The sequence below is a fragment of the Fibrobacter sp. UBA7003 genome (assembly GCA_002449765.1).
Taxonomy (GTDB): Bacteria; Fibrobacterota; Fibrobacteria; order Fibrobacterales; family Fibrobacteraceae; genus Fibrobacter.
This window is the reverse complement of sequence record DJXN01000002.1, coordinates 115,343-346,028: the sequence shown is the minus strand read 5'-3', so window position 1 is coordinate 346,028 and position 230,686 is coordinate 115,343. Positions and strand designations below refer to the sequence as shown.

At 54.8% G+C, this 230,686-nt stretch carries 199 protein-coding genes and 4 tRNA genes (2 of these 203 cut by a window edge); 135 read left to right on the top strand and 68 right to left on the bottom strand.

Translation table 11 applies throughout. From position 1 onward, the window contains the following. Positions 1 to 803, bottom strand: the beginning of a protein-coding gene (locus B2952_RS01985) for a valine--tRNA ligase (RefSeq protein WP_290735530.1). It extends 1,945 nt beyond the left edge of the window; 803 of the gene's 2,748 nt are visible here — the first part of the coding sequence; the start codon lies at positions 801 to 803; the stop codon falls past the left edge of the window. A gap of 395 nt (positions 804 to 1,198) precedes the next feature. On the opposite strand from B2952_RS01985, the gene B2952_RS01980 reads away from it, so the two are divergent. From B2952_RS01980 to B2952_RS01965, 4 genes are read left to right on the top strand one after another with little or no spacing between them, the layout of a single operon-like run. Further along, entirely contained in the window at positions 1,199 to 2,032 is an 834-nt protein-coding gene (locus B2952_RS01980; protein ID WP_290726928.1) for a TIGR02147 family protein, read from the top strand. Next, entirely contained in the window at positions 2,025 to 2,813 is a 789-nt protein-coding gene (locus tag B2952_RS01975) for a hypothetical protein (RefSeq protein WP_290726926.1), read from the top strand. Before B2952_RS01980 ends, B2952_RS01975 begins: the two co-directional genes overlap by 8 nt. Before the next feature lie 15 nt (positions 2,814 to 2,828). Further along, the gene (locus B2952_RS01970; protein WP_173382575.1) at positions 2,829 to 3,941 is read left to right on the top strand and encodes a hypothetical protein; all 1,113 of its coding nucleotides are present in this window, start codon (positions 2,829 to 2,831) and stop codon (positions 3,939 to 3,941) included. Between the two features lie 32 nt (positions 3,942 to 3,973). Then, on the top strand, positions 3,974 to 5,371 hold the full coding sequence (locus B2952_RS01965) for a hypothetical protein (protein WP_290735534.1): 1,398 nt from the start codon (positions 3,974 to 3,976) through the stop codon (positions 5,369 to 5,371). Positions 5,372 to 5,386: 15 nt separating this feature from the next. On the opposite strand, the gene B2952_RS01960 is transcribed toward B2952_RS01965, so the two are convergent. Further along, positions 5,387 to 6,355: a nickel/cobalt transporter gene (locus B2952_RS01960; RefSeq protein WP_173366580.1), complete on the bottom strand. Its 969-nt coding sequence runs from the start codon at positions 6,353 to 6,355 to the stop codon at positions 5,387 to 5,389. 97 nt (positions 6,356 to 6,452) lie between these two features. Here B2952_RS01960 and B2952_RS01955 point away from each other — a divergent pair. After that, positions 6,453 to 6,526 (top strand) — tRNA-Arg (locus tag B2952_RS01955). A 33-nt stretch (positions 6,527 to 6,559) separates the two neighbouring features. Here the strand turns inward: B2952_RS01955 and B2952_RS01950 are convergent. Beyond that, a complete protein-coding gene (locus B2952_RS01950) occupies positions 6,560 to 7,105 on the bottom strand; it encodes a TlpA family protein disulfide reductase (protein WP_173366579.1) in 546 nt (181 codons plus the stop codon). Between the two features lie 242 nt (positions 7,106 to 7,347). Here B2952_RS01950 and nirJ2 point away from each other — a divergent pair, with 242 nt between their 5' ends. The 9 genes from nirJ2 (at position 7,348) to B2952_RS01905 (ending at position 14,758) form a co-directional block, all read left to right on the top strand. Then, positions 7,348 to 8,337 carry a putative heme d1 biosynthesis radical SAM protein NirJ2 gene (gene nirJ2, locus B2952_RS01945; protein ID WP_290735537.1) on the top strand — a complete coding sequence of 330 codons (990 nt, stop codon included), beginning with the start codon at positions 7,348 to 7,350 and terminating at the stop codon, positions 8,335 to 8,337. Next, complete coding sequence (gene tadA, locus B2952_RS01940) at positions 8,334 to 8,825, top strand: tRNA adenosine(34) deaminase TadA (RefSeq protein ID WP_290735540.1); 492 nt, start codon at positions 8,334 to 8,336, stop codon at positions 8,823 to 8,825. Before nirJ2 ends, tadA begins: the two co-directional genes overlap by 4 nt. Positions 8,826 to 8,851: 26 nt before the next feature. Next, positions 8,852 to 9,682: a hypothetical protein gene (locus B2952_RS01935; protein ID WP_173382572.1), complete on the top strand. Its 831-nt coding sequence runs from the start codon at positions 8,852 to 8,854 to the stop codon at positions 9,680 to 9,682. Then, a complete protein-coding gene (locus B2952_RS01930; RefSeq protein ID WP_173382571.1) occupies positions 9,682 to 10,404 on the top strand; it encodes a hypothetical protein in 723 nt (240 codons plus the stop codon). The genes B2952_RS01935 and B2952_RS01930 overlap by 1 nt, the downstream gene beginning before the upstream one ends. A 150-nt stretch (positions 10,405 to 10,554) precedes the next feature. Then, on the top strand, positions 10,555 to 11,322 hold the full coding sequence (locus B2952_RS01925; protein ID WP_290729208.1) for a hypothetical protein: 768 nt from the start codon (positions 10,555 to 10,557) through the stop codon (positions 11,320 to 11,322). A gap of 14 nt (positions 11,323 to 11,336) precedes the next feature. Beyond that, entirely contained in the window at positions 11,337 to 12,998 is a 1,662-nt protein-coding gene (locus B2952_RS01920; protein WP_290735543.1) for a fimbrial protein, read from the top strand. A gap of 3 nt (positions 12,999 to 13,001) precedes the next feature. Then, positions 13,002 to 13,640 carry an OmpA/MotB family protein gene (locus B2952_RS01915; protein WP_173365417.1) on the top strand — a complete coding sequence of 213 codons (639 nt, stop codon included), beginning with the start codon at positions 13,002 to 13,004 and terminating at the stop codon, positions 13,638 to 13,640. After that, positions 13,640 to 14,299: a hypothetical protein gene (locus B2952_RS01910; RefSeq protein WP_173382569.1), complete on the top strand. Its 660-nt coding sequence runs from the start codon at positions 13,640 to 13,642 to the stop codon at positions 14,297 to 14,299. The genes B2952_RS01915 and B2952_RS01910 overlap by 1 nt, the downstream gene beginning before the upstream one ends. A gap of 45 nt (positions 14,300 to 14,344) precedes the next feature. Continuing rightward, positions 14,345 to 14,758 (top strand): hypothetical protein, encoded by a 414-nt coding sequence (locus B2952_RS01905; protein ID WP_173382568.1) that lies wholly within the window; start codon positions 14,345 to 14,347, stop codon positions 14,756 to 14,758. Positions 14,759 to 14,903: 145 nt separating this feature from the next. Here B2952_RS01905 and ilvN read toward each other — a convergent pair whose 3' ends face one another. Continuing rightward, positions 14,904 to 15,398, bottom strand: a complete 495-nt coding sequence (gene ilvN, locus B2952_RS01900; protein WP_173365414.1) for an acetolactate synthase small subunit — start codon at positions 15,396 to 15,398, stop codon at positions 14,904 to 14,906. A 15-nt stretch (positions 15,399 to 15,413) separates the two neighbouring features. After that, positions 15,414 to 17,132: a biosynthetic-type acetolactate synthase large subunit gene (ilvB, locus tag B2952_RS01895; RefSeq protein WP_290726904.1), complete on the bottom strand. Its 1,719-nt coding sequence runs from the start codon at positions 17,130 to 17,132 to the stop codon at positions 15,414 to 15,416. Between the two features lie 397 nt (positions 17,133 to 17,529). On the opposite strand from ilvB, the gene radC reads away from it, so the two are divergent. The 6 genes from radC (at position 17,530) to B2952_RS01865 (ending at position 24,808) form a co-directional block, all read left to right on the top strand. Continuing rightward, the gene (radC, locus tag B2952_RS01890; RefSeq protein WP_173365413.1) at positions 17,530 to 18,195 is read left to right on the top strand and encodes a RadC family protein; all 666 of its coding nucleotides are present in this window, start codon (positions 17,530 to 17,532) and stop codon (positions 18,193 to 18,195) included. Positions 18,196 to 18,354: 159 nt separating this feature from the next. Next, complete coding sequence (locus B2952_RS01885) at positions 18,355 to 21,435, top strand: OmpA family protein (RefSeq protein ID WP_173381983.1); 3,081 nt, start codon at positions 18,355 to 18,357, stop codon at positions 21,433 to 21,435. Between the two features lie 64 nt (positions 21,436 to 21,499). Continuing rightward, positions 21,500 to 21,751, top strand: a complete 252-nt coding sequence (locus B2952_RS01880) for a hypothetical protein (protein WP_173381982.1) — start codon at positions 21,500 to 21,502, stop codon at positions 21,749 to 21,751. 35 nt (positions 21,752 to 21,786) lie between these two features. Continuing rightward, entirely contained in the window at positions 21,787 to 22,599 is an 813-nt protein-coding gene (locus B2952_RS01875; protein WP_173381981.1) for a thymidylate synthase, read from the top strand. Positions 22,600 to 22,614: 15 nt separating this feature from the next. Further along, on the top strand, positions 22,615 to 23,100 hold the full coding sequence (locus tag B2952_RS01870; RefSeq protein ID WP_173381980.1) for a dihydrofolate reductase: 486 nt from the start codon (positions 22,615 to 22,617) through the stop codon (positions 23,098 to 23,100). 1 nt (position 23,101) lies between these two features. Further along, the gene (locus B2952_RS01865; RefSeq protein WP_290729212.1) at positions 23,102 to 24,808 is read left to right on the top strand and encodes a histidine kinase N-terminal 7TM domain-containing diguanylate cyclase; all 1,707 of its coding nucleotides are present in this window, start codon (positions 23,102 to 23,104) and stop codon (positions 24,806 to 24,808) included. Between the two features lie 13 nt (positions 24,809 to 24,821). On the opposite strand, the gene B2952_RS01860 is transcribed toward B2952_RS01865, so the two are convergent. Beyond that, positions 24,822 to 26,288 carry a leucyl aminopeptidase family protein gene (locus B2952_RS01860; protein WP_290729215.1) on the bottom strand — a complete coding sequence of 489 codons (1,467 nt, stop codon included), beginning with the start codon at positions 26,286 to 26,288 and terminating at the stop codon, positions 24,822 to 24,824. A gap of 94 nt (positions 26,289 to 26,382) precedes the next feature. Between B2952_RS01860 and B2952_RS01855 the strand changes: the two genes are divergently transcribed. Genes B2952_RS01855 through B2952_RS01840 form a run of 4 tightly spaced genes read left to right on the top strand, consistent with a single transcriptional unit; the run spans position 26,383 to position 31,180 of the window. After that, complete coding sequence (locus B2952_RS01855; RefSeq protein ID WP_290729219.1) at positions 26,383 to 27,387, top strand: porin family protein; 1,005 nt, start codon at positions 26,383 to 26,385, stop codon at positions 27,385 to 27,387. A 19-nt stretch (positions 27,388 to 27,406) separates the two neighbouring features. After that, entirely contained in the window at positions 27,407 to 28,420 is a 1,014-nt protein-coding gene (locus B2952_RS01850) for a calcium/sodium antiporter (protein WP_290729222.1), read from the top strand. A 1-nt stretch (position 28,421) separates the two neighbouring features. Beyond that, positions 28,422 to 30,002: an MBOAT family O-acyltransferase gene (locus B2952_RS01845; protein ID WP_290735546.1), complete on the top strand. Its 1,581-nt coding sequence runs from the start codon at positions 28,422 to 28,424 to the stop codon at positions 30,000 to 30,002. An 8-nt stretch (positions 30,003 to 30,010) separates the two neighbouring features. After that, the gene (locus B2952_RS01840; protein ID WP_290735549.1) at positions 30,011 to 31,180 is read left to right on the top strand and encodes an alginate O-acetyltransferase AlgX-related protein; all 1,170 of its coding nucleotides are present in this window, start codon (positions 30,011 to 30,013) and stop codon (positions 31,178 to 31,180) included. Here B2952_RS01840 and B2952_RS01835 read toward each other — a convergent pair. The 3 genes from B2952_RS01835 to B2952_RS01825 form a co-directional block, all read right to left on the bottom strand. After that, complete coding sequence (locus tag B2952_RS01835; RefSeq protein WP_290735553.1) at positions 31,177 to 32,421, bottom strand: nucleoside recognition domain-containing protein; 1,245 nt, start codon at positions 32,419 to 32,421, stop codon at positions 31,177 to 31,179. The two genes, B2952_RS01840 and B2952_RS01835, sit on opposite strands and share 4 nt — an antisense overlap. Positions 32,422 to 32,500: 79 nt before the next feature. Next, entirely contained in the window at positions 32,501 to 33,136 is a 636-nt protein-coding gene (yfcE, locus tag B2952_RS01830) for a phosphodiesterase (RefSeq protein WP_290729235.1), read from the bottom strand. 18 nt (positions 33,137 to 33,154) lie between these two features. Then, on the bottom strand, positions 33,155 to 34,231 hold the full coding sequence (locus B2952_RS01825; RefSeq protein WP_290735556.1) for an RluA family pseudouridine synthase: 1,077 nt from the start codon (positions 34,229 to 34,231) through the stop codon (positions 33,155 to 33,157). A 74-nt stretch (positions 34,232 to 34,305) separates the two neighbouring features. Here B2952_RS01825 and B2952_RS01820 point away from each other — a divergent pair, with 74 nt between their 5' ends. From B2952_RS01820 to hisB, 8 genes are all read left to right on the top strand, one after another. Next, entirely contained in the window at positions 34,306 to 35,613 is a 1,308-nt protein-coding gene (locus tag B2952_RS01820; RefSeq protein ID WP_290735559.1) for a deoxyguanosinetriphosphate triphosphohydrolase, read from the top strand. Between the two features lie 11 nt (positions 35,614 to 35,624). Further along, complete coding sequence (locus B2952_RS01815; RefSeq protein ID WP_290735562.1) at positions 35,625 to 36,311, top strand: pyrimidine 5'-nucleotidase; 687 nt, start codon at positions 35,625 to 35,627, stop codon at positions 36,309 to 36,311. A 21-nt stretch (positions 36,312 to 36,332) separates the two neighbouring features. Beyond that, positions 36,333 to 37,451, top strand: coding sequence for a hypothetical protein (locus B2952_RS01810; protein WP_290735565.1), 1,119 nt, complete (start codon positions 36,333 to 36,335; stop codon positions 37,449 to 37,451). Positions 37,452 to 37,560: 109 nt separating this feature from the next. After that, a complete protein-coding gene (locus B2952_RS01805) occupies positions 37,561 to 38,376 on the top strand; it encodes a S41 family peptidase (protein WP_290735568.1) in 816 nt (271 codons plus the stop codon). A gap of 136 nt (positions 38,377 to 38,512) precedes the next feature. Next, positions 38,513 to 40,942 (top strand): putative LPS assembly protein LptD, encoded by a 2,430-nt coding sequence (locus B2952_RS01800; protein ID WP_290735571.1) that lies wholly within the window; start codon positions 38,513 to 38,515, stop codon positions 40,940 to 40,942. A 23-nt stretch (positions 40,943 to 40,965) separates the two neighbouring features. After that, entirely contained in the window at positions 40,966 to 41,538 is a 573-nt protein-coding gene (locus tag B2952_RS01795) for a Maf family protein (protein WP_290729252.1), read from the top strand. Further along, a complete protein-coding gene (locus B2952_RS01790; protein WP_290726868.1) occupies positions 41,535 to 42,521 on the top strand; it encodes a helix-turn-helix domain-containing protein in 987 nt (328 codons plus the stop codon). Before B2952_RS01795 ends, B2952_RS01790 begins: the two co-directional genes overlap by 4 nt. After that, entirely contained in the window at positions 42,521 to 43,105 is a 585-nt protein-coding gene (hisB, locus tag B2952_RS01785; RefSeq protein ID WP_290729259.1) for an imidazoleglycerol-phosphate dehydratase HisB, read from the top strand. Before B2952_RS01790 ends, hisB begins: the two co-directional genes overlap by 1 nt. A gap of 50 nt (positions 43,106 to 43,155) precedes the next feature. Here hisB and B2952_RS01780 read toward each other — a convergent pair whose 3' ends face one another. Then, complete coding sequence (locus B2952_RS01780) at positions 43,156 to 43,806, bottom strand: hypothetical protein (protein WP_290735574.1); 651 nt, start codon at positions 43,804 to 43,806, stop codon at positions 43,156 to 43,158. 90 nt (positions 43,807 to 43,896) lie between these two features. Here B2952_RS01780 and B2952_RS01775 point away from each other — a divergent pair, with 90 nt between their 5' ends. The 5 genes from B2952_RS01775 to B2952_RS01755 all read left to right on the top strand — a co-directional run bounded on the left by B2952_RS01775 (position 43,897) and on the right by B2952_RS01755 (position 48,823). Then, positions 43,897 to 44,199, top strand: a complete 303-nt coding sequence (locus B2952_RS01775) for a type B 50S ribosomal protein L31 (protein ID WP_290726862.1) — start codon at positions 43,897 to 43,899, stop codon at positions 44,197 to 44,199. An 84-nt stretch (positions 44,200 to 44,283) separates the two neighbouring features. Continuing rightward, a complete protein-coding gene (locus B2952_RS01770; protein WP_290735576.1) occupies positions 44,284 to 45,183 on the top strand; it encodes a hypothetical protein in 900 nt (299 codons plus the stop codon). 536 nt (positions 45,184 to 45,719) lie between these two features. Next, on the top strand, positions 45,720 to 46,685 hold the full coding sequence (locus B2952_RS01765) for an AgmX/PglI C-terminal domain-containing protein (protein WP_290735579.1): 966 nt from the start codon (positions 45,720 to 45,722) through the stop codon (positions 46,683 to 46,685). A 147-nt stretch (positions 46,686 to 46,832) separates the two neighbouring features. Continuing rightward, the gene (locus B2952_RS01760; RefSeq protein WP_290735582.1) at positions 46,833 to 47,591 is read left to right on the top strand and encodes a fibrobacter succinogenes major paralogous domain-containing protein; all 759 of its coding nucleotides are present in this window, start codon (positions 46,833 to 46,835) and stop codon (positions 47,589 to 47,591) included. A 113-nt stretch (positions 47,592 to 47,704) separates the two neighbouring features. Next, the gene (locus B2952_RS01755; RefSeq protein WP_290729271.1) at positions 47,705 to 48,823 is read left to right on the top strand and encodes an aminopeptidase; all 1,119 of its coding nucleotides are present in this window, start codon (positions 47,705 to 47,707) and stop codon (positions 48,821 to 48,823) included. Between the two features lie 234 nt (positions 48,824 to 49,057). Here B2952_RS01755 and B2952_RS01750 read toward each other — a convergent pair whose 3' ends face one another. The 3 genes from B2952_RS01750 to B2952_RS01740 are packed head-to-tail and all read right to left on the bottom strand — an operon-like array spanning position 49,058 to position 51,493. Further along, a complete protein-coding gene (locus B2952_RS01750) occupies positions 49,058 to 50,068 on the bottom strand; it encodes an aspartate-semialdehyde dehydrogenase (protein WP_290735585.1) in 1,011 nt (336 codons plus the stop codon). 9 nt (positions 50,069 to 50,077) lie between these two features. Further along, complete coding sequence (locus B2952_RS01745) at positions 50,078 to 51,040, bottom strand: hypothetical protein (RefSeq protein WP_173365386.1); 963 nt, start codon at positions 51,038 to 51,040, stop codon at positions 50,078 to 50,080. 9 nt (positions 51,041 to 51,049) lie between these two features. Continuing rightward, positions 51,050 to 51,493: a single-stranded DNA-binding protein gene (locus B2952_RS01740; RefSeq protein WP_290735588.1), complete on the bottom strand. Its 444-nt coding sequence runs from the start codon at positions 51,491 to 51,493 to the stop codon at positions 51,050 to 51,052. Between the two features lie 138 nt (positions 51,494 to 51,631). Here B2952_RS01740 and B2952_RS01735 point away from each other — a divergent pair, with 138 nt between their 5' ends. From B2952_RS01735 to B2952_RS01715, 5 genes are read left to right on the top strand one after another with little or no spacing between them, the layout of a single operon-like run. Next, positions 51,632 to 52,729, top strand: coding sequence for an exo-beta-N-acetylmuramidase NamZ family protein (locus tag B2952_RS01735; RefSeq protein WP_173382479.1), 1,098 nt, complete (start codon positions 51,632 to 51,634; stop codon positions 52,727 to 52,729). Between the two features lie 31 nt (positions 52,730 to 52,760). Continuing rightward, entirely contained in the window at positions 52,761 to 53,357 is a 597-nt protein-coding gene (locus B2952_RS01730; RefSeq protein ID WP_290731260.1) for a superoxide dismutase, read from the top strand. Between the two features lie 30 nt (positions 53,358 to 53,387). After that, positions 53,388 to 55,106, top strand: coding sequence for a citramalate synthase (gene cimA, locus B2952_RS01725; protein ID WP_290731263.1), 1,719 nt, complete (start codon positions 53,388 to 53,390; stop codon positions 55,104 to 55,106). Positions 55,107 to 55,124: 18 nt separating this feature from the next. After that, positions 55,125 to 56,294, top strand: coding sequence for a putative heme d1 biosynthesis radical SAM protein NirJ1 (gene nirJ1 / locus B2952_RS01720; RefSeq protein WP_290726842.1), 1,170 nt, complete (start codon positions 55,125 to 55,127; stop codon positions 56,292 to 56,294). Then, entirely contained in the window at positions 56,264 to 57,280 is a 1,017-nt protein-coding gene (locus B2952_RS01715) for an Lrp/AsnC family transcriptional regulator (protein WP_290731266.1), read from the top strand. The genes nirJ1 and B2952_RS01715 overlap by 31 nt, the downstream gene beginning before the upstream one ends. 21 nt (positions 57,281 to 57,301) lie before the next feature. On the opposite strand, the gene B2952_RS01710 is transcribed toward B2952_RS01715, so the two are convergent. Next, entirely contained in the window at positions 57,302 to 58,114 is an 813-nt protein-coding gene (locus B2952_RS01710; RefSeq protein ID WP_290726838.1) for a hypothetical protein, read from the bottom strand. Between the two features lie 36 nt (positions 58,115 to 58,150). Here B2952_RS01710 and B2952_RS01705 point away from each other — a divergent pair, with 36 nt between their 5' ends. The 5 genes from B2952_RS01705 (at position 58,151) to cobA (ending at position 64,047) form a co-directional block, all read left to right on the top strand. Further along, on the top strand, positions 58,151 to 59,422 hold the full coding sequence (locus B2952_RS01705) for a CotH kinase family protein (protein ID WP_290726836.1): 1,272 nt from the start codon (positions 58,151 to 58,153) through the stop codon (positions 59,420 to 59,422). An 80-nt stretch (positions 59,423 to 59,502) separates the two neighbouring features. Continuing rightward, positions 59,503 to 60,162 carry a hypothetical protein gene (locus B2952_RS01700; protein ID WP_290726834.1) on the top strand — a complete coding sequence of 220 codons (660 nt, stop codon included), beginning with the start codon at positions 59,503 to 59,505 and terminating at the stop codon, positions 60,160 to 60,162. Positions 60,163 to 60,255: 93 nt separating this feature from the next. Further along, positions 60,256 to 61,521 (top strand): glutamyl-tRNA reductase, encoded by a 1,266-nt coding sequence (gene hemA, locus B2952_RS01695; protein WP_290731271.1) that lies wholly within the window; start codon positions 60,256 to 60,258, stop codon positions 61,519 to 61,521. Further along, positions 61,514 to 62,515 (top strand): hydroxymethylbilane synthase, encoded by a 1,002-nt coding sequence (gene hemC / locus B2952_RS01690; protein ID WP_290731274.1) that lies wholly within the window; start codon positions 61,514 to 61,516, stop codon positions 62,513 to 62,515. Before hemA ends, hemC begins: the two co-directional genes overlap by 8 nt. A gap of 17 nt (positions 62,516 to 62,532) precedes the next feature. Next, the gene (gene cobA / locus B2952_RS01685) at positions 62,533 to 64,047 is read left to right on the top strand and encodes a uroporphyrinogen-III C-methyltransferase (RefSeq protein ID WP_290731277.1); all 1,515 of its coding nucleotides are present in this window, start codon (positions 62,533 to 62,535) and stop codon (positions 64,045 to 64,047) included. A gap of 78 nt (positions 64,048 to 64,125) precedes the next feature. Here cobA and cysK read toward each other — a convergent pair whose 3' ends face one another. Both cysK and B2952_RS01675 read right to left on the bottom strand, forming a co-directional pair. Next, entirely contained in the window at positions 64,126 to 65,058 is a 933-nt protein-coding gene (gene cysK / locus B2952_RS01680) for a cysteine synthase A (protein WP_072808735.1), read from the bottom strand. Between the two features lie 172 nt (positions 65,059 to 65,230). Further along, positions 65,231 to 66,517, bottom strand: a complete 1,287-nt coding sequence (locus B2952_RS01675; RefSeq protein ID WP_173382152.1) for an O-acetylhomoserine aminocarboxypropyltransferase/cysteine synthase family protein — start codon at positions 66,515 to 66,517, stop codon at positions 65,231 to 65,233. 453 nt (positions 66,518 to 66,970) lie between these two features. On the opposite strand from B2952_RS01675, the gene B2952_RS01670 reads away from it, so the two are divergent. Together B2952_RS01670 and B2952_RS01665 are read left to right on the top strand one after the other, a co-directional pair. After that, positions 66,971 to 68,326, top strand: a complete 1,356-nt coding sequence (locus B2952_RS01670; protein WP_290726818.1) for a putative DNA modification/repair radical SAM protein — start codon at positions 66,971 to 66,973, stop codon at positions 68,324 to 68,326. 4 nt (positions 68,327 to 68,330) lie between these two features. Beyond that, positions 68,331 to 69,104 carry a TIGR03915 family putative DNA repair protein gene (locus B2952_RS01665; protein WP_290731282.1) on the top strand — a complete coding sequence of 258 codons (774 nt, stop codon included), beginning with the start codon at positions 68,331 to 68,333 and terminating at the stop codon, positions 69,102 to 69,104. Between the two features lie 77 nt (positions 69,105 to 69,181). On the opposite strand, the gene B2952_RS01660 is transcribed toward B2952_RS01665, so the two are convergent. Continuing rightward, entirely contained in the window at positions 69,182 to 70,558 is a 1,377-nt protein-coding gene (locus tag B2952_RS01660; protein WP_290726812.1) for a hypothetical protein, read from the bottom strand. Positions 70,559 to 70,686: 128 nt separating this feature from the next. Between B2952_RS01660 and B2952_RS01655 the strand changes: the two genes are divergently transcribed. From B2952_RS01655 to B2952_RS01640, 4 genes are read left to right on the top strand one after another with little or no spacing between them, the layout of a single operon-like run. Beyond that, positions 70,687 to 71,775: a hypothetical protein gene (locus B2952_RS01655; RefSeq protein WP_290726809.1), complete on the top strand. Its 1,089-nt coding sequence runs from the start codon at positions 70,687 to 70,689 to the stop codon at positions 71,773 to 71,775. After that, positions 71,772 to 72,221 carry a type II toxin-antitoxin system VapC family toxin gene (locus B2952_RS01650; RefSeq protein WP_173366640.1) on the top strand — a complete coding sequence of 150 codons (450 nt, stop codon included), beginning with the start codon at positions 71,772 to 71,774 and terminating at the stop codon, positions 72,219 to 72,221. Before B2952_RS01655 ends, B2952_RS01650 begins: the two co-directional genes overlap by 4 nt. A 44-nt stretch (positions 72,222 to 72,265) precedes the next feature. Then, the gene (gene gatB, locus B2952_RS01645) at positions 72,266 to 73,720 is read left to right on the top strand and encodes an Asp-tRNA(Asn)/Glu-tRNA(Gln) amidotransferase subunit GatB (protein WP_072811297.1); all 1,455 of its coding nucleotides are present in this window, start codon (positions 72,266 to 72,268) and stop codon (positions 73,718 to 73,720) included. Between the two features lie 7 nt (positions 73,721 to 73,727). Further along, positions 73,728 to 74,039, top strand: a complete 312-nt coding sequence (locus B2952_RS01640) for a hypothetical protein (RefSeq protein ID WP_173365444.1) — start codon at positions 73,728 to 73,730, stop codon at positions 74,037 to 74,039. Positions 74,040 to 74,041: 2 nt separating this feature from the next. Here B2952_RS01640 and B2952_RS01635 read toward each other — a convergent pair whose 3' ends face one another. Continuing rightward, positions 74,042 to 75,604 (bottom strand): hypothetical protein, encoded by a 1,563-nt coding sequence (locus B2952_RS01635; protein ID WP_290735595.1) that lies wholly within the window; start codon positions 75,602 to 75,604, stop codon positions 74,042 to 74,044. An 85-nt stretch (positions 75,605 to 75,689) separates the two neighbouring features. Continuing rightward, on the bottom strand, positions 75,690 to 76,889 hold the full coding sequence (locus B2952_RS01630) for a glycoside hydrolase family 18 protein (protein ID WP_290735598.1): 1,200 nt from the start codon (positions 76,887 to 76,889) through the stop codon (positions 75,690 to 75,692). 141 nt (positions 76,890 to 77,030) lie between these two features. On the opposite strand from B2952_RS01630, the gene B2952_RS01625 reads away from it, so the two are divergent. The 8 genes from B2952_RS01625 (at position 77,031) to B2952_RS01590 (ending at position 90,766) form a co-directional block, all read left to right on the top strand. Further along, positions 77,031 to 80,036, top strand: coding sequence for a CotH kinase family protein (locus B2952_RS01625; RefSeq protein WP_290735600.1), 3,006 nt, complete (start codon positions 77,031 to 77,033; stop codon positions 80,034 to 80,036). A gap of 96 nt (positions 80,037 to 80,132) precedes the next feature. After that, a complete protein-coding gene (locus B2952_RS01620; RefSeq protein WP_290735603.1) occupies positions 80,133 to 81,191 on the top strand; it encodes a hypothetical protein in 1,059 nt (352 codons plus the stop codon). A gap of 1 nt (position 81,192) precedes the next feature. Beyond that, positions 81,193 to 81,741, top strand: a complete 549-nt coding sequence (locus B2952_RS01615; protein WP_290731305.1) for a TlpA disulfide reductase family protein — start codon at positions 81,193 to 81,195, stop codon at positions 81,739 to 81,741. 34 nt (positions 81,742 to 81,775) lie between these two features. Further along, positions 81,776 to 85,189 (top strand): MFS transporter, encoded by a 3,414-nt coding sequence (locus B2952_RS01610; protein WP_290735606.1) that lies wholly within the window; start codon positions 81,776 to 81,778, stop codon positions 85,187 to 85,189. 21 nt (positions 85,190 to 85,210) lie between these two features. Next, positions 85,211 to 87,790 carry an NPCBM/NEW2 domain-containing protein gene (locus B2952_RS01605; protein WP_290735608.1) on the top strand — a complete coding sequence of 860 codons (2,580 nt, stop codon included), beginning with the start codon at positions 85,211 to 85,213 and terminating at the stop codon, positions 87,788 to 87,790. Beyond that, complete coding sequence (locus tag B2952_RS01600; RefSeq protein WP_290735611.1) at positions 87,787 to 88,881, top strand: glycosyltransferase; 1,095 nt, start codon at positions 87,787 to 87,789, stop codon at positions 88,879 to 88,881. The genes B2952_RS01605 and B2952_RS01600 overlap by 4 nt, the downstream gene beginning before the upstream one ends. A gap of 3 nt (positions 88,882 to 88,884) precedes the next feature. Then, positions 88,885 to 89,580, top strand: a complete 696-nt coding sequence (locus B2952_RS01595) for a hypothetical protein (RefSeq protein WP_290731315.1) — start codon at positions 88,885 to 88,887, stop codon at positions 89,578 to 89,580. A 4-nt stretch (positions 89,581 to 89,584) separates the two neighbouring features. Next, positions 89,585 to 90,766, top strand: a complete 1,182-nt coding sequence (locus tag B2952_RS01590) for a mechanosensitive ion channel family protein (protein ID WP_290731318.1) — start codon at positions 89,585 to 89,587, stop codon at positions 90,764 to 90,766. A gap of 15 nt (positions 90,767 to 90,781) precedes the next feature. On the opposite strand, the gene B2952_RS01585 is transcribed toward B2952_RS01590, so the two are convergent. Further along, positions 90,782 to 92,155, bottom strand: a complete 1,374-nt coding sequence (locus B2952_RS01585; RefSeq protein ID WP_290735614.1) for a winged helix-turn-helix domain-containing protein — start codon at positions 92,153 to 92,155, stop codon at positions 90,782 to 90,784. A gap of 76 nt (positions 92,156 to 92,231) precedes the next feature. Beyond that, positions 92,232 to 93,236: a glycoside hydrolase family 16 protein gene (locus B2952_RS01580; protein ID WP_290731324.1), complete on the bottom strand. Its 1,005-nt coding sequence runs from the start codon at positions 93,234 to 93,236 to the stop codon at positions 92,232 to 92,234. A gap of 458 nt (positions 93,237 to 93,694) precedes the next feature. Between B2952_RS01580 and B2952_RS01575 the strand changes: the two genes are divergently transcribed. From B2952_RS01575 to B2952_RS01550, 6 genes are all read left to right on the top strand, one after another. Beyond that, on the top strand, positions 93,695 to 93,970 hold the full coding sequence (locus tag B2952_RS01575) for a chorismate mutase (protein ID WP_255252354.1): 276 nt from the start codon (positions 93,695 to 93,697) through the stop codon (positions 93,968 to 93,970). Beyond that, entirely contained in the window at positions 93,967 to 95,181 is a 1,215-nt protein-coding gene (locus tag B2952_RS01570) for a prephenate dehydrogenase/arogenate dehydrogenase family protein (protein WP_290726766.1), read from the top strand. Before B2952_RS01575 ends, B2952_RS01570 begins: the two co-directional genes overlap by 4 nt. Next, positions 95,181 to 96,554: a 3-phosphoshikimate 1-carboxyvinyltransferase gene (locus B2952_RS01565; protein ID WP_290735617.1), complete on the top strand. Its 1,374-nt coding sequence runs from the start codon at positions 95,181 to 95,183 to the stop codon at positions 96,552 to 96,554. Before B2952_RS01570 ends, B2952_RS01565 begins: the two co-directional genes overlap by 1 nt. A gap of 10 nt (positions 96,555 to 96,564) precedes the next feature. Then, positions 96,565 to 97,446: an NAD(+)/NADH kinase gene (locus B2952_RS01560; protein ID WP_290735619.1), complete on the top strand. Its 882-nt coding sequence runs from the start codon at positions 96,565 to 96,567 to the stop codon at positions 97,444 to 97,446. A gap of 274 nt (positions 97,447 to 97,720) precedes the next feature. After that, positions 97,721 to 98,113, top strand: a complete 393-nt coding sequence (locus tag B2952_RS01555) for a hypothetical protein (RefSeq protein ID WP_290738690.1) — start codon at positions 97,721 to 97,723, stop codon at positions 98,111 to 98,113. A 10-nt stretch (positions 98,114 to 98,123) separates the two neighbouring features. Further along, a complete protein-coding gene (locus B2952_RS01550) occupies positions 98,124 to 98,549 on the top strand; it encodes a hypothetical protein (protein WP_173365427.1) in 426 nt (141 codons plus the stop codon). A 120-nt stretch (positions 98,550 to 98,669) separates the two neighbouring features. Here the strand turns inward: B2952_RS01550 and B2952_RS01545 are convergent, their stop codons facing one another. Continuing rightward, positions 98,670 to 101,204 carry a DNA gyrase/topoisomerase IV subunit A gene (locus tag B2952_RS01545; RefSeq protein WP_072811203.1) on the bottom strand — a complete coding sequence of 845 codons (2,535 nt, stop codon included), beginning with the start codon at positions 101,202 to 101,204 and terminating at the stop codon, positions 98,670 to 98,672. Then, positions 101,205 to 103,055, bottom strand: coding sequence for a DNA topoisomerase IV subunit B (locus B2952_RS01540; RefSeq protein ID WP_072811200.1), 1,851 nt, complete (start codon positions 103,053 to 103,055; stop codon positions 101,205 to 101,207). It abuts the gene before it with no gap. Positions 103,056 to 103,238: 183 nt separating this feature from the next. On the opposite strand from B2952_RS01540, the gene B2952_RS01535 reads away from it, so the two are divergent. Further along, positions 103,239 to 104,645: an FISUMP domain-containing protein gene (locus tag B2952_RS01535; protein ID WP_290735630.1), complete on the top strand. Its 1,407-nt coding sequence runs from the start codon at positions 103,239 to 103,241 to the stop codon at positions 104,643 to 104,645. Between the two features lie 73 nt (positions 104,646 to 104,718). Further along, on the top strand, positions 104,719 to 105,558 hold the full coding sequence (locus B2952_RS01530; RefSeq protein WP_290735633.1) for a fibrobacter succinogenes major paralogous domain-containing protein: 840 nt from the start codon (positions 104,719 to 104,721) through the stop codon (positions 105,556 to 105,558). 53 nt (positions 105,559 to 105,611) lie between these two features. Here B2952_RS01530 and pheT read toward each other — a convergent pair whose 3' ends face one another. From pheT to B2952_RS01515, 3 genes are all read right to left on the bottom strand, one after another. Beyond that, a complete protein-coding gene (pheT, locus tag B2952_RS01525; protein WP_290735636.1) occupies positions 105,612 to 108,047 on the bottom strand; it encodes a phenylalanine--tRNA ligase subunit beta in 2,436 nt (811 codons plus the stop codon). A gap of 107 nt (positions 108,048 to 108,154) precedes the next feature. Then, entirely contained in the window at positions 108,155 to 109,084 is a 930-nt protein-coding gene (locus B2952_RS01520; protein WP_290726720.1) for a LysR family transcriptional regulator, read from the bottom strand. Between the two features lie 71 nt (positions 109,085 to 109,155). Continuing rightward, a complete protein-coding gene (locus B2952_RS01515) occupies positions 109,156 to 109,614 on the bottom strand; it encodes an RrF2 family transcriptional regulator (protein WP_173380736.1) in 459 nt (152 codons plus the stop codon). A gap of 80 nt (positions 109,615 to 109,694) precedes the next feature. On the opposite strand from B2952_RS01515, the gene B2952_RS01510 reads away from it, so the two are divergent. Further along, the gene (locus tag B2952_RS01510) at positions 109,695 to 110,429 is read left to right on the top strand and encodes an IMP cyclohydrolase (RefSeq protein ID WP_290731348.1); all 735 of its coding nucleotides are present in this window, start codon (positions 109,695 to 109,697) and stop codon (positions 110,427 to 110,429) included. A gap of 83 nt (positions 110,430 to 110,512) precedes the next feature. Here the strand turns inward: B2952_RS01510 and B2952_RS01505 are convergent, their stop codons facing one another. Further along, on the bottom strand, positions 110,513 to 111,070 hold the full coding sequence (locus tag B2952_RS01505; protein ID WP_173380738.1) for a methylated-DNA--[protein]-cysteine S-methyltransferase: 558 nt from the start codon (positions 111,068 to 111,070) through the stop codon (positions 110,513 to 110,515). 83 nt (positions 111,071 to 111,153) lie between these two features. Here B2952_RS01505 and B2952_RS01500 point away from each other — a divergent pair, with 83 nt between their 5' ends. The 5 genes from B2952_RS01500 (at position 111,154) to B2952_RS01480 (ending at position 118,623) form a co-directional block, all read left to right on the top strand. Further along, positions 111,154 to 111,663 (top strand): hypothetical protein, encoded by a 510-nt coding sequence (locus B2952_RS01500; RefSeq protein ID WP_290731351.1) that lies wholly within the window; start codon positions 111,154 to 111,156, stop codon positions 111,661 to 111,663. Between the two features lie 44 nt (positions 111,664 to 111,707). Beyond that, a complete protein-coding gene (locus tag B2952_RS01495; protein WP_290731354.1) occupies positions 111,708 to 113,759 on the top strand; it encodes an FISUMP domain-containing protein in 2,052 nt (683 codons plus the stop codon). Positions 113,760 to 113,843: 84 nt separating this feature from the next. After that, the gene (smc, locus tag B2952_RS01490; RefSeq protein WP_290731357.1) at positions 113,844 to 117,398 is read left to right on the top strand and encodes a chromosome segregation protein SMC; all 3,555 of its coding nucleotides are present in this window, start codon (positions 113,844 to 113,846) and stop codon (positions 117,396 to 117,398) included. A gap of 1 nt (position 117,399) precedes the next feature. After that, on the top strand, positions 117,400 to 118,311 hold the full coding sequence (locus tag B2952_RS01485; protein ID WP_290731360.1) for a DMT family transporter: 912 nt from the start codon (positions 117,400 to 117,402) through the stop codon (positions 118,309 to 118,311). 45 nt (positions 118,312 to 118,356) lie between these two features. After that, on the top strand, positions 118,357 to 118,623 hold the full coding sequence (locus B2952_RS01480; protein ID WP_290731363.1) for a hypothetical protein: 267 nt from the start codon (positions 118,357 to 118,359) through the stop codon (positions 118,621 to 118,623). A gap of 71 nt (positions 118,624 to 118,694) precedes the next feature. On the opposite strand, the gene B2952_RS01475 is transcribed toward B2952_RS01480, so the two are convergent. From B2952_RS01475 to B2952_RS01445, 7 genes are all read right to left on the bottom strand, one after another. Beyond that, positions 118,695 to 118,770, bottom strand: a tRNA-Asp gene (locus tag B2952_RS01475). Between the two features lie 23 nt (positions 118,771 to 118,793). After that, a tRNA-Val gene (locus B2952_RS01470) sits at positions 118,794 to 118,868 on the bottom strand. Positions 118,869 to 118,874: 6 nt separating this feature from the next. Continuing rightward, entirely contained in the window at positions 118,875 to 119,072 is a 198-nt protein-coding gene (locus B2952_RS01465) for a hypothetical protein (RefSeq protein WP_173380743.1), read from the bottom strand. A gap of 111 nt (positions 119,073 to 119,183) precedes the next feature. Further along, positions 119,184 to 119,720, bottom strand: coding sequence for a hypothetical protein (locus tag B2952_RS01460; protein ID WP_290731366.1), 537 nt, complete (start codon positions 119,718 to 119,720; stop codon positions 119,184 to 119,186). After that, positions 119,720 to 120,820 (bottom strand): outer membrane protein, encoded by a 1,101-nt coding sequence (locus B2952_RS01455; protein ID WP_290731370.1) that lies wholly within the window; start codon positions 120,818 to 120,820, stop codon positions 119,720 to 119,722. Before B2952_RS01455 ends, B2952_RS01460 begins: the two co-directional genes overlap by 1 nt. 134 nt (positions 120,821 to 120,954) lie before the next feature. Then, complete coding sequence (locus tag B2952_RS01450) at positions 120,955 to 122,550, bottom strand: ABC-F family ATP-binding cassette domain-containing protein (RefSeq protein ID WP_290731373.1); 1,596 nt, start codon at positions 122,548 to 122,550, stop codon at positions 120,955 to 120,957. A 26-nt stretch (positions 122,551 to 122,576) separates the two neighbouring features. Beyond that, entirely contained in the window at positions 122,577 to 127,010 is a 4,434-nt protein-coding gene (locus B2952_RS01445; protein WP_290731376.1) for an acyl-CoA dehydratase activase, read from the bottom strand. Positions 127,011 to 127,175: 165 nt separating this feature from the next. On the opposite strand from B2952_RS01445, the gene B2952_RS01440 reads away from it, so the two are divergent. Beyond that, complete coding sequence (locus tag B2952_RS01440) at positions 127,176 to 127,967, top strand: outer membrane beta-barrel protein (protein ID WP_290731379.1); 792 nt, start codon at positions 127,176 to 127,178, stop codon at positions 127,965 to 127,967. Between the two features lie 87 nt (positions 127,968 to 128,054). Further along, complete coding sequence (ruvX, locus tag B2952_RS01435; RefSeq protein ID WP_173305466.1) at positions 128,055 to 128,468, top strand: Holliday junction resolvase RuvX; 414 nt, start codon at positions 128,055 to 128,057, stop codon at positions 128,466 to 128,468. Positions 128,469 to 128,482: 14 nt separating this feature from the next. On the opposite strand, the gene B2952_RS01430 is transcribed toward ruvX, so the two are convergent. Next, positions 128,483 to 128,809 carry a helix-turn-helix domain-containing protein gene (locus B2952_RS01430; RefSeq protein ID WP_173380749.1) on the bottom strand — a complete coding sequence of 109 codons (327 nt, stop codon included), beginning with the start codon at positions 128,807 to 128,809 and terminating at the stop codon, positions 128,483 to 128,485. 216 nt (positions 128,810 to 129,025) lie between these two features. Between B2952_RS01430 and dapB the strand changes: the two genes are divergently transcribed. From dapB to B2952_RS01410, 4 genes are read left to right on the top strand one after another with little or no spacing between them, the layout of a single operon-like run. Next, complete coding sequence (gene dapB / locus B2952_RS01425) at positions 129,026 to 129,856, top strand: dihydrodipicolinate reductase (protein ID WP_173380750.1); 831 nt, start codon at positions 129,026 to 129,028, stop codon at positions 129,854 to 129,856. Next, complete coding sequence (locus B2952_RS01420) at positions 129,857 to 130,873, top strand: ABC transporter permease subunit (RefSeq protein ID WP_173380751.1); 1,017 nt, start codon at positions 129,857 to 129,859, stop codon at positions 130,871 to 130,873. It abuts the gene before it with no gap. Positions 130,874 to 130,927: 54 nt separating this feature from the next. Next, complete coding sequence (locus B2952_RS01415) at positions 130,928 to 131,953, top strand: aminoglycoside phosphotransferase family protein (RefSeq protein ID WP_173380752.1); 1,026 nt, start codon at positions 130,928 to 130,930, stop codon at positions 131,951 to 131,953. A gap of 19 nt (positions 131,954 to 131,972) precedes the next feature. Continuing rightward, the gene (locus tag B2952_RS01410) at positions 131,973 to 132,395 is read left to right on the top strand and encodes a PTS sugar transporter subunit IIA (RefSeq protein ID WP_173380753.1); all 423 of its coding nucleotides are present in this window, start codon (positions 131,973 to 131,975) and stop codon (positions 132,393 to 132,395) included. A 13-nt stretch (positions 132,396 to 132,408) separates the two neighbouring features. On the opposite strand, the gene B2952_RS01405 is transcribed toward B2952_RS01410, so the two are convergent. Genes B2952_RS01405 through B2952_RS01390 form a run of 4 tightly spaced genes read right to left on the bottom strand, consistent with a single transcriptional unit; the run spans position 132,409 to position 136,839 of the window. Beyond that, positions 132,409 to 133,833: a capsule assembly Wzi family protein gene (locus tag B2952_RS01405; protein WP_173380754.1), complete on the bottom strand. Its 1,425-nt coding sequence runs from the start codon at positions 133,831 to 133,833 to the stop codon at positions 132,409 to 132,411. Then, positions 133,827 to 134,780, bottom strand: a complete 954-nt coding sequence (locus B2952_RS01400) for a glycosyltransferase family 2 protein (RefSeq protein WP_290731389.1) — start codon at positions 134,778 to 134,780, stop codon at positions 133,827 to 133,829. Before B2952_RS01400 ends, B2952_RS01405 begins: the two co-directional genes overlap by 7 nt. Beyond that, positions 134,777 to 135,892 carry a glycosyltransferase family 4 protein gene (locus tag B2952_RS01395; protein WP_290731392.1) on the bottom strand — a complete coding sequence of 372 codons (1,116 nt, stop codon included), beginning with the start codon at positions 135,890 to 135,892 and terminating at the stop codon, positions 134,777 to 134,779. The genes B2952_RS01400 and B2952_RS01395 overlap by 4 nt, the downstream gene beginning before the upstream one ends. Continuing rightward, positions 135,892 to 136,839: a glycosyltransferase gene (locus B2952_RS01390; RefSeq protein ID WP_290731395.1), complete on the bottom strand. Its 948-nt coding sequence runs from the start codon at positions 136,837 to 136,839 to the stop codon at positions 135,892 to 135,894. Before B2952_RS01390 ends, B2952_RS01395 begins: the two co-directional genes overlap by 1 nt. A gap of 79 nt (positions 136,840 to 136,918) precedes the next feature. Here B2952_RS01390 and B2952_RS01385 point away from each other — a divergent pair, with 79 nt between their 5' ends. After that, entirely contained in the window at positions 136,919 to 138,073 is a 1,155-nt protein-coding gene (locus tag B2952_RS01385; RefSeq protein ID WP_290731398.1) for a glycosyltransferase, read from the top strand. On the opposite strand, the gene B2952_RS01380 is transcribed toward B2952_RS01385, so the two are convergent. Further along, positions 138,056 to 138,754, bottom strand: coding sequence for a hypothetical protein (locus B2952_RS01380; protein ID WP_290731401.1), 699 nt, complete (start codon positions 138,752 to 138,754; stop codon positions 138,056 to 138,058). The two genes, B2952_RS01385 and B2952_RS01380, sit on opposite strands and share 18 nt — an antisense overlap. Before the next feature lie 11 nt (positions 138,755 to 138,765). Continuing rightward, entirely contained in the window at positions 138,766 to 139,779 is a 1,014-nt protein-coding gene (locus tag B2952_RS01375; protein ID WP_290731404.1) for a hypothetical protein, read from the bottom strand. 80 nt (positions 139,780 to 139,859) lie between these two features. Between B2952_RS01375 and B2952_RS01370 the strand changes: the two genes are divergently transcribed. Next, positions 139,860 to 139,932 (top strand) — tRNA-Lys (locus B2952_RS01370). A gap of 446 nt (positions 139,933 to 140,378) precedes the next feature. Here the strand turns inward: B2952_RS01370 and B2952_RS01365 are convergent. The 9 genes from B2952_RS01365 to B2952_RS01325 form a co-directional block, all read right to left on the bottom strand. Then, positions 140,379 to 141,290, bottom strand: a complete 912-nt coding sequence (locus tag B2952_RS01365; protein ID WP_290781465.1) for a radical SAM mobile pair protein B — start codon at positions 141,288 to 141,290, stop codon at positions 140,379 to 140,381. Further along, positions 141,278 to 141,967, bottom strand: a complete 690-nt coding sequence (locus B2952_RS01360; RefSeq protein ID WP_290760975.1) for a radical SAM mobile pair protein A — start codon at positions 141,965 to 141,967, stop codon at positions 141,278 to 141,280. The genes B2952_RS01365 and B2952_RS01360 overlap by 13 nt, the downstream gene beginning before the upstream one ends. Before the next feature lies 1 nt (position 141,968). Then, positions 141,969 to 142,400, bottom strand: coding sequence for a MarR family transcriptional regulator (locus B2952_RS01355; RefSeq protein WP_290760977.1), 432 nt, complete (start codon positions 142,398 to 142,400; stop codon positions 141,969 to 141,971). A gap of 50 nt (positions 142,401 to 142,450) precedes the next feature. Further along, positions 142,451 to 142,954: a flavin reductase family protein gene (locus tag B2952_RS01350; protein WP_290781463.1), complete on the bottom strand. Its 504-nt coding sequence runs from the start codon at positions 142,952 to 142,954 to the stop codon at positions 142,451 to 142,453. Positions 142,955 to 143,032: 78 nt separating this feature from the next. After that, positions 143,033 to 144,370 (bottom strand): plasmid recombination protein, encoded by a 1,338-nt coding sequence (locus B2952_RS01345; RefSeq protein WP_290736329.1) that lies wholly within the window; start codon positions 144,368 to 144,370, stop codon positions 143,033 to 143,035. Positions 144,371 to 144,808: 438 nt separating this feature from the next. Then, complete coding sequence (locus tag B2952_RS01340; RefSeq protein ID WP_290736326.1) at positions 144,809 to 145,948, bottom strand: AAA family ATPase; 1,140 nt, start codon at positions 145,946 to 145,948, stop codon at positions 144,809 to 144,811. Beyond that, complete coding sequence (locus B2952_RS01335) at positions 145,945 to 146,271, bottom strand: plasmid mobilization protein (RefSeq protein WP_290736323.1); 327 nt, start codon at positions 146,269 to 146,271, stop codon at positions 145,945 to 145,947. The genes B2952_RS01340 and B2952_RS01335 overlap by 4 nt, the downstream gene beginning before the upstream one ends. Before the next feature lie 2 nt (positions 146,272 to 146,273). Continuing rightward, entirely contained in the window at positions 146,274 to 147,347 is a 1,074-nt protein-coding gene (locus tag B2952_RS01330) for a site-specific integrase (protein ID WP_290736320.1), read from the bottom strand. Then, a complete protein-coding gene (locus B2952_RS01325; protein ID WP_290736317.1) occupies positions 147,334 to 147,537 on the bottom strand; it encodes a LysR family transcriptional regulator in 204 nt (67 codons plus the stop codon). The genes B2952_RS01330 and B2952_RS01325 overlap by 14 nt, the downstream gene beginning before the upstream one ends. A gap of 189 nt (positions 147,538 to 147,726) precedes the next feature. Here B2952_RS01325 and B2952_RS01320 point away from each other — a divergent pair, with 189 nt between their 5' ends. Then, positions 147,727 to 148,257 (top strand): helix-turn-helix domain-containing protein, encoded by a 531-nt coding sequence (locus B2952_RS01320; RefSeq protein ID WP_290736314.1) that lies wholly within the window; start codon positions 147,727 to 147,729, stop codon positions 148,255 to 148,257. A gap of 216 nt (positions 148,258 to 148,473) precedes the next feature. On the opposite strand, the gene guaA is transcribed toward B2952_RS01320, so the two are convergent. Beyond that, positions 148,474 to 150,309, bottom strand: a complete 1,836-nt coding sequence (guaA, locus tag B2952_RS01315; RefSeq protein ID WP_290736311.1) for a glutamine-hydrolyzing GMP synthase — start codon at positions 150,307 to 150,309, stop codon at positions 148,474 to 148,476. A 39-nt stretch (positions 150,310 to 150,348) separates the two neighbouring features. On the opposite strand from guaA, the gene purN reads away from it, so the two are divergent. The 8 genes from purN to B2952_RS01275 all read left to right on the top strand — a co-directional run bounded on the left by purN (position 150,349) and on the right by B2952_RS01275 (position 156,586). After that, entirely contained in the window at positions 150,349 to 150,942 is a 594-nt protein-coding gene (gene purN / locus B2952_RS01310) for a phosphoribosylglycinamide formyltransferase (RefSeq protein WP_290736308.1), read from the top strand. Between the two features lie 17 nt (positions 150,943 to 150,959). Next, complete coding sequence (locus B2952_RS01305; protein ID WP_290736305.1) at positions 150,960 to 151,751, top strand: ribonuclease HII; 792 nt, start codon at positions 150,960 to 150,962, stop codon at positions 151,749 to 151,751. 108 nt (positions 151,752 to 151,859) lie between these two features. Further along, a complete protein-coding gene (locus tag B2952_RS01300; protein ID WP_144063796.1) occupies positions 151,860 to 152,552 on the top strand; it encodes a MotA/TolQ/ExbB proton channel family protein in 693 nt (230 codons plus the stop codon). A gap of 9 nt (positions 152,553 to 152,561) precedes the next feature. Continuing rightward, entirely contained in the window at positions 152,562 to 152,969 is a 408-nt protein-coding gene (locus tag B2952_RS01295) for an ExbD/TolR family protein (RefSeq protein ID WP_173380763.1), read from the top strand. Then, positions 152,966 to 153,700 (top strand): energy transducer TonB, encoded by a 735-nt coding sequence (locus B2952_RS01290; protein ID WP_290736302.1) that lies wholly within the window; start codon positions 152,966 to 152,968, stop codon positions 153,698 to 153,700. Before B2952_RS01295 ends, B2952_RS01290 begins: the two co-directional genes overlap by 4 nt. 4 nt (positions 153,701 to 153,704) lie before the next feature. Further along, positions 153,705 to 154,994, top strand: a complete 1,290-nt coding sequence (locus B2952_RS01285; RefSeq protein ID WP_290728345.1) for a translocation protein TolB — start codon at positions 153,705 to 153,707, stop codon at positions 154,992 to 154,994. Next, on the top strand, positions 154,991 to 155,587 hold the full coding sequence (locus B2952_RS01280; protein WP_290736299.1) for an OmpA family protein: 597 nt from the start codon (positions 154,991 to 154,993) through the stop codon (positions 155,585 to 155,587). Before B2952_RS01285 ends, B2952_RS01280 begins: the two co-directional genes overlap by 4 nt. 42 nt (positions 155,588 to 155,629) lie before the next feature. Further along, entirely contained in the window at positions 155,630 to 156,586 is a 957-nt protein-coding gene (locus B2952_RS01275; protein WP_290736296.1) for a tetratricopeptide repeat protein, read from the top strand. Positions 156,587 to 156,628: 42 nt separating this feature from the next. On the opposite strand, the gene murA is transcribed toward B2952_RS01275, so the two are convergent. Beyond that, positions 156,629 to 157,912, bottom strand: coding sequence for a UDP-N-acetylglucosamine 1-carboxyvinyltransferase (gene murA / locus B2952_RS01270; RefSeq protein ID WP_173380766.1), 1,284 nt, complete (start codon positions 157,910 to 157,912; stop codon positions 156,629 to 156,631). A gap of 2 nt (positions 157,913 to 157,914) precedes the next feature. After that, the gene (locus B2952_RS01265) at positions 157,915 to 158,730 is read right to left on the bottom strand and encodes an RDD family protein (RefSeq protein ID WP_290736293.1); all 816 of its coding nucleotides are present in this window, start codon (positions 158,728 to 158,730) and stop codon (positions 157,915 to 157,917) included. Positions 158,731 to 158,791: 61 nt separating this feature from the next. Between B2952_RS01265 and rapA the strand changes: the two genes are divergently transcribed. From rapA to B2952_RS01245, 4 genes are read left to right on the top strand one after another with little or no spacing between them, the layout of a single operon-like run. Beyond that, on the top strand, positions 158,792 to 161,752 hold the full coding sequence (rapA, locus tag B2952_RS01260) for an RNA polymerase-associated protein RapA (protein ID WP_290726656.1): 2,961 nt from the start codon (positions 158,792 to 158,794) through the stop codon (positions 161,750 to 161,752). A gap of 18 nt (positions 161,753 to 161,770) precedes the next feature. Continuing rightward, positions 161,771 to 162,910 (top strand): glutamate 5-kinase, encoded by a 1,140-nt coding sequence (gene proB, locus B2952_RS01255; RefSeq protein WP_173380769.1) that lies wholly within the window; start codon positions 161,771 to 161,773, stop codon positions 162,908 to 162,910. Positions 162,911 to 162,961: 51 nt separating this feature from the next. Beyond that, on the top strand, positions 162,962 to 164,170 hold the full coding sequence (locus B2952_RS01250) for a hypothetical protein (RefSeq protein ID WP_290736288.1): 1,209 nt from the start codon (positions 162,962 to 162,964) through the stop codon (positions 164,168 to 164,170). Then, complete coding sequence (locus B2952_RS01245) at positions 164,170 to 164,595, top strand: hypothetical protein (RefSeq protein ID WP_290726650.1); 426 nt, start codon at positions 164,170 to 164,172, stop codon at positions 164,593 to 164,595. The genes B2952_RS01250 and B2952_RS01245 overlap by 1 nt, the downstream gene beginning before the upstream one ends. Positions 164,596 to 164,756: 161 nt before the next feature. Here the strand turns inward: B2952_RS01245 and gatA are convergent, their stop codons facing one another. From gatA to B2952_RS01225, 4 genes are read right to left on the bottom strand one after another with little or no spacing between them, the layout of a single operon-like run. Next, positions 164,757 to 166,175 carry an Asp-tRNA(Asn)/Glu-tRNA(Gln) amidotransferase subunit GatA gene (gene gatA, locus B2952_RS01240; protein WP_290736285.1) on the bottom strand — a complete coding sequence of 473 codons (1,419 nt, stop codon included), beginning with the start codon at positions 166,173 to 166,175 and terminating at the stop codon, positions 164,757 to 164,759. Continuing rightward, positions 166,175 to 166,504, bottom strand: coding sequence for a DUF4321 domain-containing protein (locus B2952_RS01235; protein WP_173380772.1), 330 nt, complete (start codon positions 166,502 to 166,504; stop codon positions 166,175 to 166,177). The genes gatA and B2952_RS01235 overlap by 1 nt, the downstream gene beginning before the upstream one ends. Before the next feature lie 35 nt (positions 166,505 to 166,539). After that, complete coding sequence (gene ung / locus B2952_RS01230) at positions 166,540 to 167,214, bottom strand: uracil-DNA glycosylase (RefSeq protein ID WP_290736282.1); 675 nt, start codon at positions 167,212 to 167,214, stop codon at positions 166,540 to 166,542. Beyond that, positions 167,201 to 168,535, bottom strand: a complete 1,335-nt coding sequence (locus B2952_RS01225) for a class I SAM-dependent methyltransferase (protein WP_290736279.1) — start codon at positions 168,533 to 168,535, stop codon at positions 167,201 to 167,203. Before B2952_RS01225 ends, ung begins: the two co-directional genes overlap by 14 nt. A 78-nt stretch (positions 168,536 to 168,613) precedes the next feature. On the opposite strand from B2952_RS01225, the gene B2952_RS01220 reads away from it, so the two are divergent. From B2952_RS01220 to B2952_RS01195, 6 genes are all read left to right on the top strand, one after another. Continuing rightward, positions 168,614 to 170,095 carry a glycosyl hydrolase 53 family protein gene (locus tag B2952_RS01220; RefSeq protein ID WP_290736276.1) on the top strand — a complete coding sequence of 494 codons (1,482 nt, stop codon included), beginning with the start codon at positions 168,614 to 168,616 and terminating at the stop codon, positions 170,093 to 170,095. 32 nt (positions 170,096 to 170,127) lie between these two features. Beyond that, the gene (locus tag B2952_RS01215; protein WP_290736273.1) at positions 170,128 to 170,589 is read left to right on the top strand and encodes a GNAT family N-acetyltransferase; all 462 of its coding nucleotides are present in this window, start codon (positions 170,128 to 170,130) and stop codon (positions 170,587 to 170,589) included. 45 nt (positions 170,590 to 170,634) lie between these two features. Next, positions 170,635 to 172,077, top strand: coding sequence for an adenylosuccinate lyase (gene purB / locus B2952_RS01210; protein WP_290736270.1), 1,443 nt, complete (start codon positions 170,635 to 170,637; stop codon positions 172,075 to 172,077). A gap of 192 nt (positions 172,078 to 172,269) precedes the next feature. Next, complete coding sequence (locus B2952_RS01205; protein ID WP_290726635.1) at positions 172,270 to 172,842, top strand: hypothetical protein; 573 nt, start codon at positions 172,270 to 172,272, stop codon at positions 172,840 to 172,842. Positions 172,843 to 172,851: 9 nt separating this feature from the next. Further along, positions 172,852 to 174,003, top strand: a complete 1,152-nt coding sequence (locus tag B2952_RS01200; protein ID WP_290728320.1) for a radical SAM/SPASM domain-containing protein — start codon at positions 172,852 to 172,854, stop codon at positions 174,001 to 174,003. Positions 174,004 to 174,051: 48 nt separating this feature from the next. After that, positions 174,052 to 175,191 carry a CapA family protein gene (locus tag B2952_RS01195; RefSeq protein ID WP_290736267.1) on the top strand — a complete coding sequence of 380 codons (1,140 nt, stop codon included), beginning with the start codon at positions 174,052 to 174,054 and terminating at the stop codon, positions 175,189 to 175,191. Positions 175,192 to 175,212: 21 nt separating this feature from the next. Here the strand turns inward: B2952_RS01195 and B2952_RS01190 are convergent, their stop codons facing one another. Further along, complete coding sequence (locus B2952_RS01190) at positions 175,213 to 176,061, bottom strand: M23 family metallopeptidase (RefSeq protein ID WP_290736262.1); 849 nt, start codon at positions 176,059 to 176,061, stop codon at positions 175,213 to 175,215. A 203-nt stretch (positions 176,062 to 176,264) separates the two neighbouring features. Between B2952_RS01190 and B2952_RS01185 the strand changes: the two genes are divergently transcribed. From B2952_RS01185 to B2952_RS01120, 14 genes are all read left to right on the top strand, one after another. Beyond that, a complete protein-coding gene (locus B2952_RS01185) occupies positions 176,265 to 178,556 on the top strand; it encodes an RHS repeat-associated core domain-containing protein (RefSeq protein WP_290781461.1) in 2,292 nt (763 codons plus the stop codon). Beyond that, positions 178,556 to 179,050 carry a hypothetical protein gene (locus tag B2952_RS01180; protein WP_290736256.1) on the top strand — a complete coding sequence of 165 codons (495 nt, stop codon included), beginning with the start codon at positions 178,556 to 178,558 and terminating at the stop codon, positions 179,048 to 179,050. The genes B2952_RS01185 and B2952_RS01180 overlap by 1 nt, the downstream gene beginning before the upstream one ends. A gap of 110 nt (positions 179,051 to 179,160) precedes the next feature. Further along, positions 179,161 to 179,610, top strand: a complete 450-nt coding sequence (locus B2952_RS01175; RefSeq protein WP_290736253.1) for a hypothetical protein — start codon at positions 179,161 to 179,163, stop codon at positions 179,608 to 179,610. Positions 179,611 to 179,840: 230 nt separating this feature from the next. Further along, positions 179,841 to 181,184, top strand: a complete 1,344-nt coding sequence (locus B2952_RS01170) for a M23 family metallopeptidase (RefSeq protein ID WP_290736250.1) — start codon at positions 179,841 to 179,843, stop codon at positions 181,182 to 181,184. 8 nt (positions 181,185 to 181,192) lie between these two features. Continuing rightward, the gene (locus B2952_RS01165) at positions 181,193 to 181,765 is read left to right on the top strand and encodes an FISUMP domain-containing protein (RefSeq protein WP_290736247.1); all 573 of its coding nucleotides are present in this window, start codon (positions 181,193 to 181,195) and stop codon (positions 181,763 to 181,765) included. 3 nt (positions 181,766 to 181,768) lie between these two features. Further along, positions 181,769 to 183,391 (top strand): hypothetical protein, encoded by a 1,623-nt coding sequence (locus tag B2952_RS01160; RefSeq protein ID WP_290736244.1) that lies wholly within the window; start codon positions 181,769 to 181,771, stop codon positions 183,389 to 183,391. Between the two features lie 21 nt (positions 183,392 to 183,412). Next, on the top strand, positions 183,413 to 184,534 hold the full coding sequence (gene rsgA, locus B2952_RS01155; protein ID WP_290736241.1) for a ribosome small subunit-dependent GTPase A: 1,122 nt from the start codon (positions 183,413 to 183,415) through the stop codon (positions 184,532 to 184,534). A gap of 24 nt (positions 184,535 to 184,558) precedes the next feature. Further along, positions 184,559 to 185,173, top strand: a complete 615-nt coding sequence (locus B2952_RS01150) for a hypothetical protein (RefSeq protein WP_290736238.1) — start codon at positions 184,559 to 184,561, stop codon at positions 185,171 to 185,173. A gap of 10 nt (positions 185,174 to 185,183) precedes the next feature. Then, positions 185,184 to 185,822 carry a nicotinate-nicotinamide nucleotide adenylyltransferase gene (locus tag B2952_RS01145; RefSeq protein WP_290736235.1) on the top strand — a complete coding sequence of 213 codons (639 nt, stop codon included), beginning with the start codon at positions 185,184 to 185,186 and terminating at the stop codon, positions 185,820 to 185,822. A 12-nt stretch (positions 185,823 to 185,834) separates the two neighbouring features. Next, positions 185,835 to 187,283, top strand: coding sequence for a DUF2914 domain-containing protein (locus B2952_RS01140; RefSeq protein WP_290736232.1), 1,449 nt, complete (start codon positions 185,835 to 185,837; stop codon positions 187,281 to 187,283). Between the two features lie 3 nt (positions 187,284 to 187,286). After that, complete coding sequence (locus B2952_RS01135; RefSeq protein ID WP_290736229.1) at positions 187,287 to 188,246, top strand: pseudouridine synthase; 960 nt, start codon at positions 187,287 to 187,289, stop codon at positions 188,244 to 188,246. 226 nt (positions 188,247 to 188,472) lie between these two features. Continuing rightward, positions 188,473 to 189,789 (top strand): FKBP-type peptidyl-prolyl cis-trans isomerase N-terminal domain-containing protein, encoded by a 1,317-nt coding sequence (locus tag B2952_RS01130; RefSeq protein WP_290736226.1) that lies wholly within the window; start codon positions 188,473 to 188,475, stop codon positions 189,787 to 189,789. Beyond that, positions 189,789 to 191,705, top strand: a complete 1,917-nt coding sequence (gene mnmG / locus B2952_RS01125; RefSeq protein ID WP_290736224.1) for a tRNA uridine-5-carboxymethylaminomethyl(34) synthesis enzyme MnmG — start codon at positions 189,789 to 189,791, stop codon at positions 191,703 to 191,705. Before B2952_RS01130 ends, mnmG begins: the two co-directional genes overlap by 1 nt. 107 nt (positions 191,706 to 191,812) lie before the next feature. After that, positions 191,813 to 192,118 (top strand): hypothetical protein, encoded by a 306-nt coding sequence (locus B2952_RS01120; RefSeq protein ID WP_290736222.1) that lies wholly within the window; start codon positions 191,813 to 191,815, stop codon positions 192,116 to 192,118. A 61-nt stretch (positions 192,119 to 192,179) separates the two neighbouring features. Here the strand turns inward: B2952_RS01120 and B2952_RS01115 are convergent, their stop codons facing one another. The 4 genes from B2952_RS01115 to fabF are packed head-to-tail and all read right to left on the bottom strand — an operon-like array spanning position 192,180 to position 196,087. Further along, positions 192,180 to 193,889 carry an AMP-binding protein gene (locus B2952_RS01115; RefSeq protein ID WP_290736219.1) on the bottom strand — a complete coding sequence of 570 codons (1,710 nt, stop codon included), beginning with the start codon at positions 193,887 to 193,889 and terminating at the stop codon, positions 192,180 to 192,182. A 23-nt stretch (positions 193,890 to 193,912) separates the two neighbouring features. Next, positions 193,913 to 194,683: a polysaccharide deacetylase family protein gene (locus B2952_RS01110; RefSeq protein ID WP_290736216.1), complete on the bottom strand. Its 771-nt coding sequence runs from the start codon at positions 194,681 to 194,683 to the stop codon at positions 193,913 to 193,915. A 7-nt stretch (positions 194,684 to 194,690) separates the two neighbouring features. Next, on the bottom strand, positions 194,691 to 194,819 hold the full coding sequence (locus B2952_RS01105) for a hypothetical protein (RefSeq protein ID WP_290727049.1): 129 nt from the start codon (positions 194,817 to 194,819) through the stop codon (positions 194,691 to 194,693). Between the two features lie 20 nt (positions 194,820 to 194,839). Beyond that, positions 194,840 to 196,087 carry a beta-ketoacyl-ACP synthase II gene (gene fabF / locus B2952_RS01100; RefSeq protein ID WP_290736213.1) on the bottom strand — a complete coding sequence of 416 codons (1,248 nt, stop codon included), beginning with the start codon at positions 196,085 to 196,087 and terminating at the stop codon, positions 194,840 to 194,842. 206 nt (positions 196,088 to 196,293) lie between these two features. On the opposite strand from fabF, the gene B2952_RS01095 reads away from it, so the two are divergent. The 12 genes from B2952_RS01095 to B2952_RS01040 all read left to right on the top strand — a co-directional run bounded on the left by B2952_RS01095 (position 196,294) and on the right by B2952_RS01040 (position 210,190). Continuing rightward, complete coding sequence (locus B2952_RS01095; protein WP_290736210.1) at positions 196,294 to 196,680, top strand: hypothetical protein; 387 nt, start codon at positions 196,294 to 196,296, stop codon at positions 196,678 to 196,680. Between the two features lie 195 nt (positions 196,681 to 196,875). Then, positions 196,876 to 197,475 (top strand): riboflavin synthase, encoded by a 600-nt coding sequence (locus B2952_RS01090; protein WP_290736207.1) that lies wholly within the window; start codon positions 196,876 to 196,878, stop codon positions 197,473 to 197,475. Continuing rightward, on the top strand, positions 197,462 to 198,703 hold the full coding sequence (locus tag B2952_RS01085; RefSeq protein ID WP_290736204.1) for a bifunctional 3,4-dihydroxy-2-butanone-4-phosphate synthase/GTP cyclohydrolase II: 1,242 nt from the start codon (positions 197,462 to 197,464) through the stop codon (positions 198,701 to 198,703). Before B2952_RS01090 ends, B2952_RS01085 begins: the two co-directional genes overlap by 14 nt. 1 nt (position 198,704) lies before the next feature. Further along, positions 198,705 to 199,169, top strand: coding sequence for a 6,7-dimethyl-8-ribityllumazine synthase (ribH, locus tag B2952_RS01080; RefSeq protein WP_290736201.1), 465 nt, complete (start codon positions 198,705 to 198,707; stop codon positions 199,167 to 199,169). Positions 199,170 to 199,206: 37 nt separating this feature from the next. Continuing rightward, the gene (nusB, locus tag B2952_RS01075; protein WP_290727054.1) at positions 199,207 to 199,644 is read left to right on the top strand and encodes a transcription antitermination factor NusB; all 438 of its coding nucleotides are present in this window, start codon (positions 199,207 to 199,209) and stop codon (positions 199,642 to 199,644) included. Between the two features lie 2 nt (positions 199,645 to 199,646). Continuing rightward, the gene (locus B2952_RS01070; protein ID WP_290736198.1) at positions 199,647 to 202,775 is read left to right on the top strand and encodes a DUF2723 domain-containing protein; all 3,129 of its coding nucleotides are present in this window, start codon (positions 199,647 to 199,649) and stop codon (positions 202,773 to 202,775) included. A 13-nt stretch (positions 202,776 to 202,788) separates the two neighbouring features. Next, positions 202,789 to 203,718 carry a glycosyltransferase family 2 protein gene (locus B2952_RS01065; RefSeq protein ID WP_290736195.1) on the top strand — a complete coding sequence of 310 codons (930 nt, stop codon included), beginning with the start codon at positions 202,789 to 202,791 and terminating at the stop codon, positions 203,716 to 203,718. Positions 203,719 to 203,742: 24 nt separating this feature from the next. Next, the gene (locus tag B2952_RS01060; protein WP_290728271.1) at positions 203,743 to 204,456 is read left to right on the top strand and encodes a polyprenol monophosphomannose synthase; all 714 of its coding nucleotides are present in this window, start codon (positions 203,743 to 203,745) and stop codon (positions 204,454 to 204,456) included. Positions 204,457 to 204,459: 3 nt separating this feature from the next. After that, positions 204,460 to 206,154, top strand: coding sequence for a glycosyltransferase family 2 protein (locus B2952_RS01055; protein ID WP_173380798.1), 1,695 nt, complete (start codon positions 204,460 to 204,462; stop codon positions 206,152 to 206,154). Between the two features lie 78 nt (positions 206,155 to 206,232). Then, a complete protein-coding gene (locus tag B2952_RS01050) occupies positions 206,233 to 206,490 on the top strand; it encodes a Trm112 family protein (RefSeq protein ID WP_173364981.1) in 258 nt (85 codons plus the stop codon). Next, entirely contained in the window at positions 206,491 to 209,097 is a 2,607-nt protein-coding gene (locus B2952_RS01045; protein WP_290736191.1) for a tetratricopeptide repeat protein, read from the top strand. Beyond that, a complete protein-coding gene (locus B2952_RS01040; protein ID WP_073114012.1) occupies positions 209,090 to 210,190 on the top strand; it encodes a type IV pilus twitching motility protein PilT in 1,101 nt (366 codons plus the stop codon). The genes B2952_RS01045 and B2952_RS01040 overlap by 8 nt, the downstream gene beginning before the upstream one ends. Before the next feature lie 70 nt (positions 210,191 to 210,260). Here the strand turns inward: B2952_RS01040 and B2952_RS01035 are convergent, their stop codons facing one another. Beyond that, the gene (locus tag B2952_RS01035; protein WP_290736188.1) at positions 210,261 to 210,986 is read right to left on the bottom strand and encodes an endonuclease; all 726 of its coding nucleotides are present in this window, start codon (positions 210,984 to 210,986) and stop codon (positions 210,261 to 210,263) included. Positions 210,987 to 211,065: 79 nt separating this feature from the next. Between B2952_RS01035 and B2952_RS01030 the strand changes: the two genes are divergently transcribed. Next, positions 211,066 to 212,424: a bifunctional folylpolyglutamate synthase/dihydrofolate synthase gene (locus B2952_RS01030; protein WP_290736185.1), complete on the top strand. Its 1,359-nt coding sequence runs from the start codon at positions 211,066 to 211,068 to the stop codon at positions 212,422 to 212,424. Here B2952_RS01030 and xseA read toward each other — a convergent pair. Next, complete coding sequence (gene xseA / locus B2952_RS01025) at positions 212,421 to 213,719, bottom strand: exodeoxyribonuclease VII large subunit (protein ID WP_290736182.1); 1,299 nt, start codon at positions 213,717 to 213,719, stop codon at positions 212,421 to 212,423. The genes B2952_RS01030 and xseA overlap by 4 nt on opposite strands. Positions 213,720 to 213,855: 136 nt before the next feature. Between xseA and B2952_RS01020 the strand changes: the two genes are divergently transcribed. Both B2952_RS01020 and B2952_RS01015 read left to right on the top strand, forming a co-directional pair. Next, a complete protein-coding gene (locus B2952_RS01020; protein ID WP_173364975.1) occupies positions 213,856 to 214,593 on the top strand; it encodes a DsbA family protein in 738 nt (245 codons plus the stop codon). 100 nt (positions 214,594 to 214,693) lie between these two features. Continuing rightward, positions 214,694 to 217,882 (top strand): carbohydrate binding domain-containing protein, encoded by a 3,189-nt coding sequence (locus B2952_RS01015; protein WP_290728259.1) that lies wholly within the window; start codon positions 214,694 to 214,696, stop codon positions 217,880 to 217,882. A gap of 96 nt (positions 217,883 to 217,978) precedes the next feature. Here B2952_RS01015 and B2952_RS01010 read toward each other — a convergent pair whose 3' ends face one another. Further along, a complete protein-coding gene (locus tag B2952_RS01010) occupies positions 217,979 to 218,422 on the bottom strand; it encodes a hypothetical protein (RefSeq protein WP_290736179.1) in 444 nt (147 codons plus the stop codon). 19 nt (positions 218,423 to 218,441) lie between these two features. Continuing rightward, positions 218,442 to 220,658, bottom strand: a complete 2,217-nt coding sequence (gene glgB, locus B2952_RS01005; RefSeq protein ID WP_290736176.1) for a 1,4-alpha-glucan branching protein GlgB — start codon at positions 220,656 to 220,658, stop codon at positions 218,442 to 218,444. Positions 220,659 to 220,820: 162 nt separating this feature from the next. Between glgB and B2952_RS01000 the strand changes: the two genes are divergently transcribed. Next, positions 220,821 to 221,255, top strand: coding sequence for an acyl-CoA thioesterase (locus B2952_RS01000; RefSeq protein ID WP_290728254.1), 435 nt, complete (start codon positions 220,821 to 220,823; stop codon positions 221,253 to 221,255). 3 nt (positions 221,256 to 221,258) lie between these two features. On the opposite strand, the gene B2952_RS00995 is transcribed toward B2952_RS01000, so the two are convergent. After that, a complete protein-coding gene (locus B2952_RS00995) occupies positions 221,259 to 222,689 on the bottom strand; it encodes an aldehyde dehydrogenase family protein (protein WP_290736173.1) in 1,431 nt (476 codons plus the stop codon). Between the two features lie 41 nt (positions 222,690 to 222,730). After that, positions 222,731 to 224,146: a Fe-S cluster assembly protein SufB gene (gene sufB / locus B2952_RS00990; protein WP_290736170.1), complete on the bottom strand. Its 1,416-nt coding sequence runs from the start codon at positions 224,144 to 224,146 to the stop codon at positions 222,731 to 222,733. 52 nt (positions 224,147 to 224,198) lie between these two features. Here sufB and B2952_RS00985 point away from each other — a divergent pair, with 52 nt between their 5' ends. From B2952_RS00985 to B2952_RS00975, 3 genes are all read left to right on the top strand, one after another. Next, the gene (locus B2952_RS00985) at positions 224,199 to 225,608 is read left to right on the top strand and encodes a sodium-dependent transporter (RefSeq protein WP_173382826.1); all 1,410 of its coding nucleotides are present in this window, start codon (positions 224,199 to 224,201) and stop codon (positions 225,606 to 225,608) included. An 87-nt stretch (positions 225,609 to 225,695) separates the two neighbouring features. Next, on the top strand, positions 225,696 to 227,090 hold the full coding sequence (locus tag B2952_RS00980) for a hypothetical protein (protein ID WP_290728246.1): 1,395 nt from the start codon (positions 225,696 to 225,698) through the stop codon (positions 227,088 to 227,090). 13 nt (positions 227,091 to 227,103) lie between these two features. Then, on the top strand, positions 227,104 to 230,686 hold the 5' portion of the coding sequence (locus B2952_RS00975) for an FISUMP domain-containing protein (protein WP_290736164.1). Its footprint extends 56 nt past the window's final position; 3,583 of the gene's 3,639 nt are visible here — the first part of the coding sequence; its start codon is at positions 227,104 to 227,106; its stop codon lies beyond the right edge, outside the window.

Below are 230,686 nucleotides of genomic sequence, written 5' to 3'. Positions count from 1 at the left end.
GAACCCGTACCGAAGTCCTTGTCCACCAGGATGGCGTCGGCAATCACCGGGATTTCGCGGTCAACGAAGGGCACCTTCAGCATCTTGCCGATGAACTGCGCGTAGCGTTCGTCGTTGGGGTGCACGGCGAGGGCGGTATCGCCCATGATCGTTTCCGGACGGGTGGTCGAAACGGGGATAAATCCCGAACCGTCGGCCAGGGGATACTTGAACGTCCAGAAGTGGCCCTTCACGTGTTCGTAGTAGATTTCGTCGTCGGCAACGGCGGTCTGGAGCTTGGTATCCCAGTTCACCAGGCGCTTGCCGCGGTAAATGAGGCCCTTCTTGAACAGGTTGAAGAAGGCGTGGCGCACGGCCTTCGCGCAGACCGGGTCCAGCGTGAAGCGCTGGCGGCTCCAGTCACAGCTGACGCCCAGGCTCTTGAGCTGCTTCGTAATGCGGGCTTCGTATTCGTCCTTCCATTTCCAGATGCGTTCCACCAGCGCGTCGCGGCCAATGTCGTGGCGGGTCTTGTGTTCGTCCTGGAAAAGGCGCTTTTCGACCACGGCCTGCGTGGCAATGCCCGCGTGGTCCGTACCCGGAATCCACAGTGTGTCGCGGCCGGTCTTACGGCGGTAGCGTACCAAAATATCCTGGAGCGTATCGTTGAGCGCGTGTCCCAGATGGAGCGCGCCGGTAACGTTCGGGGGCGGAATCACGACCGAAAACGGTTCGCCCTTTCCGCTGGGTGCAAAACTGTTATTCTCAGCCCAGGTCTTATGCCATCGGGCTTCCACATCTTTAGAATTGTAACGAGTTTCCATAGTGGGCACAAATTTAGTAAAAGGCGAGTGCCGCGGCAAAAGTGTGCAAGGCGAGAAAGCGCGAAAAACTTGTTTTTTGCATTTTCGAGCCGTAGCCACGGACGTCGCAGACGTCAAAGCAATTCATTGCTTTGACATGGCCGAGCCGTACTAAATGCGCCCCAAAGGGGCGCCAAGATAGAATTTTTTATGTTGCCTGATATGGGGTTGCTTGGGGTATGACGTGGGAAAACTTTTTAATGATGCTTTTTTGCGGTGCTGTATTATACGGTGTGTATAATATAGTGAAAAATTTTCTTTAATTCTTGAAAATATTGTGAAAATTTACTAAAAAAGAACATTTTTGTATAATAAAACTATTGACTTGCCTGAGGAAAAAAGATATATTGGAAAGTATGAAATCGGTGCTCGAATATAAGGATTACCACCTGTATATACAGGATTACTACGACGAACGCAAGCGTCTAGGCGCGTTCTCGTGGCGTGAATTTTGTCGGAGCGCTGGTTTCTCGTCTCCGAATTTTCTAAAGCTCGTGGGCATGGGCCAGAGCAAGCTCAGCAAGGTCAAGGTCGATGCGGTGGCACGAGCCATGGGACTCGTCGGATTCGAAATAGAGTATTTCCGGCTGTTGGTGGTGTTCTGCAATGCGGAAAAGGATTCCGTCAAGAGGACTGCCCTGCTTGAGATGCAGAAAATCGCGCTCGAACACAGGGTGCGTATCGTGGACGGAGACGCTTTTCAATATTATGAATCGTGGAAATATCCGGTATTGAGGGAGCTTATCCCGATGATGCCGGGTGCCTGCCCGCGCGATATTGCCGAGGAGTGCAAGGAACACGTGTCGGCGGAGGAAGTCCGCGACGTTTTGGAATTCTTGCTCAAGGCCGGATTCCTGAAGAAGGACGGGGAGAAGGTCTATTCGCAGACGGAGCAGACCGTGATAGGCTCAAAGGAGGCGCTGCCTATCGCAATTCGTTCCATGCACAAGGAGATGGCGAACATGGCCGTGCGCGCCGTGGACCGCTATTCTCCGAACGAACGTTATTTTACCGGAGTTACGCTTAGCGTGAACGAGGAGGCAAACCGGAGAATTATTGCAGAAATAGATGCCTGCTGCAAGAAGGTGCTTTCCATTGCAAACGAGTACAAGGACCAGAATCAGGTTTGTCGAATCAATTTCCAGTTTTTTCCGGTCACCGACAAGGTCAAGGAGGCTCGCCATGCTTAAGAAATTTTTCATTGCCGTAGGGTCTCTTTTGGCGGTGCTCGTGATTGCGTGTTCCAATGGCGGTGTTGAAGATGTCGCAGGAGGCACCATCGATCCCAGTACAATTGCGTTGAATAGTTGTTCGTCGGGGGATGCAGGCGCGCTTAGCAGCAGTCTCTCTGAAACTGAGAACGGGGTGAGTGTGTCGGAGCCGAGTTCTTCGAGTAGTGAGTCGGATTCGAAAATGGTGCAGGACGAAAGCAGCAGTTCCGGTAATGAGAATAATATCAAGCCGATTTTCAGGAGCAGCTCGAGCGAACGTCCTGTTATAGAAAGCAGCTCGGATGAAGGCGAGAATAAAGTTGTCGACCCGATTCCGGTTTCGTCTTCTTCTGAATTACGCGATGGCGATATTGCGCATGCGAGCGATTTCTCCATCCAGTGCGTGGAAAACGTCATTTATGTGAAATTGGATACCCCCGCCGCAGCATCGGATGTCAGTGGCCCTAAGGCGTTCAAGCATGTCGAGGGTGACTCCGTGAAATTTGTCTTGCAGAATGTCTATTTCGCTATCCCTTGCGAGGAGGATGCCCAGAAGCAGTTCCTGCAAGGTGTAAACGAAGGCCACCCGGTTGTCAGTAGTGAAGGCGATACGCTGTACGTGGCTTTTAGCCGGAGCAAGGGCTGGGATTACGGTTGTGAATGTGCGGCGAAGGCCACGTTCACGCTCGGCAAGGCCTATTCCGGTATCAACTACATGGCTTTTGACCAGAAGGAAACTCTTCCGGTAAAGGATAATTAAAAGAAGGAGGCTAACATGAAAAAGATACTTGCAACAGCTGCGGCCCTGTCGCTCATGCTCATTGCCTGCGGGGACGATTCGTCTTCGACGGCACCTGACCCGTCGGCCGGTAACGAGAGCTCGTCTTCTGCCGAGGTTGCCGAATCGTCTTCGGCTGAAAAACTCTCGTCGACTGGAGCGCCTGAATCTTCATCGTCGGTTGCGCTTCCGGTTGAATCGTCTTCGTCTGTGTCGGCAAAAAGTTCGTCGTCTGAGGCGAAAGTTGCGGACAAGCACCAGGTCGTAACGGACGCCAATGCTCAGTGTCTTGCGAAGGGTGTGGTGGACGATCCTATGCTGGATGGCGGTTCGGATACTGGTGTGAGCCGATCTGTCGACGGCGATGAAAAATTACCTCCGGTTGTCTACCGCTATGTCGGTACCGAACGGACCGGCTTTACCATCGAAAATCTTTCGCTTACCTGCGGTGTCGTAGTCGATACGCTCGATGTCGATGTGTCCGACGATACGGTTTACGTGAAGGCTAAATTCGACAACACGAATGCGCAGCGGTGCATTTGTAATTCCAAGGTGGACTTTGCCGTGGAAAACAATGAAGCCTACTGGCGTGCGACAGTTCTCGTTTTCGACAATGTTGCCGGTTCAAATCCGAACATCATGGAAATTGTCGAAATGAGCGTGGTTACGGTTGAAGAAATAACGGGGCACAAGCTGGCGAAGGATATTAAGCTGGAATGCAAGAACGATAGGCAGACAGCTAATGCGCCGGCGCTGGCAAGCAATTCATTTGTCATGGACCCGATTGATACGACGTCGACCAAAGTGGCCGTTGCGGGCCGTAGAGTGGGCGACGATGGCTTCGATACCATCGTCATTCTTGAAGTGATGATGCCTTGCGCGATTGTTTTTGAAAGCTTTGATGTCTATGCGGACAATGGAACGCTGTATGTCAAACCGAAAGTCAATCCGGACAGCCCGATAACCAACTGCATCTGCCCGACGCGAGTGTCCTTCAAGGTGGAACAGAACGAGGCGTTCTCCAATACGAATTATCTCGTGTTCGATGGGGGAGAGCCGATGCCCTTGGCGAAAGCTATTCTCGTGGATGCTTCCGATTTGGATGGTTGATGTTCGACTTTAATTGAAGAAGGAAAATAGATATGAAAAAGTATTTTGCATGTGCTGTGCTTCCGCTTATGATTGTTGCCTGCGGGGACGATTCGTCTTCGAATGCCAAGACCGGAGATTCTGGAAAGCCGTCTGAAAGGGCTGAAATTGCCCACGCCGGGGAGTGTGGTGCCTTTACGCCTTGGGACGGGGATGGCGAGGCATTCGTTGTAGGCTCGAAAGGTAGCGGCTTCCAGGTTCTTCTCCCGAAGGTGCGTTACGATGTTGAATTATGCAGTGAATGCCTGTACGAACGTTCCGGCGATACCCTGCATATCTGGAATTCGGATTCGACGAGAGAAGCTTTGAACTGGTTCTGCACTACGGACTTTACGTTCGATATCTCCGATGCGGATGCCGATATCAAGTATTTCAAGTATGAGAATGCGGTCTTCAAGGTTGTGGATGGCCCTGTTCCGGAAAAGATTTCTTCGGGCATGGTCGTCTCTTCTTCCAGCGAGAATCCGTCTTCTAGCGAACCGGCCGAATCCTCCAGTTCGCAGGGCGGGTCGTCTGCAGGGCTGCCGGGCTTGTCGTCCTCGAGTATTGCGCCGGGCTCTTCTTCGAGTGCGCAACCTGCTGGGAGGGTGACCCAGATGGCGACTCATGTTGGCGGCAAGTGCCTCGATAAGGAAGGTCCCGATGATCCGATGGTCGATGGCGGCGCCGACATGGCGCTTCCTCCGATGGCCACCATGAGTTTGGAAGACGGTTCCAGCTTTGCTAATGTTCTTGTGGAGAGGGTGATGGTGGCGTGTAGCGAGATTGGCGGATTTGTAGGCATGTCCAGGCGGGTTCCTCTTGACAGCATCGAGGTGACGGCGGCCGGCGATACGCTCTACGTGAAGCCGCTGATGCACGAAGATGATGTTTCCGACGGCTGTGCTTGCCAGGCGCAGGTCTACTTCACTATGAGGGCCGAAGGTGCCTTTACGCAAACCTCCCTCCTGGTCATGGACGACAATCTGAATCTGGGCAACAGGATGCGTATCGCAAAGGAAACTGTCGAATCGGAAGACATGAAGCAGCTGAAGATGACCGGCTACTACAAGGGCCAGTGCCTGAATGGTTTTTCGGAGAACAACCCGAAGGTGATGGCTGCCCCTGCCGCGAAGGATCTCCCGACTGCGACCTTGCTCTACAATCCCGATGGACTTTCCATCGTGGAACTGAACAATGTCGAGGATTACTGCGATATCGAGGCGAAGGTTTCCCAGAAGGTGAAGGACGACACGCTGTTCGTGGACTACTACGACATGGGTGCCGTATCCAAGTGCGTTTGCACCTTCGATAAGATCAAGTTTGCGGTTGACGAGGAAAATACCCATGTGGCGTTTTTCTCGTTCAAGTCGGTGCTGTACCGCCTGCAGGGTATGGAAGTTGTCGACTAGAAAGGCTGGGAGCGATTACACTCTCCCGGCAAACTGGTTGCTGAACAACAGTAGCCCTGATACAAAAATCACAAGTCCTCCAGCAAGAGTCGCTGCGGTGTAAATGTTGGCTGCCAGACGGGTGTGCGCACTTCCTTTGTCGATTCCTTTGCGAAGGGCTACGGCTGCGATACCGAAAGTGATGTTGGTGATGGTCATGCCAATGCAGATGACAAGAGCGCCCAGGAGTGAAAGTGCGACCATAGAGTTGAGAAGGCAGAAGAGGACTATTAGTGCGACTGCCGGGCAAGGGACAATGCCCGTGATGGCTGCGACTCCGATAATTTCGCGCCAGCGGGCTGTGGGGGGTAATGCGGCCTCTGAAGGTGTTTCTTCATGCTCCTTTTTTTGTTGCTTGAAAAAGTCGCGGATGCCGAGAACGACAAGCAATATCCCGGTTAGCATGATAAGGGCGTAGCTTGCCTTCTCGATGCCGATGCGGCCCGTTTCAAATGCGGTAAATACGGTTGCCTTGAATATTGCATATAAAATGAATAGAAGCAAGACGGCGCTCATTGTGTGGGTTACGGTAATCCCTGCTCCGAGTGCAACTCCTTGCCGCCAGCGTCCGCGCCTTGCGATAAAGTAACCGACGACGATGGATTTCCCATGTCCAGGGCCGAGTGCGTGCAACATCCCATAAATAAAGCAGATGGCGAGAAATTTCCAGATGGCGTTCCAATCGCCCTGCTTCATTGCCGTGATGGCGGATGTCATCTTTTCGCGCAGGACTTTTTGCGCTTGAGCGATTGTGGAAAGAAACGACGAGCCGGAAGCCTGCTTGTCTGTGACTGCGACGGGCGCTGAACTAGCGGTGTCTGCTTTTATAATCTCCGTAGTGGGTGCGGATTCTGTTCCGTTGATGTCAAAACGTTTTTTTTTGACCGCGGCGGATGCGGCCATGGCCAGCAGGCAAATCAGTAGAATAACGAGAGACTTCTTCAATGGGATCGTCCTTTTCCTATATCGAAATACAATTTAGGTTTTGGGAGAACCTTGCATTTGACGCCAAGTCCGTTTTTGGCTATATTTGCGCCACAACGCTCGCGTAGCTCAGTTGGATAGAGCAGCTGCCTTCTAAGCAGCGGGTCGTGGGTTCGACTCCCGCCGTGAGTATGAAACTCTGGATGCCGATGGTGTCCAGAGTTTTTATTTGTTCAGAGCCTTGTTGAGGGTGGCACGGAGGTGGTTTATGTTCGCTTCGTCGAGGGTCTCATAGCGGTAGATGGTCCCGTCCTCGAGTACCAGATAGAGCACGGGAACGTACCCGTTGCCGTAGATGGGCCCGAATTTCTGGTTGGTGTCCTGGAAAACAGGAACGACGACCTTGAACTGGTCGATGAACATGCGGATGTCGTTTTTCTTGATGCTTCCGCTAATCGCGATGGCGATACCGGTTGCTCCCGATTTTTCATACTCCTTCATGATTCCCTGGACTTCGGGGAAGTGCTTTTGGCAGTGGGGGCACTTGGGGCTGAAGTAGTAGATGAGCAGCGGGCGCTTGGAAAAGTGGCTAAAGAGGATTCCCGGGTCGCTGACCCCGCTTAAGGGGATGCTGAAGTCCATTTTCATGGTTGCACCGGTGGAATCGGTCATTGGAGTGATATTGGCTTGCTGGGGCTGGGGCGCGAGCTGGGCGAATGCGATGCCCGAGGCTACTGCCGCAATGCTCAAAATTCGTGCAAAAAAACGCATAGGAACTCCTAAAATTCGTAGAAGGAACGCTATCGTTCCTGTTTGGCTTGTAAAATATCAAAAAAAAGGCGGTAAAGTGTCACGAAATTGCAAAATATCTTCATTAGACCTGCCGATTAGGGCGATTTTTCGCGTTATTCTGCTTTATATCACACTTTCGGGCGGTTTTTGAATACATTTGGCTGGATTTTGATGATGGCGCAGATTGCTATCTTTGTATCGTTATTGACTGAGGTTTTAGAATGATTGTATCTTGGATGACCACCAACAAGTGTAACCTGACCTGCAAGCACTGCTATCAGGACGCGGGCGAGAACAAGGCTGCGGAACTCACGACCGCAGAAGCTTTGAAACTGATTGATGAAATCGCGAAGGCGGGGTTCAAGATCATGATCTTTAGCGGTGGCGAACCCATGACCCGCCCGGACATTGTGGAACTTGTCGCGCATGCCTCGAGCAAGGGACTTCGCCCGGTATTCGGTACCAACGGCACGCTCATCACGCACGACCTTGCCTTTGAACTCAAAAAGGCCGGCGCGATGGCCATGGGCATCAGCATCGACAGTATTGACCCCAAGCGCCACAACGACTTCCGTGGCCTCCCGGACGCATTTGAACTCACGATGATGGGCATCGAGAACTGCAAGGCGGCGGGCCTCCCGTTCCAGATTCACACGACCATTATGGACTGGAACCAGAACGAGATTTTCGACATCATGGACTGGGTCAAGGAAATTGGCGCGGTGAACCACCAGATTTTCTTCCTGATTCCCGTGGGACGCGGCAAGGAAATTGAAGGTCACGCCCTGCGCGTCGCCGAATACGAGGGCCTCCTCCGCAAGATTATGGAAAAGAGCCGCACGCTCGGAATCCCCGTGAAGCCGACCTGCGCCCCGCAGTTCCTGCGCATCGCGGACCAATTGGACATCAAGACCCGCTACAGCCGAGGCTGCCTCGCCGGCATTGACTACTGCATCGTGAGTCCCATCGGTAAGGTGCGTCCCTGCGCCTACATGATGGAAGAGGCGGGCGATGTGCACGATACTCCATTCGACGAAATCTGGGCGAACGCCGATGTGTTCAAGAAACTCCGCACCAAGGCATACTCCGGTTCTTGCGGCAAGTGCAAGTTCAACGACCGCTGCGGCGGTTGCCGCGCCCGTGCCGCTTACTACCACGACGGCGACTACATGCAAGAAGACTCCTACTGCGCCTACGGGAGAGGGCTGTGATTTCTGCAGACGACGAAAAGTTCATGCGCATGGCGCTTCGCGAGGCGCAAAAGGCTTTCGACGAGAAGGAAATTCCCATCGGTTGCGTCATCGTGAAGGACGGCGTGGTGATAGGGAAGGGCCACAACCAGATCGAGATGCTGAGGGACGCCACCGCCCATGCCGAAATTTTATCCATCGGGACTGCCGCGGGCAAACTCGAAAACTGGCGCCTGGACGGTTGTACTTTGTATGTAACGCTCGAACCCTGCCCGATGTGCGCGGGGGCTATCCTCAATAGCCGTGTTTCCCGCGTGGTCTACGGCTCCCCGGATACCCGTTTTGGTGGCTGCGGAACGACTATCGACGTGATTGCGGGTAACGCTCTCAAGCGCGAGGTCGAGGTGGTGGGTGGAGCGCTTGCCGATGAGTGCCTGGGCCTGCTGAAGGCGTTTTTTCAGCGCATGCGGCTCGAAAAGGGCGATTCCGGCAACAAGGGCCCCACGTAAGCCGGTCTAATATCTATATTCAGAACATGAATTTTATCAAGTCTTTTTCATGCTCTGTAGCACTCGCTTTTCTTTGTTCTTGTGACAGCAATGATGTTTCCTTGGCGTTCAATACCCAGAATCCGCCTGTCCAGAAATATTTCATAGAGTCCTCTTTGGACGCCCTGTTGCCGGTTGATTCCGCAAATCCGAACCCGGAATCGATGCAGACCCGCCTGAACGTCCAGGCGACGCTCTCCGAACTGGTTGCGTACGATAACGGTTCCGGTCGGTTCGAGATGAAAATCGATTCCATTCAATATAAGAGCGATAAGCGGACCGTAGAGGATTACCTCTATATAGAGAAATATCTCCTAACGCAGCATTTCCAGTACAAGATGGCCTCGGATGGAGCCGTGAGCGAACCGGCCGTTGAAGATGTTGCCTTGCAACCGGGAACCGAGGAATTGAATCTGCTCAAGCTGTTCATGAAGGTGCAGCCGATTCTTCCGGGTGGTCCCGTGAAGGTGGGCGAAACCTGGAAGCGTCCGGTGGAAATTCCGGAGAAGGGCAAGACGACAGTCGTTTATAAGTCTTTTACCCTCGAGGAAGTGTTTTTGCATGATGGCGTCCAGATGGCAAAAATCGGGATGAACGTCCAGTACAAGGAAGTCGCGGATTCTACGTCGAATGTCCGGATGGAAAGCGATGACTTTATTGTCGGGACGGGCTCTATCCTCTTCGATATCACGCACGGAATTGTGTCCTCGGTAAATCTTGAACTTTCGGGGCATTTGAACGTGAACGATATTGTCGCGGGCTACGAGGTTCCCAACATGCGCGTCATTCAGAGAATCAAGCTGAGGAGTGAAATCTGATGTTTGTCCGGCGTATAGGATATGCTGTGGTTTGGTGCGTGGCCGTTCTTGTGGTGGCGGGTTTTGCCGGTGAAATGCCGTTCCCGCATCCGACCGAAGGCGTTGTCCGCTTGACGGAAAAAGATAGCCCCTATATTCTAGAACAGAGTGTCGTCGTTTCGGTCTCGGACACCTTGGTTGTCGAGCCTGGAGTGACGGTCCTTATGGGCGAGTATGCGAAACTTACTCTTCGCGGGCCGGTCCGCATCCTCGGGACGGAGACGAAACCCGTCACGTTCAAGAATGCGGATTCTAGCGGCAACTGGAATGGAATCCATTTTGTCTCGTCTAATAGGCCGTTCGAAGTCAAGAACCTGGTGGTGCAAAACGCCTTTCGCAATACGGTGTTCCGTTCCCGCGGTATTTTTGAAAATGTGCATTTTGTGAACAATTACTACGGCCTGTGGATTGACGATGTTACAGAAGTATTCCTTTCACGCTGTGATTTTGTCCGCAATCGCTTTGCTCTTTCTGTAAGGGCGGGCAAGGTGCTCGCTGCCGATACCAAGATTTCCGGCAATGTATATGGCCTCTATCTTGAAGCGGGCGGCGACTACAATGGAGATCTTGCTCTCATCAAGGGGAATCTTGAGGCGGATGTCCGCAAGGAAGCCGACGAACTTTCTCGTTCCGGCAAACACGTAAACCGTAGCATCTGGCATGCAATCGAGACTGGGTTCTAGGGGGCGCGCGTGGAAGAGTCTTTTCGTCGAGCTATAAGGAAGATGACAGGGGTGAGCGTTCGCTTGAACGATAGCCCTAACCGCTCCTCCATGGTTGCGGATCTTTCTCAATCGATGATGGTCACTTGGTCTATAGCTCTTTTTGAGCATATGGATGCGCTTCTGAACAACCTGGAAGAATCTGTCGGCGGTTCGGAACAGATTTCGTATAGCGAGACCGCGTGGAAACTGTGTGATGCGGGATTCCCGCAGATCATGGCCGATGCGAACAAACTTTATGATGAATTCCGCGCCAAGTGGATCCAGCGATTCTCGACGGAAGAGGTGATGCGTCTGCTTCTGGAAGGGGGCGATTTCTTGCATCATGACGAGGAAAAGGGCTGGGCGCTCACGGTCAAGAACAACAAGCAGGATATAAGTGCTTTCTACTCGGCGACGATCCATTTGCTGGTGAGCGATGCCGAACCCTTGTTTGTCCGCATGCATGGCCGCGTGATGCAGCTGCAGGAAAAGCTGTGCAAGTATTGGCATGCCGAGAGTGCCGTGGATGCGGTCTCGAAACTGCTCCCCTGCCTAGAATCCTCACTCCGCGAAAAAGAAAATACGATCGTGGTGTCCTTGCGCAGTTCGCTCAATGCCCTTGCCAAGAAGCGCTTTGCTGCGGCTTTCAACACCAAGGGGGCTCCGCGCTATTATAGTTCTGCGGCCTCCTGCGCTCGAAATGTGGGACGCTTCTGGAACCCGCATTATGCTTACGAGAATGGTTTTCTCGCTTTTACGGATGATTTTTGCGACTACGCCCGCGGACTTACTATGCATGTCATTGAATGGTACCGCGACAAGTGGTTGCTTTTTCTCCGCGGATTCTCCCGCGGTCAGTTGAACCTTTTTGAAACAACGGCCTCGATGGAGGCCTAAACTCAAGGAATAAGATGAAGAACGCTTTCAACTCGATTCTCATTCTCACGGTTGTCGGACTTGCGGTCTTGGTTGCCGGCGCTGTTTTCTTTGGAGCCCCGCTCTTCGGCTGGATTATCATGATGGCGATTTTCGCCGTGTTCGTTATCGACCAGTTCAGGTTGCTTTCGGCTCTGAAAACCATGAGCTCGGATGAGGATGGGTTTGTTTCCCGCCGCCTGAGTCAGGCCCGCGAATTGCTCGGCAAGGGGGTGCGCCTGGATTCTGCGATTGCTTTCGAGGTGCTTTCGAACAATTCCTCTGTTCCGGCTCCGAGAAGTTCGGGTGGTACGGTGATTCTCCTTGGCCTTATGGGAACTTTCTTTGGCCTCATGTATTCTGTTGCGACCGCGGGCGTTGCCATTGACAATTCTACGACCCAGGGGACTCTCGATACGATCCAGGTTCTCTTTGGCAACATGAAGGGCATTTTCGGTACGAGCCTTTGCGGCCTCTTCGCGGCTCTCGTGCTTGGTATTTCGCGCGGGCTTTTCCTCGGTTCCCGCGAGGCCTTTATTGCGCGCTTGGATTCGCTTACGTTGGATTTGCAGGGAGAATCTGCTGGTGAAAATGAAAAGAGCAAGGATGAACTCGGCCGCCTCTTCGATGCGGTCGAAAAGAATCTTGCCCGCGTGGCGGAGTCTGTGCAGCAGGGCCTGAACGGTGTTGTTTCGAAGGTGGGCGAGGAACTTTCTTCGACAACGTCCAAGTTGAATTCTGACCTCGGCTCCATGGTCTCGAAACTGGAGGGTTCTCTTGGAAATCTAGGTAGCAGCGTCGGCAATGATGTCGCGAATGCGCTGGGTCCGATAAACGACTACATGAAAAACCTGCAGACATCGGTGGAAGCATTGCCGTCCAGGCTTGACGACAAGTTGAACGGAATCTCTTCGAGTCTGAATTCCAACTTGAATGCTATTTCCTCCTGCGTGAAGGAAGGTCTTTCGGGTGTTGCTGCATCGACCGAAAAGTCGATGGATGGCGCTGTAAAGAACATTGCGGATTGCGTCTCGGCTCAAGTCAAACAGTCTGACGAACAGTGGAAAGCCTTTATGGATAAACTTGCGTCTGAAAGTTCTGCGAGTACGGAATCCCAGAAGCAGGGCCTCGAGACTCTCAAAAATGTCGCCCTTCAGGTGGCCGAGAAGGCGCAGGCGGGTTCTGCAGAACTCAGCAATTCCGTTGCCGAAAAGCTTTCGGCGCTCTCGAACGATATCCTTACCGCATTCCAGAAACTTTCTGAAACGTCGGCGACACTCCTCGAAGCCCAGAAGGCTCTCACCGAAAGTATCGACAATCGCGTGGTGAAGGAGAAGGAAGCGACCGACGCGCTTGGCGGAAACATCGTCGAGACGGCTGAACTCATGCGTGTGAACCAGAGCGAACTTAGCGCGAATCTCGAAATGCTTCGTGCGGGCCTCGAGACGATTCTCGAGAAGCTCAGTGGCGATACGGCGGAACACGAGGAAGAAGAAAACTTCGTGGAACACCTCAACCAGTCGCTGGAAGCTTTCCACGAACGTGCAAGCGAAGTGCTCGTGGAAAATGCCGTCAAGACGCAGGAAATTCTACTCGAGGTGCTGGAACAGGCTCAACGCGCTTCCATCGCGCACAACGCTCCGAAGGCCGAGGGCTAACCTATGCGTCTGCGTCGCGACGAGAATACCAATCCCTGGATGGCCTATACCGACCTCGGCATAGCTTTGGTTTCTCTGTTCATTCTTGCGTTTGTCGCCATGGCGACATTGAAGGAACAGAAGGCCGAAGACCTTACGCGAACCGAGGAAGAAGTTCTCAGCTGTCAGGAAGAAATGCGTAAGATAGCGAGCGAACGAAATGCGCTCCTGTCGAAAAGTTTGCAGACATCCATCGAGGCGGGACTCATTGCTCTTGACGACGGAAAGATTCAGATCCAGGCGTCGTTCCTTTTCCCGACGAGCGGTGCCAACCTGACCGAAGAAGGCGTTTCCGTCATCAAGGGAATCAGCAAGGGGCTCCTGGATGCGCTCGACACGGGCGATGTCGTGATGGTGAGCGGTTTTACCGACGATACTCCGTTCAGTTCCAAGGTCAATTACACGAACTGGCACTTGTCTTCGGAACGTGCAGTGAACGTCGTGAAGGCGCTGGTTGCACAGGGGTTCCCGCCCGATCGCATCTTTGCGGCGGGATTTGGCGAATTCCAGCCCAAGTATCCGAACGATACCGAGGAACACCGCCGCTTGAATCGCCGTGTGGAAATCGGTGTCACGCCACTTAGACGAGAGAATTTCCACTGATGAATGAAAGGGTAGAATCCATACGTCGATCCGTCGATGCCATCCGCAAGTCCGGGACGCTCCCGCACTGGCGCTTGGTCTATGCCGACAAACTCCTCGAGCGAGCTTGCGACTATATCGCGATTGACAGGGAACCCGAAGCGAAGATGATGCTGGACAAGCTTGCTCGCTGGGTGGGGTCGCATACGCCTATGGCGAGCGGCAAGACGTCGGATTCGCGGATCCCGATGGTCTTCTGGAAACCCGACATGTTGCGCGGAACTGTCCAGCAGATAAGAGATACCCTTGTCCGCAGGAAGATGCTTATTCCGCCTACGGAGCGTTCGTCCATTCAACGTCGCCTCGACATGGTGGAAGATTGGATTTCGAAGGGCAAGTGCCTGGAAGCGCATCGCGAACTCGTATCGCTTCGCGGTACACTTATCGCCCGCTTGCGCCGTTCGTTCCGCGCGCGCCTTGTTGCGTCGACTGATTACCGTGGCGGAGTGCTGGTCCAGCCTGCGGGTAGTTTGGTCGGCCCTTACAACTCGCGTCATACGCTCGAGGAAATGTTCCAGATCGTGGGCGAGAGGGATCCTATCTGGATAGAAGATTTTCTTGATGTCTACAATGATCTTTTCCGTATTGCGGAACGCCTTGTGCCGCAAGAAAAGAAGTAATGCGCTAGGCGATGTTGCCTATAACCAATGATTGGGAGGGATGCTGTGGAATGTAGAATCTTGATGCGTTTTATCGGCAGCCACGCCGATTTGGAATCGGTTTGGAACGAAATTCTGGAGCGTTTTCCGGAGGCTGACTTGCCGAATGCTGATTCGGGCGACTGGTATTACGTGAATGACGTGATGGTGGACGAATACGAATGCCGCTTCGAGGAACTTCCTGAGGAAGAGCTTCTTGCGATGGATGGAAGCCTCTTCGTGGAAGAAGACTTTCCCGAGGAATTCCTGACGGAGTTGATGGAACGCAATGAACGCGTCTATGGCGTGTTCAAGTGGTCCTCGATGGAAGTTGGAGTTGGTTGCGGAGCAAGCGAAGCCTGGGGCGAATTTACGGCCGATTTTGTTGATGATTACTCCGACGAGGCGAACGAAATCTCCGAGGCGGTCCTCGGTTTTTAAGTCTGCTTCGTTAATATAGTTTGCTTCGAACGGCATTTCGCACGCTCACACATAGCAAAAACCGCCTGGACTTGCATCCAGACGGTTTAATTTTTGCATTTTCTAGTAACTAATAACTAGTGACTAGTAACTGCGGCGGAGCCGCTTACGTTTTATCTTCGCCGCGGAGCATGATGACCTTGCCCGTGCGGATGTATTCGACAATCTCGAACTTCTGCAAGAGGCTCTTGAGCGTGTCGACCTTCTGGCTGTTGCCCGTAATCTGGATAATCATGGACGTGGCGGTCATGTCCACGGTATTGGCGTGGAAATGGTCGCACAGCTGCAGGATTTCGGTACGCTGGTCCGGAGTGCAACGCACCTTGATGAGTGCGAGTTCTTTCTCGACGGCGTCCGTGCCGGTATGGTCCTTTGCCTGCACAACGTCCACGAGCTTTTCGAGCTGCTTGATAATCTGCATCAGGATCTCGGGATTGCCGTGCGCGATGATATTCATGCGGCTGAAGTTCGGGTCAAGCGTGGGGGAGACAACGAGTGAATCGATGTTGTAGCCACGGCGGGAGAACACGAGGGCGATACGCACGAGCACGCCCGGGCGGTTCGCCACCAACAAACTAATGGAATGTCCTTTATCGATCATGGTAATGTCCTCCTGTTAGGTCGATCCCGTGGGTTTTTCAAGTTTGGCCTTGGGTGCTTCCGTAAGCATGGCGGTAAGCGGTGCGCCTGCCGGAATCATCGGGAACACGTTGTCTTCCTTCTCGCATTCGCAGTGGATGAGGATCGGACCGTCCTTGTATTCGAGCGCCTTCTGGATTACGCGTTCGGCATCAGCGGCGCGCTTGATGCGGAGCCCCGGAATTCCGTAGGCTTCGGCGAGCTTCACGAAGTCGGGGTTGCCCATCATGTCGACGCTAGAGTAGCGGTGGTCGTAGAAGAGTTCCTGCCACTGGCGCACCATGCCGAGGTATTTGTTATCCATCACGAAAATCTTGATGGGGAGCTTGTGGATGGCAGCGGTCGCGAGTTCCGCTTCGGTCATCTGGAAACCACCGTCACCGCTGAAGCTGAGCACTGGCCAGCCGGTCTCGTTGCCGAATGCGGCGCCGATAGCGGCGGGGAAGCCAAAGCCCATCGTGCCTGCGCCACCGCTGGAGTGCAGCTGGCGCGGATAGTTGATGTGGAAGAACTGTGCCACCCACATCTGGTGCTGGCCCACGTCGGTCGTGACGATGGCCTTGCCCTGCGTGAGTTCGCTTGCGGTCGCAATCACGTGCTGCATGCGGAGTCCGCCCTGCTTGGGGTAGGTGAGCGGGAAGCGCTTCTTCCAGGTCTGGCAAGTCTTGATCCAGTCGGCTGTATCGAGCTTGTGCACCATCGGCAAAAGCTGTTCCAAAACGAGCTTCGCGTCGCCGCACATGAACACGTCGGGCTGCAGAACCTTGCCTTCTTCGGCGGGGTCGATGTCGATGTGCATCTTGATGGCGTCCTTGCAGAACACTTCAAGCTTGCCGGTAATGCGGTCGTCCCAGCGGCTGCCGATAGAGAGAATCAGGTCGCAGTCGAGTACGGCCTTGTTGGCGTACACGGTGCCGTGCATGCCGAGCATGCCGAGCGAAAGCTCGTGATCAACGGGGAAGGCGCCGAGGCCGAGCATGGTGCAGCACACCGGGGCGCCGATCTTTTCGGCGAGTTCCTTCACCTGGCGGCTGGCCCCGCTGATCATGGCGCCGTGGCCCACGAGCAAAAGCGGTTTCTTGGAATTCTTGAGGTATTCGGCGGCCTTCTCGACGCTCTCGGTAGAGGCGTATGTCGGAATCTTGTAGCCGGGCAAGTCCATCTGGTCGGTGAACGGAGCGGTGCAGGGGCCTGCGGTCACGTCCTTGGGCAGGTCGATGAGCACAGGGCCCGGGCGGCCAGTGCGCGCGATGTGGAAGGCTTCCTTCATCACGCGCGGGAGGTCGTTGGTATCCTTCACCAGGTAGGAATGCTTGACGGCAGCGAACGTCATGCCGCTGGTGTCGCATTCCTGGAAGGCGTCCTTGCCGAGGTTCGGGGTCGTCGTCTGTGCGGCGAGCACCACGATGGGGCTAGAATCCATGAGGGCTGTATAAATACCGGTGAACGTGTTGGTTGCACCCGGGCCGCTCGTCACGAGAGCGACGCCGACCTTGCCGGTCTGGCGTGCGTAGCCGTCGGCCATGTGGGTCGCGCCCTGTTCGTGGCGGGAGAGGACTACCTTAATATTGGAATCGAGAATCGCATCGAACATCGGGATGGCGGATCCACCGGGATAGCCGAAAATGGTGTCGATGCCTTCGCGTTTGAGGCATTCGATAATCACTTCGGCGCCGCTCAAAGTCTTGTTTGCCATAATTTTTCCTGTTTAAGCGTTTGGATTTTTAAAATTTGTGCTGAAAATATAGAATGTAGGCTTGTCTATGGCAACGGATAATTGGTAATTTAATGAAAATTTTTTGTTTTTATGGTGAAATTTTGATTTTTTGTGATTTTGCTTTCGTCTAAATCGAATGAAAAAGTTTGAAATTTGTCGGTTTTAGAATTTTGTGACTTTGAAAATTGGCTGTTTTTGAATGAAATATTATAATTGAATGGAAATAATTATAGAAAAATTCGATGATTTTTGAAAAAATAACCCGTGAGGCGTAGCGGCCCCCCCTCTTTAGGTGCTCTTGAATAAAAAAATGGCAAAAAAGGAACAATTTCTGGTTTCGGCCGTTTTTATAGGTAGATAGTACTTGGAGGTACAAATGGATATGAATCTTCTACCGCGCGAAAAACTCGCGGCGCGTGGTGCTGCTGCGCTTTCGAACGAGGAACTCCTGGCCCTCATATTGGGGAGCGGGACTCAAAAGTGCGATGTATTCGAGCTCTCGCGCCATATTTCGGATTACCTGTCTGCGGCGACTCAGGTCCCGACGATTGAATCCCTGTGTCGCATCCGGGGGCTTGGGAGGGCTAAGGCAACGCAAATCCTTGCCTGTCTCGAGCTTTCCGGACGTTATATTTTGAGCGCGAAAGCCGTATCGGTAATGAGCCCCGAGGATTTGCTTTCGAGGCTAGCCTACATGAAATACGAAGAGCAGGAGCACCTGGTTGCGGTGACGCTCAATTCTGCAAACAATGTCATCAATGTTCACGAGTTGACGACTGGGCTTGTGAATCAGACTCCGGTGCACCCGCGGGAGGCCTTTGTAAAGGCGATTGAGGACCGTGCGGTGGCAGTCATCTTTGCGCATAACCATCCGTCAGGTTCGATAGCGCCCAGTGAGGAGGATTTCGCCATTACGAGGGTTCTTTGTGCGGCGGGGAAGATTGTTCAGATTCCCGTGATAGACCACATCATTATTGCAAAGGGCGGTTTTACCAGCTTGTGTCGCGAGATGCCGGAGCTGTTTGAGGGATGTTTGCGTTGATTGTGCAACCATTTTTGTAAAAAGATATAAACAATGGCAAAAAAAGCCGTAAAAGTGTGTTTTTTATCGCTTTTTGAGGGGACTCGTGAAAAAAAAGCTTTATTAAAAGTTATATTATGTGCAGTTTAGTTTAGGGATCACCCTTTTTAAGGAGACTCTATGAAGAGAGTAGTTACTGGGTTGGCTTTGGCCTTGGCAGTACAGGCCTTTGCTGACCATCCACAAACGATTAACAAGACCGGTTTTGTCGGTGTAAATAAAACTCAATCTGCTCAATCTCTCGGGCATGCCAAGCTGTCTTTCTATGCCTTGATGGATGCGACTACGGACGTGGAGAATATTGCTCCGACGGGCGTCTCGGAATATTACATTGGCCAAGAACCCACTCTTTCGTATAACACGCTTATGCGTCAGGGTATGGTCGAAGATTACATTGCCTTGGGAGCCCAAATCGGCTTCGGCATCGGTCTTTGGAATATCGTTGACTTGGGCGTGGGTATCCCCGTTTATTACGATAAGTTCACTGTGAATAATACGGGATGCACTCCTGGCTTCTACGGGGTTGATGCCGCTTCTGGAATGAGCTATGGCTGCCAGACGGGACAGATTCCCAGTACCGATATCGGCTATATTGGCAATATCAAGGGAAACGTCAAGTTGAGGATTCCTCTTCCGGACGAACAGCCCATCGACATCGCCATTTTCGGCGAGGGTGATTTCGGCACGTCGAACCCGGCCAAGGATGGTCTCTGGATTCGTGAGGCTGAATTCATCCACAAGACGGGTGGAACTGCCGAAGCTTACGGAACCCGCGCAACCGTTATCAAGGGCGGCTTGGCATTGACGCTCGACTTTGACAAGATCGACGCGATTCCGCTTCTCATCCACGGAAACGGTGGTTATGTCTATTCCATGAACGAAGACTACCTCTCGTATCCGTATGCGACGGGCGCCTTGGAAATTTACTTTGCGTCCTTCCTCTCGATCTTTGGCGAATACTACATGATTTTGCCTTTCATGCAGGACGCGTTCAAGGATGGCGTCAAGCTCGATGTCAAGGACATTACGGGCGCAATCGTGTTCCACTTGCCAATCGGCCTCGATATCCATCTGGGCGGATCTTATTCTCTGGGCAAGGGCTATGCGGACGACTCCACGAAGTACACTACTGTCCGCGCGATGGAAAACGATGTCCGTATCCTCGAATACAAGACGACGATCAATCCGAAGTATAAAGTCTACGGCGGCATTACCTGGAGCGGCTTCCTCGTTCCGCAGGACCGCGACGGCGATGGCGTGAAGGACAACGAAGACAAGTGCCCGGATGACTTTGGTCATCGTCTGAATCAGGGTTGCCCGTTGGGCAATCCGGATGCCGACGAGGATGGCGTTTGCGATTCCTGGGTGGCCGAGAAGGGCTTTGAAGCTGAATTCCAGGATGTGTGTGAAGGTATCGACGCCTGCCCGAACGAACAGGGTGAAGGCGAAGATGGTTGCCCGCTCGATGAACCGGATCCGGATAAGGACGGCGTTTGCGATGCTTGGGTCTCCAAGAAGAAGATGCTGAAGAAGTTCAAGGATGTGTGCGAAGGCATCGATAGCTGCCCGGCCGAAAAGGGTACTGTCGCCAACAAGGGCTGCCCCGAAGATAATCCGGACCCGGATTCCGATGGCATGTGCTCTCCGTGGGTGACCGACAAGAGCAAACTCGCTGAATTCGCGGGCGTCTGCAAGGGATACGATATGTGTCCGGGTGAAGCCGGTCCTAAGGCGAACAAGGGTTGCCCGTGGGATGATCCGGATAGCGACGGTGACGGCCTCTGCGACGAGTGGGTGACCCAGAAGAAGATGGGCTTCTACTTCGAGAAGGCTGCCGAAGACGACAAGATCAAGAACGAATGGTTCATCGAGAAGACCTGTAAGGGTATCGACAAGTGCCCGACCGAATTCGGTCCGGCCAACAACGAAGGTTGCCCGCTTGGCGAACCCGATACCGACAAGGACGGCATCTGTGACGAATGGGTGACGCAGAAGAACATGCTCGACCAGTACGACGGCATCTGCTCCGGTATAGACAAGTGCCCGACCGAACCTGGTGAAGCATGGGCCAACGGCTGCCCGATGGACAACCCGGATATTGACGGCGACAGCCTCTGTGCCGGCTGGGTTGCCGAGAAGAACATGCAGACGCAGTTCAAGGACATCTGTCACGGCATTGACAACTGCCCGACCGAAAACGGACCGGAATGGAACAAGGGTTGCCCGGCTGAAAATCCGGACTCCGACGGTGACGGCCTCTGCGATTCCTGGGTCTCCAAGCAGAAGATGCAGGATCAGTTCAAGGATGTCTGTAAGGGTATTGACCGCTGCCCGGATGAAGCTGGTCCGGAATGGGCTAAGGGTTGTCCGTCTGATGACAATCCGGATACCGACGGAGATGGCATCTGTGACGCCTGGGTGACCAAGAAGAAATTGCAGGATCAGTTCAAGGATATCTGTAAGGGCATTGACAAGTGCGAAGAGGAACCGGGACCGGAATGGAGCAAGGGCTGCCCTGCCGACAATCCGGACTCCGACGGCGACGGTCTCTGCGATGCTTGGGTTTCCAAGAAGAAGATGCAGGATCAGTTCAAGGATGTCTGTAAGGGTATCGACAAGTGCCCGGATGAAGCTGGTCCGGAATGGAACAAGGGTTGTGCCATGGAAGACGATCCGGATGCCGATAAGGATGGCGTCTGCTCTGAATGGGTGTCTACCAAGAAGCTCCTTAAGCAGTTCGAAGGCGTCTGTACTGGTCTCGACCGTTGCCCGGATGTTGCGGGTGATGACGGCCACGGCTGCCCGAAGAAGGCTGTCGAGAAACTCACCGGCGTGACCTTCAAGCCCGGCAAGGCAACGCTCGAATCCAACGCCAGGAACATCCTCAAGGCTGTTGCGAAGAAGCTGAACGAAGACGATAGCTACAAGGAACTGAAGATTGTTATCCAGGGCCACACCGATAACAAGGGTAAGGACAAGACGAACCAGAAGCTCTCTGAAAAGCGTGCTAAGGAAGTCATGAAGACCCTCATCAAGTTCGGCGTGAAGAAGAACCGCATCAAGGCCGTGGGTCTCGGTGCAAGTTGCCCGGTGGATGACAACGAAACAGCCGAGGGCCGTGAGATGAACCGCCGTATCGAAATGCACTTCGCTACGCCGGAAAACGACGGCACCAAGTGCGAATCCGAATTCGCTCAGTAAGATTGAACGGCAAATAGATTTAAATCCCTGGCCCCTGCGGGTCGGGGATTTTTATATTTGAGGCATGACAAGACTTGACGAAATTCTGCAGTCCCTCGGGGCGTCGAACCACGACCTGGTGGAAAAGCTTCCGGCCAACCTGAACCACAAGATGGTGCAGAAGGCGCGTTTGGGTAAGAAACCCGTGCCGAAACACACTCAGGATTTGATATTGCAGGCGCTGAACATGCTGATGCGTGAAAAGGCTGTCGCCGAGGACAAGGCGGTTTGCCAATATAAACGTGTGGAAATATTCCCGGCGGAGCCGGAAACGTGAGTTTTCTGATTCCACTTTTTTTATAATTTGGTTATATGCGACAGTACCTAGACCTACTTCAAGATATTATCGATAACGGCGTGGACCGTTCCGACCGTACCGGCACCGGCACCCGTAGCGTTTTTGGTCGCCAGACCCGCTTCGACCTTTCGAAGGGATTCCCGTGCCTCACGACAAAAAAGTTGCATTTGCGCTCGATTATTCATGAGCTGCTGTGGTTCTTGAAGGGCGACACGAACATCAAGTACCTGCACGACAACAAGGTGACCATCTGGGACGAGTGGGCCGACGAGAACGGTGACCTGGGTCCGGTTTACGGCCACCAGTGGCGCAGCTGGCCGACCCCCGATGGCGGCCACATCGACCAGATTCAGAACTTGATCAACAGCCTCAAGAACAATCCCGATTCACGCCGCCACCTGGTGTGCGCCTGGAACGTGGCCGAGGTCGACAAGATGGCGCTTCCGCCGTGTCATTGCCTGTTCCAGTTCTACGTGGGCGGAGTGGGTGCATCTGGCAAGCGCAAGCTCAGTTGCCAGCTTTACCAGCGCAGCGCCGACATGTTCCTCGGGGTGCCGTTCAACATTGCTTCGTACTCGCTTTTGACGTTGATGCTTGCGCAGGTGTGCGATTATGAGCCGGGTGAGTTCGTCCATACCTTCGGTGACCTTCACCTGTACAGCAACCACTTTGACCAGGCCCGCGAGCAGTTGTCGCGCGAGCCGCGCAAGCTTCCGACCATGAAGGTGAATCCCGACGTGAAGGATCTCTTCGAATTCAAGTTCGAGGACTTTGAACTCGTCGATTATGACCCGTGGCCAACCATCAAGGCTCCCATCGCGGTATAGGCTGGGTGATTCGGTATGCTTGTTTCTGCTATCGTTGCTGTTTCTAGGAATAATGTCATCGGTCGCGATGGACACCTCCCGTGGCACCTGTCTGCCGACCTCAAGCGTTTCAAGGCAATTACAACTGGTCATTCGATTATCCTCGGCCGCAAGAACTACGACGACATCGGACGTCCGCTCCCGAACCGCACGAACTACGTGCTTTCGCGGAATACGGCGTTCGAGGCTCCGGGGTGCACGGTGTGCCGGAGCCTCGGGGAGGCCTTGGAAAAGGCCTCTGCCGCCGGAGAAACGGAATGTTTCATCATCGGCGGCGCCGCCGTATACCGCGAGGCGATGCCGCTTGTGAAAAAGTTGTACCTGACGCGTGTGCTTTCCGATGTCGAAGGCGACGTGTACTTCCCGGATTGGGGTGATGGATGGCACAAGGTGAGCGAAGAGGCTTTTGCTGCCGACGAAAAGAATGATTTTGAAACTTTGTTCGAGGTCTGGGAACGATAAGATGCAGAAGGGAATGGACGTCTCCAGAGTAATCAAGAAGATTTTGGCGAGGCTCCTGACGCTAGCCCTGTTGCTGTTCTTTATTGCTGTGCTCTTGATTGTCCGCGATAACGGTATTTCGCCTTCTATCACGCATCTCAAGTGTGCTGGGAGCATTTTGTACAAAGGGGAAACGTTCGAAGTCCCTTCAATTTCGAACTATGTGCTTCCTGAAAATATGGCGAAGGGTGATACAGTCACTTTAAAGTTCGCGCTCCCTTCGGAATTGAAACCGAAAACGGTTCTTCGGTTCAAGACTTACCATATGATGGTCGAGGTTGTCGAGGACGGACGTGTCGTCTATTCATACGGCAAGGAAAAACAGATGAAGGGACGCATGGTGGGAAGCGGATTCCATTATGTTGTCTTGAACCAACAGGCTTCGAAACATCCCCTGGAAATCCGTTTTGTCCATGCTATCGAAGGAAATCTTTCCGCATTTTCCGAATTTGATTTGCTCCCGGCCCAATATGCCAATAGCGATTATTCGTCGCGCCATGTAGTTGCACTTGCGGTTGGCGTATTCCTTCTGCTGTTTGGCTTTTTGTCCGTGCTGATAGGGATCGGAATCAGCTTCCATGGAATCCGGGGGTTCCGTGTCACCATGATTGGATTCCTTTCGTGTTCGCTTGGAATATGGACATTGTGTTATCAGAAACTGCTCCAGATTGTCTCGTACAACTTTGCTTTCAATACGACTCTGGAATACTTCAGCCTCTATTTTGCGCCGATTCCGTTTTTCTTGTTGCTGCTTGACATGCGGAAAGGTAAAATCGCCAGTTGGAAATGGTGGGGAACTTTTGCATTTGTGGCCGTTGAAGTTGCGTTCCTCCTGGTAACGACGTTTCTCCATGCGCTTAATGTGGTATGGTATCCCTTCTCGCTACCGTTCTTCCATGTGTTTGTTGCGATCGCCTTCTCGTATCTCCTGTTTTTTGGTGTGCTCTACAACCGCAAAATCGATTTGTCGGGTAAGTTCCTTACCATGGGCGTTGTGGTGTTCGGTTGTGTCGCGCTCCTCGACTTGATGCGCTACCATTTCTGCAAGTATTTCTTGATAGATAACCCGATTCTTGATATGACGTGGATTCCCTTTGGGACCCTGCTGTTTGTCCTTTGCCTTGTGCTGAGTTACATCATTTATCTCTTCCAGTTGCTAGAGTCCAAGGCCGAAAAGGATGTGCTTTCGACGATGGCGTATGTGGATTCCTTGACGGGACTTTTCAACCGTGCCAAGTGCCAGCAGATTTTTGGATTCCTGGACAAGTCTCCTGCCGACTATGCAATCGTGAGCATTGACATGAACGGCCTCAAGCTCGTGAACGACAAGTACGGCCACATGGCGGGCGATACCTTGATCAAGGCGTTCGCGAACGTGTTCAAGCAGTCGCTCGCCGGCATAGGGACTGCAATTCGCATGGGTGGCGACGAGTTCCTTGCGATTGTCCGTAGCGAACATATTGCGGAAGTAGAATCGTCGCTCGCAAAGCTTTTGCAGTTGCAGAAAGATTGCAAGGAAGAACTGCCTATTTCGCTGGAAGCCGCCTATGGAGTGGCCTACCGTAGGGAATGTGGTGAGAACGCTACGGCGGAAATGGTTTACCAGGAAGCCGACAAACGCATGTACGACATGAAGTCGCACATGAAGTCTAATCTGGTCCGCAAGTAAATAGTTCGATTGCTTAGTTTGTCTGCGACATTTCGCGGGCAAGCTCGATTAGAGTCTGCACGCCGAAACCGGTGGCGCCGTATTCGGTGTACTTCCACTTCTTGGTCGAAAATGCGGTGCCTGCGATGTCCCAGTGCGCCCAGGCGGTATTCTCGGGGACGAATTCTTGCAGGAAAAGTGCTGCGGAGATGGCTCCCGCGTCGCTTCCCGTATTCTTGAGGTCGGCGAACTTGTCCTTGAGCGCATCGGCGTATTCTTCTTCGAGCGGCATGCTCCAGAATTTTTCGCAGCAGGCTTCGCCGCAGTTGATGACCTTGAGGGCGAGATCGTCGTCGTTGCTGAAGAATCCGGCGACGGCATAACCAAGTGCGCGGACCATGGCTCCGGTAAGTGTGGCGAGGTCCACGATGTGCGTCGCTCCGATTTCGCCCGCTTCGGCAAGTCCGTCGCTGAGTACGAGCCTGCCTTCGGCGTCCGTATTGTCGACCATGACGGTCTTGCCGTTCTTGGCCTTGAAAATGTCGCCCGGGAGGACAGACTTGTTGCCGATGGCGTTTTCGGCGAGGCAGCAGACGGCGCTTACGTGAATCGGAAGCTTGAGCGTAGCGATGGCCTGGATGGCGGCGAGCGCGGTAGCGGCGCCACTCATGTCACTGATCATTTCGGGCATGGATTTGGGCGGCTTGAGGCAGAGTCCGCCGGTATCGAAGGTGAGGCCCTTGCCGACAATCACGAGGTGGTCCTTGGACGTGCGCTTGGCGGGCTTGTAATCGAGCGTAATCATGTACGGCTCGTGCGAGCTGCCCTTTCCGACAGTCACGTGGCCCATGAAGCCTTCCTTTTCGAGCTGCTTCATGTCGCGCACCTTCACGGTAAGGCCCGGAGTGTATTTCGCGATGGTCTTTGCGTTTTGAACAAACTCGGCGGGGTAGAGGTCGGCGGCGCAGGTGTTGATGAGGTTCTTCGCGAGCACGACCGCCTTGTTTTCGATGGCGACTTCTTCGGCAATTTTCTTGAAGGCGCCCGCGCGGTCACCCGCGACAATCTCGTAGATCACCTGGAAGTTGGGCTTCTGCTTGCTCTTGTAGGCGTCGAACTTGTATTCGGCGTAGTGGAGTCCGTGGAGGATGGCCTTGAACTGTTCGTCGGCGGCATCGGCAAGGAAAAGGCTGACGCAGGCAATCTGTTTTTTCATAGCGCGGCCGGCAAGGCGGTAGGCGGCCATGCGCAGGTGATCGAGGGCGGAAAGGCCGCGCTCTTTTGCGGCATCTACGAAAAATGTGGGCTTGGCGTCGATTTCGAGGTATTCCAGGTCTTCGAACGGACCATCCTTCATGCCGTTGAGGACGGTTTCGGCTTGGGCGTTGCCGGTTTCGGTCAGCACGCTGGAAAACTGGATGGACTGCTTGACAAAAAACAGCGCATAGGCCTTGCTTTCGGAGGCCTTGGCGGATTCGGTGGTGACAATGTTCAATTTCATGTCCATAAAGATAGCAATGTGCTGTTCTGCGAAATGAAAAAAATGCTATAATGTTGAATGTTAGAACTAGTTGAACTTAAAAATGGAGTGCAAGATGAACCTCAAATTTTGCGTTACCGCTATCTTTGCGCTTTCTGCAGCCGTATTTGCTGCAGATGCGGCAGTTCCTGCTGAAGTGGCTCCTGCTGCGGAAGAGGCTGTTGCTGAAAATCCGGCTCCGGCAGCACCCGAACCGGGCGCTGCCGAAGTTACCGCTCCTGGAACGGCCGAATCTGTCGAATCAGCTCCGCAGCCGGCAGAACCGGTTGTTGAGCCAGCCGCCGAACCTGTTACAGATGCGGTTGCGGAACCGGCGCCCACCGAGGCCGAGCCTGTGATGGATGGGGAAGTCCCTGCACCAAGGGCAGTGCGTGGCGTCCCGGCAGATGCTCCTGCGGGTTATCCCTATGCAGAAGAAGCGAAGCCCGCGCCCGAGGCTCCGGCATTCCGTCGTCCTGATCCTGTCCCGATGACGTTCTCTGCCGGTGTCCAGGCCTTTATCGGGATGAGTAACCTGTATGACAATAATTGGGACCTTAACGAGTCCTATGACGGTGTCGAATGGAAGGCGGGTGCCTTTGTCCTGATTCCGCTGAACGAATATACCATGGGATTCAGGATCGGCGCTTTCTACAGTCGCAGCGAGACGAGCGCCTCGTATGCCTATACGAGCGACCTTTCCAAGGAAGCCCATGTGAAGTTTAAACAGGACAAGGTCGATGTTCCGCTCCTGTTTGTCTTGAAGCCGACATATTCCCGCTTTACTATCGACATGGGTGCGCAGGTATCTATCCCGGTGCGCGATGAGTTCAAGTATTCCTATGAGAAGTCGAACGGGGACCAGGTAAATCGCAAAGCCGACATGATTGATTTGGATTACCGTGCATCTATGGATTTTGCTCTTGTCTTTGGCTTTAGCATCCGCGCGAACAAGTACTTGTCCTTCGATCTACGGACGGATTGCGGATTCTCGAACAATTACGAGGGTGTACCCGGCTGGCGCATCAACGATTTGACTCGCACCTCCCTGATGCTTGGCCTTTCCATTTACGCTTTTTAAGCAGGTCTAATTCTTGTTTATGATTCTTCCGATTTTCGCTGTAGTCCTGGGATTGGGTGTCCTGGTATGGAGTGCGGACAAGTTTGTTGATGGTGCGGTAGGTGTCGCCAAGTTTTGCGGCATGTCTACGCTCCTTATCGGTATGGTTATTGTCGGGTTCGGCACCTCCGCTCCGGAGATGGTTGTCTCGGCGATTTCTGCCATGCAGGATGCTCCTGAACTTGCCCTTGGTAACGCTTACGGGAGCAACATCGCAAACATTGCCCTCATTCTCGGCGTGACAGCGATTATTTCGCCGGTTATCGTGGTGCGGAAGGCTCTCGTGCGAGACCTGCCCGTGTTGATTGCCGTTACGGCTGTTGCCATATTCCAGGCGTTGGACGGCTCCATCAGCAGGCTCGACGGCATTGTCGTGCTGCTCGTTTTTGCGGGCGTGTTGACCTTCAATATCGTGAGCGAGCTTCGCCAGAAAAAGGGTGCCGCTGCGGAAGAACCGGCTGCGGCGGAATTGGGCGAGAGCGAAAAGCTTTCTCTCGGAAAGTCTATCCTGTGGCTTGTGCTCGGGCTTGCGCTGTTGGTGGCGAGTTCTCGCGCGCTCGTGTGGGGTGCAGTTGAAATTGCTCGTGCGCTCGGCGTGAGCGACTTGCTGATTGGTCTTACGATTGTCGCCGTGGGTACCTCGCTCCCGGAACTTGCGAGTTCCATTGCGGCAGCCCGCAAGGGCGAGAACGACCTCGCCATTGGCAATATTATCGGGTCAAACCTGTTCAATACGCTCCTGGTGGTTGGCATCGCTGCGACGATTGCCCCGATGCATTCCTTCAGCGCTTCTATCCTGAGCCGTGACCTGCCGGTCATGGCCGTGCTGACTGTTCTCCTGCTGCTGTTCGGGCTTCCTGTGCGCAAGAGCAGGGTCGGTGCGGATGGCAAGCGCATTGGCCGCATCAACCGCCTCGAAGGTACCGTGTTTCTCGTTGCCTACGTGGGCTATATCGGCGTGCTTATTGCGCAGGCGACCGGAGTCTTGAAGTAGCGTGCTTTTCCATTCCTGGTATTTCATTCTGTTTGCGGTCGCTGTCGTAGGGCTATACTACGCGGTTCCCGTGGGCAGGGAGAATGCCTGGGGCGGCAAGTTCCGTCGCATACTGATTCTTGTTGCGAGCCTCTACTTTTATGCGGTGTGGCGACCCGAGTACCTTGCGCTTATCCTTGCGACAATCGGCGTGGATTACACGATGGCGCGCTTTATCGAAAGGTTTGGCCGGAGTGCGGATGGCCGTTTTGAAGGTTTGCCCGGCGCGGATGCTAAGGCGAATATTAAACGGCGCATCGCGCTTGCAGTTTCGCTGAGCTTTGACCTCGGGCTTCTGTTTGCGTTCAAGTACCTGGGATTCTTCGAGGAAACGTGGAATGCGGTTGTTGCCCCGTGGATGGGGAAACCTTTGGACTTGCCCAAGTTGCTGCTCCCAATGGGGATATCGTTCTACACGTTCCAGAGCCTGAGCTACGTGATTGACGTTTATCGCGGGAAGATTCCCGCATGCAAAAGCATTGCGAACTACGCGCTGTACGTGACGTTCTTCCCGCAGCTGGTGGCTGGCCCTATCGAGCGCGCTCCGCACTTGATGCCGCAACTTGCGCTCGAGCACCGCTTCGATTTGGGCGACTTGCAGGCGGGCATGTTCCGCATATTGCAGGGGTTCTTCAAGAAGGCAGTGCTGGCAGACCACCTGGGCGTATTCGTGGATGGCGTGTTCAATGGTGTTGCTGCGGGCCACGTGTCGGAACTGTCTCCTGTAGAACTGATTCTTGCGGGCATTTTCTTTACCTTCCAGATTTATTTCGACTTCTCGGGTTATTCGGATATCGCTATCGGTATCGCGCGGATTTTTGGCGTGCGCTTGATGGAAAACTTCAATGCGCCGCTGCTTGCGACAAGCATCTACGACTTCTGGAAACGCTGGCACATTTCGCTCACGAGCTGGTTCCGCGAATACGTGTACTTTAGCCTCGGCGGTTCGCACAAGGGACGCCCGCGCGCTATCGTGAACGTGCTTGTCGTATTTTTCTTGAGCGGACTCTGGCACGGTGCTGCGTGGACTTTCGTGGCGTGGGGCGTGTGTCACGGTGTCGCGTATGTGCTGGAACGTCCGTGGCGCAAGCTCCCGGTAAAGCACCCGTGGCTCGGTCGTATCAAGACTTTTGCGCTTGTCGTGCTGTTCTTCACGCTGTTCCGCGCACCGGATTTTGGCACGTGGCTCAACTACATTGCCGGCATATTTAATTTCGGGCCGTTCGAAAGCCTGACGCAGGCGTACATTGTTCCTCACGATGATGCTTTCCTGAAAGGTCCTTTTATGTTGTGCGGTGGAAATTGTGCGCATTCGCTTTTCTGTGTCGATAACGATGCTGTGCATATTCCTGCAGCCCTTGCTGTGCTTGCGGGCCTTTTGATATGGGGTATCCGCTCGCTTGTGACTCGCGGTGGAACTCGCGGCTGCGTCGTGGGCGATGAGCCCGGTGTATGGCGCTGGACATGGTGCCTTGTCTATCTGTTGGCAATCATTTTCCTCGGCCGCTTTAGCGGGCAGGGATTCATTTACTTCCAGTTCTAGGAGCGACGATGGATACAAAGACTAAAATCGCTCTCTGGTGTGTTCGCGGGTTCGGGCTTGTTTCAATCGCGATGCTCGTGCTGTTCTTTAGCGGGGCGTTCCCGCAGTGGTTTACCGGCAGGGGAGACCTCTTCAGGCTCACTTCCGTAAAGAAGTTCAAGGAAGATGTCGACAAGCCGTACCATCCCGATGAAAGCGTGCATATTGCACCACTTGATTCGGGAATCGTGTGGTGGCTGGGGGATAGCTTCAGCCGTGTGCAGTTCGGCCACAAGCCGTTGCCCGAAGAAGTTTCGGATAAGCTTTCTGCGGCGGGAATCGGGAAGGTTTCTGCGGTGGATTACATTGACCTGCAGGGCTCCCCGAAATCGCTCTTTGCGCTTGCCGCTGCCCGCGCGAAGGAAGGGAAGCCCGTTCCGAAAGTCATCGTGGTGGAATGTGTCGAACGCAACGTGTATGTGAACTTCGGTGCGAATGCGGTATTCGATTATGGCGACGTGGCGCCCTGGAACGAGGGCAAGGGCCTAGGCTCGAAAGTCAAGCGCATCCGGCGTCGCGCCTTCCTCGAGGCTCCGGGAACGGTCGATTTTAAACTGCGTCGCTTCCCGCCGACGGCCGCCGTGCGTGAATTGACGGATACATGGCGCTATTCGTTCTACAAGGATACGCATCCGGGGGCGGACGAGGGCTGGATTGGGGTTGGCACTTATCACGAGACGAAACCGTTCCTTGCTTTTGCGGAAGATACCGCCGGTGTGCTCCTTGACAACAAGAATCTCGATGAATACGAGGCTGTAGCGGAACACCTGAAGGGGCTGGATTCCTTGGCGAAATCCTTCGGTGCGCGCCTCCTGTTTGTGATGGCTCCGAACCGGAACCTCTTTTGGCGCGATGATGTGAATGACTGGTTCTTGACTATGGGATTGCCGACGGTGTCACCTGATGCAAAGCACTACTTTGACTTTTACGATATGCTTGATTCTGCTGGCATCGAGAACGTTGACCTGACGGTTCCGTTCTTCAAGGCGCGTAAGGCCGGTAAGGATATTTTCTGGAAGACTGATTCCCACTGGAACGGAAACGCGCACGAAATTGCGAGCGATTCGATTGCCGCAAAACTTTCAATAATGCTGTTCCCGAATAAGAGGCTGGTGACGCCTCATGTCGTTAGTTATTAGACTGGCGGGAAGAACAGGTACGCGATTGCAATTGCCGAGATGATGCCTACCGCATCGGAAATGAGTGCACAGGTGAGGGCGTGGCGCGTCTTCTTGATGCCCACGGAACCGAAATAAACCGCGATGATGTAGAACGTGGTGTCGGTTGCGCCTTGGAACATGCTGCTGAGGCGCCCTGCAAAGCTGTCCGCACCGAAAGTCTTCATGGCGTCAATCATCATGCCGCGCGCACCGCCTCCGCTCAGGGGCTTCATGAATGCGGTGGGGAGAGCGGGAACTACGTCGTTGCCGATTCCGAAGCAGGCGAGAACCCACGAGATTCCGTTCATGACCAGGTCCATTGCCCCGCTAGAACGGAATACGGCAACTCCCACGAGAATGGCGACCAGGTAGGGAATGACCATGACTGCCGTGTGGAATCCTTCCTTTGCGCCTTCGATAAACGCCTCGTAGGCCTGAACCTTCTTGTAGACGGCGAGGGCCATGAACGCAACAATCAGGCCGAGCAATACGATGCCGCTGATGAATAGGCTCGTGGTTCCGATGGCTTCGGCAGTGAGGTGGCTGAAGTAGACCATGATGGCGATGACGCAGGCAGAAAGCCCGCCGAGCCAGGCAACCGTTACCGGGTCCTTGAGTTTTACTTTCTGGAAAAAGCTGATGGCGATGATGCCCGCGATGGTGCTGAAGAACGTAGAGAGGAGAATAGGGAGGAATACGTCGCTCGGGTTTGCCGCTCCCATCTGGGCGCGATACGTCATGATGCTCACCGGGATGAGCGTAAGGCCGCTCGCGTTCAAGACGAGGAACATAATCTGCGAATTGCTCGCGACAGTCTTGTCTTCGTTGGGGTTGAGTTCCTGCAGTTGCTTCATCGCCTGCAGGCCCATCGGGGTGGCCGCGTTATCGAGCCCGAGCATGTTCGCGCTTATGTTCATGAGCATCGTGCCCACGACCGGGTGGTCTTTCGGAACTTCGGGGAAGAGCCTGCTGAACAGCGGGGAGACGATTTTTGCGAGAATCTGTACGGCTCCCGCCTTTTCGCCAATCTTCATGATGCCGAGCCAGAGGCTGAGTATGCCAGTGAGGCCGAGGGCGATTTCGAACGCGGTTTTCGACATGTCGAACGCGCCCATGATAGTCTTGTTGAAGATTTGGGTGTCGCCGAAGGCGATCCACTGCACCATGCACGCGATAAATGCGCCAAAGAAGAAGATGAGCCAGATGATGTTTAAGACCATGGCTTAAATGTTAGTAAAAAAAGTAGGATGGGAGTGTGAGATGTGAAGTGTGTAATGTGTAATTGAAAACCATTTCACATTACACATCACACATTACACATTTTAATTCGCTGCCGTCGTCGAGCCTGTGGATGCTGAATTTGGCGGGGGAGGCTGCGGTCGCGCTTTCGTAGAGGGCGAAGGTCGGCGGGTTTCCGCCCTTGGGGAGGCTCGTGGAACCCGGATTCACGAGCAGGACTCCCTTGAAGTTCTTTTCGCATTTCCAGATGTGCGTGTGCCCGTAGACGTACGCATCGACGCTTCTGCCGTTCAGTTCCAGGTCGTTCGGGGCGAGCGTGTGGAGCGCATCTGCGGGGAAGCATTCCGGCATAAAGATGTGCCCGTGGCTCAGAAACAGCGTCGTTTCTGCGGGCGTAGCGCCTGCGCGGTCATCTTTCACGACAGCAAATTCATCCTCGATGGGCATGTCGAGCATCATCAGGTCGACATCTGCATCGCAGTTCCCGCGGACCGCGACGATGCGCTCCTTGTAGGGAGCAAGCGCATCGACGACTCCCATGGGGCCGTGACCCGCCGGGAGCGGGTTGCGCGGTCCGTGATAGAGCGTGTCGCCCAGCAAAAAAATTTTGTCGCAGTTGAATTTCTCGAAAAAAGCAAGCGCCTGCCTTGCGGCGATGGCGGAACCGTGAATATCGGAGAGGATAAGTGCGCGCATCTTGTTTCCTGAGCTATCTTATTTCCTTGCCCCGCGTGGGTCGGCAATATCGTGCCTAAAACGCATGGGCTTTAGGTTGTCTATAACGCTTTGCAGTTCCTTCGGGAGCGGGCAATCGAATACCTTGCGTTCGCCCTGCCATACGAATTCGAGCCTGCAACTGTGCAGGAATAGCCTGTGGAGCCCGAGCGTCTTTTTCACTTCGCGGTTGAGTGCGAAATCGCCGTAGCGGGTATCGCCCAGGAGCGGGTGTCCGATGCTTGCAAAGTGCGCGCGAATCTGGTGCATGCGCCCGGTCTCGAGCTTGATTTTCACGAGGTCGTAACCTTCGTAGTGCTGCTTTACGCGGTAGTGCGTTACGGCCTCTTTCGCGTCCTTGCCGCTCTCGCCGACCTTCATCTTGCTGCCCTTTGCGGCATCGGTGCGGGTAAGCGATTCCGAAATCGTGCCCTTTTCCTTTTTCAGGTTGCCCTTCACGAGCGCGAAGTAGAACTTTTCCACCTCGTGTTCGCGAATCATACGGGTAAAGTCGCGCAGCGTGTCGCCGTGGAGGGCCGCAATCAGCATGCCCGATGTCTCTTGGTCCAGACGGTGCGCGATGGTGGGCTTGAAGTCGAGGCCTTCGCGGCGGCCCCATTCCCACAGGTATTCCACGAGGCTTTCGCCCGGGCGCGTACCGGAACCCGGCTGGCTCGCAAGTCCCGAGGGCTTGTTCACGATGACGTAGTCTTCTGTCTGGATGACGATATCCAGGTCATTCGCGCCCCAGCCCGCCTGCTTTTCTGCAGGGGAGAGGACCTTGCCCCATGTGGACTTGTTCTTCGCGAAACCGGAACTTGGGGCTGGTACCGGCGACTGTTCCGTTTCGGTGGTTTGCGCTGCGGATTCATCCACGCTCTTGAAGTTCTCGTAGATGCAGACGGTATCGCCTTCGGCAAGCATCTGGTTCGCCTTGCCGACGACTCCGTTCACGCGCACCTTTTTTTTGCGGATGACGGCGAAGAAAACCGACAGGGATTCGTCGGGGAATGCCTTGCGTAAAAAACGGTCCAGTCGCATGTTGGCGAAGTTGCGGTCGATGATGCGCGTAATCATGTAATGAAAGATAGAAATAAATGCCAAACAAGTTTGTCGCTTCTCTCGCCTTGCAGAATTTTTATATTTGCGCCATGCTCAGATGGGAAACACTTTTATCCGCTACGCGTTATGGGCACCCGGCCAATCAGGACCCGAACCGCTCCGATTATCACAGGGATTACGACCGCATTGTCTTTTCGACGGCTTTCCGCAGGCTTGGCCGCAAGACGCAGGTTCACCCGTTCTCGGTGAACGACCACGTGCATAGCCGACTCACGCACAGTATCGAGGTTTCGAGCGTGGGGCGTAGCCTTGCGATTACGGTTTTCCACCTCATCAAGAAGTACTTGCCCAAGTATATCAACGAATACCAGTTCGGGACCATCGTGCAATCGGCCTGCTTGGCTCACGATATCGGTAACCCGCCGTTCGGGCATGCTGGTGAGGCTGCTATCCGCGAGTGGTTCCGCAAGAACCGCCAGAGTGCCCCGCTGAAGGATTTGAGCGACAAGGAAATGGCGGACTTCGAGAACTTCGACGGCAACGCGCAGGGGCACCGCATATTGAGCAAGCTGGAGTACCACTTTCTCGATGGCGGAATGCGCCTTACCTACGCTACCATCGGCGCCATGATAAAGTACCCGCAACTGGCCAAGTACGGTTGCCCCACCAGTTTGTTCTCGACGGAGGCGGACCTCTACGGGATTACCGCCGAAACGCTCGGGCTCCCGCAGATAGATAACGGCAAGTGGGTGCGCCACCCGCTCGTTTACCTGATGGAAGCCGCTGACGACATCTGCTATTCCATCCTCGATGTGGAAGATGCCATTGAACTTGGAATCCTTGCTTTTAGCGATGTGCGCGACATGTTCAGCTACCTCTGCGGCCCCGAAATAAATATCGACAAGGAATACGAGGAAAACGGACGCAACTTCCGCGACTTCCTCAGTAGCATCCGCGGGAAGGCCTTCCAGAACATTATAGACGACGTTGCCGTGACCTTCGTGAAGCACTATGAAGAAATCATGGAAGGCAAGCTCAACAGCCACCTGATCGATATCACGAAATCCGATGCCATGTGGGGAATCCGCATTGCGAAGCGCCTGGGCGTGGAACGTATCTATCCGGATCGCCGCAAGACGGAACTTGAAGTCGGCAGCTACACGACGCTTGCAACCGTTCTCGACGCCTTTATCAACGGCGTTTACGATTACAGGCAGAATGGCAGGAATTCTTATCGTGCCGACCGCATCGTGCGGCTTATCGGGCAGGCGAAAATCGGACAGAGCGTGACCGCCGCCGAGGCCTACCACCAGGTGCTCGATTTTGTGACGGGCATGACGGACAACTACGCCACATACTTGGCGCGCCAGATTGGCGGCCTTGCGATGGGCGTGTAGGCGGGGGTCCCTTGAAGGTCTGGCTTTTCGATTACGACCTTACTTTGTATGGCGACGAAGAGCGCTATGTCATCAATTCGCTCGACCACCGCATTTCGCTCTTTGTGCAGAAGACTGTCGGCGGCGATTTTGAATCGGCGCACAGGATTCGGACGGATTACCTGGAAAGGTTTGGCACGACGCTTGCTGGCCTCATGGCGATGAACGGTACCGACCCGGACGAATTCTTCGACTTCATTCACGAACTGGAATATCTGACGTACCCGAAGCGTGCTCCCGAGAAACTCGCGCTGTTGCTGGGCCTGCAGGGTCCCCGCTATGTGTTTACCAACGGGCGGCACGACTGGAGCGAGGCGGGCATGGCGCACATGGGAATTGCGCCTGCGATAGATGGAGTGTTCGACCTGAAGATGATGGACTGGGAAGGCAAGCCGCACGAGAGCGCCTACGTGAAGATGGAACGCTGGCTTGCGCGTGTTTTGCCGGAGAGATGTGGCTCGATGCCCGGATGGGAATGCTCGATGCCCGCGGACAAGCGCGATATTGTGCTCTTGGAAGATTCCCTGCGGAACCTGGAACCCGCGCATAGGCGGGGCTGGACCACCGTGCTTGTGAACCCGAACGTGGAAGCGCCGGCTTGGGTGGATTTCCATATACCGCATCTGATGGATTTGCGCGACTTGGATGTTTCTGTTTAACTTTTTGTATTTTATACCCGTATGAAACGAACTGTTTATTCTGCACTTTTTGTAACGCTCACTCTCCTTTTTGCTTCCCTGGCGTGGTCTTTCCCTGCTCCGCAGGCGCGCAACGGCTTCAGCAACATGAACGTGACGACGGAGTATTCCGAACTTTTGAAAGAGAAGAATGCCCGTAACGACTCGCTGTTGCCCGCGCTCGATGGCGACAAGGCCTTTGCCGAGGTGCTCCGCCTGAACCCGAACTTCTGGAGCCTCGGGAGTGCTATGGACAAGGAAGGCTCGCTTGTGACGAAACTCAATGCGCAGATCGTGTTCATCGACGGTATCCGCGAGGATCCGTTTTGTGAACTGGTGAAGGGCTCCAAGAGCGACGCCTCCACATGGAACGTGCGTATAGGCGTGGACTTCGTTTCGGGCGGTTCGAATACGGTGCATATCCACGTGCAGCAGTGCCTCGACTACGTGCGTGACCAGCTGGGGTACGCCATCAAGCAGGGCGACAAGATTGTGGTTATCCCGCCGAAGAAGGTGCTGGACAAGCTCCGCGAGAGCGAGATTCCCGATGCCATCGACCTCGACATGCAGCAGACGCTTTTGAAGGCGCACGAAGAAGTAGAACTTGACGGCAAGTGCCCGAAGAACATCGAGGCCTATATCATATTGATGAACGTGTACAACCAGGTCAAGGACAAGAAGATGGATTACGTTGTCATCAATGACCAGTTGAACAAGAACCGCAACGGGGCGGGCCGCGTGCAGAGCTGCGCCTTTAGCCGCGAGTGGAACAAGCGCTACCAGGAAAGTGCAAGTTTCGAGTGCGATATCGACAACGACCGTTGCCTCTACCGCCAGGAGAAGGACGGCAACTCCGAATGGAGCATCAACTACGAGAAGGACCGTTTCGAGTACATCAACAAGAAGTTCCTGTTCTTCAACCGCAATCCAAAGAGCATCCACAAGGGCGGTTCCATGCTCGACCTGCGCCTTATTCGCCTTTCGACCAAACTCTACCTGGAAGCCTACATCGACCTGAAGGGCGAGCCCGTGACGCTCGGTCTCATCATCGTCCCCGGCGACAAGACCATCGAGGATTACGACGATGGGGAAGACGAAGAAGACGGCGTGATGATGGAATAGCGGAAATTTGCCTGTAAAATGGCGTATTTCTTGTAAAAAAGTCCGTTAATTGGTCCGTTCGTTGTTTTTTATAGTATATTTAGAACAGAATAGTTTACAAGGAGAATCAATGAAAAAGTTTGTCAAGGCGTCTCTTGTTGCTGGCATGCTTGCCGCTCCGATTATGGCCGACGAACAGTTCGGCGGTATCGGCGTTACGATTTACCAGGTGCCCGCTGGCGTGTACGTAGCCGAGGTTATTCCCGGTGGCCCCGCTGCCGACACAAAAATCAAGAAGGGCGACGTGATTGTCGCTGTTGACGGTGTAAGCCTCAAGGGCCAGAACATCGAGTTTTCCAAGGATCAGATTCGTGGCCAGGTGGATAAGCCGGTCGAACTCACCTACGTGAGCGACGGCGATACGCTTTCCGCTGTCGTGCGTCGTACTTCCATGCTCGTGAAGGACTTCAATGCCGACGACGTTACGGCCTGGTATGGTGACAAGGACGAATTCAACGCCCAGGAACTTGAAACGTTTGCTAGCGGTAGCGAAACGGACAAGCAGCTGCTCGCCGTATTGAGCCGCGGAACGATCGTCGCGGGCGATGCCGAGAAGGTTTCTGCAAGGAACCTGAACGGCGTGTTCGTGAAGAAGGCCGAAAAGGTTGAACCCAAGACCAACCCGAACAAGGGTGTGAAGTCCAACGGGGCCGTGCTGAAGAGCTTTAGCCGTAATGCGATTTCCTTCACGCTCAAGACCGCAGGAACGGCTGTTGTCAAGGTTTCTGGTCCGAACGGCGAAGAAGTGGCTTCGGTGCGCGTGGATAACGCTCCGGCCGGCTTCAACAGCGTTGCCTGGAATTCCGAGAACGTCCCGAGCGGCCGCTACATGGTAAGCATCGAGCAGTCCTTCGGTGTTGCCGGCAAGTTCGCCGTCCTGAAGTAAGTACAAATTAACTTTTGTCTGGAAAGTCTCGCGCTCGCGGGACTTTTTTTGTTGCGGTTCCCAAACAGTAATCTCTAATTCCTATATTTGCCGCAACGTGATTTTGTCTAGAACCCATAGTCTTCTATGGGCCGTTTTGCTGTTTGCAATCGGTGCCCTGGATACTCCCGCCGTGTTTGGCGCGGAGATGACGCGTTTTGAACTTGAGGAGCGCGAGCAGCCGGTCGAGGACACTACCGAGGTGGACTGGATGAACGACACCACGGGGACGGATACCATCGAATACCGCGCCGTGGACCTCATCTACGACGTGGAAAAGGAAACGTTTAATCTGAACAATTCGGCGCAGCTCAAGTACCGTACGGCGACGCTCGATGCGGATACCATCTGGTTCGACCAGAAGAACAGCGTGCTTGTGGCAGGCGGCCAACCGATACTCCGCGAAACGAAGAACCCGTCGCTGTCGGGGATGCGTCTCAAATACAACATGAACAGCCGCATTGGCGAAATCTACTATGCGACGACCTTCCAGGATAACCAGCAGCTCAACGGCATGGAGGTGCGCAGGCTTCCTGACCAGCGAATCCAGATTGCCCGCGGCGACTTTAGCACCTGTAACGATTCGACGCACCAGCACTTTTACTTTTACGGTCGCCGCATGGTGGTGAAACCGAAGGAAACCATCACGGCGCGTCCAGTGGTCTTGAACATTGCCGATGTGCCGGTCGCTGTGCTCCCGATGATTGTTGCACCTTTGAAGAGCGGCCGCAAGTCGGGGCTCCTCACGCCCAAGTTCGGTGGCGACCAGGTGCAGGGCTACTACATGCGCAACATCGGTTTCTACTATGCTCCGAACGACTACTGGGATGCGACCATCAGCGGCGACATCATCGAAGGCGAGGAGGCTAGGTTCGAGAAGTCTTCGCTCAAGGGAGAAGTCCGATACAAGAAGCGCGATTTGCTCGATGGAAACCTTTCCTATACGGCATACCTGGACGAATTCGATTTTGGCAAAAGTGACTACGATATCCGGTATTCCCATAACCAGAACCTGACTCCGGATGCGAAGCACAAGCTGACGGGTACGGGCTCTTTCGTAAGTAACACGAAGGTCCGAAGGGAAAACGCCCTCGACGCGGAAACGATTCTTGACCAGCAGGCAAACGCCTGGCTTACCTATTCGGGCAAGTTCGGGACGAACAAGAGCCTTACCGTGAAGGCGGGGCAGAACCATAACTTGCAGACGGGCTATATGGAGCGCCAGCTTCCCGATGTGCAGTTCAACATGAGCGGTCCGCTGTTCTCTTTTGAAACCGATGAGGATGAGACGGCCGTCGAAGATAATTCTTTCCGTTCTTACCTTCAGAAGTTGAACTACAACTTTACGAACCGGTTCAACTACAAGATGGTGACCGCTCTCGACAGCGTCAATGACATGGACACGACTGCCAAGTATGTCGGCTATTCGGGAACGTACTCCCTCGATTATTCGGGGTCGCTTTTCAATGTCATCAACTTGACTCCGAGGGCGACCTGGAGCGGCTACTGGACGGGTCAGTCGTGGATAAACCCGGACGATTCGAGCAAGTACTGGAAACGCCGCACGAGCCTCGATCCCGAACACGATACCTTCGGCGAGTTCGCCTATAATCACAACTACAGCCTTACCGCCGATACGAAACTTTACGGCATCTGGGTCCCCGAAATTGGCCGATTTACGGGACTTCGCCACATTCTTTCTCCGAGCATTTCTTACACCTACGCGCCTGAAATCGATACGGTCAAGTATTTTGCGCCGCATCCGGATTTGGGGCAGTCGCCTTATCAGAAGGAGCAGCAGACGATTGGGTTCTCGCTTGGAAACGACCTTGATCTCAAGTACCTGAAGGTGGTGGGGCACAAGGCGGATACTACGAAGGGAGATACGGCAAAGGCTGTCGAAGACCAGTATGGCAACCGCAGGCTTCTTACGACGCGCCACAGCGTTTCGTACAACTTTGCGGCAGACTCGCTCAATTTTTCCGATATCAATTCATCCTTCGGATTCCAGATTTTGCCGGATTACCTGTTCACCATCACGACGCGCCACAGCTTCTATCACAAGTATTCCATGGAACCGACGAAGGTGCAGGTGCCGGAGCTCACCTACTGGGGCTACGAGCTGAGCCGCAGCTTCAACTGGAGCGGAACGCTCAATGCGGGGCTCCCGTCCCAGATGGGCAAGTACGAGATGCGCAAGTGGTCGCTGGGCCTCACGTATCGCTATTCGTTCTCCAGTACGCGCGTGGGCAAGGACCTCTTTCAAGACAACGTAAACCACTCGACATCGATTACCGCATCGTTCCAGCCGACGATAAATTGGGAAGTCTCCTACAGCACGCAATACGATTACAACGAGGGCAAGTTCGTGACGCACCGCTTCACGTTCAACAGGGCCCTCCATTGCTGGCAGCTGGATTTCACATGGACTCCGACGGGGCCTGCTGCGGGCTGGAGTTTCGCCATCTACGTGAGAGACCTGCCCGATATCAAACTCAATGCGGGAAGCACGGAATCGAGCAAGTAGGGGTTCACGACAAGGATATGGAAATGGAAAAGACAAGAATTGTTCTCGCAAGCGGTTCTCCCAGGCGGCGCGAAATCCTGACCCAGATAGGGGTGGATTTCCGGGTGGTCGTCTCCAACGAGGAAGAAAAGCCGACATCGAGCAACCCGCTGGATTTCCCGCGCGAAAATGCGGCGGCGAAGGCGCTTTCGGTCTCTAAAAAGGAGCCCGGGGAATACGTGCTCGGTTTCGACACCCTCGTTTTTCTGGACGGACGCCCCCTCGGGAAGCCGAAAAGCCCCGAAAACGCACTCGAAATGCTACAGGAACTGAACGGAAAATCTCACAAAGTTATTACGGGAGTTGCAATCGCAAAAGATTCGCAAGTCCTTGATACTCAACAAGAAGAAACAGAGGTCGTTTTCAGGAACTGCTCCTTACAGGAGCTAAAAGATTATGTAAATTCTAAAGACCCGATGGACAAGGCGGGGGCCTATGGTATCCAAACGCGTGGCGCCCGGCTTATCAGATCGATTTCTGGATGTTATTACAACGTGGTGGGCTTGCCTGTCGCCCTCACACTGGAAATGCTTACAAGGCAGAAGGTAAACGTATGAGTATGAGCCCTATAGAAGACAAACGCCCTGATGAACGCCTGGGATCCTACCTTGCGCGTGCGCGTGAAGCGAAGGGCCTTTCCGTAGAGGAACTCGCCACTGTGACGAAGCTCACAGTGAAGAACATTACCCTCATCGAAAGCGGCGACTGGAAGGCATTCCCGGTCGAGGCCTACCTGAGGGGCTACCTGCATTCGATTTGCGTAAAGCTGAATCTGGATTCCAAGAGGGTCCTGGATTACTACTCCGGCGAAACTGGCGCCAAGTTTTCGAGTCTCCTTTCTCCGTCCCCGGCTAAGCCCGCGAAACCCGCAGCCCCGGTCGACGAAGAGCACAAGCCTCACAGCAAGGCCGTTCCGGTGGTGGTGGTCCTGCTCGGACTGGCATTTGTGGTCGGCACTCATTTCATGAAGAAGATGGACGAAGGGACGACTCCTCCCGAGATGAACGAATCCGCTGCGGAAATGGTGGTGGAACCTCCTGCACCGTCGGAAATGCCCTCGGAAATGCCTGAAGGCGCCGAGGCTATCGCCCCGGATTCTTCCTCGGTGGATTCTGCGGCCGTCGATTCCTCCAGCCTGAAGGTGACGCAGGAAGTCGTGGACGAGGCTGTCAAGAAATCGGACCTTCCCGCATCTGCGACAATCTTTATCTCTTCGACGTCTGGCAAGGATGCTCCCGCCGAGAAGACGAACAAGACTCGCATCGAGCTTGTCGCTTCGGGCGAAATGCGTTCTTGGATTGGCCTCAAGCGTCACGAGGAAGACAACGCTTTCCTGAAAGAAGCGAACCTTGCGGAAAAGGGAACGCGACTGATTTACGAATCGGAAGACACGCTGTTTGTTGTCGTGGGCGAACCCCGTGCTATTTCGAAGATGCTTTTGAACGGGAAGGAATCTCCGCTTCCCGAAATGAAGTTTGGCCGCGTGGCGCGCTTCCGCGTGTTCGGCGGCGAAATTGTTAAGACGAAGGGAGGCCGCTAATGCGTACTGCGAACATCAAGAGAAAGACCGGCGAAACCGATATCGAACTCTCGCTGAACCTGGACGAGGCTTCCCGCGGGGTCGTCAATTCCGGCAACGCGTTTCTCGACCACATGCTCGACCTGTTCCAGGTGCATGGCGGCTTTACGCTCAACCTCACCTGCAAGGGCGATACCGCTGTCGATATGCATCACAGCATGGAAGACATCGCGATTGTGCTCGGTCAGGCGATTGTGGAATGCCTTGGAGACAAGAAGGGAATCGAACGCTACGGCTTTTACTTTGTTCCGATGGACGAGGCCCTGAGCCGCGTGTGCATTGATTTCAGCAACCGCATCGGATTCGTGTGGAACGTGAAACTTCCGGCCGCGGTGGCGGGCGGAATCGATGCCTCGATGTTCGAGCACTTCTTCAAGAGCCTGTGCGAGAATGCCCGCATGAACCTGCACGTGGAGCTCTTCTACGGAAACGACAACCACCACTGCCTCGAAAGCATCTTCAAGGCTTTCGCGCGTGCAGTTGCGATGGCCGTTGCCCCGAGCCGTAACGTGAAGGGAATCCCCAGCAGCAAGGGCGTGCTGTAGAATTTGAAATTGTCGGGAGGGTCTTAGGGAGGGGGTAACCCTCCCTAGTCTTATATCCTAGGGACCTTGACTTTATCCCCGGCGTTCAGCTTTTCGAGGTTGAGGCCGGGGTTTATTGTTTGCAGCGCGGACTGCACAAAAAAGCGGGGGAGCGTGAGCGAACCTGCACCGTAGGTCCGCTTGAGGAATGTGGTCAAATCCTCGTCGTTTGCGACTACAATCTTGTAGAGCTTCGCGTTGTTGGGGTCGGACTGTAGCGCGTTCATCGCCTTCACGAACCTATCGCCGAAAGCCTCCGCCTTTTTGCCGGAAATATCTTCGCTTCGGCCCTGCGGGGCTGCCCTGCCCGATTCGTGCGCCTGCTTTTCGGCGGCGATTCTCTTGAGCATTTCTGCGGTGCCGGGCTGCTTTGGCCCGTCTTTTTTTCCGGTTACGGAACTCGGCAGTTTAAATACGGGCGCGCTCTTGGAATTGAGCGAGAGGTTCACGTCCTTTTTCTCGTTTGTGGACTTCTTGACGGGTTCAAGTGCGAGGATGGAGTCTAGCGAGTTTACGTAGATGCTGTCGGGCCACTCGATGAGGGGCATCTTTTGGTCTATCTTGATGACGGTGGCCTTGGGGGGCTCGCTTTTGCATGCGGAGAGGGAGAGGGCGATAATGGAGGCAGGAATCGCTAAAAGCAGTCTGTAGCGGGTGTTCATGTCCACAAAGATACTATTTCCCTTGCCAAAAGGCCGAAAATCTTCTAAATTTAGGCTCTCAAAATCAACTACTTCAATAGGAAGTTTAAAATGAAAGAAGGTATCCACCCTAACTATCAACCGGTCGTGTTCGTCGATGCGAATACGGGTAAAGAATACATCACCCGCTCCACGAAGTCTTCCGCCGAAAAGAAGACTATCGATGGTGTTGAATATAGCGTAATTTCTCTGGAAATTACGGCTGATACCCATCCGTTCTGGACGGGCAAGCAGCATCGCGTGGATACGGCTGGCCGTATCGACCGCTTCAACAAGCGTTTCGCTGGCAACATCACGGGCGCAAAGCGCAAGACCCGCAAGGCTGTGCCCGCCAAGGCCGAAGAAGAAGCTTAATTTTAGGCGATTCTCGATGCCCTCCACGCTGCGGGGGGCATTTTTTTTTAAATTCAAATCGGTTTTTAACACAAGGAAAAAAAGATGAAGAAACAACTTATCTCTGCATGTGCCTTCGCTCTCGTTGCCATGGCAATGACTGGTTGCGAAAAGACCGGCACAATCGAAGGTGTCGTTCTCGATCCGTTCACCGAACAGCCTGTCCCGATGCCGACGGTGTGGATGGACTCCACCATCTACACGACGACCAAGGAAAAGTACCCGTTCAAGGAAGACCTCCAGAAGGGTGAATTCAAGTTCCAGAAGGTTCCTGTTGGCAGCTACCGCATTCTCGCCGGCCGTTCCAAGTACATCAAGAGCCGTAACCCGGTTGAAACATCCGAAGCCAATCCCAACCTGCAGCTCAAGCTCTACATCTACAGCGACCAGGTGAACCCGGGCCTCTACAAGACGGGTGAAAAGGCTCCGACCAAGATCAACAACGAATGGGTGCTCTTCTCTACCCAGTGCACCGAATCCATCGCCGGCTACCGCCTCGAAATGCCGCAGGCTACCGATGGCGCCAAGATGCCACCTGCCCCGAAGAAGGAAGACAAGAAGGGTAAGAAGGGCAAGAAGGCCAAGAAGGCTGCCGCTCCCGCTGCAGCTGCGGCTTCCAAGATGCTCGCTCTTCCGGCTCCGCTCGTTGTCGGAAACCAGATCAACGTCCTCTTCGTGAACGCGAACTCCGTTTCTTCTCCGCTCGTCGCGAAGACCTTCGCTGCGGTTGAAGAAAATGTCTCTGCCCACAAGGACTGCAAGGGCTTCGACGCAAACGACAAGAAGGGCATCTTCGTAGACAAGAGCAAGTCCACGGACCTCCAGGTGACCTACGTTGCCGAAAACCTCTTCCGCATCACGGGCACGCTCCCGCAGGGCAAGCAGATCATCCAGCTTTCCCAGGACGGCAAGACGGTCCAGACCTACTACTTCGAGGTGAAGTAATCGGTTAACGTTTTTACAAAGCCTTAAACGTTAAAAGACGGCGCCTGCAAAGGTGCCGTCTTTTTTTGTGCGCGAATTGTCTTCGCCACTCTAAGTTGGAATAAATTCACTTGATATATGTTTTTGTAAAAACAGGAACGAGAATTTTGTTGTGGGATGCCTGTGGAAAGCCTTATTTTTCGGGCTTCTCGCGATGGGAGCTGAGTTTACATTTCTTATGTTGAAAATTTGTTTACCCGTTCGGGAACATCCGTTCCGTTTTTTCTTTATAGTTTAAAATCAGAGAAGAACAGTTTGTCTTGAATCTGAGTGAAGGAACGGATTCGGGAATGGTGTTTTGGATAAAGTAATTCCTTCGGTGTATGTAGTCTAAACATCCTGACATTGTTAGTTTATGCGAAAGGCTTGGCGGACAAGCCCTTTCCCCGGTATTGCTTTTTGCAAAGAAAAAAGCCTTGACCACAAGGCGATAGCCCACTTTTTACCCCCATAAACATCAACCATCAATTCCCTCGAAAGAGGGGGAGGATAAAATCATGAAACCGATCAAAAAACCACCAAAAGAAAAAGAAACTGATGAACTCGTGGTAGCGCTCATGCCCGATTCCGACGAGAAACTGAGGAACATTACAGGAGTTTCTCTGCTCGTCGCTCTCGCGCTGAGTTTCTGGGCCACGACATATGAGGTTGTTATCAACGATATGATGTTCGAGAAAACCTCCAGTTTGGAAATCGAAACAAAAATCGAAATCGCAGATAAGAAAGAAGAGAAAAAGCAGGAAAAGAAACAGGAGAAGAAGCCAGACAGGATGACAAAACGCGATACAAAATCCACGGGCGGGGGCAAGCCCAAGGGTGCCGGGAAACCGAACGTTCCCGAATCCAGGGGTGTGCTCAGGGAACTTGCTTCGATGACGAAGACCGCCACGGCATCGGCGTATACCCTGATGAACGACCAGAAGTTCGCGAAGGATATCGACAAGATTATCCGGAATGCGAACGTGTTGCGCAATTCGGGCAAGACGCAGATAGGCGAGAGGCGCGGCAAGGTGGACGGCGGCTTCAACGAAGGTGTCGCTTCGGGCAATGGCGGCGGGATTGATGGCGATCTCAGGAACCTCTTCGGGGCACCTGGGGGCGGCTTCAATAACAAGGCGATGAAGGGCAACATGAAGACGCCTTCCGTGCGCGATATCGACATGGGTTCCGGCGGCGGGTCGCGTTCCGCAGCCGACATCATGAAGGTAGTGCGCCAGAGGACTCCGGGGCTTCGCCACATATACAATAAGCACCTGAAGAAGGTTCCGGGCTTGGAAGGCAAGGTGACGCTCAAGTTCACGATTGCCCCGGGCGGCGAGGTTATCGCCATCTCGATTGCCTCTTCCACCACGGGTCACGGCGAATTCGACAACGACATCAAGAATGCAGTCGGTCGCTGGACTTTCAACAAGGTCAAGTCGGGAAACACCACCGTGACGATCCCCTTCACGTTCACCGAATAAGACTCTAAAATCCTGTAAATGATACCATTCCGGTGGTCACACGGCTGCCGGAATTCCTTTTTTTGCCTTGTGGAATAGGCCTCCGCATTTGTGGATGCCGAAAAAATATATAGATTATCTGAAAAATTTTCTGGTAGAGGTTAGGTTATGCTAAAAGCGAAACATGGACTTTCTTTTGTTGTTGCTGCAGTTTCCGTTCTGCTGCTTGTTGCCTGCAGCGATGGCGTCACACCGCTGTCGAGCGATAGCGAGACAAGTGTGTCCACCGGAACTATGACAGATTCCCGCGACGGCCAGACTTACAAGACGGTTACCATCGGCACTCAGACTTGGATGGCCCAGAACCTCAACTACGCCTATACTGATGTTCCTTATAAACGTCTAGACTATACCTCTGATTCCACCAGTTGGTGCTACAAAGACAGTGCAAGCTACTGCACCAAGTACGGTCGCCTTTACACGTGGGCTGCAGCGATGGATAGCGTGGGCACATGGAGCACAAACGGCAAGGGTTGCGGTTATGGCACAACCTGTTCTCCGACTTATCCTGTGCGAGGAATATGCCCTGAGGGCTGGCATCTGCCAACAAAAGCGGAATTCAAAACTTTGTTCACTGCAGTCGGCGGTCATTCAACCGCAGGCAAGATGCTCAAGTCCGCGACTGGCTGGACGGCGTATAGCGGCATCACCAACGAGGATGCCTTCGCCTTCTCCGCTCTCCCTGCCGGCAACAGGAGCTACAACGGGTATTATTACTACGAGGGCAGCAACGCGGCCTTCTGGAGTTCTACAGAGAGCAATAGCCTCAACACGTACAGCATGTACTTGGACTACAGCAGCGACGATGTGGACCTGGACGACGACATCAAGAACTACGGGTTTTCTGTTCGTTGCCTCAAGGACTAGTAGTGAGGCGAGTGAAGCGGCCCCTTTTCAATTTTTTTTGAGCGGGTCCCTGTTCTTGCGTTTGTTTCTCCTTTTTGCTATATTCTCACGCGGAACAAAATGGAGAAATTGAAATGACCGATCCGCGTATTACGAAACTTGCAGAAAATCTGATTAACAACGCGCTTGCCCTGAAGGCGGGCGAGAACATCCTTATCGAAACGACCGACACGCCCGACGAAGTTTCTACCGAGCTCATCAAGGCTGTCGAGAAGGTGGGGGGCAACGCCTTCGTGCGCAACTCCAAGAGCCGCGTGCGCCGCCAGATGCTCCTTTCTGCAAGCGAAGCCCAGATGAAGGTCGAGGCCGAACTTGCCCTTGCCGAAATGAAGAAGATGCAGGCCTACATCGCCATCCGCGGGGCCGACAACTTCATGGAAAACTGCGACGTGAGCGACGAGAAAATGCTCATGTACCGCAAGATGACTAAGGAAACGCTCGACTACCGCGTGAACAAGACGCGTTGGTGCGTACTCCGCTGGCCGAACGCCTCCATGGCGCAGGGCGCGAAGATGAGTACCGAGGCGTTCGAGGACTTCTACTTCCAGGCGTGCCTCGCGGACTACCCGCGCATGGGCCGCGCCGCGCAGAATCTCGTGAACCTCATGAACAAGACGGACAAGGTGCGCCTCGTGGCAAACGGCACCGATATCACGTTCAGCATCAGGGATATCCCTGCGATTCCGTGCTGCGGCAACATGAACATCCCGGACGGCGAAGTTTATACCGCGCCCGTGCGCAACAGCATCAACGGCGTGATTCACTACAATACGCCCACGCTCTACGAGGGCAAGCAGTTCAGCAACATCCGCCTGGAATTCAAGGACGGGAAGATTGTGGACGCCACCTGCGAAACGGGCGATAATGCGCAGCTCAACGCCATTCTCGATACCGACGAGGGTGCACGCTATGTGGGCGAGTTCGCCATCGGTTTCAACCCGTTCGTGAACGCGCCGATGTGCGACATCCTCTTCGACGAGAAGATTGCTGGCAGCATCCACTTTACGCCGGGCATGTGCTACGAGGAAGCTCCGAACGGCAACAATTCCGCCATCCACTGGGACCTGGTGCTCATCATGCGCCCGGAATACGGTGGCGGTGAAATCTGGTTCGACGACAAGCTCATCCGCAAGGACGGCCTGTTCGTGATTGACGAACTCAAGTGCCTGAACCCGGACCAACTGGGAAAGTGACGCTTGGCGTCATCCTATGAAAAAAGCCGTCCTTTTGCGGGACGGTTTTTTGATGCTTGTAATAGAAGATCCCCGTTATGGTTGGTGCGCTTCGACAAGCTCAGCGACCTTGTGCCGAATCACGCGGGGATGACACTCGGGATTACACGCCCTTAGCGAGAATTTGGACTCCTTTGGAGTCCGATGCTCGGCGGCTCGGCAATGGGAATGCAAGCATTCCCGCTGCGCTCGCCTTTAGAGCATCTCACCAATCTGCACGGCGTTGAGGGCAGCGCCCTTGCGGATCTGGTCACCGGTGAGCCACAGTGTGTTGCTGTTGTCGTCGGCGAGGTCCTTGCGGATACGGCCAACGAACACGTTGTCCTTGCCTGCGCTTTCGAGCGGCATGGGGTAAACGTAGTTCTGCGGGTCGTCCTTGAGGGTCACGCCCGGGGCGTTCTTCAAAGCGTTGCGGATTTCTTCGACAGAAACCGGACGCTCGGTCTCGAACCACACGGATTCGGAGTGGGAACGCAGCGAGCTCACGCGCACGCAGGTAGCGCTCGTACGCACGTCGGAGTGCATAATCTTACGCGTTTCGTTGAACATCTTCATTTCTTCCTTCGTGTAGTCGTTTTCCGTCATCTTGTCGATCTGCGGAATCACGTTGTACGCGAGCTGGAACGGGAACTTGTTGATGTGCGTGGTGGTGCCCGTCTCGATGATGTCCTTGTACTGCTGCTTGAGTTCTTCCATGGCGATGGCACCTGCGCCGCTTGCGCTCTGGTAAGAAGAAATGTGAATCTTCTTGATGTGAGAAATCTTCTCGATCGGGTTCAAGACCACAACCATCATGATGGTCGTGCAGTTCGGGTTGGCGATAATGCCCTTGCCGCCGTTTTCAGCCTTGTAGAGCTTGATGTCTTCGGGGTTCACTTCGGGCACGACCAGCGGGACCTTCGGGTCCATGCGGAAGAAGCTCGTGTTGTCGACGACCACGGCGCCGTTCTCGACGGCGATGGGGGCGAATTCCTGGGAAATCGCGGCACCGGCGGAGCTGAGCACCAGGTCGATACCCTTGAAGGAATCCTTGTTCAGGACTTCGCACTTGAGCGATTCGCCCTTGAACTTGAATTCCTTGCCCGCGCTGCGCTCGGAAGCGAGGAGCTTGAGGCTCTGCAGCGGGAAGTTGCGTTCCTCGAGGATGGAGAGGATTTCCTGGCCGACGGCGCCGGTTGCGCCCATGATGGCAACGTTGCGAATCATAATTAACCTTTAATTATCTTCTTGTTGAGGTTGGTAGTTTGATTTTAAGTTCTCGATGTCCTTCCAGAAGCGGTCCAGTGATACCCTTGCCTGCGTAATCTGGTTTCTGCACTGACTGTACTGGTTGGCCTGCTCCTGTGCGTTTTCTTGCAGGGTGTAGGTGTACAGCGAGTACGCGGCAAGGCGGACGCTTTCGCTCGCCTGGATGATTTCGGAGTGTGCCTCGCTCGATTCGTGCGGATGGAACAGCCCGAGAGTCTTCTTGTTGAGTGCGGTCGCGTTGTTGTTGATGGCGAGCGCCTGCTGGCTTTTTTGCTCGCGTTCGGATTCGGACGCGTTTGCGGGAATGGTCCCGAAGCTCTCGATGCTCGCCATGATGGAGTTCATGCGGTCGATGACTTTGGTGCACTCGTCGACATACTTGTCGAGTCTGCTCCTGGCGGCATCGCTCAGACGCGGCTGCGCGCCTGGGGTGGCCGTCCCGGCATTCGGCGCTGCGGAGCGGCCTTTCGGGGCCTCTTGCCACTTGCCTCCTTCACCGTTCTGGAACGAGGCGATGTAGTCCTGGTATTTCGCGTTCTGGGCGGCTAGCTCGGCGGGCGTGTAGTCGGCCGTAACGAGGAGGGTCGGGCGCTCCCAGTAGGCGATTCCCACGAAAGCCGAAAGCATGAATACGCAAAAAAGGATGTTCGCGACTTTCGCCGGGACATCCTCGCTGCGGATAACGTTCAGAATTCCGAACAAGAGAAGACTTGCAAATGCTAGAAGCAGTCCGCCGTCGGCGTTGTAGCTGATGAAGGAGTTCTTCGTGAAGTAGAAGAGACAGTCCATTACGACGACGAGGAACGAAAGCCCCGCGCCGATAATCTTGTGCATGCGCTCGGGGGCGGCTGCCGTCTGGAGAATAGTGATGAACGTGATCCCGAGCGGGAGCACGAACATCAATGAAATATTGGCTACGTCCTGGTTCATAGTCGAACGCTAGAACGGGAGGTCGTCGTCGCCCTCGGGCATGGCGCTTTCGAAGGCGGGGGCGCTGTTCTGTGAAGAATAGCTGTTGCCCTGGTTGGCGCTTTGGTAGTTGCCGCCCTGGCCGGCACCCGGGGTGCGGGGGCCGAGGAGCTGGAAGGTGTCCATGTTCACTTCGGTTGCGTAGCGCTTCTGGCCGTTCTGGTCGGTCCAGCTGCGGTTGGTGAGGGTGCCTTCCACGTAGAGGCTCATGCCCTTGCGGATGCCGAGCTGTTCGACGATGTCGGCAATCTTGCCCCAGCCGACGATGTTGTGCCAGTCGGTCTGTTCTTTTTGTTCGCCATTGTTGTCGCGGTAACGGCGGCTAGTGGCGAGGGAGAAGGCGACGCGCTTGCGGCCGCCGGTTTGGCTCATGCGAATTTCTGGGTCCTTTCCGATGTTACCAATGAGCATCACTTTGTTTAGATATGCCATATTTTTACCTGTCTGTTGTTTTTTGTTTCTATTCCAAAAATAAAAAAAACATTTTGACACTTTGTGCCATTTTTGGGATTTTTTTTGACTTTGACTACATTATTTTATATTTTGGGACATATGACTACTTTGGCTCTTTCACGTTTTGAAAAGGTTTTTCCCGTAAATCTCCGCGGCAAGCGCCTCGGCGCCGTCCTCCACCCGGCATCGGTCCTCCCGGACCTGCACTACACCCTTGACCTCCTCAAGGAATACGACGGCAAGCTGTTCAAGCTTTCGGCCCTCTTTGGCCCGCAGCACGGCATCAAGGGCCACACACAGGACAATATGATCGAGTGGGAGGGCTACACCGACCCCGAACTGGGCATACCCGTCTATAGCCTGTACGGCGAACACCGCGAACCCACGCCCGAGATGCTTAGCCACGTGGACATGATGCTCGTGGACTTGCAGGACGTTGGCGCCCGCTACTACACGTTCATCTGGACGCTGTTCCTTTGTATGAAAGCCTGCGAGAAGGCCGGAATCCCCGTGATTGTGGTGGACCGCCCGAACCCCATCAACTGTATCGACGAGGAAGGCCCGGTGCTGGACTTGAATTACACGAGTTTCGTGGGCCTCCACAGCATCCGCACGCGCCATGCAAAGACTATCGGCGAACTGGCGGTGCAGTTCAAGGAAGAACGCTTCCCCAAGTGCGAACTCTACGTGCTCGGCATGGAAGGCTACGACAAAAAGATGTGGTATGATCAGACGGGTCTTCCGTGGATTTTGCCGAGCCCCAATATGCCGACCCTCGATACCGCGATCGTTTACCCGGGCATGTGCCTATTCGAGGCCACCAACGTGAGCGAAGGCCGCGGCACTACGCGCCCGTTCGAGATTTTCGGTGCGCCGTTTATCGATGCCGTAAAGCTCTGCAAGTACATGAACGGGCTCAAGCTTCCCGGCGTGTACTTCCGTGAGAACTACTTCCAGCCCACGTTCCACAAGGGCGCGGGGCAGATTTGCGGAGGCGCGCAGATACACGTGCTCGACCGTGACAAGTTCCGCAGTTTCGACATGGCGGTAAAGCTGTTGCAGTACATCTTCAACGAGTACCCGAAGGATTTCGCCTGGAAGCAACCGCCCTACGAATATGAGTTCAAGAAGTTGCCCATCGACATCCTGCTCGGCAACGGCACGTTCCGCAAGGAATTTATCGAAAGTAGCATTTAACCGCGGCACGACCGCAAATAAAGAGGCTTACATGATTCAACCGGTCAATGGAAAATTTGAAATGCCCGCCCTTCCGTATGCGGCGGGGGACTTGGCTCCGGCACTGAGTGCTGAAACCATTGAATTTCACTATGCGAAACACCTGCAGACTTACCTCAACAACCTGAATGCGGCCCTCCCGGGGAGTGCCTTCGAGGGCAAGTCTATCGAAGACATCGTGAAAAGCGCCGAAGGGGGCGTGTTCAACAATGCGGGGCAGTTCCTGAACCACTACATGTATTTTATGCAGTTCAGGTCTCCGTCTGCTAGCAATACGCCGTTCGGTAAAATTGCCGAGGCTATTGTCCGCGACTTTGGTTCCTTCGAAAAGTTCCAGGAAGAATTCCAGGCGAAGGGAGCCTCCCTCTTCGGTTCCGGCTGGGTCTGGCTATCCGCCGACGCATCGGGCAAACTCGTGATTACGCAGGAAGGCAACGCCCAGAACCCGCTCGCCAGGGGCCTCAAGCCGCTTCTCACGTTCGACGTGTGGGAACATGCCTACTACATCGACTACCGCAACCGCCGCCCGGACTACCTCAAGGCGCTGTGGAGCATCATCGATTGGGACGTGGTGAACAATAGGCTCTAGTCGCGGGGATATTTTTCTATCTTTGCGCTCATGAAAGTCCTTTTATACGATACAACCCTCCGTGACGGTAACCAAGACCGCAAGATAAGCCTTTCTCTCGCCGACAAGCTGCAGATTGCGCGAATTCTTGACCATTTCGGTTTTGACTACATCGAAGGGGGCTGGCCCAATCCGAGCAACCCGACCGACGAGGAATTCTTCCGCAAAATCAAGGAAGTGAAGCTGAAACATGCGAAGATCGCCGCGTTCGGCTCTACGCGCCGTCCGAAGGTGTTGCCCGAGAATGACCCGCTGCTGCAGGCGCTCGTGAAGTCGGAAGCCCCGGTCAAGACGATTTTCGGCAAGAGCTGGGACCTGCACGTGACCGACGTCATCCGCACCACGCTAGAAGAGAACCTCGACATGATCGAGTCTTCCGTCGACTACCTCAAGGACCATTCCGAGGAGGTGATTTACGATGCGGAACATTTCTTTGACGGCTACAAGGCGAACCCGCAATACGCTATCGAGACGCTGAAGGCTGCGGAACGCGGCCGTGCGGACTGCATCGTGCTTTGCGATACGAACGGCGGGACGATGCCGTGGGAACTTGAACAGATTGTGAAGGACGTTAAGAAACAGATTTCGACGCCCATCGGCATCCACGTGCATAATGACGCGGGCCTTGCCGTATGCAACAGTATTTATGCCGTCAAGTGCGGTGCGACTATGGTGCAGGGCGTTGTGAATGGCTATGGCGAGCGTTGCGGAAACGCAAACCTCACGACCATTGCCGCCGATCTTCATTTCAAGATGGGCGCAAAGTTCTTTGCCGCCAAAAAAATGGCTCGCCTCCGCCAGCTGAGCAGCAACGTGGACCAGATTGTGAACCTCCCGAGCGACGTGCATGCCCCGTACGTGGGCGATGCGGCGTTTGCGCACAAGGGCGGTGCCCATATCGACGGCGTGATGAAGGTGAGCCGCAGCTTCGAGCATATCGACCCGCACGAGGTGGGTAACGACCGCGTGTTCGTCACGAGCGACCAGGCGGGCGGTTCCCTCGTTGTGGAAAAGCTCAGGGCCATCAAGCCGGGCATCGACAAGAAGGATCCGGTTGTGGGCAAGCTGCTCACGCTCATCAAGGAGCGTGAAAACGCGGGCTGGCATTTCGACTCTGCCGAGGCGAGTTTCAAGATGCTCGTTTACCGCCACCTCGGAATGGTTCAGGAACCGTTCAAGGTGCTGGGCTACCGCGTCATCGAAGACAAGACTCCGCAGGGTGTGTCCGTTTCGCAGGCGACCGTCAAGCTCCAGATTGGCGACAAGATTAGCCATCAGGTGAGCGAAGGCGACGGCCCGGTGAACGCTCTCGACGCGGCGCTGCGTAAGGCTTTGCTCCCGTTCTTCCCGAACATGGCGAAAGTCAAGCTCGATGACTACAAGGTGCGCGTGCTGGGGTCCAACGTGGCTTCTGACGCGACGGTGCGCGTGTGGACGACCTTTGGCGACGAGAAGGGCTACTGGAATGTGGTCGGAGTCTCGAGCAACATCATCGAGGCGAGCTGGATGGCGTTTGTCGATGGGCTTACCTACAAGATTCTTGTGGACAACAAGGTCATCGAGGGTGCCTATAAGCATATCGACGTGAAGCCGGTTGCTTCGAAAGCTGCTGTGAAGGACGAGGAACCCGCTCCTGCGAAGCCGAAGAAACTCTCTGCCCGCAAGGTGAAGAATCTCGCTGACATCACGAGGAACAAGAAGAGGAAGTAGCCTCTTCTGGAAATCTTTATGATAAGCATTACCAAGCTTTTGATGGATACTCCGAACTTCGGGGACCAGCTCCGCTATGAACCGCGGGCCCATGAGTGCAAGAATGGCGTGGCGCCGGGACGCGGCCCCGTGGTGGTATGGAACTGCACCAAGACGTGCAACTTGAGCTGCGTGCACTGTTACGCCCGCTCCGAAGCCATCAAGTACCAGAACGAATTGACCCACGAAGAAGGCTTGGCGCTTATTGACCAACTTGCCGATTTCAAGGTGCCGGTAATCCTCTTTAGCGGTGGTGAACCGCTCTTGCGCCCGGACTTTTTTGAACTTGCGAACTATGCGGCAAGCAAGGGAATTCGCCCGACCATCAGCACGAACGGCACCTGCATTACGCCCGATGTCGCCCAGAAACTCAAGGATATGGGTGTGGGCTACGTGGGCATTAGCCTGGACGGTTGCGAAGCGACGCACGACAAATTCCGCGGCAAGGAAGGCGCTTACAAACTCGCTTTGCGCGGAATCCGCAATTGTGTGGCGACGGGCCAGAAGGTGGGCCTTCGCTTTACTATTACGCGCTACAACGTGCAAGACTTGAATGCGATTTTTGACTTGCTCGAAGCCGAAAATATCGACCGCGTATGCTTCTATCACCTGGTTTACAGCGGGCGCGGTTCCGCGATGGTCGCAAACGACTTGAACCACGAAGAGAGCCGCAAGGCGATGGACCTGATTATTGACCGCACGCTCGACTTCAAGAAGCGCGGGATAAACAAGGAAATTCTGACCGTCGATAACCACGCCGATGCAGTCTACCTTTACTTGCGCATGAAGCGCGAGGACCCTGCCCGAGCAGAGAAGGTGCTGGAACTCATCCAGCGTAATGGCGGTAACCGCAGCGGCATGGCGTTTGGCAACATCGACAGCATCGGAAACGTTCACCCTGACCAATTCACGCAGTACATTACCCTCGGGAATGTGCGCGAAAGGAACTTCGGAGAAATCTGGAGCGACGAATCGAACCCGATTATGGCGGGTCTCAAGAACAGGAAGCCGATTTTGAAGGGACGCTGCCCCAAGTGCGCCTACTTGAACCTTTGCAACGGCAATTTCCGCACTCGCGCCGAAGCCGTCACGGGCGACTTCTGGGAACAGGATCCGGCTTGCTACCTGACGGACGAGGAAATATCCTGACCCCGCTCGAACAAACGCTTCTGGATACCATTCAGGACGCCTTCCCGCTGGAAGAGCGCCCTTATCGTGTGCTTACGGATGTCCTGAATGGGCGAGGAGAGGGTGAAACCGTCACCGAACAGGCTGTCTTCGAAGCGGTCGAGAACCTCCGCAATTCTGGGATTGTCCGTCGCATCGGTGGCATCTACGACTCGCAAAAACTCGGCTTTATTTCGCGGCTCTGTGCGGGCAAGGTTTCTGATGTGGATAAATTCGCAACTGCAGTCAACGGGATCCCTGCGATTACGCACAACTATGTGCGCTCCCACGAATACAACGTCTGGTTTACCGTTATCGCGGAGTCCGAAGGTGAAATTCGTGCGGTTGTCGAGGGGCTTTGCTCCACTACGGATTTGCACGACGTGCATATCCTTGCCGCAACGAAAAAGTTTAAGATAAACACGGTGATGGGGAAGGGCGCAGACGAAAGAAATGAAGATTTCCGTGATTCTATCGGGGCTTTGCCCCTCCAGAATGACAGCGGGAATGATGATCGGGGTGTGCAATTCGTTACCGCGTTGTCGTCGTCCGACAGGGCCCGCATCCGCATCGCCTGTGGCGACATCCCGCATTCGCTCACGCCGTTTGCGGACTGGGGTGTTCCTATCGAGGCCCTCCGCGACGACCTTGCGCAAAAGAGGATGCGCCGTTTCGGGGCTATCCTTCGGCACCAGGATGCGGGTTTCGCGTTCAATGCGATGGTGTGCTTTGATGCCCCGGGCTCTGCCGGCGATGTCCTCGCGCAAAAGCCCTATGTATCCCATTGTTACGAGCGCCCTTCCTTCGAAGGCTTCCCTTACACGCTCTATGCGATGATGCATGCCCAGTCTGCCGCGGAACTCGAAACATTCATAAAGGGTGCCGCGGAATCTATCGGGAGTCCCGATTATGTCGTGCTCCATTCCCTCCGCGAACTCAAGAAAACAAGCTTTGATTTTTTCGCCTAGCGGCGCTGTCAGAAATATAGCCTAAGGGGTGGCCTGCAGGTATATTCCCACGCGGTGTCCCGTCTCGAATCCGAAGAGGGTCCCGTCGTGGATTTCGTAGTTGAAACCGATGCCGACCGGTAGCCCGTAGATTCTGAAGAAGCGGGTGGCATCGAATTTCATTTTATAACCCCGGTATTTGTCGTCCATCTTGCGGAAGCGCTTGTCGAGGTTTCTGTTCTCGGAATCCGTGATGCGCGCCTGGTAGAGGAATACCTCGCTAAATTTCCAACCTGTATGGAGAGAGTCGTTCCAGCCGAGTTTCCACACGAAGGACGCCTTGATGCCGATTTCATCGCCCGGCATGTAGTTCTTGTCTTCGAGGAACATGTTGTAGCGCAGGGAGGTGCCTAAAACGAGGTGCCTTGAAAATTGCAGGTAAGTGAACGGTTCGACGTTGAGGCGGTGGAACCGGTTCTTTTGCGATCCTTCGCCGGGCGGGAATCTCCAGCCCAGATCGAGCCCGATGTTTTTATACAGGATCCCGCGGATTCCCGCATACGTCTCGTTGAATCCGTTCACGTGCAGGTTGCAGTAGTTGTGGAGATACCCTTCGGTCGAATACTCGTAGCTGTAGCTCATGAAACGGAAGGAGCCGTCGACATAAAGGCTGATACGCGAAAGCGGGGCGTATTCCAGCGAGACTGCCATGTCTGTGCTGTAGACATCTTCGTCCAGTTCCTCGGTTCCCTGGATGCTGAGGCTGCTTGCGGGCGGCAGAATCGGATGCAGGACCTCGGTGGCGTGTGCCGCCACGGCGAACAAAAACAAGGTGCATGCGATTGCCGGTTTCATGGGGAGAAAGATAAAAATTGTTATTTTAGATGCAGGATGCGTGAACATTTTCGACAGTGCATATTGCCGGTTGCAGTTGCGGTGCTTCTGTGCTTTGGCTGTTGTGTGGTCGGATGCCAGAACGAGACGACCGACCCGTCTCCCGACTATTTGCCGCTCGACGATTCCGAATATCCCTATGCAGACTTGCCACGTATTGTCATCGAAACCGAGAATTTTTCGGGCATCCGCGACCGGGAAACAATCCATCCTTCGCTTCTTCAAATTTATGGGGAGTCGGGCCCCGAAAGCGAAGTCCTGGAGCTGACAGTCCATGGTCGTGGCAATTCGAGTTTCAAGATGCCCAAGTACGGCCTGAAACTGGAATTTAAGGATAAACTCGCCTTTCTTGGAATGCCCGCAAGTCGTGACTGGGTGCTTGTGGCCAACTATGGCGACAAGGCGCACCTGCGAAACTATATGGCAACGCGTCTTTCGGAATGGTTGGGCATGCCGTACACGCCGCGCTGCCGCTTTGTGGAACTTTACTTGAACCGCAGGTATATGGGGCTCTACCTCCTCATGGAATCGGTCAAGGTCGCGAAGGAACGCGTGAACATCGCGGAAAACGACACCTCGTTCCTTTTCGAGAAGGAAGGCGAAAAGAAGATAGATTCACCGTTCTTTCGTTCGTGCACGGGAGAACCGTTCCACGTGAGGTCTCCCAAGAATGTGTCGCAGGAGTCGATGGAGCTTTTGCGAACGCACCTGTGTGACTTTGAACGCTGCCTGCAGCGGGCCTGCACCATAGATAGCGGTGCTGTCGCGGAATGGGTGGATATGGACGATTTTATGCCCTATTACTGGGTCCAGGAATTCTCGAAGAACGAGGATGCCAATTTTGGCAGAAGCATTTTCATGACATGGCAGAAGGGCGGCAAGATTCATTTTGGCCCGATTTGGGATTTCGATATATCTTTCGGCAACGAATCCTACGAGCGGAACCGCGGTTTCGACGGTTGGTACATCCGGAAATACAGGTGGTTCGGTTCCATGTTCCGGAGCCCGGAAGTGAAAGAGGAGGCGAGGCTGTATTGGATGGAACACCGCGAGACAATCCACGCCCTGGCCGACAGCGTCCCCCTGTATAGGGCCATCATCGAAAAGGCCGTCAAGAACGAATACCGGCGTTGGCCGATAATGAGCAATACCGAGAACTGGGCGCTCAAGGAGCCCTACGAGGACTATGCAGAGGCCATTTCGGTCATGCTGGACTGGATGGAACGGCGTTTTCAGTGGATCGATGCCGAATTGAACGATGGATCCTAAGCAAAATTTATTGGAAGGTTGACGGCTGTAATGATGGTTATATAATCAGTCCAAGATTGGATTCGTCCTTTCCGGGGAACATGGATGCTGGGCTTTATTTAGATGAGACTCCATACATGTCAATGCGGTTTTCTCACGAGTTTAGTGGAAAAATTACGGTTGGTGGACCCTATTCCAGCGTAATTGTGGGAGTAGAAGTTGGTTTGTCGAATCCGATTTTTGGGGGAACGATTTCGTGTCCGACTGTAGAAGTACGTGGTGTGGACTATAGTTCGTCTTCTTCCTCTTCTGGGTCTATCGCTTGTGGCGACATGTGGTGCGGGCTTAAACAAGAGATTAAGGGGGCTTGGACATATAGTTGGGTAAATACAGGACATAATAAGTCTCTAAATGATGGGTATTATATCGTGGGAGCCCGAAAGGGCGCTGATGTTACAGATTGGGATGGTCTCTGTATTGTTTACAAGTCTACGGTAGACTTTTATTTAGAGATTCCTGTCGAGAATGAGGCAGTCGTAGTTGATTATGATAATTTCAACTACAAGTTGCCCAAGACGTCTGAAATGTCTGTTGTAAATATTCCATGGGACAATTTCAAACAGGGCGGTTGGGGTAAAAAAATTGATCGAGCAGAAGCATTAAAAAAGGTAGCAGCCGTCACGTTGGAATTTAATGATGAAGTTGGTTCCCCGCAAGATTTCTTCATACAGTTCGTCGGCCGCTATAATTCGTGCCAGTAATTCCTAGTGCTTGACGCCGTATAGTTTTGCGGCAACTGCAGTAATTGGTTGTCCCTGCCTCTGTGCAGGGATTTCTTTTTCTATCTTTGGGCCATGCGCAAAATCTACATGGCAGGCATGAGCCACAAGGTGGCCGAAATCGCAGTCCGCGAGAAGTTTTACATCCCGATGGAAGTGAAGACGGAAGCGCTCGGCCATTCTCCGTTTGACGAACTCCTGATTCTTGCGACGTGCAACCGTACCGAAGTCTACGTGGCATCGGACAGGGATATTGCCGAGGCGGAACTCGTGCAGTACGTGTGCAAGCTTGCGGGGCAAAGGTTCGAGGATTTTGCGAAGTTTTTTTACTTTAAGACGGGTGACGACGTTGCGCATCATGTGATGAACGTGTCTGCTGGGCTCGATTCCGTGGCCGTGGGCGAGGACCAGATTCTGCACCAGATTGGCCGTGCCTACGAGACGGCGCACAACCTGCATGCGACGGGGAACAGCCTCAACAAGTTATTCCAGGGGGCAATCCACACCACCAAACGCATCAAGACGGAGACAAACCTGAGCAAGCTCAGTTGCAACATCCCGTTTTTGGCGATGAAGCAGGTGCAGCGCACGTTCGATGACCTCGAAAACCGCTCCGTGTATATCGTGGGCCTAGGCGAGATGGGTTCCCTGATGCTCAAGTACGTGCAGGAATACACCACGAATATCTTTGCGAGCAGCAGAACTTTCGCAAATGCCGAAAAGTTTGCAGACGTGCTCACCCCCGTGAAGCTCGAGGACCGCTACAAGGTGCTGGGCAAGTGCGATGTTGTCGTACTGTGCAGCATCTGCCAGGAACCCCTTATCACGAAGGATGAATTCGAGAAGGTCACTGAGTTGGTTGGTGAGCCTGCCGAACCAGCCGAAGTGACCGACCGACGGAAACGCTTGATTATTGACCTCGGTAGCCCGCGCAATGCGGTAGCCTCCATTGGCGAAATTCCCGGCGTGCAGTACGTGTGCGTCGATGACCTCGAAAAGATTGTTTCGGAGAACCGCCGCCTGCGCATGGTGGAACTCGAGGCCGCGCAGAAGATCTTGAAGGAAGGCCTGGACGAGTTCTTGCAGTGGTACCGCATGGACGAGGTTTCGAAGGATATCCGCGTGCATGCCGACAGGATGGTTGCAACCGCGAACGAGGAATCCGAAAAGCTGTTGCGCTCGATGCCCGACTTGCCGGAAAATGAACGCGAACGCATCCGCATGATGTACGAACGCTTTGCGAAGAAGATGGCGAACGATTACCTGTACAAGGTAAAGGCGGGCAATTCGCCCGAAGACGTGAAGGTGTTCCTCAAGTGCCTGGAGGCAAGCGATGAATAATGCCGTTTTTTCGCAGGGCGGAAATGTGCGCCCGCTGCGGATTGCAACGCGCAAGAGCGCCCTTGCCGTGGCGCAGACTACGCTTGCCGCCAACGCCCTCGTGTCGGCGAACCCGGGCCTCACGTACGAACTCGTGACGATGACGACCGAGGGCGACCGAAGGCTCGACAAGTCCCTTGCGAGCTTCGGTGGCAAGGGTGTGTTCATCAAAGAACTCGAAGTCGCGCTGCTCGAAGATCGCGCCGATATTGCGGTCCACAGCCTCAAGGACATGCCGGCAGAAGTCTTGCCGGAATTCAGGCTGGCCGCAGTCCTCAAACGCGAGGACCCGCGCGATGCGTTTATTGCCCGCGGTGGTGCAGGCGGCGTGCACTTTATGGACCTGCCTTCGAGTGCCCGCGTCGGTACGGGCAGCATCCGCAGGGTGGTGCAGCTCAAGGCGCTCCGTCCGGACTTGGAATTCGTGCCCATCCGTGGGAATATCCAGACGCGCCTCTCGAAACTTGATGAACTCGACGGCGTCGTGCTTGCGGCTGCAGGCCTCAAGCGCATGGGCCTTGCAGACCAGGTGACGGAATACTTCGATACCGATAAAGTTTTGCCTGCATCTGGCCAGGGAATCCTCGCGATTGAAACTTTGGCCGATTGTCATTCTGGAGGGAGCCTTGCGACCGATAGAATCCAGACCATTCTTTCCCGCGTGAACGACGCTCCCACCTATTGTATCGCAGTTGCCGAGATGGCCTTCCTCAAGGCGCTCAATGCGGGTTGCCAGTTCCCGGTGGCGAGTTTTGCCGAATTCGTCGCCGATGCGAGCAATTTGAAAATCCGCGGCATCTACTGGGACGAATCTTCACAGCGCTTGCTCCGTGCGGAACATGGCGTGCAGTTTGGTGCGCTTGAATCCGGTGTGGGCGAATCGTTTGAAAATGCTGTGATGCAGGCTCGCGAGGCGGGTGTTGCGCTTGCGGGCAAGATTCGCGAACAGTTGTAGTTTATTGAAGGTTTGTAATGAGCGGTGCTGGAAAAGTTTACTTGATTGGTGCAGGTCCCGGAGACCCGGGGCTGTTGACGCTCCGTGGCAAGGAAATTCTGGAAAAGGCCGACGTGGTGGTGTACGACCGACTCGTTTCGCCTGCGATTCTCGGGTTCTGCAATCCGAAGGCCAAGATGGTAGACGTGGGCAAGATGCCGACGCACCATAAGGTCAAACAGTCTGAAATCAACAAGCTTCTGGTGCAGTTCGCAGGGGAAGTTCCCGGCGGTGTGATAGCGCGCCTCAAGGGCGGCGACCCGTTCGTGTTCGGGCGTGGCGGCGAGGAGGCCTTGGAATTGGTTGCCGCTGGCGTCGAATTCGAGATGGTCCCGGGCATCACGTCTGCAATCTCCGTGCCTGCGTATGCGGGCATACCTGTAAGTCATCGCGGGATTGCGACGAGCTTCCATATCATTACCGGCCATGAAAAGGCGGAGTCGGGCGATCCCCTTTCCCTTGACTTCGAGACTCTCGCGAAGTGCCCCGGCACGCTCATATTCCTGATGGGCATCGCCAACATGGATTTTATTGCCCGCCGGCTTATGGAATGCGGCAAGGACCCGAAAACGCCGCTCGCCTTTATCGAGAAGGGCACGACCCCGTACCAGCGCACCGTCATGGCGACGCTCGAGACTGCGGGAGAGACGATTGCCCGCGAAAACGTGACGGCACCTGCGATTACGATTATGGGTGGCGTCGTAGAACTCGGGCAAACGCTCGCGTGGAAAAAGAACTTGCCTCTTGCCGGCAAGCGCCTCGTGGTGACCCGTGCCGCAAAGCAGGCCAGCGGGATTACCGCACGCCTCACGGCTCTCGGCGCCGAAGTCATCGAAACCCCGATGATCGAAACCAGGGATGTCATCCCCGCGAAGGCGCGGATCTCCTCAGCCGATTTCAAAGCCCTCGCGAATTTCGACATCCTCGCCTTCACGAGCACGAACGGCGTGGAAAGTTTCTTCAGGCAGCTGTTCGCCGCAGGTTGTGATGTGCGCGTCCTTGCCGGAAAGAAGATTGCGAGCGTCGGCAAAATTACCGAAAAGAAGTTGCTCGAATACGGCATCCGCTGCGACTACGTGCCCGAAGACCATACCGGCGAAGGCCTTGGAAAGTTGCTTGCGGCAAAGGTGACCGCGGGGGAAATCGATGAATCCCGCATTCTCCTCCTGCAAGGCAATCTCGCGGACGATACGCTGTTGGAACTCCTGCCGAAATCGACCCGCTGGGTCGTTTACGAGACACTCCCTGTGACAGAACTTCCCGAATGGAAGCGCGAAGCCGTTGCCGGCGCCGATGCCGTCGTATTCGCGAGCACCAGCGCCGTCGAGAACTTTGTCAAGATGGCGGAAGCACGCCCGTCCCTTTCGTTCTGCATCGGTCGCATGACGGAAAATGCCGCCCGCAAGCATGGCTTTGAAACGGTGACGTCTGACGAGACGACTATGGATTCCCTCGTGAAGAAGATTGCGGAATATTATTCCGTGGCCCGCTAGCCATCAATCGAAAAATCCCGAATAAAAAAAGACGCAAGGACCGAAATCCTTGCGCCTTATCTGAGATGGCTTCAAGCTTTATTCCGCGAAGAGTGCCGTAGACAGGTAGCGGTCGCCGGTATCCGGGAGGAGAGCGACAATCGTCTTGCCCTTGTTTTCGGGACGCTTCGCGAGTTCCTTTGCAGCCCAGAGAGCAGCACCGGAAGAGATACCCACGAGCACGCCTTCTTTTTTGCCGATTTCGCGGCCGGCTTCGAAAGCAGCCTCGTTCTCGACAGCAATAATCTCGTCGTAGACCTTGGTGTTGAGCGTGTCAGGCACGAACCCGGCACCGATACCCTGGATCTTGTGGGAGCCCGCGACGCCCTTGCTGAGCACCGGAGAGCTGGCCGGTTCCACGGCCACGACCTTCACGTTCGGGTTCTTGCTCTTGAGGAATTCGCCCACGCCGGTCACGGTACCGCCAGTACCCACGCCCGCCACGAAGATATCGACCTTACCGTCGGTGTCTTCCCAGATTTCGGGACCGGTAGTGGCCCTGTGGGCGGCCGGGTTGGCGGGGTTCACGAACTGGCCCGGAATGAAGCTGTTCGGGATTTCCTTCGCGAGTTCATCTGCCTTGGCGATAGCGCCCTTCATGCCCTTCGCGCCTTCGGTCAGCACGAGTTCGGCACCGTAGGCCTTCATCAGCTGGCGACGTTCCACGCTCATGGTCTCGGGCATCACGATGATGATGCGGTAACCGCGGGCGGCAGCGACGGAAGCAAGACCGATACCGGTGTTACCCGAAGTCGGCTCGATGATGACGGAGCCGGCCTTGAGCTTGCCGCTCTTCTCGGCATCGTCGAGCATCGCCTTCGCGATACGGTCCTTCACGGAACCTGCGGGGTTGAAGTACTCGAGCTTCGCGAGAATCTTGGCTTCGAGGTTGTTGGAAGCTTCGACGTGAGTGAGTTCGAGGAGGGGGGTGTGACCAACAAGCTGGTCGGCAGAAGTGTAAATCTTAGACATTTTGAAATTCCTTTTTTTTTGTGATCCCCGCTAGTGCGCGTAGCCATCAGAGCGGGGATCTTGTTTAAAATTTTGTTGATGTTAAGCCGCGGTCGACGGCCCGAATGAAAAGCCTACTATCAGGGCCAACATCGAACAGAATTAAGGTAAAGTCCGTACATACTATAATTCCTTAGATTGCGTTCAAGGCCTGGTCGAGGTCGTTGATGATATCCTCGTAGTGTTCCGTACCGATGGAGAGGCGGATCGTGGCGGGGCTGATGCCTGCGGCGGCGAGTTCATCCGGAGTGAGTTCGGAGTGAGTCGTCGTGTAGGGGTGCACCACCAGGCTCTTCACGTCGGCGACGTTCGCGAGCAGGCTGAAAATCTTGAGGCTGTCGATGAACTTGAAGGCTTCTTCCTGGCCGCCCTTAACGTCGAACGTGAAGATGGAACCGCCGCCGTTCGGGAAGTAGCGTTCGTAGAGCTTGTGGTCCGGATGGTCCTTGAAGCTCGGGTGGTTGACCTTCGCGACCTTCGGGTGCTTCACGAGGAACTCGAGGACCTTCTTGGTGTTTTCCACGTGGCGGTCGAGGCGGAGCGAAAGCGTTTCCGTACCCTGGAGCAGCAGGAAAGCGTTGAACGGGGAAATCGCGGCACCTTCGTCTCGCAGGAGAATGGCGCGGATGTACACGATGTAGGCAGCGGCGCCAGCAGCGGCCGTGAAAGGCACGCCGTAGCTAGGGTTCGTCTCGGTAAACTGCGGGAACTTGCCGCTGGCAGCCCAGTCGAACTTGCCACCGTCAACGATGACACCGCCGAGAGTCGTACCGTGACCGCCGATGAACTTCGTAGCAGAATGGATCACGATGTCGGCGCCGTGTTCCAGCGGGCGGATCAGGTAAGGAGTACCGAAGGTATTGTCAATGAGCACCGGAATCTTGTGCTTGTGGGCAATTTCAGAAATGGCCTCGATATCCGGGATGTCGGAATGCGGGTTGCCGAGCGTCTCGATGAGCACGAGCTTCGTGTTGTCCTTGATGGAAGATTCGACTTCCTTCAGGTCACGGGTGTTCACGAAGGTCGTGTCAATGCCGAACGGACGGAGCGTGTGTTCCAGGAGGTTGTAGGTACCGCCGTAGATGGTGCGCTGGGCAACCACATGGTCACCCTTGCGGGCGAGAGCCGTGATGGCGTAGGTGAGGGCTGCGGCGCCAGAAGCGACGGCGAGACCTGCGATACCGCCTTCGAGGGCAGCAATGCGCTTCTCGAAAACATCCTGCGTGGTGTTGGTGAGGCGGCCGTAGATGTTGCCTGCATCCTTCAGATGGAAACGGTCGGATGCGTGCTGTGCGTTATGGAAAACGTAAGAGGTGGTCTGGTATATAGGAACCGCGCGGGAATCGGTTGCGGGGTCTGCCTGTTCCTGGCCAACATGGAGCTGAAGAGTTTCGAAGTGGAGCTTGTTCTGAGTAGTCATGTGTGAAATTCCTTTTTTCTGTTTTGTCATCCCCATGCAGGATGACTGTTAAATAGTGCCCCTATATTTCAAGCCGGGGCCCAGCCTGGCGGATTTAAGCTCCGCGAGCCTCACTTAGGGTACACATTCGATATTTCATAAGCTATCCTGCCTTCGCAAATCTTTCGTCTTGCTGTTTCTAGGTTTTAAAGTTTCTGGGCGGCGTTTCCGCCCGACGTGGAGTAAATTAGGATTTTATTCCTACCTTTTCAATAGGGAAATAACGGAAGACGCAGGAATTTTGCTTATATCTTTCTTACTAATAGGTTTTGTCTATAACTAGATTCCAAGAAAAGCTATAGAGGCGCCTCTTTGCGGCATCAATGCTTAAAATTTTATTCAGTACTTGCTTTTTTGTACACTAGATATTATATTTATACTGCACAAAAGTTCAAGTGAAAAGATGAGTATGATATGGATGTCCGCGAAAAACTGAATATTCTTTCTGCTGCAGCGAAATACGATGTTTCGTGCACATCGAGTGGTTCCAGGCGATCTGCGCCTCCGAGGGGGCTTGGCGATGCTTGTCCGGCGGGAATTTGCCACACGTGGTCTTCCGATGGCCGCTGCATTTCGCTCTTGAAGATTCTGCTTTCGAATGCGTGCAAATACGACTGCGCTTACTGTGCGAATCGTCGCAGCAACGATATTCCGCGTGCGACATTTACGCCGAAGGAAGTGATTGACCTGACTCTCGAATTTTACCGTCGCAATTACATCGAGGGGCTCTTCCTGAGTTCTGCGGTGGTGGGGTCGCCCGATGCCACGATGGAACGTCTTGTGAAAGTCGTGAAGGAATTGCGGACGGTCCACAGGTTCGGCGGCTACATTCATTTGAAGAGTATTCCTGGAGCGTCCGAAAAGCTGCTTCACGAAGCGGGACTTTATGCGGATCGCACTAGTGTGAATATCGAGGTCCCGTCAGAGCGTTCGCTTACCTATCTTGCTCCTGAAAAGAATTACGCTTCGGTTTATGCCCCTATGAACTACTTTGCCGAACGCAAGATTGAGTACGGGGGTTCGCGGGGGAGGTATACACCGAACTTCTTGCCTGCGGGGCAAAGCACGCAGATGATTGTAGGGGCCTCCGGCGAAACGGATTTTCAAATTCTCACGCTGTCAGCAGGGTTCTACAGGCAGCAGCGGCTCAAGCGCGTCTACTTTTCGGGCTATGTGCCGGTAAATGCGGACAAGCGCCTCCCCGCGCTTACGACGAAGCCGCCGCTCTTGCGGGAACATCGGCTTTATCAGGCGGATTGGCTCATGCGATTCTACAAGTTCGATTACGACGAAATTTTGGATGCGAAGCATCCGAACCTGGACTTGAATCTTGACCCGAAGGCGGGGTGGGCGTTGCGTCATCCGGAATTCTTTCCGGTCGACTTGCAGACGGCGGATTACGAAATGATCCTGCGTGTTCCCGGAATCGGGGTGAAATCCGCCCAGCTGATTGTCTCGAGCCGCAGGTATTGCAAGATACGCCTCGAAACACTAAAGAAAATGGGAGTGGTGCTGAAGCGTGCGAAATATTTCATCTACCATCCCGACATTCCCGCGGGAGTGCGACAGTTCTATCCCGAGATGATCCGGCCCTTATTGCTTGCGCCCTCGAAGACCCAGCAGCTCGACCTCTTCGATAGCACGCCTCTGCTGTTGCCTTCCGCGCCCGCAACAACAAACTCGTTGCCATCTGTATTCCCCAGCACGAATGTCATCCCCGCGAAGGCGGGGATCTCCTTGCCAAAACCACACCTTCTAGCAGCAGGATAACACCATGTCTCTTTGTATTTCTTACGATTCCTCGTTTGATGGCTTCTTGAGCGCCGTTTTTGAAATCTATTCCCAGCATCTGGATGTGGAAAGCTTTGTCCCTGACCGCGACACGGGAGCGACAGGGGACCTGTTTCAGCAGAACTTCCGTGTGGAGACGAACGACGAATCTGCTTCGCGCCTCCGTCGCGCCGTCGTGAATTATGCGGGCGATGACGTGCTTAACCTGTTGTATGCGGCGTTCCTTTCGGAAGAACCGGGGGTCGAGATGAAGATTCTCGCATACCTTCGCAAGTTGTTTGCGGGTGACGATCCGAATTTTGCAAAGAACGTGGCTTCGACGGAAATGCTCCCGCTATACAAGCTTGCGTATTCGGTGCGTCACGAGGCCGGGGGGCTTCTCGGCATGGTCCGTTTTTCGAAAGCTCCCGGGAACTTCTACGTCTCGAAAATCGACCCGAAATATGATGTCCTCCTCCTCATCGAACCTCATTTCCGCAACAGGTTTTCCAATGAGAACTGGGTCATCTACGACGAGAGACGGAAGTATGCCCTTCTGCATGACCGAACGGGAGAAAGTCGCGTTGTGACCCTGCCCGATGCGACCGCCTTGACGGATGCCATCCAAAGCGACTCCTTTACTCAGTTGTGGCAGGATTACTACAAATCCATCGCCATCAAGGAACGCGAGAACCCGAAACTGTTGCGCCGTTGCCTTCCCGTACGCTATTGGAAGAACCTTACCGAGCGGCAGACCGTCTGCGTCCCCGCGCTGTAACTCCGGCCCTCGCCAAACCTCTTAAATGAAAGGACCCGCCGATTGGCGGGCCCTTTTCGAATTCTAGGCGCTTGGACTTAGTTGATGCGGCCAACGAGGTTGCCGGAGAGCATGAAGTCCCTCGTGCTGCCGTAGCTGTGGAAGCCGGCGGAGAGGCTGAAGCGGTCCGTGAATGCCTTCTCGAGGTAGATGGCTCCGAGAACGTCCTTCACGTGCTTGGCTGCGAACTTGCTCTGGAAGTCCTTGTGCTCGTGACGGTCGCCCACGTATTCGGCTTCAACGATGATGCGGTCAACGATGGGCGTGACGATGGAGATACCACCGGTCAGCGGGATGACGAGGTCGTCGTCGGCACTGATGTTCATGAGGGCCGCTTCACCGAAGAGCGAGATGAAGTTCTCGGAGAGCGGGACGTTGAACTTGAGAGACACGTTGTGCTTTACGGTAGCGTCGGCGTCGTAGACCATGTCGAAGATGTTGCTACGGTAGCCGAGCTGGATCTTCAGGTCCTTGAGGCTTTCGAGGTTGTGGAAGTTGAATACGGCACGGAGGTCACCCTTGTCGAGGTTTGCCGACTGGCTGATGAAGGACACGTTCAGGTCCATCGTTTCGGACGGGGTGATGCCGAGCTGCAGCTGGTTTTCGGAGGGCTGCGTGGACATGAAACCGTTCAGGTAGCCGTCGATGTAGCCACCGAAGTAGTCACCGTTCTTGTCGGTGTTATCCCAGCGACCGACCTTGAAGTTAATCAGGTCGTTTTCCTGGAAAGCCCAGGCTTCGTCGAGGGAGTAGTAGTCGTCGAGCTTGCCGTTCTCGTCGTTACGGAAGGCTTTCTTCTTGGCGTCCTTGTCGGCGAATCCTTCGTCCTTCAGGTCGCCGGGGTAGAACGCTACGGCGATCTTGCCCTTGAAGTTTTCACCTTCGGCGAGGACTGCGAAGTTGGCTTCGCCGTTCCACGTTTCGAGGTTGTCCCTCATTTCGTCTTCTTCGCTTGCCCAGAAGACCTTGCCAGCTTCCAATTCAAAGTCGGCATTGATATCGAACGCGAGCTTCGGGGTTTCGAGCACGGCGTTCTTGATCATTTTCTTTTTCTTGCGGCGTTTTTTCTTCTTGGCGGGCTTCTGCTCGTCGGCGGCTGCGACCTGTTCTTCGGCAGGGGCTGCTTCGGCGACGGCTTCGGTTGCCGGTGCTTCAGCGGCGGGAGCTTCTGCTACGGGAGCGGCTTCAGCTGCAGGTGCTTCTGCTACGGGTGCGACTTCGGCGGCAGGGGCCTCGGCAGCGGGAGCTTCGGCTGCAGGAGCGGCTTCAGCGGCGGGGGCCTCGGCAGCGGGAGCTTCGGCTGCAGGAGCTTCTGCTACGGGAGCTTCGACAGCGGGTGCTGCTTCGGGGGCTGCTTCCGGGGCAGCAAAGACTGCTGCAGCCAGAACGCAAGAAGCGAGGATCATCTTTTTCATCTTCGGAATTCTCCTTTGTAAATTAATATGCCGAAAGTTTAGAAAAAACAATGGACAAATGGGCGAATTGCTTCCGAAAATGGGAGATTTTACCTCAACTTTTACAAAAAAAGTTAATTTTTCGTGCCATGAAGATTAGTCTTAAACGAATTATTTGTTTTGCCACCGCTTTGTTCGTAACATTTGCGCTTGCGCAGGAAACGCTTCCTGTTTATAAGAAAGTAAGAAACGAGGTCAACGAGGCCGCTCCTGTTGGTGAACTTTCCAAGTCCGACTGGATCAAGGAACTCCCGATTCCCAAGGATAAAGTAAAGAAGGTCACCTGGGTCAAGGAAACGGTCGAGGTGACCGACAAGAAGGGCCGCCCTGTCAAGGACAAGAAGGGACGCGTCAAGACGAAGGTCAAAAAGAAAAAGGTGGAAACCTGGGTCGAGGTGGAATCGAGCGAACCGCCGAAGTACGTCCCAATCGAGTGCAAGTACGGAAGCGCCTGGGTGCGCCGCGCGGAACTTGCCCGGTTCCAGCAGGAATCCCTCGACCTGAGTGGCGAGTACGCCTCCGCGACGGGTAGCGTTTATCTGAAAAAGTCCCCGAACAACCCCAAGCGGTTCGACGTGGTTATCCAGAACGGTCCGGAAGGCAACCGTGCTGAAATCGAGATGGGAAACCTCGAAATTCGCGAGGCGGGCCGCAACGCTCGCTTCGCATATCAGGAAGATGGCTGCACCGTGGATGTCGCCGTTACGGGCCGCAAGGTGAAGGTCGCGCAGCGCGGCTGCAACGAGTATAATGCGGGGCAGTACAAGCTTGAAGGCGATTACGACAACTACAAGGGCAATACCCGCAAGGTTGCGAAGTTCAACATGCCTGAGGTCCAGTTCAAGTACAAGAAGTTCTTCTGGTGCGGCAGCGGTTTCGATAGCTGCGAAGAGATGAAGGATGAAAATGGCGCCGTCTACATCACCTGGAGCAAGGGCGGGAACGGCTTCATCGAACGCAAGGCGGGGGAGACCGTGCATACCTACCGCCCGTTCGAACACGTGATTCCTCACAAGCGCGAATTCTACAAGGGTGAAAAGCCCATCGCTATCAAGACCAAACGCACCGACATGGCGGGCGAGTGGATGATCTGGTATTACTACCCGAAGGCCGAACGCTTCAAGATGGTGCGTGCCGGCATGCGCGAAGACATCGCCTACATGGAAATCTACGAGTGATAAGGGATATCGGACAGAGCCGCGTTCTTTTCCTGGATTCCGGCCCGCTGGTCCGGCTGTTGCAGATGCATCCAGATTACTACCCGGCGGTGTCGGGCGTACTCGACATGGTGTACGAGAAGAACGTTCAGGTTCTTGTTTCTTCCATTACTTTGTTTGAGATTAGCCGCAAGGCGTTCGGTGCGAACGAGGGCGTACTCGCTCGCCAGTACCGCGAGTTCTTTGAACATTCCGCGAACGTGAAGGTGTGTCCGGTAGATGCCGAAGTTTCCGTAAAGGCCGCTGAACTCTATGCTGCCTCGCAGAAGACGAACCACAAGATTACCGAAGCGGAATCCCTGCGCCTCGCGACGGCTTTTGTGAACGGCGCCGACTGCATCCTTACTGAATGTGCGAATTTCCGCACCCTTACCGACGCCCTCGTCGTGACTTTGGACGAAGTCTAGCAAAAAAAATGCTATCTTTCCCTCCGTAAAATTACGGAGTTTTTATGTCCAACTATTGTCCTGTTATCGGTCTTGAAATCCATTGCCAGCTCGCGACGAAGACGAAGATGTTCTGCGGCTGCGAAATCGAAGTGAATACGACGCCGAACAAGCACGTTTGCCCTGTCTGCCTCGGTATGCCGGGTGCCATGCCCGTGCCGAACAAGAAGGCGGTGGAATACGCGATTCGCCTTGGGCTTGCGCTCAACTGCGAAATCGACCTGAACGCGATGTGGACCCGCAAGAACTACTTCTATCCGGACCTGCCGAAGGGCTACCAGATTACCCAGACGGGCGGACTTCCGGTGTACGACCACCCGATCTGCAAGAACGGCTGGCTCGAGATTGTCAAGGAAGACGGCACCAAGAAGCGCGTGGGCATTACCCGTATCCACATGGAAGAAGACGCCGGCAAGCTCATCCACGACATGAGCCCGACCGAATCCCACTTCGACGCGAACCGCTGCGGCACTCCGCTCTGCGAAATTGTGACCGAACCGGATATCCGTAGCCCCGAAGAAGCCGTGCTCGTGCTGAAGAAGATCAAGCAGACGCTGGAATATACCCGCGTTTCCAACGCCAACATGGAAAACGGCAACATGCGCTGCGACGGCAACATTTCTCTGCGCAAGAGCGAAGACGCTCCGTTTGGTATCCGCGCCGAAATCAAGAACCTGAACAGTTTTACGAACCTCGAGAAGGCACTGTACTGCGAAATGAACCTGCAGGCCTCGACCCTCGATGCTGGTAAGGAAGTGGAACAATGCACCAAGCGTTACGACCCCAATGCGGACAAGACCATCGTCATCCGCTCCAAGGAAGACGCCCACGACTACAAGTATTTCCCGGAACCGGACATGGTACGCCTCGTGACCGACCCGGCCTTCGTGGAAGAAATCCGCCGCACGCTTCCGGAACTGCCGGATGCCCGCCGCAAGCGCTTCATGGACGACTTCGGTGTTTCGGAATACGACGCCATGGTGCTGACCGAAGACCGCGACGTGAGCGAATGGTACGACACTGCCGCGAAGAACTGCAAGAACGGCAAGGTGCTCGCCAACTGGGTGATTACTGAACTCCTTGCCAAGGTGAAGGAACTGGAAGGCGGCCTCAGCGCCCTCAAGATCAAGCCCGAAGACCTCTGCAAGCTCGTGAACCTCATTGCCGACAACACCATCAACGGTAAGATTGCAAAGACGGTCTTTGCCGAGATGTTCGAGACCGGCAAGGATCCCGAAGCCATCGTGAAGGAAAAGGGCCTGGTGCAGGTGACCGACACCGGTGCCATCGAAGAAGTGGTCCGTGCCGTGTGTGCCGAAAACGCCGCCCAGTTCGCCGAATTCAAGGCAGGCAAGGTCGCGCTCAAGGGCTTCCTCGTGGGTATGACCATGCGCAAGTCCGGCGGCAAGGCCAATCCGGGTCTCGTGAACCAGATTCTCGACAAGCTCGCGAAGGAATAGTGCCTTAATGCGTCTTGCGTTTGCTGTCTTGCTTGTTCTGTTTTTTGCGCTTCCTGCCCTTGCGGAAGACGTTCCGAACAAGTGCGACAGCCTCGGCGTGAGCACGTTGAACATGACCGAGGAAGAGATTGCAGAAATCTGCGGAATTGACTCGACGAAACTTGCCCAGGGGCCTACGCTTCAGGAGTTGAACGAAGAAGACCCGAAATACATCAAACGTGATTATGACCACCGGCAGCAGGTCGTTGTCGGTAGCGTTATTATGTTGTGTGTAGCGCTGGCGATGGTCTTGATGAACAACTACAACCCGAAGCGGTAGCTCTATTTTCCCGTAATTTTGTAATACGCTTTGTTCGGCGACTCTTTTGAGTTGCCTTGCGTACGGCCCTTGAGGTCGGTCATGCGGACTTTGTCGCAGCCGTATTTGTTAGAAGCTTCGGTGGCGCTGTTTACGCGGATGCCGCGCCCGATGGCGGTGGTGCCTTCCTCGATAAGCCCCGCGATGACTTCGGCGTCTGCGCTGAGGTTTGCCTTGTAGGGGATGGTCGCGTCTTTCAAAAGCTTGTCGCCGGTGATGGTGGGCTCGGGCGTTTCGCTATCGCCGATTGTGAGGCCCACGACGGTGAAGGTCGCTTCTTCGCCGGGGAGGAGGCCCTTGAGCGATTTTTCGCTGCGAACGCCGTTCACGGTCACGTAGGCGTTGTGGTAAAGCGGTGCGATGCCGATGTTCTTTACGCGCACGGCTGCAGAAATTCCGTTGACCGCATAGCCCGTGATTTCGAACTTGTAGCCTGCATAGGAACTGGCCTCGTACACGCGTTCCTTGGTGGCGAAGCTGCCTTCGGGCGCGTCGTTGCCTATCACGTAGGTCATGTGGTATTTGGCGGCGGCATCTTCCCAGGTGACTCCGTAAAGGCCTGCCGGGTTCAGGAACTCGCGCTGGTCCTTTTCGGTGTAGTAGCTGACTTCGCCTCCGCCGGGAGCGGTTTTCCAGCGGTCCGTACCCAGGTCGCGCCAGTTACGCTCGTTGTCGCCGTTGCCCTGCGAAATGTCGTGTTCCTTGTGCATGAAGGAATCGTCGAATAGCCCGAAATTCAGTGCGAGTAATGTCTTGTTGCCTGCGACGGGCGTGTAGTTGTTGTCTGCCGCATCGATGGAGATGCTCCACGGGGTCTCTTTGAACAAACTATCAAGATGCGTCAGGAATTCGGCCTGGTAATCCTTGGTGGCGAAGTTGACACCAAAGTTTAGCTTGGTGCCGTAGATATGGTATTCGCCCCAGTGCCCGAAACCCGCCTGCACGAATGCGATGCGCGGATCCTTGTCGTATTTTGCAGCAAAGTCGGTGTAGAACTGCTTGTAGAACCACAGGAGTTCCTTATTGCTCCAGTCGGCATAGTAGGTGGGGCCGTCGCCGCCCGGGTCTTCGGAATACGTCTCGGTGTAGGACTTGTTCGCCTTGATGTAGTTGGGGACTGCGGTGGCGCCCTTCACCTTCTCGGTGCAGCCCGATGCGTTCGTGATGGTTGCGCTCGGGTACTCGATGCGGAACCGCACGATAGCCTGGTGCCCGCGGCTCGCGATATCGTCGAGCATCTTTTCGAAACTGCTCCAGTCGTAGTCAATCTTGTCGTCGGTCTTGCCCTTCACCACGGCGCAGGGGAGGCAGTACGAGAATTCGAGCGAGATGGATTTTTGAAGGTCCCTCTGGTCTTTTGCCTGGTCGGGCCAGAACACGATTCCCTTCATGGGCTCAAGCGATTCGATTTCCTTGTTGAGCGCGACGGAACGGTCTGCCGCAAATGACATTGCGGCAAGCATGCCTGTTGCCAATGCCGCAGTTGTGATAACGGGGGCGGCGCCCGCGAGATATTTTTTCACCATATAATCCACACACCTTTCGGGAAAAGACCCGATGTTATTAATCTAATACAGAATTTGCGTAAAGTCAAGTAAAAAAATGGGTCTTTTAAGGTTCGAAAATACGGATAAACTTCGGTTTGCTTTTCACGCTCTTGCCGAGAGCGTCCACCTGCTTGCCTGTGGCGTTTTGCTGGCGGTGCTGCGGTGTGGCCTTGACCTTTCGGGCGTATGGAATTGCGTCGGTGGAACCGTCGCGCAAAACTACCGCGATGCTGTCAAGAATCGGGTTGCCTGTACCTTCGATGTAGTCGTGCGAGACTTCCCACACCATGATGCCCGCGTAGCCGTTATCCTTGACCCAGCGGCTCTTGATGGCGGAGGAATGCGGGTCTTCAAAGGTCACGTAGCCGGTCGAAGATACGCCGTAAGGTGACACGGAGACGCTGTCGAAAAAGAATTCCCATTCGGGGTTTGTTACGATATCCTTGTACGGGACTTGCTTTGCGGTTCCCTTGGTGAAGTCGGTGCCGGGGCCCGTCGCTCCCTTGAATTCAAACCCGAAGGAGGGTATGCCGAAGACCATCTTTTCGGTGGGGACGCCGCGCTTTTTCCAGTAGTCGCGGGTCTGTTCCCACGACCAGGTGGTGTAGCCGCTGTGCGGGTAGAGCGGCGAATCGAACATGGCTTTTTCGTCCCAGTCGCCGGTGATGTCGTAGGTCATGAACCCGAGCCAGTCCAGGTTTTTCACGAGGACTTCGGGCGTGAAGAATTTGCCGTAGTATTGCGAGCAGGGGAGCGCTGCCGAGAGCGTTTTGCCTTCGGGGAGTGCCGCGCGGAGTTCCGTGAGTAGCTTGTTGTAGGCGATGGTGTCGGCGTCGGGCACGGGATTGTATTCCCATTCCCAGTCCATGTCGAGGCCGTCCAGGTTGTGGTCGGCGACGAACTTCACGAGGTTCGCGATGAACTTTTGACGGAGCGCGTCGTCCGATGCGACGGGCACGAAGTTTTCGCTCTGTCCGCCACCGCCGAGCGATACGATGACCTTTGTTCCTGCGGCATGCCCGAGTGTAACCATTTTGTCGAGAGCGCTCGGGTCGTCTGCGGCATCGCCCTTGAGCGAACCGTCCGTATCCGGCGTGATAAAGCTCCACAGCACGTGAGTCAGCTTTTCGTACGGGACCTTGTCTACGGTGTATGCGGGCTTGTGCCACTTTCCCCAGTCGGGATAGTAGCCGATAAACAGCGGTTCTGCCCATGAAGAGCAAGCGCCCGCGAGTGTCAAAAAGAGGAGAAAAAATACCTTCATATTCCTAATATATCCTTTTTTGGGGCGAATAGTCCCGTGATGTGCTGAAAGGGGTGAAATGTTCCGTTTTTGCGATGGAGAAATCGCGTGTAAGCCGCGTTTTTTCTTGAAAAACGACATTTTTGCGGGTATAATTAGGGTATGCATATCAGGAAGTCATTTTTCTGGTGCATGGTGTGTTTTGGCTTGGCATGCGTGGTGGCATGCTCCGACGACTCCGGGACGGACCCGGTTTCTCCCGATTCGGGTGCCGAAGGCCTTTCTAGCGGCGGCGAGGTAATTATTGGCGAGGACGGCCAGCCCGTCTTGACGAGTTCTGCGGGCGAACTGCCGCTTTCGCAGGGTGGCGACGGGACTCTTGTTCCCTCTTCTTCTTCGAAGAAGGACGATGGCTCGCACGATGGCCCTCTACCTGGTGAAGACCAGCAGATGGTCGCGGTCGATACACCGCTTACCTACGTGGGCAATTTCCCGGTGATTTTCTCCGAAGTTTCGCCCGAGAACGCGAATTTCAAGGATAACGACGGCAACGACCCGGGCTGGGTCGAACTCTACAACACGAGCGACGCTCCGGTGAGCCTCAAGGGCGTTGCGCTCAGTAATGACGCGAAATACCCGCGCCGCTGGGTGTTCGGCAATGCGACGGTCCCCGCGAAGAGCCACATGGTCGTGTTCCTTTCGGGAAAGAACTATGCAGATTACATCGCTCCTTCCGATTCCGTGAACATGATTGGGACTAACTGCAGTTCTGAATCGTCTTCGGGCGGTATGAACGGCTTTAATTTTGGAGATTGGGGCGGCGGTATGAATCCCGATGGCGGTGCCGGAGCTGGAGCAACGACTACGAATGCGGAAAATTTGCCGGGCAAGTCAGCCCTGTGCTATAACGAGGGCGGCGTGAACCAGATTGGTGCCGTGGTGAAGGTCTCCCCGAACAAGGGCTCGTACACGCGCGTGGTTGTCAATGCGGCTTCTAAACCGGGCAATGCCGACCAGCTCGTGGTGCGCGGGTTCATTACCAAGACCCACAAGATTCGCCTGAACTTCAAGGAAGGCGATGCGATGAGCGACTGGAGCGGCAAGAACCTTCGCGGTACGGGCGACTCCTCTGCGGTGTACTACGTGAGGCTCAGCGACAATGCGAGCGAGATCAACCGCAACAACATTACCGCAACGACGTTTGCGACCGAGACTGCGGGCAGCGAATCCACGACGATCAAGATTACCTCGTATATCGCGCGCAAACGCGGGCACGAACCGCACACAACCTTCAAGGCCGAAAATTCGGGCTCGCTTTTCCTTGTCAATGAGGATAACGGCATCCTTGATTCCGTGAGCTATTCTGCGGTCCCGACGGGGGCTTCCTGGTCGCGTGATGCTGCGGGCAAGTGGGGATTTGCGTCTCCTTCGCCTTACGGTAGCACGACAGGCGAGGTGTTTGCCGTGCAGGCGGAGTCCGGCGAGGTGAACATTCCGCCTTCGGGCTTCTATTCTTCTCCGGTCGCGGTGTCGTTCCCGGCGGGCACGCGCTGCGAGCAGGGCGGTGCCGAAGCTACGGCAAGTTCCCCCGTGGTGCAGTCCCTGAACGTCTCTTCCACGACGGTGTTCCGTTGCCGTACCTATGCCGACGGCAGCTACCCGAGCGACGAGATTATCCGTACCTACGTGTTCGAACAGCAGCCGTCCCTCGCCGCGATCTTCGTGACGACCGACCCGCTTTCGATGTTCAGCGCCGATTCCGGCCTCTACATGACGGGCAATAGCGCAAGCATGATGGACCCGAAGTACGGTGCGAATTTCTGGAGCAACCGCGAACTTCCCGTGTATGTGGAAATGTTCGAGCCCGGTTCCCCGAAGACACCCGCGTTCGGCGTGATGGGCGACTACAAGATTTCGGGCCAGTACAGCCGCGCGAAGGAGAAGAAGTCCTTCTCCGTGACGCTCCGCGAGGAATACGGAAACAAGCGCCTCAAATACCCGCTTTTCCCGGACTATCCGGAACTCAAGAAGTTCAAGGCATTCTCGCTCAGGAATTTTGGCAACAACAGCGGTGACGACTACGTGCGCGACCGCATCGGAACCCAGATGACGGAAGGCCTGGGTGTCGATTACCAGCACGGGCGCTATGTGATAGTGTACTACAATGGCAAGTACTACGGCATCCATGACCTGCGTGAACGCAATAGCGAATACTACTACGAAACGCGCTACGGGCTCGACCCGAACGATATTGACCTTCTTGATGCTAGCAACGAGGCTGGTGCGGGTTCCTCTACCGATTACAAGGCGATGGTTGATTGGTTGCAGGGCAACGAGCTTACAAGCGAAGCGAACTACAACAAGATTGCCGAACAGGTCGACGTGGAAAACTACATGAACTACATGGCGGCGGAAATGTTCGTGAATAATGGCGACTGGCCGCACAACAACATGAAGAAATGGCGTGTGGCTAGCCAGAAGAGCAAGTGGAAGTGGTTCCTGTACGATGTGGACTTCGGATTCGGCGCCGGCTATAATACGCAGAACAGTAACGTGTTCAGCTACGTGACCAATGCGAACGGTACGAACGGCATGGGTATGATGATGCCGGGCATGGGCCAGCAGGGTGGTCAACAGTCGGGCGGTTCCATCTCGGAACACACGATTCTCATGATTCGCCTGCTCGGAAACGAAGGCTTCAAGAAGGCGTTCATCAACCGATTCTGCGTGCTCCTTTCGATGAACTTCGCTGCGGACCGTCTCGTGAAGCAGATTGACGCGCTCCAGAGCCAGGTGCAGTCTGAAATGTCTCGCGATGCCGAATTCTGGGGCTACAACGCGGGCTCCTTCGGCACGAATCTCGAGAAGATAAAGAGTTTCGCGCAGAGCCGCCAGCAGACGATTATGAGCGAGATGCAGCAGTACTTCAATCTTGGTGAAACGGTGAAAACAACGTTGTCTGTGCAGGGTTTGGGCGAAATACGGGTGCATAACCTCCCGCTTGATCAGTCGAGCATTGCGGCAAGTTTCTTCAGGGATGTTCCCGTGACGGTGACTGCGGTTCCGAAGTCGGGCTCGGTATTCGCGGGCTGGAGCGACGGCAACCAAGAGGCTACACGCACGTTCAATCCGGGCGAAGTGACGACTCTTACGGCGAATTTCCGCTAAACAACTCTCATCTACTCCCCAAAGGGTGCCGGCTCAGGCCTGCACCCTTCTTTTTGGATTGACTGAGGGTTGATAAATATTTATTTTCGTAGCACGATGAAATGTAAAACTTGTATCCCCAGTCTTGTACTCGTGGCGTTTTCGTCCATGATGTTTTTCGGGTGCGCATCCCAGGATCCGCAACCCGCGACGAATCCGTCCTATGGTACGCAGCCTCCACCCAAGGTCTCTCTCATGCAGGAACTGAAGATGCATTCGTGCCCTGAAGGCAGCTTGCAGGGTGTGGGGACTGCAGAAGACTACGACCAAGCGCTCAATATCGCCGTCATGAAAATCGCACAGCAAATCCAGAGTTCCGTAAAGGCGGCCAACACGTCTATCCGAAAGGAGGACATGTCCAGCGACGGCTCGGAAGCTATACAGTCTTCATTTGAAATGAAATCGCAGGTCTCGGCCCAGCTGCGGAATATGCAGGACGTCCATCCCATGACGACGCTTGCGCGCGACGGCATGACGGGTGTCGTGGCCTGTATGTCCCGTGAAGATGCGGCGAAGCCTTATAGGCAGGATTACCAGAGCGCCCGCGACGCGCTGGTCTCGTCGATGGCGGTTCTCGACATGACGACGCATCCTCTTGAAAAGTTCAGCAACTACGACATCATGGTTGATGCCTACAGAAAGTACAAGGCTGCAGTTCTCGTCTTGGAATCGATAGGCTTCAAGGACGGCTACGGCGATATTGAGGAAAACTACAAGAAGTCGCTCGAAGGCTACAACGACTTCAAGAGCCGCTACAAGGTCTACTATGATGGCTCGTTGGAAGCGGAGGAGGCGACGAAGATTTTCCAGGAACTTTCGAAGAAGGTCTTCTTGCAGACGATGCTGGATTCGGCATGTGAGGTGGGGCTCGTGCTCAGCCTCGAACTTTCGGATCCGAAATGCAAGGAAGGCGGCCTTGGAATCACTTGTACCGAGGTCGTCGCCCTGAACGGCAGTTCCTGCTCCGGAGAAACTTACTTTACTCTAGGCGCGACCCTCAAGGGGGTTGGCCGTTTTGACGAAAACGAAGCCAGGGGTAAGATTGTGAATAGCATCGACAAGGGCGACTTGATTGCTGAGTGGATGAAAGAACTCGGTCGATGGATTGCGAGGTAATATGAAAAAGCTGTTTGTGGTGTTCTTGGTTCTTGCTGCATTCTTTGCTCCGGCGTCTTTTGCTGCCGATTCCCAGAAATTGCCTCTCCCGGCTGAGATAAAGGATTCGGTCCCGTGGTTTGCCGTGCGTGAACTCAAGAATGATAATACGCCTTTCACGAGGACTCACCTTCAACGTCTGGTGCAAAAGTATGACCGTGTCGCGCTGGTGTATTTCGCTACGTGGTGTGTCCCGTGCCGTGCGGGGCTGAAGCAGATTGTTGCTCATCAGGCTGAACTTGCGCAGGCGAAAACGGGAATCGTGTTGGTGAATGTGGGCGAAAAGGAACCTTCCAAGGTGCTGTCGTTCCTTCAAAAGATTTCTGCCGACAAGCTTCCCGCCATTACCGATCCATTTGGACGGATGACGGAAGGTTTTGGACTCATCAAAGCGGGCCAGAACATCACTCTTCCAAAGACGATAGTTGTCGACAAGAACCTCAAGGTGAAAATCCTGGTGGGTGAGGAAGGGGATGACTATGTCGAACTGCTCAAGGGGAACGGCCTTTAGCGCACAACATTTTTAACTTCGGGGGATTGCCGAAATGAAAAAAATCAAGGGCTCCTTTTCGTTTTTTGGACTTGCGTTTACCCAGGTGGCGGTGTCGACTGCGCTGGTTGCTTACACGGAACTTGTGCTTTCGCGTATGGGATTTACGGCGACGGGCTCGTGGCAGTTCTATGTGCTCCATTTGCTTTTCCTGTTGCCCTGCGTGCTCTTGCTGACTCCTGCGGGCTTTGTTTCGGACAAGTATCCCAAGGAACGCATCCTCCTGTGGACGTCCTTGCTCTCGCTCCCTGTGGTGGGCCTGTTCTGTGCTGGCGCCTACCTTGATGACCTCCGCATGATGTTCGGGGGAATCGCCCTGTTCTTTGTCCTGCAGGCGTTCCAGAGCCCGGCCAAGAATGGCTACCTGAAGGAACTGGTCGGCGTGCGGTTCCTTGCGGGCGGCAGCGGCACCTTGATGATTGTCACCTTCCTCGGGCTCATTTTTACGGGCGTGGCTCTTGCGTTCGCTGTCCGCGAAAATATGATTCTGCAGGTTCTTTACACGCTTGGTGCTCTGCAGCTGTTCGCTATTTTCTTTGCCGTTAGGCTCCCGTCAATCGGAGCTTACGACAAGGACCTCAAATTCCCCTGGAAGTATTACCTGTCATCCAAGTATGCGCGACGCAAGATGGCGAAGGCGTGGAAGAACAGGTCGCTCCGTCAGGCGATTATCGGTCAGGCGATGTTCTGGGTCATGATATTCCTCATGGTGTTCGTCATCCAGGACCAGTTCAGCTCGGGGTCGCTGTTTAATCAAGATATCCTTGCGAATTACGCCATTTTCGGTGCTGCGATTGGCTTGATTGCGGGGTTCTTCTTCGCAATGCGTATGTCGAAGGACTTTATCGAGATGGGCCTGATTCCGATGGGGACGGCCGGGGCGTCGATCCTGCTGTTCCTTATCCCGCTCATTCCGAGACCTTACAATGCAATCGCGTTCGCGCTTCTCGGGTTCAGCGGCGGCATTTTCGCCCTCCCGATGTTTGCGACGATGCTCTACAACACGAAGCCGCGCTCTGCCGGACACGTGCTTTCGCTTTCGAACGTGGTGCAGAACCTTTGCATTATCGTTATCGACGTGCTTGCGATTGTGGCGATCCGCTATTTCGCATTCGACCGGATGAACCTCTTCTTCATCCTCGGGGTCGTCTGCCTTGCGGGGACAATCTGGGCGCTTTGGGCCATGCCGCAGACTTTGCTTCGCCAGCTGTTGCGCTCCGTGCTCTCGATACACTACAAGTTCCTGGTGACGGGCGTGCAGAATATACCGTGGGAAGGTCCGGTGCTCCTGGTAGGTAACCACATCTCTTATATCGACTGGGCCATGATCCAGATGGCGAGCCCGCGTCCGATGCGTTTCGTCATAACGCGCCGCCCCTTCGAAAAGTGGTATGTCAAGTTGCTGCTTTCGCAGATGGAAACGATTGACCTCGATATCTCGAATCCGGGGCCAGCGATGGAGGAAGCGAGGAAGGCCCTCCTGCGCGGGGAGGCTGTGGTGATGTTCCCCGAAAATGCGATGACTTCGACCGGCAACATGAACCGCTTCCGTTTGGATTATTCTACGGCTATCAAGGATGTTCCGCGCGTGAAACTTTTGCCGTTCTATGTGCAGGGCCTGTGGGGTAGCAGCTATTCCATGGCCGATGCCGGCTTCAAGGACATGGTGCATAGCGGCGGACGAATCGTGACGGTTGCCTTTGGTGATGAACTTCCGCTCGACTCGAGCCCGATGATGGTGAAGCGCGCCGTGCAGGAACTTTCGATTACCGCGTGGACCACCTACATCCGCAAGCTGCGTCCGGTGGCCTCTGCCTGGATTCGCACTGCCAAACGTGTCGGTAGCGGTCCTGCCGTGTTCAGCCCGGATGGAAACCACCTCTCGGCATATGCGCTCGCCGCTGCTGCTCTTTCGTTTGCTGGGATGATTGAAAAACTCACGAAGGGCGAAAAACAGGTGGGCGTGCTTATTCCGCCGTCCGGTCCGGGCATCATCGTGAACATGGCGTGCCTCCTCAAGGGCAAAACCGTCTACAACCTGAACTACACGAATACACCCGACACGATGGATTATTGCTGTGGCGTGGCCGACGTGAAGACGATTATCACGGCCCGCGTGTTTGTCGAGAAGTTGAAGCAGAAGGGACTCCCGATGGAAGTGCTGCTCGACAAGTACAAGGTCTACTACATGGAAGATCTGAAGGGGCAGCTGCACAAGTCGACGCTCGTGAAGAACTTCCTGCGCGTGATGCTCTTGCCCGCGTGGTACCTGGAGCTTCGCTTCTTCAAGAAGGTCTCGCTTGATGACGTGGCAACTATCATTTTCAGTTCGGGTTCCGAAGGCCGCCCCAAGGGTGTGGAACTCACGCATCTTAATTTGATGGGCAATATCAAACAGTGCGAAAGCGTGCTTCTGCCGACCGCGGAAGACGTGTTCCTCGGTTCGCTCCCGCTGTTCCATGCGTTCGGGTTCTCCATCACGACGATGCTTTGCCTTGTGGAAGGCGTGCCGGTGGCGACTTGCCCCGACCCGACGGATGCAAGGCTCGTGTCGCGCATGTGCGCCCAGTTCAAGGTGTCTATCATGGTGGCCACGGGCACGTTCTTGCGCATGTGGGGCCTGAACAGAGCTGTGCATCCGCTGATGTTCTCGCATGTGCGTAGCATTTACGCCGGCGCCGAGAAGATTCGTGAGGATGTGCGCCAGCTGTACCGTACCAAGTTCAAACTCGAGATTTTCGAGGGTTTCGGTTGTACGGAGACGACTCCGGTGGCGGCGGTGAACACGAAGGACGTGCTCATGGATGACTACAAGACGGTTATCGAGGGCAACAAGCCAGGTACCGTCGGCGCTCCGCTTCCGGGAACGCAGTTCCGCATTGTGGATCCGGAAACTATGGAAGAACTCGGCGTGGGCGAGGACGGCCTTATCCTTATCGGTGGAGCCCAAATCATGAAGGGCTATCTGAAGAATCCGGAAAAGACTGCGCAGGCGATTGCGGTCATCAATGGCAAGCGCTGGTACAAGACGGGAGACAAGGGCCATGTTGATGAGGACGGCTACCTGACGATCGTGGACCGCTACAGCCGATTCGCGAAACTCGGTGGCGAGATGGTGAGCCTCGGGTCGGTGGACTTCAAGATTTCGGAATGCTCGCTGTTCGACGAGATTGACCACTTCGCGGTAGCTGTCCCCGATGGCTCCAAGGGCGAAAAAATCGTACTCGTGTATGCGGGCGAAAAATCCGAAGACGAAGTCAAGGACATGCTCAAGCAGGTGGGACTCCCGCCGCTGATGCTCCCCGGTGCCGTGGTGAAGGTTGACGTGCTTCCGAAACTCGGTAGCGGCAAGAGCGACGTGCAGACCGGCAAGAAAATTGCGATGGAACGGTTGGGAATACAAAATTAGGAGTGAAACATTAGGATTTGTATGAGTGCAAAGAGTAGTGAAAATACTGTTGTAAAAGAAGAAAAGAATAATCGGAAATCGGTGGCGGAGTCCCTGCGCGAATGGGTGAAATCCCTTTGCCTGGGCAAACCGCAGGCGGTAATGCTTGCGACGACGCTTGTCGTGATGCTTGCCGCGTTCCTCATATTCAATAACCTTTCCGTTTCGTTTGCAAGGCGCTGGGATATTGACTGGGGCTACTACGCCATCCTCTCGACATTTATTCTGCTGGTTGCGGGTGTCGTGGTGAACATGCCCTTCGTTGCAAAGAACATAAAGGGCTTTTTGCCCGAGGGCAAGAGCTTATGCGGTTTGCTAGTGCTGCTGATCCTTTTTTCGGTGTTCATGTTCGGCAACATCAGCAACACGCACCGTGTGCTGAGCGACGAGACGAGCTGGGAATCGATGGGACTCCAGATGTATTTCCAGCATACGGGCGGCATCTGTAACGAAGGCGTATGGACCGACGGTGTTCTTGACTGCAAGACGGAAGTGAACAACTTCAAGGGCAAGGCGCTCGGGTTCGTGTATTCGCTCGTGTTTAACTTCATGGAACCGAATCGCGATACGGCGCTGCTTGTGAACTACCCGTTCTATATCCTGAGCCTCATCGCGTTCTTCCTCGCGCTCTCCAAGTGGTTCAGGAGCGGCAGGCTCGCGCTGGCGGCGACCGCGTTCTTGGGCGGCATGCCCATTTACCTGCTGCAGGCCCGCTCGGCATCTACCGAAGTGCTCTACATTTGCCTGCTCGCTTTCCTCATGGCGTGGTATGCGTTCGTACCTACGAATAAGGTAACGTGGAAACACTTCTTGCTGACGGTCCCGCTGCTCGGATTCTTTGCGCAGACCCGCCAAGAGACGGTGTTTGCGTTTATTCCGTTCGCGCTCTACTACTACCGCTACTTCCTCGAAAAGCCATACCGCCTGCCGGCCTTTGTTGCCGCCGTGATTGCGGTGAGCTGGCCCAGCGTCAACAACATGGCTGCCTATCGCGGCTACGACTTCCAGGGCGGGGAACATGCGGCGCACTCGTTTGAGAACCTGTGGTTCAACCTGAAAACCAATTTGGAAGTCATGCTGAACATGAACCTGTTCGAGGGTCCTGTAAAGATGATGCAAGACCCGAACTTTGGTGGAATCCTCCCGAACCCGTTCTATACGACGTTCACTGTGATTCTTCTGTTGGCGACGATTTGGCTCCTTGTCCGCATGGTTGTATTCCGCCGCTATGTGCGCGGATTTATCCTGGGCATATTCTTCTGCCTCCAGATTTTTGTCATCATGTTCAATGTGTCGGGAACGTTCACGATTGATATCAACCAGCGTTACGTGCTGGTGGCGCTTCCGATGTTTGCTCTCTTGATGGCGCTCGGTCTCTATGATGCGCTCGAGTTTTCGACCAAGATGCGCAAGGACGCCGCCGCGACGATTGTCATGGGGCTTGCTTGCCTCCTTACGCTTGGGCTTATGGTGTACCATGCCCCGAGTTACCGCAACAACATGCTCTATTACAAGAACAGGTTGCTTGGGGAAGAGGAATTCCTGAATACGGAACTATCCAAGTTTCCCAAGAATTCGGTGTATATCTATGCGCGCCCGTGGCAGATGCTTGCGCAAGGGCATAGCGCTTTCAGCGAGCGCACCTTTGAAGGCTGGAGTACCGAAGTCTTTGCGGAATGGATGCAGAAGTCCGGCGGTAACATCTACCTGGTGCGTGGTCAGGACGGCTACGGCAAGGTGAACCGGGACAGCCGTGTGGTTGGCTTCAAGACGACCGACCAGATTGACCAGATTCTGGAAGGCTACAAGCACGAGCGCGTGTTGGTGAATTCCAAAGATTTCGGCTATCCGCTGGTCATCTACAAGATTATTTCGAAGAAGGGCGTCTCGCACTACGCGCAGAACTTCATCGTGTCGGAACAATCCGGTGGCCGGATTGTCTTGAACAAGCATTTCCCGGAATCTATCGCCTGTGACTACACGCTCAATGGCGAACACTACGGAGAATTGCTCTTGACCGTCGATTCGGATTCGCTGCTGCTTGATTCGACGAAGGTGCGTGCAGGCATGAACAGGGCTTTCTTCTCGTGCTCCATGCCCGATGGGGATACCCTTCCCGTTTATCGCGATTTCTTTGTCGAATCGGAATCGGTGGCGTTGCTTTCGTCTATCAAGATGGGTAGATTCTCCCAGGATTGGGGCGCGCCGCAGCTCAACGAGTCCGTGGAACATCACAAGCTGACACTTGACGGAGAACCCTTCCGCTACGGAATCGGTAGCCATGCGAATTCTGTCCTGGAGTTCACGCTTCCGCGTCATTTCGATGTATTGCATGCGGTTGTCGGGCTGGATGACGAAAGTGCCTGTGGCGACGGTGCATCCTTCGTTGTCGAGGCTGGGGGTCGAGAGGTCTTCCGTTCCAAGAGGCTGTATTCGACAGAAAAGCAGAAGATTGACGTGGAAATCAGTGGTGCGACTTCCCTGGTGCTCCGTATTGATATGGGCGAAAACAAGGACTGTGACCACGGCGACTGGGCGGACGCCTGGCTGGAGGCCCGGTGAAAATCCTGGTAGCCCCTTTGGATTGGGGGCTGGGGCATGCGACGCGTTGCGTGCCCGTCATACGGGAGTTCATGGCGCAGGGAGCCGAGGTGGAAATTGCCGTAGTCAAGGCGAATGCGGCTTTCTTTCGCGAAGTTTTTCCCGGATTGCGGCAGCGCCTTGCTCCCGGATACAACGTGGTCTATCCGAAATACGGTGCCAACATGGGGCTGTGGCTCCTGAAAAACACGGCGCACTTGAATGCGGTCATGCGCTACGAGCACCGCTATGCCGAAGAAATGGTCGATCGCCATGGCTACGATATCCTGTTTTCGGATAACCGTTTCGCGTTCTATTCGAAGAAAGCCTACAATGTCTACATGACGCATCAGAGGCGAATCGCGTTCCCGCCTGCACTTTCGGCGTTCGAAGGTGTGGGAATCCGTTGGCACGAGGCCCGCATGCGGCATTTCGATGAAGTGTGGGTTCCCGATGTGGCGGAATTTCCCGGTTATGCGGGGGCGCTGTCGCATTTGCAGTCCCGTAGTGAGCCTAACGTCAAGTTTGTGGGCCCGCTTTCCCGTTTTAGCGTGGATATGGCCAAAGCCTCGGCGAGTCCGTCGGGTATGGCCCAGTACAGTTCCGTCGCTGTGGTTTCGGGAGTGGAACCCGCTCGTTCCCGGTTCGAGGCGAGCTTGCACGAAATACTGCGTGCGCTTCCGGGGCGGCACCTGATGATTCTCGGTAAACCTCAGGTTCCGCGCAACTCCTGGACCGAAGGCAATGTCGATTTTTGCACGCACCTGCCAACGGAGGCTTTTGCGGAAGCCGTTCGCAATGCCGACTGGGTCATAAGCCGTGGCGGTTACAGCACCGTGATGGACATGGCATTTTTGGGGGCTCGCTGCATTTTTGTCCCGACTCCAGGCCAGTATGAACAACTTGCTCTTGCTCGTGAACTCGCTTCGGCGGGTTATGCCGTCCATATTCCGGAACACGGGTTGTCGGTCAAGTCGTTCGAAGAATCTTTCAAGAAAAAAGTCAAGCTCCCGAAGCCCGGAGAAAGGGGCCTGTTGCAGGGAGCTGTTGAAGGGCTGCTTGCCCGAGGATAAAGTATGAATCAGTTCGTTCTCGCATTCCCGATTCCGGTTCCCGCTTCCGAGATTTTCAAGTTGACGGATACAGTATCCGTATTGCCCGAAGCGAAGTCGCTGCTTGTCCCCGGCTGCAGCGTAAGTTTCAAGGTTGCCCGAAATGGCGCTGCCGCGGGACTCTCGGATATATTTAAGGAACACAGGGACATTTCTGGAGAAGAGGCGTCGGCTATCGATTCCCACAAGTCGCTCCTGTTCTTGCTTGGCACCTTGAAAAATACCGATGACCTCCGCATGGTGAATACGGCTATCTTGAAGTTGCTTTCTGCCGGCGCGGCCGGTGTCTACATGCAGCATTCCGGTACTGCCTGGACTGCGGATGCTTTCCGCGAGGAACTGGGCGATGGCGAATTCCCGATGGATCCCTGGATTAACTTTGTCGAAAACGCTGATACGCTCTATACGCTTGGACTTGAAGTGTTCAACTCTCCGGACCTTTGTATTGCGAAGGGGGCCTTGTCCGAGAATGCGCTCCGTGATGTCCTTGCGGTCGCGGCCGATTCCATATTCTCGGGCGAGGTTTCCTCGAAGTCGGGAACCGAGATCGATGCGGGAGAATCCGGCGCTTTCGTCCTCCGTAGCGAAATAAAGAATCCATTTCCGAAGGATTCCCCAGAATACAACCGTCAAGGAATCATGCGTCTGATAAGGAAGTAGAACAATGCCTATCGATAACGAATACGTCAACCTCGCTTTCCTTCTTTCGGCAATCGCGTTTCTCTACCTTGCAATCTATGCGGTCATTATGCCGCTCCTGAAGCATTGGGCAAAGAAAAACCCGAGCGCATTCAACAAACTCCTGGTCGAGCGGCATGTGGCCTCCCGCCTTTTGCAGGTGATTCCCGCGACGGCGTTTTCGACGACTGTCTCGCGGATTTTCGATGCGGAGGGATGGATTTACGATTTGTGTTCCAGGGTGGCGAACATCTGGTATACGCTTCTCTCGTTTGCGATCGCCTGTTCGGTTCTCGATGTGGTGGAACATTTCAACGGCATCAACGAACGGACAATGAAGAGGCCGCTCCATGGAATTTTCCAGGCGATAAAAGTCGCTCTATTCTGTATCGCGGCAATCTTCATCGTGAGCCAGGTGACGGACAAGAGCCCTGTCATCATCTTCTCCGCGCTCGGTGCGATGGCGACGGTACTCATGCTCATTTTCAAGGATTCGATCCTGGGGGTCGTCTCGGGCGTGCAAATCAATATTTCTGATTTGCTCCGCAAGGGAGACTGGATCGAAATCGAGCGTCACCATGCCGACGGTACGGTCATGGACATCACGCTCACCTCGGTAAAGGTGCGCAACTGGGACAATACGATTTCGGTCATCCCAGCCTACGACCTCATCACGAATTCGTTCCGTAACTGGCGTGGAATGCAGGATTCCGGTGTTCGACGCATCAAGAGGTCTCTGTTTATTGACCAGAAGAGCATCCGTTTCCTTACTCCCGCCGAAATTGAAAGCTTATCCAAAATACAGATTCTGGCTCCGTATCTGGAAAAGAAGACCCGAGAAATTGCTGGAGAGCCTTCCAAGGCAAACCTGCTCGGCGTGGACCAGGGAACTCTCAAACCCGAGATGCTCAACAGTCGTCATCTCACGAACATTGGCACATTCCGCGCCTACTGCACGGCTTACCTGCGTTCTTGCGGGACGATAGCCCAGAATTTGACGCTCATGACGCGCCAGCTGGAGCCGACGCCGCAGGGGCTTCCTCTTGAAATCTACGCTTTTACCAATACGGTCGTGTGGGAAGATTACGAAGGAATCCAGTCGGATATCTTCGACCATATCCTTGCCGCCATGCCTGAATTCGGGCTGGAGCTATACCAGCGGCATTAGCGCTAGGCTTTCTTTTTACTTTTCTACGACGTTCCCGAGAATCTGCTGGATTTTCCGCTGCATGCGGAAAGCGTCGGAATTGGCGATGGTGTAGAACATGTGGTCGACGAGCGCCTGCGTGTTGAAATCGTAGGAGGGAAGGCGCAACAGGTAGCTTTCGGCGGAATTGTCGAATGCAAAAATCTCGCCCAGGTTGTTAAGCGTCCCTTCTTCCTGCATTTCGAGAAGCATGCTTGCGGTGTCGTCGTTCACGCATACGATCGGAATGTTCCTGTAATCGCGGTCGTGCATCATCGAAGATATTTTTTGCTTGAGCAAATCGCGTGCGTAGGATTCTACGGCATGTTTTTCGACCTTGCCTCGCGCAATCTGCTTGAAGTCCCAGGGACTCGCGAATTCGCTGTCGGTGTATTCGATGACGTTGAGGCCTGCAATTCGCAACCCCTCCAGCCGGTCGATGGACCATGAACTGTTGTGATATGGCGAAAAGAACGCAGCCTGGTTGATTCCGTGGGATATCAGGAACTTGCCCATTTCGACACCCGGGGATGTTCCGAATGTGGAATTGAAGAAGGTCCAGTTTTCCTTTTGCAGGTAGCGTGGAGGGAGGCCTCCCAGGGGGTGCTCCCACCAGACGGCGACGGGGTACTTGACGCCGGCGAACATTTGAAGCAACTTGAGCGGTTCCATCACGAGCAGGGTTGATAGCACTGCTCCCACGGCATTCTGGAAGTCGGTGAGTTTTCGGGGCTTGCCGCTTCGGTCAATGAGCGTGTCGCTGTTTTCGTTGATGCCGAGCAAAATAAGCTTGTAATTTTCGGCGCCCGCCTTCTTGTAGACCATCCGCAAGAAATCCATTTCTCGTTCACTCTCGGCGGTGAATCCGCCCCAGCTGTTGCAGCGGGTGACGAATACGATTTCGCTGAGGGAAGGCTTTCCTGTAGTTTCCCTTTTGCGGATAAAGTTGTATAGGCGGCCAGTCCGGTTTAGGGTGCCCTGCTGGACTTTATCGTTCAGGAACTTGCGAAGGACCGCCTGCGATGTATTGTAGCGTAGCACGAGTTCCTTCATCAGGGGGAGGGGCTTGTCAAGGCGGAAGGTGCCGCGGTCCCAGTCTTCGTTGAAAAGCCGCTCCAGTTTTTCGGAGGCGGATTCCCGGACTGTGGGGACGACGTTTCTGTCATAAAATTTTGCGATGCCGCCCTGGGTCCAGAAGCAGCCTTTTCCCTGGATGCGGCAGATGAGTTTTTCCTTTTCGAGGTTCCGAAGGGCGGCTTGGACGGTTCCCGATGAAATTCCGTAGGCTTTCATCAGAGCGCGGACGCTAGGGAGCCTGTCTCCGTCCTTGTGGGGGAGTTCAGTGATGATTTTCTCCAGTTCCTCTCGCATACTTTTCGAATATAGAAAAAAACAGACCTACGCAACAATTGCTGCGTAGGTCCTGTTGTTTGGGGGGTGTTGTTATTTAAAAGCTGAAGTTGACGCGGTAGCGTTTGCGGGGGTCATTGGCGCGGGTCTCGTTGACGCGGGCGCCCTTCGCATTCACGGTTCCGCGGATTTGCTTGTTCTGCACCTGCATGCGGACCGGCTGGATTGCTTCTGTCGCGCTGGAGGAGCTGGTCGGTACCGTGATTTCGCTGCTACTGGAGAATGTCGGCGTCGGACCTGGTTCAGTGTCTTGGGGAACCTGGCCGGTGAAACTTTCCTGACCCTTGCGGGTGAGGGCGAGAATCAGCATGCCGTCTACGGAGTAGATATTGTTCGGAGTCAGGTCAACGCGGTTACCGTCGAAGCTCCAGTTGCCCTTGGCCCAGCGATTGGCATCAAAAGTATCGAAGTTGTCTATCCAGTCGAGGGTGAAGTCGCTGCCGTTTTCTCCCTGGCCCGGGGTGTATTTGTAGACCTTGACCCAGTTGATGAACTGGAAAATCGGGAGCTTGGATTCGTCGAACTGGCCAACCCAATCGGCGCTTTCGGAAGACCAGAGGTTGAAGCGGAGGCCCTGGGTGCCGATGAGGTTCTCGACCTGGTTCTTGTTTTCGCCCTTGACAGTCTTGCGGACTTCTTCACCGTCGAGAGTCCAGCGGACATAATCAGGAGTCCATTCGATACCGTAGGTGTGGAAGGCCTGGTCTGCGGCGGGGTTGACAGCGTGATGCTTTTCGGAGGTCTTCTGGGCGCCAGCCTTGCCGGTAATGATGTTGGACTGGAAGCTGCTGGGGTTCTTGCCGAGCACTTCGATGTCGACTTCGACCCAGCGTTCTGCGGAGGCCTGCTCGGAGCCGTTTTGGTAGAGGAACATGGAACTGACGGTCCCCGAAATGGCGGCCATTTTCATACGGGCTTCAAACTTGCCGTAGGTAAACTCGTTCTTGGTGTAGAGTTCTGCACCGCTAAAGTCTTTTGCGTTGACGGATGCTGCCATGGCTAGTACCGCTAGAATTCCGATTGTTTTCTTCAGGTGTTTCATAGTTGGTCTCCGATCCATACACAAGTAGAAAATAGAATCGAAGCCTGCGTTTCGCAATGCTTCGAAAGCTCTAAATGAACAAAGTGTGTCAAGTGTGTTTGTCGCGGGTGCGTTATGGGCCGGTTTTGGCCGTGTTTTGGCTGGGAAAAATGCAAAAATGCCGAAATTGGGGACTAAATGGGGTAAATTTGGGGTGTTTAGTCCCCATTTTGTTAGTTTGTGTGTTAAAAATATTAGTTTGTTGTAAAAGAACGGTGCGAAAAACGCCTGTTTTTGGCCTGGAAATAACCTGAAATCATCCTTTCGCGGGCTTTTCCGGGGGAATTATGCTACTTTGTTCTAGAAATTGGGTACTAAAAGTGCGAAAAAGGGGGCGTTTAATCCCCATTTTTTGTGAAATTGCCCCTGTGTGGCGTGCGCAGGCATAAAATTACCCTCTTTTTTCTATCTTTCGGCACATGGATTCCCATATGGAAATAGACGATTGGCGCAAACGCATCGATGAACTCACCGATACGATTATCTCGCTTTTGAACAGGCGGGCGGAATTCGCGACGGAGATTGGCAAGCTCAAGAAAGAGAAGGGCCTGCCGGTATTTGACGCGGCCCGCGAAGAGGCGGTGCTAGCTGCTGTCGCCGAGAAGGCGGTTAAGGCGGGTGGCCCGCTCCCGCCGGAATCTATCGTGAATATTTTCCGCACGATTATGGAAGAGACCCGCAAGGTGGAGGAATGATGAAGCGTATTGCCCTGGTGGGTTTTGGACTCCTGGCGGGTTCTATTGCTTCTGCGCTCAAGCAGGCGAAGCGTCCGACGGTCATACGCGCGGTAAGTTCGCCCGCGACGCTTGCACGCGCCCGCGAGTTGGAACTAGCGGACGAGTTTTTTGAATACGCGCAGGTAGAAGAGTGGTCCCGCGACTGCGACCTCATTTTGCTGTGTGGCCCGATTCTGCATATTTTGAAGACGATTGACGCGCTTTCGCAGGTGGAGTGGGCCAAGGAGGCCGCGCTGTCTAATGGTGCATCTAACGGCGCCGCGTGCCTCGTGAGCGATATCGGGAGCACGAAGGTCGAAATCTGCAGGGCGGGTTCCAAACTGCCGGCCCCGTTCAAGTTTGTGGGCAGCCATCCGATGGCGGGTTCCGAGAAGCGCACCTGCGAATACAACGATCCCGCGATTTTCGAGAACGCCTACTGGTTCGTGTGCCCGCCCGAGGGAACTGCCGAAAGCGTTTACGCGCCGCTCCTTGAACTCGTGAAGTTCCTCGGCGCCTCCGCAGTAGTTTTCCCGCCGGAACATCACGACCGCACTATGGCGTGGGTTTCGCACATGCCCCAGATGCTCAGTTCTACTCTGGCGGCAAGCATCCCTGACCGCCTGCTGAGCCACAACTACCAGCACTATGCGGGGCGCGCATTCCGCGACATGACGCGCATTGCGGCAAGCGGGTGGGCGATGTGGCACGATATTGCCGTCACCAACCGCGACGAGACGGTGCGAGCCTTGACCGAGGTTCGCGATGGCGTGAACACGACAATCGAGGCGATGCAGAAACTCGACGTGGTAAAGGACGGCAGGCCTGCGGGTGGTTCGTTCGATGCGACCCGCGGTTCGGTAGCCGGTGGAAAATGCGCCGACCGTTCCGATTCGCTGGAAGAAATTTTCAAGGCGGGCAACGAGGGGCGTGCGAGCCTGTTCGCTCCTGGCCGGAACGCCGCTGCCGCATTCTTCGAGATTACGGTGCCGCTCAAGGACAAGCCGGGCGCACTCCTGAGCGTGTTGCAGCCGCTCGCCGAAGAGGGACTCAACATCCGCGACATTGAACTCATGAAGGTCCGCGAGAACGTGGCGGGCACATTGCTGATTGCCTTCAAGACCGAGGACGAGGCCGCCCGCGCGGTCAAGCTGCTCCGTTACCTGGGTTACGAAGTTAAGGAACGATAATGGAATTTGCGTTGAATCCCGACAGGGAACGGATGGACCTTACGCTTTTGATGGGCCTGTTGGTAAACGGGCGCACCGTGCTCGACGATTTTGCCTGGGCCAGCGGTTCAGAACGTTTTGCGCAGGCCCTCGCCGAATTCGGGCTCCGCTATGAACTGCACGGGCATCAGCTGGTGCTTGACGGCAGGGGCTTCCAGTATGCGCTCCCGTCGATGCTCCCGTATGATTTTCCGGAGCAGGAGAACGTCCTTTTGTGGACGCTCGCGAGCAAGGATTCCGAACAGGTCTATACCTTTGCGGCTGAAAATGACGGAACGGGTGCCGCTGCGGTTGCCGCAGCAAAGGTGACCCTCCAGAAATATTTCAAGGTGGAACTCGAATCCGATGAACCTGCAAGGCTCGTGTTCCGCTTTGCGCCCGAAGAACCCGCGCTCAAGAAGGATTCGCTCGGGAACGTGCCGTTTATTATGCGCAACAGGGTGCTGCTCCGCACGCTGGTGCGTGGCGAGTACGTGAGCTTCGAGGAACGCTCGCTCGTTCATGACCAGTGGACGAAGATGCTCATGTACTTTGGCGTGCCTCTCCGTTACGAGGGGCGCGGCATGGAGCAACTGAGCGAGTTCGAACGCCGCCTGATGATGGCGCAGGGCAAGAAGATTGAACGCACCCAGATGACAGAACTTGCGGAAACCCGCGTGATTACCGGGCGCGATTACTACGTGCCGGGCGATACGACCGAGGCGACGGCATTTGCCTTGCTGACGACCATCGGCAAGGTGCCCAAGGGCAATGTGGTAAAGCTTTTGAACGTGGACCTGAACAGCACCCGTGCGGGGGCGCTCACTTGCCTCAAGCGCATGGGCGCAAACATCGAGACCGTAACCCGCAGGGAAAAATTCGGCGACGTTTATGGCGATGTGGAAATTTACCCGATGGAAGCGGGCAAGCGTCTGCAGGGCAGGCGCTTTGGCGAAGACACCGTAGCGACGTCGCTTTCGGAATATGCGTTCCTCGCGGTGGCGGCATGCTTTGCCGAGGGCGAAACCATCCTCCGAATCCCGAAGGAAATTCGCTCCGAGATGCGCGTGTCAAACGACTTCTTGGCAGAAAACCTGCGGAAGACCGGCGTGGAAGTCGGCGTGTACGATGACGGGCTCGTTATTCGCGGGATGGAAACCATCGTGAACGGGAGCGACTTTGACGGCGGAAATTCACCCGAGGCGGGGCTTGCGCTTAGTGTGCTTTCTATTGCCCTCGAGAACGATGAACCGGTGGCGAATGCAGATGCAGTCGAGGCGATTTTCCCGGGCGTTGTCGAAAAGCTGAAGCAGGTGCTTGTCGCTGAGGCTCCCGCGAACGAGGGCAAGGAATAGGGGGGTGACTATGAAGAAGTTTTCGAAAATCGGAATCGTCGGTTTCAAGGACAAGAGTGCCGACCTCGCGAATGCTCTCGACCAGATTGCGGATTGGGCCGCGACGCACCCGAAGGTGGAATTCTTTGCGCTTGATTCCCTGAAGGGGCTTGCCAAGAAGCCGATTCACGTGATCAAGGAATCCGGGCTTTCGCGCATGGATCTGCTTCTCGCTATCGGCGGGGACGGTACGGTGCTTTCTGCCGCGCATATCGCGCTCGGGCATAACATTCCCATACTTGGAGTGAATGCGGGCCGCGTGGGGTTCCTTGCCGAAAGTCGCGTGGAAGGCCTTGCAAAGACGCTCGATGACTTGCTTGCGGGTGACTTTTCTACCCGCGAACGCATGATGATTGACGCAGTCGTTTATCGCGGTCGCAAGGTGGTCGCAAAACAGACGGTCTTGAACGAGGTCCATGTCCGCGCGCACATGCCCGACCGCATGGTGAACGTGAACGTGGCCTACAACGGCACGTGCCTTACCGAATACTGGGCTGATTCCCTGCTGGTTTCTACGCCGACGGGTTCTACCGCCTATAACCTCGCGGCGGGTGGCCCTATCATCCACCCGAGCACTCCTGCCGTCGTGCTCACGCCCGTCGCTCCTAGCAGTCTCTCCGTGCGCCCGCTCGTGCTTTCGCTTACCGACAAGAAGCTTGAAATCGTTTCTGCAGTAGACCGCCCGCTCGACCTCGTGTTCGATGGCCGTACCGCCTACGAGATGAAGGTGGGCGAGAAGGTCGTGCTGAGCGAGTGCAAGGCCGTGACGACGTTTATTCGCATGCGCCATACCGGATTCGTGGGCGCGCTCCGCGAAAAGTTAGGCTGGACGGGAAAGCCCCGCCTCGCTTAACCATATAATGTTTGCTTCGAGGAGTTCTTCGCACACTCACACAATCACTTCGTTCCAGTGTTCGTTTAGCAAAGCACTCCTCTACGCAAATAAACACGAAAATGGCTCTGGATAGGAATGTTTATTGCGAGACGTGCTAGAAGATGGCGCTATGAAGCCCTTGTGACTGTTAGTCCCTACGGGCTTCATGAAAATCGGGATTAATATTAAACGGCAAAAAAATACTATATTCAGTTATATGAAATTTCTGCGCTCTTTATTATATGTTTTTTTGATGGCCGCGATGTGCCATGCCGGTGCTGTTGCCGACAAGCAGATGGATAAGGTCGAAAAATTCCTTAAGAAGTCCAAGTACAAGGATGCCGCCTCGTCTTTGTTGGATTATGGCATGGATATGAGTAAAGAACAAAAGGCGGTGGGAGTTTCGCAGTACGCCGGTTATTTCGAGAAATTTGTCAAGCAGCATGGCAAGGTGCTGAACCATACGAAACTGCGTACCCGCCGCCTGTCCAAGTCCTATGACGAGACTGTTTACCAGATTAACTGTGAAAAGTCTGCGTGGCTGATTGTGATAACGGAATACGAATCGCTAAACGGTAAAAGCGCGTTCAGCGCATTGCGCGTGGTGACCGAGGAAGACGTATTCAAGTATTATGAAAAAAAATAAAGGAGAAACTATGAAAATCAAGTCCTTAATTCTTTGCCTTTTGCTTTGCTCGTTCGCATTTGCAGGCCCGCACTCCAGCGAATGCGTCAAGGCGATGGTCGATCACCTGAAAGCAGATAAGTACGACAAGGCTTTCGATGCCGTGCTCGACGATAGCCCCTTCCTCAAGGGGAACGTGAATGTATCGAACCTCAAGATGCAATACGCTACGATATTCCAGAATATCGCGGCGCAGTACGGCAAGCCCGTGGGTTTCGAAATTCTTGGCACGAAGACTGTCGGAACGCTCGAACGCACCGGATTCCTCATCCAGTGCGAAAAGAACGCCTGGGTTATCGAGGTCTTTGAATACAACAATCCCGTTTCGAAGAAACAGTACATAGTCGATTTCAAAATCATCGGCGAAGAAGACGCCTTCGCTCGTTACGGCCTGTAATTTCCCGGGACGAGACCCGAACCGTTATATTTGAAACGAAAACCCGCGGTTTGAACCGCGGGCTTTTTGTATTTGAATTGGCGACGGCGCTGTTTAACGTCAGCGCTGTTTATCGCCGGCCTAGAACAGCGTCGGGTCTTCGGGCTCGGCGCCTGCGTCGTCACTCGTGCCGTCGTCGAAGGTGTCGGGAGGCGTGATGCGGCTCGTGCGCTTCACCTTCTTTGCGGTGAACTTGCTGCCGAGCGCCTTGTAGCTCTTGATGTCGGCGACTTCCGTGAGGTCGAGTTCTTCCTTCTGGACTTCGCGGCCCACCTGGTATTCCATGAGCTGGCGTGCGTCATCTGTCGCGAAGAATTCAATCATCTGCGAATCCTTGTGGTCGCTGATGAGGCTGAATTCCGTCGTCATGGGGCAGCCTTCCAGGTTGAAGCGCTTCACCATGTAGTTGAAGTTGCCTCCCTCGAAGTAGAGTACGGTAAATACCTGCGCGGGGTCGAACTTGTGGACGTATTTCACGCCGGTTCCCACGAGAATCGGGTCGGCCATGTCGTGCACGCGGGCCGTACCGTTCTCCTTCACGATGAGGATCTTGTCCTTCTCGCCGAATTCGCCGATGCGGTCGCCCTTCTTCTGCGTGCTGATGAGGCCGCTGGGGGCGTCGAAGTAGAGTACGCGCGCGCCGAGTGTGCTTACGCCCTTGCGGATGCGCTTGACGCTCTTGACCGGGTACTTGGTAACGATGTTGCCCATGGCGCCGCGGCCCTTCACCTCGATGGTGCTGAAATCCACTTCGAAGTTGAGCTTGGTGCGCGGGCGCGGCTTGAGCGTCACTTCCACGACTTCGGCCTCGCCGTTCATGTTGCTGGAGAGGTAAAGCAGGCGGCTACCGGGCTTGTTCTTGCCCATGAAGTAGTCCTTGTCGCGGGTCACGCCGCCCACGTTGAAGCGCTTGATGTAGGCCGTGCCTTCCTTGCCGTCCTGGTGGATGACGTTATAGATATGGCGTTCGTCGTCCTTGTTGAACTTTTCCACGAGCACGATGTTCTTGCCCACGAAGTCCTTGTCGGAGACCTTCACGACCTTGAAGCTGCCGTCGGCCTTGAACACGATGAGGTCGTCGTACTCGGAGACGTCGAAGAGGTATTCTTCCTTCTTCATGCCGGTGCCCAGGAAGCCTTCCTTGCGGTTCACGTAGAGCTTCTGGTTCGCGAGGGCCACGTGCACGGCGCTCACCTGGCCAAATTCGCCGATTTCCGTCTTGCGGTCGCGACCTTCACCGTACTTCTTCAGAATGTTCTTGAAGTAGTTCACGGCGTAGTCGGTGAGGTGTTCCTTGTTGTAGTTCACTTCCTCGATCTTCTTGTCGAGTTCTTCGAGGAATTCGTCGGCTTTCTTGCGGTCAAAGCGGCTGATGCGGCGGACCGGAATTTCGGCCAGCTTGAGGATTTCTTCGCGGGTCACTTCGCGGCGGAGCTTGCGCACATAGGGCTTCAAGCCTTCGTCAATCAGCTGGACCATCTCGTCGTGGGTCTTTGCCTTCTTGATGACCTCGTAGACTTCCTTCTCGATGAAAATTTTCTCGAGGCTCGTCATGTGCCACTGGTCCTGCAGGTGCTTGAGCTCGTTGTCGAGTTCCCAGTCCAGCAGGTGCACCGTGTGGTCGGTGCTGAGCTTCAAAAGTTCGGTGGTGCTGCTGAATTTCGGCTTTTTGTCGATAATCACGCAGCTGTTGGCGGCGAGGGTCGTCTGGCAGTCGGTAAACGCATAGAGCGCGTCGATGACGACCTGCGGGTCGGAACCTGCCTGCAGGTGGATCTGGATTTCCACGTTTTCGGTGGTGTGGTCCACAATCTGCTTGATCTTGATTTTGCCCTTGTCGTTGGCCGCCACGATGGAGTCGATAAGGCTGTCGGTGGTGGTGCCGAAGGGAATTTCGCGGATGACCAGCGTCTTGTTGTCGAGTTTCTCGATTTTCGCACGGACCTTGAGGCGTCCGCCGCGCTGGCCGTCGTTGTATTCGCTCACGTCGATGATGCCGCCCGTGTAGAAGTCCGGGTACAGCGTGAACTTGCGGCCGCGCAGGTAGTCGATGCTCGCCTGGCACAGTTCCTTGAAGTTGTGGGGGAGGATGGTGGTGGAAAGGCCCACCGCGATGCCGTCCACGCCCTGGGCCAGGAGAATCGGGAACTTCGCGGGGAGCGTCACCGGTTCCTTGGAACGCCCGTCGTAGTTCGGAATCCATTCCGTCGTCTCGGGGTTGAACATCACATCCAGCGCGAAGTCGCTGAGCTTGCCTTCGATGTAACGCGGGGCGGCCGCCTCGTCGCCCGTAAGCGGGTTACCCCAGTTACCCTGCGGCTCGATAAGCAGGTTTTTCTGGCCCATGTTCACGAGGGCCGTGTAGATGGAGGCGTCGCCGTGCGGGTGGTAGTGCATGGTGTCGCCCACGATGCCCGCCACCTTGTGGAAGCTGCCGTCGTTCATCTCGTACATGGTGTGGAGAATGCGGCGCTGCACCGGTTTTAAACCGTCCTCGAAGTAGGGCACGGCGCGGTCGAGAATCGTATAGCTCGCGTAGTCCAGGAACCAGCCGTTGTACAGCTTTTCCAGGTGGTTTACGTTCGAAAGTCCTAAAGTTTTCTGTTCTTCGTCCATCTAGAGTTCCTCCACGGCTTCGGTGCGCAGGTTTTCGACGATGTAGTCCTGGCGGGCCTGGGTGTTCTTGCCCATGTAGTATTCCAGCAACTTGCCCAGGGAGGCGTCGCTTGGCATGGTGACGGTCTCCAGGTGCATGTTTTCGCCGATAAGCAGCTTGAAGTCCTCGGAGTCCATTTCACCGAGACCTTTGAAGCGCGTGATTTCCAAATCCTTCTTGTTGATTTCCTTCGCGGCCTTGTCGCGTTCCTCTTCGTCGTAGCAGTAGAAGGTCTTCTTCTTGTCCTTGCGGTTGCGTACGCGGAAGAGCGGCGCCTGCAATATGTAGAGGTGTTTTTCCTGCACGAGTTCCGGGAAGTACTGCAAGAAGAACGTCATCACCAGGAGACGGATGTGCATGCCGTCCACGTCGGCATCGGTCGCGATAATCACCTTGTCGTAGCGCAGGTCCTCGAGCCCGTTTTCGATGTTGAGGGCAGCCTGAAGCAGGTTCCATTCCTCGTTCTCGTACACGATCTTCTTGGAAAGGCCGTAGCTGTTCTTCGGCTTGCCGCGCAGGCTAAACACCGCCTGGGTCTTGGGGTTGCGGGCCGTGGTGATGGTACCGGAGGCGGAATTACCCTCGGTAATGAATATCATGGTCTCGCTCTTGAGCGGGTTCTTGGCGTCGGTGAGGTGCACGCTGCAGTCACGGAGCTTCTTGTTGTTGAGGTTAGCCTTCTTGGCGCGCTCGTTGGCGAGTTTCTTGACGCCGGCTAGTTCCTTGCGCAACTTTTCGTTCTGGTTGATGCGTTCCAGGAGCTTCTTGGCCGTGTCCTCGTTCTTGTGGAGGTAATTGTCCAGCTCGCGGGCCACAAAGTCCACAATCCAGGTACGGAGTGCAGGGCCGTTGGGGGCCGTGGTGGTGGACCCCAGCTTCGTTTTGGTCTGGGATTCGAAAACCGGTTCCTGGATGCGCACGGAAACGGCACCCACGATGCAGTTGCGCACGTCGGAAGCGTCGTATTCCTTCTTGAAGTGGTCGCGCACACCCTTCACCAAGCCTTCGCGGAATGCCGCCTGGTGGGTGCCGCCCTGGGTGGTGTGCTGGCCGTTCACAAAGCTGAAGTAGTGTTCGCCTTCCTGGTTCGAGTGTGTGATGGCGAACTCGATATCCTTGCCCTTGCAGTGGATGACCGGGTAGCGGATGGTGTCGTCGGTGCGGCTGTGTAGCAGGTCCAGAAGGCCGTTCGGGCTATTGTAATCCTTGCCGTTCATCACCAGCGTGAGCCCGTTGTTCAGGTAGGCGTAGTTCCAGATCTTCTCTTCCATGTAGGCGGGGAGGAACCGGAAGTTCTTGAACAGGTCGTTATCGGGCTCGAAATAGATTTCGGTGCCGTTTTTCTCGGTGGTGGAGGTAATCTTGAAGTCCTTCACCAGGATGCCCTTGCTGAATTCGGCGCGCTTGACCTTGCCGTCGCGGAAACTTTGTACGATAAACTTTGTAGAGAGCGCGTTCACCGCCTTGGTACCCACGCCGTTCATGCCCACAGACTTCTGGAAGGCTTCGGAATCGTACTTGCCGCCCGTATTCATCTTCGACACGCAGTCGATGACCTTCTCGAGAGGGATGCCGCGGCCGTAGTCGCGCACGCGGCAACTGTGGTCTTCCATGTCGATTTCAATCTTCTTGCCCGCGCCCATGGCGAACTCGTCGATGGAGTTGTCGATAACTTCCTTCGCGAGCACGTAGATGCCGTCGTCGGGGCTCTGTCCGTCGCCCAGCTTGCCGATGTACATACCGGGGCGGAGCCTAATGTGTTCGTACCAATCTAGAGTCTTGATGCTGTCCTTGTCGTACTTTACAGCCATTATCTACCTTTCAAAACTAAAAAAATGCCTTTTTTCGCCAATTTTAAGAAATTTCGCGAGATTTCTTGCGGAAGGAGCCCGAACTCGCGGCTCCGGTCCGCCCTTTGCCCCCAATATAGCAAAAATTTTTGTCAAAGAGTGACAATTTGTGCAGTAGGCAACCTTTTTTATATTTGTCCATATATGCGCAAGTTCGTTCCTGTATTTCTCCTGTGGCTTTCCCCGTTTTTGCTCCTTTTGTCCATTGTCTTGGCCTGTTCCGAAAACGACAAGTTTCTTGCGCATGGCACGACCGAAGAAGAGAATGCCCAGATTATCAAGGATACCGTCGCTTATCTCAAACTCCTGAAAACCTGGGAGCCGGAACAATCCGCCGATTCGGAAAAGGTCGTGCTCGAAGGGGATTCGTCCGTTTCGTGGTACAATGTTGTTTTCTTGAGAGCTCCGAAGCCATACTTTAACTATACCGATATGGGGGCCGACTCTGCCGTCTGCACTGTGAATGTCTATGAAGATGAAAACGGCGTCCGGCTTGTGGTGGACCTTGATTCTGCCAGGGAACTCTTTACGCAGCTTTTGCGGCGCGATTCCATGATGGCTATTGTCGTAGACCGTCTTGACAAGACCTATGATATGGACAATCCGGCAGCCGGTTGCAAGGCGGATTCCCTTTCCTTCGTGGAACGCTGTGAAAATGCAAAGGGATCGGTCGAGGATCAGCTCGGGCTTGCGTGCAATGAACTCCACTTGATCTGTACCCAGGAAATCATGCCGAACAAAACGGCGGAAGAGTTTATGGACAGTACGGCTACGGAGCTGAAGAGCCGTTGTGCGGATGCCCTGGGACTTTCCCTCAACGAAATGGGTAACGGGCGCCTCGACGGAAAGTTCTCGTGGCGCTACCTGAACCCTGAACTTTCTTATGGCGAGGTCGTGGACGAACGCGACGGGCAGGTGTATAAGACGATAGCCATCGATTCCCTTGTCTGGATGGCGGAAAACCTGGGCTATGCGGATAGCGATTTGACTCCGAGCCTGCTCGGGAAAAACTGGTGCTACGACAATGAACCGGACAGCTGTATAAAATATGGTAGGCTCTATACGTGGGGCGCGGCCATCGACTCGGTCGCCCTGGCGAACGATCCCGAAAATCCGCGGGAATGCGGCAACGGGACTGACTGCCGTGACTTGACCCATATCCAGGGGCTTTGCATGGACGGTTGGCATTTGCCGTCGTCTTCGGAAATACATATCCTTGAAGATGTGGCGGCAACGGGAACGCCTCATGTAGCTGTCGTTGGGCCGGACGATGAGTGGCCTTATGGTTCCATTACGCTCAGAAGCGCTTACCTTTGGGAATATGGTATCGATGCTTATGGTTTTTCGCTGCTGCCGGGCGGCTATTACCTTTTCGATACGGATGAATTCAAAAAAGTTGGCGAGGAGGGCTATTTCTGGTCGCTTGACTATGCCGAAGAATATGCCTGGATGTTTATTATGTACGATGGGAAGGCTGCTACCGGGTCGACGAACCTGGGAATCAACGAAAAGTACAAGTTCGCCATTCCGATCCGTTGCGTGAAGGATTAATCACAGGCTAGCGGAATTTGCTGAAAGAATCTGTCAAAAAAATTATTTTTACGAGAAAAGCATAGGAGGAATTATGAAACGATATTTTGGTGTTCTGTTGGCTTGTGCCGCGATTCTTGTTGCTTGCGGTGACGACGACAGCGACTTTGCGACCCGTCCCGATGGGAGAATGTCTTCATCCAGTGCCACGCCGAATTCGAACGGCAGCACAGAGGATTTCGATGCTCCCGTGAAACCCTGCAAGATGGGAAATGTGGATAATTGCGAGTACGGCACGGTGAAGGACGAACGCGATGGTCAGGTTTACAAGACCGTAAAAATCGGTGACCAGGAATGGATGGCCGAGAACCTCAATTTCGTAACAGACTCCAGTTTTTGCTATACAAACTCTGCGGACTCCTGCGCCAAGTATGGTCGCCTGTACTCGTGGAGTATTGCAATGGATAGTGCGGGAACGTGGTCTACGAATGGCGTGGGATGTGGGAGTAATCCTCCTTGTTCGCCAATATATCCGGTACAAGGAATATGCCCGCAAGGTTGGCATTTGCCGGATACCACGGAATGGGCTGCCCTTTTCACGGCTGTGGGTGGAAGTAGAAATTCTGAACGCGAATGGATATGGGATGGGGTGTGCAAGAAACTCAGGTCCGAGACCGATTGGCTAACCGAAGATTTATTCAGTTATGCACTCGATAGTGGCACTGATGCCTACGGGTTTTGTGCTTTACCGGCAGGTTTCAGGTATTCCAGTGGAGATTACACAAAAGAGGGTGGAGCTGCGTCCTTTTGGACTTCTAATCCGGACGATTACAAAAATGCGTACAATGTGGAGCTGAGCTACGGCTTTGACTATGCACGTATGACCAACCCCTATGGTGCGCCTTGGCAATCAGTCCGTTGCGTCAAGGACTAAAAAGAAAACCGCCGAGGAGGCCTCAGCGGTTTTAATCTTTATATAGGCGCGGTTTAGCGGAGCACGATGTCGCCGTTTGCGACGAGCTTGTCACGCAGCTTATTGTGGGCCTTGTTGACTTCGTCGTCGGTAAGTGTGCGGTCCATGGCCTGGTAGGTGAGGCTGTAGACCATGTTCTTCTTGCCGGCTTCGATCTTGTCGCCTTCGTAGATGCTCTTGAGGGTAATCTTCGCGAGGTTCTTGGGGTTGAGCCCCTTGATGCGGGCGACGATGTCCTCGTGGGTCATGGACTTCGCGACTTCGAGCGAGATGTCGCGGCTAGACGGCACCTGGCGGCTGAAGGCTTCGAACACGATCTTCTTGTGGGTCGCGTGTTCCATCTTGTCCATGTCGAGTTCCATCACGTAGGTGGTGTAGCTGATGTCGTTCGCGGCCATCACGGAGGGGTGGAGTTCGCCCATGGTGCCGAGCACCACGCCGTCGGCGAGGATTTCGGTCTGCTTGCCCGGGTGCAGGAAGATTTCAGGCTTGGCGGGCACGCGGAATTCCACCACGAGGCCAACGCGCTTGAGGAAGCTCTGCACGAATCCCTTGAACGCGGCAAAGTCAATCTGGGCGGGCTTGTCGTTGAGCGGGTTCACGTCGAAGTTCCCTGCAATCGTGAGGGCGACGAGGTTCGATTCGTCGAAGCCCGGGTCGCGCACGTCCTTGCGGTCGCGCTTGAACTGGCCCTTGGCCACTTCGAACAGGCGTACGGAACCCGGACGGTTCTTCTCGTTCTCGGCAACGCTCTTGAGGAGGTTGGGGAGGAGTGAAGTCGGGACTGCGCCGAGTTCTTCGGAGAGTGGGTTCAGGAGCAGTGCGGGCTTGCTGCGGCGGTCGTCGCTTTCGGGGCCAAAGAGGGCCTCGGTGCGGGCCTTGCTCGTGAAGCGCAGGCTCAAGCATTCATGCAGGCCCATCGCAGAGAGGGTCTTGCGAATCTTGCGGTTCAAAACTTCAATCGGCGGGAGTTCGTTCGGCTGCATCTTGAAGGAGGGCAGCGTGTACGGGATGTTGTCGAACCCGACGAGGCGGGCGACTTCTTCGATGAGGTCCACTTCGCGTTCGAGGTCGGGGCGGAAGCTCGGAATCTTGAACGTGATGGAGTCCGCCGTCTTGGAAACGACTTCGAGGGCGATGCCTGTGAGGAACTTTTCCACCTGGGCCATGTCAAGCTTCATGCCGATAACGCGTTCGGCCTGCGCGATGCGGAGCGTGACCACGTTGTTCTCTTTCTTGTGGTCGTCGCCGGTGTATTCGACGGTGCCCTTGAGGATGCGGCCGCCAGCCACTTCCTGGATGAGGGCGCAGGCGTACTTGCTGTATTCGTCCTGGGTCGCGAAGTCGATTTCGCGTTCAAAGCGGTAGCTGGAGTCGGTCGAGATGCAGAGGCGCTTCGCCTGCTTGCGGACCACCGTCGGGTTGAACCAGGCGCTCTCGAGGAACACGTTCTTGGTGGCATCGACGATTTCGGATTCGACGCCGCCCATCACGCCGGCAACGCAGGCCGGACGGTCGCCGTCGCAAATCACGAGGTCGTTTTCGACGAGTTCGTGAGCGGTGTGGTCAATCGTTTCAATCTTTTCGCCCTTCACGGCGCGACGCACCTTGATCTTGTTGCCGTGGAGCTGGTCCATGTCGAAGCTGTGGAGCGGCTGGCCCACGTCCATCAAAATGAAGTTCGTGATGTCGACGACGTTGTTGATGCTGTTCATGCCCACGGCGTGTAAAAGCTTCGCGAGCCAGGCGGGGGACTTTTCGACCTTCACGTCCTTGATGACGCGGCCCACGTAGCGGGAGCAACCGCAGCCGGGCACCACTTCGAGGCTGATGGCGGAACTTGCCGCCTCGGCATCCTCGTTCAAGGTGTAGGCGATGGGCTTGAGCGGGCGGTTGAACTTCGCTGCGAGTTCGCGTGCCACGCCGCGGTGGCTGAGTGCATCCGGGCGGTTCGGGGTCACGTTCAGTTCGTAGCACACATCGTACATACCGAGGCTCACGAAGGGTGTGCCGGCCGGAATGCTGTCGTCCAGCACCATGATGCCCGCGTGGTCGTCGCTGAGGCCGATTTCGTCTTCGGCGCAAATCATGCCGAAACTTTCCACGCCGCGGATCTTGGACTTCTTCATCTTGAGGGTGCCGCCGTCGGGGAGCGGGAGTTCTGCGCCAATCGGGGCGAGAACCACGGTCTGGCCTGCGGCAACGTTCGGGGCGCCGCACACGACCTGGAGCGTTTCCTTGCCGTCGTTCACGGTGGTGATGTGCAGGTGGTCGCTGTCCGGGTGAGCTTCGCAGGTGAGGACCTTCGCCACCACGAGCTTCTCGTAGACCTTGCCCGGTTCTTCCATGCCTTCGACTTCGAGGCCGATGGAGGTGAGGGCCTTTGCAACTTCTTCCGCAGATTCCGGAAGATCAACGTGACGTCTGAGCCAATTCAAAGAAACTTTCATCTTTCAATCCTTTATAGCATGGAACTTGCGACGAGCGCAACCCCCGTGCCTGCTTAAATTTTCGCGGGAAAATGTAGAAAAAATGGAAAAGAAAAGGAGAAAATATCTTAAACGGAGGCGCAGTTTGAGAGGTATTTCTGCAGTTCCTCGACGTAGCGCTCGCCCACAAGCCCGAGCAGCATGTTGCGCTTTGCAATGTAGCCGATTTCCATGACACGGTGGGCTTCCTCGCTCTTGTCCTTGAACGGGACGGCTAGGTAGTCTGAGCCGTTCAGTTCTTCGCAGATGATTCCGGAGCAGAGCGTGTAGCCGTTGAGGCCAATCATCAGGTTGAGCATGGTGGCGCGGTCGTTTGCCTTGATAGTGCGCTTGTATTCGTTTGTACTTAAAATCTCTTCGGCAAAGTAGAACGAGCTGTTGTCGCCCTGCTCGAAGGAGAGGCACGGATATTCCGCAAGTTCATCAAGCGTAATGAACTTGTTTTTTGCAAGCGGGTGGCCCTTCCACAGGTAAACATACGCCTTGCAGTCGATAAGCTTGTGGAACGCGAGGTCGCGGGCGTTCAGCAGGTTCGTGATAATCTTGCGGTTGAAATCGCTCAGGTAGAGGATTCCGATATCGCTCTTGAACGAGGCCACGTCCTCGATGACTTCCTTGGTGCGGGTCTCGCGGATGGCGAACTCGTATTTCTCGGTATCAAACAACTTAACAGTCTCGACAAAGCTCTTGACAGCGAAGGAGTAATGCTGAGTAGACACGCCGAACTTCTTCTTGCGCTTGCCAATCTTGCCGTACTTCTCGAGCACGGTTTCATAATGGTGGTAGAGTTCCCGCGCATACGAGATGAAGTCCTCGCCCTCGCTCGTGAGCTTGACACCGCGGCTCGTGCGGTTGAATATGAGGATATTCAGTTCGTCTTCCAGGTCGCGGATGGCGGCAGTGAGTGACGGCTGCGAGATATAGAGTTTTTCGGCGGCCTTGTTGAAGGAGCCTGTTTCTGCGATGGCGATGGCGTAACGGAGCTGTTGTAAAGTCATAAATTCCTACTAATTTGATAGGAAATATAGAAAATTTTCGAACGATGGAAAGGGGTAATTATAAATTTTCCCTATAATCCGCAGTTCCAGTTCTTGTCTTCGGGAATCTTGCCTTCGGAATTGGGCGTGTTGCGAGTGAACTGGTCGAGCTTTACGCCGTCCAGGTAGTCGCGGATCATTGTATCGAGCTCCGTCCAGACCGGGAGGGTGACGCATGTCTTGGCGCGAGGGCAGAGGTTTATCTTGGTGTCGAGGCAAGAAACAGGCGCAACGGAATTCTCCATGAGCGAAAGGATGCGCCAGACGCTGCATTCTCTGGGATCCACCTTCAATCGGTATCCACCGCCTTTGCCACGGGCGCCTTCGAGGAGTTTCCCGCGCACAAGCGTCCCGAGTATGCCTTCGAGGTATTTTTCCGAAATTTGCTCTCGTGCAGAAAGTTCCTGTAGCTTGGTGTATGTATCCTTGCCATTACGGGCCAGGTCTATCATCACGCGGAGTGCGTAGCGTCCTTTGGTCGAAATCCTCATGCTTTGAAAAATAGAACTTCTAGAACCGAACCGATGGTGGAGGCCTGTTCGAAATCCCCTTTTTTGCTAAATTTTGCACCATGAAATACACAGACGAAGCAAAACAGAATTTCAAGGCCCTCTCCAACAACCCCTATCCCGGACGCGGAATTATCCTCGGCGAAAGCGCCGATGGTAAGTCCTACGTGCAGGTGTACTGGATCATGGGCCGTAGCGTCAATAGCCGTAACCGCGTGTTCGAAATTGAACCCAAGACCGGCTTCATGAAGACGAAGGCCTTCGACGAATCCAAGCTCACGGACCCGCACCTGATTATCTACTACCCGGCACGCCACACGGCCGACGTGCAGATTATCACGAACGGCGACCAGACCGACACAATTTACGATGCTATCAAGCTCGGCGGCACCTTCGAAAGCGCCCTCCGCACGCGCCAGTACGAAGACGACGCCCCGAACTTCACGCCGCGCATCTCGGGCATCCACTACAAGAACGCAAGCCCCGCCGTGTACAAGCTCTCCATCCTCAAGAGCAGGGGCAACAGCGAAGAAGCCGGTTGCGAACGCATGACGTTTGAATACGAGAAGGCATTGCCCGGTCTTGGCCACTTTATCAGCACCTACGAAACCGACGGTAGCCCGATTCCTAGCTTCAACGGTTTCCCGAAACTGATGCCGATTTTCGACAACGCCGAAGATACGCTCAAAAAATACTGGGCCGCCCTGAACAAGGACAACAAGGTTTCCTTGATGGTCAAGTGGATTGACAAGAAGACCTTCAAGGCGAAAACGCTTATCGTGAATAAGAACAAATAGCAAGGTGAGTGTCGTGAGCAAGCTCGCTTGCTCATGACCGAACCGCAGCACTGTGGCTCGCGAAGCGAGCCCACAAGTAAGTCTTATTCCAGTTCGAGTTCGTTCTGAATGGCGCCTTCCATGCACAGAAGGCGCCTTTTCAAATCGGTGCCGAGCGCGTAACCGCCGATTTTTCCCTTGCTCGTCACTACGCGGTGGCAGGGGATGATGACCTGGAGCGGGTTGTTGTGCAGCGTGTTCCCGACGGCGCGTTCTGCGTTCGGGTGCCCGATGGCTTCGGCGACCTGCTTGTACGTCCACGTCTTGCCGTAGGGAATCTTGCGGGTGGCCTCGAGGACGCTTACTTGAAATTCGGTGCCGTGGATTGCGATGGGGACGGTGAATTCGGTAATCTTCCCGGCGAGGTATTGGTTCAGTTCCTTGACAACATTGTTGTAGGCTTTCGCGGTGGAACGCTTCAGCGGGATGTCGGTATCGGCTGTCGCGTAGGCGCAGGCCTTGACCGAACTCGGGACAATCGACGATTCGCCCGAGCCCGAAAAGCGCAGCCCGCAGAGGGTGTTCCCTTCGAACGTGAAGGTCCATTCGCCCCACATGTTGCGGTGCTGGATGGTCTGGATGTTTTTTTGCGCTTTTCCCATGCCTGAAATATACACAATTTGGAGGTGTAGCTGCGTTTTTTTATATTTATGACAGGTGGTGTCGTGGGAAAATAGGAGGAATTATGGAAAAAAGATGTGCTCGGCGCGGTATCCAGGCGCTTTTGGTGGCGAGCCTGGCTTCTGCAGCACTTATTGCCGGATGCGGTGACGACGAGAGTTTCTCTCCGGTCGCCAAAAACCGCGGCTATGACTACGCGTTTGTAAAAACAAACGAATTTGCGGAATACCCTTGCAACGAGATGCGCGAAGGCCGCGATGCGGTTGTCGGACGCGACAAGGACCGCTACGAGTGTATTTTCGACGAACGGGATTCCGTCTACCTGTGGGCGGGCGAGTCGGACACTCTTACGGCGAAGGGTCATGAATTTGTCCGAGCCGAATCGTCCAACAGCGAGGAAGAATCTTCCGATAGCGACGGTTTCTCGTCGAGCCGGTATTCATCCAGCAGTTCGCTGTACAGTTCCTCTAGCTACTCCAGCAGTTCTCGCTACAGCTCTTCCAGTTATTATTTTGATACCACCTGGACTTTTAGTGAAGACCATATCGGCCTGGCGTCTATCCCTTTACCCTGACCACCAAGGACGAGCTGCTCAACCCGGACGTCGAATACGGAACAATGTTGGATGAACGCGACGGCCAGGTCTATAGGACCGTAATCGTTGGAAACAGGGTCTGGATGGCTGAAAACCTCAATTTTGCAGGCAACGACGATTATCCGCTTGTGCTCGAACGTTCGGCATGCCTTAATTTCGATGATGACAACTGCGCCTTGCTGGGCCGATTGTATTCACGTGAAGCTGCCATGGACAATGTCTCCTGCATGTTTGGAGTCTCCTGCGATATAGGGGATACCTTGGTTCGCGGTGTATGCCCCAAGGGATGGCACATTCCATCTAACGCCGAGGCCTTGGCTCTAGTAAACGCTTTTGGCGATGAACTTGGTGACGTCCGGTCTGCAAAGGGTTGGTCCTCTTATAAAGAAGGGGTTAATACCTCGGGCTTTTCGATGCCGGCATCGGGGTGTCTTGATTTCGGGGATGATAGATTTGAAAGCCCCGGAAAGACAGGATACGTTTGGGCCTATTTAAAAGGGTCGAATATGAGATACCTGATTTTCCGCGGGCCGTCGGATAATGATGTTATTATACATTCCGGTTATTCGAGCAATATTTTCGTCTCGGTTCGCTGCGTTTCGGATGATACGTTGAAAGTAGCCTTGTCTTCTTCTTCAAGAGTGTCATCTTCGAGCGTGTCTTCGTCGAGTAGCGTGAAGTCATCTAGCAGTTCTGTGGTTTCTTCTGCGTCCAAGGATAACTTCTTCAACTCGGATGTCACCTACGGATCTCTGAAGGATAGTCGCGATGGGCAGGTGTACAAGACCGTCGAAATAAATGGTACTACATGGATGGCGGAAAACCTGAACTTTGCAGGAAACAGCGACTGGCCGCTCCCGAAGAACTATTCCTACTGTTACGGCGGAATCGCCGCCAACTGTGCCCTATATGGAAGGCTGTATGACCGCGCCGCAGCCATGAACAGCACCACTTGCGGTTATGGAAAGTCGTGTAGCTTATATGATGGCTTGAATAGGGGCGTGTGTCCAGACGGGTGGCATATTCCGTCAGAAGAAGTCGACGATTTGATGGACTTCACTTTGGGCAACAGGAAGACCTTGCGGTCAGTGGACGGATGGGTTGATAGGGAAGTCGGTGCGAATGAATCAGGTTTTTCTCTGGTGGGCTCCGGAGTCAGGGCCGACAAGAACTATGTAAATCAGGGCAGGTTTGCTGCGCTCTGGTATTATTCCACCGGAGTTGTCCAAAACTATCTGGTATTTTCGGGTGTCGAGGACAAGATGTATTTGACGGAAAATTCGAAAGAGACGGTGTACATTTCGGTGCGTTGCGTGAAGGGTGCGGGTGCCGAACCCGCTTCTTCGGGCAGTACAAAATCATCAAGTAGCGGGAGTTCGTCGAGCGTCGAAAGTTCCTCGAGCGAAGAATCTTCGAGTTCGTTTGATAAGACCGTGCTTTTCAATTCGGCGGTAAGCTATGGCGAAATGACGGACTCGCGCGATGGACAGACGTACAGGACGTTGAATATAGCGGGGCGTACCTGGATGGCGGAAAACCTGAACTTTGCGGATTCTTCGAAACTCCCCATCCTGGAGGGGAACAACCGCTGCTATGATGATGACCCGAGCGAATGCGAAGCCTTTGGGCGCCTGTACAGCAGGGAGGCCGCGCTGAACGACAGTCGTTGCACTTGTTATAACGGAACGTGCCCCTCGATGTCTGGCAATGTTCAGGGCATCTGCCCCAGCGGGTGGCATATCCCTTCGAAAAGCGAGGCGGAACAACTGGCGAACTTGAACGGGAATCAGGCTAGTAGTCTGAATTCGTCCTATGGGTGGGCTACAGACCGTAGAGGCAACAATTCTACGGGCATGTCCTTTGTGGGAGCCGGTGTGTATCAACGCCAAACTGGCTCTGTCGGATTTAAGGGAAAGGGAAACTATACCAATCTGTGGGTTTACGACGTGTCGACCCCGAATGAAAATTGGTATCTGATGGATGTAGGAAAAAGCGCATCGGGAAACGGGACCATAGCGGTCATGGATGACGCCGGATATGATCCGTTTTATACTGTCCGCTGCGTTAAAAACTGACGGAGCCCAAGGAGGGGATAAGAAGCGCCATTCTAGGAGCATAATTGCCCCAAAAACTGTTTTTTAACTATCTTTCAGCTTGAAGTGCAGATTACAAAGCTAAAGATTTTTGGATTCAAGTCCTTTGCCCAGAGGACGGAAATTAACTTCCCGACGAAGGGACTTACCGCCGTGGTTGGTCCGAACGGTTGCGGCAAGTCTAACATTACCGACGCCATCCGTTGGGTTCTGGGCGAACAGAAGGCTGCCCTCTTGCGCATGAGCAAGATGCAGGACGTGATTTTCAGCGGTACCGAGGAACGTGCCGCGATGAGCCTTGCCGAGGTCTCCATCGTCATCGACAACAGCGACGGTACCCTCGCTTCGGAATATTCCGAAGTAATCGTCACTCGCCGCGTCCACCGCGACGGGTCGGGCGAATACCTCATCAACAACCAGGAATGCCGCCTGCGCGATGTCCATGCGCTGCTATTCGACTCCGGTCTCGGTTCGAGTACCTATTCGCAGATGAACGCCGACATGATCAAGTCGGTGCTTAGCGATAAGGCGGACGACCGCCGCGTGCTGTTCGAAGAGGCTGCGGGCGTGAGCAAGTACCGCCAGCAGAGGAAGGAGGCCGTGCGCCAGCTCGAACGCGTGCAGATGGACATGGAGCGCGTGGAAGACAACCTGCGCTCTACCCGCCGTTCCGTACGCCAGTACGAGACCCAGGCGGAAAAGGTCGAGGAATACAAGAAACTCAACAAGCGCCTTCGCGAACTGGACCTCTCGGTTAGCCTCGACAAATTCGAAGATTTTAAGGAAGGTCTCGAGACCCTGAATACGTCGGCCCGCCGCATGGAGCACGAGGTCGAGTCATCCAAGACGAAGGCGACCGAACTCCAGACGAAAATCGAGGAAAAGAAGCTCGATATCAGCGAAGACGAGAACGCCTACCGCGAACTGGAACGACAGGTCCAGGCGGCGACCATCGAACTCAATAACCTGAACAACGACATTGTGCGCTTGCGCGATTCCATTTCGGCCATGGAGGCCGCGAACGAGAAGGCGCAGGAAGAAATTACCCGCAGCAACTCGAAGGTCGATGAACTCATCCGCGAACGTGAACGCCTGGAAGAAGAAAACGCGGTGCTCGGAAACGACAGCGAGATGGACGAGATGAATTCCCTCCTGGAACGCGAACGCGAAGCGCTCCAGGTGATGCGCGACCGCCTCGATGACTTGCGCATGCGCTCCAGGGAACTTTCCAACGAGCGCCTGCAGACGGCAAATGCCGTGAACGCGCTGCGCGGCCGTTTTGAACGCGCGGATGCCGAAACCGATATGCTGCGTTCGAACGTCGAAGGCTACAACGCCGAACTCGAAAGTTTATATGCAAAGAAATCCGAAGCCGAGTCGGCTGCCCGCGATATCCAGCAGGGCATGGACGAATCCCGTTCGGCTATAACGTCTCTCGAAGAACAGCGCTCCGTGCGAGAAGAACGCATCGAGTCGCTCAAGGCCGACCTGCAAGGTTTGCAGGCCCGTATCGCCGAACTCAAGAACGACGAGGCGAGGCTCCAGTCTCGGATCGACGTGCTCCAGAGCGTGTCGCAGGATGCGTCCGATGCGAACCGCTGGATTGCCGAAAACAAGGCCAATCTTGCGCGTGGGCTCCTTTCGGAGCGCCTGGATGCGCCTCCCGAATATGCGTCCCGTGTCGAAAGTGCCCTTGGCGACATGCTTGATTCCGTCGTGGTCGAAAATTCGGCTGCCGCAAAATCCCTTGTCGAAGCACTGCGCGAACAGAACGTGGGCCAGGCTCTCATGGCTCTCGTTTCCAATCCGCGTCCGCCTTATGCCGGCACGGTGGAAGGGGAGGGCGTTGTCGGTCCCGTCTCGAATTTTGTCAAGACGGATGATACGACCCGCGCATGGCTCGATGGAGTCCTTTCCCGCTACATCCTGGTCGAATCTTTTGATGCTGCCCTGAATCTTTCGCTCAAGTACGGCAGTGAGGACCTTTGCTTTGTCGCTCCCGAGGCGAGCATCCGCACGGCGGGTCTTGTCTCGACGGGTGCCCCCACGTCCGGCTCGCTCAGCCGCAAGAACGAGATTGCCGAGGCCGAGAAGGCGCTCGCCGGGGCCTTGGATGAACTTGGACAAAAGCAGGACGAAGTTGCTCGTCTGCAGGAGACCTTGGACGAGGAACAGCAACTCCTTGTCTCGCTCAACGACGATATCCGCGAAATGCAGAATTCGCTTCTCGGAGGCGATGCCGCCATCTCTATCCAGAAGAATACGGCGGCGACCTGCGAGCTGCGCATCGCACAGCTGGAGCAGGCCCGCGAGCAGGCCACTCGTCGTATCGACGAGGCCCAGGCGACGCGGGAATCGGATGCCGAACTGTCGGCAGCCGAAGTTGCCGCCGAGCGTGCAGAAACTGAATATTCCCGTGTGAACGATGAACTCCAGGAACAGGAGACGATGTTCCGCGAAAAGGATGAGGAAGTCCGCGACCTCGAACGGAGCGCCCTCGACAAGAATGCGAAACTTGCGCAGAATACGAGCCGCCTCGGCAATATCGCCGACCAGATTGAATTCCTTGGAAACGTCATCCAGTCCCGTAATGACGAAATCGCGAAGAACAACGAAGCTTCGGAAAAATTCAAGTCCGATATCGAAGGCTTTGCCGACCAGCTTCAGACGAAGGATTCGGCGCTCCGCGAACTCGAAAGCCAGCGCGACCTGGCCCGTGAAAAGTACGAACTCGTATCGGGAGATCTCGAAGAATGGCGTTCCGAGGTGAACCGCCTCCGCGACGACATGATCGAGAAGATGAAGGACTTGAACGATGTGGGCCGCCGACAGGAAGCCTTGCAGGCGAACGTCGAGAGGCTTTCGGAACGCATCACCAACGAATATTCCGTTGACCTGGCTAATCCCGAAGGCGTCGAACGTGTGGAGTATAGCCAGCCTGAGGCCGATCGCGAAATCCGTGAACTTCGAGGCAAAATCAAGGACCTGGGCCCCATCAATGTGAACGTGATGGAAGACTACGAAGACGAGAAGAAGCGCCTGGAAGAAGTCGAGAAGCAGTTTGACGACCTCGACCGTGCCCGCGCCTCGCTCGACCGCACCATCACCAAACTCGACGATATCGCCCGCACGCGCTACCTCGAGACGTTCGAACGCATCCAGAAGAATTTCCAGTTCGTGTTCAGCAAGCTGTTCCTGAACGGCGAAACCAAGATGAGCCTCGTGGAAAAGCTCGACGAGAACGGCAAGCCGATGGACATTCTCGATGCCGATATCGAAATCAACGTCCGCCCGACCGGCAAGAAAATGCGTGGTATCAAGGCGCTTTCCGGCGGTGAACACGCTCTTACTGCAACAGCGCTGTTGTTCGCAATTTACATGGAAAAGCCTTCGCCGTACTGCGTGCTGGACGAAGTCGACGGCCCGCTTGATGACGCTAACGTCGGTCGCTTCATGGCGCTGCTCCGCGAATTCAGCAAGCAGACCTTGTTCATCGTGGTGACGCATAACAAGCGTACCATGGCCGAAGCCGACATGCTCTACGGTGTGACCCAGGAAATCAAGGGTATTTCCCGCATCGCCAGCGTTCAGCTCGCCGACGCAACTAAGTTCGCGATTTAGTATGCCCCGTACACCTCATACAGTCATCCCCGCGAAGGCGGGGATCTTCGCTTTCAAAGGTTTCGTCTTCGCCGCTCTTTCTGCCATTTGCTATGGCACGAACCCACTGGGTGCTTTGCATTTATACGCACAGAATTACTCGCCGGAGACGGTCCTCTTTTACCGATTTTTCACGGCGGCGATTCTCCTTTTTGTGGTTATTCTCGCGAAGGGTTCGCATTTTAAAATCTCGTTTCGCGAGTTCCGTGCTCTTGTCGCGTTCGGATTCCTCTTTGCAGTGAGTTCGCTTACATATTATGCTTCGTTCAAGTACATGGATGCGGGGCTTGCTTCAACGCTATTGTTCCTTTATCCGCTAGAAGTCTCGGTGCTCATGGCGGTGTTCTTCAAAGAGAAAATCAAGACCTGGACCATCGTTTCGATTGCGGTCTCTATGGCTGGCGTGGCGCTCCTGTATCGCGGCAGTGACGGTACCGCGCTTAGCTCGGTGGGGCTTGCACTCGTTTTTGCGTCTTCGCTCTCGTATGCGATTTACATGGTGATGGCAAACCGCATCAACCTGCAGATGGGGGCGGTGAAGATGACGTTTTACGCCATCTGTTTCTGCCTTCTCTTCTTGTTGCTTTATTCGGTAACGCTCGGTTCTGGCCTCCCGCCGCTTTTTACGCAGGCAAGTTCGTGGGGCTGGGGCTTTATGCTTGGCCTCGTGCCGACGGTGCTTTCGCTTATCTTCATGGTCAAGGCCGTTAAAATCATCGGCTCCACGCCCACGGCAATTCTTGGCGCTTTGGAACCCGTGACCGCCGTGACGATTGGCGTGACTGTGTTTGCCGAAACGCTGACGACGCGCATCATGGCTGGCATCGCCTTGATTCTTGTGTCTACCGTGCTTATAGCCATCAAGCGAAAATAGCGTCTGTAATTAATTTCGCGACCACTTTTTACTATATTCCCGAACATGCAGACAACCTGTTCAAAATGCAATAAGGAATTCAATGACAAGGTGGGAATGTCCCCCTTGCAGAGCAACATGGCTATCCGCGTGCGCAACAGGGTAGGGAACATCTGCCCCGAGTGTCGCGAGGAAATTTGCAGGACGCGTCGTGGATGGTGGAAGATGTTTTTTTACGACCTGAAGGTCGCCGCACTCTGCTTCTTGATTCTCTTGCCGGTGTTCCTGCTGTTTGCTGCGCTGACTGCGTTTCTCGCACTATATGTGCTGTAATCTAGGCTTGGCCTCAATCGGGTAAAAAAGTATAAAAACGAAAACGCCTCTCTATTGAGAGACGTTTTTCGCGGGATAGACGAGGCTTGAACTCGCAACCTCCGGCGTGACAGGCCGGTGCTCTAACCAAAATTGAGCTACCACCCCAAATCGTTTCCGATTTTCGGTAGTGGGCGATAACGGATTCGAACCGCTGACATTCTGCTTGTAAGGCAGACGCTCTGAACCAACTGAGCTAATCGCCCGAAATTTTAATCCTGCTTGTCCTGCTTTTTGCCGGTCCAGAGGATTCCGAGAGGAATCACGACTACGTAGGCAACGACCAGGATGAGAGGAGCAACCGTGAGGCTTACCGGATTATCTGCCGGGCCGGTGGCGAGGCAAAGGAATCCGATTGCGAGCAGTAAAACGCCGATTGCAATAAGAACAAAATTCTTTTTATTCAACATTTACTACCATCCTTTGGGTTACGTGCCAAATATAAAAATATTTCGCTTGTTGTCAAGTAAAAACGCGCTTTTCACACGAAAAAGCCCGGTTTTGTCCGGGCTGCGTTTCGTTTAGTATTCGTTTGGTACCAAGGGGGCGGGGGGCTCGGCGGGCGCCGCAGGCCCGGTCGCCGGTTCGGCGTTTGTCTCGCTATTGCTTGGCGAAGGACCCTTGTCCCAGACGCTTTCACTTTCGGAGAGTGGCGAAGTGTCCCATGGACTCTTCTGCCCTGACGGAGATTCTGTTTCCGAGTAGTTCCTGTAGTTGATGGGAATGAAAACTTCGTCGGGGTATGCCTGATACAGGTACAGCGAAGTGAAGTAGGTGCAGAAGCCCCAGAGCACGCTGGCGGTCGTCATTTCGCGGCGGATGGACTTGCTGCCCACGATTTTGCCGTTCTTGACGAGTTCCAAGTCTAGAGTGTGCGGACTTCCTCGCTGTGAAATCTTGCAGTCCTGGCTACTTTCGCAAAGAAGTGCTCCGTTGCCGTACACTTCGTAGTTGCGGCCATCTGCAGCCATGATTTTTGTCTGGCTGAAGAAGCAACCGCAAAGGCTAAGCGATGAGGCCAGGCAGGCTACACATAAGAACCTGCTTGCGTACTTCATTAGAACCCGTAGCCCAGTTTGAGGTTGAACATGAATCCCTGGAAGAGCTTGCGGGACTTGCTGGGCAGATCGCTGTCGCTATCCCAGCTGTCGTATTTGTTCCATTCTTCGTCGGTAATCTCATCCTTGGGTTCTGCCAGCTTGTAGAAGTTGACGAAGTACTTGGCTTCGGCGAAGAGGACGATGTTGCTTGCGCGGTTGAGCATCACGCCGCCGCCGACGAAAGCTCCGATGCCGGATTTCGAATCCGAGTAGCTCTTCTTCGTGTCTTCTTCGGTCGTCTTGTAATCTTTAATGGAAGAATCGTAGCGTGAGACCTTGGAATGGACCGTAACGTCGGTATTGTAGTCGACGGCCGAGTAGTTCATACCGCCACCGATGTAAGGAGCAATAAACTTGCGGCCGAAGGCGTAGTAGGCGGAAATGGCGAAGTCTAGGTAGTTGTAGCGGGAATCGTCGCTCATGCCCCAGAAGTTCGCATCAAGGCCGATGAGGAAGCTCTGGGTGTCGTACATGCCGAATATGTTGAGACCGGGAGCCATGTCGACGGAGGGGGAGAGCGGAACCATGCCGCCAAGGCCCAAGCCGAAGTAGGAATACGCTTTCATGCGCTTGGGCTGCTTGGTTTCGTTCTGGGTGACGTTATAGATGTCCTGCTCGTTGGTCGCCTTCTGCTTTGTGCCGATGGTGCGGGCCACGCGCTGGATAATCGGGTCGAAGTCATCGGGGTTTGCTGCCTTGAGGCGGTCCTGCCAGATAGGTGCTTCGCTTCCGGTATTGTACAGCTTGAAGGACAGGATTACGTTTTCGCCCAGGCGGGTGAATTCGGCAATGAGGATCTTGGAGCAACCCTTGGATACGGCCTTGTTGTTGAGGGTTTCCGGCTTGCTGATGTCGACACTGTCTTCGACGGTTCCTTCAATGAGAATGAAGCGGCCGTCGTCTTCAATGTAGGTCTTCATGAGCTTCTGGGCTGCAATGCCGTAGTCGCTGTGGATGTTCGTTGTGCCGACTGGCGGCATGTAGACTTTTTCTGCGGCGGTCGCATAGGCTGCGAAAATAGCGGCAGAAATCAAGATGCTTCGAATGAACTTTTTCATGGTGTTCCTCCTTGTTTATGCATACAAAATATAAAAAAAAACGTTAAAAGCAAAGGCCTTTCCTATGGAACGGCCTTTTTGCTGATTTGTGTGCGAAAAATGACGATAAAATGCGCCATTTAGGGGTTAATCTTTTATTTTTTCCTTGTTTTTTTGCTTTCGAGCCATTCGTCGAAGGTGATGCTGCGGTCGAGTACACCGTTCGGCGTGAGTTCGAGCACGCGGTTTGCGACCGTTTGCACGAATTCGTGGTCCTGGGAGCAGAAGATAATCGGGCCCTGGAATGCGGTGAGGCCGTTGTTGAGGGCGGTAATCGCTTCGAGGTCGAGGTGCGCGGTCGGTTCGTCGAGCAAGAGGCAGTTTGCGTTTGCAAGCATCATCTTGGAGAGCATGCAGCGCACCTTTTCACCACCGGAAAGAACGTTGGCACTCTTGAGGGCTTCTTCGCCGGTAAAGAGCATTCGGCCGAGGAATCCGCGGATGAAGGTTTCGTCTTGTTCCTTGCTGTACTGGCGCAGCCAATCCACGAGGGAGAGGTCCGTGCCGAAGTAGGCATCGTTGTTCTTGGGGAAGTAGCTGTAGCTGATGGTGTTGCCCCACTTGAGTACGCCATCGGGTGCCTTGGTTTCTTCGGCGATGAGCTGGAAGAAGGCGGTCTTGAGCGTGTCGTATTCGCCGACGAGTGCTACTTTGTCCCCATTATTGAGACTAAAGTCAAGTCCCTTGCAAATAATTCCGTCACCGCCGTCGATGGTCGCGTTCTTGACTTCGAGTACGATTTTGCCCGGTTCGCGGTCCATCTTGAAGTTGACCCACGGGAACTTGCGGCTCGATGCCGGCATTTCTTCGACGGTCATCTTGTCCAAAAGCTTCTTGCGGCTGGTGGCCTGCTTGGCCTTGGCGGCGTTACTGGCGAAGCGGCGGATAAACGCCTTCAATTCTTCAATCTTTTCTTCGGCGCGGCGGTTCTGGTCCTTTCTCTGCTTCTGGGCGAGCTGGCTAGCTGCATACCAGAATTCGTAGTTACCGCCGTAGATGTTAATCTTGCCGTAGTCGATATCGCAGGTGTGCGTGCAGACCGCATTGAGGAAGTGACGGTCGTGGCTCACCACGATCACGATGTTTTCGAAACGTTCGAGATAGTCTTCGAGCCAGCCGACGGTTTCCAGGTCAAGGTGGTTTGTCGGTTCGTCGAGCAGGAGAATGTCCGGGTTGCCGAACAAAGCCTGCGCGAGGAGGACGCGGATTTTCTGGCCACCGTCGAGGTCTGCCATCAGGTTGTAGTGCAAATCTTCAGGAATGCCGAGGCCCTTCAGAAGCACGGCCGCGTTGGAATCGGCTTCGTAGCCGCCGATTTCGCCGAAGCGTGTCTCGATTTCCATGGCCTGCATGCCTTGTTCTTCCGTCATTTCGGGGAGCGCATAGAGTTCGTCGCGCTTCTTGCCGAGTTCGTAGAGTTCGGGGAAGCCCATCATGACTGTTTCGAGGACGGTATTCTGTTCGTAGGCGAAGTGGTCCTGCTTGAGGACGGCGATGCGTTCGCCCGGGTCCTTGGTGACTTCGCCGGTGTTGGGTTCGAGTTCGCCCGAAAGGATTTTAAGGAACGTGGACTTTCCGGCGCCGTTGGCACCGATGACTCCGTAGCAGTTGCCGCGCTTGAAGGAGAGGTTCACTTCCTTGAAGAGGACGCGGCTACCGTATTGAAGACTGACATTGGAAACGTTGAGCATGTATTATATATAAATGATAAATGGGGTTAGGCTTGATTTGCTTTTTCAAGTTCGCGAGCGTTGATGATGAGCATCTGCAGGCGGTTCTCGATGTTCGCGAAACTGGTGTCCGGGTCGTAGTCGAGCGAAAGAATCTGCACGTGCGGGCAACGCTCCTTCACGGCCTTGGTGAGGCCGCGGCCACTGATGTGGTTTGCAAGGCAGGCGAACGGCTGCAAGATGATGTAGCTGTTCACGCCATGTTGCGCATTGTACAGGATTTCGCCCGGGATAAGCCATCCTTCGCCGGTGTTGTATGTCGGGTCGATGATGTCGGTGACATAGTCCTTGAGCTCGTAGCAGTCTGCGTGGTGTTCGTAGAGCTTGAACTTGTGCATGGACTTGCGGGCGGTTTCTACGGCATGCGTGTAGACCTTCGCCGTCACGCCGCCTTCCACGCGGTCCATGAGCGGGTTCGCCGAGAATCCGCGTTTGATTTTTTCGCTACGTACGACTTCGTCGACGCGGAAGAAGTCCGTCATGCCCGGGAGGTAGACTTCCATCCCGTTGTTCATGAGGTATTCTTCCACGAACCCGTTTGCACTCGGGTGGTAGTTCATGAGGATTTCGCCAAGTACCGCTACGCGGGGCTTACGGATTCCGCGTTTGCGATCTTCGGTAATCTCGACACCATTGAACGCTTCGATGCACTGCTCGAAGACCTCGATGAGCTTGGAGGGGCGCACCAGCTGCGTGGTGGTGAGGTGACCTGCCACGGCGATAACCTTCGGCATCCACTCGTCGTAGACTTTTTGCGTGTCGCCCTTGTTGACTTCGTAGGGTCGCAGGGCTCGGTACATGGTCTCGATGGCATCCATCGTGACAAGGCCCCACAGCATGTGGAGGCGGAAGTCGAGCCCGAGCTGGAAGCCCGGGTGCATGCCTTTGTAGTCCACGCCGGTTGTGATGATGGTGACGTCCTTGAAACCGGCCTCGTCGAGGGCCTTACGGGCGAGTACCGCGTACTGCACGGCACGGCAGTTCTCGCAGTTCTTTGCAAGGCACATGGAGACAGCGTTCTGCGGCACATCCGGGTGATTGACGAGCCACTTCAGGGCTTCGCCGATGTTCACCTGGCAGGGGAAGCAGATATCGTTGTGCACGAATTTTTTGCCGAGCTCGATGGCTTCCTTGTCGGCCACGGGCAGGTATTCGGCGATGTAGCCTTCGCGCTTCATGTACTCGCTCGCGAGCACGGTAAATGCAGGAGAGAGGTTCGGCGTGAGGATACGGCGACGCTGCTTGTCTTCGGCGACGAACGGAGTGTGGTATAGCGGTTCGTGGCTTTCGGGCTTGTCGGGGAGGTTTGCCGCACGGCGTGCCTTCACCGTCTCGATGAAGCTCTTGATGCGGATGCCCACGGGGCCGCGGGCGTCGCCCTCGTCGAGCTTGAGCATGAGCATTTCCTTGTTGGAATCAAGGTGCAGCATGCGCATCATTTCGTCGGTCAAAATTGAGTCGTGACCGCATCCGAAGCTCACGATTTGCGCGAGTTCGATGTTCGGGTCCTTCGCCGCAATCATGGTGGCTCCAATCATGCGCAAGTGGAAGGTGTTCTTGATTTCGATACGGGTGTGGCTCGGCACATCCTGGTCGTACACGCCCGGGAGCGATTCGGTGGTGAGCACCGGGATGCCCATGGCGGTAAAGTGGCTCGCGATGTTGTGGTTGATGAGCGTATCCGCATGGTAGGGGCGGCCCGCAATCACCACGGCAAAACTGTTCTTCGCGCGTACGTCGTCGAGAATCTTCTGGCCTTCTTCCAAAAGGGTCGTGCGGTAGCTGTTGAGAGCCTTCTCGCCTTCGGTCACGGCCTTGTCCAGGAGCTTCTTGTCGAGTTTCCAGTGTTCGTGGAACCAGTCTACGGTCTGGCTTCTGCGGAGCTTGGTGTTGAACCAGTGGAAAATCGGCTGGTCCATGGGGACGCCGTAATTCTTTTCGGGCTCGTCGGTGTTCTTGCAAACGTTCGGGTAGGCCTGCACCACCGGGCAAACGGATGTTGCCGTGAACTTGGTGTGGTCGCTCGGGATGGCAACCATCATCGGGAAGAAGATGCGGTCGACCTTCTTTTCAATGAGGCTGAGCACGTGACCGTGTACAAGCTTTGCCGGGAAGCACACGGTGTCGGAGGGCACGCTGTGGAGGCCCGCTTCGAACATCTTGTAGTCGCTCTGGCGGCTTACCACGACGGTATAACCGAGGCTCGTGAAGAACGCCTTCCAGAAGGGGAGGCTTGCCCAGAATTCCAGCACGCGCGGGATACCGATGGTCTTGCCCGTATTCTCGACGAGCTTTGCCGGGGCGTAGTCCTTGACCAACAGCTGGTTCGTGCGCTTGATCATGTCGGGCACGGAGAGCATCTTCTTGTTGATTTCGGCGATGAGGGCCTTCGTCTTCGGGTCGTTCGGGTCGGCGGTGACCTCGCCACGTTCGCAGCGGTTGCCCGTCACGAAACTCTGGCCGTCACTGAACGTGACGATGGTGCGGGAGCAGTGGTTGGTGCAGTACTGGCAGAGCTGGCCCGGCTGGTTGTGCCAGCTGAAGGTCTTCATGGCCTCGAGGCCGATAAAGCTCGACTTGAGGTCCGGATTTTCCTTGCGCTTCTCTTCCATGAACTTGCGGGTGAGGAGCGCGATACCGATAGCGCCCATTTCGCCCGGACGTTCGGGACGGATGGGCTTGAGGCCGGTGTACTGCTCGAAGGCGCGGAGGACCGCGTTGTTCTTGAACGTACCGCCCTGCACCACGACCTTCTTGCCGAGGGTGTTGAGGTTACGGATACGGATAACCTTCGTAAACACGTTGTTGATGATGGAGCGGCAGATACCCGCGATGATGTCTTCGGGCTGCTTGCCGTCGCGCTGTTCCGTGATGATGGAACTGTTCATGAACACGGTACAGCGGGAACCGAGCTGCGAGGGGCTTTTTGCGTTGAACGCGAGTTCCGCAATCTTTTCCATCGGGATGCCGAGGCTGCGGGCGTAGGTTTCGATAAAGGAACCGCAACCCGAGGAGCAGGCCTCGTTCAAAATGATGCCGGTGACGACGCCGTCCTGCACGGAGATGGCTTTCATGTCCTGGCCGCCGATGTCGAGGATGAAGCTTACGTCGGGGCACAGGCGCTGGGCGGCGTTCGCGTGCGCGACCGTTTCCACGGTATGGTAGTCGGCATGGACGGCCTTTGCGAAGAGCTGTTCGCCGTAGCCGGTGGTGCCCACGCCCAAAATGTTGAGCTTGCAGCCGTATTCCTCGTAGCGGTCGGCGAGCTCGTTCATGGCGCGCTTCAAGACGGCGAGCGGTTCACCGTCGTTACTGGCGTAGAACCCGTCAATCACGTTGTCCTGCTCGTCCAGGAGCACGAACTTCGTGGTGGTGGAACCTGCGTCGATACCGAGGTAGGCGTTGATGGTCGAACCCGAGGCCGGCTGCGGGTAGTGGTTGTCGGCCATCTTGTGTTCCTCGAGGAACATCTTGTATTCGGCTTCGTTCTTGAAGAAGAGGTCGGCGGCGGCCTTCGCCTTGTTTTCGGCCTGGCGGACTTCGTTGAAGTGCACCAGGGCGTCGAGCGAGCCTTCCATGCGGTAATGGCATTCCTGGCCCGCGAACATGGAGCCGAGCGAGAGGGCTGCACCCATGGCGACGAGCACTTCGGAGTGTTCCGGCACGATTGCCTGCTCGTCGTTAATACCGAGGCGTTCCTTGAACGCGCGTACGAGCGTCGGGTTGAACGTGAGCGGGCCGCCCTCGAAAATCACGGGCGGTTTGATTTCCATGCCCTGGGCAAGGCCACCGATGGTTTGCTTCGCGATGGCGTGGAAGCTCGAAAGGGCGATGTCTTCCTTGGCGATGCCGTTGTTGAGCATCGGCTGGATGTCGGTCTTCGCGAACACGCCGCAACGGCCCGAAATCTCGTAGACCTTCTGGCCGCGCTTGGCGAAACCTTCGAATGCTTCCGTCTTGATGCGGAGGAGTTCGGCCACCTGGTCGATAAATGCGCCGGTACCGCCCGCGCACACGCCGTTCATGCGCATGTCGCTTGCGATGAGCTTGCCGGTTGTCTTGTCCTTTTCGAAGAAAACGACCTTTGCGTCCTGGCCGCCGAGTTCGATGGCAACGCGCGATTCGGGATAGGTGGCGCGCACGGCGAGGGCGTTTGCCACCACTTCTTGCACAAAGAAGGCGTGCGTGGCTTCGGCGAAGGGCTGGCCGCCGCTACCGCAGAAGGCTACCCTGAAATTTTTGTCCGGGAAGAGCCCGTGGGCTTCCCGCAGGACCTCGTAGACCTTTTTCGCCTGCATGGCGTTGTGGCGCTGGTATGTGTAATGCAAAAGCTTGTTGGTCTCGGGATCGACGACCGCAATCTTCACGGTGGTGGAACCTACGTCCACGCCGACCCACAAATCATTCTTCAAATTGCTCATAGTGGTCGTAAAGATAGAAAAAATGGGGTGGGGCTTATAGGCAAACGGGGCCGTTAAATGCCCAAATTCGCAAAAAAAAGAAAATTGAATTTTTTGTTGACATCTGCTCGGGCTATTGTTATTTTTAACGAACAAATTCACAAACTTTTCATGAGGAGAATATCTATGAAGAAATTGACAGTACTTGCAATAGCGCTTGGCTTTGCTTTTGTTCCTTCGTTCGCCCAGTACGACGACGAGAATTACGGAGAAACCCCCGCTGAAACCGAAGAAAGCAGCTACTCGACTGAGGAATCCACCCAGGCTGAACCCGCCGAAGAAGCCGAGACCGCCGCTCCTGCTGCGGAAAAGTCTTCTGACGATACCGACTACAAGAAATTCCGTCTTGGCGGTCATATCGGCGTCGGCTTCGGCGGTCTTGGCGATCTTTCTGCCATTGGCGGCTATGTGGGCGGTTCCCTCCGTTACTACATCAACAAGCAGTTGGCTGTCGCTCCCGAAGTGAACTTCATCTTCCGCTATTTCAGTGAAACCACCGACCGCGCTCCCGTTCCCGGGGCTTCGGGTTACGAATACGAATTTGAACAGGGCATCTCGCAAATCCTCATGGACGTGCCCGTGCTCGCCCGTTTCGAACCGCTTTCGTTCCTCTACGTGGAAGGCGGTCTCCGTCTTGCGTTCTGCCTTGCTGACATGTACTCGTCGCAGTACAACTACTATGATTCCTACGGCAACGAGACTGACGCCTACGCAAGCGCTCTTGTCGCCGCCGAAGACATTGAGACCAGCGGCGTTTATGTATCGCTTGTTCTCGGTGCCGGTGCGCAGTTCCACCAGGGTGGCCGCGACATGAACGTCGGTCTCCGCTTCATGTACGACTTCAACGGCGTAAGCGATGCTGTTGAAGACAATCCGAGCGCCTGGAACATCCAGCTTTCGCTGACCTACCTCCTCTAAGATAGGTCTCGCTGAACGGCAAGTCGGCCCGGCTTCTAGCCGGGCTTCTTGTTTTTTAGCGGGCTTCTTTTTTTATATTTCGTCCTGATGAACTACTTGGCTCTAGATTACGGAGAACATCGCGTCGGGGTCGCTTTTGCCGATTCCGAGCTACGTATGGCATTTTCACGCGAAACCATTGACCAGAAGACGACAAACTTGTTTGTACGGCTCGATGAACTCGTGAAGGTGAACAAGATTGATGCGTTCGTGGTGGGAATGCCGTATCACCCCGATGGCCGTACCGACGGCAAGAACGTGGTTGTGGAAAAGTTCGTCGAGGATTTGAAACTGCGGTTTCCGGGCCTGCCCGTGTACACGCAGGACGAATCTTACTCCAGCGTGCAGGCGCAGGAAAAGACTTCTTACTTTAGCAAGAAGAAAAAGCAAAAAAATAAGGCGGTAATCGACCAGTTGGCCGCCGCCATTATTCTGCAAAGATGGTTGGATGAGAACGGTTGAAAATAACGGTCGGGTTATTTTTTCTTGCGGGTCTGTTCCACGTAGGTTTGGTATTTTTTCTTGTCGGCCGCTTTACGAATCGGGGAGGCGTTGGCTTCGAATTGCTGGTGCAGTGTGGCCCAGAATTCGGACGGGTCCTTGTAGAGAATTTTGAGAACGTTGTAGAGGTCGAAACTGATTGGGGTCTTTTCCCCGCGTTCCCACTTGCCGATGGTGATTCGAGTAACGCCGGAATGTAAGCTTATGTATTCTTGAGTAAGGTTGAGTTCGCTTCTTCTGGCTTTAATAATTTTAGAAAGTTCCAGGTCAAAGGCCTTTTCTTCATCGTTCTTCAGTTTCATGGTAGAACTATTTAAAAAAAAACAACTAGCGGTTGTGAAAACATAAAACAGCATGTTGTGAACACAAGTTTTTGCTAATTGCCTTTTCCTGTAAACACTGAATTACAAAATATGTAAAACCAAGACCACATGTTTACAAAAAAAGGTGATTTTCCGTGAGGAAAGAAGATTTATTCTGCTTTTTTTCTATTTTCCACTCCAAAAACAGGAGTTTTTATGTCTGTACAAGTAATGGTAAATGGAATTCCGGGCAATATGGGCCGTATTGTGGCCGAAACTTGCGTTGCACGCGGCTTGGAACTTGTCCCGTATTCGTTGACGGGTGAGATTATCGTGGAAAACGAGGCTGAGGTGGCGGGGAAGACCATCCAGCTCTTGAAGCCGAGCAACCGCGAAGAACGCATTGGCGAGGTACTGGCCAAGTACCCGAAAATGATTTGCATCGACTACACGCACCCGACGGCTGTAAACGACAACGCCGCATTCTACGTGAAGCACAAGATTCCCTTCGTGATGGGTACTACCGGCGGTGACCGCGAGGCGCTTGCGAAACTCGTAGCCGAAGCGAACCACCCGAGCGTGATTGCCCCGAACATGGCCAAACAGATTGTCGCCTTCCAGAGCATGATTGAATTCTTGGCGAAGGAATTCCCGACGGCGTTCAGCGGCTACAAGCTCTCCGTTGTGGAAAGCCACCAGAAGACGAAGGCCGACACGAGCGGTACGGCGAAGGCCGTTGTGGGAGATTTCCAGAAGATGGGATTCGATTTCTCCGTCGATGACATCGAGAAGGTTCGCAACGAAAAAGAACAGATGGAACGCATGCACGTGCCCGAGGAATACCTCGGCGGTCACGCCTTCCACACCTACAGCCTCGACAGCGCCGACGGTACGGTGCATTTCGAGTTCCAGCACAACGTGTGCGGCCGCAAGATTTACGCCGAAGGTACCGTGGATGCGGTGAACTTCCTCGCGTGCCACCTTGCAAACGGAACTGCCAAGCCCTTCAGCATGATGGACGTTCTCCGTTCCGGAAAGATGAGGTAAATGCGCTCGTATATCCTCCGACGTCTGCTGCTCATGGTCCCGACGCTTATCGGGATTTCGCTGGTGTGCTTTATTCTCATCCAGCTGTTGCCGGGCGGCCCCGTGGAGGAAATGATTTCGCGTGCGCAGCAGGCTGCCGCCATGAAGGGCGGGGTGGATGCCTCCAAGGCCTTGTCGCCCGACCAGATAGCACAAATCCAGGCGTACTTCGGTTTTGACCAGCCCGCCTGGAAGCGCTACCTGACTTGGCTCTGGAACGTACTGCACCTGGACCTGGGCTCGAGCTACACTTATGGCCTCCCGGTATGGGACGTCATCGTGAGCCGTTTCCCGATATCGCTCTTCTTCGGAATCACGTCGTTCTTCCTAAGTTATCTTGTATGTATTCCCCTCGGGCTCTGGAAGGCGGTGCATCACGGGAGCAAGCTTGATTCACTCAGTTCGGGTATCATTTTCTCGGGCTACGTGATGCCGGGTTATGCCCTGGGTATCCTTTTGATTATCTTCCTTGCGGGCGGGTCGTACCTCGATATTTTCCCGCTGGGGGGCCTCACGAGCGACGACTTCGAGGATTTTAGTTTGTTTGGAAAAATCGTGGACCTCGGGCACCACTTGATTCTTCCGATTTTCTGCTACATGATTAGCGAGTTCGCGTTCCTCACCTTCCTCATGAAGAATTCCGCGCTCGAGGAACTGGGCAAGGACTACATGCGCACCGCTCTCGCGAAGGGCATGAGCTTCAACCAGGCGCTCGTTCGCCATGCGCTCCGCAACGCGCTTATCCCGATTGCCACCCGCCTCTCCGAAATCTGCACGCTCATGTTCGCGGGCGCTCTTCTTATCGAGAAGGTCTTCGACATCGACGGCATGGGCCTTTTGTACTACAATTCCATGGTGAACCGCGACTACAACGTGGTCATGGGCATCATCTTCCTGAGCAGCCTCATGGCCATGGTGGGCCGCCTCTTCAGCGATATCCTCTACACGCTCGTGGACCCGAGAATCAAGTTCTCGTAAAGCCAATGACCAATGACCGATAACTAGAATTTTTTATTTGCTATATTAAAAATCATGAGTAACGAATCCTTGCAAATTTCTCCTGTTATCAAAGACTATCTGCTTTCTCGCTGCTATTCCGAGAATTTTACCGTTTCCTCGATTGCGGGGGCAGGCTCGGGCCGCCAGTATTTCCGCATTTCCGAAGGTTCCAGGTCGTGCGTGTTGCAGGTCTGTGCTGAAGTGAACGATGACTTTAGGCATTTTGTGGATTATTCCAAGACATTCAGGAATTACGGGCTGCCGGTGCCGCAGGTCTACGCTGTCGACGAGACGATGTGCCAGGTACTGCAAGAAGACCTGGGCAAGCGTTGCCTCCTCGACGAAGTGCTGCCGGTCGATCCTTTGCACCGCTCCGGCAACGAACGCATCATCTACCCGACGGTCATCGACGCCCTAGTCAAGTGGCAGGAGGCTAGCCAGTCCATATTCAGTTCCCATACGGAACTATGGATTAGGCGCTTCGATTTTGCTGCCCTCAAGTGGGAAACGGATTACTTTACCGAAAATTACCTGAAAGGCCTCAAGGGTATCAAGGAAATTCCGCAGAGCGTGCGCAATTGTTTCTCGCTCCTGGCCGTGGCTGTAGATGCTCAACCCAAGGTGCTGATGCACCGCGACTTCCAGAGCCAGAACATCATGGTCCGCCCGAATTCCGAAATCGCCTTTGTCGATTTCCAGGGTGCCCGCCGTGGGTCCGCTTTCTACGATATCGCGAGCCTCCTGTGGGATCCGTATGTCTCCTTGCCGGTTGAAATGATTAAGGACTTCTTTGAATATTGGCGCATGCAGAACAAGCGCGTTCAGGCCTATACCAAGGAAGACGCGTGGGACAGCTTTATCCAAGCCAGCTTGCAGCGCTTGATGCAGGCTCTCGGTGCCTACTGCTTCCTCAGCAGGGTCAAGGGTATCCAGAAGTTTGAAAAGTACATCGAGCCCGGTAAAAAGCAGCTTCTCGCGTTGCTTGGCGAATTCAAAAAGATTGTAAAGGCGACCGAGCCCGAGGCCATCGAGTTTATCGAGAAGGCTCTGAACGGCTAGATTTTCAGCGTCGAGAACCATGCTCCCGCTTTATTTTAAGCAATATTCTGCTTCCGAGCCTTTTAGTCGAGCGCTTGGTTTTGCCTATGACGCCCTTGTTCACTCGGGAGTCTCGTTCGATGCGCATGCCGTGTGGAATAGCCTGAGCGAACGGGTTGCGCAGGGGATCTACATGGGAGATGGACTCCTGTTGCCGCATACGCGCGTAAAAGGGCTCGCTGAGCCGCTGGCCGCGTTCGCCGTTTGCCCTGATGGCTTTGCCGGTGTGAATACGCGAGGTAACGAAAGGGCTCAGTTCTTGTGCGTGTTGCTTTCGCCCGCGGAGTCGGCCACGGCGCATACGCTCGTGATTGCGCAGTTGGCGAAAATGCTGCTTGATCCTGAATGGAAAGCGCGGGCGATTGCCGCCAAGAGCGACGAAGAACTCAAGTCCTTGTTCTAGGTTTTGTTGTGGCCTACCATTGCAGGGTGCCGGTGGCGTAAGCGCGGTAACCCTTGTAGTCGCCGAAGTAGCGGGCGTATCCGGCTCGGAAATCCATCCATCCCCAAGGAGAAAGCGAAAGCCTTGCGCCAAGCTCGGTGTATTTCTGGGTGGTCTCGTCGTTCAGAAACTTCTTATCTATGGCATCCTGGGGACCATGTATGTCGTCGATGTTTCCGCCGAATGCGGTGTCCTTTGCCACCTGGCTTGCAAATAGAGTCGCCGTTATGAACTTGTATGAAGCGCTCAGTTCGGTGTGGATTTCCTGGCTGTTGGGTCCGAGGTCGCTGCCGAGGTCTTGCGAGTAGCTGGCATAGGTATAGCCTCCGCCCTTGTGGTGCGTGTAAACCCAGGGCTCGATGCGCGTGTATTCGGAGAACATGTCGAGGCGGACGGGGCCGATGTAGAGGCTGTCGCGGGCGACGCCAATTGTCGCAGCCCACTTGTTGCCCCACCAGCTGTCATCGAACATGCTTGTGGGAGTTTTCATGTCATCCCAGAGGAGCTCGCCGTAAAATTCCCAGTGCGGTATCGTGCGGACGCTCAGGTCGAACGCGAGGGAGATGTTGTCCTGGTCTCCCTGTATGTGTTCCTGGAAGTTGTACATGATGAACGGGATGACATAATTCCATTCGAAGTCGCGGTCGGTGCTGTCGGCATCGGCATTGGGATTGGTGTTTGCGGGTTCCGTTGTAGAACCGTAAATGGCGGTTTCGGAAAGCCCTAGCGTGATGTTCTTGGGCAGGCGCAGGTTGAGCCTATGAGCATGCATGTACTTGCCCTTGTTTTTTACTTCGAACAACTTGGCTGCATATTGCGTATAGTCTATAGGGCCAATCGAGAACTTGTAGCCGAAGTAGGGCGTGGGGGCGGGAATCCACAGTCGGCTCGAAGAATCCTGCCATGGGCGGTAGAACGACCTGTCTCCGCGTAGGATGACATGGTTGTGGCGCGCGGGTCCGAATTCGATGTAGTCGAATCCGGCTAGCAGCGTAAACGGTTTGAGCGTGTAATCGACCTTGGCTGCGAACTGGTCCCACGTGCGCCTGTTTTCGCTCTGCTTGTTGTAAGGGAGGCCTTCGTTCGGATTGTAGAAGTTGTCGAAGATTTCCCTGTTGGTGAAGTCGTTGTTTACGTTGACCTGGGCTTCGAAATGAAAAGCATCCGTGAAATGCCCATCCAGGAAAAGGCGGACTGACATCTCGTTGTCGTAGTGCGTTGGCGCATTCTCGAAGTTCGTGATGGCGACGGAATCGACGAGTTGCGCCCGGATGTTCACTTCGTAGTTGCGTGCGGAGTCGACAAACGTGAAGTGAGCAGGCGTAGGGGGCGCACTTGCTGTTGCGCATATTGTTGCAAGAAGGATGAGCAGGGTTAAATATTTCATAAGCGTTACCATAGAGCCTCCTTGAGGAGGGCTAAGTGATGCTTGACGTAGGCGCGATTTCCCGAACCGTTCTTCCCGAGACAGCGGGGAAGGCTTGCCGCAATGCGGACAAGGCTTCGGCAGAAGCGGAACGATTTTGATAGCAGGTATCCGCGGAATCCGAAATGCTTCTTGAATACGTATTGCTGGGCGCGGTCGTGCTGAAGGGCGCGCTTGAGGTTGCCTTCGGATGAGCCGCCTCCGAGGTGGGTCAGTTCGACTTTGTTGCAGATGAAGAATCGTGCGCCCAGTTTGCGTGCGCGTAGGGCAAGGTCTGCATCTTCGTAATACATGAAAATCCGCTCGTCGAAGAATTCGCCCTCTTTCTGGAGCTCGTCGTAGAGGCTTCTGCCGAGCATCCAGCAGACCCCGCTTGCCCAGTGCGTTTCGGCATAGCCGCCTTTGTATGCAGGCTTGCCCTGCAAGATTCTTGCCGCCAGTGCTTCGTTGCGGAAAGCATTTGTGAAGAAAGGAATGCTCCCGATTCCTTCGGGACCGAGACCCGCAAAGTAGTTGGGCTGTTCGCTTCCGTCGGGATTTTGGACACGTGGAACGACGATGGCGTATTTGTAGGTTTTAATTTGCAGGTCGAACGCATCTCGCAGTTGCGGAATCATTTGGCTGTCGAATCGCGTGTCGTTGTTCAGGAGGCAAATTGCGTCAAAGTTCTCGCCGTCGCGAATGAGAGAGCGGATGGCAAGGTTGTTGGCCCTGCCGAACCCGAGGTTGCCTTCGCATGGGTATACATGGACCGAAGGAAAATTTTTTCTGATGTTTTCTGGAGTTCCGTCTGTGCTGGCATTGTCGGCTACGGCGACAATATAATTTTTTTTGTCTGCCAACTGTGCGGAAAGGTCGCGCAGGCAGTTCTGCGTCATTTCCCAGCCGTTGTAGGTGACGAGGATGATGGCGGTTTTCATTTTCCTGCCTCGCATGATGGAACTAGCTGGTCGAATGCCTGTAGCAGCAATCGGGCTGAATTTTCCCACTGGTACTGATTCAGAATCTCGATGCGCTCCTTTTCCTTGTCTAAGGGAATTTCAAATTCGCCTTTATTGAGGAAGGACTCGATGACGGCGGCAATGGAATCAGGATCATGTGCGTCAAAATAAATTCCGCACCCTTTTGCGATGCTCTCCATGACGGAATCTTTTGATGTGAGTACGGGGGTGCGGCATTTAAGGGCTTCTAGGACAGGCAGGCCGAATCCTTCATAGAAAGAAGGGAATATGACTGCAGCGCTTGTTGAATAAAGTTCCTGCAGTCTTTCATCGCTGACGAATCCGAGGTGGTGGATGTCGCTTGCGATTTTTGAATTCTGGATGAGTTTGTTTTCGCTGCTGTTGTTCCAGCCTTTGGGGCCCGTGAGGTTCAGGGGGACGTGTATTCCCTTGTCTGCCAATTTTTCCAAAGCGACAACCAGGTTCTTCAGGTTCTTGCGGGGTTCCAGGCTTCCGACAAAAAGGAACTGCTTCTTTCTTTCTGCGGGTGGCGGCGGGAGCGCGTTGCTGATGCCGCATGCGATGACCTTGACTTTTTCCATCGGGAAATCTGGCAGGAAATGATGGAGTTCCTGCCGGGTGAAGTCCGAGTTGACTGCGATGAAATCTGCGCACCGGATAGATTTCTCCCCAATGAGGGTGTTGATCCAGCGTACTGAGCGGCGCATGGTTTCGGGATATCGACGATAAACGAAATCATGTACGGTCAGAACTTTCTTGCATCTGGTCTTCCGCAGGGGAATCGTCTGTTCTGGGCCCCAAAAAAGGTCGATGCTGTTTTCGTCCAGCAATTGCGGTAGAACCTTCTGTTGCCATAAGATTCCTGGCAGTTTCTTGAAGAACCTGTTACCAGGATTCGGGCACGCCTTGAAACGGGGATTCGTAAGGGGGTAGTCTATGGGTTGCGGCGAAAAGAGAAAATAATCGTTCTTTGAGTCGATTTCCTGGAGTGCATTGAGCAACTGAGTAAGATAGCGGCCGATGCCACTATTGTTGTAGCGCAAGCACTTTATGTCGATCCCGATACGCATTAGTCTTTACCAAAGATTTTATGGGCGAGTGGAAGCCCTACTGCAGAAAACAGTTCGCGTTTTAAAGTCTTGATGGGCGAGTCTTTTAGGAACAGCTTTCTATGGTGGCGGATAATCCAGGGAAGTTTCGAGAGAACGAGCGGTTTCTGTAGACGAGTTCTGGAAAGATCTATCAGCTCGTTTGCGAACAGAATCTCTGCTTCGGTCAGTTTGAGTCGTTCCCTGTGGGTGAGCAAAGTCTCTACCCAACGGATGCGTTCTTCCAGTGTCTTTCGCATTGACTTGTCCGGAACACCGCCTACGGCATTTGCTCCATGGATGCGGTATTGGATGACGGAAACGTCGGTTGCCGCTATTCCGCCGTTTTTATCGGCAATCATCGCAATCCAGCGGTCGTGAACCGAGACTCCTTCGGGAATAGGGAGTACCGCATCCAGAAGGGAAACCCTGAAAAGCGACATGCAGCCGGTCACGTTGTTGATGCCGGCGATTTGATGCTCGATAGAAATGTGTTTCTCAATTTTTGCGAATTCACGCCAAGAATCGGCAATCTTGTTTCCGTCTCCGTCGATAACTTCGGCATCGCCAAAGACGAGCGAGGTCTTGGTCGAATCGATTTTCTTCTCTAGAACTTCGAGCTTTTGCGGGAGCCAGACATCGTCCTGGTCGGCAAGAGCGATCAGGTCGTCTTCGGTAATAAACTTCTGGGCGAGGGTGAGCGCATGCGAGAATGCGGCACGATGGCCCGTATTTTGCGGGAGCGCTTCGATTTGTAGGGGGAGTGTATCTCTGTATTTTTCAAGAATTTCACATGTCGAATCTTTTGAACCGTCATCGACCGCGATAATGACATCTGCCGGCCTGCTTTGCGCCACGAGAGAATCAAGCATCTTCGAAAGATACTTTTCGCCGTTGTAGGTTGCAAGGACTACGCAGATTCTGGCCATAATCCGAATATAGCAATCTTTGTTATTTGGGCTTATGCCATGCAGTTAATTTTTTTATTTTTATCGATATATGCCCGGCATGCCCAAGATAGTGTTTATTTGCGACAAGAACGAACGCACGAGTTTTGGCCGTTTGACCATGAACTTGCTCGATGCCGTATGCGGAAAGTTCGATGCGCATGTGCTTTGGCTTAAGACACCGAAGTTTTTTCCGGATGAGGTGAATGCGGAAAAATCGGCAAAGATGTCGGTCGCGGATACTCGCGGGTTTACGGCGCACGAGGTATGGGCGAAGTCGCTCTATACGGGATTTTTTGCATTCCGTTCTCCCCTGAAAAAGGTGTTGCGCGAAATTGCCCCGGATATCGTGTTCTTTATCCGTCCGGAACTCGGATTCCTGGTCCCCATGGCAAAATCGGCATGCCCGTCTGCTAAATCGGTGATGTTCGTGCACGATACGTTTGCCGAGACGCTCTACCCGCACAGTGTCAAGTTCAGGCTGTTGAACATGTTCTTTATTCGTCCGACAGTCTGCGCGGATTCTTTTGTCTATAATTCCGAATGGACCCGGGGCGAGGCTGCCAAGTATTTTGGCAAGAAGATGGCTGATGCGCCGGGGAAGGTAATCGGCTGCCCGATTGATTCCGCATTGTTCAATATGCCGGATTCACCCATGACACAGGAAGAACGTGCCGCGTTCCGCAAAAAACATGGGATGCGCAATTACAAGGGCATGTGCCTGAACGTGAGCCTTGACGAGCCGCGCAAGAATATCGATACATATTTCGAAATGGCTCGCCTTCGTCCCGATGTGGCCTTCGTGCGTGTAGGCAAGTTCTCGGAGCGGCTCAGGAACATCGTGAACGAGAAGAAACTCTACAACGTGTTCCATTTTAACGAGTTCAAAGCTTTGGAATTGCGTGAGTTCTACCGCCATGCCGACTTGATGGTTTATCCGAGTTTTCTGGAGGGCTTCGGGCTTCCGCCTATCGAGGCTATCGCTTGTGGCACGCCTGCGGTCGGGGCCGCGACGTCGGCTGTCAGGGAAAACCTTGCTGGCGTATGCCCTCTTGTTGATCCGCCGACCGATGCCGAGGCTTATGCCGCAGTTCTTGACCGCGTGCTTGCTGGCGAAAATGTCGTTGAAGAAACGGCTGCGAAAGCCTTGCTGGAACGCTGTTCCATGGAAAAATTTGCAAGCCGTGTTTGCGAGTTCCTAGAAAAGTTTGTCTAGACTCTCTTTTCTTAGCTTACTGAGAAGGGTTGCTTTTTCGCGTTTTTCTTGCAGGGCCCTGCGGTTGGCCCATAAATGGTGGATGCAACCGGCATGTCGCAGCAGAAACCGCCGTGATTTCCACAGTCCGAATGATTTGACCATGGCGTAGGCAAGGTCGTTGATGTTGCCGTAGGGGGTTCCTGCGGCTGTTCCCGAAGCGACTAGGTAGGGAACGGAAAACATCGATCCTCCGGCATGGAGCATGCGGAAGGAATAATCTGCAAGCTGTTCTTCCGTCGAGAGTTCGTCATCGAATCTGCCGGTGCGCTGGACGATGCGGCGCGAAAATGCTGCTAAATAGGGGTGCGGCGCGGCCACGTATCGGAGCGGGGCGTTTTCTTCGAGCATAGCAATCCCTGTGCGCTTGTCGAACCTGAATCCCGAAAGGAATTTCCCGGTAGTCGTGTCGTGGATGCGCGGGGCGAATGCGTCGACCATAGGAAACGAGGATATTGTCTCGGCGAGGTCGTTCAGGAATTTGCGGTCGATTTGTATGGAACTGTGGGCGAAAACGATCCATTCGGCATCGCTATCTAAAAGCTGTTCGTTAAATCTGTCTGTGGAAAACCACCCTAGAGCCTTGTCCGTGAAGGGAGGCGCCATCCTGTCGCCCCATACAAAAACATCGAACTGCCGCATGGGTCACTCCGCTACAGCCCTACGCGAAGACCGATGCGGTGCTCGAAACCGAGCCCCTGGGCGAGGTAGGAGAAGGAGTAGTCGAGGGAGAATAGTTGACTCGTGTAGCCGAGGCCCGCACTGAGCATGCGCCCGGACTGGGATTCGTCGGGCCTGCTGCTTGCCGAGATGAGCTGCTTGAAGTCGCGGGTGATGTCGAGCCAGGCGCGGGTGAAACCGGCGCGGACGAAGAAGCTTCCGCCAAGAGCGTATTCCCCGCCAAGTTCCAGGCGGGACTCCGCATAACGCGGAAATTCGCTCGCGGCTGTGACTGTGAGCCTCGGAAGGATGACCGGCCTGTAATACCCGGCAATGGTGAATGTCTGCGACATTGGGTAGTAGTCGTCTTGCGAATCGTCGGTGTAGTCCCGAAGGAGAGAACCGAAGTCGCGTGCCGTGAGAGCGAATCCGAATAATTTACTGGACGATTGCCACGAGATGCCCCAGTCGAAGGCGGCGCCCCAGGCAGTGCGGTCGCCCTTGTCGTCGGCGAGAGTTTCGGTTGCGAACTTGGCTGTAGCACCGACGTGGATGTGGGTCATCGGAAACGCAATGGTCGCTGTCGCGAGCTGGCTGAAGGGGTTGTAGTCCTTCCCGGTTTCGTTTCCGTATTCGTCGTAGCCGTTGATTGTTCCGTAGTCGAGCCAGTTGTATGAAATCTGGTAGATAAACTGCTTGTAGGTGGACGTGTAGGAGATGGACCCCTGGTTGTCTGCCATGTCGCCTGTTTGCCAGTGGATTTCACCGATGCGCTTGATCCCGTCCGGCATGCGCAGTGCTGCCGGGTTGATTTGAACGACGGTAGGGTCGGTGGAGGGGACAGCCGCTGCTGATTTTTCGAGGGCCGCGTTACGGGGACTGTCGAAAGTGCTCATGAAAGAGAACACTTCGTTTCCCTGGTCGTCTTGGGAAAAGTATGCGCTTGCACTTGTCGTTGACAACAATCCGCATGCGACAAACGAAATGACTTTACCCTTCAGATTCATGTGCTAAATTTACAAAAAAAGCAAAAAACGAACCGCCGACCTTTACAAAAAAGCGTTTTTTTCGTATATTTGGTCTGCTCGGGCTATTAGCTCAGTTGGTAGAGCAACGCCCTTTTAAGGCGTGGGTCGAAGGTTCGAGCCCTTCATAGCTCAGTGAAAAACCGGTTCCGAATTGTCGGGGCCGGTTTTTTCGTCCTTGCAGACTAAATAAAAAACCGAATGGGTTTGTCTCATTCGGCTTTTGAGTAAGCATTTGTTAGATCTACTCCCACGGCGCTTTCACTTTGTTCAAGCGCGTGTTCACGCGGCTCGGTCATGACAAAAAGCCAGCTTTTTGTCGCGACTCTCGCCTTATTCGAACTCGTTGCCGGACATCATATTCTAACGGATTTTGCTTCGGAAATATGATGCCCCGTTCTTTTGATTATTTGATATATCCACATTATCCAGCCTATACGATGGAATGTTATCAAATTGTTATCAGGCGTGATAACAAAAGGCTTGTGACAATCTTTGCGCGTGTTTATTATAGCGGAAATTATTCGTATTATCAAGCATTGCCCTACAGAAATTGCTCTCCGTCCTCGATCATGCCATGCTCACTTTTTCCGCGTTCCCGTATTTTCCGAGCCTCGAATCTCCTCGTGATAGAAATAATCCACAATCACGGGATGGCCCTGCGGTACTCTGCCGTAGGGCATTTCGTTGTCAACGAAGGGGCAATCGTACTTCTTCGCCATTTCCTCCGCTTTCTTCTCCAACGCCTCAAAATAGCTTCTGTCATGCTTGTTGTAAATCTCGTCATAGAGCTGCACAAGCTCGGGACGTTTCCCGGCGATATAGTCCAGAATGGTTTTCTTGAACCCGCCTCGCAGGTTCAGGTTTTCCAGCCAGAACAGGTCGCACTGATTCTTCACCCGCTCGAAAATTGCCTCAAAGTCCGTGATGCCGGGGAAGACGGGTGAGACAAAGCAGACCGTCCGAATGCCCGCGTCGTAGACCTGTTTCATGGCGGCAATGCGGCGCTCAATGCTCACAGCGGCGTCCATGTCGTTTTTGAAGTCCTCATCCAGCGTGTTGATCGACCACGACACCGTGACCTGCCCCAACTCCTTGAGCAGATCGAGGTCGCGCACGACGAGATCGGACTTCGTGCAGATCAGAATATCCGCGCCGCTGCCGCAGAGCTGCTCGAGCAGCTTCCGCGTGTTGCGGAAGTGTTCCTCCTGTGGGTTGTAGCCGTCGGTGACGGAGCCGATCACGACGCGCTGACCCGCGTATTTCTTCGGATTCTTGATCTCCGGCCAGTGTTTCACATCAAGGAAGGTGCCCCATTCCTCGCTGTGGCCGGTAAAGCGCTTCATAAACGACGCATAGCAATATTTGCAGGCGTGGGTGCAGCCCACATAGGGGTTGACCGAGTACCCGCCCACGGGCAGATTTGACTTAGTCATTACACTTTTGACGTCTTTTTCTCCGACGAGAATCCCATCCATCATTACTTGTGCCATGTTTTCTGTTCCTCCAAAACTCTGTTGAATGCGGCGGGCAACTCCTGTATCATCTGTTCCTCGCCCATAATGGGGACGAGGTCTTCCTTCCAAAACACCGGAATATCCAGCGTGTGCGCCTGCTCCATGAGCGAGTACGCCCACGCCGGTTCTGTGTGTATCTTTTTGCTTTGAGCGCCGGTCATGGTGCCGATGACGATCCAATCGACACCATGCAAGTCCACCTCGCCGGGATCATCGAACAGCGGCTCAAAGGTCGCGTGATAGTGCCTGGCGCGGACATTCTCCCGTAGTGCATAGACGCGCCACAGCTCGGAGCGCCGCGTGACTGTCACGCCAAACCATGCGTTGTCGAGGTCGCAGTCGATGTCCAGCAGATCGGGGCGCTTGGAGAGAAACAAAAACTGGTGCTGCGGATTCTCCGCGATTTTGGCAAACACCTGCTCGCACCATTCCGGCTTCCAGCCGGAGAGATCGCTCATGCCGGTGAGCAGGAAGTTCTGAGGCTTCGGCTTCTCCATTAGCCGCAGCTTGTTCGGAAAGAACTCCGGCTGGGAGAAGTCGTCGATCATGTGATACCGCTTGACGTTGTTCCTCGCGTAACAGTAAGAACATCCCACCGTGCAGCCGATCACCAGATTCATATTCTGAATCAGATCCTTGATGCAAACCGACATATTACAGCGCCTCCTCAACATTTGTGAGCACCCGGCGCAGATAACCCTCCAGCGCGTCGATTTCCTCCGAGGAAAAGCCCTTGTAATAAATGCTTTCGATCTCCGCTGTGACCGCGTTGTAATCCTGCTCCAACGCCTTTGCCTCGTCGGTGAGATAAATCAAAATCTTCCGCCGGTCGTGGTCGCCCCTGTCCCGCCGGACAAGCCCCGCTGCCTCCATACGGTCGAGCATACTGGTGAGCGTGTTCATGGCAAGCCCCGTCTCTTTGGAGAGCTTGCTAATAGGTACGCCGTCTCCTTGCCAGAGAATGTAGAGGATACGTCCCTGCGCGCCGTTGAATGCGTCGATATTCTTATCGCTGAGAATGCGGTCAAAAACACGGCCGCCCACCTGTTTAATCTGCGAGATCAAAAATCCGCCTTGTCTGCTCATTTCTGTTCACCGATAAAAGGGCGGTCTTTCAGACCGCCCTTCCTTTCTCATTACTTCTTCTGCGCTCCCGCCAACTCAGCGTAGCCGTTCCAGCCGAAGATCGCCTCTACGGAATCATCGGCAAACAAATTCTTCACATCACAGACGTGGATTACGTGGTCGTCAGCGTCTACCGTTTCAACAACTGCTGCGTGGATGGCAAGCCGCGTGGAAACTGGGATCTGAATGTCGGTGCCCTCGACTGACTTCATAGCAAGACCGAGCTTCTCTACCTTGTTGGTGTCCCGACCGGAAGATGTGCCGCAACCGATCAACGCGCCGGCCATATCCACGCCCGGAACCGTCAGAACGACTTCCTTGGTCTTGGCGAGCAGTTCCAGAGAATAAGCGCCCTTGTTGAGTGCAAACATGATCTTGCCGGGGTTGGTGGAGGCGTAAGTCCAGAACGCCAGTGTGGCAAGGTTTGTGGTTCCGTCACTCTTGCGCGTGCAGATCAGCGTCATCGGGTTGGGCGAGGTATATGCCGGAGCTTTTGCGATTTTGATGGTTTCCATATCAATCACCTTTCTTTTTTTCATTGAATTTGTGCCGTAAGGAATATTACTAAATAGAATGATATTTGTCAAGTCTTTTTATCGCGCTCCGATGCTGTGCCTCTGCCGTTGCATCCTCCTCTGCCGTTTCTGCTCTGCCTCGCGCTCCCGAATCGCCCTGACCTGCTCCTCCACCCTGTCCGCGCCATAGCCCCGGCATAAGGCGTCATAGTCCGCTGCGACCTGCTTCAAGCTCTTGTTCTCCTCTGCCAGCCGGTCAAAGGAGGCATCCAGCGAGGCGTAACGCTGTTGGAGCCGGTTATAACTATCGTTCAGCCGGTTGAAGCTGTTTATAAGGTCAAGATACTTGTTATAGAGCGCGCGCAGGACATCGACGATCTTCTTGTAGAGAGGTTTGGCCTTCTTCTCGCGGTACGACCGCGCCGTTTCCAGCGCACCCGCTTCGGGCAGCACCTTGTCAACATCATCGGAATATCGTCGCGCCAGCTCCTCGACCGCTTCGACCTTCGGTACCACGGCGTCAAGCTGGGCTTTTGCTTGTTGCGCCTTCTTCCTTGCCTCCTCCATCTCCTCGTTTCGTCGCTGTGTCTCCTCCGATGCATAGGCTGCTGCGTCCTGAATCCGTGCGAGGCGCTGCTGCTCCTGCTCCACCTTGAACTGCGTCACCGTCAGGTGTTCCTCGTTGCTGCCGACCTCGCCGCGCTCGATGTCCGTGTACCCGGCAGCGACCATGTGCCGATAGAAATCGTCCTGCAAAACGCTGTACGACTTCTTCAGTACCGGCTTGCCGTTCTTTTGGAGGATTGGCTCACCAATATCGTCCACTGCCGGTTTCGACGCCCATTTCTTGCTCCGGCTGACCTGCGTAATGACCTCTTTTACAGTACCACGCAGCGTGGGGTCTTTGCACCGCTTTGACCACAAAATCTCCTTTTTTACCACCGGCACATAGACCACATGGAGGTGGTAGTGGTACACGTCCTCACCCAACTGCTCCGACATGGCGCGGTTGCGCTCGTCGGCGTGCATGACGGCGGACAGGATGTACTGCTCGCCGCCGACGATCTCCACCGCTGCCCGGTACGCCTCCTCATAGAACTGCCGCGCGTAGTCATACCCGCCGTGGTTGTAGAAGTAGGCGGAGTTGACGTCAAACACCAGCTCGCAGAACTTGGTGGCGTCGGGTTTCAAGCCGCGCGTCGAGATGACCTTTTCTTCCTCCATCTTGCTGAACATCCCAACATAATCGTCCGTGGGCGCTTTGAAGTGGACGTTAAGCTCCGCGCGCTCCGGCACGATGTCGGGATTGACATAGGTTTTCTTCTCACGCTCGTTGTGCGCCTGCGTGTTGCCGATGTTGGCGTCGGACACGTTGACGTTGCGGACACAGGTACGGTCTCCCGTGTTTCTTGCCATCGTAAATCACATCCTTTCGTTGAGATACGCCCCGCCGGGGTCGGAGGGCACTTCCTGCGGGAAGTGTAATAACCCACTATGACACTTTCAGTCTTGCGGCTGCAAAGTGTCGTGGGCTCTCCGAGGGGGCTGCCGGAAGTGTCTGCCCGCTGCGGCGTCCAGACACTCCCGGAGGGGCGCTGCCCCTGTCAACTGCGGTTGACTCCCCGGCAGGGCTGCCCTTTGTAAAGGGCACCCTGCACCCCGCCGAATCGTCGGCATAAGCTCCATATCGCTCGCCCCCGCGCATGGCGCGAGGGCTCGTTTATTCCGCTGTGCCTCCTCTCCCCAAAAAGTCTTGCGACTTTTCGGAGACCCCATCGCCGCGACGGTCGCAACGGTTGCGACGGTTTATTTGTACCGTCTCAAATACCGTTGCAACCGTCGCAAGCGTCGCGCTTACGTCAGAGCCGCATCACCGGCAGACAGCAAACGAAGGTATATCCGCCTGCCCTCATGCCGCAGTTTCCGTCCGTATTCGATGTTGTAGTCGCTTCTGAGCCGCGCTGAATTGACATTGAGGTATCTGGTCAGCGCGTTTGCCGCCATATCGGCATCGACCACACTGACCAGCTCAGAGGGGCTGCCGCTCCATTCCGGCGCGTCCGGCGTCACCAGCGCCGCCACCTTTTCAAGCAGCGGGTCGGGCGGTGCTTTCCATAGTTCCCGCTCCGCGTGGTCAAGCTGCCAAACCAAACTATCCTGATCTCGCGTCAGGTGGAGCCGTTGGTCGGGCTGGTCGCGGCCTACTACGTCCAGCGTGGCGTTTAGGTCGGTACGCTTCTCCTTGCGGAGCAGCAGCGCGCCGTCCGCGCAGCCGAGCAGGCCCGTCGTGCCGGAGATCATGTCAAAGGCGTCATCCGCCGCTTGCTTGCGCGTGTGGTGTACCAACAGGAGACAGATGCCCCTACTGGCCGCAAAGCCCTTGAGCTGACCGATGGCGTCGTAATCGCCGGAGTAGCTGTATGCCTCTCCGATGGCGTCGCGCACCTTTTGGAGCGTGTCGATGATGACCAGCCTTGTGTCGGGACGGTCTTTCAGAAAATTATCGAGCTGTTCGACGAGACCAAGCCCGATCTGCGCCGACGTGATGGCAAAGTGCAGGTTGTCCGTCCCCTCCACGCCGAACATCCGGGACATACGCCCCTGCAACCTTTGGTAATCGTCCTCCAGCGCCAGATAGAGGACGCCGCCTTGCCGGACAGGGTAGTCCCAGAGCGTGTGTCCCATGCTGACATGGTAGGCAAGCTGGGCAACGAGGAACGACTTGCCGATCTTCGGCGCGCCAGCCAGCAGATACGTCCCGGCGTACAGCAGACCGTCGATCAACGGCGGCCTGCTGGTAAAGGAACAGTCAAACAAATCGTTCATGGACAGGGTGTTGAGGTGCATCGGGTCGCAGAAACGCTGGACTTCCAGCAACTTTTTCTTGTATTCCGCATCCTCGTCTGTTATACTGATGTTTTCTTTAGTGAGTGACTGCCCCACATCTGCGCCAACAGATGCGATAGGGGCGGTCATTTCATTTTTGTCGTTCATCCCGTTTCCTCCTTCATGCCGTTCATGATCGCGGCGATCATGCCGATTACGTCCAGCAGGTCGTCATCGACGCCTGCCCCGGCCTCAATGCGCCGCAGCTCGTCCAGCACGGCGGCGAGCTGGTTCCGCAGCGCCTTGAACACCCTCGGATTGCCCTGCACCACCACCTCGCGGTCAGTCAGGCGTCGCGTGATGTAGTCCTGCTTGGTCAGTCCCGAGAGCCGCACGGCGGTTTCGATCAAACTGTCCTCCTCCGGCGACACCCGGAACGCGACGGTGACGTTGCGCCAGCGGTTGTGCTCGTCACGGTTCTTTGCTGACATATTCAACTCCCCCTTTCCATGTTCAGCTTGTCCGCCATCTCCGTCTGCTTGGACGGAAACAGATGTGCGTAATGATAGGTGATGTCAATGCTCTCATGCCCCACCCGGTCGGCAATTGCCACCGCCGAGAAACCCATGTCGATCAATAGCGAAATGTGCGAATGTCTGAGGTCATGGATTCTGATGCGCTTGACCCCAGCCTCCTTCGCACCCCTGTCCATCTCGTGGTGGAGATAGCTTTTCGTGACGGTGAAGATGCGATCCTTCTTCTTGACACCGTAGAGCATACCGATGTAATCCTTCATCTCGTCCCGCAGGAAATCAGGCATCTTGATGGTACGGTTGCTTTTCGGGGTTTTTGGCGTGGTGATCACATCCTCGCCATGGAGCCGCTGATAGGACTTGTTAATCCTCACCGTCCCAGCCTCGAAATCAAAGTCTGACGGGGTGAGCGCCAGCAACTCCCCCTCGCGGATACCGCACCAGTAGAGCATCTCGAAAGCGTAGTAAGAGAGGGGCTTGTCCATCATGGCATCCGCGAACCGCTGATACTCCGCCTTTGTCCAGAACAGCATCTCCTTCCGTTCCTCCACTCCCATGTTCCCGGCTTTGGCTGCGGGATTGGAACGCAGATCATAGTAGCGGACGGCGTGATTGAAGATGGCGCTGAGCTGGTTGTGCAGAGACTTGAGATAGGTCTGCGAGTAGGGCTTGCGCTTCTCGTCCCGGTAGGCGAGCATCTCGTTCTGCCATGCGATCACATCCTTGGTGGTGATCTCGCTAATCTTCCGCTTGCCGAAATAGGGCAATATCTTTTGCTGGATGATGTTGTCCTTGGTCAGCCACGTGTTTTCTTTCAGCCGGGGCTTCTTATCCTTGGTGTAAAGCTCCACAAAGGCTTCAAAGGTCATATCCAGATCGGAGCAGGTCTGTAACTTGAAACCGTGCTCCCAATCCTGCGCATCCCGCTTGGTGGGAAAGCCCCGCTTGCACTTCTGCCTGCGCGCTCCCGTCCAGTCGCAATACCGCGCCATGACGTACCATGTACCCCGTTTTTCGTCCTTAAATACCGGCATCCTTGTTCACTTCCTTTCCGGTTCCGTAGAAACGTTCATTAAAATACTGGCGATTGACTCGCCCCGAGATGGTGATGAAGCCCTTGCTTTTCAGTTCCTCGTTGAGCTGCCGAATGAGCTTGTAGGCATAGGGCTTCGACACGTCCAACTCTTTTGCGACTTCTTCTGCCCGAATAAATTTGTTATCCATGCTGCTTCCTCCTTTCCTCAATGATAACGCTTTTTGTTTAGCGTATGCTGATTATACTAACTCTTTTCCGTTATGTCAAGGTCTTGCGAGTGGGTAAATATAAACAAATTTATTTAATTTCTCTTGACGAATCTAAACAAATATGCTATGCTCTGTATGTCATCAAAAGAAAGATAGGAGCTGACGGTTATGGCAATCGGTGAGCGTATCCGCTTTTTCCGCAACAAGATGGGTGTCACGCAGAAGTATCTCGGTCAAGTAGTGGGCTTTCCCGAACGCTCCGCCGATGTGCGCATGGCGCAGTATGAAACCGGAAGCCGTTCCCCCAAGGCCGATCTGACCAAGGCACTGGCGGGCTACTTTGGCGTCTCCACCGACGCCCTGACCGTCCCTGACATAGACAGCGACATCGGCCTGATGCACACGCTCTTTGCTTTGGAGGATATGCGCGGGTTGACCGTCGGAGAGATCGACGGCGAAATCTGCCTGCGTCTGGACAAGTCCCGCGGTAAGACCTATCTCTCGATGCTGGAAATGTTGTCCGCTTGGGCGGAGCAGGCCGCGAAGCTGAAAGCGGGAGAGATCACCCAAGAGGACTATGACCGCTGGCGCTACAACTATCCCCGATACGACACCACGCAGAGATGGGGCAAGGTTCCGTCACAGGAACTTAGCGACGCATTGACCGCTGCGTTCAAGGACAAGCTGGATACCGACTGAAAAACGACAAAAAAGCCTTTACCGACGCTGCCATCGGTAAAGGCTTTCTCAATATGGATCGTGTCACCCGCAAACCGTGAAAGACCACTTTCCACCCGCAAACCACAGGGGATGCGGAATGATACGGTTTTGGGGCTGTGTTATCAAATTGTTATCAAAAGAGGAACGAGAAGTCCGCAAACGCTGATGCTGAAAGGGTTTCAAGGTTTGACGGAATTATTCCCACTCGATGGTTCCGGGGGGCTTGTGGGTCACGTCGTACCACAGCGAGCCTGCGCCTTCGGCTTCGAACTTGCGCCAGAGTCCGGCTAGCATGCCTTGGTCGATTTCGGCGAAGTTGGCTGTCATGGCTTCGGTGGAGTTCACCGGGCGCATCACGATGCAGGGCTTGCCCGCCGTGCGGAGCGGGACGAGTACCACAGGCATCTGCCAAATCTTTTCGTACAGGTCATTTGCCTGCAGGAATTCGGTGCAAATGTTGTCGAACTTGCGGAGCGTATCGAAGTTTTCGCGGGTGGCGAACTGTTCCACAAGCTTCGGGTCTTCATCGGCCACGCTACCAATCTGGTAGATGACGCGGTTGATTGCCTTGAAGCGGTTCGCAAGTTCGGTGGAGAACTTTTCGCAATCCTTCCAGGAGAGACCCGGAGTGGTGATAAGGAACGGCTGCGCGTAGGTGCGTCCGTCGCCTTGCACGCCCACGCTCTTGATGGGGAGCAGGCGGCCTGCAATCTTGTTCGCCTTCAGGTAGTCGGCGAGGGACTGACCGGCGGTGTCCTTCACGTCTTCGAACTTCACGAGGTCGTCGGTAAGCTTGCCCTCGCTACAGAGCAGGCGCACGCCGAGGCCCGGGCCCGGGAACGGGTGACGCCACACTAAGTTGTGCGGAATGCCGAGTTCTTCGCCGAGGGCGCGGACTTCGTCCTTGTACAGATCGGCGAGAGGTTCCAGCACGAGGCCCTTTTCCATAAGGTCCAAGACTTCCTGCACGCGGTTGTGGTGCGTCTTGATCTTGTCGGCGTTCTTGGTGCCGCCGCTTTCGATGGTGTCGGGGTAGATGGTGCCCTGCGCCATCATCCACTGGTTCGGATCGAGGTTGAGCTTCGCCATTTCCTCGTCCTTCACCGTCAGGAATTCCTTACCGATGATGCCGCGCTTGGTTTCCGGCGCGGTCACGCCCTTGAGCTTAGCGAGGAAGTGTTCGCTGGCGTCGCGGACCTTGAGGTTGTTCATCCCTTCGGCCTTCAAGAATTCCATAATCTTTTGGGATTCGCCGAGGCGCATCATGCCGTTATCCACGTGCAAACCGAGAACCTTTTCTGGTCCGAGCACGCGGTTCAAAAGCACGAAGGCAACGGTGGAGTCCACGCCGCCACTCACGAGCAAGAAAACCTTGCGGTCCTTGACCTGTTCCTTGATGCGCTCCGTGATGAGCGGCAGGTAGCTCTTCATGTTCCAGGTCTTCTTTGCACCGGTAAAGTCCACGAAGTTTTCGAGCAACTTCATGCCGAACTTGCTGTGCGTGACTTCGGGGTGGAACTGGATACCGAAAATCTGGCGTTCGGGCTTGTCGCTGTCGAAAGCGACTGCGGCGATTTCACAGTCCTTGGTGCTGGCCACAATCTTGTAGCCCTCGGGGAGCTTGGTGACCTGGTCGCCGTGGCTCATCCACATGGGGCTGGCCTTCGGGAGGCCCTTCAGAAGTGGGCACTTTTCGTCGCCCACAATCAGGTCGGCGATGCCGTATTCCTTGACCTTGCCCGGTTCCACATGCCCGCCCAACTGCTGGGCGATGAGCTGGTGACCGTAGCAGATGCCGAGTTTGGGCACCGGCAGGTTCAGAATTTCGGGATTGTATTCCGGGGCGTCGGCCGCATACACGCTACTGGGGCCACCGCTGTAGATGATTCCCTTCACGCCTTCGAGTTCGCTGACGGGAGCGGCGGGGGAGTGGATTTCGGTAAACACGCCCAGGCGGCGCACGCGGTTAGCAATCAGGTGGGCGTACTGCCCGCCAAAGTCCAAAACTGCAATAGTATCGACGTTTTTCATACGGCCCAAAAATAGAAAAAAATTTCTATCTTTGGCCCCATGTTTAAAATTGGAGTGATGGCTTCCGGTGGTGGAAGCAATTTTAAGGCAATTATCGACAAAATTGGCTCTGGCGAACTCGATTGCCAGTGCAAGTTCTTGATTACCAATAACGGGAATTGCGGAGCTGTGGGGCACGCTTCGGAATATGGCATCCCGGTTCACCATATTTCGGGCAAGACGCACCCGGTTATCGCGGATTACGAGGCCGCGATGATGGATGTTCTGAACAAGTATGACGTTGACCTGCTGATTCTGGCGGGCTACATGAAGGCGCTCCCTTCTTGCATGATAGCCCGTATGCCCGACCGCATCATGAATATCCATCCCTCCCTCCTGCCCAAGTACGGGGGGAAGGGCTACTGGGGAATCCACGTGCACGAGGCGGTGATTGCCGCGCATGAAAAGGAATCCGGCCCGACAGTCCACCTGGTGAGCGAAGAAATTGACCAGGGACGCATCCTCTCGCAGGTGAAGGTTCCCGTTTTCGAGAATGATTCTCCCGAGGTGCTTGCGGGCCGCGTGCTCGAACAGGAACACAATCTATATTGGAAGACCATCCGCGACTATGCGGGCAGCCTTGGACTTCACTAGGGTCTATAGGGAATGGTATGAGATTCAGGCTGCCAGCATTCCTTGAAAATGTCGAAACTCCGGTAGAAGGGGAGAACCTATTGCGGAGGTTTGTCGCCGACCCTGCATCTGTTGGCGGTGAAGAGACGCTTGACCTGTTCTCGCTTGCAGAAACCGGCGCAAGGAAAAACGTTGTCGTTGTCGGCATCGACGAGGTGGGCCGGGGCCCGCTTGCAGGGCCCGTGGTGGCGTGCGCGGCAGTGTTGAAAGCGCCCGATATCATGCCGGAACTGAACGATTCCAAAAAGCTTACGCGCAAGAAGCGCGAGGCGATGTTCGATGCCGTGAAGGACGCGTGCGCCTGCTATGCAATCGCGAGTGCGAGCGTGGAAGAGATTGACCGCCTGAACATCCTGGAGGCCGATTTCCTTGCGATGCGGCGGGCTTTGCAGGCGCTCGGAATGCCGGGACTCGATGCTCCTCTGCCCGAGATTCCTTTGGAAGTGAAAAGTTCGTTTGCGGAAGTCTCGGGCTCGCCGGTTCCTTATGTTTTCGTTGCGGTTGATGGCAACCTGAAAATCCGGGGTGTCCCTGCCGAGATGCAGATGCCCATCGTTAAAGGGGACGGCCGCATTGCAAGTATCTCCGCTGCGTCTATCCTCGCGAAAGTATTCCGTGATCGCTTTATGGACAAATTAGCGGAAGAGTATCCGGGTTATGCGTTCGAGGTGAATGCGGGCTACGGCACGAAGGCGCATCTCGACGGCATCCGTAAATTCGGGTTTACACCCGCACACCGCAAGAGTTTTCACCCGAAAGGGCTGGAATGACAATTTGGGGGGCTTTTTGCCCGTTTAAGTTGGTCTAAAAAATATCTTTTTGCTACATTGTGCACGGGGCGTATGTTTTCGCCCGGAATTTTTTCTGAGGAGGTTCTTTTGAACAATTCCATCCCTCTTGTGCAAATGGTTTTGCAGTCCGATATCGCGACTATCGTGGTTCTCTGCATCCTTGCCATTATGTCGCTCGGTTCCTGGGGCATCATCATCGTAAAATTCTTTACATACCGCAGGAGCAAGCATGCGAATGCCGAGTTCTTCCGCAAGTTCAGCACGGTCACGCAGTTCGTGCAGCTGCAGGGGCTTTGCGAGACCGCCGAGGACAGTGCGCTCCGCCGCCTTACGGCCGAGGTGCTGAAGGAAGCCTCCAAGTTCAGTAACTTTGTGAGTTACGATTCCATTCAGCACCGCGCATCGCTTTTGGAAGACACCATCCAGCGCTCTATCGAGGGCCTGCGCCTTACCGAAGACCGCTACCTGAGCTTCCTTGCGACAAGTTCAAACCTTGCCCCGTTTTTCGGCCTTTTGGGTACGGTGTGGGGCATCATGATTGCGTTCTTCCAGATTGGCCAGCACGGTTCTGCCGACCTCTCCGTCGTCGCTCCGGGTATCGCCATGGCGCTTATTACCACGGTGGGCGGTCTCGTGGTCGCTATCCCTGCCTCTGCGGGCTACAACTACTTCACGAGCTGCAACGGCCAGAACGAGATTTCGTACTTCAACTTCGGTTCCCAGGTATTGAGCCTGTTCAAGCGCGGCGACCTGCTCGCCCTCGAAGAAGTTGCCGGCTAGGAGGCCTAGGTGAAGCGTAGCCGCGGAAAAGAACTCAAGCAGGAGATGAACCTCACGAACATGATCGACATCGTGTTCTCGATCCTTATCGTGTTCATCATCTCCGCTCCGCTCATGAGCCAGGGCGTGAAGGTCGACCTCCCGAAGGCCGAAGCCCCGACGATGGAGCAGGAAAAACTTTTGAAGGTGTCCATCACCAAGGACGAGAAGATCTACATCGCCGACATGCAGGTGGATTTTGGCAGTTTCAACAACGTGTTCAAGTCCCTCTGGAACGGAGAGATGGCGGTCGTCATCAATTCCGACGAGAACGTCCATTACGGACTCGTGATGAAGGTCGTTACGCAGGTGCAAAAATTGGGCGTGACAAAACTCGGGTTCCTTACGATGAATCCTAAAGAAAAACCGGGTAAATGAGCAAGGAAGAAGAAAGGATAAAGTACTTCAGCTCGGACGTGGATTCCACGCTCGTGAAGATAATCGTCGTGGCGGTTGTCTTCCATTTTGCCGTCGTGGCGTTCTTTATCGGGCTGCATTACGTGAACCTGAAGCCTGAACCCGAGAAAATTCCCGTGTTCGAGATGGTGCAGGTGGCCCAGCCACCTCCGCCCCCGAAGTCGGTACAGCCGAGGCCTCCCGAGCCACCGAAACCCAAGGAGCCACCGAAGCCCAAGGTGAACAAGGAACTCCCGCCAGAGATTAAGCCCGAGCCGGAGCAGAAGCCCGAGGAGGTGCACGAAGAGGTTCCGCCGGAACCAGAACCGGAGCCCGAACCGGAACCGCAGGAGGATTTCCCGGTCGACGATCTCGACCTGCCCGTTGCAGTGGAGGCTCCGAGCCTGAATCCGGTGGGTTCCGTGGACATGGATCCGCTGATGCAGGTCTATCTCGAACAGCTTAAGAAGATTATCATGAGCAACTTCAAGCCGCCCAAGGACTTGAAGGTGGGCCGCGATGCGAAGACGACCGTGCAGTTTCAGGTGGACCGCTTCGGCGGTATTACCGCAGTGATTCTCAAGAAGTCGTCGGGCAACAAGGCGTGGGACCACCTTTCCGTGCGCGCGGTTCAGATTTCGAAGGTGCCCGAACTGCCGCCGAACTACCGCGCCCCGAGCCTCGTGCTGCATTTTAACTTTACTCCGAACTGACGCTATGAAAAGATTGTTTGTCCTGCTTGCTTTTTTGGTATTCTCCGCGCCGTGCGTATTCGCGTCTATCGATACGATTGCCGTCGACGTGGGAATTTCAGTGTTCAAGACGACTCCCATAGGCATTGTGCCTTTCGAGGAAAAACCTGGAATCGAATGGATTGAGGAGCGTCCGCACCAGATTCTTACACGTGATGCGAATCTCTCCGGTCGATTTGACGTTGTCGCTTCTGAAAAGTTCAACCTTGCGCTTTTCAGCCGTAGCCATGCGGATTACTACATGACGGGGAAAGTTTCTCCCCTGGCGGATGGCCTGCTCAAGGTGGAATGCTTTCTCTACGTGTCGAAGTCGAAGACGCTCCGCCTCGGCGAAAGTTACACGGTAAAGCAAAAAAATCTGCGTCGCGCAGTCCACGATTTTTTCGACAAGGCGACTCTTTGCATTACGGGTGAACGCGGCGTTGCGACGACCAGGCTAGCCTTTGTTTCCAAGATCGACGGCGTAAAGCAGGTGGTAATTTCTGATTACGACGGCTTCCACCGCAGCCAGGTGACGCGTGACTCGACTATCAGCATGATGCCCGTGTGGATGCGTGGAAATGCAGGCCTTGTGTACGTAAACTTCAAGACGCGTAGGCCGCGCCTGTATGCGAAAAAGTTCGGCGGTGCGGAATATCCGCTATTCGCCCAGTTTGACCAGACCTACAGTCCCGCCGTGAATCCCAGGACGGGGGAGCTCCTTTTTTCTTCGACCGTGGATGGAAAAACGGATCTCTATCTTGGCAATATGGAAACGGGCAAGGCGAGGAAGTTTGCGTACCTGAAGAGCAACCAGACGAGTCCCGCGTGGAGCCCGACCGCAAGCGAAGTGCTGTTCACGAGTGACCGCGGGGGAAGCCCGCAGATTTTCGTGATGGAGAAGGACGGATCTGACCTGCGCCGCGTGACGTTCATGGGTCGCTACAACGAGCGCGCCAGTTGGTCGCCGAATGGGGACCGCATCGTGTACACCTCGATGGACAACGGCAAGATGAACATTTATACCTGCGCTCTTGACGGGAGCGACATCGTGCAGCTCACGAACAACGCGGGCAACAACGAACACCCGACCTGGTCGCCCGATGGCAAGCTGATTGCTTTTTCGAGCAACCGTAGCGGGACTTACCAGATTTACATTATGCGGTTCGACGGCGCGAACGTGACCCGCATTACCCAGGGCGGCGAGAACACTGCGCCTACGTGGTCCTGGTTCAACGAAGATATTAAACAACAAAAAAAGGAAGGTAATCAATGAAATTCGCATTTAAACTCGCGATGATTTCTTGTGCGGCGAGTCTTGCCCTCGTGGCGTGTTCGAAGAACCCGCCTCCCGAGACTGCTCCGGCTCCCGCACCCGCCCCGGCTGCTGCGGCAGCTCCCGCTGCAGAGCAGCCCGCCGCTCCTGCGGAACCCGCGTTGAATGCGGATTCCCTCGCTGCAGAGCAGGCACGGCTCGAAGCTGAACGCCTTGAAGCCGAACGCGCCCGCCTCGAAGCTCTTATCAACCAGATCATGAGCGAGGATGTCTATTTCGACTTTGACCGCTCCGAGCTTACCGAAAAGGCCAGGGAACTCTTGGCTCAGGTGGGTGAGCTCCTGCTTAAGGAAACCCGTTTCACGATTACCATCGAGGGCCATACCGATGCTCGCGGTACCGAAGACTACAACTTTACTTTGGGTGCAAAGCGCGCCATGAAGGTAAAGGAATTCCTCAATACCTACGGTATCGATGGCAAGCGCATGGAATCCGTGAGCTACGGTAAGGAAGCTCCGAAGGCTCAGGGCGAAACGGAAGAAGCCTATTCCCAGAACCGCCGTGCGAACTTCCGCGTGAACATCCAGCCGTAATAGACAATATAGAGTCATAGTTTCTAGCAACACTCGTAGAATATGAAAAAAATCATAGTAGGAATTGCCTTGGCGGCGCTCTCGCTTACGGGCTGCTCGCAGATGACGGTGCTCCGCACCGAAGAAATGCGTAATGTCGGTACGGACGTGCAGGTTGCGGTTCTCAGCAACCTCGATTCCGCCATGCATAAGCTCAGGGCCGACAACAAGAACCTCCGCAAGCGCGTGGATTCGCTCAAGGCAGAACTTCTTGCCCAGCAGGAAGCGTCTGCCTTGCTGCAGAAGCGCATGATGGCGGAACTCTCCATCCTTTCGCGCCGTGTGAGTGATGAATCCGAACGCAACGATTCGCGCCAGGAAGAAATCATCTACCGGCTCGACATGCTGCTTGGAAAGTCCGACAAGATTCTCGCGAAGAAGGTCGTGGTCAGTGGCGCCTCGCAGGCCCCGATTTCTATGGATAGCGTCGAACGCGAGGCCGAACGCCTCGTGGAAGCCGAAGCCATGTTCAATACGGCCCGTTCCGATTACCATCGTGGCGAATACAAGCTTGCCTATACGGGATTCAAGCAGGTCTACGAACAAATGAAATCTGGCGAGCTCGGTGAAAACTCGCTCTACTGGATGGCGCTTTGCCTGGTCGAAGTGAACCAGATTGAAAAGGCGAAGAAGGTTCTCGATGCCTTGACGCAGAGTTTCCCTGACGGGGGCAAAACCTGCACTGCTCTGTTCAAGCTAGCGGGAATCTATGGCGACGAATGCAACATTGAATCGCAGAAGCAGTACTTGCAGAAGATCTTGGCGAACAAACTTTGTGAAAAGTCCGCCGAGTTCGAACAAGCCGCCGAAATGCTGCAGTCTATTTTGGAGCGTGAAGAAAAAAAGGCCTCGGGAGCCCCGGTCGAAGCTTGTGAACCCGTAGTGCGCGATGTGCCGAAACCTTCCACGGCCGCGCCTGCTGAATCACAGCCCGCCGCAGTGCCCGCGTCCGCGCCGTAAGGCGCCCACGAAGAAACTTGTTTCATCGCCGAAGTTTATTTCTCAAAACGCATCGTCGTCTTCGTCGTCGCTGTGGCGAATCACGACGCCGCCGATCTTAGCCATCTTGTTCTCGAAATCCTCATAACCGCGGTCGAGGTGGTACACGCGGCTCACGGTGCTCTCGCCTTCGGCGATGAACGCGGCGAGTACGAGCGCTGCCGTCGCTCTCAGGTCGCTACCCATGATTTCGGTGCCTTCGAGCTTGGTGCCACCCTTGATGGTCGCCGTGTTGCCGTTGACCTGGATGTCGGCGCCGAGACGCTGCAGTTCGGCCACGTGCTTGAAGCGGTCGTTATAGACGGTATCCTGGATGACGCTGTTGCCCGGTATCGAGACGAGGGTCGCCATGAGGGGGGCCTGCATGTCAGTGGGGTATCCCGGGAAGGGGAGCGTCTGGATGGTGATGGGCTTGAGTTCTACATTGCGGGCGTCGACTTCGGCCCAGTCCGCACCGACACTCACCTTGCAGCCCATGTCACGGAAGGCGTCGAGCGTAGAGGCGATGTGGTCGGGGATAATCTTCGTGACCTTTACGCGGCCTCGCGTGATGGCGGCTGCACAGAGGTATGTGCCCGCCTCGATGCGGTCGGGAATCGTGAAACCTTTGCCCGGGCGGAGGCTTTCGACGCCCTGCACGGTGAGGGTGCGCGTTCCGCGGCCCTGAATCTTGGCGCCCATGCCGATAAGGTAGTCGACGAGGTTGTCGATTTCGGGTTCGAGCGCCGCGTTCTGTAGAACGCTCGTCCCCTTGGCGAGTGTCGCTGCCATCAGCACGTTGACCGTGGCTCCCACGCTCGAAATGGGGAAGTAGAAGGTGCCGCCGGGAAGCCTGCCTTCGCAGGTCGCCTCGACGTAGCCGCGCGTGAGCGTAATCTTTGCTCCGAGCGCTTCGAGTCCCTTGAGGTGGAGGTCGACCGGGCGCGGACCCCATGCGCATCCGCCGGGGAGAGAAACACGGCAGCGTCCGAACCTGGCAACGAGCGGGCCAAGGACGTAGAAACTTGCGCGCATCGTCTTCACAAGTTCGTAGGGGGCTTCGAGATGGTCGGCTCCGCGCGTGTCGATTTTGAGGTTGTGGGCTTCGCCGCTGATGCGGCATCCGATGACGCGCAGCACGTCGCTCATGGTCTTCATGTCCTTGAGGTGCGGCACGTTCGTGATTTCGGAAACACCATCGGCAAGGAGCGCTGCAGCCATCACGGCAAGTACGGCGTTCTTCGCGCCCGAAACGGGGACTTCGCCTTCGAGGGGCTTTTTTGCCTGGTGAACTTCAAAACGGTACATTTTTAATTCTCCTTGGACTCGTCGTTGGATTCGCTACGGGGTGCTTTGGAAATCCTGGCTTCTTCGTTAAAGACAACCGATGTCCTTGCAATCCAGTCGTGAAGCGCCCTGCGCCTTGGGTCGATACAAACGATTAGGTATCCGAGTCCATAAAAAAACAGGGTCATTTGAGTGAGTATACTGCAAAGGTAGCGCGCGGTGGCTCCGCCCCATCCGATTTTAGCTCCTTCGCGGGTCTCCACGTGGATGTGGACAAGCATCTTGCCCGGGGTCGCAGAATAGATGGCGTGAAAAATGATAAAGTAGAGCGCCTGTATGACGTTCAAGATGCCCATGAACAGGGAAACTCCACGTATGCTTGGCAGCTTGGACACGGTTTCCGTAGTCGATGCGGAATCTGCGAGGCTGTTGAGGGCTTCCTGGAGCGCGGGAAAGTCGACAACTCCAGTGGCAGAGAGAATGAAGAGTATTCCTCCGCAGATAAAGCCGAGAATGAGGTTGTCTACAATATAGGCGGCGGCTCTCGTGAAGAACCCTGCGTAGCGGTACCTGGCGAATTGCTCTTTTTTCATGACCTCTTCGAGGGCCTTTATAGTATTCTCCAAAAGTTTTTCGCGGGCGAGGTCCGCATCGTCGGGGGCGGAAAATTCCTCCTTGTAGGCACTCCAGGGCTTCCAATCTTCTTCGCCGCTATGCCATACGAGCGTTGTTTCCGTTATTTTTCCCTGGTTTACAAATTCGCGGATTTCATCGATAGAATAAGGACCCTGCCTACGTTCTCCATCGGTGATGCTCTCGTCAATAAAATACCATTTCATACAATGTCAAAGTTAGAAAATTCGAAGGCCGTTTTCTATGAAAATTACTAAATTATCCCCTATGAGTATGTTTAAGCCGGGGCAACGTTTCGTTAGCCAGTCAGAGCCGGATCTGGGTCTTGGAATTGTATCCGAGGTGCAGGGCCGCACCGTTCAGTTTTCTTTCCCCCTAGTTGGTCAAATTCGTATATACCGTGTCGATTCTTCTCCGGTTGACCGTTTTATATTGCAGCCGGGCGAAACCGCCAAGAACGAAAAGGGAGTCTCCTTTGTCGTCGAAAGCGTCCGCGAGGTCGACGGCGTGGTCATCTATGTAGGTCGCGGTGGTCGCGAAATGAAGGAATCGGACCTCACGGCGAAGCAGATGGCAAGACCATCCGACTTGTTCCGGAGCCTCATGAAGATTGGCCGGGACAAGGTGGACGAGGTGTCTTCGGGGAATGTTTCCTCGAAGGCTTTTGAACGCAGGCGCCGTGCCATGGAACTTCTGTGCCACTGGAAGTCCTCTCCGGTGCGTGGCATGATCGGTCCCCGCGTGAGCATGATTCCTCACCAGTACTACCTTTGCTATCGTGCCTGCGCAAGCTCGATGCTTCCGCGCCTAATGCTCAGCGACGAGGTTGGCCTTGGGAAGACGATTGAGGCGGGCATGATTTGGCATGCGCTCAACGCCCGTGGCCGCGTCCAGCGTTCCCTCATCATTGTGCCCGAGACTCTCAAGCATCAGTGGATGATCGAGATGAAACGCCGATTCAACCAGCTGTTTACCCTGGTCGACGAAGGCTTTATCCGCGGGTTGTTCCTTTCTGTGGCAAAGGATGAGGCGAAACCCAATCCCTTCATGCAGAGCAACAATATCATCGTCTCTATCGATTTCTTGATGAGCCAGCCTGCGTTGATCGAGGACCTGCTCAAGACGCAGTGGGACATGACCATTATCGACGAGGCCCATCATCTTGTTTGTGAAGATGGCTTTACCAGTCACGAATACATGCTCGCGAACGCTGTGCTCGCCCGCTCGAAGGGCGTTCTCCTCTTGACGGGAACGCCTTTGCAGCTGCATCCCGAATCGCAGTTCAACCGCCTCAAGATGCTCGACCCGGCCCGCTTCTCGGACTATGGCGAGTTCATCAAGGACCAGGAGGCCTACCGCAAGCTGGTGAATGACCTTTCCAAGCTGCCGACCGACCCCAACCACCAGATGAGCTGGGAAGACCTGTACGAATCGGTTCCCAAAAATTCCAAGATTCGTCCCTGGCTTGAACAGGAAAATTCGAAGTCGATGACTGCGGGCGAATGGATTCGCCGCATCGTGGACGGCATGGGTACGGGTTCCGTGGTGTTCCGCAATACGCGAAAGGGCGTGGGCGGATTCCCCAAGCGCAAGCTGGATGCCGTTTGTCTGGAGCCGAACCCGAAATATCGTGAAATGGTTGAAATTGCGGCCGAGAAGGACCTGGACGCCTCGACGGACATTCAGGAGAACGGCCTCCTTTGCACGCGATATTCGGACGCCTGGGACTTGGATGAACGTATCGTATGGCTCAAGGAATTTCTCAAGGAACATGCAAACGACAAGGTCCTACTGATTTGTGAATCGATCGAGGTCGTGCTGGCGCTGGAATCTATCCTGACGGACTACCTCGGCGAGGGCGCATTCTCCATGTTCCACGAGGATATGACCATCATGGCGCGCGACAAGGCTGCCGCGAACTTCAGCAAGGAGAACGGGGCGAATCTTCTCATCGCGTCTGAAATCGGCTCGGAAGGCCGCAACTTCCAGTTCGCGCACCACCTGGTGCTTTTCGACCTTCCGTTGGATGCCGCTCTCGTGGAGCAGCGCATCGGCCGTCTCGACCGCATCGGCCAGACGAAGGACATTGTGATGCATGTGCCCTACGTGAAGGGCTCCGGCCAGGAGGTGATGTTCCGCTGGTATAACGACGGCCTGAACGCTTTCGGTGCCCCGCTGATGAGTGGCGGAGAACTGTTCCTCAAGTATACCGATAGCCTCATCGAAGCCTTGGCGGACCCGCGCCACTCGCTTGAAAACTTTGTTGAAAACGTAATCCCTCAGGTCCGCAAGGACTGCGAACAGATGCGCAAGAATATCGAGAAGGGCCGTGATCGCCTGCTTGAATTCAACAGCCGCAATCCCGAGAAGGCGAAAGAAATTACCGACGAAATCGAACGTATCGATGCGGAACCCGAGCTGCGTGAACTGTTGCTTGATTCGCTCCGTTCCAGGGGGCTGGAAATCGACAAGAGTGCCGTTGCCGGGTGTGAAATCATCACGATGGGTCCGCAGATAGAGGAAGGTTCTATCGCCGGGATGCCGAGTCGTGGCATGGTGGCGGCCCAGAGCGAAGAGGAAGAACAGGGCTCCGATAGCATCTCCTTGACGGTGACGTTCGACCGCAAGGTGGCCATGGTTCACGACGAGGTGGACTTCATGAGCCTCGAACATCCGCTCGCCCAGGGCATGATCGACTTCGAAACGGGGGTCAACCATGGCAATGTCGCGTGCTGTATCTGGCCTGGTTCCGGATTGCATGGACTCATGATGCAATACAACTTTGCAATAGAACTTCCTGTGCCCGAAGAATGGGGCGTTTCGGATATTGTCGGTCCGCGTTATGCGTGCGTGCTTGTTGATGCTGCCGGCGTGGACCAGTCGGCCCACTTGGCGGAACTGCAGAATGCGGAAGTCCGTGATGTGAATGTCCCGCAGGGAAACAAGGCGGTCGATGCGACAATCCGCTATTTTGCACATGGCGGTCTCGCCGTCGCAAAGCAGTGCGTGAACGGACTTGCCAAGGAATACGCGGAGAAGGCTGCTGCAGCTGTCGAGGCGCGTTCGGAACAGGAATACCAGCGCGTGAACCACCTGCTTACCATGCGTGGCAAGGCGGGGAACAATGCTGAACTCCAGCAGTTGCGCAAGAATGTTTTCGACAGGAAGAAAATCGTTGCAAACCCGCAGCTCCGCTTGGATGCCATTCGTCTGGTGGTTTGCAGGTAAAGAATACGGATTACGAAAATGAGTGAACTACGTAAGAATATCCTTGATGAGGCCCGCCGTATCGTCGTGAAAATCGGGTCCCGTATTTTGGTGGATTCCGAAAAGGGCGGCGTGCGCACCCGCTACATCCAGAAACTTGCCGATTCTGTCGCGCGTCTCATGGAAGCGGGCAAGGAAGTCGTGATTGTCACAAGCGGTGCCGTGGGAACCGGCATGAGCCAGCTGGGCTACAAGGAAAAGCCGACCGTGCTTGCCGAAAAGCAGGCCTGCGCCGCCGTGGGCCAGATCGACCTCATGTACGCCTACCGCGAAATGTTCCGCTGGGTGGATCTCTCGGTGGGGCAGATTCTTTTGTCTGCCGATGACTTCCGCGACCGCACCCGCTACAAGAATTTGCAGAACACCATCAAGGCGATGCTTGCGCGCAAGATTGTCCCGATTATTAACGAGAACGATTCGCTCGCCGTCGCCGAAATCAAGGTGGGCGACAACGACAAGCTTTCGAGCGACGTGGCGCTGTTCCTCGATGCCGATTTGCTTTTGATATTCACGGACGAGGACGGCCTTTTTGACGACAACCCGAAGAAGAATCCGAACGCTCGACTGCTCCGCTTTGTGCCCGAAATTACGCCTGCAGTGCTGGCCCTTGCCGGAAAGCCTGGCGAGGCGGGCTCTGCCGTGAGTACCGGCGGTATGCGTAGCAAGCTTGAAGCGATTCGAAACGTGACGCGTAGCGGTGCAAACGCCTTCCTTGCGAACGGCATGAAGGTGTTGCCGCACCAGGTGATTTTTGAGAATGCACAGGGCACTCTGTTTGCGGGTTCCAAGAAAAAGCTCAACAGCCGCCAGCGCTGGCTCAGCTTCATCACGACTCCGCGCGGGGCCGTGGTGGTGGACGAGGGCGGCGTGAAGGCGCTCCGCGAAAAGCATTCCAGCCTGCTCCCCGTGGGCGTGTATGCCGTCAAAAAGCATTTCGACAAGGGCGACCTCATCGAGGTGTTGAGCCCGTCGGGCGATGCGGTTGCGCGTGGCGTGGCCGGTTTTGACAGCGAGACGCTCAAGCTCGTGCTGCACAAGAAGACGGCTCAGGTTCACGAGATTCTAGGTAAGGACGTGCCCGACGAGCTCATCCACAAGAACGATTTGGTCGTGTTCTAGCAGGTGACAGGAGGAATGCGGATAATGCGATTTGTGTGTAAACTAAGACGAATGGCGATTGCGCTTTCGCTTGCGGCGACGGCTTCGCTTGCCGATGCGATTTCGGTTGAGTCGCTTGTCGGTGCGGGAACCTGGGTGCGTGACGACCACCTGCGCGAAATGAGCGATATCTTGCTCTTTGGCCACGGCTCTTTCATTGATGTTGGCATGTATTATACGCCGCTCCCGTCGCAGATTCCCTTGAAGAGCGAATTCGGCGAACACCAGGGCTTTGCCTTCCGCCACCATTTTGCTGGTTTTTCCAGTACCGAAATTTCGAAGGGCTATTTCCTGGGACTTCTCCTCTGGTTCGATCGCTACGGCTGGGACGGCGAGGACTTTTTCTTTTTCCCGCGCTACAGCGATTTCGGTCACGTGAGCTCGGTGACGACGTGGGGCCTGTCATTTACGGATGCAAAACACGACTGGACGGTTGCTGCTGGTATGCAACACCAGAATCTGGAATTTGCCGGCGACTTTTTCCCGGCCGAAAACGATTCGCTGCTCTACACATGGGCGGAACTCCGCTACTGGAAATTCAGTGCCCAGGCAAGCCTTCATCGTGCGAACGTGAAATCGCTCCGACTCTCGATGAACCTCGAAGACCGCCCCGTTTATGGCGGCAAGTCCTCGGGCATCAGGACCTACCTTCCGAATATCGACGCCACCATCTACAAGCGTGTCATCGGCGGTTTCGATGAAGACTTTGTCCGAGTGCATTGGGAACAGAACCTTTTCGCCCAGAGACTCTACGCTGAAGTCTCCTACGATTTCCCGGATGACGGATTCCATTCCGCGGCAATCAAGTATTATCCCGACCCGTCGCGCCTTGTCGGTTTGGAGGTCTCGTGCCTCCGTCGCCGCGTATACGATGACGGATGGGACGACCTGATGTTCGGCTGGGCTATCGAACTGCCCGTGCTCCGCATCGGTTACAATTCTGCTACCGACTACGACAGGCTCTTCCATGCGAAGGGGACTTGGATTGCGGAATTGCAGTTCAACCTGCAGTCGGTAGGAGAATTCCTGTTCGCGCGCGGAGGCCGCACTTCGGCGCCCATCGAGACGAATACCGTGAAGCAGAAAAACAAGCAGTCAGAGCCGCAGGGCACCGGCATAACGCTGCCCGCGTCGTCGCAGACGCAGGCTCCGCTGACAGCCACGGGCGTCCGCTATGAGAAGGTCGATGCTGGCGCAACCCAGACGCAGGGAGGTAGGTAATGAAACGCTTTTCCATAATCGCTTTGCTTCTTTGTGCGCTTACCCTTACGGGTTGCCTCAGCCACTGGTTTACCGATTCCTCGACGCGTCTTCAGGTGGAGAACAAGACGGAACGCGTCTTTGTCGGCCTCGATATCGTGTCGGAGGATGGATATACGACGATTCCCTGGATTCGCGAGACGCTCAAGCCAGGCGAACGCAGTCGCGTCTACGAGCAGGATTGGGTGGGAACTTTCAAGATAAGGCTCCTGTTTAAATCCATTCATGAAATCTGTAGGATAAATATCGAAACCAAGGAAAGGGATTGCACGGCGATGTATGACCAGGTCTCCCATACTCCGCTCGAGTTCGAGTTCGATGGCGGCAGCAACTACATGATCCTTACGGATAACGAAGACGGTGGCGTGCACATTTTGATGCATTAGCGCTGAGTTTGCAATGAACTTAAAAGAAGCCGACCCGTTGGGTCGGCTTTCTCGTATTACTTGCGTTTGCCGCAGAGGATTTTATTTGTTCAGCGTTTGACGCCTTTGGCGTCCGCTGCTGCGTTCGGTCATACCGTCAAGTAAACTTGACGGAGCGACACTCACTTTGCAAGCTTTTCGGTCGCTGCGGCGACGCTGAGCAGGTCCGTTTCCTGGAACGGCTTGCCAATCCACTGCAGGCCGACGGGAAGTCCGCCTGCCATGCCGCACGGAACGCTCACGCCGGGGAGGCCCGAGAGGTTCAGGCTCACGGTGTAGATATCGGAGAGGTAAACGGCCATTGGGTCGGACTCGTTCATGCCGCACTTGAGCGGGAGGCCCGGCATCGTGGGGCTTGCGATTACGTCCACGCTTTCGAACGCCTTGTTGAAGTCGTCCGTGATGAGGCGGCGCACCTTCTGGGCCTGCACGTAGTAGGCGTCGTAGAAACCTGCGCTGAGCACGTAGCTTCCGAGAAGGATGCGGCGCTGGACTTCCTTGCCGAAGCCTTCGCTGCGGGACTTGGCGTACAGGTCGAACAACTTGCGGGCTTCCTTGCTGCGGTATCCGTAGCGCACGCCGTCGTAGCGGCTGAGGTTGCTGCTCGCTTCGGCGGTTGCGATGATGTAGTAGCTCGATACCGCGAAACCGATGTGCGGGAGGCTCACTTCCTTGAGCGTGGCGCCTTCGGCTTCCATTTTCTTGAGCATGTTCTCGATAGCGGCCTTGCATTCCGGGTCGAGACCGTCGGCGAAGTATTCCTTCGGGACGCCGATGACCTTGCCCTTCACGCCGGCATCGAGCTTCGCGCCGAAGTCCTCGGGTTCGCGGGTGCTCGTGGTGTTGTCGTGCGGGTCGATGCCGCAGATGGCGTTAAGGAGCGTGGCGCAGTCGGCGACGGTAGTGCCGAAGGGGCCAATCTGGTCCAGGGAGCTTGCGTATGCCAAAAGTCCATAGCGGGACACGCGGCCGTAGGTGGGCTTGAGGCCCACAACGCCTGTGCAGGCGGCGGGCTGACGGATAGAACCACCGGTGTCGGAGCCGAGTGCACAGGCGACCGTGCCACTGGCAACGGCTACGGCCGAACCGCCGCTGGAACCGCCCGGCACGCGGGTCTCGTCGAGCGGGTTCTTCACCGGCCCGTAGTACGAGGTCTCGCTGCTCGAACCCATGGCGAACTCGTCCATGTTCGTCTTGCCGACGATAACCGCACCTGCCGCTTCGAGCTTTTCGATGGCTGTCGCAGTGTAGGGGGCCACGAAGTTGTCGAGAATCTTGGATGCGGCCGTGGTGCGCGTGCCCTCGAGGCACATGTTGTCCTTCACGGCGACGGGAATGCCGTCCAGCACGCCGAGGCTCTTGCCTTCGGCACGGCGCTTGTCCGATTCCGCGGCCTTCGCGAGGGCGCGCTCGTTCAGCACGCTGATGTAGGCGTTCAAATTCTTGGTAGCTTCAATCTTTGCAAGGGAGTCCTGCGCGAGAGCGACTGCCGAAGTCTCGCCGCTGGCGAGCTTGGCGCTTAAATTCTTGATGGTTTCCATTACCGGTTTCCTCCGGACCATTTCATGATGTAAATGGCCACGATCATACCAACGATGCTGACTACGTTAATCTTTAGACCAAAGCCAAGCGCGAACTTGACCATGTACAGATCCAGGACGACCGGATTTGCCTTGTCCCCGAGGAATCCGAGGTTCAGGTCGAACGAGGCCACGAAGAAGTTGCGCACGATGTTGTCGTAACCGCCCGCGTTCATGAGTTCGCCGAGTTCCCCGAAGAGGAGCCCGAGGCATTCACCGAGCACTCCGCCGATGATGAGGCCGAGCACGATAAAGAGGATGAGTCGTCCGAAGGTGTTTCTGTTAGTCATATGGGCAAATATATAAAAAAGCCGTTCGTTTGTTGTTACTTAATGCTCCAGTCGATGGGTTCTAGACCCTTGCTGACGAGGTATGCGTTTGCTTTGCTGAAATGCTTGCAGCCGAAGAACCCGCGGTAGGCCGAGAGCGGGCTCGGGTGTGGCGCGGTGAGAATCAGGTGGCCGCGGTTCGGGGCCACGAGCGCCTGTTTTTTGATGGCGAAACTGCCCCAGAGCAAGAATACGAGGTTCTCGCGCACTTCGGAGAGGCGCTGGATGACGGTGTCGGTGAACTGCTGCCAGCCGATTCCGGCGTGGCTTGCCGCCATGTGGGCGCGCACCGTGAGCGATGCGTTCAGGAGGAGAATTCCCTGGTGCGCCCAGCTTTCGAGGTTGCCGTGCGGGGGTGGCGTGATGCCCAGGTCGTCGTGGAGTTCCTGGAAGATGTTCACGAGCGACGGGGGAGGCTCGATACCCATGGGCACCGAGAAGCACAGCCCGTGCGCCTGGCCCGGATTGTGGTAGGGGTCTTGCCCGATGATGACAGCCTTGACCTTGTCTACGGGGCAGTAGTCGAGCGCTGCGAAAATCTTGGAGCCGGGCGGGTAGACGGCGTGATGCTCCGCCTTTTCCTGCAAAAGTTTTTCTTTAATTTGTTTGAAATACGGCTGCTCGAATTGGTCGGCGAGCAGGTTCAGCCAGGATTGTTCAAGTTTTACCATGGCATCTCCTTGTTAAAATTGCGGTTTTCTCGCCGCGGAAGCGGGTGTAGAACAGGATTGCGGAATTCTTGCCCTTGGGCTTGAGCCGCTTGGTTTCGGCATCTGGGTCGAGTTTTACGCCGCGCAGCTTGAGCGTGATTTTCCCGATGTCGTGTTCCTTGAGCATGCTGCGGACGGCTCCTGTCGCGATTTCGGTATGCGCGAGCACTTCGTAGCAGGAAAATCCCGGTGCAGGGAGCGGTTTGTCGCTCGAAACATACGCGATGCCTTCCGAAATCAGGTGAGCATTCGGGTCGTGGGCGAGGGCTGCCGCATTGAAGAGGTGGCTCCGGATAAGTACCGGCGCGGGTTCCGCGATGTACTTGCCGATTTCCCCGAGGGGCAGGTCGCTCCGGCTCGTCGCCGTGCGGTAGGTACGGTCCTTGCCTTCGAGGCAGTCGTTCCGGTCGAGTTTTTCCTGCAGGTCGTCGTCGAGGGTCTCGAGCGAGCGGTCGCGCCTGCGGGTCCATTCTGCAAGCGTTTCGCCCGCCTTCCCGACAATGACCGCGCGGACGGTGTCCGGGTGTTTTGCGAGTTCCCCGAAGAGCACGAGGCATTCGCGGCAGTCGCTGTGTCCGCCCAGGTAGAGGATTTCGGTTCCGTCCGGGATTTCGGCGGGCGGGTAGCCGGGCGGGAGTTTCGCCATGCCGCCCCTGTAGTGCCTGCTGATTTCGATGACTTCCTCGAGCGTGGGCGTGAGGTTCTTCAGGTCGCGCTGGTTCTCGCCTTCAATGGCGCGTCTTGCCGGGTCGATTGTGAAGTAGTCCGCGCCTTCAACGGAGCGCACGTCGGCGCAAATCGTTTCGGCGTTTTTCCCGAACGCCTGCATGTTGTGGCTATACATCGCGAGACGGTTTTCGTCCAGGTCGACTCCCGTCACTTTTAGGCCCGCAGGCAGGTAAAAACTGTCTCCGCCCATGCCGCAGCACAGGTCGTGAACTTCCGCGCCTGTGCCAGTTGCATTTTCGGTTGCGTCGCTGGTCGCGTCGTTCCCGCATGGCCAGAGTTTTGCCTTCCAGCGCCCGATATCTTGTGCGGTGCTCTGTTCCAGCGCGAGCTTGTCGCACAAGAGGAACATCCCGCGGGCGGTCTCGTTATTTGCGAACTTTTCGCGGAACTTGGGCACGAGCGCCATGTAGTCCATGATAGCAGCGCGCTCCTCGTTGCTGTATCCCTGCTTGTTCAGTGCGGTCGAAACCTGCAACGCATCCAACTTGCGCGTAAGGGCCTCTTCGATAAAGCCCTGTACAGTGTCGGATGCGAGCAAATTCCACGGTTGCATATTGTAAATTTAAATTATTTGCACGATTTTATGGGTTCCGGCGCACCGCTTGCCAAACTTTTAGTTTAAATTTAAGGCATGGGATACAAACAGGGTTGTTTTAGAGTACGGCACTTGTGCCGTTTTGGGTGTGTCGCGGCGATGGCTGCGGCTGGGGTTCTTTTCGTTGCATGCGGCGGTGATTCCGACAGCGGTGCCGGTTACGACTACGAAATAGTGGGGGAGTCCTCCGCGGGGTTTACGCTTCCCGATTTCAGCAGCTCGTCGGATGCGATTGCCTCGATATCTTCTTCCGATTTTGCGCTGTTGCCGTCGTCGGGTGTATTCGATGCTCAATCCTCTTCCGATTTTGTGTCTCCCGAATCTTCCGGAGACAGGCCTCCGCGCTCTTCGTCTGCGGTTGAACCGCCCCGTTCGTCTGCAGGGTCCGAGCCGCAAACCTCTTCGGCGCATAATCCTCCGCCCTCGTCCTCGTCCGAATCTCCTAAATCTTCCGCGACCCAGCAGCTTCTCAATTTTGACTTCTACATGGGCGCCGACATTTCGACCGTGCAGGAATACGAACGCAACAGGACCAGGTTCTACGACGTGGATGGCACCGAGAAGGATATCTTCACGCTTCTCAAGGACCATGGTTTCAACGCTATCCGCCTCAAGACATTCGTGAGTCCCAAGGCAAAGTACGGCTATGCCGCTTCGGAATGCGGTCACGATGCCGAGGCTTACGGCGACAAGGACCATATCGTCGCCTATGCGCAAAAGATCAAGGCCGCGGGCATGGCTTTCTTGCTCGACATCCACTACAGCGACAACTGGGCCGATCCCGGCAAACAGATTATCCCTGAACGCTGGCGCAAGGTGAACAGCTCCGACGCTCTCGCCGATTCCGTTTACGCCTACACCCTCGATTTGATGAACGCGCTCAAGCAGGTGAATGCGGTTCCCGAGATGGTGCAGATTGGCAACGAGACAACGCCGGGCATTCTCGTCCACGTGCCGAACAGCAAGACGGATTGCTGGGGCAACAATGTAGACAAGGCCTCTACCGCAATCAACGGCGATATGGGGACATCGAGCGGCAAGGCGAACGCGGCCAAGTATTTCAAGGCGGGCATCAGGGCGGTCAAGGAAGTTTCGCCGAATACCAAGACCGTGCTGCATATTGAACGCATACGCCAGGCGAATACGGTCACCTGGTGGATGACGGAAATCTTCAAGAACCAGAAGGTCCCTGCCGATGTGATGGGATTTTCCGCCTACACGGCTTACGGCGACGGCGCTCCCGATAACTGGAAATCGCTCTTCCAGACTGTCACCTCGAGCTATCCGAATCTGGAATTCATCGTCGCGGAATATAACGGCGGTGACCAGGATAACCACTACAATTTCGACGGCTCGCGCAAGCGCACGAACGAGATGGTGAAGGGAATGGACCGCTGGATAGGCTCATTCTTCTGGGAACCGACGCTCAGCGGCGCCTGGGGAACGGCGCTCTTCGACTGGAAGGGAAACGACATGCAGGCGAACAGCAATGCCTTCGAGGAATACCCGATGCGGTAGGGGAACGAAGGGCTTTTTTCAGAAAAGTTATCATGCACCCCACATTTGACAACATCGCAGTCCTGCGGGCGGAAGAGGAATGGCAACGCGCAGGGGCGTATTCTGTCCGCATCCAGGGTATGAACCGGCAGCACCATATTTCGCTGCGGGAAGAATTTGACGTGCACGATGGCGATGGTACAAAGTACATCGTGTTGCTCGATGCCGGGTATCCGGTGGCGACGTGCAGGTTCTTTGAGACTTCTCACGGGCATGTGACGCTCGGGCGGGTGGTCGTTCTGCCGGAATACCGCGGGCGTAAACTGGGCATGATGGCGGTTTGCGAGGCGGAAAAGTGGATTGCGGAGTGCGGTTATTCCGTAATTGATATCGAGAGCCGCGTCGAGGCGGTGCAATTCTACGAAAAACTCGGTTATGCGCGCGTTGACGATAGCGTTGTCCGGAGCGGCGTATTTGACTGTATCCGCATGCGGAAGTTCCTTCCGGCCAGGTAGTTTTTTCTAAATTTATCCTCGCAAAAATTCAAAAAAGGATAAATCATGCGCGATCAGTTCGAAAGCCCGCTTATCAAGCGTTACGCCAGCAAGGAAATGAGTTTCATCTTCAGCCCGCAGTACAAGTTCCAGACTTGGCGGAGGCTGTGGATTTACCTCGCCGAATCCGAAATGGAACTCGGCCTCCCGATTACGCAGGAGCAGGTGGACGAACTGAAGGCCCACGAGAAGGACATCAACTTCGAAGTCGCCGAAGAAGAAGAAAAGCGCCGCCGTCACGACGTGATGAGCCACGTTTACGCTTACGGCGTCCAGTGCCCGAAGGCGAAGGGCATCATCCACCTCGGTGCAACGTCTGCATTCGTGGGCGACAACACTGACCTTATCCAGATGCAGCAGGCCATGATTCTCGTGCGCAAGCGTCTTTGCCGCGTGATGGACAAGCTTTCCAAGTTTGCGATGGAATACAAGGACATGGCCCAGCTCGGTGCAACGCACTTCCAGGCCGCCCAGCTCACCACCGTCGGTAAGCGTGCTTGCCTCTGGCTCCAGGACATGCTCATCGACCTCGAAGAATTGAACTTCCTCATCGAAGTGCTCCCGTTCCGCGGCGTGAAGGGCACCACCGGTACGCAGGCTAGCTTCATGGACCTGTTCAACGGCGACGAAGAAAAGATTATGGAACTGGACCGCCGCGTGACCGCCAAGGCAGGCTTCAAGCGCGTGCTCACCATCACCGGCCAGACCTACACCCGCAAGTGGGACAACCGCGTGAACCAGGTGCTCAGCTCCATCGCTCAGAGTTTGCACAAGTTCGCCACCGACATGCGCCTCATGCAGGGCGTCAAGGAAGTGGAAGAACCCTTCGAAAAGACTCAGATTGGCTCCAGCGCCATGGCTTACAAGCGTAACCCGATGCGTAGCGAACGTATTTGCTCTCTCGCTCGTTTCGTGATGGCCCTGGTGAACAGCACCGCCTTTACGCAGGCGACGCAGTGGTTCGAACGTACGCTTGATGACAGTGCGAACAAGCGTCTCGCCATTCCGGAAGCGTTCCTCGCCATGGATGCCATGCTCATCATCGCCGAGAACGTCACCAACGGCCTCGTGGTTTACCCGAAGGTCATCGAGAAGCGCATCATGGCCGAACTCCCGTTCATGGCTACCGAAAACATCATCATGGAAGGTGTGAAGAACGGCGGTGACCGTCAGGAACTCCACGAAGAAATCCGCGTGATGTCCATGGAAGCAGGCAAGGTCGTGAAGGAACAGGGCAAGGACAACGACTTGCTCGAACGCGTGCTGAAGAACGAAAAGTTCCAGAAGCTCGGCATCACCGAAGCGAAGCTCAAGGAAATCCTCGACCTCCGCAAGTTCGTGGGCCGCGCTCCGGGCCAGGTTGTCAAATTTGTCTCTGAGGAAGTGCGTCCCGCCATTGAGGCCGTTCCGGATTGGAGCAACATTGATGCTGGAGAATTGAAGGTTTAATTATAAACCTCAATCCTGAATTGTCACCCCCGCCTTGAGCGGGGGTCTTTGTTTTGTATATGAAACAAAGTGTATAATATGCGGTGTTGTGACATGTTTTTGGTGCTTTTCTCACGGATTTTTGCGAATTGAGCCTCTTGACGTTTTTGTGGGCGCTTATTAATTTATATTGTGATAAAATAGGAGGACACAATGGACATTTCGAAAAAGAAGGTGGAAAAGAACCTAGCGTGGTCGCCTTCCACGCAAAAGAAACTCGCCTCGATGCTTGGGGTGTCGGCGGCTACAGTGCTTGCCAGTGCGGCGCTGACGGCATGCGATACGACTTCGGCAACCAGTGGAGATGTTATAGAGCCCACTTCCTCTGAGCAGATGACTTGCGGGGAAATGCCATGCGATTGGGAGTATAATGAATCCAGTTCTTCCCAGACTAGGCTTTCTTCCAGCAGTTATGAAATAGATTCGCTTGATGTGACTTCGGGCGAGGTAATTCCGCCGGAATATATTGAACCGGAATCTGGCTCCAACATCGACACCGGGCATCTGGAATCTTCTAGTTCGTCATACCAACGAATTGAATCGAGCTCTACGACGTCTGGCTTGCCGCATTCCTCTAGCGATGCAATCCTGCCGTCTTCCTCTTCTACGGAGTCGGGACCGCTTGCGGGCGATCCGGTTGTAACTGAACCGGTTGTAGAACCGGGGCCGATGTTGTCGGGGGTCATCGAGGATACGCCGGTACGCATGGATGAACCGAAGCAGTAATTTTCGCCAATGAACCTGGTTCTTTCTCTAACGGAACGGTGTAACCTGCGTTGCTCCTACTGCTACTACAAGGTGAGCCACGAGGCCCGCAGCCTAGTGATGTCGAGTGGCATTATGGAGGCGGCGATTAGGCTCGCCTTTGAACGCACTCTTTCGCTGAACCAGCGTTTTTTGAACATCACTTTCTTTGGCGGGGAGCCGTTACTTTGCATGGATTCCATCCGCAGGGGCGTGGACTTCGCGAAAGGCTTGGTGCATGAACGTTTTGGCGAAGACGTGTTGCTCGGGCCGCCGACTTCGAATACGACGTCGCCGAAGTTTCGCCTGCGTTTTGCAGTCAACACGAACGCCACCCTGCTGAACGAAGACATCATCGAGTACCTGAAGCGCGAAAAGTTCCGTATTTACCTCTCGCTTGACGGCCCCGAGGCGCACCACAACATCTGCCGCAAGCAGGTGGGCGGGGCGGGCTCCTTCAAGCTGATTGAACCGCATATTCCCGTGCTCACCAAGCTCGATACGGTCGTGCTTTCGGTGGTGACCCGCGACAACATGCGCTCGCTTTCCGATGCGGCCCGCTGGATACAGGCGCAGGGGTTCAGGAACATGACCGCCGCCGTGGATTTCGACGGCAAGTGGACGGGGGAGGAATTCGATGCCCTTGCCGCAGAATACGAGAAACTTGCCGAATTCTGGCTCGAACTCAAGCGCAAGAAAGTCCCCTTCTACCTGGGAACCATCCAGGACAAGTTGAAGTTCAGGCTTACTGGGCAGCGCCACCGCACGTCCAGCTGCCAGGTGGCCGAGGGCATTGTCGCCTGTGCCGCGAACGGGAACCTTTTCCCCTGCACGCGGTTTATCACGAGCAAGCCGGATGCTCCCTACATTTTGGGCAATGTCTTTGACGACCCAGCGCAAATCTGGAACGGAGCGGTGGCCCGCGATATCCTGGACTTCTTCAGTCGCGACAAGGAAGACTGCAAGGGTTGTGCCATACGCTTCCGCTGCCATGCGCACGAATGCGCCTGCACGTCATTCTATTCCACAGGGAATATCCACGGGGTGTCACCCGAGGTGTGCACGCACGAACGCATGCTCGCCGCAATATGCGACGATGCCATTTGCGACGATGCCGTTTGCGATGACGTCATAAGCGGATGATTCCTTTTTTATTATCTTTCGGTAGTCCCTGAATCGAGGAACTGCCCTATGAAAAAATTTGCGTCTATCCTTATGTTCTCCGCGTTGTCGGCCTTTGCTGAACCGCAGGTCTCCAAGGTTTCTTTCTTCGCCATTGGCGATGTGCTGATGCATTCCGCCATCTACGATGCCTGCGAAAAGGATGCGTCCAAGTGCGTGTTCGACAGGTTCTTTGCCAAATGGAAGGCCGATATCGATTCGGCGGATTATGCGTGCGTGAACCAGGAAACGGTCTTTGTTCCGCGCGAGGACAAGTATTCCTCGTATCCGACTTTCGGTTCGCCCGAGGAGGTCGGGCTTGCGGAATTAAATGCCGGTTTCAACATAGTCACTCATGCGACCAACCATACGATGGACCGCAAGGCGAAGGGGGTCGACTATACGCTAGATTTCTGGAAAGGCAAGCCCATGATGGTACTCGGGATCCACGGGACCGCAGAAGACCAGGCTCAGATCCGCTATGACGAGAAAAACGGAATCAAGTTCGCGTTCCTCAATTTTACCTACGGCCTGAATGCCCAGAAGATGCCGGATGACCGCCAGTACATGGTGGACATGCTCGATTCCGAGGGCAAGTGGCTGAAGCGCATCGCCGAGGCGGACCGCAACGCCGAAGTCGTGGTCGCCTTCCTTCACATGGGAACGGAATATACGGAGCTTCCGGACAAGGAATCGCTCGCGAGGGCGGAGAAGGCTATCGATGCCGGCGCCGACATCCTGGTCTGCGCGCACCCGCACGTGATCGAACCCTTTGGCGTATTCAAGACGAAGAAGGGCAACAAGGCTCTCGTGTTCTGGTCGCTCGGGAACTTCATCTCGAACCAGTTCCGCCTGGGGACGATTCTCGGGGGCGTCGCAAAGTTCGAAGTCCAGAAGACGGTCGATGGCGACAAGTCGAAGATCGAGGTGACCCGCGCGGACATGGAAGGTTCCATCACCTATTTCGACGAGAACGGCCACAGCACGGTTCCCCTGCGCGACTATACGGAAGAACTCCACGCGAAGCACCTGTGGCGTGAGACGGCCAAGGGTTTCACGTTCAAGTCGGTGAACGACCTCTACAAGCGCATCGTGAATAGCTATGCGAAGAGCAATCTGCAACCCGTGTCGAAGGCGCTGCCTATCCGTGTAAAGCAGCTGCAGAAGTAATCCGCCGGAACGCGGATAGAATTAAGAGCACTGGATGTTTTGCCCGATCCTCAGGATGGAGGTTCGGGTAATCTTGTTTAGCTTGCAGAGTTTTTCGATGGTAGTCCCGTACATCTGCGCGATTTTGCCGAGCGTGTCGCCGGGGCGCACCCTGTGGAAGCGGTGCTTCGAGAGCTCGGCCTGGATGGCGTTGTGGCTGTCGATGGCGGGGGCGAGGGCGTAGCGTTCCGTATTCGGGAGCAGTTCGCCCTTTTCAAAATCGAAGACGGTGGCGGGGTCGATGTTGACTTCGCCGTAGCGGATTTCGAAATGCAGGTGTGGCCCGCTGGAGCGGCCGGTGTTTCCGCCCTTTCCGATGAGCTGGCCGCCTTCGACGATGTCGCCCACTTCTACAAGTCGCTTCTGGAGGTGACCGTAGAGGGTTCGCGTCCCGTTGGCATGTTCGATCATCACGTAGTTGCCGTAGCCGCGGCGGTTATATTTTGATACGACGACCTTGCCGGGGTAGGCGGCGACAACGGAGTCTCCGATGTGGAGGTGGAGATCGACACCCCGGTGCAGGCGGTGCTTGCGAATTCCGTAGGGGGAATTGAGGAGGGTCCCGTGGATGGTCGGGAAATGCGCCCCGCTGAAGTCCAGGTATTCCATTTCGGCTTCGGCCGCTTCGACCTCGGAAGGATCCTGCGTGACGGCTTCGCTTACGGCGGAATCGGGTACGACAATTTCGGATTTTTTTTCGGGAATGGTTTCGACGACTGTTTCCTGGATGGGGGCCTGTTCGGCGGCGGGTGCCATGGCTATGACTTCGTTGCCTGCAGAAAGCGCTGGCAGCATCGCAATAATCAAGGTGGAAACGCTCGAAACTTTCATGGCCCGCCAAGTTAGAAATTTTTCGGCGGCGATTCAAGATAGGGTGTGATGTGCGTTATGGACGGGATGTCTAAAATGTCGTTTTTTGCTAAAAAAGGCGGATTCTCCGGAATGCGGAAAGTGATAGGTGGAGAATTATACTAGTATTCCTGACAAAGACTTCAAAAAAGCATTGCTTTTCTTACGTAATGAATATATATTACTTGCATGATTCGTTTCTTTGGAGTGTCCGGCATGTCGGCGGGATAACCGTCGCCATCAGGAAAAGCTATTCTTACAGCATGGCGGACGAACTGCTCTCCATGTCCTGGTCGCAATGGGAAAACGGGACCTTCGTCACGAAGGGGACCGTCTCCTATGCGTACGACTCCTACGGCAGGCCTGAATCCGCCACGGAATCCGGCGGTGCGCGGGTGGACTATACCTACAGCCCCTACGGCAACGTGCTGACTACGCAGCGCAGTGACGGGAATATGGAAATATCGTCCTACGGCTCCGTGCACGATATCCACGGGCGGCCGCTCTCGCGTACCTATACGCGTGGCGGCGCGACGCTGTATTCCGAAACGCTTACTTACGGCAACCCCGTGTCCGGCCGCTTGGGAGGCGTGGTGCATGATTACGGCTCCTTGCCCGGAGTCGGGGACGTTGTACGGACATCGTCCTATGCCTACGATAACCAGGGCCGCCTGGCTTCGGTGCAAGGCCCCCTTGCAGGACAGTACAACTATGACCTGTTCGGCCGTTTTGCAACGAAGACGGAGGGGGGCTCGTCGGTCCACTATATCTATGACGTAGACCGGTTCCGTCCGACGCGCATATCCTTCGGTCAGGGCACGGACGAATATTACCGCTATGACGCCTCTGGACGGATGTGGCTTGACAGGCAGGGGAAGACTGCCTACGAACTGAATTCCTCGGGCCTCCCTGACAAGGTCAGGATGTATTCCGAGGTGCCGGGCGACATGACCATCGACGATATCGGCGGCGACTTCATCTATGACAGCGAGACGGGTTACGAACGCTACGACTACGGACTTGGTGGTTCCCGCATATACCGCTCTCGGACCTTGCGCCCGGTCGGCCTGCAGTACGAGGAGTCCGAGGTCCAGGGCATAGGCACGTGGCGCAAAAACCGGTTCGATGCCTACCAGTCCATGCTGCGCGAGGACCTTCCTGGCGGCGGCTTCCGCGATGCCGCCACCTCCGGCGCAGTCTACCCGCTGGTGGACCACCAGGGCAGCGTCCGTGCCTATGCCGGGACGGACGGCATCGTGGCTGCCTACGACTATTACCCGTACGGTGCTGTGTCGTCGGTTTATCTGTCGTCTTCCCCGGTGGGTGAGAGGCGTTGGCAGGACAAGGAACTTGACGACGCCGCCGGCAACTACTATTTCGGCGCGAGGTTCTACAACCCGCTTCTGGGCATGTGGCTCACGCCCGACCCTGCCGGGCAGTACGTGAACCCCTACGGCTACGGCGGCGACCCCGTCAACCTGATTGACCCGTCCGGCCTGTGGGCGATAGGCGCCGGTCTTGTGGTCGGCTACGACAGGGCGCACGGTTTCAGCGTGGGCGTCGGGGCCGCCTACGACATCGGCGTTGGGAGCTCGTTCAACGCGAGCTATTCGTGGAACTCCGACGGCTCGTACACGGCGAACCTCTCGGCTTCTATGAGCGTCCCCCTCCCGGGCGTGCCGCTCTGGGCTAATTTCGGCGGAGGCTACTCCTACAACTCGGAGACGGGCCACGCCCTGACCGGGCAGATGGGCGCCTGTGCGGGTATCGGTGACCTGCTCTGTAGCGGGGCGAGTGTCGGCGGGGGCCTGTACTGGTCGAATAGCGAGTTCCTCGGCGGCACTGCGTATGTGGAGGCCTATGCAAGCGTGGGCGGAGTTTACGGGGCGTCGGTCGGCAGGGAATGGGGCTACGGTGACGTGACCGGCCGCGGTTGGTATATGGGAATCAATGCCGCGGGTGCCTATGCGGGCGTGTCCCGCAACGGGGGGCTAGACTGGGGATTCGAGGAAAGTTTGTATTATAAGCTGCAAGATTTGGGAAAAGATCCCAATGGAAGAAAACGTCAATATGTCGGTTTGAGCGTTCCCACCCTTGGTATTTTTGGCGACTACTTCATGTATGATCACGGGAACAGGAATGAAAATCCAATACAAAAAGAGGTGATGGGAGAAAACGGAAAAGGGATAAATAGAGAACAATTTGAAAAATTGGCAATAAAGAACAATCTTGATTATGGAATATATCCGTGGATAGCTAGCCTATTCCATCCCGAAAATACAGACAAGATGTGGATGGGACGGAAGAGTGTGCTTAGTTTCCTGTATGGCTGGTTCCTGATTCCGTCGGTTGAAGGGCTTTTCTTTCCGGGTGGTGACTACGCATCAGCTCCGAGTTACAATTATGGGCATAACTGGATTACCCATACCTTCTTGGATGTTATTCCTTATTTGATATTCGACATGGCGGGCCTATAATGAAAAAACATGCATGTCTAATCTTCTGCTTTTTTTTGTGGAACTGTTGCCCGATTTGCGGCAGTGATTGTTTCTACACTATCGAAAAATCGGTGGACATTGCTGCGGTCGGTAAATATTACGATATGCATTATGGCCTAAATGGAAAATGGTATACTTTTGTTGATGATACTCTTCAAGAACACTATTATAAAGTATTTTGTCTGTATATAGATTCTGCGAATGCATATAATCTCAGTATGCCCATTTCTGTGGATGCTTATATTACACATGAAAATATGACAGAAAAGGTTGATCCGTTTCTTGTGGATACATTGACTGCTGTAGAGGGGATGCTGGCGATTATTGTAAAGAGGAGAATTCCTGAACCGTCAAGTCGCCTCAAAATAGTTATCATGAAAGATGGAATAGAAAACGTATTTGAGTTCGATATCGTCCAAAAGGCGTACAAGTCGAGACATTCTCGAAAATGGATGTCGTTTATATCTATTTAATATGTTATTCTTTGAACCAAAAAAAGTTTTAATCCTTTTGGGCTTCTGCTGAGAGGAGATCTCGGGCTCCAAAAAAACAATTCGTTAATCTCCCGCAAAATGTTTGTTTCATGAAAAAATTTTTTGGCGGGACCGCCTACTTGGAGGCATATGCGACAGTTGCAGGCAGACTTGCTGGTGGCTCGATTGGCGAGGAAGCTGGGTTCGGCTCTATGCATGGACGGGGCTGGTATTCGGGGTTTGACGTTGCGGGATTGTACGCGATTTCCTCTGTCAACGGGGGCTTTAGTTGGGGATTCTTGGAAATCTTGTATTTTTCCTATGGCGACAACACTAGCGTTGCTGCTGCAGACGGTAAGACAACAAGCCTTGTTTCAGCTGAGCTTTGGTTGCCTACCCTTGGACGGTTTGGAGATTTTACCTTTGGCAACCAGTACGATGCGAGCAGAGAGGGGATACGTAAAACTCAGTTGTCAGAAATTAAGTCTATATTACAGAATAGTTCAGATCCGGAGGATGTTGCTGTAGTAGGAAGGTTTGGAGGCCCTTTTGAAGGATAACGATGAAAAGATTTTCTGAGAATAGGACGCGCTTTAAGAAGGAATGGTTCCGGACTGGTTGACCGTATGGGGGACCATAATGATAAATCAACAAAGTTTACATTTAGGAGAGCTGGCTCTTCTGAATATGGCAACATTGAATTTATGTTTCAAGTATGGAAAAATGAGGCGTATTCCAGCTACTTTTTTCTAAATTATTGTTGTTGAACTTATTACCGGTGAATGCCTAGATGAAATTTCTGAAATACACGGTTCCCGTATTTTTTGCCCTGTTCCTCGCTCTGTTTTCCGGTTGTCACGAGGAAGAAACCCTGTCCAATCTCCAGAAGGATGTCGCCGTTCTCGAAATGCGGGCGGATTCGCTGTACCAGGAGATTGACCGGCTCAAGAAAACGCCCTCCGATGTGGTGCTTCTCAGCGATACGGTCCAGCCCGGTAATGGTCCCTACGCGGTCCTGGAACGCATGAACATCTCCCGGAAGGAAATGGCTCAGTTGGTGAATACGCTTCTTGACAGTGTTGACATGGGTAAGCTGAAGGTGGGACAGCGCTTTTACGCGCTGGTTGATTCTGCGGCGCATGCGGCAAAGGCTGAACATTCGGTGAAGGTCTTCCGTTATCAGGAAAACGCGATTCTTGTCCACCTGGTGCACTGGGTGGATTCCGGATTTGTCTACAAGAAGGTGGAAAAACCCTTTGTCCGCAAGCAATCTGTGTATGAGGGCGTGCTCGAGAAGGGCGGCACCCTCGACGGCATGCTTTTCAAGTCGGGCATTCCGCAGCGCATGCGCGGCGTGGTGAGCGGCGTGTTGCAGTGCAAGATTGCATTCCAGAGCGCACAGCCCGGAGACCGTTTCCGCGTGCTTCTCGAGGACACGTTCGACAAGGATGGCGTTTGGGTGAGCGGCAAGGTGATTTACGCCGAGTTCGATGGACGCGTGGTGGGGCATCACGAGGCTTTCCTCTATTTCGATGGTGACCCGAAGAGCTCGTTCAATGCGCACTATACCGAAAACGGCGAGGCGCTGATATTCAACGGGCTCCGCTACCCGCTCGACAAGATCCAGATCGGTAGCCGCTTCGGCAAGAGGCTGCACCCGATTCTTGGCGAATACCGCCTGCATGCGGGCGTGGACTACCGCGCGAGCATGGGTTCCCCGGTGTATGCGGTGGCCGATGGCGTGGTGACGGTTTCGGGCTACGACGATGCGAGCGGAAACAAGATTGCCATCAAGCACAGCGACGGTTTCGTGAGCTACTACATGCACCTTTCGCAGAGGAGCGTGAGCGTGGGGACGCATGTGGCCGCCCGCCAGTTCATCGGGAAGGTGGGGTCTACGGGCCGCAGTACGGGGCCGCATCTGCATTTTGGTTTCAAGAACCCGCAGGGGCAATGGATTGACCCGCTCACGAAGACGATGATTGCGACTCCGAAGCTTGCGGGCGAGCGCCTCGCAAAGTTGCAGGGGCAGGTGAAGGATATCCGCAAGGAGATTGAACTCACCTTGCAGACGCCCGCGGTAAAGGCGAACGACACGACGGACGTGATGGTCCACGTGCGCGCGTTGAACTAGGAGAGCCCTTGCATAGAGCCTTGGTGACATTCCTGCTTTTGGCGCTTGCTTCTGTGGCTTTTGCCGAAGACGGCGCAAGGTCGGAGTTTACCGACAGCCGGGACGGCCGCGTCTATCGCACGGTGGAAATTGGCGGCCAGGTCTGGTTTGCGGAAAATCTGGCGTATGCGGCCAAGGGAAGCTTTTGCTATGGCGGTGCCGCGAAGGGCTGCAATGGACGCCTGTACCCGAAGGATGTGGCCGAGAAGGCCTGCCCTGCAGGGTGGCGCCTGCCGTCGAACGACGATTTCCAGAAGCTCTACGGCTATGCTGGAAAGACGGGCGTGAGGAGCGTCGGCAACGCGCTGAAGGCGAAATCCGGATGGGACAGGAACGGAAACGGCTTTGACGATTTTGGTTTTGACGCGAAACCCGCGGGCTATTGCGAAAGCCGCAAGAAGTGCGAATACCGCGACTGCTTTTACAGCATGTGGAGCTCCACCGAGAATATTTCCTGGAGCCTCTACTGTGTCGACGAGGATTTTAACAAGGGAACATATTCCAGGACGGCTGCCTTGTCGGTTCGCTGTATAAAGGAGTAGAAGATGAGATACGGGATGAAGATTGTGGTTGTCCTTCTTGCGGGAATCTGTTCCGCTTGCAATGGAGAATCGGAGCAGAAGCAGGAGGTGGCTCCGGTTGTCGAGGTGCAGAAAGCTGCCCCGGCAGAAGCGGCTCCTGCGCCTGAAGAGGTGAAGCCTGTCGCCGAGGGGCGTTTCCCCGATACGATGATGGCGTCTGCCCGTGTCCTTGAATTTGTCGTCGAAGATGCCTCCACCGGAGTTCCCGGGACGATCGATTCGTTCGAGGACGTCTACGAGAAAACTCCGGGAATCTTCACGTTCCGCGGCGGGCTCAAGCGCAACACTCCGCACGAGGGCAAGGTCAAGGGGACTCCATCCAAGATTACGGTCGCGTGGAAGTTCGAAACGGATTTCGACAGCGAGCCGACCAAGCTCGGCACATGGGGTGGCGGTTCCGGATGGACTGGCCAGCCGGTCTACGTGAACTGGCCGGACAGTATCGCCGACATGTTCAGGAATTCTTCCTTTGGCCTGACCGAGAATTTCAGCAACGAAGAAATCATGGTGGGCTCGCTCAGCAGCCACATCTACTTCATCGACTTCAAGACGGGCAAGGCCTCGCGCAAGGCGATTGATGTCACGAACCCCATCAAGGGGAGCATCTCGCTAGATCCGTCGATGAACGGCAACCTCTACTTTGGACATGGTGTCCCCAAGAGCGACGAGGTTCCTTTTGGCGCGGGAGTCATCGACCTCAAGAAGCACAAGGTGACGCACATGTACAACCGCGACCGCGACGCCTGGCGCGGCTGGGGTGCCTACGATTCTTCGCCGGTTGTTGTCGGTCAGTTCCTGATCCGCCCCGGCGAAAATGGCAAGATTTACAAGTTTATCCGCGAACAGGGTGGCCTCAAGCTCCATTCGAGCCTCAAGTACAAGGTCAAGAAGCAGAAGGCGGCGGGTGTGGAATCCTCGATTGCCGTGTACCGCAACTACGGCTACTTCGGAGACAACTACGGGAACATCATCTGCATCAACCTCGACACGATGAAACCCGTATGGCGCTATGACAACCACGACGATACCGACGGTTCCGTGGTGATCGATGTCGAGGACGGTGTTCCGTTTGTCTATACGGCAAGCGAAATGGACAAGCAGGGCGACAGCGGAATTTCTTACTTCGTGAAGTTGAACGGGCTTACGGGCGAAAAGGTCTGGGAACAGAAGTTCAAGTGCAACAAGGCGAAAATTGCGGGCAAGAGTTTCGACGGCGGCATGTACTCGACGCCGCTTATCGGGCGCGGCGACTGCGACAGCCTTATCATCGTGCCCATCAGCATCCATAAGCCGGTCTTCAAGGGAGACCTTGTCGCCATGAACCGCTACACGGGCAAGGTTGTCTACCGCGTCCCGCTTGAACATTACGCTTGGTCTTCTCCTGTCGGGTTCTACGACGAAAGCGGCAAGCTGTATGTGGTGCAGGGCGACTGCACCGGCAACATGTATATCTTCGAGGGGGCGACGGGCAAGCGCCTGTTCTGTGAAAAAATTGGCGACAACTTCGAATCTTCGCCTGCCGTCGTGGACAATGCGCTCGTGGTCGGTTCCCGAGGCAAGGTCATTTTCAAGATGCTTGTGGAATAGCTTGATGCGGGATTTTGTACCATGATGCTTGAAGACGAAGAATTCCGCGAAGTGAGGACGACGAGACGGGCGCACCGATCCCGCCGTATCGATGTCATGCGCGAATGGGATTCGGGAATTGTCGACGAGCGCCCGACCAAGGAACGGTTCAGCCGCGAATTCAAGAAGGCGAAAATCAAGCGTATCAAGGACCCTGTCGAAAACATCGGCGAGGAGAATTGCGTCGAGGGCCTGGTCGTGGAAGTGCACCGCCGCACTTGCGAGGTGCGCCTTTCGGAAGAAACAGTGACCGCCATGTATCGCGCGACGACCTCAAAGGCACTGGGCGAGTTCCCGGCCGTGGGTGACCGCGTGCTCGTCGGTCTGGTGAACGACGGCGATGATTCGGGAGACGGCGTGGGCTCCCAGAAGTATTGCATCGTGCGGGTGCTTCCGCGGAAAAGCGAACTCAAGCGCCCTGGCCCGCGCGACAGTTTCTACAAGCAGCAGACGCTTGCCGCGAATATCGACCAGGTGGTGATTGTCGCAAGCGTCACGCAGCCGGAATTCAACTACGGGTTCATGGACCGCTTCTTGCTTGCGGCGAACCTCAACAATTTGCCGTTCGTTCTCGTGCTTACCAAGATGGATTTGCTGGAAGGCGAACTTCCGGAGTCGATACGCGACTTTGCAAGCATTGTAGACAAGTTTATTCCTGTTTCCGTAAAGAACGGGGAGGGCCTTGAAACGCTGAAAGCCGAGCTCCAGGGCAAATCCTCCGTATTCAGCGGTCAGAGTGGTGTTGGCAAGTCGACTCTCGTAAATGCGCTCGTTCCCGATGCGGGCCTTGAGACGGGCGCCGTGCGCGAAAAGGACGGCAAGGGACGCCACACGACGATTTCTTCGAGTCTTTTCGATTTGCCGGGCGGCGGCTATGTCATCGATACCCCGGGTATCCGCAGCATCGGCCTCATGGACATGGATGCGGAATCCCTCGCGAAAATCTTCCCCGGGTTCTTCGAGAGTGATCTTTTTACCTGCAAGTTCAGCAACTGCCTCCATGTGAAGGAGGTGGGCTGTTCTGTGCTCGAAAAATTGCGTGATGGCAGGCTCTCGAAAGCGCGTTATGAAAGCTACCGGCGCATTCTCGGTTCGAAAGATTGATTATATTGTAATAAGAATCCCACTATGAAACAAGATATCCGAAAATTCCTAGTCAGCCTCCTTTGGCTTGTCGCCACCTGTTGCGGTGGCGCCTTTGCGCAGAGCTCGAACGCCCCCAAGACTTCTGCCGCCCCTGCGGCGACCGGAACGTCTACCACCAGCATCCGGACGCCTATTTTTGTGGGCGGAGCGCTCGGCTTTGGCTCGGGAACGGGTGTCGGTTCGGAGAAGGGACTGGGGTTACGGCAGATTGAACCCATGCTGGGCATCTGGTTTCCTCACGTCGCGTTCTTCCGTGTGGGCTATGGATTCTTCGATTGCGATGAAAAGACGGATGACGGCGACAAGGTGGAAGTCGAACATACGAACCTCGATGTCGAACTGGGCGTCCAGCTGTTGGGCGATGTCTATCTTGTCGGCAACTATTCGAGACTCAAGGACCTTTCCGACGAGGGCGATGTCGCCTGGAACGAATGGGGAGTTGGCGTCGGGTCGCTCCTGAATATCTTTTCGAAGACGATGTTTTTTGCGGAAGTGGGCTACAGGAGGGTCCTGGAACATTACGATCCCTTCCTGAACAAGAAAGTCTCGGGTAGCCGCATCCAGTTAAATCTCGGATTTGCGGCCTACGTCTACTAGGCGGAACGTGATGTCTGGTTTGAAGAATATTGCCATCATGGGGGGCGCGTTTGATCCCGTCCATGAAGACCATGTCAAGGTGGCACGGATTTGCCTTTCGCGTGGACTTTGCGACGAGGTGTGGTTCGTGCCGAGCCCCGATCGTTGGGACAAGACGCTGAACGCCGCGCCCGAAGACCGTTTTGCGATGCTTGAACTCGTTACTTCCGACGAACCCCGCTTTGTCCTTTCGGACCTTGAAATTGAACAGGGAGATTTTCGCGGCTCCTACGTATTCTTGAAAGGCCTTGCAGAAAGGTTCCCCGACAAGAATTTCCGCCTCCTGGTTGGCGCGGACAGTTACGAGAATATTCCGCATTGGCGCGACCCGCTTCATTTCTATGGCACGGAATATAACGGCCACCTCCTGCTTCGGGACTTTGAACTGATTGTCTTTGCGCGCAATGGCTACGTGCAGCCTGATGTCGCGGAACACAAGGCGAAGGGATATGCGGACCTTTTCTGGATTGGGGAAAAGGAAAATTTTGTCGGCCGGATTTCGAGTACGGGAATCCGTAAGAGCCTGCTTTGCAATCGTAACGAAAGGCCGGACGGGCTTGCGCCAGAAGTCTACCGCTATATTTTGGAACATGATTTATACAGGGATTGAGTTGGAGTAACGATGCAACTGGTTGACAATTTGAGGCAGAAGCCTCTAGTTCAGAAAGTCGAAAAGTTTTTTCCGGCAATAGCCTTTTTGGCGGGGTTCAGCTGGGATTCCATAACGCTTGGTCAGCAGATTGACCAGTCCGATTTGCTCTTCCTTCTGGCGTACTATATCGGCGCGTTCATCCTGGTAATTCTCCTGTCGGCACATCTGGAACATCCCGAAGGATGGACGAAGGAACGCCTGCAGGCTGCGAAGATGGCAACTCCGGTGAAGGAGGAATCGAAGGTCCCGGAGAAAACGGATGCGGTAGAAGCGCCTGCCACTGCGCAAACAGAGGCTCCTGAGCAGGTGCCGTCGCAAAACCCGGCTTCGACCTCCAAGATTTCGGCCGTGGCCGGGAAAATGGCGAATTTTGCGAAGCCCGCAACGACAGTGGTCGCCTCGAAAATCAAGAACGTGGCTGATGCCTCGGCGACGAAACTCAAGAATGCTGCGGACGCCTCGACTGCGGAAGCCAAAAAGCTGGCCGACAAGATTGGCTACGAGTCTACCGCCATCCCCAAGAATGCCATCGTGGTGGAACACCGCTTTTTGGACCGAGAATGGAGCGAGGTGTGGAAGGACCGTTTCTCCTGGATGGTGCAGTTCTGCTTCGGAAGTATGTTCAGCGCACTGGTCGTCTGCTACTTCAAGAGCAGCGGTTCGCTGGCCTCGTTCCTTCTGGTGCTGTTTTTGGCCGTATTGCTGGTCGGTAATGAATTCCTCAAAAAAAGGTATGAAAGCTTCGGCGTGAGCCTCGCGTTTTTTTGCCTGCTCGGGACGATGTTCCTGAATTTTGCGATTCCGCACCTGGTACACCGAATAGGATTTATCTGGTTCTTTTTGAGCACGCTTGCGTCATTTGGCATCTGTGTCGGAATCCAAAAGCTGTCGCACCACAAGAGGCGCGTGCTGATTGCTCCGGCTCTGATCAGCTCGGCCTTGGTCATCGCCTATATCATGAACTGGGTCCCGCCTGTTCCGCTCGTGCTGAAGCAGCAACTGGTCTGCCAGAATTTTGATAAGAAGAACTACTCCTGCGATATCGACAAGCCGACATTCTTGCAGACACTCGGGTTCAAACTTCCGTCGGTTCATCGAATCGACGGTGCGGAAGTCTATTATCTTTCGTCGGTTTATGCGCCTGCGGAATTGAAGGCGGAACTGGAATACCGCTGGTACGTGAAGGATGAGGCGACAGGGGAATACAGGCTTACGGATAGAGTTTCTTCTGGCAGGATGGTCATGCGGGGTGGTCGCGAAAACGGCTACCGGAGCTACACGAAAAAGAAGAAGATTCCGGCTGGACGCTACCTTGTAGAAACGGCTTACAAGAATGGCGCTGTCATCGGCTCGCAGAAGTTCGAGGTCTTCGAGGATGGCCCGGCCCCCAAGGGCTTCGAACGTGATTCCTTAAGGTAACCTGTGCGTGCTCCGAGCGACATGTATTTCGAGAGCGAAGTCCGCCCGGAACAGGATGGACGCCTTTTGCTCGATTCCCTGGTGGAACGCTTTACTTACCACAGTCGCGACGAATGGGTCGATCGTTTTGCTCGCGGGCTAGTTTCCCTGAACGGAGCTGTCGCGAACCTTGAAACCGTTGCTCACAAGGGCAACAAGATCGTGTACCATGTTGAAAACTACGAGGAACCCGAAGTCCCGACAGATTTCGACACCGTGTTCGAGGATGACGAGTTCCTGCTTGTCGCAAAGCCTGCCGGAATCCCGGTGCACCATACCGGACGCATTTTCTACAACACGTTTACTGCCGTGGTGCGCCGTGCGACCGATTGCGAGACTGCGGTTCCCATGCACCGTCTGGACCGCGATACGGGCGGGCTCATGCTCTTTGCGAAATATGCGGAAACGGCGGCGCGCTTCCAGAAGAACCTGGACCGCATTCTTCTCCGCAAGTTCTATCTGGCGGTGGTGCGGGGGAGCTTTCCCTATGAGGAATACCGCTGCGACTTGCCCCTGCGCGAAGATCCGCAAAGCGCAATCCGCCTGAAGATGTTCCATTTCGAGGATGGAAAGCCCTGCTCGACGGTTTTCCGGACGCTTTCGCGGTTCGAACGCGACGGCGAGCGGTTCTCTGTGCTTGAATGTGAACTTTTGACCGGTCGCAAGCACCAGATCCGTGCGCACCTTGCCGAACTCGGATTCCCCATCGTGGGAGACAGGCTTTACTGGCGCAATGGCTTCTATTACGAAAAAATGGCGACTTCTGGTCTTGATGACGAAGATTATCGCGTTCTCGGCGCGCATAGCCACATGCTCTATGCGTACAAGGTTGAACTGCTTTTGCCCTATTGGGACACTCCGCGCACGTTTGTCAGCAAGAATTTCCCCATCGAGATGAAGACCCTCCTGGTCGACATTGACTAGCTTTTTGTTCTTGTGAATTTTTGCAGGATGCCCCCGAGGAGTTTGCCCCTATCTATACATAAAAACGGATGAGACGTCCAAATGAGCCCAAAAAGGCCTAAAAATTTTGTTTACGCTTCGGTTTTGCGCTGTTAGGATAAATTTATAGCGTCTCCCGTATCTCGAGCACGTAATTTTTTTATTTTTTGTCCGTAAAATTTTGAACATTGGTTCAAGGAGTTGAAAAATGAAATCTAAAGTGCTGTTTGGCCTTGCGTCTGTTGCCATGATGCTTGCCGCCTGCGATATGCAGGGTGGAGCCCAGTCCGAAGCCAAGATTACCCCGAATTCTACTGACGATCAGAAGTTCGCCTATATGTTGGGTGCCCAGTTCGGCCTCCATAACTTCAAGATGATTCCGTTGCAGATGGGTGAAGAACTTGACGAAGATGCCGTTGTCCAGGGTATCAGGGACGCCTACAAGTCCGAGAAGGATACGAACTTTAGGCTCCAGGTCGAACCGGATACGCTGAGGGATATCGGCTTTGACTACAATTCCAACGCCCGTGCCCGTATGGCGTCCATCCGCCCGGATAGCGCGACGAACGCCTCCTTCAACGGAGACCAGGCTAAGTTCCGCGCCTATATGGATTCGGCTATGAAGGCCCTCCCTGTTGTGAAGGCTCCCGCCCCCAAGAACCAACCCGTCGTTCTCGGTGCCGAGGCTACCCGCAACCAGAAGTTCTCCTACTTCATCGGTGTGCAGTTCGAAAACCAGTTCAGCAGCATCGGTGCGCAGTTCCAGACCGAATTCGACTTGAACTACTTCGTGCTTGGCTTGCGTGAGGCGTCTGCGAATGTCCGCGATACGACTATAGCTCTTGCACTCCCTGAAGATTCCCTCAAGGCTGTTGGCGAACGCTACAACGAAAAGATGAAGGTCCTTCGTGAAGAGGCTATCAAGAAGGCTCAGGAAGCCGAGGCGAAACTCAAGGAAGAGGTTGCCGGGCTCCGTGGTGACACGCTTGTTAACGGTATGCCTGCCAAGATGAACTACAAGGTGAAGGTTACTGGCATCACGAACAAGGCCGAAAACCTCGAAACCTGGGCCGGCAAGCCTCTCATGATTTTCTACTTCTCCGCGACCTGCGGCCACTGTGCACACGCCGCTCCGCAGATTCTTGACATCGCGAAGGAATTTGCTCCGAAGGGACTTACGACGGTTGCCGTTGCTAGCGGTGGAAACAACAAGCCCGGCATCCGCAAGTTTGCCGACAACGCGAAGTTCGACGATACCGTCAATATCGTGTGGGACGAATCCCGCCAGTTCGGTGAACTCTACAGCGATGGCTACGTGCCCAAGGTCTACCTCGTGAATCCGGATGCCTCGTACAAGGAATACACTGCGTTCGAAAGCGAGAAGGAAACCCTCAAGCAGGAAATCGCCGCCCTCATGGAAGGCAAGAACGTTGAGTGGAAGATTGACCCGCCCAAGCCGGCTGTGGTCGATACGCTCAAGCCTGCTGCAGCCCAGGCGCCCGAAGCGAAGCCCGCTGCCAAGTAATGTCTCTTATTGCAGAATTCGATGTCGTCGTAGTCGGTGGCGGCCATGCCGGTATAGAGGCGACTCATGCCGCCTGGAAGCTCGGCGTAAAGACCGCCATGCTTACGATGGATGTGAACGCCATCGGACGCATGAGCTGTAACCCCGCCGTGGGTGGCGTGGCGAAAGGCCAGATCGTGCGCGACATCGATGCGCTCGGCGGCCTGATGGGGCTCCTGACAGACAAGGCGGGAATCCAGTTCCGCATGCTCAACATGAGCAAGGGACCTGCCGTATGGGGCCCGCGCGCCCAGTGCGACATGAAGTATTATAGCGAAGTTGCCCGCGAGGTGATTACGAACCTTCTGGGGCTTTCGGTAATCGAGGGCGAACTGGCCGCATTTGAACGCATGGACGACGGTCGCTTGGAACTTACGCTTTTGAATGGCGAACGCTACGTGACGCGTGCACTCGTGATTACGAGCGGCACCTTCCTTGCCTCCAAGATGTTCACCGGACTTGAAACGAGTATCGGTGGGCGAGTGGGCGAGCCGAGTGCAGATAAACTTTCGGAATGCCTTGCCGCAAACGGCATTGTGCTTCGCAGGCTCAAGACGGGTACGCCGAGCCGGCTCGACCCGGATTCCATAGACTTTGATGAATGCGATGTGCAGCACGGTGATGATGTCGCCTGGCCCATGAGCGACCGTCATTTGGAAAATACTGTCCCCGGCCGCGATGCGGATTATTTCTGGGGCGATGCTGCAAACAAGTTTGTGCGAAACGACTGCGTCTGCTGGATTACGCGCACGAATATCAGGACGCACGATATTCTTCGCAGCGGGTTCAAGGATAGCCCTATGTTTAGCGGTCGCATCCACGGCAAGGGGCCACGCTACTGCCCGAGTATCGAGGATAAGATTAACCGCTTCGGCGACCGCGATGGTCACCAGCTTTTCCTGGAACCGGAACAGGCAGATATCGGGCGCGTCTACATCAACGGGTTCAGTTCAAGCCTGCCTGCGGATATCCAGCTTGCTGCAATTCACACGATTCCGGGCCTTACGCGAGCCCGTGTGCTGCAGATTGGCTATGCGGTTGAATACGATTCCGTTGATGCCACGCAACTTTTCCCGACGTTTGAATGTAAGAAGGTTCCCGGACTCTATTTCGCAGGCCAGGTCTGCGGTACGAGCGGCTACGAGGAGGCTGCGGGTCAGGGGCTACTGGCTGGCATCAACGCGGCTCTCAAAATAAAGGGCGAAGGGCCCTTTATTTTAGGTCGTTCCGACAGTTACCTGGGGGTAATGGCGGACGACCTCACGAACATCCTGCTCGACGAGCCTTACAGGATGTTCACGAGCCGCGCCGAATACAGGCTCTTCCTCCGGAGCGACAATGCGGAAAATCGCCTCAAGGAACGTGCGCATGCAATCGGGATGATTTCGGATAACGACTTTGCCGACTGGAAACGCCGCTGCTCCCTTGTGGAAACGGCCCGCATACGCCTCGCCGAAGAATCCGCGCTCCCCGAGCAGGCGAATTGCATTCTCGAGGCTGGTGGCCAAGCCCCCGCGACCGAGCGCACCCGCTGGATTAACGTTCTCCGCCGCCCGGGAATCGACCCCGAACAGCTGTTCAAGGTTGCGCTTCCGGACTTGCCGCTGACGCGCCGCGACCGTTGGTTCATGTACGCCGAAGAAATTTACGCAGGGTTCTTTGACCGTCAGGCCCGCGAAATCGACGACCAGAAGAAGATGGAATCCGTTCGCCTGCCCGAAGATTTCGACTACATGCAGGTGACGTCGATTAGCATCGAGAGTCGTCAGCGCCTGAACGCGCACAAGCCGCTCACATTGGGCCAGGCTAGCCGTATTCCCGGTGTGCGTCCCGCCGACATAACGGTCCTTTCGCATTGGCTCGAAAACCGGGGCTAGAGGACGGCTCTCCGAAAGACCGTACTTGCAAAATTAGCGTTTTTTTGCTATCTTTGCGCGCGTCAAATTAACATCATTGTCGATAGACATTTTCCAAGAGGTACATCATGGCAGAAGAAACAGAAATCAAAACCACAGAAGAAGTCAAGCCTCAGGAACCGAAATCCACAGAAAAAGCTCAAGAAAAGAAGGCCCCGGCCAAGAAGAAGCGCCCGTTGAACGCCAAGCGCAAGGGTGCCGCTCCTTCCGCCAAGAAACCGGCCGTCTTCAGTGATTCCCTGGAAGACCGTTTCCCCGCCCTCGCCGCCAAGCTCAAGAAGCAGATCGAGGACGGCATCAAGCAGAAGATCAAGGAAGCCCAGAACGACCCTAAGGTCAAGGCCGCTTCCAAGAAGTTCGCTGCTGAAAAGTAAAACCTTGACACTTTTGAAAAAAGAGACGTCCCGTGGGGACGTCTCTTTTTGTATACCGAATCTATTTTTCTTCGGGCGCCTGTTCGGTGGTCTCGGCTTCGGCCGAAGCGTCGGCCTTGTCCTTGTCGCGGATGGTGGCGCGGCGAATCTTTCCGCTAATCGTCTTGGGCAGTTCCGTCACGAAGTCGATGATGCGCGGGCTCTTGTAGGAGGCCGCGACGTTCTTCGCGAAAAGCTGCATTTCCTTCGCGAGTTCCTTTGATGCCTCGTAGCCCTTCTTCAAGACGACGGTAGCTTTCACGGCCTGGCCGCGGTCCTTGTCCTCGACGCCCGTCACCGCCACTTCAAGGACGGCGGGGTGCTTGTGGAGCACTTCTTCCACCTCGAAGGGGCTGATGCGGTAACCCGAACTCTTGATGAGGTCGTCGGTACGGCCCACGAACCACAGGTATCCATCCTTGTCGCGGGTGGCGGTGTCGCCCGTATGGTAGACTCCGCCCTCGAACACCTTCTCGGTGCGTTCCGGGTCGCGGTAGTAGCCGCCGAACATGCCGAAGGGTTTCCCCTGGTCTATCTTGATGATTAGTTCGCCCACCTCGTCAGTGGCGCAGGGCTTGCCTTCGGCATCCACGATTTCCATGCGGTATCCCGGGGAGGGCATGCCGATGGAACCCGGACGCGGTTCGGTGAACCCGAAGTTGCCTGTGGTAAGCGTGAGTTCCGTCTGGCCGTAGCCTTCCTGCAAGCGGATTCCCGTCTGCTCGTAGAACTTGTTGTAGATGTCGGTGTTGAGCGATTCGCCTGCGGTAGTGCAGTACTTGAGGCTCGAAAGGTCGTAGCGGCTCAGTCCGTGGTGCAATATATAGCGGTAGACGGTGGGTGGAGCGCAGAACGTGGTCACCTTGTATTCCGCCATCTTCTCGAGCAGCTTGCCCGGGATAAACACCTTCATGTCGTAGGTGAACACTGCGCTACCCGCAATCCACTGCCCGTAAATCTTGCCCCAGAGGGCCTTGGCCCAGCCGGTCTCCGCGACGGTGAGGTGCCTGCCCCCGTCCACGACGTGCTGCCAGTACTTTGCCGTCACGATGTGGCCAAGCGGGTAGGTGAACGTGTGCGCCACCATCTTCGGGTTCGAACTCGTGCCGCTCGTGAAGTACACGATCATGATGTCGTCGTTGTGGGTCGCCTCTTCGCCTTCAGGGCGCGGGAACCTGGCGGGGAATATTTCGTAGTCGTCGTAGAAGCTTACCCAGTTCTGGCGTGCGGTCTGGCCTACGGTTACGAGCTTTTCGACGGATGGGCATTTTGTTTTTGCCTTGTCCACTTCCTTTTGCAGCGAGGGTTCGTCATAACTCACGACCATCTTGATTTCGGCCGCGTTGAAGCGGTATTCCAGGTCTTCTTCGGCGAGCATGTTCGTCGCGGGTATTGCAATCGCGCCAATGCGGTGGAGCGCCAGGAGGAAGAACCAGAACTCGTAGCGGCGGCGCAGGATGAGCATCACGCGGTCGCCCTTCTTGATTCCCTGTTCGCAGAGGAAGTTCGCCGTGCGCATGGAGGCAAGCGAGAGATCCTTGAACGTAAAGATGTGGTCTTCGTCGTTGTCGTCGCACCACACGAGGGCTTCGCGCTTGGGTTCCGTCGCGGCATATTCGTCTACGACGTCATAGGCGAAATTGAAGTCTTCCGGGATAGTTATCTTGAAATTCTTGTAGAGGTCCTCGTACGAATCGAATTCGATACGGGAAAGAAACTTGCTTAACATCATGTTCGAATCCTGTCGTATTGGTTTTAGAGATCCCTGTACATGATTTTTTCGCGCATGGTGGAAATGTAGCGGACCATGTTCAAAATGCGTTTTTCGCCGATGGTCCTGAAATCCTTGTCGTGGAACACCAGGCGGTGCGTGCCACCCGGCAGGAGCATGCGGAGGCAGGCGTAGGTCTGCACGATTCCGAGCATCGCGGGCGGGTAGATGGAAAAACTGAGCGGCCTAGAATTGGTCTTCTTGATTCCGCTTTCCGTCTTCTGGTAGATGCCGTGGTAATCCTCGTAGTAGTCGAATATGTCGAGGGCGAGGTTCTTGAGGTACTTGTTGCCGAACCAGATGGGCGGAATGAACCCGGAGGGCTTCTCGGTGCCGTGGGCGTTCCAGAGGGCTAGGCTGCGCTTGAGGAGCGTCTGCGTGAGTCGCTCGTTCAGGCCAGCGAATTCGGCCTCGTTGTTCGAAATCCAGAGGGCGAACTTGCCCTGCAGGCTACGCTTGATAAAGAGGTCTGCGCGGTGGCGGGCACCGTGGAGCATAATCTCGTAGCCTTCCTGCACGAACTTCTCGAGTTCTTCGCGGAATTCGTCCGCCTCGGATTCGGGCACGGCCCCGATGGAGGGCACGACTGCGATGCTTATGGGCGAACCTGCGGCGTCCGCAAGTTTACGGATTTGCGTGCGGGCTCTCTTGAAGTTTGTCGCGCTGAAGCTGTGGTAGCACAAGATGAACTTTTTCTTCTTGTGCTGGTTCGCTTCGGCCGCCTGGATGTCGAGGATGTCCTTGTTCTGTTCCATGGGTAACCTACTTGTCCTTGCTAGATGTGAAGGATTCTTCCTCGAGTTTCTGCGAAATGAAAAGGTGATAAAAGAAGAACAGGATTGCCGTCAGTGCGGAAATCTTGAGCCACGATTTAAACAGCCAGTCGGACATATGTCGCTCCTTGATTCTGGTTATTCCTTGAATTTCTTGATGACAACCACGCCGTTGTGCCCGCCGAAACCGAGGGAAGCCGATACTGCCACGTCGATGTTGCCTTCGACACCCTTGTTCGGCACGTAGTCGAGGTCGCATTCCTCGTCCGGATTGTCGAGGTTGATGGTCGCGGGGTAGAACGAGTTCTGCACGGCGAGTGTCGAGATGATGGCCTCGATGACGCCGGCGGCGCCCACGCAGTGGCCCGTCATGCTCTTGGTGCTAGACACCTTGATCTTGTAGGCGTGTTCACCGAGCGCGATTTTCAGCATCTGGGTCTCGGTGAGGTCGTTCAGGTGCGTCGAGGTGCCGTGCGCGTTGTAGTAGTCCACGTCGGTAGGCGCGATTCCGGCATCCTTCAGGGCGCGGGTCATGGCCTTCGCGCAGGTTTCTCCACCCGGGCGCGGGCTCGTGATGTGGTATGCGTCCGCAGAGGCGCCATAGCCCGCAAGTTCCGCGTAGATTTTTGCCCCGCGGGCCTTTGCGTGCTCGAGTTCTTCCAGAACCATTACGGCACCGCCTTCGCCCATGACAAAGCCGCTACGGTCTTTGTCGAACGGGCGCGACGCCTTCTCGGGGGTGTCGTTGAACTTGTCGGTGAGCGCGTGCATGCCCGCGAAGCTCTTGATGGAGTATTCCGTAATTCCACTTTCGGAACCGCCGGCGAGGCACACGTCGAGCCTGCCCGAGCGGATGGTGTCCAGGGCGACCCCGATGGCGTCGGTGCCGGAGGCACAGGCGGTGCAGACCGTGTGGGCGAGTCCCGTGATGCCGAGGGCGATGGAGACGTTCGCGCACGCCTCGTTCGGGATGAGTTCCGGCATTGCGAGCGGCGAAACCCTGCGCTTGCCGCCTTCTATATATTTGTTGTAGGTCTCGTCGAGGATGTCCATGCCTGCGAGGCCGTTGCCGGCTACGATACCGGTGGTGTCATCGGCGAGCTGTTCGCGGCTGAGGCTTGCGTCCCTGACGGCTTCGTTCGCGGCCGCAACCAGGAATTGCGTGAAGCGTGCCATGCGGCGGGCTTCTTTCGGGTCCAAACCGTGTTCTTCGGGCTTGAAGTCCTTGACTTCTGCTGCAATTTTCACGGGGCAGTTGCTTGCATCGAACTGCGTGATGGGGCCGATACCGCACTTGCCTTCGCGGATGGCGTTCCACATTTCGGGGACTGATTTACCAACGGGGGTCACGGCGCCGAGGCCGGTAATGACAACTCTTCTTCTCATGGAGATCCTTGTTTCTTATCAATCCAAAGATAGTTTTTTTGGACGGATGTCGGATTTGGGGGCGTTCAGAAGATGAAAATGGCGAAAACGATGCGTATGTAAGATTTTTGAAATGTTTTTGTAATTATATGAAAAATTGAAAAAAGGAACGTGCGGGCTTTTTTTGGTTATATTTAGTCTTGAACAACTTAAAGGAGAAACATATCATGAAAAAATTCCTGATTTGCACGGCAATCGCCGCTGCTGCCATGTTCACCGCCTGTGACGACGACGATTCTACCAGCGCTTCTGACAAGACCTACTCTTGCGAAGTCAAGGCTAATCTGGGAGAACTTCTCGGTGACATCAACATTTGTGCAGAATCTGCAGACCAGACCAAGATGACCAATGCTTGCGGCAAGGCTGGCGAAATGCTGAAAGCCCTTGGCGTCGATGATGCCGCCAAGACCGGTTCCAGCTGCCCCAGCGGAGCCAAGAAAACTTGCAATGGCAAGCTTGATGGCGTTGACTACACAGTTTATTCCTATACCGAGGACGATGTGGAAAAGTCCTGCGATGAAATTACCGCGCAAGTGGATCAGCTCTCCAAGTAAGAGCGATGCTCCTTCTTTAAAGGGCCCGGCGGTAATGCCGGGTCTTTTTATATGGGGTAAACTAATATTTTGCCCCTGCGCATACGCTTTTTTTTCTAAATGGCGTCCTTTCAGGACGCATATAGATCGGCTCGGCTATGCCAACGCAATGCTTGTGTTGGCGCAGCACTCGCCTTTTTCTATATTTGCCGGCGTATGTTTACGGGAATTATCCAATCTACCGGCGAAATCGTCTCGATAGAGTCTCGAGGCGATGCGCTTTCGATGCGCCTCAGGTCGCCGGGATTTTTCAAGAATTGCAAACTGGGCGATAGCGTCGCGAACGACGGTGTGTGCCTTTCTGTTGAATCTTGTACCGATGATGAAGCTGTTTTTTGCCTGATGCACCAGACGGTCGAAAATACCGCCTTCAAGCAGGCCGCAGTCGGTAAATTGGTCAATCTGGAACTTCCGTGCCGTGCCGACAGCTTTATGGGCGGGCACTTCGTGATGGGCCATGTGGACTGCGTTACCGAGGTCATCCAGGTGGTTCCGCGCGAAACGGGCGTGGAAGTCGACCTGAAGATGCCTGCGGACCTCAAGCGCTACATTATCCGCCGCGGTTCCATCTCCCTGAACGGCATCAGCCTTACGGTCGCCGAGAAGTTCGAGGATTCCATCCGCGTGTGCATCATACCGGAAACCCTTGCCCGCACGAACCTGCGTAACTGGGTTGCCGGGACCATCGTGAACGTGGAAGTCGACATGCTCGGCAAGTACATTGAAAATTATCTGAAGGAACGTGACCTTGCTTAATACGATTGAAGAGGCCATAGAAGATTTTAAGAATGGCAAGTTCTTGATTGTGGTCGACGACGAAGACCGCGAGAACGAGGGCGATTTTGTCATCGCCGCCGAAAAGATTACGCCCGAGAAGGTGAACTTCATGCTCCACGAGGGCCGTGGCGTGCTTTGCTGCCCGCTGCCCATCCAGCGCTGCCATGAACTGAATTTGACCCGCCAGACTGCGGAAAACACCTCGATTCTGGGTACGCCGTTCACCATCATGGTGGATAAAATTGAAGGCTGCACCACGGGTGTTTCTGCCCACGACCGTGCGGCGACGATTCTTGCCCTTTCGGACCCTGCTTCCAAGCCGAGCGATTTTGGCCGTCCGGGGCATATTTCGCCCCTCTACGCGCAGGAAGAAGGCGTGCTTCGCCGTGCAGGCCATACCGAAGCAGCCGTTGACCTTGCAAAACTTGCCGGACTAAGGCCCGCCGCCGCCCTCATCGAAATCATGAACGAGGACGGCACCATGGCCCGCATGCCGCAACTTCAGGAAGTGGCGAAGAAGTTCGGCCTCAAGATTATCTCCATCCGCGACCTCATCGACTACCGCCTCAAGAATGAGAAGCTGGTGCAGCGCGTGGCCGCTCCGCATGTGTCGACCAAGTACGGCGACTTTACCGCATACGCCTACAAGAGCAAGACCGACGGCGTGGAACATGTGGCGTGGGTCGCGGGCAACCCCGACTTCAGCAAGCCGGTTTACGTGCGCGTGCACAGCGAATGCCTTACGGGCGACATTTTCGGGAGCCTCCGTTGCGACTGCGGCGAACAGCTCGCCGCCGCCATGAAGTTCATCGGCGAGCACGGCGGCGTGTTCCTGTACATGCGCGGGCAGGAGGGTAGGGGCATTGGCCTCTGCAACAAGTTGCGTGCCTACGAACTGCAGGAAAAGGGCATGGACACGGTCGAGGCGAATCTGCACCTCGGGTTCAAGTCGGACCTCCGCCAGTACGGTACGGGCGCGCAGATCCTTGCCGACCTCGGCGTGAAGGAAATGCGCCTCTTGACCAACAACCCGAGCAAGATTTCGGGCATTACCGCCTACGGCCTAAAGATTGTGGAGCGCGTGCCCATCGAAATCAAGCCGAACAAGGAAAACCTGTTCTACCTGCTCACCAAGCAGAAGAAGATGGGCCACCAGCTGCATATCGACGGCGCTGTACCCCAAGAGAATTTGAAAGAGGAAAAATAAGATGGCTAAAGAAATCAAGAATTCCCTCAATGGCTCTGGCCTCAAGATTGCAATCGCGGTCGCCCGCTTCAACGAGGTGGTGACCGACAAGCTCCTGGAGGGGGCGCTCCGCCAGCTCGAACTGCTGGGCGTTGCCGAGAAGGACGTGACCGTCGTGCGCGTTCCGGGCGCATTTGAACTCCCGGGCGTGTGCCGCAGGCTCGCCGATTCCAAGAAGTACAGCGTCGTGATGGCCGTCGGTGCCGTAATTCGCGGCGAGACGAGCCACTACGACGTGGTGGTGAACGCCTCTACCGGTGGTGTCGCAAGCATCGCTGCCGAAGGCAAGCTCCCCGTGATTCTCGGAATCCTCACGACCGATACCGTGGACCAGGCGATGAACCGCGCTGGCCTCAAGGCGGGTAACCTCGGTGCAAACTGGGCATCTACCGCCGTGGAGATGGCAAACCTTTACAAATCTATCTAGAGTCCATCTAACAATTAAAGACTAAAAGATTACGATTATGCAGAAAAGTTTTCGACCAGCCCGAGTCTTTGCGATGCAGCTTCTGTATTCCATGGAAATCACGGGCCAGACGGCGGGGGAGGCACTTCCGGGAATTCTCGAAAGCCAGCCCCTGGATGACGAACAGAAAAAATATGGGATGAAGCTTGTGGACCTGGTTCAGGCGCACCACGACGAACTTGATGAGAATATCAAGACCGCCTCCGCGCACTGGGAAATCGAGCGTATGGCAAAATTGGACCGGATTGTAGCCCGGATAGCGATGGTCGAACTTCTTTACGTGGCGGATATTCCGATGAAGGTTGCGATTACCGAGGCCGTTCAAATCGCGAACAAGTACAGCACGGATAACTCGGGAGCATTTATCAACGGCCTCATGTCTGGGTTCATTCAGGCGCGTGGAATGGTTTCTAAATCTCAGGAAAAGGAGAATTAGTGATGATTAAGGAAAAATGGATGAAGCATATCTTTGCTGGGATTGCAGGGCTTGTCGCTCTCATTGTCTATGCATTGACGATGGCTCCTACGGTCAGTTTCTGGGATTGTGGCGAATTTGTCGCTTGCGCGAATACCTTGGGCATCCCGCATCCTCCTGGAACGCCTTTCTTCGTGTTCTTGGCCCGTGCGGTCATCGTGTTGCTTCCGTTCGTCGAAGAAATTGCGAAGCGGGTGAACTACATCTCGGTGTTCAGTTCTGCGGCTACGGTCTATATCACGGCCCTCTTTGCTTGGGAGCTCCTTGCCTCCGTTATCGATTCCGTCAAAACGGATGCGGACAAGCTCGGTCGTCCCATCTTTAGCAAGCTGTCCGACAAGTTAGACGGCAAGGCTCGCACCATCGTGCTCGGTTCTGCAGCCCTTGTTGCCGGTTTTCTTCTCACCTTCTCCGATACGTTCTGGTTCAACGCGGTCGAAGCCGAAGTTTACGGCGTTGCCATGTTTATCCTGATGCTTATCTCTTACCTCGGACTTTTGTGGTACAAGAATCGCGAAGACGAAGGCAGCGACAAGCTCCTGATTTTCATCTGCTATATCGCTTTCCTCGGTGTGGGTGCCCATCTTTATACGATGCTCACGGTTCCTGCAGTGTTTGTGCTCCTGCTTGTTGCCCAGCCCAAGAAGATTTTGGAACGTCTGCCCATTTGGATTACGGGAACGCTCCTCTGCTCCGTGATATACATGGTCTCGGCTTTCATCGAAATTTCCTTGGCCTGTCTCATCGTTCTTGCTGTGTTGACGTTGGCGAAACCGTTCTCTCCGAACGTGAACAAGGCTATCCGCCTTTCGCTCGCCTTTGCGTTCTTTGCGCTTGTCGGCTACAGCACGCACCTCTACATTCCCATCCGTTCGGAACTCAACCCGATTATTGACGAGAACGACCCGGAAATCAACATTCGCGATGACCAGGGCAACCTCCAGCTCGGCAACCTGTTCAAGGGCGAAAACTGGGTCGCGTTCAATAACTTCGTAGAACGTAAGCAGTACGGTTCCGAAAGCATGCTCACCCGCGCTTTCTACCGTCGCTCGCAGCTTGCGCACCAGGTGCTCTCGTTCCCGAACATGAGCTACGGTGGTTACCAGATGGCTCAGTATCTGCCTTACAAGGTGGGCGGTGTCAATTATTCGAACGGCGTCTATAGCTTTGATAAGTCCGAGAATGTGCCGCTGGAAAGATTAGGCCTCAAGTTCTCGACGCAGATGAGCACGATGGGCGACAAAATATTCCCGCAACTGCTCATATTCCTTATCTTTAATGGCCTCCTGGTTCTTGTCTGCGTATTCGTCTATAGGCATAATAAGCATCTGGGCATTTACCTCTCGGTGCTTTATGGATTGTGCAGCCTTGGGCTTCTGTTCTACATCAACTTTGCAGACGGAACCCGCATGGAACAGCGTGAACACGATTACTGGGTAAGCGTGATGACACGCAATGTGTCCGATTTGAATGCTGTTGGTGCCGGAATTTCGAAGGTGCCCGACCCGAACGAGCTCATCGACCTCCGTCAGGAAATCGAACACGCTAAGTTGAGCATCGAATCCCTGCGCAATCGTGGGGCATCCGCTGCGGAAATCGCAAAGTACGAACGAGTCGTCGACAAGGCAGAGCATTCGACGGCATGGGTCAACTGGAAGAAAATCGAGAGCGGTTTTGCTCAGCGTGGCCTGCGCGCTCCGTTCCCCGACCCCGTGCATATGGAAGTGCGTGAACGTGATTATTTCTACACGCCCGCATTCATCTTCATGAGCATGATTTTGGGCGTCGGCGCGGGTATCCTGGTGCTTACGTGTGCTACCGGTGCCTATGCTTCGTTTGCGGCTCCCGTGGCCGCCGCGCTTGTCCTGGTGTCCTTCCTTGTTCCTTGTGTTTCGAACTACAAGGAACACGACCGTTCTGGTCTGTGGGTCCCGTGGGATTACGCCTATAACCTGCTCAACAGCTGCCGCCCGAACGCTATCCTCTTTACGAACGGCGATAACGATACCTTCCCGCTGTGGTTTGCTCAGGAAGTTGCCGGTGTCCGCAAGGACGTGCGCGTGGTGAACCTCTCACTCGGCAATACCGACTGGTACATCAAGCAGATGCTCGTCAACGAACCGATTCTCAAGTTGTCTTACGACAAGAAGACGATTGACAGCGACATGGTGCTCGACAACAGCTCCGCCCAGAATCCGAACCATTCTGTCGCGACTTGGGTGAACAGGGCTAACCGCCTCATGCCGCAGCTCAAGAGCCGCATCGAGCAGATGGAAGGTCAGCAGCTTTCGGCAGAAGATTCCGTGAAACTGTATACGTTCAAGACCCACTACCAGATCTGGGATGCCTTTGTTGAATGGGCTGCCCGCACCCGCAGTGGCGTGATGCTTACGCAGCACAAGCTGGTTCTTGACCTCGCGCTCCAGAACATGGACAAGCCCATCGAGATTTCGACGACGGTCGGAACCTCCAATTTCATGGGCCTCGAAAAGTACATGGTGCAGGAAGGTCTCGTCTACAACTTTATCAAGGGCGATCTCAATCCCAAGCGTAACGAGTTTGATGTTGCCTACGCCTCGGGCTTGATTGACAGCGTTTTCAAGTTCCGTGGCTTAGGTGATGGTACTGCGTTCATCAACGACGAAACTTCAAGGCTCCTTTCGAGCTATGTGTCGCTCTACCTCCAGATATCGTTCGCTGCCCGCGAAAAGATTGCGGCTCTTCGCGTCCAGAAGCCGTTTACCGCGGAAATGAAGGCCGAGGCGGAAAAACTTGCGGCATCGTCCGTCAAGTATCTGGAACTTGGCATGAAGCAGTTCCCGCAGGAATGGCGCTGCTACTGGGCCGCCGGTTTTGTCTATGACATCGTGGGCGAGAAGCAGAAAGCGCTGGATGCTCTGGAACAGGGCTTGAAGAGCGTTTCGGAGTATGACGATGTGGGACTCTACCGATTGAAGATGAGTGTTGAGCAAATCAAGAACAGTCCTGCGAAGCCGATGACGGTCGATGAAATTGTTCCGGCCGCAGCAGATAGCGTTCAGGCCGATTCTGCGAAGGTGGATTCACCCACGGTCGTTGCGGCGGTGAAGTAGTCCGGAGGCGAAAATGGATTTAAGCCTAGTCATTCCTGTCAAGGAAGAGAGCGAGAATCTTCCGGAACTCTTTAAGGAAATCGTTGACGCGCTTGCGCCGACGGGCTTCGAATATGAAGTCATCGTTATAGATGACGGAAGCCGCGACAATACTTGGGAAGTGCTGGAAAACCTTTCTAAGGAATATCCGTTCATGCGCGGTATTCGCTTCCAGTTCAACTGCGGCAAGGCCGATGCCCTTGCTGTCGGTTTCTCGAAGGCCCGCGGCCGCTACGTGGCTACCCTCGATGGCGACCTGCAGGATGACCCGCTCGAAATTCCGAAGATGATCAAGATTCTGGATGATGGCTACGACCTGGTTTCGGGCTGGAAAATCCGTCGTCTCGATCCCTGGCACAAGACGTGGCCCTCCAAGCTGTTCAACCTGACCGTGTCCATGGTGTGCGGCCAGCGCCTGCACGATTTTAACTGCGGCATCAAGGCGTACCGCAGTTCTGTGGTCCGCTACATCGAACTCTATGGCGACTACCACCGCTTTATTCCCGTGATGGCCAAGTGGCAGGGCTTCCGCATTACCGAAATGCCGGTTGCACACAGGGCCCGCGTCCACGGGGTGTCGAAATACGGCGTGTCGCGCCTTGTGTCCGGGTTCCTGGACCTGATCTCGCTCATGTTCATGCGCAGTTTTTCGACCAAGCCTCTACATTTCTTCGGACTTGTCGGGCTCGTGTTCATGCTGCTCGGCCTGGGCGTTTGCGGCTATTTCGGCTACGAGTGGCTGCAGACGGGGGCCATGCATGTGCGTCCGCTCCTGCTTGCGGGTGGCTTTTCGCTTGTGATGAGCGTGCAATTCTTCTCGCTGGGGCTTCTGGCCGAGATGTTGAATGGCCGCAAGCGGCGGATTTATCCAGTTGCCGAAACTTTTGGCGGTGCAGATTTGTAGATTGTTGCGTATTGGAGTTAGAATATGGCATTCCCGAAGAGCTTAGTCATTGTCCCTACCTATAACGAGAAGGAAAACATCCTTCTTATCATTTCGGCGATTCTCGAACAGAACGCGTGCCTCGAGGTGCTCGTTGTCGATGATGGCAGTCCCGACGGTACGGGCGACATGGTCGATGAGGAGTCTAGGAAGAATCCTCGCGTGCACCTGATTCGCCGAAAGGGCAAGATGGGGCTCGGTTCTGCCTATGTGACGGGTTTCAAGTGGGCGCTCGAACGCGACTACGAACGCGTATTCGAGATGGATGCCGACTTTAGTCATGCTCCCACGGACTTGAACAGGTTCCTCGAAGCCGCCGAGGAATCGGACCTGGTTCTCGGTAGCCGCTACCAGAATCACCGCATCAGCGTGGTGAACTGGGACTTGCGCCGCCTTATCCTGAGCTACGGAGCGAACGTGTACACGCGCATCGTGACCGGGCTTCCGATAAGCGATGCTACCGGCGGCTTCAAGTGTTTCCGTCGCGAGGCCCTGCAGGCGCTGAACCTCGACAAGATGAAGAGCGATGGATACTGCTTCCAGATAGAGACGACCTTCAAGATTTGGAAAAAGGGACTCCGCGTGAAGGAAATTCCCATCGTGTTTACCGATCGCACGCGCGGAACCTCCAAGATGAGCGGTGGCATTATCTCCGAAGCCTTCTTCCTGGTTCTTAAGCTCAGGTTGGGACTCGCATAGCGCATGTATTCCTGTTCCATTATCATTGTTGCCTACAATTCCTGCGATTTCATTCCTGCATGCCTGAAATCGGTCCGAGATGCGTGCGAGGGAATCGATGCGCAGGTGATTGTGCTTGATAATGGCTCGGTCGAACCGATTCTACCCGAAATCAGGCAGTTCTTCCCCGAAGTGGAATGGATTGATTCCAAGGAAAACCTGGGCTTTGGTAAAGGTTGTAACTTTGCCGAAAAGCATGCGACAAAGCCGTACCTGTTCTTCATCAATCCTGATACGATTATCTCGAAGAACGCCTTCCGCGAAATGCTCAAGTTCATGGAAGAACACCCGGAAGCGGGGACGGTCGGCTGCCGCATCCTGAACGAAGACGGAACGCTCCAGTGGGCTTGCCGCCGTTCTTTCCCGACAATTGTTTCCGCTGTTTCCAAGACGATTGGCCTTGCGGCGATGTTCCCGAAGAGCAAGACGCTTGCCAGCTACAACATGACGTACGCCGATCCGGACGAGATGATTGAAGTCGATGCCATTAGCGGCTCGTTCTTCTGCATCCGTCGAGATGTCTATGAAAAGCTGAACGGCTTTGATGAAGACTACTTCATGTATGGTGAAGACTTGGACCTCTGCTTCCGTACAAAGCAGATGGGCCTCAAGAACTATTATACGCCGGTCACGAACATTCTGCATTTTAAGGGGCAAAGCTGCCGCACGCGCCGCTGGGGGTCCTACGTGGACTTTTACAAGGCGATGCTCATCTTTGTGAAAAAGCACAAGGACCTTTACTTTGTCCCGAATTTCCTCGTGTCTTTCGGTATTTTATTTGCGGCGTTCGTGGGCATGTTCTCGCGCTTGATTCCGAAGTTCTGGAAGATGTTCCTCGACCTGGGCGTTGTGGCGCTGTGGGCGTTTTCGTTCCTGAACCACACAAGCGTTGTGTCCGATGTGTGCTTCCATGATTCCAGTTGCCTCGAAAGTGGGTGTGCCGGGACGAGTGAGGTTATAAAACATTCCATTATGGATTTTGCCCAGTTCGAAGACTGGTGGCTTGTTGGCCTGGTGGTTGTCGTGAACTTTGCGTTCCTTATTTTCCGTGGGGAGTATACGGAATCTAGCCTCAAGGGCGAAAAGTTCCTGCGTTACCTGATTCCGCTGAACCTGCTTACGGTGGGCGGGTACGAGGCTTTCCGTTACTTCACGCAGATGCCCGTCGTGTCGGAAGGCGGCAATAATTATTGGCCGTACGATCCGCATTTGATTGTGTGGACTATCTGCTCCAGCCTCTTTATCCCGCTTGCGCTCCTTGCCTGGCGCCGCATCGCATTCTGGATAAACTATTTCTACCGCATCTTTGCCAAGAAGCGTCACCGTTCCATTCTGCTCGGTGGCCGCGAGGATTCGCTTACCAACTGGTTCGACAGCTACAACGTGATTCCGGGAATCGAGATTCTCGGTTGCGTGAGCGGCGAACCCGATAAGATTAGCGCAGAAAACCGTCAGCACCTCCTGGGGCCCCTTTCGGACATGGAATCCATCTGCAACCGCACGGGCTGCCGCGAACTCCTGGTCGTGTCCAATTTCTCGGGTTATCGCGAGGATTTTGACATCAATTGGCTCGATAAGCTCGGCCTGAGGGTATATTTGCTCATCGGAAACGGCAAAAACGGCAATTTTGCCCTCGTAGACCTCAAATATCTGCACTAAAAGCCCTCTCCGGTTATCCTTTTCTCGAAAATAGAGTTATTTTTATATCAACTATAAGTTGTTGATTATAAAGGCTTTATGTTCGACTATAAACTCTTGGATATTCTTTGCTGCCCCGAGACTCGGGGTAAACTCCGTATGGCAGATGACGCCCTTTTGGCGAGCATCAACAAGGCCGGTGCCGCAGGAACCCTCAAGAATGCGGCTGGCGAAAAGATTTCTGAAACTTTGACCGAGGTCCTTGTGAACGAGGCGGGCTCCCGTGCCTATATCGTTCGCGAAGGAATTCCTGTTCTTTTGACGGACGAAGCGATCTTGCTTCCCTTGGAGGGATAAATGGCCGTTACACTGGATACCCTGAAAAAGTCTATTGGCAAGAAGAAGGCGAAGTCTATGGCTTTCTCCTGGCTTGCCGACTATGAGTTCATGGCGGGAGACGTCGACAATGCGCTTGCCCGCGTGGATGCCGGTCTGCAGCTTTATCCGGGCGACATTCCCGGCATGCTGGTTCGCGCCAAGATTTTGTTCCAGCAGGGCAAATTCCTGGATTGTGTCGAAGAATGCAAGCGCGTCCTGGAAAAGGATCCGTTCTGCCTTTCGGCGCAGAAGCGCATGGGCGATGCTTACGATCAGCTGATTGGCCTTGCTGCCGGGGAAGAGGAAGCGCAGGAAAATACGGGAAACCGCAACCGCTGCTATCGCCGTGTTCACGATATGGATCCGCTCGATACGTTCTGGAAAGAAGAATACGAAGCTGTTCCTGAAACCTTGGGTGCTGCCGCCGTTGCCGGTGCTGCAGCCCTGGGGGAGGCCGACTTTGCGATGCCCGATATGGATGCTGCTGCAGACGTGGCTGCCGAGCCCGAGATGGAAACGGCCTCTGCCGAAACCGAAGCGCCTGCTGCGGAAGAATCGGATTCCCTTTTCGACAAGTCCCTCGACATGGATATCGATACTCCGGCCGAGGAGCCTGCTCCGGAATTTACGCTGACCGAGGAACCCGCCGAACCAGCCAAGCCGGCCTCTCCGTTCTCCATGGCGGACGACGATCCGTTCGCTTCGTTGAAGTCGCTTGGTGTTGAAGATGACTCCGTCGATGAATCTGCGATGGATACCCTGGAGAACTCGCTGAATTCCGCGCTGGATTCTGCTGAGACGGACATTACTCTCGACGAGGATGCCGCTCCGAGCGAAGAAATCTCCGGCAATGACGTGGATTCCGCGTTCTCGAATTTCTTTGGTGACGAAAGCGATGATCTTGAAACTGAATCGTCTCAGTCTTCCGCTCCGTCTTCTCCGTTTGCACAGATGGATTTGCCGACGAGCCTGGACGACGAACCCGTGGCTCCGCAACCCAAGGACGAGGATGTTTTCGGTTCGGAGAATGTCGAGGACAAGCCGCAGAGCATTGACGATGCGTTTGGCGATATCTTCGGCGAAGACGAACTTCCCGAAGAATTGCCCTCTTCCGCTCCGGCACAGGAATCTACGCCTGCTCCTGAAGAATCCTCGTTTGGTTCGGGTCTCTTCGAAAAGTCGGCGGATGCCGATATGGGCGTGGGCTCTGATGAGGATTCTCTGAAGCTCGACGAGCCCGAACTGGAGGAGCCGGAAGCCGACAAGCCGCAGAGCTTGGACAGCGCGTTCAACGATATCTTTGGCGAGGATGAACTTCCCGAAGAAAAGCCTGCTGAACCGGCTGCCGAGGATGCTTCTGCAAATGAGGATGAATTCTCCCTGGGACTTGATCTGCCGGTCGAGGATGCTCCTGCAACTGAGGCTCCCGCTGCGGATGACGTGTTGGATCTCGATAGCGAAGACCTGACGTTCGGCGAGGAAAAGGCTTCCGAGGACGAATCGCTCGAACTGCCGGCCGAAGAAGAAGCGGTTCCCGAGGAACTTGCTGCTGAAGAGACCGCTGTGGAAGAACCCGCTGCGGAAGGACCGGTTGTCGAGGAAACGATTGCCGAGGAACCTGCTGTCGAAGAACCTGTAGTTGAACAAACTATTGCCGAAGAACCGTCTGTTGCAGAGCCCGAAGTAGCTGATGATGGCGGTATCCATGTGCAAAGTGCTCTTGACGCTCTCTTTGCCGATGATGACGAACTTCCGGAAGAACATGCCCCTGCATCGGATATGCCCGAAGCTGTGGCCGAGGACTCCCTTGTAGAAAGTGCTCCCGAAGAAGAAAAGGTCGAATCTGTTGCTGATGAGAACAAATTAAATGATGAGGATTCGCTTTCCAAGGAAATGGGAGACGCCTTCTCGACGCTGTTCTCCGATGACGATGATTTGCCGGTAGATGAATCCAATGCTGATGCGTCTGCGGAACTTCCGGAACAGGAGGCTGTGGCTTCGCAGGAAGACACGGGTGCTGCTATTGAAGAAGCGCCGCTTGCCGATCCGACTCTCGAATCGGATTTGGACAAGTCGTTCAGCAGCCTGTTTGGTGAAGACGATTCTGTTGCAGAATCTGAACCTGCCAAGGATATTCCCGCTGAAGAATCTGCTCCGACCGCGGATGCCGATGTTGCGCAGGAATCCGTGGGATCTTCGACGGATCACGAAAGTCTTGAATCCGAATTCTCCGGTGCGTTCAAGGAACTCTTCAACACCGATGACGATTCTCTCGATGAAAAGGAATCGCTCCCGAACAACAAGGGGATGGATTTCCTGATGTCGGGGGATTCCGATGACGAAGTCGTTGCCGGACTTGTTTCGGATCCGAATGTTCCTTTGGACAAGCTGCCTTCCGAAATAGACCCGAGTAGGAACACGCAGACTCTTGCTGAAATTTATTTTGAACAGGGCTACTACGACAAGGCTCTCGACATGTACAGGGACTTGGCGAGCAAGGATCCCGAAAACGAGGCTATAGCCAAGCGTTTGGCCGAAGTCCAGAAGGCTTACGACTCCAAGTTCGGAGGCGAACAGAATGGCTGATTTGAGAATCGAGCAGCTGCTCCGTGCGATGGTCGAGAACAAGGCTTCTGACTTGCACATCCGTACGGGCGTTCCTCCGATTTACCGTATTAACGGTGCACTGACAAAGTTGTTCGAAACGCGTGTGGATGCCGGCATGATGGATTCCTTCATGGACGATATCATGAACCGCGACCAGAAAAACCGTTTCGAGACGAACAAGGAATGCGACTTTGCCGTGGGCGCCCGCGACATGGGCCGTTTCCGTGTGAACGTTTTCCGCCAGCGCGGCACGATTGCCATGGTGATTCGTCACATCAAGGCGAAGATTCCTGCATTCGAGGAACTTCACCTGCCCGAAGTTATCCGTGACCTTGCGCTTACTCGCCGTGGCCTTGTGCTCGTTACGGGAACGACGGGTTCGGGTAAGTCGACGACGCTTGCTTCCATGCTGGACTACATCAACCAGACGGAAGCGGTGAACATCATTACCGTCGAAGACCCGATTGAATATCTTTACCGCGACAACAAATCCATCATTTCGCAGCGCGAGATTGGCGTGGATACGCTTTCGTACGCGAACGCCCTGCGCGCCGCCCTCCGTCAGGACCCGGACGTGCTCCTGGTGGGCGAAGTCCGTGACCTCGAGACGATGCAGATTGCGCTGACTGCGGCCGATACGGGCCACATGGTGTTTGCGACCATCCATACGACGAATGCGACCGAAACGATTCAGCGTGTGCTTTCGATGTACCCGCCGCACCAGCACGACGAAATCCGTATTCTCCTTTCTGAAGTGCTTGCGGGTATTATTTCGCTGCGCTTGTTGCCGACTGCCGATGGCAAGGGCCGCGTGCCCGCCGCTGAGGTACTTGTGAATACTGCTGCCATCAAGGAATACATCCGTGACAAGGACAAGCTTTCGCTGGTTGAACACGCCATTGCCGAAGGCCACATGCAGTATCATAGCCAGACGTTCGACCAGGCTCTGCTCGAACTTTACAAGACGGAGCAGATTTCGCTTGAGACCGCAATGAATGCCGCCACGAACAAGGATGACTTCGATCTTAAGATTCGCGGTATTTCTGGTACGTCCGACCGCGGCTGGATGTAGTTTTACTCAGAGTCATACCGCAGCCTTACGAAGTAAGGCAAGTGTATCTACTAGAATCATCATGCCTGCATTACTGCGGGCATTTTTCGTACACGAAGGGGTTGTGGTCGCCTTGTACCTTGAAGATGCGGCGGTCGCGTTCGCATTCCTTTTCGGTGACGGGGTACATCTTGTTCCAGGCTTCGAAGAGCTTGCGGTCCTGATTCGATAGCTTTACGCCGTAGGTCTTTTCCATGTAGAAGCTTGCGCGGGCGATGATTCCGCGGGCCTCTTCGCGGGGCTGCGCCTTTTTTTCCTTAAAGTCGACGATGGTCTTGCAGCCGCCGTACATGGGCTCGGGATTGTTGGTCCACTGGCTGTACATGAAGTTGTTGCGGTCTCCGTTCACCTCGCCGATAGCGGGGTAGAGGTTGTGCATGTCGCCTTCCATCAGCTTGAATGTCGTGTCGTTCGCACTGCAGTTCTTGCGGCCGCCGTCCTTCCAGCAGGGCAAAAAGTGCCCCATGTTGTGTGCTGTCACCATGTGTTCCCACTCGATGCGTTCTGCTCGCTTGTAGCTTTTGCGGTTCGGGTTTTCGCGCGGCTTGAAGTCGCAACTGCTAAAGTCGACGTTCTTCTTGTCGTCGTATTTGCAGCCGCAGTAGAGAGTCTCCTGCAGTTCGCCGTAATAGACGCGCCTCATTTGCTTGCTTGCATCGCGGTAGTTGTAATGCCGGGGTGCGGCAGTCGGGTCAACGCGCGCAAATACAATAGACGAAAGCGCCGCCAGAACCAGGATAGGGCCTAATAATTTCATAATAAAAACCGTGATGTAATCGTTGTGAATATAGATAATGCTTTGTAATGTTTGATGCCGAAATTCTAAATTTGTGCCCATGCAATCCATCGGTATGGAATATCTGGAATCGCGCCTGATGTTCGGGATGGTTCCCGGGCTCGAATCGACTCGTGCGCTTTGTGCCGCGCTCGGCAATCCCGAAAAAAAGTTCAGGTCGATTCACGTGGTCGGCACGAACGGGAAGGGCTCCACCAGTTATTACCTCGCGGGCGTATTGCAGGCGCACGGGCTCAAGACGGGCCTGTACGTGAGCCCGCACCTGGTAAGCCTGCGGGAGCGTATCCGGATTGACGACGTTCCCATTCCGGCAGAAGATTTGGACCGGTTGCTTTTAAAAGTGAAGGCCGCCGCAGATTCCGTGTCGGCGGGGCGCGTGGCCGCGGGTGCATCTCCGGTCGAGCTCACGTTTTTTGAAGTCCTGACGCTGGTTGCCTTCCTCTATTATGCGGAACAGGGCGTGGATGTCGCTGTTCTCGAGGCGGGTATGGGTGGCAGGCTCGACAGCACCGCTGTTGCGGGTGGCGAGATTGCGGTCGTGACGAGCATCGGGCTCGAACACACCGAGGTCTTGGGGCCCACGGAATCGGCGATTCTCCGCGAGAAGATGGGAGTCGTGGGAGAGGCGCGCGAAGTTGCACGCGGGAAGACGTTTATCGTTGGCGGAATTTCGGGTGCCTTGCTCGAAGAGGCGCGCGGATATGCGGCTGCTCTCGGGTGCAAGTGTATTGTCCCTGAAATTCGTGGCGACATCGTGCTCCCGAATCTCGGGCGCCATTACATCGAAAATGCGAGCCTCTCGCTTGTGGCCGCCGCGCAGTTTATAAACGTTGCGCATCTTGCAGGAACAATAAATGGCGCGATAAATTATGACGATTCCCTCGCGCTCAAGACTCTTGCGACACGCTCGTGGGCAGGCCGCATGCAACTGCTTGCTGGCCCGGACGGCAGGATACGCGTTATTCTGGACGGGGCCCACAATTCGCATGCGGTTCGCCGCCTGGTAGAAACCTTGCGCGAGTATTATCCAGGGAAAAAGTTCCACTGCCTGTTTGGCGCCCTCAAGGATAAGGATGTGGGGGAGATGCTCAAACTTATGGCGCCTCATGTCGCCCGCTGGCATATAACGAGGACGCCGTACCCGCGCTTCCGTGAACTTGCTGACCTGCGTAACGAAATGCAGGCGCTTGACCTCTATGTCGCAAGCGAGGGCGAACTTTCCCGCGAATACCTGGATAAGGTCCTGAACGATTGCGGTGCCGATAAGCTAAATGATTCCCCGCTCCTGATTACGGGCAGCCTCTACATGATTGGTGCGAGCATCCAGTTGCTCCGCGATGAATTTACGGAACTCGAGTTCTTCCGCGGGCTCGAACCTACGACGAACGAACACCGCTAGCGGACGGTCGATTCTACGGTCCCGTCCCTGAACTTTGTCCGTAAGGTATCGCCGGACTTCAGTTGGGACGCGTTGCGGATAAATTTACCGTTTGAATCCAGAGTGAGCGTGTAGCCTTTTGCGAGTGCGGTCTCGGGGTCTGCGCTCTTGACGCGCAGTTCGGTCAGCTTGAACTGCGATTGGGCGAGGTCGAGAATCTTGCGCGTACCTTGCCGCAGGCCTTCGGTATTGCGGTCGAGCCTTGCTAGTTCTTCTTTTACCAAGAAGTGCGAATCCTTTTGCAGGGTAGAGAGAACAACGGCATGCCGCGTTTTTTCTCCCTGGATGCGCGAGGTGACCCGCTGTTGCAGCCTTGTGGCGGCCATGCCGAGCTCCTGCTTGCTTTCGGAAAGTAGGCTGCGCGTGGAATCGGCAATCCTCCGTGCTGTTTCTACAAGGTCGCTCCAGCTTTCCTGAGCGCGTTCCACAAGCCGCTTGGCGCAGTCGGTGGGTGTGATGCATGAAACGCATGCCACCTCGTCGAGGAGGCTCTTGTCTATTTCGTGTCCGATGCCCGTGAATACAGGGATGGGGTAGTTCGCGACCGCGCGGCAGAGCGCTTCGCTGTCGAAATAGTTGAGGTCTGTCTTGGAACCGCCCCCGCGCACGATGCACACCACGTCGATTTCGCTGTTTTCGCGCAGGGTATCGAGTGCCGCAAGCACGCTCGATTCCGTGTCGTTCCCCTGCATCTTTGCAAATGCGGGTATGACCCTGAACTTGAAGGGCGATGCGGCGAGCCTCGTGGTGAAATCCTTGTAGGCGGCAGTTCCTTCGCCTGTCACGAGCCCTACGCAAAGGGGCATCTGCGGGAGTTCTATCGACTTGTTCTTTTCGAGCAGTCCTTCGAGAGCGAGTTTTTTGAGAATTGCCGCTTTCGTGACCGCAAGTTCCCCGAGCGTGTACACCGGGTCGATGTCGAGTACGCGCGCCTGCAGCTTGCCGAAGGGGATATATACGTCAGCCTGGATGAGCAGGCAAACCTTGAGCTGTTCCTTGATGACGAACGGTGTCGGTGCGTTTTCGGTCTTTTGCCGGAGGGCGGCGAACTGGCCCGCGAAACAGCTGAGCGAAATGGTCGCGATGGGTTTCACGTCGCCTTCGGCGAAGTCCGCGATGCTCATGTAAACAACTTTTTGCTTTTCGGCTATTTGCGTGATAACCCCGTGAACCCAAACGGCCGGTGTGTCGGCGAGCTTGTTCCGGATGGAGGTCATGTACTGCATGACGGAGAATGTGCGCACGGGCTGTTCCATGGCTGCAAGAATAGCAATTTATGCCATAAAACATCGAACAAATGCTGCTATCCGCTGGCCACTATTTTATATATTTCCTTCAAAACGCGGGCGGACTTCGCCTGCTGGACAATTTGTTTCAACTAAAAGGATAAACATGAAACGTATCTCTATCGTCGCTATGGCAATTCTTGCCGCTAGTCTCGTCGCTTGCAACCAGGCCTCTGCCGGTGGTTCCTTCAACCAACAGGCCCGCCTCGACTCCCTCGAAAAGAAGGTGGCCGAAATGGAAGCCAACATGGAAGCGGTTGCCTACATTCTCGAAAAGCGCGCTGGCATGTCCCTCGAAGATGCCAAGAAGGAACTGGAAATGGCCAACAAGGTCTGGGACATCCCCGACGAGGACAGCCCGGTTTTCGGCAATACCAAGGACCCGAAGCTCACGATTGTTGAATTTACCGAGTTCCAGTGCCCGTACTGCTCCCGTATCGCTCCTGTGATGCAGGAACTCAACAAGAAGTACCCGGATAAGATCAAGTTCGTGTACAAGCACTTCCCGCTCAGCTTCCACTCCAACGCGAAGGCCGCCGCGGCTTCCGCCATCGCAGCCCAGAAGCAGGGCAAGTTCTGGGAATACCGCTACGCCCTCGCTCCGCATAGCCGCGAACTTTCCGATTCTACTTACCTCGCCGTCGCCAAAGAAGTCGGCCTCGACGTCGAAAAGTTCAAGAAGGACATGGTCCTCGATTCTGCCATGGAAGCCCGCATCGACAAGGACTTCAAGCTGGGCGTGCAGGTCGGCGTGCAGGGAACCCCGAACTTCTACATCAACGGCAAGCGTCAGGACAGCTTCTCTCCGGCCCTCGTCGAAAAGCTCCTCAACGAAGCCAAGTAGTGTTTTCTGGTGTGCACGCTTAAACGTCTAGGCGTGTGCCCTTTTTTGTGCTAAAAGTTTAAATTTAAGGCAAAACAAACAACAAACAAGGAAACGACATATGATAAAGCAAACATTGAAAGTCGCGTCCGTCATCCTCCTGGGTGCGAGCGTGGCAGCAATGGCTCAGCCGAAACCTCCTCGCGTAGTTCCTTACAAGTTCTTCAACGAAGAGATGCCCGAAGGCGGAGATACCTATGCGTACGGTGGCAAAAGCAAGGGCTTTTCCATCGATGCCAAGAACGGTTTCAAGTCTAAGGCGGCTCTTAACCTCAAACTCGATCCGAGCGAATATTCCGGCGCCCAGATTTGCTTGAAGAATGACTTCTTCTTTGACATGGACAAGGTCATGCTCGACGGCAAGCTCGAGTTCATGGTCAAGGGCAAGAAGGGCGGCGAAGCCCTTATCGTTGGCCTTCTTGACGAAAAGAATTCCGACGGCAAGGAAACGCAGGTCAAGCTCACTGTCAACAAGTATATCGAAGGCGGCTCCATCACGACGGACTGGAAGAAGGTTTCCATTCCTCTCGTGGACTTCCCGGACCGCGGTCTCTACTGGGACAACACCCGCAAGTCCGAATTCCCGGCCCGTATCGATTGGAAGAAGATTTACGCTATCCGTCTCTCCATCGACAAGGGTTCCGCAAAGGATTTCGAAATCTGGGTGGACAACATCGAAATCGTGAAGACTGGCAAGAAGGCCCCTCCGAAGAAGAAGATTGTCTACTGGGATGAAAACGAGGACGTCATCAATGGCCCGAAGAATCCTGAAAAGCTTGATGGCAAGGTCAAGCCGGTTGCAAACGGCATCTTCTACGACAACCGCGTCAAGGGCTTCAGCTACAGCTACGGTGGCCTTTCCGCCCAGCGCGAAGCCGAATCCAAGACTCCGGGCAACTCGAACGTGCTCGCCCTTTACATCGACAACAACGACTGGTCCGGTGTGACCTACTCCATTGGCGAAGGCAAGTACATCGACCTTTCCAAGGTCCGCAACAAGGGCGGTCTCTACTTCTGGATCAAGGGTAAGCTCGGCGGCGAAAAGGTGTACGTCGGTATCCTCGACAACCAGGGCAACGACATCAAGAGCCAGACCAAGATTAGCCTCAACGACTGGATCGAGGGCGCGAAGGTCGGCACTGACTGGAAGCTCGTGAAGATTCCTCTCAAGAAGTTCAACGACAAGGGTAAGGCTTGGGATGCTAACAAGCAGGCCGAAGTCGCCAAGGATGTGCAGTGGAACAAGATCCAGGAAATCCGCTTCTCCGTGGGCAAGGGTGAAAACCAGGGCGAACCGGGCAAGCCGGCTCCTGTGACCATCTTTGTGGACCAGATTACCTTCACCGAAACCATCGACTGGGTCGATCCGGATATCAAGTGGGACAGCTGGAAGAACAAGACTCCGGATGTCGTGATTTCCGACTTCGAAGGCAAGTTCACCAAGGACAACTGGGAACCGTCCAAGGGCCCGAAGTCCAAGGTCGAAGTGGAAATGCCGTTCAAGACCTCCAAGCTCGATGGCAACTCCCTCAACGTGAAGCACTTCGAAATGTCTGACTGGGTGGACGTCGTGCTCGACTTCACCAAGAATGGCGCTAACCATGACGCCAAGCAGCGCGACTGGACCAACCATTGGGGCATCATGTTCGACGTCTACTCCGAACGTGCATGGCAGTCCATCACGGTCCAGATTGGTGACGCTGGTAACGAACTCTTCGTGTCCAACACCGGTGTGCCGCGCGGCCGCACCACTGTGATCGTGCCGTTCCGCACCTTCAGCAAGTTCCCGTATTACCAGCCGCCTACCGCCAAGGAAAACGGCGTGTTTGACCTCAAGGGCGTTGTTTCCCTCGACTTCAAACCGGGTGGAGAAGGTTCTAACGGCTCCTTCGAAATCGACAACATCAAGCTCACCAACCAGCGCGAAGTCAAGGCTGCCGCTCGTCCGGCTGTCGTGAAGGTCGACGTGAAGGGTACCGGCGACGTGATCAACCCGAACATCTCGGGCGGCCTCTTCGGTATCAACGCTGCCCTCTGGGATGGCGACATGCTTGACAATCCGAAGTTCAAGGTGCAGACCCGTGACTACGTGAAGCGCATCAACCACGGCATCATCCGTTACCCGGGTGGCCTCCGTGCCGATGACGACCACTGGAAGGAAATCCTCGATAACAAGGACTGGATGGTCGATACCGACGAATTCCTCGAATGGCTCAAGAAGACCGGCTCCAACGCCATGTTCACTGTCAACTTCGGTTCCGGCACCGAACAGGAAGCCGCTGCCTGGGTGAAGCACACCAACATCGACAAGAAGGCCGGCATCAAGTACTGGGAAATCGGTAACGAAGTCTACGGTAACTGGCACCCGTACTACGAAAAGTACGGTAAGGACGGCGGTACCATCTATGGTAAGCGCGCCCGCAAGTTCATCGAGGCCATGAAGAAGGTTGACCCGACCATCAAGGTGGCGGTGCTCGGCGTTCTCGACGGTCAGTGGAACGACAACGTGCTCAAGGAAACCGGCGACATTGCCGACGGTATCATCGTTCACCACTATCCGCAGCACTACGGTGAAGAAAACGACTTCGCCATGCTCAGCGCCCCGCAGGACCTCGTGCCTATCTACAGCCGCCTGCACAAGCTCGTGGACAAGTGGACCAAGCACTTCAACAAGGACAAGAAGTTCGAACTCTGGCTCACCGAATGGAACTCCGTGGACTTCAACCCGGGTCCGCAGACCATCGCTCTCGAAAATGGCCTGTTCGTTGCTGACTATCTTGCTATGCTTGCCACCGAGAACGTGGACAACGCACAGTACTGGGATATCCACAACGACATCACTCCGGAAGGCGGTGACTACGGCTACCTGACCCGTTCTGCCGAAGAGTGCATGAACTGCCCGCGCCCGAGCTACTGGGCATTCCAGATGGCTTCTGACGCTCTCCGCGGCAAGCTCCTCAAGACCGTGATTACCGGTGACAAGGAATCGCTCATCACGACCTACTACACCGAAAACGGCAAGAAGAAGAGCCTCCTCGTGATCAACAAGAGCCCGTACAGCGACTACGAACTCAAGCTCGACATTCCGGGCTTCAAGGGCAAGGCCACTGTCCAGACGCTTGACAAGAGCTCCGAAAAGCTCAAGGCCGGCTGGGAAAATGACCCGTCCAAGAAGGCCAAGAAGGGTGTTGACGTGTCTAAGCCGATCAAGGTCGGCAAGCGCACCATCACGCTCATCACGATTGAGTAAGACATAAGGACGTCATCCCCGCGCAGGCGGGGATCTCGTTAAAACAATTGCCTCGCCGGAAACCCCGCCGGGGCTTTTTGTATAGGGAAGAATGTTTTAGTTTTCTTTTAGTGAGTCGGATGCTTGTCCGGCATCTTTCTTGTCTTTAGATGGCCTGTCGAAACCGCCGGCATCTTCAAAACGCTTTTGGTCTTCGGCCGACATGTGGGCGACTTTATCTGCAATTGTGAGTGCCATGAAACAGGCTGGCATAATACCTGAATCACACTTTTGGGAAAGGTCTTTTGCTATTTGGGCTAGAGCTTCCGGTGTTCTTGCGTAACCGCCTGCATTTTCGAACCGCAGCTTGTCTTCGGGCGTCATTGCTGCGACTGTGTCGATAAAAGAGAGGAATACGAAACAGGAACGGATGTCTCCTGATTCACATTTTTGCGAAAGCTCTTTGGCTTCTTGAGCTTTGGCTTCTGGATAGTTGTCGCTGGCACCAAGTGAGAATGCGGATACCGCAGCGAGTGCAACTGCGAAACGCCGAAATTTCATAAGATGCCCTTTGCCTGTATTACCGTTCCAGCCTGAAGTACACGGCCGCAAGCGGCGGGAGCTGGATGTTCAGGCTCCACTGCCTGTTCTGCCACGGGATGTCCTGCGTCCAGACTTCGCCGAAGTTTCCAACGTTAGAGCCACCGAACATGGCCGCATCCGTGTTGAAAATTTCTTTCCAGGCTCCGCGGGCGGGGGCGCCCAGGCGGTAGTCGTGACGCACGACCGGCGTGAAGTTGAACACGCACAGAATCTGGTTCCCGTGGTCGTCCTTGCGCACGAAACTTACGATGGAATTGTCCGCGTCGTCGCACCAGATCCACTCGAAACCGGTGTGGTAGTGGTCGATCTCCCAGAAGGGTGCGTTTTCCTTGTACAGGTGGTTGAGTGTCTTCATCATCTGCAGGAGCTTTCCGTGGCTGTCCCAGCTGATGAGGTGCCAGTCGAGCGACTGCTTCTCGTTCCATTCGCGCCACTGCCCGAACTCGTTGCCCATGAAGTTGAGTTTTTTGCCCGGGTGCGCGTACTGGAAGGCGTAGGTGAGGCGGAGGTTCGCGAACTGCTGCCAGTTGTCGCCCGGCATCTTGCGGAGCATGGAGCCCTTGCCGTGAACCACTTCGTCGTGGCTGAACACCTGGATGAAGTTCTCGCTGTAGGCGTACATCATGCTGAAGGTCAGCTGGTTGTGGTGGTACTTGCGGTGGATGGGTTCGTGCTCGATGTAACTCAAAAAGTCGTTCATCCAGCCCATGTTCCACTTGTAGTGGAATCCGAGGCCGCCCTGCTCCGGCGGGCGCGTGATGGAGGGGAAGCTCGTGGATTCTTCGGCAATCAGGATGGCGTGCGGCGTGAGGCGGCCCATGATGCTGTTCAGGTGCTTCAGGAACTCGATGGTATCGTAGTTGATGTTGCCGCCGTCCTTGTTCGGCACCCACTGGCCGGGGCCCTTGCCGTAGTCGAGGTAGAGCATGGAGGCCACGGCGTCGACGCGCAGGCCGTCGCAGTGGAATTCCTTGAGCCAGTACATCGCGTTTGCGATAAGGAAGTTCTTGACCTCGTTGCGGCCCAGGTTAAAGATGTAGGTGCCCCAGTGCGGGTGTTCGCCCTGGCGCGGGTCGGCGTGCTCGTAGCAGGCGGTGCCGTCAAAGCGGCCGAGCGCGTGTGCATCCTTCGGGAAGTGCGCCGGCACCCAGTCGAGAATCACGCCAATTTCGTTCTGGTGGCAAAGGTCCACAAAGTGGCGGAACTGGTCGGGCGTGCCGTAACGGCTTGTGGGGGAGTAGTAACCGGTCACCTGGTAGCCCCAAGATTCATCGAGCGGGTGTTCCGCCAGCGGCAAGAATTCCACGTGCGTGTAGCCCATCTCCTTCAGGTAGGGGATGAGGCGTTCGGAAAGTTCGTCCCAGTTGAGGAAGCGGTCGGGGTTCGCGGGGTCGCGCCTCCAGGAACCGGCGTGCACCTCGTAGATGTTCATGGGGCTGCCGAAGACCTTGGTGGCCCAGTGCGTCTTCATGTAGAGTTCGTCGCCCCATTCGTAGCCGTCGAGGTGGGTCGTGATGGAGGCTGTTGCCGGGCGGACTTCCGCAAGCTTTGCGAGCGGGTCGATCTTTACGTGCAGGTTTCCGTCTGCGCCATGGATTTCAAAACGGTAGAGTTCGTTTTCGCCGAGGTTCGGGATGAATATTTCCCAGATTCCGGAGCTGCCGAGCATGCGCATCTGGTGGCGGCGTCCGTCCCAGCTGTTGAAGTTGCCCACGACGGAAACTGCGTGCGCGTTCGGGGCCCAGACGGCGAACTGCACGCCCTTGAATCCCTGGTGTTCCACGAGGTTCGCGCCCAGTTTGCGGTAGAGTTCGTAGTGCGTGCCGGTCGAAATCAGGTGGCGGTCAAATTCGGTAAGTACGGGCTGGAAGGCGTACGGGTCGGTGAGCGTGTACTCGATGCCGTCGCCCTGCTTGATAATCAGGTTGTAGAAGAACGGCTCGTAGTCCATGTCGAGGATGGCCTCGAAGAACCCGGTGTCGCCGAGCTTCATGAAGTCGAATTCCACTTCGCCATCGCAGGATTCACCGCGGATGTAGGCAGCCTGCGGTTGGTATGTGCGGATGACCGTCTTGATACCCTTGTCCGTCTCGAGCGGGTGGATGCCCAAAATAGAGAACGGGTCCTTCGTCTTGAAGTCCCAGATAGCCTGCATGTCTTCGGCAGAAAGGCTCGTAAAGTCGTTCCAATCCATAATATCTCTCTTTTTAGTTTTTTCAAGGAATATATATAAAAAATACGGAGGACAAATTACGGGATGGCAAAAAAAATAGTCTAAACGGGAATTGCAACGGCCCGTTGAATATTCCCTGCGCTGGGCGGAAACTTTTCTAGATTGTGGGTACCGGAGGTTTTTATGGCTATTGCGATGGAAGATACGGTAAATCCGATGCAGTTCACGCAGGTGTTCAAGGTGACACCCGAGATGATTGACGACAACCACCATTTTAACAACGTGTGGTCGGTCAAGTGGATACAGGATATCGCGATTGCCCATTCCGATTCCGTCGGCGGTACGGCCCTCATGAAGAGCGTGGGCGCCGGCTGGATGATCCATGTGCAGCACGTGGAATATAAGAACCAGGCTTTTCTAGGCGATGAAATTCGCGGGACGACGTGGGTGGCTGCGTACGGCCGTGTGGCGAGTCTGCGCAAGTGCAGGTTCGAGCGTGTGTCCGACGGCAAGGTGATTTTCGAATCCGAGACGCAGTGGGTGCTCGTGGACATGAACCGCGGCCGTCCCATGGCCATCACCGACGAGATGAAGAAGCTGTACGTCGAAGGGACGTAGGCGTTACCCTAGAATCTTCTTTGCGATCCGCTGGATTTTGGCGCGGAGGCTCTTGTCGCTAGCCTTGTGGTAGGGCGGGTACAGGAATGATAGCGGGTCGAATGCGCCCTGGTGCATCACGTTGCGTTCGTGGCTGAACGTCTTGAACCCGTAAATCCCGTGATAGTTGCCGGTGCCGCTCATGCCCACGCCCCCGAAGGGCACGGAGAGGTTCTCGATTTGCAAGATGCAGTGGTTCACGCAGGTGGAACCCGAGGTTGTTTTGCGTAGTACGCGGTCAATCGCCTTCTCGTTGCGCCCGAAGATGTAAAGTGCGAGCGGTTTCGGGCGGCTCTGTATGAATGCAATAGTTTCTTCGAGCGAATCGCAGGTGACAATCGGGAGGATTGGCCCGAAAATTTCGCTCTTCATGATATCCATTTCGGGCGTGACGCCGGTAAGTACGGTCGCGGGCGTGTACCTGCCCGCGATATCGCAATAATCTGCCCCGCCGATGGGTGCCATCGCGCCTTTTGTAATCGCATCTTCGATAAGCGCCTTGTGGCGTTCAGCGGCGTGGCTTTCGACGATGTGAACGAAGTTCTCGCATGCTTTGCGGGCTTCTTCCGTCTCGCCATACATCTGTTTTATGTTGTCTGCAATCGCGTCGGCGAGCGGTTGCACGAGATTGCGCGGGCACAGCACGTAGTCCGGCGCAATGCAGGTCTGGCCTGCGTTCACGCACTTGCCCCAGGCGATTTTCTTGGCGGCGTCTGCAATCTTCACATCGTCGAGGATGACTACGGGAGACTTGCCGCCAAGTTCGAGCGTGACTCCGGCGTGGACTTTTGCGGCGCATTCCGCGACATGCGCGCCGACCTTAGGGCTACCCGTAAAGAACACGTGGTCGAAGGGAAGAGCAAGCAGCTTGTCTCCGATTTCCGCTCCGGCGCCCTGCACGACGGCGACCTCGTTTTGCTCGAACACACCTGCGATAAGCGATTCGAGAAACGCGGCTACATGCGGAGTCTTGTGGCTCGGTTTCGCGATGATGACGTTCCCTGCGGCAATGGCTGCGGCGATGGGGGAGATGAACAGCAGGAAGGGGTAGTTCCACGGCGCCATGATGAGCACGCGGCCCTTCGGTTCAAAATGGCTTACGCTCCGGTTGAGCGGGAACATCCAGCTCCAGCTGGCGGGCTTGTCTTCCATCCAGTCGGGGAGGCGTGCAATCGCGTCGTCGATTTCTGCGAGCGCGGGGAAGATTTCGCAGAGCCACGCCTCGGGCTGTGGCTTGTGGAAGTCTTCCCACACGGCGTCGTAGAATTCCTGCTGGCGCTCTACAATCGCCTTGCGGAGTGAGCGCAACTTCACGATACGCTCTTTTGCGGTCGTGTTCGCGACTGCCCAACGCTGTGTGCCCTGAGCCTCGAAAATTTCTTCTAGAGATTTCATCGCTAGATATTATAGTAAAAGGCCGCGACGTTGTGGCTGCATTAGCCTACGCTGTGTTCGAGCTTGAGCGTCAGCAACTGCCTTGCCTCGGTCGCGAATTCGCCGGGGAGTTCCTTGAACACGTCCTTGCAGAATCCTCCCACCATCGCCTGTATTGCGTCTTCGCGCTTGATGCCGCGGCTTTCGAAATAGAAAAGCTGGTCTTCGCTGATGCGGCTGGTCGTCGCTTCGTGTTCCGTGGTGGAACTTGCGTTTGCGACAGTGATGTAGGGGAACGTGTGGGCTGCACTCTTGTCGCCCACTAGCATGCTGTCGCACTGGGTGTAGTTGCGGGCGCCTGTGGCGGACTTGCGGATGCTCACTTCGCCGCGGTAGGCGTTGCTGGAGCAGTCGGCGCTGATGCCCTTCGAAATGATGGTACTCTTGGTGTTCTTGCCGATGTGGATCATCTTGGTGCCGGTGTCGGCTTGCATGTGCCCGTTGGTGAGGGCCACGCTGTAGAATTCTCCCACGGAATTGTCGCCCAGCAGCACGCAGCTCGGGTACTTCCAAGTGATGGCGGAACCTGTTTCGACCTGCGTCCAGCTGATTCGGCTGTTCTTGCCGGCACACTTGCCGCGCTTGGTGACGAAGTTGTACACGCCGCCGGCTCCCGTCTCGCGGTCGCCTGCGTACCAGTTCTGCACGGTCGAATATTTAATCGAAGCGTTGTCCTTCGCCACCAGTTCCACGATGGCGCTGTGCAGTTGTTTGCTCGAATATTCCGGCGCAGTGCAACCTTCGAGGTAGCTCACGCTGGCGCCCTCGTCGGCGATAATCAATGTGCGTTCGAATTGGCCCGCTTCCTTGTTGTTGATGCGGAAGTAGGTGGAAAGGTCCATGGGGCACTTGACTCCGGGCGGAATGTAGACGAAACTTCCGTCGCCAAACACCGCGCTGTTGAGTGCCGCAAAGTAGTTGTCGCCTGCGGGCACCACGCTTCCCAGGTATTCCTCGATGAGTTCGGGGTATTCCTTGATGGCGTCGCTGATGCTGCAGAACAAAATGCCCATTTCCATGAGCTTGCGCTTGTGGCTGGTGTATATGCTCACCGAGTCAAAGACCGCGTCCACGGCCACGTTGGCAAGTCGCTTCTGTTCGTCCAGCGGAATGCCGAGCTTTTCGAAGGTCGCGAGCAACTCAGGGTCCACGTCTTCAATCTTTTCGTGGCTCTTCTTGGTCTTCGGGGCGGAGTAGTAGACGATGTCCTGCAGGTCCACTGGCGGAAAACTCAGCTCGCCCCAGTTCGGCTGCTCCATTTGCTGGAGCTTTTCATAGGCTTTTAGTCGGAAATCGAGCATAAACTGCGGTTCGCCGCGGAGCTTGGAGGCTCTTCGGATGACATCTTCGTTCAGGCCCTTCTCGAAGGCCTCGTTCTCGATATCCGTCACGAATCCGTATTTGTAGTTTTCGCTCATTTTGACCTGTTTGCCTAAAAATGCGACACAAATATAGTATATTTTAGGAAATATGAGTGAAAAACGCGAAGGTTTTGGATCTAGACTGGGCTTCATCCTGGTGGCCGCGGGGTGTGCAATCGGGCTCGGTAACGTGTGGAGGTTCCCGTTTATCACGGGGCAGTATGGCGGTGCCGCCTTCATCTTAATTTATCTGCTGTTCTTGCTGATTTTCGGGTTCCCGATTCTGGTGATGGAATTTACCGTGGGTCGCGCAGCCCAGCGGGGGGTAGGCAGGGCTTTCAATGTGCTTGAAAAGCCTGGCCACAAGTGGCACTATGCGGGTATCCCGATGATTGTGGGGAACTACCTGCTCATGATGTTCTACACGACGGTCACGGGCTGGATGCTCTATTACTTCTACCGTATGGTTACGATGGGCGACCTCATGGGAATGACGCCTGAACAGGTTGGTGCCGCTTTCGGCGACATGCTCGGAAACGGGCCGCTTCTTTGCTTCTGGATGATTGTCGCGACATTCCTCGGGCTTTCCATCGTGGCGCTCGGCGTGAAACGCGGTGTGGAGGGCGTCACCAAGGTCATGATGGTCGCTCTTTTGTTCATAATGCTTTTGCTTGTGGTGCGTGTACTTACGCTCCCGGGCGCGGGAGAAGGGCTCGAATTCTATCTCAAGCCCGATTTTGCGAAACTGAAGGAGGCGGGGATCGGGAAGGTCATGTTTGCGGCGCTTGGTCAGAGTTTCTTTACGCTCAGCATCGGTATCGGGTCCATGGCCATTTTCGGAAGCTACATCGGTAAGACCCACAGCCTCCCGAAGGAGGCGGCGAACATCTGCGTGCTCGATACAGCGGTTGCGCTGCTCGCGGGCCTCATCATCATCCCGAGCTGCTTTGCTTTCGGCGTAAAACCCGGGGCGGGTCCCGGCCTCATTTTCGCGACGCTCCCGAATGTGTTCGCGCAGATGCCCGCGGGTCGTATTTGCGGAGCGGCGTTCTTCCTATTCCTCTCGTTTGCGGCACTCTCGACGCTTGTCGCCGTATTCGAAAACATTATCGCCTACTGGATTGACGCCCACGGCGTGGAACGCACGAAGGCGGTCCGCTGGAACTTTGTTGCCATAGTGCTGCTTTCTCTCCCGTGTGCGCTCGGGTTCAACGTGCTTTCCGGATTCGAACCTTTCGGTGCCGGGAGCTGCGTGCTCGACCTCGAAGATTTCCTCGTTTCCAATACGCTCCTGCCGCTGGGTTCGCTCGTGTTCGTGCTTTTCTGCAACCACAAGTTCGGCTGGAAACAGAAAAACTTCCTCACCGAGGCGAATTTCGGAAAGGGCTTCAATATACCCACGAATCCCGTGCTTTGCTTCTACTTTAAGTGGATTTTGCCCGCGGTAATCGTGTTTATCCTCGTCATGGGGTATATCGAGAAGTTCGCGCCGGGGCTTTACGCCAGAATTTTTGGCTAGACGGCGGTCTTAAATCTGGGCGAAAACTCTCGGAAGAGGGTTTTGTTATTACATTTTGGCAAAAATGAAGTAAATGGAGTGTAATCCATGGTTTTGAAGCGTATAATAGTTTTGGGCTCGCTTTTAACGTGTTTCGCGTTTGCCCAACAGGCAGATTCAACCTCCGGGGCTTCTGCGTCCGATGGCCAGGGTACCACGGTTTCCGTGTTCGTCAAAAGTCCCGAAGAAATCAGAAAATTGAAGGACGATCTCAAGAATTTGCAGATAATGGCTGGTGATTCGAATCCAGAAGTTGCTGCCCTCCTCAAGCGGGCGAACCGAATCGCCGAGATGAACGATCGTTGCTCGTCTGTTTCGTTGAACGACCTGCTCGATACGACCTGTGCTCAGTTCTATGAAGTGGAACTCCCTACGTTTGAAAATGACTATATGGAATTGACCGGTGAGGTTCGACTCGGTTCTATGCGCATGGCGACGACTTTCGAAGAGCGAATTCGCCAGCTAGCTAGTTGTTCCGAGGCACTCACGAGCATTGTTATAAGCAGAGACCAGTTGCTTCGCTTGCGAGGGAACGTCTATCTGGAACCCATCAACTATGATGGCGATTTCGATGCGGAATACGATTTTAAACTTTTGTATGATTCCGTCCGCGTAAGCCAGCAGCAGAGGCTTGCGAACTTGTGGATTGAAAAGTGCGGCCCCATTGTTTTGCGCCAGTCGGGCAAGGAGTTCGCTCCGATGTTCGCTGCGACGTTGAAAGTGAAAAATGACTCCTTGAACAAGGCCGGGTCAAACGTGAAGTTCGCGATGAGTCAGAAGAACCTATCGCTGCGCGTGGATATGCGTCGTCCAGTGCATGGGGCCTACTACTTGAACGGAGTGCGCCTGTTCGAGGCGACTGTTGGGGCTGACAAAAAACATTCGAATTTGTTTTTCGACATGAAGAACAAAAAGGCGGACCTCGTCCAGCCGAAGGATGCTGTGCTTCTGTCTTTTGAAGGTAAGCAGGTGTTCAAGAAACTCAAGAAAATGGAAATGGTGGGGCGCTGGGCTTGGGACTCCGAAAAGTTGCCCGATGAGGTAACGTTGGATGAATCGGAGCGGATGACGGCGGCCGATTCTGCTGCTTACATGCAGGGACTGGCCGAGCTCGAACGTGCACTCGCCGAAGATGAGGCTACGAAGGATGCGCAAAGTCAGTCGGCTGCTAATGCCGCTGATGCGGCGAAGGGGAATGCTTCCCAGAAATCCCGTATCCACTGGATTCCGCTTTCGATCTCTGCCGCCGTGGCGGTTGGCGGTGGCGTGATGGCGGCCGTGTTCAACAGCAAGGCCAAGTCAGCGAGCGAGGTGACGCCGGTAAATCCCGACGAGTATAACGAACAGCATGACAAAATTGAGAAAAACCAGACGCTGCGCAATGTAGGACTAGGCATCGCGGTGCTTGGTGTGGTTGGTGTCGGAGTGACATTCCTGTTCTAGGGAGGGCTAAATCATGACGAAAAGAAGTTCTATCGTAAAAATGGTGGCTATGTCCCTGGCTGTTCTGGGACTTGAGGCTTGTACAGACTACGTCGACAAGTACGAAAGCGATTTTAAGGAAGCCTATGGAAACGAGGAAGTGTTCAAGGCCAATCTCGACAAGGCGGATTGGGAATGGGCTTCTATCTGCGACACGGGCGACTGGTTCTGGTGCGCCATTCAAGATGGCAAGTTTGTTAGTGAAGCGCAGACGGGAGCTAATTGGGAACAATTTTCGTCTGGTTCGGCGAGGTTGATCTTTGCGGGTAAGGATGGTCGGGCCTATGATTTTACGACGGATATCTTGCCGGAGGACCTCACTCCGTTCATCCGTCTGAATGGCGGTATTTCTATCAAGCTGGAAAATGCTTCGAAAGGTTCCAATGCGGGTGTTGGCATTTCGCTGGACGGTTTCAAGGCCGACGAAAGTTCCGCGATTGTTCTTGCATACGGGAACGAATACCCGGGTGCAAAGCTCTGCCTTAGGGATGTGGTTAAGGATGGGGTGAATAGCGAATGGTGCTGGACACTTGAACAGGGTGGCGTGACAGCGCAGACGTTTGATTACAAGGACTTGAAGTACTCGATGGGTGAAGAGGACCTGGATACATTCATCGGGAATGTTGATTATGTTGCTGTAGTGTTGACAGAAGATGTGGAAGTCAAGAATGGGCTTACCGTTGTTGCGGTTGGTTTCAGCGGAAAGGGGTTGGCAGCGTCCTCAAGTTCAAACACCGCGAAACCATCCAGTTCAAGTTCGGTGAAACCCAGCAGCAGTGCGGAATCTGGTTCCGAAAACACAAGTGGATTCCTCTGGAAAGGATCTGATAAATCAAATGTCGTGAAAACAGATGTTGGTAGCGCGAAATGGACGACTAAACTCGATGACACGGATGGTGGCTCTACTGCCATCACCGAACCGCAAGGAAACCCTTATGATACGTGCAATGGTTTTTGTGGCCTTGTAAAGTATGGTGGCGCTGAGGGCAATGTCGTTTATCCGTGGGCACAAGTGCTCTTTGATCTGGATAGCAAGGGAGGGACGCATGATGTGTCTTCTTGGGAAGGTCTCTGTATTGCCTTCAACATGGACAAGGAAGCGACGTTGTTGCTGCAGCCTGCAGACGCATCCGATTACGGTTTCAATGTGCCTGCCGTTAAACTCTTGACTCCGGAAACTGGGAAGCAGTATAGGGTGCAGAACTTCAAGTGGGAGGATTTCGAGCAGGAGAGCGGATGGGGCAATGAAAACAAAATTACGGGAGGGGAGGTCGCCAAGGCTCTCAAGTCCATTGCTATCCAATTCAACGGAAATCCCTATCAAAGTCATTTCTTCAATATTTACCAGATCGGAAGCTATGGACGTTGTAACGTGCCGCCCGATACGGTAGAGGCAAAAGATATCGGTGTGGATTATTTTAAAGAGCTTAGCAAGGTCAGTGCTTTAGATTACTTGAACCCGGATATTAAATATGATTCCGTCCAGGATTCCCGTGACGGCAAATGGTACAGGACGATTGAGAAAGGTGGTCTGACCTGGATGGCGCAGAACTTGAATTATGAGTCCGAGGGTAGCTATTGCTATGATGACAAAGAAGATTATTGTGACAAGTTTGGCCGCCTTTACAAGAGGAATGTGGCCTTGAATGCCTGCCCTAGCGGTTGGCGCTTGGCTAGAAAGGCAGACTGGGATTCTCTATGGGGGCCGTATGCCAGCATCGCCGGAAACTCATTGAAATCCATGGTGGGGTGGAGCGAAATAAGGGAAGACCAGTATAATGCAGGTTTTTCTGCTGTCGCTGCTGGATATAGAAAAGACACGGGAGAACACATTTCGAAAGAGGATTATGCGTTTTTCTGGAGTTCATCGGTGAATGAAAACGGAAAACCATATTATGTTTATTTGGCCTATGATAGTGATGCTGCTACAGTAGGAAATGTTTCACGCGGTTCTGAAATTGCGCTTTCCGTCCGTTGTGTCAAGCAGGAAGTTGATAACGAAGGTTGCGAGGACACGGATTTGTGGTGCAAGAATACGTCATACCGTGTAAAGACAGGAATAGATGCCGGTAGCGGTAATTCCGGATACTGGAAGGTTGAAATCGACCAGGAAGAAGGTGGTGAATCGATCGTTGAATGGCCCGTTGAGTACAATGCGCGTGAGGAATTTAGTGCTGTTGTTGACTATTGCAAGGGCCTGTGCGGAACAGTGAAATTGGCGAGGGGCGAGATGCCGGATGGTTATAATCCTTGGGTCATGCTCACGTTCGATATTGCGGGATCCCCGGATGGGTCTGACAACAAGGTCCCGGTTGACGTGTCTGGCTGGGGTGGGCTCTGCATTACCTATACGTCAGATTCTTCGGCTATGCTGGAAATGGATTTTGATTTGTTGAAGAATTCCTATCTTTGGTATAACAAGCCGTTTGTCGAATTGTCCGCTTCGAAGACAGAAAGAAGGCAATGTTTTGAATGGACCGAATTTCAGCAGTTGGATTTGGGTGGAAAAGTCCTGTCTGGCCCGGATGGCGCAAAGAGCCTGCATTCCATTGATATAAAGTTTAGAGCGCCCAAGGGAAGCCCGAACTTCAACATCATCCGTCTGGAAAAGTACAAAAAGGCAGGAAAAGCCACATTATCTACTTTTGGCATGATTAAGGATTTGCGTGATAACAATTACTATAGGACTGTGGAAATTGCTGATTTGGTCTGGATGCGTGATAACCTTCGCTTTAAAACCTCGAATGCGGTCTATTTCAACGGAGATGATAAATATAAAGACTTAGGGTATTTCTACAATATTACGGAAGCCTTGAATGCATGTCCGGAAGGCTGGAGGATTCCCACGAACGATGAATGGCGCAAGGCGATTAAAGCGTCTGGAGGCGATCCGAACTCGATTTCTGCGGGAAAAATGATGGACACCTTGGATATGCACGATAATTCTGGCTATTATTGGGGTAATCAAGGCAAATGGTATACCGATGGGGTCGCTTTCTGGTCGAGTACCGAAAAAGAGGCGGATGTGTATGTCGTGCCGTATTTTGGTAATGGCACATACAATGGGACGAATTCGACGGGTGGTTTGAGTGATTTGAACAATGTCCGTTGTGTTCGTAAGGAATGGTACAGTCCGCTTACTAATTCGTTTAAGGATGAACGCGACGGCCAGGTCTATAAGACGGTCGTTGTTAATGGCAAAGTTTGGATGGGGGAGAATCTCAAGTACCAAACGGGCGAGGCTATTTTCTATAGGGACAGCGCTTCATATTCCGATAGGGGCTATTATTACACCTATACGGAGGTCAAGGATGCGTGCCCCGCAGGTTGGCAGCTGCCGACAAAGAGCGAATGGGAGGCGGCTGTCAATAGCGCAGTGAGTATAAAGGCGTTTGTGGATACGATGGGTATTGTAGATGGCCAGGGGTATTATATGTATGCTAATAGGAATCAAGAAAATCAGGGGTGGTATGAGGAAGGAACGACATTTTGGTCGTCGTCACCTCTTAATTCAGGGCACATGACTCCTTATTTCAGTGGATTCGCCTATTATCGCG

Bases quoted from the DNA above. Each gene is read 5' to 3' on its own strand.
- B2952_RS01980 (WP_290726928.1), top strand. From the start codon at position 1,199: ATGAAATCGGTGCTCGAATATAAGGATTACCACCTGTATATACAGGAT.
- B2952_RS01975 (WP_290726926.1), top strand. From the start codon at position 2,025: ATGCTTAAGAAATTTTTCATTGCCGTAGGGTCTCTTTTGGCGGTGCTC.
- B2952_RS01970 (WP_173382575.1), top strand. From the start codon at position 2,829: ATGAAAAAGATACTTGCAACAGCTGCGGCCCTGTCGCTCATGCTCATT.
- B2952_RS01965 (WP_290735534.1), top strand. From the start codon at position 3,974: ATGAAAAAGTATTTTGCATGTGCTGTGCTTCCGCTTATGATTGTTGCC.
- B2952_RS01950 (WP_173366579.1), bottom strand. From the start codon at position 7,105: ATGCGTTTTTTTGCACGAATTTTGAGCATTGCGGCAGTAGCCTCGGGC.
- nirJ2 (WP_290735537.1), top strand. From the start codon at position 7,348: ATGATTGTATCTTGGATGACCACCAACAAGTGTAACCTGACCTGCAAG.
- B2952_RS01935 (WP_173382572.1), top strand. From the start codon at position 8,852: ATGAATTTTATCAAGTCTTTTTCATGCTCTGTAGCACTCGCTTTTCTT.
- B2952_RS01930 (WP_173382571.1), top strand. From the start codon at position 9,682: ATGTTTGTCCGGCGTATAGGATATGCTGTGGTTTGGTGCGTGGCCGTT.
- B2952_RS01925 (WP_290729208.1), top strand. From the start codon at position 10,555: ATGGATGCGCTTCTGAACAACCTGGAAGAATCTGTCGGCGGTTCGGAA.
- B2952_RS01920 (WP_290735543.1), top strand. From the start codon at position 11,337: ATGAAGAACGCTTTCAACTCGATTCTCATTCTCACGGTTGTCGGACTT.
- B2952_RS01915 (WP_173365417.1), top strand. From the start codon at position 13,002: ATGCGTCTGCGTCGCGACGAGAATACCAATCCCTGGATGGCCTATACC.
- B2952_RS01910 (WP_173382569.1), top strand. From the start codon at position 13,640: ATGAATGAAAGGGTAGAATCCATACGTCGATCCGTCGATGCCATCCGC.
- ilvN (WP_173365414.1), bottom strand. From the start codon at position 15,398: ATGATCGATAAAGGACATTCCATTAGTTTGTTGGTGGCGAACCGCCCG.
- ilvB (WP_290726904.1), bottom strand. From the start codon at position 17,132: ATGGCAAACAAGACTTTGAGCGGCGCCGAAGTGATTATCGAATGCCTC.
- radC (WP_173365413.1), top strand. From the start codon at position 17,530: ATGGATATGAATCTTCTACCGCGCGAAAAACTCGCGGCGCGTGGTGCT.
- B2952_RS01885 (WP_173381983.1), top strand. From the start codon at position 18,355: ATGAAGAGAGTAGTTACTGGGTTGGCTTTGGCCTTGGCAGTACAGGCC.
- B2952_RS01880 (WP_173381982.1), top strand. From the start codon at position 21,500: ATGACAAGACTTGACGAAATTCTGCAGTCCCTCGGGGCGTCGAACCAC.
- B2952_RS01875 (WP_173381981.1), top strand. From the start codon at position 21,787: ATGCGACAGTACCTAGACCTACTTCAAGATATTATCGATAACGGCGTG.
- B2952_RS01870 (WP_173381980.1), top strand. From the start codon at position 22,615: ATGCTTGTTTCTGCTATCGTTGCTGTTTCTAGGAATAATGTCATCGGT.
- B2952_RS01865 (WP_290729212.1), top strand. From the start codon at position 23,102: ATGCAGAAGGGAATGGACGTCTCCAGAGTAATCAAGAAGATTTTGGCG.
- B2952_RS01860 (WP_290729215.1), bottom strand. From the start codon at position 26,288: ATGAAATTGAACATTGTCACCACCGAATCCGCCAAGGCCTCCGAAAGC.
- B2952_RS01855 (WP_290729219.1), top strand. From the start codon at position 26,383: ATGAACCTCAAATTTTGCGTTACCGCTATCTTTGCGCTTTCTGCAGCC.
- B2952_RS01850 (WP_290729222.1), top strand. From the start codon at position 27,407: ATGATTCTTCCGATTTTCGCTGTAGTCCTGGGATTGGGTGTCCTGGTA.
- B2952_RS01840 (WP_290735549.1), top strand. From the start codon at position 30,011: ATGGATACAAAGACTAAAATCGCTCTCTGGTGTGTTCGCGGGTTCGGG.
- B2952_RS01835 (WP_290735553.1), bottom strand. From the start codon at position 32,421: ATGGTCTTAAACATCATCTGGCTCATCTTCTTCTTTGGCGCATTTATC.
- yfcE (WP_290729235.1), bottom strand. From the start codon at position 33,136: ATGCGCGCACTTATCCTCTCCGATATTCACGGTTCCGCCATCGCCGCA.
- B2952_RS01825 (WP_290735556.1), bottom strand. From the start codon at position 34,231: ATGATTACGCGCATCATCGACCGCAACTTCGCCAACATGCGACTGGAC.
- B2952_RS01820 (WP_290735559.1), top strand. From the start codon at position 34,306: ATGCTCAGATGGGAAACACTTTTATCCGCTACGCGTTATGGGCACCCG.
- B2952_RS01810 (WP_290735565.1), top strand. From the start codon at position 36,333: ATGAAACGAACTGTTTATTCTGCACTTTTTGTAACGCTCACTCTCCTT.
- B2952_RS01805 (WP_290735568.1), top strand. From the start codon at position 37,561: ATGAAAAAGTTTGTCAAGGCGTCTCTTGTTGCTGGCATGCTTGCCGCT.
- B2952_RS01795 (WP_290729252.1), top strand. From the start codon at position 40,966: ATGGAAAAGACAAGAATTGTTCTCGCAAGCGGTTCTCCCAGGCGGCGC.
- B2952_RS01790 (WP_290726868.1), top strand. From the start codon at position 41,535: ATGAGTATGAGCCCTATAGAAGACAAACGCCCTGATGAACGCCTGGGA.
- hisB (WP_290729259.1), top strand. From the start codon at position 42,521: ATGCGTACTGCGAACATCAAGAGAAAGACCGGCGAAACCGATATCGAA.
- B2952_RS01780 (WP_290735574.1), bottom strand. From the start codon at position 43,806: ATGAACACCCGCTACAGACTGCTTTTAGCGATTCCTGCCTCCATTATC.
- B2952_RS01775 (WP_290726862.1), top strand. From the start codon at position 43,897: ATGAAAGAAGGTATCCACCCTAACTATCAACCGGTCGTGTTCGTCGAT.
- B2952_RS01770 (WP_290735576.1), top strand. From the start codon at position 44,284: ATGAAGAAACAACTTATCTCTGCATGTGCCTTCGCTCTCGTTGCCATG.
- B2952_RS01765 (WP_290735579.1), top strand. From the start codon at position 45,720: ATGAAACCGATCAAAAAACCACCAAAAGAAAAAGAAACTGATGAACTC.
- B2952_RS01760 (WP_290735582.1), top strand. From the start codon at position 46,833: ATGCTAAAAGCGAAACATGGACTTTCTTTTGTTGTTGCTGCAGTTTCC.
- B2952_RS01755 (WP_290729271.1), top strand. From the start codon at position 47,705: ATGACCGATCCGCGTATTACGAAACTTGCAGAAAATCTGATTAACAAC.
- B2952_RS01750 (WP_290735585.1), bottom strand. From the start codon at position 50,068: ATGATTCGCAACGTTGCCATCATGGGCGCAACCGGCGCCGTCGGCCAG.
- B2952_RS01745 (WP_173365386.1), bottom strand. From the start codon at position 51,040: ATGAACCAGGACGTAGCCAATATTTCATTGATGTTCGTGCTCCCGCTC.
- B2952_RS01735 (WP_173382479.1), top strand. From the start codon at position 51,632: ATGACTACTTTGGCTCTTTCACGTTTTGAAAAGGTTTTTCCCGTAAAT.
- B2952_RS01730 (WP_290731260.1), top strand. From the start codon at position 52,761: ATGATTCAACCGGTCAATGGAAAATTTGAAATGCCCGCCCTTCCGTAT.
- cimA (WP_290731263.1), top strand. From the start codon at position 53,388: ATGAAAGTCCTTTTATACGATACAACCCTCCGTGACGGTAACCAAGAC.
- nirJ1 (WP_290726842.1), top strand. From the start codon at position 55,125: ATGATAAGCATTACCAAGCTTTTGATGGATACTCCGAACTTCGGGGAC.
- B2952_RS01710 (WP_290726838.1), bottom strand. From the start codon at position 58,114: ATGAAACCGGCAATCGCATGCACCTTGTTTTTGTTCGCCGTGGCGGCA.
- B2952_RS01705 (WP_290726836.1), top strand. From the start codon at position 58,151: ATGCGTGAACATTTTCGACAGTGCATATTGCCGGTTGCAGTTGCGGTG.
- B2952_RS01700 (WP_290726834.1), top strand. From the start codon at position 59,503: ATGGATGCTGGGCTTTATTTAGATGAGACTCCATACATGTCAATGCGG.
- hemA (WP_290731271.1), top strand. From the start codon at position 60,256: ATGCGCAAAATCTACATGGCAGGCATGAGCCACAAGGTGGCCGAAATC.
- hemC (WP_290731274.1), top strand. From the start codon at position 61,514: ATGAATAATGCCGTTTTTTCGCAGGGCGGAAATGTGCGCCCGCTGCGG.
- cobA (WP_290731277.1), top strand. From the start codon at position 62,533: ATGAGCGGTGCTGGAAAAGTTTACTTGATTGGTGCAGGTCCCGGAGAC.
- cysK (WP_072808735.1), bottom strand. From the start codon at position 65,058: ATGTCTAAGATTTACACTTCTGCCGACCAGCTTGTTGGTCACACCCCC.
- B2952_RS01675 (WP_173382152.1), bottom strand. From the start codon at position 66,517: ATGACTACTCAGAACAAGCTCCACTTCGAAACTCTTCAGCTCCATGTT.
- B2952_RS01670 (WP_290726818.1), top strand. From the start codon at position 66,971: ATGGATGTCCGCGAAAAACTGAATATTCTTTCTGCTGCAGCGAAATAC.
- B2952_RS01665 (WP_290731282.1), top strand. From the start codon at position 68,331: ATGTCTCTTTGTATTTCTTACGATTCCTCGTTTGATGGCTTCTTGAGC.
- B2952_RS01660 (WP_290726812.1), bottom strand. From the start codon at position 70,558: ATGAAAAAGATGATCCTCGCTTCTTGCGTTCTGGCTGCAGCAGTCTTT.
- B2952_RS01655 (WP_290726809.1), top strand. From the start codon at position 70,687: ATGAAGATTAGTCTTAAACGAATTATTTGTTTTGCCACCGCTTTGTTC.
- gatB (WP_072811297.1), top strand. From the start codon at position 72,266: ATGTCCAACTATTGTCCTGTTATCGGTCTTGAAATCCATTGCCAGCTC.
- B2952_RS01640 (WP_173365444.1), top strand. From the start codon at position 73,728: ATGCGTCTTGCGTTTGCTGTCTTGCTTGTTCTGTTTTTTGCGCTTCCT.
- B2952_RS01635 (WP_290735595.1), bottom strand. From the start codon at position 75,604: ATGGTGAAAAAATATCTCGCGGGCGCCGCCCCCGTTATCACAACTGCG.
- B2952_RS01630 (WP_290735598.1), bottom strand. From the start codon at position 76,889: ATGAAGGTATTTTTTCTCCTCTTTTTGACACTCGCGGGCGCTTGCTCT.
- B2952_RS01625 (WP_290735600.1), top strand. From the start codon at position 77,031: ATGCATATCAGGAAGTCATTTTTCTGGTGCATGGTGTGTTTTGGCTTG.
- B2952_RS01620 (WP_290735603.1), top strand. From the start codon at position 80,133: ATGAAATGTAAAACTTGTATCCCCAGTCTTGTACTCGTGGCGTTTTCG.
- B2952_RS01615 (WP_290731305.1), top strand. From the start codon at position 81,193: ATGAAAAAGCTGTTTGTGGTGTTCTTGGTTCTTGCTGCATTCTTTGCT.
- B2952_RS01610 (WP_290735606.1), top strand. From the start codon at position 81,776: ATGAAAAAAATCAAGGGCTCCTTTTCGTTTTTTGGACTTGCGTTTACC.
- B2952_RS01605 (WP_290735608.1), top strand. From the start codon at position 85,211: ATGAGTGCAAAGAGTAGTGAAAATACTGTTGTAAAAGAAGAAAAGAAT.
- B2952_RS01595 (WP_290731315.1), top strand. From the start codon at position 88,885: ATGAATCAGTTCGTTCTCGCATTCCCGATTCCGGTTCCCGCTTCCGAG.
- B2952_RS01590 (WP_290731318.1), top strand. From the start codon at position 89,585: ATGCCTATCGATAACGAATACGTCAACCTCGCTTTCCTTCTTTCGGCA.
- B2952_RS01585 (WP_290735614.1), bottom strand. From the start codon at position 92,155: ATGCGAGAGGAACTGGAGAAAATCATCACTGAACTCCCCCACAAGGAC.
- B2952_RS01580 (WP_290731324.1), bottom strand. From the start codon at position 93,236: ATGAAACACCTGAAGAAAACAATCGGAATTCTAGCGGTACTAGCCATG.
- B2952_RS01575 (WP_255252354.1), top strand. From the start codon at position 93,695: ATGGATTCCCATATGGAAATAGACGATTGGCGCAAACGCATCGATGAA.
- B2952_RS01570 (WP_290726766.1), top strand. From the start codon at position 93,967: ATGATGAAGCGTATTGCCCTGGTGGGTTTTGGACTCCTGGCGGGTTCT.
- B2952_RS01565 (WP_290735617.1), top strand. From the start codon at position 95,181: ATGGAATTTGCGTTGAATCCCGACAGGGAACGGATGGACCTTACGCTT.
- B2952_RS01560 (WP_290735619.1), top strand. From the start codon at position 96,565: ATGAAGAAGTTTTCGAAAATCGGAATCGTCGGTTTCAAGGACAAGAGT.
- B2952_RS01555 (WP_290738690.1), top strand. From the start codon at position 97,721: ATGGCCGCGATGTGCCATGCCGGTGCTGTTGCCGACAAGCAGATGGAT.
- B2952_RS01550 (WP_173365427.1), top strand. From the start codon at position 98,124: ATGAAAATCAAGTCCTTAATTCTTTGCCTTTTGCTTTGCTCGTTCGCA.
- B2952_RS01545 (WP_072811203.1), bottom strand. From the start codon at position 101,204: ATGGACGAAGAACAGAAAACTTTAGGACTTTCGAACGTAAACCACCTG.
- B2952_RS01540 (WP_072811200.1), bottom strand. From the start codon at position 103,055: ATGGCTGTAAAGTACGACAAGGACAGCATCAAGACTCTAGATTGGTAC.
- B2952_RS01535 (WP_290735630.1), top strand. From the start codon at position 103,239: ATGCGCAAGTTCGTTCCTGTATTTCTCCTGTGGCTTTCCCCGTTTTTG.
- B2952_RS01530 (WP_290735633.1), top strand. From the start codon at position 104,719: ATGAAACGATATTTTGGTGTTCTGTTGGCTTGTGCCGCGATTCTTGTT.
- pheT (WP_290735636.1), bottom strand. From the start codon at position 108,047: ATGAAAGTTTCTTTGAATTGGCTCAGACGTCACGTTGATCTTCCGGAA.
- B2952_RS01520 (WP_290726720.1), bottom strand. From the start codon at position 109,084: ATGACTTTACAACAGCTCCGTTACGCCATCGCCATCGCAGAAACAGGC.
- B2952_RS01515 (WP_173380736.1), bottom strand. From the start codon at position 109,614: ATGAGGATTTCGACCAAAGGACGCTACGCACTCCGCGTGATGATAGAC.
- B2952_RS01510 (WP_290731348.1), top strand. From the start codon at position 109,695: ATGAAATACACAGACGAAGCAAAACAGAATTTCAAGGCCCTCTCCAAC.
- B2952_RS01505 (WP_173380738.1), bottom strand. From the start codon at position 111,070: ATGGGAAAAGCGCAAAAAAACATCCAGACCATCCAGCACCGCAACATG.
- B2952_RS01500 (WP_290731351.1), top strand. From the start codon at position 111,154: ATGGAAAAAAGATGTGCTCGGCGCGGTATCCAGGCGCTTTTGGTGGCG.
- B2952_RS01495 (WP_290731354.1), top strand. From the start codon at position 111,708: ATGTTGGATGAACGCGACGGCCAGGTCTATAGGACCGTAATCGTTGGA.
- B2952_RS01485 (WP_290731360.1), top strand. From the start codon at position 117,400: ATGCCCCGTACACCTCATACAGTCATCCCCGCGAAGGCGGGGATCTTC.
- B2952_RS01480 (WP_290731363.1), top strand. From the start codon at position 118,357: ATGCAGACAACCTGTTCAAAATGCAATAAGGAATTCAATGACAAGGTG.
- B2952_RS01465 (WP_173380743.1), bottom strand. From the start codon at position 119,072: ATGTTGAATAAAAAGAATTTTGTTCTTATTGCAATCGGCGTTTTACTG.
- B2952_RS01460 (WP_290731366.1), bottom strand. From the start codon at position 119,720: ATGAAGTACGCAAGCAGGTTCTTATGTGTAGCCTGCCTGGCCTCATCG.
- B2952_RS01455 (WP_290731370.1), bottom strand. From the start codon at position 120,820: ATGAAAAAGTTCATTCGAAGCATCTTGATTTCTGCCGCTATTTTCGCA.
- B2952_RS01450 (WP_290731373.1), bottom strand. From the start codon at position 122,550: ATGCTCAACGTTTCCAATGTCAGTCTTCAATACGGTAGCCGCGTCCTC.
- B2952_RS01445 (WP_290731376.1), bottom strand. From the start codon at position 127,010: ATGAGCAATTTGAAGAATGATTTGTGGGTCGGCGTGGACGTAGGTTCC.
- B2952_RS01440 (WP_290731379.1), top strand. From the start codon at position 127,176: ATGAAGAAATTGACAGTACTTGCAATAGCGCTTGGCTTTGCTTTTGTT.
- ruvX (WP_173305466.1), top strand. From the start codon at position 128,055: ATGAACTACTTGGCTCTAGATTACGGAGAACATCGCGTCGGGGTCGCT.
- B2952_RS01430 (WP_173380749.1), bottom strand. From the start codon at position 128,809: ATGAAACTGAAGAACGATGAAGAAAAGGCCTTTGACCTGGAACTTTCT.
- dapB (WP_173380750.1), top strand. From the start codon at position 129,026: ATGTCTGTACAAGTAATGGTAAATGGAATTCCGGGCAATATGGGCCGT.
- B2952_RS01420 (WP_173380751.1), top strand. From the start codon at position 129,857: ATGCGCTCGTATATCCTCCGACGTCTGCTGCTCATGGTCCCGACGCTT.
- B2952_RS01415 (WP_173380752.1), top strand. From the start codon at position 130,928: ATGAGTAACGAATCCTTGCAAATTTCTCCTGTTATCAAAGACTATCTG.
- B2952_RS01410 (WP_173380753.1), top strand. From the start codon at position 131,973: ATGCTCCCGCTTTATTTTAAGCAATATTCTGCTTCCGAGCCTTTTAGT.
- B2952_RS01405 (WP_173380754.1), bottom strand. From the start codon at position 133,833: ATGGTAACGCTTATGAAATATTTAACCCTGCTCATCCTTCTTGCAACA.
- B2952_RS01400 (WP_290731389.1), bottom strand. From the start codon at position 134,780: ATGAAAACCGCCATCATCCTCGTCACCTACAACGGCTGGGAAATGACG.
- B2952_RS01395 (WP_290731392.1), bottom strand. From the start codon at position 135,892: ATGCGTATCGGGATCGACATAAAGTGCTTGCGCTACAACAATAGTGGC.
- B2952_RS01390 (WP_290731395.1), bottom strand. From the start codon at position 136,839: ATGGCCAGAATCTGCGTAGTCCTTGCAACCTACAACGGCGAAAAGTAT.
- B2952_RS01385 (WP_290731398.1), top strand. From the start codon at position 136,919: ATGCCCAAGATAGTGTTTATTTGCGACAAGAACGAACGCACGAGTTTT.
- B2952_RS01380 (WP_290731401.1), bottom strand. From the start codon at position 138,754: ATGCGGCAGTTCGATGTTTTTGTATGGGGCGACAGGATGGCGCCTCCC.
- B2952_RS01375 (WP_290731404.1), bottom strand. From the start codon at position 139,779: ATGAATCTGAAGGGTAAAGTCATTTCGTTTGTCGCATGCGGATTGTTG.
- B2952_RS01365 (WP_290781465.1), bottom strand. From the start codon at position 141,290: ATGGCACAAGTAATGATGGATGGGATTCTCGTCGGAGAAAAAGACGTC.
- B2952_RS01360 (WP_290760975.1), bottom strand. From the start codon at position 141,967: ATGTCGGTTTGCATCAAGGATCTGATTCAGAATATGAATCTGGTGATC.
- B2952_RS01355 (WP_290760977.1), bottom strand. From the start codon at position 142,400: ATGAGCAGACAAGGCGGATTTTTGATCTCGCAGATTAAACAGGTGGGC.
- B2952_RS01350 (WP_290781463.1), bottom strand. From the start codon at position 142,954: ATGGAAACCATCAAAATCGCAAAAGCTCCGGCATATACCTCGCCCAAC.
- B2952_RS01345 (WP_290736329.1), bottom strand. From the start codon at position 144,370: ATGGCAAGAAACACGGGAGACCGTACCTGTGTCCGCAACGTCAACGTG.
- B2952_RS01340 (WP_290736326.1), bottom strand. From the start codon at position 145,948: ATGAACGACAAAAATGAAATGACCGCCCCTATCGCATCTGTTGGCGCA.
- B2952_RS01335 (WP_290736323.1), bottom strand. From the start codon at position 146,271: ATGTCAGCAAAGAACCGTGACGAGCACAACCGCTGGCGCAACGTCACC.
- B2952_RS01330 (WP_290736320.1), bottom strand. From the start codon at position 147,347: ATGCCGGTATTTAAGGACGAAAAACGGGGTACATGGTACGTCATGGCG.
- B2952_RS01325 (WP_290736317.1), bottom strand. From the start codon at position 147,537: ATGGATAACAAATTTATTCGGGCAGAAGAAGTCGCAAAAGAGTTGGAC.
- B2952_RS01320 (WP_290736314.1), top strand. From the start codon at position 147,727: ATGGCAATCGGTGAGCGTATCCGCTTTTTCCGCAACAAGATGGGTGTC.
- guaA (WP_290736311.1), bottom strand. From the start codon at position 150,309: ATGAAAAACGTCGATACTATTGCAGTTTTGGACTTTGGCGGGCAGTAC.
- purN (WP_290736308.1), top strand. From the start codon at position 150,349: ATGTTTAAAATTGGAGTGATGGCTTCCGGTGGTGGAAGCAATTTTAAG.
- B2952_RS01305 (WP_290736305.1), top strand. From the start codon at position 150,960: ATGAGATTCAGGCTGCCAGCATTCCTTGAAAATGTCGAAACTCCGGTA.
- B2952_RS01290 (WP_290736302.1), top strand. From the start codon at position 152,966: ATGAGCAAGGAAGAAGAAAGGATAAAGTACTTCAGCTCGGACGTGGAT.
- B2952_RS01285 (WP_290728345.1), top strand. From the start codon at position 153,705: ATGAAAAGATTGTTTGTCCTGCTTGCTTTTTTGGTATTCTCCGCGCCG.
- B2952_RS01280 (WP_290736299.1), top strand. From the start codon at position 154,991: ATGAAATTCGCATTTAAACTCGCGATGATTTCTTGTGCGGCGAGTCTT.
- B2952_RS01275 (WP_290736296.1), top strand. From the start codon at position 155,630: ATGAAAAAAATCATAGTAGGAATTGCCTTGGCGGCGCTCTCGCTTACG.
- murA (WP_173380766.1), bottom strand. From the start codon at position 157,912: ATGTACCGTTTTGAAGTTCACCAGGCAAAAAAGCCCCTCGAAGGCGAA.
- B2952_RS01265 (WP_290736293.1), bottom strand. From the start codon at position 158,730: ATGAAATGGTATTTTATTGACGAGAGCATCACCGATGGAGAACGTAGG.
- rapA (WP_290726656.1), top strand. From the start codon at position 158,792: ATGAGTATGTTTAAGCCGGGGCAACGTTTCGTTAGCCAGTCAGAGCCG.
- proB (WP_173380769.1), top strand. From the start codon at position 161,771: ATGAGTGAACTACGTAAGAATATCCTTGATGAGGCCCGCCGTATCGTC.
- B2952_RS01250 (WP_290736288.1), top strand. From the start codon at position 162,962: ATGGCGATTGCGCTTTCGCTTGCGGCGACGGCTTCGCTTGCCGATGCG.
- B2952_RS01245 (WP_290726650.1), top strand. From the start codon at position 164,170: ATGAAACGCTTTTCCATAATCGCTTTGCTTCTTTGTGCGCTTACCCTT.
- gatA (WP_290736285.1), bottom strand. From the start codon at position 166,175: ATGGAAACCATCAAGAATTTAAGCGCCAAGCTCGCCAGCGGCGAGACT.
- B2952_RS01235 (WP_173380772.1), bottom strand. From the start codon at position 166,504: ATGACTAACAGAAACACCTTCGGACGACTCATCCTCTTTATCGTGCTC.
- ung (WP_290736282.1), bottom strand. From the start codon at position 167,214: ATGGTAAAACTTGAACAATCCTGGCTGAACCTGCTCGCCGACCAATTC.
- B2952_RS01225 (WP_290736279.1), bottom strand. From the start codon at position 168,535: ATGCAACCGTGGAATTTGCTCGCATCCGACACTGTACAGGGCTTTATC.
- B2952_RS01220 (WP_290736276.1), top strand. From the start codon at position 168,614: ATGGGATACAAACAGGGTTGTTTTAGAGTACGGCACTTGTGCCGTTTT.
- B2952_RS01215 (WP_290736273.1), top strand. From the start codon at position 170,128: ATGCACCCCACATTTGACAACATCGCAGTCCTGCGGGCGGAAGAGGAA.
- purB (WP_290736270.1), top strand. From the start codon at position 170,635: ATGCGCGATCAGTTCGAAAGCCCGCTTATCAAGCGTTACGCCAGCAAG.
- B2952_RS01205 (WP_290726635.1), top strand. From the start codon at position 172,270: ATGGACATTTCGAAAAAGAAGGTGGAAAAGAACCTAGCGTGGTCGCCT.
- B2952_RS01200 (WP_290728320.1), top strand. From the start codon at position 172,852: ATGAACCTGGTTCTTTCTCTAACGGAACGGTGTAACCTGCGTTGCTCC.
- B2952_RS01195 (WP_290736267.1), top strand. From the start codon at position 174,052: ATGAAAAAATTTGCGTCTATCCTTATGTTCTCCGCGTTGTCGGCCTTT.
- B2952_RS01190 (WP_290736262.1), bottom strand. From the start codon at position 176,061: ATGAAAGTTTCGAGCGTTTCCACCTTGATTATTGCGATGCTGCCAGCG.
- B2952_RS01180 (WP_290736256.1), top strand. From the start codon at position 178,556: ATGAAAAAACATGCATGTCTAATCTTCTGCTTTTTTTTGTGGAACTGT.
- B2952_RS01175 (WP_290736253.1), top strand. From the start codon at position 179,161: ATGAAAAAATTTTTTGGCGGGACCGCCTACTTGGAGGCATATGCGACA.
- B2952_RS01170 (WP_290736250.1), top strand. From the start codon at position 179,841: ATGAAATTTCTGAAATACACGGTTCCCGTATTTTTTGCCCTGTTCCTC.
- B2952_RS01160 (WP_290736244.1), top strand. From the start codon at position 181,769: ATGAGATACGGGATGAAGATTGTGGTTGTCCTTCTTGCGGGAATCTGT.
- rsgA (WP_290736241.1), top strand. From the start codon at position 183,413: ATGATGCTTGAAGACGAAGAATTCCGCGAAGTGAGGACGACGAGACGG.
- B2952_RS01150 (WP_290736238.1), top strand. From the start codon at position 184,559: ATGAAACAAGATATCCGAAAATTCCTAGTCAGCCTCCTTTGGCTTGTC.
- B2952_RS01145 (WP_290736235.1), top strand. From the start codon at position 185,184: ATGTCTGGTTTGAAGAATATTGCCATCATGGGGGGCGCGTTTGATCCC.
- B2952_RS01140 (WP_290736232.1), top strand. From the start codon at position 185,835: ATGCAACTGGTTGACAATTTGAGGCAGAAGCCTCTAGTTCAGAAAGTC.
- B2952_RS01130 (WP_290736226.1), top strand. From the start codon at position 188,473: ATGAAATCTAAAGTGCTGTTTGGCCTTGCGTCTGTTGCCATGATGCTT.
- mnmG (WP_290736224.1), top strand. From the start codon at position 189,789: ATGTCTCTTATTGCAGAATTCGATGTCGTCGTAGTCGGTGGCGGCCAT.
- B2952_RS01120 (WP_290736222.1), top strand. From the start codon at position 191,813: ATGGCAGAAGAAACAGAAATCAAAACCACAGAAGAAGTCAAGCCTCAG.
- B2952_RS01115 (WP_290736219.1), bottom strand. From the start codon at position 193,889: ATGATGTTAAGCAAGTTTCTTTCCCGTATCGAATTCGATTCGTACGAG.
- B2952_RS01110 (WP_290736216.1), bottom strand. From the start codon at position 194,683: ATGGAACAGAACAAGGACATCCTCGACATCCAGGCGGCCGAAGCGAAC.
- B2952_RS01105 (WP_290727049.1), bottom strand. From the start codon at position 194,819: ATGTCCGACTGGCTGTTTAAATCGTGGCTCAAGATTTCCGCACTGACG.
- fabF (WP_290736213.1), bottom strand. From the start codon at position 196,087: ATGAGAAGAAGAGTTGTCATTACCGGCCTCGGCGCCGTGACCCCCGTT.
- B2952_RS01095 (WP_290736210.1), top strand. From the start codon at position 196,294: ATGAAAAAATTCCTGATTTGCACGGCAATCGCCGCTGCTGCCATGTTC.
- B2952_RS01090 (WP_290736207.1), top strand. From the start codon at position 196,876: ATGTTTACGGGAATTATCCAATCTACCGGCGAAATCGTCTCGATAGAG.
- ribH (WP_290736201.1), top strand. From the start codon at position 198,705: ATGGCTAAAGAAATCAAGAATTCCCTCAATGGCTCTGGCCTCAAGATT.
- nusB (WP_290727054.1), top strand. From the start codon at position 199,207: ATGCAGAAAAGTTTTCGACCAGCCCGAGTCTTTGCGATGCAGCTTCTG.
- B2952_RS01070 (WP_290736198.1), top strand. From the start codon at position 199,647: ATGATTAAGGAAAAATGGATGAAGCATATCTTTGCTGGGATTGCAGGG.
- B2952_RS01065 (WP_290736195.1), top strand. From the start codon at position 202,789: ATGGATTTAAGCCTAGTCATTCCTGTCAAGGAAGAGAGCGAGAATCTT.
- B2952_RS01060 (WP_290728271.1), top strand. From the start codon at position 203,743: ATGGCATTCCCGAAGAGCTTAGTCATTGTCCCTACCTATAACGAGAAG.
- B2952_RS01055 (WP_173380798.1), top strand. From the start codon at position 204,460: ATGTATTCCTGTTCCATTATCATTGTTGCCTACAATTCCTGCGATTTC.
- B2952_RS01050 (WP_173364981.1), top strand. From the start codon at position 206,233: ATGTTCGACTATAAACTCTTGGATATTCTTTGCTGCCCCGAGACTCGG.
- B2952_RS01045 (WP_290736191.1), top strand. From the start codon at position 206,491: ATGGCCGTTACACTGGATACCCTGAAAAAGTCTATTGGCAAGAAGAAG.
- B2952_RS01040 (WP_073114012.1), top strand. From the start codon at position 209,090: ATGGCTGATTTGAGAATCGAGCAGCTGCTCCGTGCGATGGTCGAGAAC.
- B2952_RS01035 (WP_290736188.1), bottom strand. From the start codon at position 210,986: ATGAAATTATTAGGCCCTATCCTGGTTCTGGCGGCGCTTTCGTCTATT.
- B2952_RS01030 (WP_290736185.1), top strand. From the start codon at position 211,066: ATGCAATCCATCGGTATGGAATATCTGGAATCGCGCCTGATGTTCGGG.
- xseA (WP_290736182.1), bottom strand. From the start codon at position 213,719: ATGGAACAGCCCGTGCGCACATTCTCCGTCATGCAGTACATGACCTCC.
- B2952_RS01020 (WP_173364975.1), top strand. From the start codon at position 213,856: ATGAAACGTATCTCTATCGTCGCTATGGCAATTCTTGCCGCTAGTCTC.
- B2952_RS01015 (WP_290728259.1), top strand. From the start codon at position 214,694: ATGATAAAGCAAACATTGAAAGTCGCGTCCGTCATCCTCCTGGGTGCG.
- B2952_RS01010 (WP_290736179.1), bottom strand. From the start codon at position 218,422: ATGAAATTTCGGCGTTTCGCAGTTGCACTCGCTGCGGTATCCGCATTC.
- glgB (WP_290736176.1), bottom strand. From the start codon at position 220,658: ATGGATTGGAACGACTTTACGAGCCTTTCTGCCGAAGACATGCAGGCT.
- B2952_RS01000 (WP_290728254.1), top strand. From the start codon at position 220,821: ATGGCTATTGCGATGGAAGATACGGTAAATCCGATGCAGTTCACGCAG.
- B2952_RS00995 (WP_290736173.1), bottom strand. From the start codon at position 222,689: ATGAAATCTCTAGAAGAAATTTTCGAGGCTCAGGGCACACAGCGTTGG.
- sufB (WP_290736170.1), bottom strand. From the start codon at position 224,146: ATGAGCGAAAACTACAAATACGGATTCGTGACGGATATCGAGAACGAG.
- B2952_RS00985 (WP_173382826.1), top strand. From the start codon at position 224,199: ATGAGTGAAAAACGCGAAGGTTTTGGATCTAGACTGGGCTTCATCCTG.
- B2952_RS00980 (WP_290728246.1), top strand. From the start codon at position 225,696: ATGGTTTTGAAGCGTATAATAGTTTTGGGCTCGCTTTTAACGTGTTTC.